This is a genomic window from Erwinia tracheiphila, assembly GCF_021365465.1.
In the GTDB taxonomy this organism is placed as follows: Bacteria; Pseudomonadota; Gammaproteobacteria; order Enterobacterales; family Enterobacteriaceae; genus Erwinia; species Erwinia tracheiphila.
In genome coordinates this window covers 807,048-1,037,733 of record NZ_CP089932.1, presented here as the reverse complement: position 1 = coordinate 1,037,733, position 230,686 = coordinate 807,048, and the positions used below count along the sequence as shown (strand labels likewise).

At 49.1% G+C, this 230,686-nt stretch carries 175 protein-coding genes, 3 tRNA genes, 4 rRNA genes, 37 pseudogenes and 1 riboswitch (1 of these 220 running past the window's edge); of the genes and pseudogenes, 101 read left to right on the top strand and 118 right to left on the bottom strand.

Features of this window, described 5'->3' with window-relative positions; genetic code table 11:
• Window positions 1-550, bottom strand: partial view of a DNA polymerase III subunit epsilon gene (dnaQ, locus tag LU633_RS05250; RefSeq protein ID WP_016193123.1) — the 5' portion only. It extends 185 nt beyond the left edge of the window; 550 of the gene's 735 nt are visible here — the first part of the coding sequence; the start codon lies at window positions 548-550; the stop codon falls past the left edge of the window.
• Between the two features lie 51 nt (window positions 551-601).
• Here dnaQ and rnhA point away from each other — a divergent pair, with 51 nt between their 5' ends.
• The gene (gene rnhA, locus LU633_RS05245; RefSeq protein WP_016193122.1) at window positions 602-1,069 is read left to right on the top strand and encodes a ribonuclease HI; all 468 of its coding nucleotides are present in this window, start codon (window positions 602-604) and stop codon (window positions 1,067-1,069) included.
• On the opposite strand, the gene LU633_RS05240 is transcribed toward rnhA, so the two are convergent.
• The gene (locus tag LU633_RS05240; protein ID WP_016193121.1) at window positions 1,054-1,791 is read right to left on the bottom strand and encodes a class I SAM-dependent methyltransferase; all 738 of its coding nucleotides are present in this window, start codon (window positions 1,789-1,791) and stop codon (window positions 1,054-1,056) included. The genes rnhA and LU633_RS05240 overlap by 16 nt on opposite strands.
• 45 nt (window positions 1,792-1,836) lie before the next feature.
• Between LU633_RS05240 and gloB the strand changes: the two genes are divergently transcribed.
• Entirely contained in the window at window positions 1,837-2,592 is a 756-nt protein-coding gene (gloB, locus tag LU633_RS05235; protein ID WP_046372212.1) for a hydroxyacylglutathione hydrolase, read from the top strand.
• Between the two features lie 69 nt (window positions 2,593-2,661).
• Window positions 2,662-4,050, top strand: coding sequence for a murein transglycosylase D (gene mltD / locus LU633_RS05230; protein ID WP_040465928.1), 1,389 nt, complete (start codon window positions 2,662-2,664; stop codon window positions 4,048-4,050).
• Window positions 4,051-4,409: 359 nt separating this feature from the next.
• On the opposite strand, the gene LU633_RS05225 is transcribed toward mltD, so the two are convergent.
• Both LU633_RS05225 and LU633_RS05220 read right to left on the bottom strand, forming a co-directional pair.
• The gene (locus tag LU633_RS05225; protein WP_040465927.1) at window positions 4,410-5,216 is read right to left on the bottom strand and encodes an endonuclease/exonuclease/phosphatase family protein; all 807 of its coding nucleotides are present in this window, start codon (window positions 5,214-5,216) and stop codon (window positions 4,410-4,412) included.
• Between the two features lie 360 nt (window positions 5,217-5,576).
• Window positions 5,577-5,813, bottom strand: a pseudogene (locus LU633_RS05220) (integrase core domain-containing protein); the annotation flags it as partial.
• Here LU633_RS05220 and LU633_RS05215 point away from each other — a divergent pair.
• The 5 genes and pseudogenes from LU633_RS05215 to LU633_RS05195 all read left to right on the top strand — a co-directional run bounded on the left by LU633_RS05215 (window position 5,787) and on the right by LU633_RS05195 (window position 10,491).
• Window positions 5,787-6,074 (top strand): hypothetical protein, encoded by a 288-nt coding sequence (locus tag LU633_RS05215; RefSeq protein ID WP_152664259.1) that lies wholly within the window; start codon window positions 5,787-5,789, stop codon window positions 6,072-6,074. The pseudogene LU633_RS05220 and the gene LU633_RS05215 overlap by 27 nt on opposite strands.
• 8 nt (window positions 6,075-6,082) lie before the next feature.
• Entirely contained in the window at window positions 6,083-7,297 is a 1,215-nt protein-coding gene (locus tag LU633_RS05210) for an IS91 family transposase (RefSeq protein WP_046371879.1), read from the top strand.
• Between the two features lie 258 nt (window positions 7,298-7,555).
• Window positions 7,556-7,993, top strand: a complete 438-nt coding sequence (gene tnpA, locus LU633_RS05205; protein ID WP_046372210.1) for an IS200/IS605 family transposase — start codon at window positions 7,556-7,558, stop codon at window positions 7,991-7,993.
• 156 nt (window positions 7,994-8,149) lie between these two features.
• Window positions 8,150-9,261: pseudogene (locus tag LU633_RS05200) on the top strand (IS256 family transposase).
• A gap of 189 nt (window positions 9,262-9,450) precedes the next feature.
• On the top strand, window positions 9,451-10,491 hold the full coding sequence (locus tag LU633_RS05195) for an IS481 family transposase (protein ID WP_046371791.1): 1,041 nt from the start codon (window positions 9,451-9,453) through the stop codon (window positions 10,489-10,491).
• A 327-nt stretch (window positions 10,492-10,818) separates the two neighbouring features.
• On the opposite strand, the gene LU633_RS05190 is transcribed toward LU633_RS05195, so the two are convergent.
• From LU633_RS05190 to gmhB, 8 genes are all read right to left on the bottom strand, one after another.
• Window positions 10,819-10,895: transfer RNA gene (locus tag LU633_RS05190), tRNA-Asp, on the bottom strand.
• 111 nt (window positions 10,896-11,006) lie between these two features.
• Window positions 11,007-11,122: ribosomal RNA gene (rrf, locus tag LU633_RS05185) — 5S ribosomal RNA — on the bottom strand.
• Window positions 11,123-11,151: 29 nt separating this feature from the next.
• Window positions 11,152-11,227 (bottom strand) — tRNA-Thr (locus LU633_RS05180).
• Window positions 11,228-11,282: 55 nt separating this feature from the next.
• Window positions 11,283-11,398: ribosomal RNA gene (gene rrf, locus LU633_RS05175) — 5S ribosomal RNA — on the bottom strand.
• 203 nt (window positions 11,399-11,601) lie between these two features.
• Window positions 11,602-14,504, bottom strand: a 23S ribosomal RNA gene (locus LU633_RS05170).
• A gap of 202 nt (window positions 14,505-14,706) precedes the next feature.
• Window positions 14,707-14,782: transfer RNA gene (locus LU633_RS05165), tRNA-Glu, on the bottom strand.
• A gap of 72 nt (window positions 14,783-14,854) precedes the next feature.
• A 16S ribosomal RNA gene (locus LU633_RS05160) occupies window positions 14,855-16,396 on the bottom strand.
• Together the 16S, 23S and 5S rRNA genes with 3 tRNA genes alongside form the textbook arrangement of a ribosomal RNA operon.
• Window positions 16,397-16,795: 399 nt before the next feature.
• Window positions 16,796-17,356, bottom strand: a complete 561-nt coding sequence (gene gmhB / locus LU633_RS05155) for a D-glycero-beta-D-manno-heptose 1,7-bisphosphate 7-phosphatase (protein ID WP_016190311.1) — start codon at window positions 17,354-17,356, stop codon at window positions 16,796-16,798.
• A gap of 180 nt (window positions 17,357-17,536) precedes the next feature.
• On the opposite strand from gmhB, the gene metN reads away from it, so the two are divergent.
• From metN to proS, 6 genes are all read left to right on the top strand, one after another.
• A complete protein-coding gene (gene metN / locus LU633_RS05150; protein ID WP_016190312.1) occupies window positions 17,537-18,568 on the top strand; it encodes a methionine ABC transporter ATP-binding protein MetN in 1,032 nt (343 codons plus the stop codon).
• Complete coding sequence (locus LU633_RS05145; protein WP_016190313.1) at window positions 18,561-19,214, top strand: methionine ABC transporter permease MetI; 654 nt, start codon at window positions 18,561-18,563, stop codon at window positions 19,212-19,214. Before metN ends, LU633_RS05145 begins: the two co-directional genes overlap by 8 nt.
• Before the next feature lie 30 nt (window positions 19,215-19,244).
• Window positions 19,245-20,060, top strand: a complete 816-nt coding sequence (locus LU633_RS05140; protein ID WP_016190314.1) for a MetQ/NlpA family lipoprotein — start codon at window positions 19,245-19,247, stop codon at window positions 20,058-20,060.
• A gap of 140 nt (window positions 20,061-20,200) precedes the next feature.
• Window positions 20,201-20,605 carry an Rcs stress response system protein RcsF gene (gene rcsF, locus LU633_RS05135; protein WP_016190315.1) on the top strand — a complete coding sequence of 135 codons (405 nt, stop codon included), beginning with the start codon at window positions 20,201-20,203 and terminating at the stop codon, window positions 20,603-20,605.
• Window positions 20,602-21,309 carry a tRNA (N6-threonylcarbamoyladenosine(37)-N6)-methyltransferase TrmO gene (tsaA, locus tag LU633_RS05130; RefSeq protein ID WP_016190316.1) on the top strand — a complete coding sequence of 236 codons (708 nt, stop codon included), beginning with the start codon at window positions 20,602-20,604 and terminating at the stop codon, window positions 21,307-21,309. The genes rcsF and tsaA overlap by 4 nt, the downstream gene beginning before the upstream one ends.
• 109 nt (window positions 21,310-21,418) lie before the next feature.
• Window positions 21,419-23,137 carry a proline--tRNA ligase gene (proS, locus tag LU633_RS05125; RefSeq protein WP_016190317.1) on the top strand — a complete coding sequence of 573 codons (1,719 nt, stop codon included), beginning with the start codon at window positions 21,419-21,421 and terminating at the stop codon, window positions 23,135-23,137.
• Window positions 23,138-23,526: 389 nt separating this feature from the next.
• Here the strand turns inward: proS and arfB are convergent, their stop codons facing one another.
• Together arfB and LU633_RS05115 are read right to left on the bottom strand one after the other, a co-directional pair.
• Window positions 23,527-23,946 (bottom strand): alternative ribosome rescue aminoacyl-tRNA hydrolase ArfB, encoded by a 420-nt coding sequence (arfB, locus tag LU633_RS05120; RefSeq protein ID WP_016190318.1) that lies wholly within the window; start codon window positions 23,944-23,946, stop codon window positions 23,527-23,529.
• Window positions 23,943-24,497 carry a YaeQ family protein gene (locus LU633_RS05115; RefSeq protein WP_016190319.1) on the bottom strand — a complete coding sequence of 185 codons (555 nt, stop codon included), beginning with the start codon at window positions 24,495-24,497 and terminating at the stop codon, window positions 23,943-23,945. Before LU633_RS05115 ends, arfB begins: the two co-directional genes overlap by 4 nt.
• A 129-nt stretch (window positions 24,498-24,626) precedes the next feature.
• Between LU633_RS05115 and LU633_RS05110 the strand changes: the two genes are divergently transcribed.
• Both LU633_RS05110 and rof read left to right on the top strand, forming a co-directional pair.
• Entirely contained in the window at window positions 24,627-24,827 is a 201-nt protein-coding gene (locus tag LU633_RS05110) for a YaeP family protein (protein WP_016190320.1), read from the top strand.
• Window positions 24,814-25,077: a Rho-binding antiterminator gene (rof, locus tag LU633_RS05105; protein WP_016190321.1), complete on the top strand. Its 264-nt coding sequence runs from the start codon at window positions 24,814-24,816 to the stop codon at window positions 25,075-25,077. The genes LU633_RS05110 and rof overlap by 14 nt, the downstream gene beginning before the upstream one ends.
• 144 nt (window positions 25,078-25,221) lie before the next feature.
• Here rof and tilS read toward each other — a convergent pair whose 3' ends face one another.
• From tilS to rpsB, 20 genes are all read right to left on the bottom strand, one after another.
• On the bottom strand, window positions 25,222-26,562 hold the full coding sequence (gene tilS / locus LU633_RS05100) for a tRNA lysidine(34) synthetase TilS (protein ID WP_016190322.1): 1,341 nt from the start codon (window positions 26,560-26,562) through the stop codon (window positions 25,222-25,224).
• 58 nt (window positions 26,563-26,620) lie between these two features.
• Window positions 26,621-27,010, bottom strand: coding sequence for a VOC family protein (locus LU633_RS05095; protein ID WP_016190323.1), 390 nt, complete (start codon window positions 27,008-27,010; stop codon window positions 26,621-26,623).
• Between the two features lie 208 nt (window positions 27,011-27,218).
• Window positions 27,219-28,037 (bottom strand): prepilin peptidase, encoded by an 819-nt coding sequence (locus tag LU633_RS05090; RefSeq protein WP_040465428.1) that lies wholly within the window; start codon window positions 28,035-28,037, stop codon window positions 27,219-27,221.
• 548 nt (window positions 28,038-28,585) lie between these two features.
• Complete coding sequence (gene accA / locus LU633_RS05085) at window positions 28,586-29,545, bottom strand: acetyl-CoA carboxylase carboxyl transferase subunit alpha (protein ID WP_016190325.1); 960 nt, start codon at window positions 29,543-29,545, stop codon at window positions 28,586-28,588.
• A gap of 11 nt (window positions 29,546-29,556) precedes the next feature.
• Window positions 29,557-33,039, bottom strand: coding sequence for a DNA polymerase III subunit alpha (dnaE, locus tag LU633_RS05080; RefSeq protein ID WP_016190326.1), 3,483 nt, complete (start codon window positions 33,037-33,039; stop codon window positions 29,557-29,559).
• A gap of 32 nt (window positions 33,040-33,071) precedes the next feature.
• Window positions 33,072-33,695, bottom strand: a complete 624-nt coding sequence (gene rnhB, locus LU633_RS05075) for a ribonuclease HII (protein ID WP_016190327.1) — start codon at window positions 33,693-33,695, stop codon at window positions 33,072-33,074.
• Window positions 33,692-34,885, bottom strand: a complete 1,194-nt coding sequence (lpxB, locus tag LU633_RS05070; protein WP_046372209.1) for a lipid-A-disaccharide synthase — start codon at window positions 34,883-34,885, stop codon at window positions 33,692-33,694. Before lpxB ends, rnhB begins: the two co-directional genes overlap by 4 nt.
• A gap of 12 nt (window positions 34,886-34,897) precedes the next feature.
• Window positions 34,898-35,686, bottom strand: coding sequence for an acyl-ACP--UDP-N-acetylglucosamine O-acyltransferase (gene lpxA, locus LU633_RS05065; RefSeq protein ID WP_016190329.1), 789 nt, complete (start codon window positions 35,684-35,686; stop codon window positions 34,898-34,900).
• Window positions 35,687-35,689: 3 nt separating this feature from the next.
• Window positions 35,690-36,145, bottom strand: coding sequence for a 3-hydroxyacyl-ACP dehydratase FabZ (fabZ, locus tag LU633_RS05060; RefSeq protein WP_016190330.1), 456 nt, complete (start codon window positions 36,143-36,145; stop codon window positions 35,690-35,692).
• A 158-nt stretch (window positions 36,146-36,303) separates the two neighbouring features.
• Window positions 36,304-37,326 carry a UDP-3-O-(3-hydroxymyristoyl)glucosamine N-acyltransferase gene (gene lpxD / locus LU633_RS05055; RefSeq protein WP_016190331.1) on the bottom strand — a complete coding sequence of 341 codons (1,023 nt, stop codon included), beginning with the start codon at window positions 37,324-37,326 and terminating at the stop codon, window positions 36,304-36,306.
• Between the two features lie 3 nt (window positions 37,327-37,329).
• Window positions 37,330-37,827 (bottom strand): molecular chaperone Skp, encoded by a 498-nt coding sequence (skp, locus tag LU633_RS05050; RefSeq protein WP_016190332.1) that lies wholly within the window; start codon window positions 37,825-37,827, stop codon window positions 37,330-37,332.
• Between the two features lie 162 nt (window positions 37,828-37,989).
• The gene (bamA, locus tag LU633_RS05045) at window positions 37,990-40,392 is read right to left on the bottom strand and encodes an outer membrane protein assembly factor BamA (RefSeq protein ID WP_016190333.1); all 2,403 of its coding nucleotides are present in this window, start codon (window positions 40,390-40,392) and stop codon (window positions 37,990-37,992) included.
• 55 nt (window positions 40,393-40,447) lie between these two features.
• Entirely contained in the window at window positions 40,448-41,797 is a 1,350-nt protein-coding gene (gene rseP, locus LU633_RS05040; RefSeq protein WP_016190334.1) for a sigma E protease regulator RseP, read from the bottom strand.
• Window positions 41,798-41,806: 9 nt separating this feature from the next.
• Window positions 41,807-42,664, bottom strand: coding sequence for a phosphatidate cytidylyltransferase (cdsA, locus tag LU633_RS05035; RefSeq protein ID WP_016190335.1), 858 nt, complete (start codon window positions 42,662-42,664; stop codon window positions 41,807-41,809).
• 18 nt (window positions 42,665-42,682) lie between these two features.
• Window positions 42,683-43,435 carry a (2E,6E)-farnesyl-diphosphate-specific ditrans,polycis-undecaprenyl-diphosphate synthase gene (ispU, locus tag LU633_RS05030; protein ID WP_016190336.1) on the bottom strand — a complete coding sequence of 251 codons (753 nt, stop codon included), beginning with the start codon at window positions 43,433-43,435 and terminating at the stop codon, window positions 42,683-42,685.
• Window positions 43,436-43,630: 195 nt separating this feature from the next.
• The gene (gene ispC, locus LU633_RS05025) at window positions 43,631-44,827 is read right to left on the bottom strand and encodes a 1-deoxy-D-xylulose-5-phosphate reductoisomerase (RefSeq protein WP_016190337.1); all 1,197 of its coding nucleotides are present in this window, start codon (window positions 44,825-44,827) and stop codon (window positions 43,631-43,633) included.
• A gap of 131 nt (window positions 44,828-44,958) precedes the next feature.
• Complete coding sequence (gene frr / locus LU633_RS05020) at window positions 44,959-45,516, bottom strand: ribosome recycling factor (protein WP_016190338.1); 558 nt, start codon at window positions 45,514-45,516, stop codon at window positions 44,959-44,961.
• A 134-nt stretch (window positions 45,517-45,650) separates the two neighbouring features.
• Window positions 45,651-46,376 carry a UMP kinase gene (pyrH, locus tag LU633_RS05015; protein ID WP_016190339.1) on the bottom strand — a complete coding sequence of 242 codons (726 nt, stop codon included), beginning with the start codon at window positions 46,374-46,376 and terminating at the stop codon, window positions 45,651-45,653.
• Between the two features lie 153 nt (window positions 46,377-46,529).
• Complete coding sequence (gene tsf / locus LU633_RS05010) at window positions 46,530-47,381, bottom strand: translation elongation factor Ts (RefSeq protein ID WP_016190340.1); 852 nt, start codon at window positions 47,379-47,381, stop codon at window positions 46,530-46,532.
• Between the two features lie 308 nt (window positions 47,382-47,689).
• Complete coding sequence (gene rpsB, locus LU633_RS05005; RefSeq protein WP_016190341.1) at window positions 47,690-48,415, bottom strand: 30S ribosomal protein S2; 726 nt, start codon at window positions 48,413-48,415, stop codon at window positions 47,690-47,692.
• A 341-nt stretch (window positions 48,416-48,756) separates the two neighbouring features.
• Here rpsB and map point away from each other — a divergent pair, with 341 nt between their 5' ends.
• The 4 genes from map (at window position 48,757) to LU633_RS04985 (ending at window position 54,029) form a co-directional block, all read left to right on the top strand.
• The gene (gene map, locus LU633_RS05000) at window positions 48,757-49,551 is read left to right on the top strand and encodes a type I methionyl aminopeptidase (protein ID WP_016190342.1); all 795 of its coding nucleotides are present in this window, start codon (window positions 48,757-48,759) and stop codon (window positions 49,549-49,551) included.
• 197 nt (window positions 49,552-49,748) lie between these two features.
• Window positions 49,749-52,394, top strand: coding sequence for a bifunctional uridylyltransferase/uridylyl-removing protein GlnD (glnD, locus tag LU633_RS04995; RefSeq protein ID WP_016190343.1), 2,646 nt, complete (start codon window positions 49,749-49,751; stop codon window positions 52,392-52,394).
• Window positions 52,395-52,490: 96 nt separating this feature from the next.
• Complete coding sequence (dapD, locus tag LU633_RS04990) at window positions 52,491-53,315, top strand: 2,3,4,5-tetrahydropyridine-2,6-dicarboxylate N-succinyltransferase (RefSeq protein WP_016190344.1); 825 nt, start codon at window positions 52,491-52,493, stop codon at window positions 53,313-53,315.
• Between the two features lie 321 nt (window positions 53,316-53,636).
• On the top strand, window positions 53,637-54,029 hold the full coding sequence (locus LU633_RS04985; protein WP_016190345.1) for a DUF3461 family protein: 393 nt from the start codon (window positions 53,637-53,639) through the stop codon (window positions 54,027-54,029).
• 98 nt (window positions 54,030-54,127) lie between these two features.
• Here LU633_RS04985 and LU633_RS04980 read toward each other — a convergent pair whose 3' ends face one another.
• The 3 genes from LU633_RS04980 to dgt form a co-directional block, all read right to left on the bottom strand.
• Complete coding sequence (locus tag LU633_RS04980; RefSeq protein ID WP_016190346.1) at window positions 54,128-55,285, bottom strand: CdaR family transcriptional regulator; 1,158 nt, start codon at window positions 55,283-55,285, stop codon at window positions 54,128-54,130.
• A 456-nt stretch (window positions 55,286-55,741) separates the two neighbouring features.
• Window positions 55,742-57,166 (bottom strand): serine endoprotease DegP, encoded by a 1,425-nt coding sequence (gene degP, locus LU633_RS04975; protein WP_040465429.1) that lies wholly within the window; start codon window positions 57,164-57,166, stop codon window positions 55,742-55,744.
• A gap of 146 nt (window positions 57,167-57,312) precedes the next feature.
• Window positions 57,313-58,827, bottom strand: coding sequence for a dGTPase (gene dgt / locus LU633_RS04970; protein WP_016190348.1), 1,515 nt, complete (start codon window positions 58,825-58,827; stop codon window positions 57,313-57,315).
• A gap of 181 nt (window positions 58,828-59,008) precedes the next feature.
• Here dgt and mtnN point away from each other — a divergent pair, with 181 nt between their 5' ends.
• Window positions 59,009-59,707 (top strand): 5'-methylthioadenosine/S-adenosylhomocysteine nucleosidase, encoded by a 699-nt coding sequence (mtnN, locus tag LU633_RS04965; protein WP_016190349.1) that lies wholly within the window; start codon window positions 59,009-59,011, stop codon window positions 59,705-59,707.
• A gap of 747 nt (window positions 59,708-60,454) precedes the next feature.
• Here the strand turns inward: mtnN and erpA are convergent.
• Together erpA and clcA are read right to left on the bottom strand one after the other, a co-directional pair.
• Window positions 60,455-60,799 carry an iron-sulfur cluster insertion protein ErpA gene (erpA, locus tag LU633_RS04960; RefSeq protein WP_016190350.1) on the bottom strand — a complete coding sequence of 115 codons (345 nt, stop codon included), beginning with the start codon at window positions 60,797-60,799 and terminating at the stop codon, window positions 60,455-60,457.
• An 87-nt stretch (window positions 60,800-60,886) separates the two neighbouring features.
• Window positions 60,887-62,124 (bottom strand): annotated as a pseudogene (gene clcA, locus LU633_RS04955) (H(+)/Cl(-) exchange transporter ClcA).
• A gap of 204 nt (window positions 62,125-62,328) precedes the next feature.
• Between clcA and hemL the strand changes: the two are divergent.
• Window positions 62,329-63,612: a glutamate-1-semialdehyde 2,1-aminomutase gene (hemL, locus tag LU633_RS04950; protein WP_016190354.1), complete on the top strand. Its 1,284-nt coding sequence runs from the start codon at window positions 62,329-62,331 to the stop codon at window positions 63,610-63,612.
• An 80-nt stretch (window positions 63,613-63,692) separates the two neighbouring features.
• Here hemL and fhuB read toward each other — a convergent pair whose 3' ends face one another.
• The 5 genes and pseudogenes from fhuB to hrpB all read right to left on the bottom strand — a co-directional run bounded on the left by fhuB (window position 63,693) and on the right by hrpB (window position 72,747).
• Window positions 63,693-65,642, bottom strand: coding sequence for a Fe(3+)-hydroxamate ABC transporter permease FhuB (fhuB, locus tag LU633_RS04945; protein WP_046372358.1), 1,950 nt, complete (start codon window positions 65,640-65,642; stop codon window positions 63,693-63,695).
• A gap of 29 nt (window positions 65,643-65,671) precedes the next feature.
• Window positions 65,672-66,553, bottom strand: coding sequence for a Fe(3+)-hydroxamate ABC transporter substrate-binding protein FhuD (fhuD, locus tag LU633_RS04940; protein ID WP_016190356.1), 882 nt, complete (start codon window positions 66,551-66,553; stop codon window positions 65,672-65,674).
• A 14-nt stretch (window positions 66,554-66,567) separates the two neighbouring features.
• Window positions 66,568-67,363 (bottom strand): annotated as a pseudogene (fhuC, locus tag LU633_RS04935) (Fe3+-hydroxamate ABC transporter ATP-binding protein FhuC).
• A gap of 363 nt (window positions 67,364-67,726) precedes the next feature.
• Window positions 67,727-70,210 (bottom strand): bifunctional glycosyl transferase/transpeptidase, encoded by a 2,484-nt coding sequence (gene mrcB, locus LU633_RS04930; protein ID WP_016190357.1) that lies wholly within the window; start codon window positions 70,208-70,210, stop codon window positions 67,727-67,729.
• Window positions 70,211-70,305: 95 nt separating this feature from the next.
• Window positions 70,306-72,747: an ATP-dependent helicase HrpB gene (gene hrpB / locus LU633_RS04925; protein WP_016190358.1), complete on the bottom strand. Its 2,442-nt coding sequence runs from the start codon at window positions 72,745-72,747 to the stop codon at window positions 70,306-70,308.
• A gap of 77 nt (window positions 72,748-72,824) precedes the next feature.
• Between hrpB and thpR the strand changes: the two genes are divergently transcribed.
• The 9 genes from thpR to panD all read left to right on the top strand — a co-directional run bounded on the left by thpR (window position 72,825) and on the right by panD (window position 79,906).
• On the top strand, window positions 72,825-73,364 hold the full coding sequence (gene thpR / locus LU633_RS04920; protein WP_016190359.1) for an RNA 2',3'-cyclic phosphodiesterase: 540 nt from the start codon (window positions 72,825-72,827) through the stop codon (window positions 73,362-73,364).
• Window positions 73,361-74,065 carry a DNA/RNA nuclease SfsA gene (gene sfsA / locus LU633_RS04915; protein WP_016190360.1) on the top strand — a complete coding sequence of 235 codons (705 nt, stop codon included), beginning with the start codon at window positions 73,361-73,363 and terminating at the stop codon, window positions 74,063-74,065. Before thpR ends, sfsA begins: the two co-directional genes overlap by 4 nt.
• A 170-nt stretch (window positions 74,066-74,235) precedes the next feature.
• On the top strand, window positions 74,236-74,691 hold the full coding sequence (gene dksA, locus LU633_RS04910) for an RNA polymerase-binding protein DksA (RefSeq protein WP_016190361.1): 456 nt from the start codon (window positions 74,236-74,238) through the stop codon (window positions 74,689-74,691).
• Between the two features lie 136 nt (window positions 74,692-74,827).
• A complete protein-coding gene (gene gluQRS, locus LU633_RS04905) occupies window positions 74,828-75,733 on the top strand; it encodes a tRNA glutamyl-Q(34) synthetase GluQRS (RefSeq protein WP_016190362.1) in 906 nt (301 codons plus the stop codon).
• Window positions 75,734-75,839: 106 nt separating this feature from the next.
• On the top strand, window positions 75,840-77,255 hold the full coding sequence (gene pcnB / locus LU633_RS04900) for a polynucleotide adenylyltransferase PcnB (RefSeq protein WP_232426844.1): 1,416 nt from the start codon (window positions 75,840-75,842) through the stop codon (window positions 77,253-77,255).
• Window positions 77,252-77,731, top strand: a complete 480-nt coding sequence (gene folK / locus LU633_RS04895) for a 2-amino-4-hydroxy-6-hydroxymethyldihydropteridine diphosphokinase (protein WP_016190364.1) — start codon at window positions 77,252-77,254, stop codon at window positions 77,729-77,731. The genes pcnB and folK overlap by 4 nt, the downstream gene beginning before the upstream one ends.
• Window positions 77,732-77,791: 60 nt before the next feature.
• The gene (gene panB, locus LU633_RS04890; RefSeq protein WP_016190365.1) at window positions 77,792-78,586 is read left to right on the top strand and encodes a 3-methyl-2-oxobutanoate hydroxymethyltransferase; all 795 of its coding nucleotides are present in this window, start codon (window positions 77,792-77,794) and stop codon (window positions 78,584-78,586) included.
• Window positions 78,587-78,601: 15 nt separating this feature from the next.
• On the top strand, window positions 78,602-79,456 hold the full coding sequence (panC, locus tag LU633_RS04885) for a pantoate--beta-alanine ligase (RefSeq protein ID WP_016190366.1): 855 nt from the start codon (window positions 78,602-78,604) through the stop codon (window positions 79,454-79,456).
• A 69-nt stretch (window positions 79,457-79,525) separates the two neighbouring features.
• Entirely contained in the window at window positions 79,526-79,906 is a 381-nt protein-coding gene (panD, locus tag LU633_RS04880; RefSeq protein WP_016190367.1) for an aspartate 1-decarboxylase, read from the top strand.
• Window positions 79,907-79,980: 74 nt separating this feature from the next.
• Here the strand turns inward: panD and tnpA (LU633_RS04875) are convergent.
• The 3 genes and pseudogenes from tnpA (LU633_RS04875) to LU633_RS04865 all read right to left on the bottom strand — a co-directional run.
• Window positions 79,981-80,421, bottom strand: a pseudogene (gene tnpA / locus LU633_RS04875) (IS200/IS605 family transposase); the annotation flags it as partial.
• Window positions 80,422-80,656: 235 nt separating this feature from the next.
• A complete protein-coding gene (locus LU633_RS04870; RefSeq protein WP_016190369.1) occupies window positions 80,657-81,427 on the bottom strand; it encodes an ABC transporter permease in 771 nt (256 codons plus the stop codon).
• The gene (locus LU633_RS04865; protein ID WP_016190370.1) at window positions 81,424-82,350 is read right to left on the bottom strand and encodes an ABC transporter ATP-binding protein; all 927 of its coding nucleotides are present in this window, start codon (window positions 82,348-82,350) and stop codon (window positions 81,424-81,426) included. The genes LU633_RS04870 and LU633_RS04865 overlap by 4 nt, the downstream gene beginning before the upstream one ends.
• A gap of 106 nt (window positions 82,351-82,456) precedes the next feature.
• On the opposite strand from LU633_RS04865, the gene can reads away from it, so the two are divergent.
• A complete protein-coding gene (gene can / locus LU633_RS04860; RefSeq protein WP_016190371.1) occupies window positions 82,457-83,122 on the top strand; it encodes a carbonate dehydratase in 666 nt (221 codons plus the stop codon).
• A gap of 61 nt (window positions 83,123-83,183) precedes the next feature.
• Here can and hpt read toward each other — a convergent pair whose 3' ends face one another.
• Entirely contained in the window at window positions 83,184-83,738 is a 555-nt protein-coding gene (gene hpt / locus LU633_RS04855; RefSeq protein WP_016190372.1) for a hypoxanthine phosphoribosyltransferase, read from the bottom strand.
• 673 nt (window positions 83,739-84,411) lie between these two features.
• Between hpt and LU633_RS04850 the strand changes: the two genes are divergently transcribed.
• Together LU633_RS04850 and LU633_RS04845 are read left to right on the top strand one after the other, a co-directional pair.
• Window positions 84,412-84,552 carry a hypothetical protein gene (locus LU633_RS04850; RefSeq protein ID WP_161796965.1) on the top strand — a complete coding sequence of 47 codons (141 nt, stop codon included), beginning with the start codon at window positions 84,412-84,414 and terminating at the stop codon, window positions 84,550-84,552.
• Window positions 84,553-84,560: 8 nt separating this feature from the next.
• A complete protein-coding gene (locus tag LU633_RS04845) occupies window positions 84,561-85,775 on the top strand; it encodes an IS91 family transposase (protein WP_046371879.1) in 1,215 nt (404 codons plus the stop codon).
• 453 nt (window positions 85,776-86,228) lie between these two features.
• Here LU633_RS04845 and cueO read toward each other — a convergent pair whose 3' ends face one another.
• Window positions 86,229-87,851: a multicopper oxidase CueO gene (cueO, locus tag LU633_RS04840; RefSeq protein WP_016190373.1), complete on the bottom strand. Its 1,623-nt coding sequence runs from the start codon at window positions 87,849-87,851 to the stop codon at window positions 86,229-86,231.
• Window positions 87,852-88,036: 185 nt separating this feature from the next.
• Between cueO and LU633_RS04835 the strand changes: the two genes are divergently transcribed.
• The 3 genes and pseudogenes from LU633_RS04835 to LU633_RS04825 all read left to right on the top strand — a co-directional run.
• Entirely contained in the window at window positions 88,037-88,384 is a 348-nt protein-coding gene (locus tag LU633_RS04835; protein ID WP_016190374.1) for a YacC family pilotin-like protein, read from the top strand.
• A gap of 109 nt (window positions 88,385-88,493) precedes the next feature.
• Complete coding sequence (speE, locus tag LU633_RS04830; protein ID WP_016190375.1) at window positions 88,494-89,351, top strand: polyamine aminopropyltransferase; 858 nt, start codon at window positions 88,494-88,496, stop codon at window positions 89,349-89,351.
• A 26-nt stretch (window positions 89,352-89,377) separates the two neighbouring features.
• A pseudogene (locus LU633_RS04825) lies at window positions 89,378-89,500 on the top strand (adenosylmethionine decarboxylase); the annotation flags it as partial.
• Between the two features lie 26 nt (window positions 89,501-89,526).
• On the opposite strand, the gene LU633_RS04820 reads toward LU633_RS04825, so the two are convergent.
• Complete coding sequence (locus LU633_RS04820; RefSeq protein ID WP_046371806.1) at window positions 89,527-90,747, bottom strand: ISL3 family transposase; 1,221 nt, start codon at window positions 90,745-90,747, stop codon at window positions 89,527-89,529.
• Here LU633_RS04820 and speD point away from each other — a divergent pair.
• Entirely contained in the window at window positions 90,746-91,510 is a 765-nt protein-coding gene (speD, locus tag LU633_RS04815) for an adenosylmethionine decarboxylase (RefSeq protein WP_325175734.1), read from the top strand. The genes LU633_RS04820 and speD overlap by 2 nt on opposite strands.
• Here the strand turns inward: speD and LU633_RS04810 are convergent.
• The 3 genes and pseudogenes from LU633_RS04810 to LU633_RS04800 form a co-directional block, all read right to left on the bottom strand.
• Window positions 91,431-92,267 carry a DeoR/GlpR family DNA-binding transcription regulator gene (locus LU633_RS04810; RefSeq protein ID WP_082103823.1) on the bottom strand — a complete coding sequence of 279 codons (837 nt, stop codon included), beginning with the start codon at window positions 92,265-92,267 and terminating at the stop codon, window positions 91,431-91,433. The two genes, speD and LU633_RS04810, sit on opposite strands and share 80 nt — an antisense overlap.
• Window positions 92,245-92,514: pseudogene (locus tag LU633_RS04805) on the bottom strand (4-hydroxythreonine-4-phosphate dehydrogenase PdxA); the annotation flags it as partial. The gene LU633_RS04810 and the pseudogene LU633_RS04805, both read right to left, overlap by 23 nt.
• Window positions 92,507-92,870: pseudogene (locus LU633_RS04800) on the bottom strand (four-carbon acid sugar kinase family protein); the annotation flags it as partial. The pseudogenes LU633_RS04805 and LU633_RS04800, both read right to left, overlap by 8 nt.
• Before the next feature lie 183 nt (window positions 92,871-93,053).
• On the opposite strand from LU633_RS04800, the pseudogene LU633_RS04795 reads away from it, so the two are divergent.
• The 3 genes and pseudogenes from LU633_RS04795 to LU633_RS04785 all read left to right on the top strand — a co-directional run.
• A pseudogene (locus LU633_RS04795) lies at window positions 93,054-93,446 on the top strand (iron-containing alcohol dehydrogenase); the annotation flags it as partial.
• 44 nt (window positions 93,447-93,490) lie between these two features.
• Window positions 93,491-93,934, top strand: coding sequence for a YhcH/YjgK/YiaL family protein (locus LU633_RS04790; RefSeq protein ID WP_082103822.1), 444 nt, complete (start codon window positions 93,491-93,493; stop codon window positions 93,932-93,934).
• Window positions 93,931-94,588, top strand: a pseudogene (locus LU633_RS04785) (SDR family NAD(P)-dependent oxidoreductase). Before LU633_RS04790 ends, LU633_RS04785 begins: the two are co-directional and overlap by 4 nt.
• Window positions 94,589-94,819: 231 nt before the next feature.
• Here LU633_RS04785 and LU633_RS04780 read toward each other — a convergent pair.
• A protein-coding gene (locus LU633_RS04780; RefSeq protein WP_233481995.1) for an IS1 family transposase occupies window positions 94,820-95,516 on the bottom strand; the annotation gives its coding sequence in 2 pieces (ribosomal slippage) (window positions 94,820-95,264 and window positions 95,263-95,516; 699 coding nt in all).
• Window positions 95,517-95,969: 453 nt separating this feature from the next.
• Between LU633_RS04780 and LU633_RS04775 the strand changes: the two genes are divergently transcribed.
• A complete protein-coding gene (locus LU633_RS04775) occupies window positions 95,970-96,422 on the top strand; it encodes a hypothetical protein (RefSeq protein ID WP_016190382.1) in 453 nt (150 codons plus the stop codon).
• 600 nt (window positions 96,423-97,022) lie between these two features.
• Here LU633_RS04775 and acnB read toward each other — a convergent pair.
• From acnB to LU633_RS04760, 3 genes and pseudogenes are all read right to left on the bottom strand, one after another.
• Complete coding sequence (gene acnB, locus LU633_RS04770) at window positions 97,023-99,620, bottom strand: bifunctional aconitate hydratase 2/2-methylisocitrate dehydratase (protein WP_016190383.1); 2,598 nt, start codon at window positions 99,618-99,620, stop codon at window positions 97,023-97,025.
• 286 nt (window positions 99,621-99,906) lie between these two features.
• Window positions 99,907-100,570, bottom strand: a pseudogene (locus tag LU633_RS04765) (transposase); the annotation flags it as partial.
• Window positions 100,567-101,391 (bottom strand): annotated as a pseudogene (locus LU633_RS04760) (RNA-guided endonuclease InsQ/TnpB family protein); the annotation flags it as partial. The pseudogenes LU633_RS04760 and LU633_RS04765, both read right to left, overlap by 4 nt.
• 22 nt (window positions 101,392-101,413) lie before the next feature.
• On the opposite strand from LU633_RS04760, the gene tnpA (LU633_RS04755) reads away from it, so the two are divergent.
• Window positions 101,414-101,830 carry an IS200/IS605 family transposase gene (gene tnpA / locus LU633_RS04755; RefSeq protein WP_016190387.1) on the top strand — a complete coding sequence of 139 codons (417 nt, stop codon included), beginning with the start codon at window positions 101,414-101,416 and terminating at the stop codon, window positions 101,828-101,830.
• Window positions 101,831-102,014: 184 nt separating this feature from the next.
• On the opposite strand, the gene LU633_RS04750 is transcribed toward tnpA (LU633_RS04755), so the two are convergent.
• Both LU633_RS04750 and LU633_RS04745 read right to left on the bottom strand, forming a co-directional pair.
• Window positions 102,015-103,139 carry a T3SS effector HopA1 family protein gene (locus tag LU633_RS04750; protein ID WP_016190388.1) on the bottom strand — a complete coding sequence of 375 codons (1,125 nt, stop codon included), beginning with the start codon at window positions 103,137-103,139 and terminating at the stop codon, window positions 102,015-102,017.
• Between the two features lie 10 nt (window positions 103,140-103,149).
• Window positions 103,150-103,539 carry a type III secretion system chaperone gene (locus LU633_RS04745; RefSeq protein WP_016190389.1) on the bottom strand — a complete coding sequence of 130 codons (390 nt, stop codon included), beginning with the start codon at window positions 103,537-103,539 and terminating at the stop codon, window positions 103,150-103,152.
• Window positions 103,540-104,292: 753 nt separating this feature from the next.
• Between LU633_RS04745 and LU633_RS04740 the strand changes: the two are divergent.
• From LU633_RS04740 to LU633_RS04730, 3 pseudogenes are all read left to right on the top strand, one after another.
• Window positions 104,293-104,427: pseudogene (locus LU633_RS04740) on the top strand (recombinase family protein); the annotation flags it as partial.
• Window positions 104,420-104,527, top strand: a pseudogene (locus LU633_RS04735) (DUF4113 domain-containing protein); the annotation flags it as partial. The pseudogenes LU633_RS04740 and LU633_RS04735, both read left to right, overlap by 8 nt.
• 113 nt (window positions 104,528-104,640) lie before the next feature.
• A pseudogene (locus LU633_RS04730) lies at window positions 104,641-104,825 on the top strand (IS630 family transposase); the annotation flags it as partial.
• A 1,047-nt stretch (window positions 104,826-105,872) separates the two neighbouring features.
• Here the strand turns inward: LU633_RS04730 and LU633_RS04725 are convergent.
• Window positions 105,873-106,655, bottom strand: a pseudogene (locus LU633_RS04725) (IS5 family transposase).
• Window positions 106,656-107,544: 889 nt separating this feature from the next.
• Window positions 107,545-108,707, bottom strand: a pseudogene (locus tag LU633_RS04720) (RNA-guided endonuclease InsQ/TnpB family protein).
• 118 nt (window positions 108,708-108,825) lie between these two features.
• Here LU633_RS04720 and tnpA (LU633_RS04715) point away from each other — a divergent pair.
• The 7 genes from tnpA (LU633_RS04715) to LU633_RS04685 all read left to right on the top strand — a co-directional run bounded on the left by tnpA (LU633_RS04715) (window position 108,826) and on the right by LU633_RS04685 (window position 117,246).
• Entirely contained in the window at window positions 108,826-109,191 is a 366-nt protein-coding gene (gene tnpA, locus LU633_RS04715; protein ID WP_087949680.1) for an IS200/IS605 family transposase, read from the top strand.
• Between the two features lie 1,750 nt (window positions 109,192-110,941).
• Entirely contained in the window at window positions 110,942-111,349 is a 408-nt protein-coding gene (locus LU633_RS04710) for a winged helix-turn-helix domain-containing protein (protein ID WP_016190393.1), read from the top strand.
• 100 nt (window positions 111,350-111,449) lie between these two features.
• A complete protein-coding gene (locus tag LU633_RS04705) occupies window positions 111,450-111,986 on the top strand; it encodes a fimbrial protein (RefSeq protein WP_016190394.1) in 537 nt (178 codons plus the stop codon).
• A gap of 75 nt (window positions 111,987-112,061) precedes the next feature.
• Window positions 112,062-112,760, top strand: a complete 699-nt coding sequence (locus tag LU633_RS04700) for a fimbrial biogenesis chaperone (protein ID WP_016190395.1) — start codon at window positions 112,062-112,064, stop codon at window positions 112,758-112,760.
• 56 nt (window positions 112,761-112,816) lie between these two features.
• Window positions 112,817-115,393: a fimbria/pilus outer membrane usher protein gene (locus LU633_RS04695; RefSeq protein ID WP_016190396.1), complete on the top strand. Its 2,577-nt coding sequence runs from the start codon at window positions 112,817-112,819 to the stop codon at window positions 115,391-115,393.
• A gap of 39 nt (window positions 115,394-115,432) precedes the next feature.
• Complete coding sequence (locus tag LU633_RS04690) at window positions 115,433-116,545, top strand: fimbrial protein (protein WP_016190397.1); 1,113 nt, start codon at window positions 115,433-115,435, stop codon at window positions 116,543-116,545.
• A 197-nt stretch (window positions 116,546-116,742) separates the two neighbouring features.
• Entirely contained in the window at window positions 116,743-117,246 is a 504-nt protein-coding gene (locus LU633_RS04685) for a helix-turn-helix domain-containing protein (protein ID WP_016190398.1), read from the top strand.
• On the opposite strand, the gene LU633_RS04680 is transcribed toward LU633_RS04685, so the two are convergent.
• The 4 genes and pseudogenes from LU633_RS04680 to LU633_RS04665 all read right to left on the bottom strand — a co-directional run bounded on the left by LU633_RS04680 (window position 117,220) and on the right by LU633_RS04665 (window position 118,982).
• The gene (locus LU633_RS04680) at window positions 117,220-117,696 is read right to left on the bottom strand and encodes an MDR/zinc-dependent alcohol dehydrogenase-like family protein (protein ID WP_152664256.1); all 477 of its coding nucleotides are present in this window, start codon (window positions 117,694-117,696) and stop codon (window positions 117,220-117,222) included. The two genes, LU633_RS04685 and LU633_RS04680, sit on opposite strands and share 27 nt — an antisense overlap.
• A complete protein-coding gene (locus LU633_RS04675; protein WP_051124338.1) occupies window positions 117,623-117,967 on the bottom strand; it encodes an alcohol dehydrogenase catalytic domain-containing protein in 345 nt (114 codons plus the stop codon). The genes LU633_RS04680 and LU633_RS04675 overlap by 74 nt, the downstream gene beginning before the upstream one ends.
• A complete protein-coding gene (locus tag LU633_RS04670) occupies window positions 117,960-118,226 on the bottom strand; it encodes a VOC family protein (RefSeq protein WP_016190399.1) in 267 nt (88 codons plus the stop codon). The genes LU633_RS04675 and LU633_RS04670 overlap by 8 nt, the downstream gene beginning before the upstream one ends.
• A 47-nt stretch (window positions 118,227-118,273) precedes the next feature.
• Window positions 118,274-118,982, bottom strand: a pseudogene (locus tag LU633_RS04665) (IS6 family transposase).
• 273 nt (window positions 118,983-119,255) lie between these two features.
• Between LU633_RS04665 and mrdA the strand changes: the two are divergent.
• Window positions 119,256-121,151 (top strand): penicillin-binding protein 2, encoded by a 1,896-nt coding sequence (mrdA, locus tag LU633_RS04660; RefSeq protein WP_016190402.1) that lies wholly within the window; start codon window positions 119,256-119,258, stop codon window positions 121,149-121,151.
• Window positions 121,152-121,185: 34 nt separating this feature from the next.
• Here mrdA and LU633_RS04655 read toward each other — a convergent pair whose 3' ends face one another.
• The 5 genes from LU633_RS04655 to LU633_RS04635 all read right to left on the bottom strand — a co-directional run bounded on the left by LU633_RS04655 (window position 121,186) and on the right by LU633_RS04635 (window position 127,269).
• Window positions 121,186-121,965, bottom strand: a complete 780-nt coding sequence (locus LU633_RS04655) for a heme ABC transporter ATP-binding protein (protein WP_016190403.1) — start codon at window positions 121,963-121,965, stop codon at window positions 121,186-121,188.
• Window positions 121,962-122,924 carry a FecCD family ABC transporter permease gene (locus LU633_RS04650; protein ID WP_407647028.1) on the bottom strand — a complete coding sequence of 321 codons (963 nt, stop codon included), beginning with the start codon at window positions 122,922-122,924 and terminating at the stop codon, window positions 121,962-121,964. Before LU633_RS04650 ends, LU633_RS04655 begins: the two co-directional genes overlap by 4 nt.
• Window positions 122,925-122,956: 32 nt before the next feature.
• Window positions 122,957-123,775 (bottom strand): heme/hemin ABC transporter substrate-binding protein, encoded by an 819-nt coding sequence (locus tag LU633_RS04645; RefSeq protein ID WP_016190405.1) that lies wholly within the window; start codon window positions 123,773-123,775, stop codon window positions 122,957-122,959.
• Entirely contained in the window at window positions 123,772-124,803 is a 1,032-nt protein-coding gene (locus tag LU633_RS04640; RefSeq protein WP_040465473.1) for a hemin-degrading factor, read from the bottom strand. The genes LU633_RS04645 and LU633_RS04640 overlap by 4 nt, the downstream gene beginning before the upstream one ends.
• A 72-nt stretch (window positions 124,804-124,875) precedes the next feature.
• On the bottom strand, window positions 124,876-127,269 hold the full coding sequence (locus LU633_RS04635) for a TonB-dependent receptor domain-containing protein (protein ID WP_016190407.1): 2,394 nt from the start codon (window positions 127,267-127,269) through the stop codon (window positions 124,876-124,878).
• 257 nt (window positions 127,270-127,526) lie between these two features.
• Between LU633_RS04635 and LU633_RS04630 the strand changes: the two are divergent.
• The 10 genes and pseudogenes from LU633_RS04630 to ftnA all read left to right on the top strand — a co-directional run bounded on the left by LU633_RS04630 (window position 127,527) and on the right by ftnA (window position 135,384).
• A pseudogene (locus LU633_RS04630) lies at window positions 127,527-127,807 on the top strand (SelT/SelW/SelH family protein).
• Window positions 127,808-127,839: 32 nt separating this feature from the next.
• A complete protein-coding gene (locus tag LU633_RS25725; protein WP_256371743.1) occupies window positions 127,840-127,974 on the top strand; it encodes a hypothetical protein in 135 nt (44 codons plus the stop codon).
• Complete coding sequence (locus tag LU633_RS04625; protein WP_016190409.1) at window positions 127,971-128,378, top strand: MBL fold metallo-hydrolase; 408 nt, start codon at window positions 127,971-127,973, stop codon at window positions 128,376-128,378. Before LU633_RS25725 ends, LU633_RS04625 begins: the two co-directional genes overlap by 4 nt.
• 560 nt (window positions 128,379-128,938) lie before the next feature.
• On the top strand, window positions 128,939-129,274 hold the full coding sequence (locus LU633_RS04620; RefSeq protein ID WP_052734695.1) for a hypothetical protein: 336 nt from the start codon (window positions 128,939-128,941) through the stop codon (window positions 129,272-129,274).
• An 8-nt stretch (window positions 129,275-129,282) separates the two neighbouring features.
• Window positions 129,283-130,498: pseudogene (locus LU633_RS04610) on the top strand (IS91 family transposase).
• Window positions 130,499-130,736: 238 nt separating this feature from the next.
• Window positions 130,737-131,960, top strand: a complete 1,224-nt coding sequence (locus LU633_RS04605) for an IS91 family transposase (RefSeq protein WP_046372203.1) — start codon at window positions 130,737-130,739, stop codon at window positions 131,958-131,960.
• 305 nt (window positions 131,961-132,265) lie between these two features.
• Window positions 132,266-133,954 carry a methyl-accepting chemotaxis protein gene (locus LU633_RS04600; RefSeq protein WP_016190411.1) on the top strand — a complete coding sequence of 563 codons (1,689 nt, stop codon included), beginning with the start codon at window positions 132,266-132,268 and terminating at the stop codon, window positions 133,952-133,954.
• On the top strand, window positions 133,955-134,086 hold the full coding sequence (locus LU633_RS25720) for a hypothetical protein (RefSeq protein WP_256371742.1): 132 nt from the start codon (window positions 133,955-133,957) through the stop codon (window positions 134,084-134,086). It abuts the gene before it with no gap.
• On the top strand, window positions 134,087-134,389 hold the full coding sequence (locus tag LU633_RS04595) for a hypothetical protein (protein WP_016190412.1): 303 nt from the start codon (window positions 134,087-134,089) through the stop codon (window positions 134,387-134,389).
• Between the two features lie 485 nt (window positions 134,390-134,874).
• Window positions 134,875-135,384: a non-heme ferritin gene (gene ftnA, locus LU633_RS04590; protein ID WP_016190413.1), complete on the top strand. Its 510-nt coding sequence runs from the start codon at window positions 134,875-134,877 to the stop codon at window positions 135,382-135,384.
• A gap of 513 nt (window positions 135,385-135,897) precedes the next feature.
• On the opposite strand, the gene LU633_RS04585 is transcribed toward ftnA, so the two are convergent.
• The 4 genes from LU633_RS04585 to LU633_RS04570 all read right to left on the bottom strand — a co-directional run bounded on the left by LU633_RS04585 (window position 135,898) and on the right by LU633_RS04570 (window position 138,967).
• Window positions 135,898-136,128, bottom strand: coding sequence for a GNAT family N-acetyltransferase (locus LU633_RS04585; protein ID WP_016190414.1), 231 nt, complete (start codon window positions 136,126-136,128; stop codon window positions 135,898-135,900).
• 147 nt (window positions 136,129-136,275) lie between these two features.
• Window positions 136,276-136,488, bottom strand: a complete 213-nt coding sequence (locus LU633_RS04580) for a hypothetical protein (protein WP_232426832.1) — start codon at window positions 136,486-136,488, stop codon at window positions 136,276-136,278.
• A gap of 175 nt (window positions 136,489-136,663) precedes the next feature.
• Complete coding sequence (locus tag LU633_RS04575) at window positions 136,664-137,941, bottom strand: acid phosphatase (RefSeq protein ID WP_016190416.1); 1,278 nt, start codon at window positions 137,939-137,941, stop codon at window positions 136,664-136,666.
• 867 nt (window positions 137,942-138,808) lie between these two features.
• Window positions 138,809-138,967, bottom strand: a complete 159-nt coding sequence (locus LU633_RS04570) for a hypothetical protein (protein WP_157275219.1) — start codon at window positions 138,965-138,967, stop codon at window positions 138,809-138,811.
• Between the two features lie 176 nt (window positions 138,968-139,143).
• On the opposite strand from LU633_RS04570, the pseudogene LU633_RS04560 reads away from it, so the two are divergent.
• The 4 genes and pseudogenes from LU633_RS04560 (at window position 139,144) to btsR (ending at window position 144,141) form a co-directional block, all read left to right on the top strand.
• Window positions 139,144-139,942 (top strand): annotated as a pseudogene (locus LU633_RS04560) (IS5 family transposase).
• 78 nt (window positions 139,943-140,020) lie between these two features.
• Window positions 140,021-141,062 (top strand): annotated as a pseudogene (locus tag LU633_RS04555) (helix-turn-helix domain-containing protein).
• 685 nt (window positions 141,063-141,747) lie between these two features.
• Entirely contained in the window at window positions 141,748-143,433 is a 1,686-nt protein-coding gene (locus LU633_RS04550; RefSeq protein WP_016190417.1) for a sensor histidine kinase, read from the top strand.
• Window positions 143,427-144,141 (top strand): annotated as a pseudogene (gene btsR / locus LU633_RS04545) (two-component system response regulator BtsR). The gene LU633_RS04550 and the pseudogene btsR overlap by 7 nt, the downstream one beginning before the upstream one ends.
• A gap of 138 nt (window positions 144,142-144,279) precedes the next feature.
• Here btsR and LU633_RS04540 read toward each other — a convergent pair.
• From LU633_RS04540 to LU633_RS04505, 8 genes and pseudogenes are all read right to left on the bottom strand, one after another.
• The gene (locus tag LU633_RS04540; RefSeq protein WP_016190420.1) at window positions 144,280-144,483 is read right to left on the bottom strand and encodes a YbdD/YjiX family protein; all 204 of its coding nucleotides are present in this window, start codon (window positions 144,481-144,483) and stop codon (window positions 144,280-144,282) included.
• A 46-nt stretch (window positions 144,484-144,529) separates the two neighbouring features.
• On the bottom strand, window positions 144,530-146,683 hold the full coding sequence (locus tag LU633_RS04535; RefSeq protein ID WP_016190421.1) for a carbon starvation CstA family protein: 2,154 nt from the start codon (window positions 146,681-146,683) through the stop codon (window positions 144,530-144,532).
• 737 nt (window positions 146,684-147,420) lie between these two features.
• Window positions 147,421-148,126 (bottom strand): annotated as a pseudogene (locus tag LU633_RS04530) (alpha-E domain-containing protein); the annotation flags it as partial.
• Window positions 148,120-149,525, bottom strand: a pseudogene (locus LU633_RS04525) (circularly permuted type 2 ATP-grasp protein). The pseudogenes LU633_RS04530 and LU633_RS04525, both read right to left, overlap by 7 nt.
• A gap of 181 nt (window positions 149,526-149,706) precedes the next feature.
• Window positions 149,707-150,285, bottom strand: a complete 579-nt coding sequence (locus LU633_RS04520; RefSeq protein ID WP_016190422.1) for a cupin domain-containing protein — start codon at window positions 150,283-150,285, stop codon at window positions 149,707-149,709.
• Window positions 150,286-150,524: 239 nt separating this feature from the next.
• Window positions 150,525-150,884: an IS200/IS605 family transposase gene (gene tnpA / locus LU633_RS04515; protein ID WP_233482022.1), complete on the bottom strand. Its 360-nt coding sequence runs from the start codon at window positions 150,882-150,884 to the stop codon at window positions 150,525-150,527.
• A gap of 401 nt (window positions 150,885-151,285) precedes the next feature.
• Window positions 151,286-151,984, bottom strand: coding sequence for a FliA/WhiG family RNA polymerase sigma factor (locus LU633_RS04510; protein ID WP_016190424.1), 699 nt, complete (start codon window positions 151,982-151,984; stop codon window positions 151,286-151,288).
• Window positions 151,984-152,451: a hypothetical protein gene (locus tag LU633_RS04505; RefSeq protein ID WP_152664254.1), complete on the bottom strand. Its 468-nt coding sequence runs from the start codon at window positions 152,449-152,451 to the stop codon at window positions 151,984-151,986. Before LU633_RS04505 ends, LU633_RS04510 begins: the two co-directional genes overlap by 1 nt.
• An 858-nt stretch (window positions 152,452-153,309) precedes the next feature.
• On the opposite strand from LU633_RS04505, the gene LU633_RS04500 reads away from it, so the two are divergent.
• The 4 genes from LU633_RS04500 (at window position 153,310) to LU633_RS04485 (ending at window position 155,350) form a co-directional block, all read left to right on the top strand.
• Window positions 153,310-154,326: a winged helix-turn-helix domain-containing protein gene (locus tag LU633_RS04500; protein ID WP_051124339.1), complete on the top strand. Its 1,017-nt coding sequence runs from the start codon at window positions 153,310-153,312 to the stop codon at window positions 154,324-154,326.
• Window positions 154,271-154,702 (top strand): hypothetical protein, encoded by a 432-nt coding sequence (locus LU633_RS04495; RefSeq protein ID WP_016190427.1) that lies wholly within the window; start codon window positions 154,271-154,273, stop codon window positions 154,700-154,702. The genes LU633_RS04500 and LU633_RS04495 overlap by 56 nt, the downstream gene beginning before the upstream one ends.
• 57 nt (window positions 154,703-154,759) lie before the next feature.
• Window positions 154,760-155,095, top strand: coding sequence for a hypothetical protein (locus LU633_RS04490; protein WP_016190428.1), 336 nt, complete (start codon window positions 154,760-154,762; stop codon window positions 155,093-155,095).
• 78 nt (window positions 155,096-155,173) lie between these two features.
• The gene (locus LU633_RS04485) at window positions 155,174-155,350 is read left to right on the top strand and encodes a hypothetical protein (RefSeq protein WP_157275220.1); all 177 of its coding nucleotides are present in this window, start codon (window positions 155,174-155,176) and stop codon (window positions 155,348-155,350) included.
• A 74-nt stretch (window positions 155,351-155,424) separates the two neighbouring features.
• Here LU633_RS04485 and LU633_RS04480 read toward each other — a convergent pair whose 3' ends face one another.
• Complete coding sequence (locus LU633_RS04480; RefSeq protein ID WP_016190429.1) at window positions 155,425-156,462, bottom strand: sigma-54 interaction domain-containing protein; 1,038 nt, start codon at window positions 156,460-156,462, stop codon at window positions 155,425-155,427.
• Between the two features lie 633 nt (window positions 156,463-157,095).
• Between LU633_RS04480 and LU633_RS04475 the strand changes: the two genes are divergently transcribed.
• Window positions 157,096-158,304, top strand: coding sequence for an IS256 family transposase (locus LU633_RS04475; RefSeq protein WP_046371917.1), 1,209 nt, complete (start codon window positions 157,096-157,098; stop codon window positions 158,302-158,304).
• Between the two features lie 924 nt (window positions 158,305-159,228).
• Here LU633_RS04475 and LU633_RS04470 read toward each other — a convergent pair.
• A complete protein-coding gene (locus tag LU633_RS04470) occupies window positions 159,229-160,218 on the bottom strand; it encodes a lysozyme inhibitor LprI family protein (RefSeq protein ID WP_016190430.1) in 990 nt (329 codons plus the stop codon).
• A gap of 207 nt (window positions 160,219-160,425) precedes the next feature.
• Here LU633_RS04470 and LU633_RS04465 point away from each other — a divergent pair.
• A pseudogene (locus LU633_RS04465) lies at window positions 160,426-160,905 on the top strand (YlaC family protein).
• Here the strand turns inward: LU633_RS04465 and LU633_RS04460 are convergent.
• Together LU633_RS04460 and LU633_RS04455 are read right to left on the bottom strand one after the other, a co-directional pair.
• Window positions 160,879-162,270 (bottom strand): annotated as a pseudogene (locus LU633_RS04460) (aminotransferase-like domain-containing protein). The pseudogenes LU633_RS04465 and LU633_RS04460 overlap by 27 nt on opposite strands.
• A 120-nt stretch (window positions 162,271-162,390) precedes the next feature.
• Window positions 162,391-163,260 (bottom strand): annotated as a pseudogene (locus LU633_RS04455) (SDR family oxidoreductase).
• A 310-nt stretch (window positions 163,261-163,570) separates the two neighbouring features.
• Here LU633_RS04455 and tcuC point away from each other — a divergent pair.
• Window positions 163,571-164,884, top strand: a complete 1,314-nt coding sequence (gene tcuC / locus LU633_RS04450) for an MFS transporter (protein WP_016190434.1) — start codon at window positions 163,571-163,573, stop codon at window positions 164,882-164,884.
• Between the two features lie 263 nt (window positions 164,885-165,147).
• On the opposite strand, the gene exbD is transcribed toward tcuC, so the two are convergent.
• A complete protein-coding gene (gene exbD / locus LU633_RS04445) occupies window positions 165,148-165,570 on the bottom strand; it encodes a TonB system transport protein ExbD (protein WP_016190435.1) in 423 nt (140 codons plus the stop codon).
• Window positions 165,571-165,575: 5 nt separating this feature from the next.
• Window positions 165,576-166,310 carry a tol-pal system-associated acyl-CoA thioesterase gene (gene exbB, locus LU633_RS04440; protein WP_016190436.1) on the bottom strand — a complete coding sequence of 245 codons (735 nt, stop codon included), beginning with the start codon at window positions 166,308-166,310 and terminating at the stop codon, window positions 165,576-165,578.
• A 233-nt stretch (window positions 166,311-166,543) separates the two neighbouring features.
• Here exbB and metC point away from each other — a divergent pair, with 233 nt between their 5' ends.
• Window positions 166,544-167,743, top strand: coding sequence for a cystathionine beta-lyase (metC, locus tag LU633_RS04435; protein ID WP_016190437.1), 1,200 nt, complete (start codon window positions 166,544-166,546; stop codon window positions 167,741-167,743).
• A gap of 96 nt (window positions 167,744-167,839) precedes the next feature.
• Window positions 167,840-168,496, top strand: a complete 657-nt coding sequence (locus LU633_RS04430) for a DedA family protein (RefSeq protein WP_016190438.1) — start codon at window positions 167,840-167,842, stop codon at window positions 168,494-168,496.
• Window positions 168,497-168,851: 355 nt separating this feature from the next.
• On the opposite strand, the gene LU633_RS04425 is transcribed toward LU633_RS04430, so the two are convergent.
• Entirely contained in the window at window positions 168,852-170,000 is a 1,149-nt protein-coding gene (locus tag LU633_RS04425; RefSeq protein WP_016190440.1) for an RICIN domain-containing protein, read from the bottom strand.
• A gap of 5 nt (window positions 170,001-170,005) precedes the next feature.
• A pseudogene (locus LU633_RS04420) lies at window positions 170,006-170,541 on the bottom strand (IS5 family transposase); the annotation flags it as partial.
• Window positions 170,542-171,018: 477 nt separating this feature from the next.
• Here LU633_RS04420 and LU633_RS04415 point away from each other — a divergent pair.
• A complete protein-coding gene (locus tag LU633_RS04415) occupies window positions 171,019-171,288 on the top strand; it encodes a YdgH/BhsA/McbA family protein (protein ID WP_016190443.1) in 270 nt (89 codons plus the stop codon).
• A gap of 379 nt (window positions 171,289-171,667) precedes the next feature.
• Here the strand turns inward: LU633_RS04415 and ftsP are convergent, their stop codons facing one another.
• From ftsP to LU633_RS04395, 4 genes are all read right to left on the bottom strand, one after another.
• Entirely contained in the window at window positions 171,668-173,083 is a 1,416-nt protein-coding gene (ftsP, locus tag LU633_RS04410; protein ID WP_016190444.1) for a cell division protein FtsP, read from the bottom strand.
• A gap of 91 nt (window positions 173,084-173,174) precedes the next feature.
• Window positions 173,175-173,912, bottom strand: a complete 738-nt coding sequence (locus LU633_RS04405) for a 1-acylglycerol-3-phosphate O-acyltransferase (protein WP_016190445.1) — start codon at window positions 173,910-173,912, stop codon at window positions 173,175-173,177.
• A gap of 87 nt (window positions 173,913-173,999) precedes the next feature.
• On the bottom strand, window positions 174,000-176,273 hold the full coding sequence (gene parC / locus LU633_RS04400) for a DNA topoisomerase IV subunit A (RefSeq protein WP_016190446.1): 2,274 nt from the start codon (window positions 176,271-176,273) through the stop codon (window positions 174,000-174,002).
• A gap of 136 nt (window positions 176,274-176,409) precedes the next feature.
• On the bottom strand, window positions 176,410-177,180 hold the full coding sequence (locus LU633_RS04395; RefSeq protein ID WP_046372355.1) for a transporter substrate-binding domain-containing protein: 771 nt from the start codon (window positions 177,178-177,180) through the stop codon (window positions 176,410-176,412).
• A gap of 879 nt (window positions 177,181-178,059) precedes the next feature.
• Here LU633_RS04395 and LU633_RS04390 point away from each other — a divergent pair.
• Window positions 178,060-178,341, top strand: a complete 282-nt coding sequence (locus tag LU633_RS04390) for a putative quinol monooxygenase (protein WP_016190448.1) — start codon at window positions 178,060-178,062, stop codon at window positions 178,339-178,341.
• Window positions 178,342-178,381: 40 nt separating this feature from the next.
• Window positions 178,382-179,291 (top strand): annotated as a pseudogene (locus tag LU633_RS04385) (nucleoside hydrolase).
• Between the two features lie 29 nt (window positions 179,292-179,320).
• Here the strand turns inward: LU633_RS04385 and LU633_RS04380 are convergent.
• A pseudogene (locus LU633_RS04380) lies at window positions 179,321-179,823 on the bottom strand (N-acetyltransferase family protein).
• Between the two features lie 96 nt (window positions 179,824-179,919).
• Here LU633_RS04380 and LU633_RS04375 point away from each other — a divergent pair.
• Window positions 179,920-180,465: pseudogene (locus LU633_RS04375) on the top strand (helix-turn-helix domain-containing protein).
• Window positions 180,466-180,724: 259 nt separating this feature from the next.
• Here the strand turns inward: LU633_RS04375 and parE are convergent.
• The 5 genes and pseudogenes from parE to nudF form a co-directional block, all read right to left on the bottom strand.
• Entirely contained in the window at window positions 180,725-182,620 is a 1,896-nt protein-coding gene (gene parE / locus LU633_RS04370) for a DNA topoisomerase IV subunit B (protein WP_016190451.1), read from the bottom strand.
• Between the two features lie 53 nt (window positions 182,621-182,673).
• Window positions 182,674-183,255 carry an esterase YqiA gene (yqiA, locus tag LU633_RS04365; protein ID WP_016190452.1) on the bottom strand — a complete coding sequence of 194 codons (582 nt, stop codon included), beginning with the start codon at window positions 183,253-183,255 and terminating at the stop codon, window positions 182,674-182,676.
• Window positions 183,256-183,258: 3 nt separating this feature from the next.
• Window positions 183,259-184,086, bottom strand: coding sequence for a 3',5'-cyclic-AMP phosphodiesterase (gene cpdA, locus LU633_RS04360; protein ID WP_016190453.1), 828 nt, complete (start codon window positions 184,084-184,086; stop codon window positions 183,259-183,261).
• Between the two features lie 48 nt (window positions 184,087-184,134).
• Window positions 184,135-184,551 (bottom strand): annotated as a pseudogene (locus tag LU633_RS04355) (DUF1249 family protein).
• Window positions 184,551-185,185 (bottom strand): annotated as a pseudogene (nudF, locus tag LU633_RS04350) (ADP-ribose diphosphatase). The pseudogenes LU633_RS04355 and nudF overlap by 1 nt, the downstream one beginning before the upstream one ends.
• 217 nt (window positions 185,186-185,402) lie before the next feature.
• Between nudF and tolC the strand changes: the two are divergent.
• From tolC to LU633_RS04335, 3 genes are all read left to right on the top strand, one after another.
• Window positions 185,403-186,869 carry an outer membrane channel protein TolC gene (gene tolC / locus LU633_RS04345; RefSeq protein WP_016190457.1) on the top strand — a complete coding sequence of 489 codons (1,467 nt, stop codon included), beginning with the start codon at window positions 185,403-185,405 and terminating at the stop codon, window positions 186,867-186,869.
• 142 nt (window positions 186,870-187,011) lie between these two features.
• A complete protein-coding gene (locus LU633_RS04340) occupies window positions 187,012-187,668 on the top strand; it encodes a DUF1190 family protein (protein WP_016190458.1) in 657 nt (218 codons plus the stop codon).
• Window positions 187,669-187,674: 6 nt separating this feature from the next.
• Window positions 187,675-188,835 (top strand): glutathionylspermidine synthase family protein, encoded by a 1,161-nt coding sequence (locus tag LU633_RS04335; protein WP_016190459.1) that lies wholly within the window; start codon window positions 187,675-187,677, stop codon window positions 188,833-188,835.
• Window positions 188,836-188,870: 35 nt separating this feature from the next.
• Here LU633_RS04335 and ygiD read toward each other — a convergent pair.
• The 3 genes and pseudogenes from ygiD to ribB form a co-directional block, all read right to left on the bottom strand.
• Window positions 188,871-189,656, bottom strand: a pseudogene (gene ygiD / locus LU633_RS04330) (4,5-DOPA-extradiol-dioxygenase).
• Between the two features lie 490 nt (window positions 189,657-190,146).
• Window positions 190,147-191,355 (bottom strand): IS256 family transposase, encoded by a 1,209-nt coding sequence (locus LU633_RS04325; protein ID WP_046372200.1) that lies wholly within the window; start codon window positions 191,353-191,355, stop codon window positions 190,147-190,149.
• Between the two features lie 663 nt (window positions 191,356-192,018).
• Entirely contained in the window at window positions 192,019-192,675 is a 657-nt protein-coding gene (ribB, locus tag LU633_RS04320) for a 3,4-dihydroxy-2-butanone-4-phosphate synthase (protein ID WP_016190462.1), read from the bottom strand.
• A gap of 104 nt (window positions 192,676-192,779) precedes the next feature.
• Window positions 192,780-192,930, bottom strand: a riboswitch (FMN riboswitch).
• 147 nt (window positions 192,931-193,077) lie between these two features.
• Here ribB and ubiK point away from each other — a divergent pair.
• Window positions 193,078-193,341, top strand: a complete 264-nt coding sequence (gene ubiK / locus LU633_RS04315) for a ubiquinone biosynthesis accessory factor UbiK (protein ID WP_016190464.1) — start codon at window positions 193,078-193,080, stop codon at window positions 193,339-193,341.
• Between the two features lie 338 nt (window positions 193,342-193,679).
• On the opposite strand, the gene hldE is transcribed toward ubiK, so the two are convergent.
• From hldE to LU633_RS04300, 3 genes are all read right to left on the bottom strand, one after another.
• The gene (hldE, locus tag LU633_RS04310; RefSeq protein WP_016190465.1) at window positions 193,680-195,107 is read right to left on the bottom strand and encodes a bifunctional D-glycero-beta-D-manno-heptose-7-phosphate kinase/D-glycero-beta-D-manno-heptose 1-phosphate adenylyltransferase HldE; all 1,428 of its coding nucleotides are present in this window, start codon (window positions 195,105-195,107) and stop codon (window positions 193,680-193,682) included.
• Between the two features lie 103 nt (window positions 195,108-195,210).
• Window positions 195,211-198,063: a bifunctional [glutamate--ammonia ligase]-adenylyl-L-tyrosine phosphorylase/[glutamate--ammonia-ligase] adenylyltransferase gene (gene glnE / locus LU633_RS04305; protein WP_016190466.1), complete on the bottom strand. Its 2,853-nt coding sequence runs from the start codon at window positions 198,061-198,063 to the stop codon at window positions 195,211-195,213.
• A gap of 50 nt (window positions 198,064-198,113) precedes the next feature.
• On the bottom strand, window positions 198,114-199,418 hold the full coding sequence (locus LU633_RS04300) for a CYTH domain-containing protein (RefSeq protein WP_016190467.1): 1,305 nt from the start codon (window positions 199,416-199,418) through the stop codon (window positions 198,114-198,116).
• 207 nt (window positions 199,419-199,625) lie between these two features.
• Here LU633_RS04300 and LU633_RS04295 point away from each other — a divergent pair, with 207 nt between their 5' ends.
• Together LU633_RS04295 and LU633_RS04290 are read left to right on the top strand one after the other, a co-directional pair.
• A complete protein-coding gene (locus LU633_RS04295; protein ID WP_016190468.1) occupies window positions 199,626-200,246 on the top strand; it encodes a TIGR04211 family SH3 domain-containing protein in 621 nt (206 codons plus the stop codon).
• Window positions 200,247-200,372: 126 nt separating this feature from the next.
• Window positions 200,373-201,617 (top strand): multifunctional CCA addition/repair protein, encoded by a 1,245-nt coding sequence (locus LU633_RS04290; protein WP_016190469.1) that lies wholly within the window; start codon window positions 200,373-200,375, stop codon window positions 201,615-201,617.
• Between the two features lie 17 nt (window positions 201,618-201,634).
• On the opposite strand, the gene bacA is transcribed toward LU633_RS04290, so the two are convergent.
• Together bacA and folB are read right to left on the bottom strand one after the other, a co-directional pair.
• Window positions 201,635-202,459: an undecaprenyl-diphosphate phosphatase gene (gene bacA / locus LU633_RS04285; RefSeq protein ID WP_016190470.1), complete on the bottom strand. Its 825-nt coding sequence runs from the start codon at window positions 202,457-202,459 to the stop codon at window positions 201,635-201,637.
• A gap of 142 nt (window positions 202,460-202,601) precedes the next feature.
• Complete coding sequence (folB, locus tag LU633_RS04280; RefSeq protein WP_016190471.1) at window positions 202,602-202,961, bottom strand: bifunctional dihydroneopterin aldolase/7,8-dihydroneopterin epimerase; 360 nt, start codon at window positions 202,959-202,961, stop codon at window positions 202,602-202,604.
• A gap of 108 nt (window positions 202,962-203,069) precedes the next feature.
• Between folB and plsY the strand changes: the two genes are divergently transcribed.
• Together plsY and LU633_RS04270 are read left to right on the top strand one after the other, a co-directional pair.
• Window positions 203,070-203,666 carry a glycerol-3-phosphate 1-O-acyltransferase PlsY gene (gene plsY, locus LU633_RS04275; protein ID WP_016190472.1) on the top strand — a complete coding sequence of 199 codons (597 nt, stop codon included), beginning with the start codon at window positions 203,070-203,072 and terminating at the stop codon, window positions 203,664-203,666.
• A gap of 183 nt (window positions 203,667-203,849) precedes the next feature.
• Window positions 203,850-204,547, top strand: a protein-coding gene (locus LU633_RS04270) for an IS1 family transposase (protein WP_233481915.1) whose coding sequence is annotated in 2 segments (ribosomal slippage) — window positions 203,850-204,099 and window positions 204,099-204,547 — 699 coding nt in all. Because the reading frame shifts where the segments join, the coding sequence is not laid out codon by codon here.
• Between the two features lie 374 nt (window positions 204,548-204,921).
• On the opposite strand, the gene tsaD is transcribed toward LU633_RS04270, so the two are convergent.
• Entirely contained in the window at window positions 204,922-205,944 is a 1,023-nt protein-coding gene (gene tsaD / locus LU633_RS04265) for a tRNA (adenosine(37)-N6)-threonylcarbamoyltransferase complex transferase subunit TsaD (protein ID WP_016190473.1), read from the bottom strand.
• A gap of 304 nt (window positions 205,945-206,248) precedes the next feature.
• On the opposite strand from tsaD, the gene rpsU reads away from it, so the two are divergent.
• From rpsU to rpoD, 3 genes are all read left to right on the top strand, one after another.
• Window positions 206,249-206,464, top strand: a complete 216-nt coding sequence (rpsU, locus tag LU633_RS04260) for a 30S ribosomal protein S21 (RefSeq protein WP_001144069.1) — start codon at window positions 206,249-206,251, stop codon at window positions 206,462-206,464.
• A 99-nt stretch (window positions 206,465-206,563) separates the two neighbouring features.
• A complete protein-coding gene (gene dnaG / locus LU633_RS04255; protein WP_016190474.1) occupies window positions 206,564-208,321 on the top strand; it encodes a DNA primase in 1,758 nt (585 codons plus the stop codon).
• A gap of 310 nt (window positions 208,322-208,631) precedes the next feature.
• Window positions 208,632-210,473, top strand: a complete 1,842-nt coding sequence (gene rpoD, locus LU633_RS04250; RefSeq protein ID WP_016190475.1) for an RNA polymerase sigma factor RpoD — start codon at window positions 208,632-208,634, stop codon at window positions 210,471-210,473.
• Between the two features lie 411 nt (window positions 210,474-210,884).
• Here the strand turns inward: rpoD and LU633_RS04245 are convergent.
• Together LU633_RS04245 and LU633_RS04240 are read right to left on the bottom strand one after the other, a co-directional pair.
• Window positions 210,885-212,048: pseudogene (locus LU633_RS04245) on the bottom strand (IS3 family transposase).
• A gap of 72 nt (window positions 212,049-212,120) precedes the next feature.
• Window positions 212,121-212,739 (bottom strand): annotated as a pseudogene (locus LU633_RS04240) (tyrosine-type recombinase/integrase); the annotation flags it as partial.
• A 727-nt stretch (window positions 212,740-213,466) separates the two neighbouring features.
• Between LU633_RS04240 and LU633_RS04235 the strand changes: the two are divergent.
• The 8 genes from LU633_RS04235 (at window position 213,467) to LU633_RS04200 (ending at window position 222,253) form a co-directional block, all read left to right on the top strand.
• Window positions 213,467-215,152, top strand: a complete 1,686-nt coding sequence (locus tag LU633_RS04235) for an N-6 DNA methylase (RefSeq protein ID WP_016190477.1) — start codon at window positions 213,467-213,469, stop codon at window positions 215,150-215,152.
• Complete coding sequence (locus tag LU633_RS04230) at window positions 215,145-217,454, top strand: sensor histidine kinase (protein ID WP_016190478.1); 2,310 nt, start codon at window positions 215,145-215,147, stop codon at window positions 217,452-217,454. Before LU633_RS04235 ends, LU633_RS04230 begins: the two co-directional genes overlap by 8 nt.
• Complete coding sequence (locus LU633_RS04225) at window positions 217,441-218,544, top strand: hypothetical protein (protein ID WP_016190479.1); 1,104 nt, start codon at window positions 217,441-217,443, stop codon at window positions 218,542-218,544. Before LU633_RS04230 ends, LU633_RS04225 begins: the two co-directional genes overlap by 14 nt.
• Window positions 218,544-219,287, top strand: coding sequence for a hypothetical protein (locus LU633_RS04220; protein WP_016190480.1), 744 nt, complete (start codon window positions 218,544-218,546; stop codon window positions 219,285-219,287). The genes LU633_RS04225 and LU633_RS04220 overlap by 1 nt, the downstream gene beginning before the upstream one ends.
• 265 nt (window positions 219,288-219,552) lie before the next feature.
• Entirely contained in the window at window positions 219,553-219,966 is a 414-nt protein-coding gene (locus tag LU633_RS04215) for a hypothetical protein (RefSeq protein WP_016190481.1), read from the top strand.
• Entirely contained in the window at window positions 219,966-221,153 is a 1,188-nt protein-coding gene (locus tag LU633_RS04210; protein WP_016190482.1) for a relaxase/mobilization nuclease domain-containing protein, read from the top strand. The genes LU633_RS04215 and LU633_RS04210 overlap by 1 nt, the downstream gene beginning before the upstream one ends.
• A gap of 219 nt (window positions 221,154-221,372) precedes the next feature.
• Window positions 221,373-221,966: a DUF4755 domain-containing protein gene (locus LU633_RS04205; protein WP_233481991.1), complete on the top strand. Its 594-nt coding sequence runs from the start codon at window positions 221,373-221,375 to the stop codon at window positions 221,964-221,966.
• Entirely contained in the window at window positions 221,963-222,253 is a 291-nt protein-coding gene (locus LU633_RS04200; RefSeq protein WP_016190484.1) for a hypothetical protein, read from the top strand. Before LU633_RS04205 ends, LU633_RS04200 begins: the two co-directional genes overlap by 4 nt.
• A 94-nt stretch (window positions 222,254-222,347) precedes the next feature.
• On the opposite strand, the gene LU633_RS04195 is transcribed toward LU633_RS04200, so the two are convergent.
• From LU633_RS04195 to LU633_RS04165, 7 genes are all read right to left on the bottom strand, one after another.
• Window positions 222,348-223,556, bottom strand: a complete 1,209-nt coding sequence (locus LU633_RS04195; RefSeq protein ID WP_046372198.1) for an IS256 family transposase — start codon at window positions 223,554-223,556, stop codon at window positions 222,348-222,350.
• Window positions 223,557-223,956: 400 nt separating this feature from the next.
• Window positions 223,957-224,370, bottom strand: a complete 414-nt coding sequence (locus LU633_RS04190) for a hypothetical protein (RefSeq protein WP_040465440.1) — start codon at window positions 224,368-224,370, stop codon at window positions 223,957-223,959.
• Window positions 224,371-224,467: 97 nt separating this feature from the next.
• Window positions 224,468-224,866, bottom strand: coding sequence for a hypothetical protein (locus LU633_RS04185; RefSeq protein ID WP_016190486.1), 399 nt, complete (start codon window positions 224,864-224,866; stop codon window positions 224,468-224,470).
• A complete protein-coding gene (locus LU633_RS04180; protein WP_016190487.1) occupies window positions 224,867-226,498 on the bottom strand; it encodes a hypothetical protein in 1,632 nt (543 codons plus the stop codon).
• The gene (locus LU633_RS04175; RefSeq protein ID WP_016190488.1) at window positions 226,495-227,808 is read right to left on the bottom strand and encodes a tyrosine-type recombinase/integrase; all 1,314 of its coding nucleotides are present in this window, start codon (window positions 227,806-227,808) and stop codon (window positions 226,495-226,497) included. The genes LU633_RS04180 and LU633_RS04175 overlap by 4 nt, the downstream gene beginning before the upstream one ends.
• Window position 227,809: 1 nt before the next feature.
• On the bottom strand, window positions 227,810-229,015 hold the full coding sequence (locus LU633_RS04170) for a site-specific integrase (RefSeq protein ID WP_016190489.1): 1,206 nt from the start codon (window positions 229,013-229,015) through the stop codon (window positions 227,810-227,812).
• Between the two features lie 379 nt (window positions 229,016-229,394).
• Window positions 229,395-229,598: a helix-turn-helix transcriptional regulator gene (locus tag LU633_RS04165; protein ID WP_016190490.1), complete on the bottom strand. Its 204-nt coding sequence runs from the start codon at window positions 229,596-229,598 to the stop codon at window positions 229,395-229,397.
• 423 nt (window positions 229,599-230,021) lie between these two features.
• Between LU633_RS04165 and LU633_RS04160 the strand changes: the two genes are divergently transcribed.
• A complete protein-coding gene (locus tag LU633_RS04160; RefSeq protein ID WP_016190491.1) occupies window positions 230,022-230,447 on the top strand; it encodes a hypothetical protein in 426 nt (141 codons plus the stop codon).
• The last annotated feature ends 239 nt before the right edge of the window (window positions 230,448-230,686 follow it).

The window sequence follows — 230,686 nt, the reverse complement described above, 5'->3', positions numbered from 1 at the left end:
TCTGGCCGCCCGTCATTGCCAGATAAACTTCCGCCAGAATTTCGGCATCCAGCAGTGCGCCATGTAGCGTACGTTTACTGTTGTCAATTTCATAGCGCGAGCAGAGTGCATCGAGACTGTTGCGCTTGCCCGGAAACATTTTGCGCGCCATCGCAAGGCTGTCCGTAACCTGACAGAAAGCGTCCGTCCTGGGAATGTCGCGTGCCAGTTTTCCGAACTCATAATCCATAAAGCCAATATCAAACGAGGCGTTATGGATAATCAGTTCAGCACCAGTGATATACGAGATAAAATCGTCGGCAACCTCGGAAAAGGTAGGTTTATCAGCAAGGAACTCATCGGCAATGCCGTGAACACCAAAGGCTTCAGGATCGACTAACCGATCCGGCTTGAGGTAAATATGGAAGTTGTTACCCGTCAGACGACGATTTATAACCTCAACGGCGCCGATTTCTATGATGCAATGCCCTTCATAGTGCACACCAATCATATTCATGCCGGTGGTTTCCGTATCCAGTACGATCTGCCTCGTGGTATTTACTGTGTTCATAGGACCCGTTTATGTCAGACTTGGCGTTTTTCAGCAGGGAGTCTACCAGAGATGCTTAAGCAGGTAGAAATTTTCACCGATGGTTCTTGTCTGGGTAATCCCGGTCCCGGAGGATATGGCGCGATTCTGCGCTATGGTAAACACGAGAAAAACTTCAGCGCCGGTTATTACCTGACAACCAATAATCGTATGGAGTTGATGGCCGCGATTGTCGCGCTGGAAGCGCTTACCCAGCCCTGTGAAGTGGTACTCAGTACCGACAGCCAGTATGTTCGTCAGGGAATCACCAGCTGGATACACGGATGGAAAAAACGTGGCTGGAAAACGGCCGATAAAAAACCGGTAAAGAATGTCGATTTATGGAAACGCCTTGACGCAGCCCTCAGTCATCATCAGATAAAATGGGAATGGGTCAAAGGCCATGCCGGACACGAAGAAAATGAGCGCTGCGATGTACTGGCTCGCACTGCTGCTGGTAACCCCGTACAGGAAGATTCAGGCTATCAGCCAGAATCCTGATGACGATGACGCACCCGATACTGACTGGTTGCACTCACTGCCGAAGCAAGCCTTCTTTTGGCTGCAGCTTTTCTGGCAGGGTTGATCGTTAAAGGAAACGTCCGTTTACGTGCCACGACAATGCTCAGGCAACCAAGCGCAGGAAAATGTTTACTGATAACTTTGCCGCCCTGACGATTCCAGGGGAGAACCTGGAATCGTCTTTGTTCTGTCACTTCATAATTAAGCAAGCTCAACCAGTCCAGCAGGCGCATTTGGGTAAACATCCGACTGTTCCATGGTACTCGCCGATGCAGGCCGGGAATTAACTTACCCATTCCCACCAGGCTAAACGGATTAAAACCGCTGATAATAATCCAGCCATCATCAATCAGTACCCTGTCGACTTCACGAAGTACCCGATGTGGATCGTTGCTCCAGGTAAGTGAGTGCGCCAGCAGGCAAGCGTCGATGGATTTAGACTCAAACGGCAGGCTCATTGGATCAGCCTGGACGTGTAAATCTTTCCCTGTCGTGCCAACATTGACCTGATGCGATATAGCACAGCTGGTTGTATCAATTTCCGCACTCAGATGACCCACTTTTAGCAGATGGAAGCCATAAATTTTACTCAGGCATGGCTCCAGATGCCGGGTCAGTGAATCACGGTAAAAGTCCCCACATGGGATCTGAGTCCAGCTCAGAGGCACATGCCGGATTTGGCGTGTTTTAGCAGGCTTCATGCTTTACCATCTTCTTTCCATATACGACCAGTAAACGAGGCGATAATGAATCTTACCAGTATTCCAGCCCTTCAGGACAACTACATCTGGACATTGAATGACGACCATGGCGACTGCCTGATTGTCGATCCGGGAGAGGCCGGGCCGGTTCTCGCGATGTTAGAAAAACATCAGTGGCGACCAGTTGCCATTTTGCTGACTCATCATCATCACGACCATACGGGAGGTGTGGCCGCACTGGTAGAAAAGTATCCACACCTGACTGTCTATGGTCCGGCTGAAACACAGGATAAGGGGGCGACAAAGATTGTTAGTGAAGGGGATAAAGTGGCCATTTTAGGCACTGAATTTTCCGTTCTCCATACGCCAGGACATACTTTAGGACATATCTCATATTTCATGTTCCCTTACCTTTTTTGTGGGGATACAATGTTTTCTGCTGGTTGCGGAAGACTGTTTGAAGGAAGCCCACAACAAATGTTTCAATCTTTTCAAAAGATTAATTCACTTCCGCCAGACACATTAATATGTTGCGCACATGAGTATATATTATCAAATCTGAAGTTTGCTCTGACCGTTTTACCAGATAATACCGAGATAGAAAGCTACCATCTAAAAATTAAGGAGTTACGCGCAAAAAATGGTATTTCAGTGCCAACCACACTGGCATTTGAGCGAAAAATAAATGTATTTCTTATGACTCATGATATTGATTTAAAAAATAAAAAAGAAAATCAAACATCACATCAAAAGGAGTGGCAGGTATTTGCAATGCTACGCCATCAGAAAGACCATTTTTGATTTTCGGGTTGAGTTGCGTAATACGACCACGTATAGTTGCACGTCTTTTAAGCGGACTATGACAAACACATGAAGGCTACAGCGATAATAATCGCCTCGGTCTTGTTGGTTGGGTGTCAGGCGTCAAGAAATGACGCCAATTCACCTGAGCAGCATGCACAGAGTTTGTCTTCGGCAAGTCAAAGTGAAATGGCCAAAAATGCAGATCGTTTTTTGTCGCCGCGCTGGCAGGATGATGGAACAAGCCTTACGCAGCAACAGCATCTGTGGGATTTCATTAGCAACGAGCTGAAGATGAAGATTCCGGATAACGCCCGGATACGCGAACAAAAACAAAAATATTTAAAAAATAAGAGCTATCTCCACGATGTAACATTACGGGCAGAGCCGTATATGTACTGGATAGTCGAGCAGATTAAGCAACGTAAGATGCCGATGGAACTAGTACTACTACCCATAGTGGAGAGCGCTTTTGACCCCCATGCAACCTCTACTGCCAATGCCGCGGGCATCTGGCAGATAGTACCGCAAACGGGGCGAAACTACGGTTTGAAGCAAAACCAGTGGTATGACGGGCGCCGCGATGTGGTGGCATCCACTCAGGCCGCACTGGATATGATGCAGCGCCTGAATACCATGTTTGACGGTGACTGGCTGCTCACCATAGCCGCCTATAACAGCGGTGAGGGGCGCGTGTTAAAAGCGATGAAATCCAATAAAGCGTTGGGGAAACCAACAGATTTTTGGCATCTCTCACTGCCACGCGAAACGACGGTTTATGTCCCCAAAATGCTTGCTTTGGGTGACATCCTGAAAAATAACCGACGTTACGGCGTGCGCCTGCCTGAACCTGATGAGGCCCGTGCGTTAGCAAGAGTTGAAGTTGGTCAGCAAATGGCGCTGACTCAGGCTGCTGAGATGTCTGGTATGTCCCTGAACAAGTTGAAAAGCTTCAATGCAGGCTACAAACGAGGAAAAACAGCACCTGACGGCGGGCCTCAGTACATTATGGTGCCGAAGTCTAATGTGGCACAGTTGCGAAACTCGCTGGCAGCAGGTGATATTGCGGCAGTTCAGCCAACCGAACTGGCAAGTAATTCTCCAACACCAGGTTCTTACAAGGTGCAAAATGGCGATACGCTGTCAGGAATCTCTAAACACCTGAATATTTCCGTAAAGGATCTGCAACGTGTGAATAATCTTCGCGGTAGCAATATTCGACCAGGACAGACGCTGAGTTTAGGAAACGGTAGCAGCAGCAACAGACTGGCAGATAATGGCAACCGCATCACCTATACCTATAGAGTACGCAAAGGTGATTCTTTGTCCAGCATCGCAAAACGTCATGGCGTCAACCTCAAGGACCTGATGCGCTGGAATAGCAGCGATGACACCCATCTACGGCCTGGAGACAATCTGACGCTGTTTGTGAGTAATGCCAACTCACCAGACAGCTGATGATTGTTTTATCCTTAAAGCCAGTCCCTCGTGACTGGCTTTTTTGTCGCCTGTTCAAAACCTGACCGGTGAGCATTGTTGCCGCCAGGTTTCAGTGATAGCACTATTTCCAGATAGTTAGCTTTTTAATATAACAATGGCCTGTGGTTAATTTTTTTGTCTAGATTAAGCTGAGAATGCTGTCAGAAGACAGTCCATTGTCTGGATGTAATACACTTTTCCCATGACCTCCGCAGACAATCTACCCTTAAAAATTACGGATATTTTTGATACTTATTCGGATAACAGACTGGCGGGGGACCATTCGGCAATTTATGAACTTTTGTTAAGCGTTATCAGATCGCTAAATATTGACTGTATCATCTACTCAGGCACGCTTTTGTCGGAGTAAATTCCACCAGAAGCAGATTATGGTCGGAGGCACGAGTCACCAGAACACTGGCCTGATCGACACTCATATTCCGGTAAAAAACAAAATCGAGCGGACGTCCAAAAGCCTTACGCCGATAGTCATTAGCAAAACGTACTTCTTCAAGCCCCATATTACTGGCAAAAGCGTATAGCGCATTGATGCGCTGGCGGCTCCAGGCATTGAAGTCTCCAGCCATCACTACCGGCCCCCGATGATGAATAATCTGATCGCCAATCGGCCCCAGTTGCTTGCTGTATACGTCAATGCCTAAGCTAAAGTTAACCGCATGAATATTAACCACCATCAGCATTTGGCCATCGGGAAGCGGGTAAGCAGTTATCAACGCTGATTTGGCTAACCTTAAAAGAGGTTCACGCTCGCGGAGAGGGCAACAATAGACCGGATGTGCTGCGGCCAGCGTCATCACTCCAGAAGGATGCTGAGGGAGTACGAAAGCAGGCACCTGATCGGCAGCAAGATAATGTGTTGTTGCAAAACGCACCAGCTCAGGTGTGGTTTGTGCCTCTTGCAATAATACAAGGTGGGCATTTTTACCAAAACTCTCCAGAACAGAGAGCCACTCTGCACGCTGTTGTTTGAAAATATTCCACACCAGAACACGTAAAGAGGACTCAATTTTCAATGGCGTACCAGGAGGTGATGCTTTCCCAAGGTGCAACATAGCTCCAGGCGGAAAAATACGCTCTGCTGGTTGTCCCGCTACATATCGCATTGCATGAGTTTTTTTTCGCACTTTACCACCCGGTCTTAACAATCTGAAGTGACGCTATGATTCAGTTATAGGGATTTTGTACCTAAGTTTCAATCCAGGTTAGCAAATAAGCACGTCATTTCAGGTAAATATATGAAACGAATGGACGATTACTGGCAATCAATAGTATGTAAACTTAGTCATGCCAGAAGATAATAAATTGATATGAAACTTCCTCAAATCCTGCGGAGTCATCGGGTTTGATTCTGAGCAATTTTATTCAACATCATATAATTTTTTCTGAAACTCATTCCGTTGATGAAACAGGATAATTATACATAAGATGTACTAGCTCAGACCTGATCTGACAGTTACCGGTTATTTATACAGGTGTCTGTCAGATTACATCTGGTTCAGATTTTTTTCTGCCCAGACTCGTTTACCATCAAGTAACGTGGCCATTGGCGTACGCCCGCAGCACATTTTTCCCTGATGAGTTCGCTCATTATTGTAATGCCACAACCAGTTGTCCAGATCCGTTTGCAGGCTCTCCAGGTCTTCGTATAACTTCTTACGGAACGTAACCTGATAAAAATCCTGCAAAATAGTTTTATGGAAGCGCTCGCAGATGCCATTCGTCACTGTGTCCACCTGGGGCCACAGTTTTTCCTCGATACACACTTCGACCCGCCTCTCGTCTGCATCATCCGCGGCTTTGAGCCGCCTGACTCACCCGACGGCGATGTCGTCCTTGAGTCCATGCCAGCCGATGTGTTTATTATCGCCACAGAATCCGGCATGCTGCCGGTGACCTTCGCTCCCTGGGATAAACACACCGACAACTGGGCCGATGACTGTGACGACTGGCACTATAATACCGGTGCCACTGCAGAGCGATAATCCGCCGCATGTATATCCCGCGCCCGGCAAAACTGCTGTTCACCACTGATGACGCCTGGAACCGGTATATGGATAAACACGGGGACACCCTCAGCCCCTGGACCGTACTCTGCGTCGAGCGCATGCTCGCCTGCGGCACTGCTGCCATGGGGGTGAAGCGATACTGCTGCGCCTCCCCGGACTGCACCCACACCCGCTTCTTCTGCCAGACCTGTAAATCAAAAGGCTGCAGCTCCTGCGGACATAAGGCCACGGAGCAGTGGATTACAGAGCAACAGCAAATTCTGCCCGACTGCGACTGGCAGCATATCACCTTCACCATGCCCCATCTGCTGTGGCCCTTTTTCAACAATAACTGGCCTCTGCTCAATGCCCTGTTCCGCGCAGCCACCCGCGCCATGCTCCGCTGGGCCAGAAAACAGGGTGTGGAAGTCGGTATCTTCTGCGCCCTGCACACCTACGGTCGCCAGCTCAACCAGCATCCCCACATTCATCTCTCCGTCACCCGCGGCGGGCTTGATATTAAACACGGCGTATGGCGCGACCTCTTCTTTAAAAAGCATGCCGTGGAGGAAATCTGGCGCGGAGCCGTCATCCGGCTGCTGCGCCACAGCTATGACCTGATTAACCCCGGCAGGCTGCCGGGGCTGGGGCATATCCACGACAAAAAACAGTGGCTGCGCTATCTGCAGGCGCAGTACGGGCGCCGCTGGAAGGTCCACTTCGCGAAGAAGACCCGGGGGGCCTGGCGGAGCGTCAAATATCTGGGCCGGTACCTGAAACGGCCCCCCGTGTCGGCGGCGAAGCTGAGGCACTACAGCGGCGGCGCGGTGGTGCACCACTATTACGACCACCGTACGCAGCAGTACCGGCAGCAGACGCTGACGCAGGAAGATATGATCGGACGTTATATCAGCCATATCCCGGCGAAGCATTTTAAGATGGTGCGTTATTACGGTTTTTTATCAAACCGTAAACGGGGTAGCCTGCTGCCGAAGGTGTATGAAGCCCTGGAGATGGAAGCGCGGAAAAAACCGGAGAAGCCCGGCTTCGCCGCGCTGATGAAAGAATTTCTGCGCACGGATCCGTACAAATGCATTCTGTGCGGCAACCGACTGCGCTTCAGCAGTGCGCAGGCCGGGAGGCACGCGTCGGAGTTGGTGGCAGAAAGACTGCATAACATCGACCGGAAACGATGGCTTCTGGCACAGACTGCGGGATAAGTGCGTCTGAAAAACAGCTTTCAGGTTAAAAACGCGCCGCAAATGCCATTTTATGACCATAACGTTCCCGATGGCACATCATTACTGCATTACAGACACTGCTGCTCATGGTCAGGAAATTTTTAAAACGATGATTCAGTTTCCTAACCATGAACACCACCTCCTGTGGAGGTGGTCAGCAATAAGTTGGCTCTGCCAGTCATGCTACTCATGGGAAAATCCGAATCTGTTATCCCCATAACTCCCAGGGATTTAACCATGAGCAGATTCCAGAAAGCATCTCATGTGCTCTGGTGTTGTCAATATCATATCGTATGGACACCCAGGTACCGGTTTCGCATCCTTAGTAACAATGTTGGTAAAGAGGTCTGTAAGCCGATAAGGATCTCAGGTGAGCAGCCCGGGATAGAAGTAGTGGAGCTGAATGTCCAGACAGACCATGTCCGTTTGCGGGTAAAAGTGCCTCCACGGCTTTCGATTTCCCATGTAACAGGCGGCTTAAAGGGTAAAACAGCCCTTCGATTGTTCAGTAAATTTCCCTGCTTGCGTAAGAACAAGCAGTGGGGGAATGATTTTTGGGCAAGAGGTTATTGTGTCGATACCGGAGGTATAAACGAAGAAATGATAATAAAGTACGTGAAGTATCAGGAAAAACATGAAGTTGAAGAGAGCCAGCTTCCACTGAAAGAAGTGTGAAGGGAAGGCTCTCTGAGTCTGGACTTAGTGCGCCCCTGTGGGGCGAAATCAATGGCACCTGCTATGCAGGTGGTTTTTTACAAAAGAGACTGTAATTAAAATTGTGTAATTGCCTGTTTTTGATATGTTCACTCCAACAATGGAGACAGGCAAATTATGGACGACGAGAAGAAACTTAAGGCCCTTGCTGCTGAACTGGCCAAAGGCCTCAAAACTGAGGCCGGCCTTAATCAGTTTTTCCGCATGCTCACGAAGCTGACCGTTGAAACGGCACTCAATGCAGAACTGACTGACCACCTCGGGCATGAGAAAAATGCCCCTAAAACCGGCACCAATACCCGCAACGGCTACTCTCCGAAAACGCTGCTGTGCGACGACGGTGAAATCGGGCTAAACACGCCGCGCGACCGGGAAAATACCTTTGAACCTCAGCTGATTAAGAAGAATCAGACGCGTATCGAGCAGATGGACAGCCAGATTTTATCCTTGTATGCCAAAGGCATGACCACGCGGGAAATCGTCGATACGTTCAAAGAGATGTACGATACTGATGTGTCACCGGCCCTGATATCAAAAGTCACGGATGCCGTTAAAGAGCAGGTCGCCGAATGGCAGAATCGCCAGCTGGATGCGCTCTATCCCATTGTTTATCTGGACTGTATTGTTGTTAAGGTTCGTCAGAATGGCAGCGTGATTAACAAAGCGGTGTTCCTGGTCCCGGGCATCAATACCGAAGGCCGGAAAGAGCTTCCGGGGATGTGGCTGGCTGAAAATGAAGGTGCAAAGTTCTGGCTGAACGTGCTGACGCAACTTAAAAATCGCGGCCTTCAGGACATCCTGATTGCCTGCGTGGGGTGTGGAAGGACTACAAAGCGGTCACGGGCGGGCTGAAAACCGTTTATCAGGCACCAACAGAAGCGGCCGCACGGATGGCGCTGGATGCGTTCGCCGAAGAATGGGATGACAAATATCCACAAATCAGCAAAAGCTGGCGTGCGCACGGGGAAAACCTCAATACGTTCTTCGGCTATCCGTCTGACATCCGAAAAGCTATCTACACCACGAATGCCATTGAGTCGCTGAACAGCGTGATCCGGGATGCCATCAAGAAGCGGAAGGTGTTCCCGACTGACGACGCAGTGAAAAAGGAGGTGTGGCTGGCAATCCAGTCGGCATCGAAAAAATGGAGTATGCCGATCCAGAACTGTCGGCTGGCGATGAGCCGCTTTATTATTGAGTTCGGTGACCGCCTGAGCGTTCACCTTTGACGTGGTGGCAGTTACACAGAATTATTTACAGGGTCTTACAAAATGCGCCCAGCAGACACTGTAAAAGTGCTGCCTGCTCCATTTAAGTGTATTAGTCGCGACTTGATCTGACACTGGACCTTGAAAGGTTGAGAGTTACCGGTTTTGATATGGGTGTCTAATCCTTAAACAAAACGCGAGGTAACTCTCATGATTCATACTAACAATCCCATCATCAAACACAAAGCCGGCCTGCTCAATCTCGCCGAAGAACTCGGTAACGTATCAAAAGCCTGCAAGATCATGGGCGTGTCACGCGACACGTTTTACCGTTATCAGGAACTGGCTGCTGAAGGCGGCATCGATGCGCTGATTAACCAGAACCGCCGCGTCCCCAACCTGAAGAACCGCGCCGACGAAGCCACTGAACGCGCTGTTGTTGAATATGCCGTTGAGTTCCCGGCCCACGGGCAACACCGGACCAGTAATGAGCTGCGTAAAAAAGGCGTGTTTATCTCCGGTAGCGGCGTGCGCTCCATCTGGCAACGGCACGACCTGGAGAACTTCCGTAAACGCCTGAAGGCACTTGAGGAAAAGGTCGCCAGAGAAGGCATCGTGCTTACCGACGCTCAAATCGCAGCGCTGGAGAAGAAGGCCCACGATGACGAGGCCAGCGGAGAAATCGAAACTGCTCACCCGGGTTATCTCGGGTCGCAGGACACCTTCTACGTGGGCAATCTGAAAGGTGTGGGTCGTATCTACCAGCAGACGTTCGTGGATACGTACTCGAAAGTGGCACACTGCAAGCTGTATACGAGTAAAACGCCGATCACCGCCGCAGACCTGCTCAATGATCGCGTACTGCCGTTCTACGAGGCTCAGGGACTGCCGATGCTGAGGATCCTGACCGACAGGGGAACGGAGTACTGTGGTAAGGTGGAGCAGCATGATTACCAGCTGTATCTGGCCATCAACGATATCGACCATACAAAAACGAAGGCGATGTCTCCGCAGACGAACGGCATCTGCGAGCGCTTCCATAAAACTATTTTGCAGGATTTTTATCAGGTTACGTTCCGTAAGAAGTTATACGAAGACCTGGAGAGCCTGCAAACGGATCTGGACAACGGGTTGTGGCATTACAATAATGAGCGAACTCATCAGGGAAAAATGTGCTGCGGGCGTACGCCAATGGCCACGTTACTTGATGGTAAACGAGTCTGGGCAGAAAAAAATCTGAACCAGATGTAATCTGACAGACACCTGTATAAATAACCGGTAACTGTCAGATCAGGTCTGAGCTAGTACAGGTAAAGTAACCACTTTTAAAAATCCTCGACACCACCCCGCCAACATATTCGCTGGATGCCTGTCTTCCCGCTCTTTGCATCTTCTACTTTGAGAACATTAAGACTTGATCCTTCTGGAACATACCTCAGGTACAATAACTTACAGGTTATATGATTGAATTTTACAGGTGCGTAGCAGACTACTCAGTATATTCTGAGAACGATTTTTGACAGGTTTTATAATTATACAAAAAAGCCCCGAGTATAAAACTCAGGGCTTATTTATAATTGGCGGAACGGACGGGGCTCGAACCCGCGACCCCCTGCGTGACAGGCAGGTATTCTAACCAACTGAACTACCGCTCCACCGATTCTTTACTGAGTTCAGACTTTTATTTCTGACCCGGATGTTTCTTACCTTTCGTATCTTTTGAAAGGCACTTAAAATACAGCTATCGCTGTATCTTCTTGTATGATGCCCGGCAGTTCCCTACTCTCGCATGGGGAGACCCCACACTACCATCGGCGCTACGGCGTTTCACTTCTGAGTTCGGCATGGAGTCAGGTGGGACCACCGCGCTAAAGCCGCCAGGCAAATTCTTTTATTATACACGCTTATGTATGGTGCTGATACCCAGATTCGAACTGGGGACCTCACCCTTACCAAGGGTGCGCTCTACCAACTGAGCCATACCAGCGCATTTTCTTTATTTTTGATAAACGGAACAATCACGTTTATCAGATTTGTATGATGCCCGGCAGTTCCCTACTCTCGCATGGGGAGACCCCACACTACCATCGGCGCTACGGCGTTTCACTTCTGAGTTCGGCATGGAGTCAGGTGGGACCACCGCGCTAAAGCCGCCAGGCAAATTCTTTGTGCCCTGTCCCGTGCCTTTTGTGCTGATATCGCCTCGCTCAGTCACATACCCATGTATGCTCCTTACCGCCCTCTCAGCGCAAAACCCTTCGGAATCATCTCCGCAGAACAGTGCTAAATTCTTCTGTCCGTCACAAGCTGAATACCGATCGTGTCGTCTCTCAACACTCACCAGAACGCCTCTGGCGTTGTAAGGTTAAGCCTCACGGGTCATTAGTACCGGTCAGCTCAACGCATCGCTGCGCTTACACATCCGGCCTATCAACGTCGTCGTCTTCAACGTCCCTTAAGGTGGCTTTAAGCCACAGGGAGAACTCATCTCGGGGCAAGTTTCGCGCTTAGATGCTTTCAGCGCTTATCTTTTCCGCACTTAGCTACCGGGCTGTGCCACTGGCGTGACAACCCGAACACCAGCGGTGCGTTCACTCCGGTCCTCTCGTACTGGGAGCAAACCCCCTCAATTCTCCAGCGCCCACGGCAGATAGGGACCGAACTGTCTCACGACGTTCTAAACCCAGCTCGCGTACCACTTTAAACGGCGAACAGCCGTACCCTTGGGACCTGCTTCAGCCCCAGGATGTGATGAGCCGACATCGAGGTGCCAAACACCGCCGTCGATATGAACTCTTGGGCGGTATCAGCCTGTTATCCCCGGAGTACCTTTTATCCGTTGAGCGATGGCCCTTCCATTCAGAACCACCGGATCACTATGACCTGCTTTCGCATCTGCTCGCGCCGTCACGCTCGCAGTCAGGCTGGCTTATGCCATTGCACTAACCTCCTGATGTCCGACCAGGATTAGCCAACCTTCGTGCTCCTCCGTTACGCTTTGGGAGGAGACCGCCCCAGTCAAACTACCCACCAGACACTGTCCCCGCGCCGGATCACGGCGCAAGGTTAGAACACCAAACGTTAAAGGGTGGTATTTCAAGGATGGCTCCACACGAACTGGCGTCCGCGCTTCAAAGCCTCCCACCTATCCTGCACATCAAGGCTCAGTGTTCAGTGTCAAGCTGTAGTAAAGGTTCACGGGGTCTTTCCGTCTTGCCGCGGGTACACTGCATCTTCACAGCGAGTTCAATTTCACTGAGTCCCGGGTGGAGACAGCCTGGCCATCATTACGCCATTCGTGCAGGTCGGAACTTACCCGACAAGGAATTTCGCTACCTTAGGACCGTTATAGTTACGGCCGCCGTTTACCGGGGCTTCGATCAGGAGCTTCGCGTTGCCGCTAACCCCATCAATTAACCTTCCGGCACCGGGCAGGCGTCACACCGTATACGTCCACTTTCGTGTTTGCACAGTGCTGTGTTTTTAATAAACAGTTGCAGCCAGCTGGTATCTTCGACTGGCTTCAGCTCCGGGAGCACGTCCCTTCACCTACGCGCCAGCGTGCCTTCTCCCGAAGTTACGGCACCATTTTGCCTAGTTCCTTCACCCGGGTTCTCTCAAGCGCCTTGGTATTCTCTACCTGACCACCTGTGTCGGTTTCGGGTACGATTCTCTGTTGCCTGATGCTTAGAGGCTTTTCCTGGAAGCAGGGCATTTGTCACTTCAGCACCGTGGTGCCTCGTCATCACGCCTCAGCCTTGATTTTCCGGATTTGCCTGGAAAAACAGCCTACACGCTTAAACCGGGACAACCGTCGCCCGGATGACATAGCCTTCTCCGTCCCCCCTTCGCAGCAACACCGAGTACGGGAATATTAACCCGTTTCCCATCGACTACGCCTTTCGGCCTCGCCTTAGGGGTCGACTCACCCTGCCCCGATTAACGTTGGACAGGAACCCTTGGTCTTCCGGCGAGCGGGCTTTTCACCCGCTTTATCGTTACTTATGTCAGCATTCGCACTTCTGATACCTCCAGCATGCCTCACAGCACACCTTCCACGGCTTACAGAACGCTCCCCTACCCAACAACGCTTACGCGCCGCTGCCGCAGCTTCGGTGCATGGTTTAGCCCCGTTACATCTTCCGCGCAGGCCGACTCGACCAGTGAGCTATTACGCTTTCTTTAAATGATGGCTGCTTCTAAGCCAACATCCTGGCTGTCTGGGCCTTCCCACATCGTTTCCCACTTAACCATGACTTTGGGACCTTAGCTGGCGGTCTGGGTTGTTTCCCTCTTCACGACGGACGTTAGCACCCGCCGTGTGTCTCCCGTGATAACATTCTGCGGTATTCGGAGTTTGCATCGGATCGGTAAGCCGGGATGGCCCCCTGGCCGAAACAGTGCTCTACCCCCGCAGATGACTTCACGAGGCGCTACCTAAATAGCTTTCGGGGAGAACCAGCTATCTCCCGGTTTGATTGGCCTTTCACCCCCAGCCACAGGTCATCCGCTAATTTTTCAACATTAGTCGGTTCGGTCCTCCAGTTAGTGTTACCCAACCTTCAACCTGCCCATGGCTAGATCACCGGGTTTCGGGTCTGTACCCTGCAACTTAACGCCCAGTTAAGACTCGGTTTCCCTGCGGCTCCCCTATTCGGTTAACCTTGCTACAGAATACAAGTCGCTGACCCATTATACAAAAGGTACGCAGTCACACCACGAAGGTGCTCCCACTGCTTGTACGTACACGGTTTCAGGTTCTGTTTCACTCCCCTCGCCGGGGTTCTTTTCGCCTTTCCCTCACGGTACTGGTTCACTATCGGTCAGTCAGGAGTATTTAGCCTTGGAGGATGGTCCCCCCATATTCAGACAGGATAACACGTGTCCCGCCCTACTCTTCGAACTCACAGCATGTGCACCTTCGTGTACGGGAGTATCACCCTGTACCCTGCGACTTTCCAGACGCTTCCACTGATGCACAAGCTGATGATGGTTCCGGGCTCCTCCCCGTTCGCTCGCCGCTACTGGGGGAATCTCGGTTGATTTCTTTTCCTCGGGGTACTGAGATGTTTCAGTTCCCCCGGTTCGCCTTGCAGCACTATGTATTCATGCTGCAATGATGCACAAGTGCACCGGGTTTCCCCATTCGGGTATCGTCGGGTATCGCGGTTCATATCACCTTACCGACGCTTATCGCAGATTAGCACGCCCTTCATCGCCTCTGACTGCCAGGGCATCCACCGTGTACGCTTCGTCACTTAACCTCACAACCCACAGGCGTCCACAGGACGCATGCCGTTGCAGGCATTGAGAGACCGTACATGTCATCACGCCATTCCTGTTACCCAGAATGACAACAACATGTCGTTTCAATTTTCAGCTTGTTCCGGATTGTTAAAGAGCAAATATCTCAAACATGACTTCCCACCAGGGTAAGCCAGTTTTGAGATACTCTAGACATAACTTTGGCGTCCCCAAGGGGATTCGAACCCCTGTTACAGCCGTGAAAGGGCAGTGTCCTTGGCCTCTAGACGATGGGGACTCAGTATGGTTACGCTCGTTACTTTTCTATCAGACAATCTGTGTGAGCACTGCGCATGAAGCTATCTTATGCTAAGGAGGTGATCCAACCGCAGGTTCCCCTACGGTTACCTTGTTACGACTTCACCCCAGTCATGAATCACAAAGTGGTAAGCGCCCTCCCGAAGGTTAAGCTACCTACTTCTTTTGCAACCCACTCCCATGGTGTGACGGGCGGTGTGTACAAGGCCCGGGAACGTATTCACCGTGGCATTCTGATCCACGATTACTAGCGATTCCGACTTCACGGAGTCGAGTTGCAGACTCCGATCCGGACTACGACGCACTTTATGAGGTCCGCATGCTCTCGCGAGGTCGCTTCTCTTTGTATGCGCCATTGTAGCACGTGTGTAGCCCTGGCCGTAAGGGCCATGATGACTTGACGTCATCCCCACCTTCCTCCGGTTTATCACCGGCAGTCTCCTTTGAGTTCCCGACCAAATCGCTGGCAACAAAGGATAAGGGTTGCGCTCGTTGCGGGACTTAACCCAACATTTCACAACACGAGCTGACGACAGCCATGCAGCACCTGTCTCACAGCTCCCGAAGGCACCAAAGCATCTCTGCTAAGTTCTGTGGATGTCAAGGCCAGGTAAGGTTCTTCGCGTTGCATCGAATTAAACCACATGCTCCACCGCTTGTGCGGGCCCCCGTCAATTCATTTGAGTTTTAACCTTGCGGCCGTACTCCCCAGGCGGTCGATTTAACGCGTTAGCTACGGAAGCCACACCTCAAGGGCACAACCTCCAAATCGACATCGTTTACAGCGTGGACTACCAGGGTATCTAATCCTGTTTGCTCCCCACGCTTTCGCACATGAGCGTCAGTCTTTGTCCAGGGGGCCGCCTTCGCCACCGGTATTCCTCCAGATCTCTACGCATTTCACCGCTACACCTGGAATTCCACCCCCCTCTACAAGACTCCAGCCTGCCAGTTTCAAATGCAGTTCCCAGGTTAAGCCCGGGGATTTCACATCTGACTTAACAGACCGCCTGCGTGCGCTTTACGCCCAGTAATTCCGATTAACGCTTGCACCCTCCGTATTACCGCGGCTGCTGGCACGGAGTTAGCCGGTGCTTCTTCTGCGGGTAACGTCAATGCCGCTGGTTATTAACCAGCGTCCCTTCCTCCCCGCTGAAAGTACTTTACAACCCGAAGGCCTTCTTCATACACGCGGCATGGCTGCATCAGGCTTGCGCCCATTGTGCAATATTCCCCACTGCTGCCTCCCGTAGGAGTCTGGACCGTGTCTCAGTTCCAGTGTGGCTGGTCATCCTCTCAGACCAGCTAGGGATCGTCGCCCAGGTAGGCCGTTACCCTACCTGCCAGCTAATCCCATCTGGGCACATCCGATGGCAAGAGGCCATAAGGTCCCCCTCTTTGCTCTTGCGAGATTATGCGGTATTAGCCACCGTTTCCAGTGGTTATCCCCCGCCATCAGGCAGTTTCCCAGACATTACTCACCCGTCCGCCACTCGTCACCCAAAGAGCACGCTCTTCTGTGCTACCGTTCGACTTGCATGTGTTAGGCCTGCCGCCAGCGTTCAATCTGAGCCATGATCAAACTCTTCAATTTAAAGTTTGATTTGCTTCAACTCGTGAAGCAGTGCTCAAGGAAAACGTCGTAATGAATTACGTGTTCACTCTTAAGACTTGATATTTTTGCATCCGAAGATGCCGATATCTATCCTGCGAGTGCCCACACAGATTGTCTGATAAATTGTTAAAGAGCGGTGCGGTCAGTGCTTTCGCTTCCTGCCGCGAGGTCGCGTATACTACGCTTTCCTCCTTCAGAGTCAACCACTTTTACGCAGCTTTTCTCCGGCGGTTCAGCTCGCTTAACCTCTCAACACGGCGGCATCGAAGCCGTTGTTCCGTGTCAGTGGTGGCGCATTATAGGGATGTTCGCCTGGAAGGCAAGCATAAAAATAAAATTTTTAATCATTTGCTAAAACTTCGTCCAAAATACGACTTTTTAGCCTTTTTTAATCCTTGCAGGTAAGTCTGCTAGGCTATTAATCACCCAATCTGCCACTTTTTCTCCTTCTTCAGTAACCGTTTTACCAGTACGAACTAATACACTTTTTCCAACGCCAGCTGCTCTTCCCGCCAGAACATCATCAATTTTGTCACCGACCATAAAGGATGCAGCCAAATCGATATTAAGTTCTTTCTGCGCGGAGAGCAGCATTCCGGGTTCAGGTTTACGGCAATCACACTGCTGGCGATATTCTTCCAGAGCAGCGTCAGGATGATGCGGGCAGAACCAAATTCCGTCGAGGTCCACATCTCTGTCAGCCAGAGACCAGTCCATCCACTCTGTCAGCTGCGTAAAAACAGCTTCTGTAAAAATACCTCGTGCAATACCGGACTGGTTAGTCACTACTATCAGGGCGTAACCCATTTTCTTAAGTTCTTGCAACGCCTCAATGACGCCGTCAATAAACTGGAAGTTATCGATTTCATGGATATAACCGTGATCGACATTTATTGTGCCATCACGATCCAAAAAAATTGCGGGAACTTTATCGACCACTTAGAAACTCCTGCTACAAATATCGCCATAGTGTATTGCATTATTGTGCACATAACGAGAATGGCAGTTTAGATGACGTTGATTGATTCAGACGTCTGGATGCCTTAACATCCAGTCGCGTTCCAGCCTGTTTCGAATGCACTAAAATTAAACACCTCGATAATCGCATTACCTGGAAAAATGATAAAACTCTCACACATCACAAAAGTATTCCGCCAAGGTACCCGGACCATCTCCGCGCTATCTGATGTCAGCCTTGAGGTTCCGGCTGGACAAATTTACGGCGTTATTGGTGCATCGGGCGCAGGTAAAAGTACGCTAATACGCTGTGTCAATTTGCTTGAACGCCCAACGTCCGGGAACGTGCTGGTTGATAATCAGGATTTAACGACGTTGCCCGAAAGTAAGCTGACGCTTGTCCGCCGACAAATCGGTATGATTTTCCAACACTTCAATTTGCTAAACTCCCGCACTGTGGCGGGCAACGTCGCATTGCCTCTTGAGCTGGAAAAAATGTCCAGATCTGACATTAAAATGCGTGTCAATGGGCTGCTAGAACTGGTTGGCCTCGCCGATAAACATGATTCCTGGCCCGCCAACCTTTCTGGCGGTCAGAAACAACGCGTGGCCATCGCCCGCGCACTGGCCTGTAATCCTAAGGTTTTATTGTGTGATGAAGCAACCAGCGCACTCGATCCCGCCACAACACGTTCTATTCTGGAATTGCTGAAAGACATAAACCGCCGATTGGGTATAACCATTTTGTTGATTACGCATGAAATGGATGTGGTCAAACGTATTTGCGATCGCGTTGCCGTAATTAGTCACGGCAAGCTAATTGAGCAGGATACGGTGAGTGAAGTCTTCTCTCATCCCAAAACGCCTTTAGCCCAGCAGTTTATCCAGTCAACACTGCATCTGGATATCCCTGATGATTACGCTGCACGTCTGGTCGCTGAAGCCAGTCCGGGCCGTGTTCCTTTATTACGACTTGAGTTTACGGGTAAATCGGTAGATGCGCCTCTGCTTTCCGAGGTAGCCCGCAAATTTAATGTAAATAACAACATTATTAGTGCACAGATGGATTATGCGGGTGGCGTTAAATTCGGCATCATGCTGGCCGAAATGCACGGTACAGACGCGGATACCCGAGCATCGATCGATTTTATGAAAGAGCATCACGTTAAAGTTGAGGTATTGGGCTATGTCTGAAGCAATGATTATGCTGCTTTGGCGGGGGGTATGGGAGACATTAGTCATGACGTTTGTCTCCGGTTTTTTTGGGTTTGTACTTGGCCTGCCTTTGGGCGTGCTTTTGTATGTCAGCCGTCCCAAACAGATTGTTGAAAACCGCGTGCTTTATCGTTCACTTTCAGCACTGGTCAATATTTTCCGTGCCATTCCTTTTATCATTTTATTGGTCTGGATGATTCCGTTTACACGATTGATTGTTGGAACCTCAATAGGCCTACAGGCCGCTATCGTACCTTTGACCTTTGGCGCTGCGCCATTTATCGCACGCATGGTGGAAAATACACTATTGGAACTGCCCACAGGATTAATTGAGGCATCTCGGGCTATGGGCGCCACACCCACGCAGATTGTGAGAAAAGTTTTACTACCGGAAGCACTGCCTGGGTTAATTAACGCTGCCACCATCACGCTGATCACGCTGGTAGGCTATTCAGCAATGGGCGGGGCCGTAGGTGCAGGCGGCCTGGGACAGATCGGCATACAATATGGTTATATCGGTTACAACGCTACAGTGATGAATACGGTATTAGTGTTGTTAGTGATTTTAGTGTATTTAATCCAGTTCTGTGGCGAACGCATCGCGCGTGCCGTCACGCATAAATAAACAACCATACGTTCTGATTAAGGAAGGGATATGTCTTTTAATTTCAAAACATTTGCCGCTGTGGGTGCGCTAGTTGGTATGCTGGCGCTGGTAGGTTGCGATCGGAAAGAAAAAGATCCTAATCATATAAAAGTTGGCGTGATCGTGGGATCTGAGCAGCAAATTGCTGAAATAGCCAAGAAAGTAGCAAAAGATAAATACGGTCTGGATGTTGAACTGGTCACTTTCAACGATTACGTTCTGCCCAATGAAGCACTCAGTAAAGGTGATATCGATGTAAACGCTTTCCAGCACAAGCCTTATATTGAGCAACAGATTAAAGATCGTGGTTATAAGCTGGTTCCGGTCGGTAATACTTTCGTTTATCCAATCGCAGGCTATTCCAAAAAGATCAAATCCCTTGATGAACTGCAGAACGGTGCGCAAGTTGCTATTCCTAACGATCCTACCAACCTGGGGCGCTCTTTGCTTCTGTTGCAAAAAGAGGGACTGATCAAATTAAAAGACGGGGTAGGCCTGCTGCCAACTTCGCTGGACGTTGTGGAAAACCCGAAAAATATTAAGCTGGTAGAACTGGAAGCACCTCAGTTACCCCGCTCTCTGGACGACCAGCAGATCGCTCTGGCAGTCATTAATACTACGTATGCCAGCCAGATCAACCTGACGCCTGCAAAAGATGGAATCTTTGTCGAAGACAAAAATTCACCATACGTTAACCTGATTGTGTCGCGCGAAGATAACAAAGATGCTGAAAACGTGAAGAAATTTGTACAGGCTTATCAGTCGGATGAAGTAAACGACGCCGCAAACAAAATTTTTAACGGTGGTGCAGTAAAAGGCTGGTAATTCTGTATTAAAATCCTTTAGTTGCATCATTTTACTGTGGGCGGGCGAAAGCCCGCTCTGGCAGGTTATTAGACCTTGTTATTTACGTCCAGGCTTGTTTCAATAGCACCAGTATGATTACCCAACATAAGGACTTTTCCATGCGTGTCTTATCGCTCTGTCTGTTAGCCCTTTCACTGACAGGGTGCTCGTTGCTGCATAAACCATATAAACCTGTGGAACCTTTCAAACAGCCCGCGCAGACAGTAACAGAACAAACTAAACCTGCACCTCGCCCGGCTCCGGTAAAACTGTACACCAACACCAGCGAGCTGATGAACGGGCCCTTTCGCGATTTAGGTGAAGTCCACGGTGAAGATTGCCAGAGTAACCGTGAAAGCTCACCGCCCAGCATCAGTATTGCACGCAAGCGCTTACAAACTCATGCAGCAAATATGAAGGCGAATGCAGTGTTAGTGCATCACTGTGAAATAGTCAGTAGAGCGCAAGGGTGTTACCGCCAGGCTGTGTGTGAGGGATCCGCCCTGAAGGTGACACAGCAATGAGTTCATTTTCCTTCCAGCAAATCGGTATTATCCGCTCTCCCTGGAAGGAGAAGTTTGCCGTACCCCGCCAGCCGGGTCTTATTCAGGACGGTGGGGGGGAACTGCATTTACATTCACCCTACAATCAGGCGGATGCAGTTCGTGGACTGGAAGCTTTTAGCCATATATGGCTGTTGTTTATCTTTCATCACACTATGACGGGCGGCTGGCGGCCTACCGTTCGTCCGCCCAGACTCGGTGGCAACACCCGTGTAGGTGTTTTCGCCACCCGCTCCACATTTCGCCCGAATCCCGTTGGCATGTCGCTGGTTGAACTGCTTGGTGTCCGTCTGGAAAAAGGCGCGGTAATACTTGAACTGGGTAGCCTCGATCTGATTGATGGCACACCAGTTATCGATATTAAACCTTATCTGCCCTTTGCTGAATCACTTCCTCAGGCACAGGCAGGCTTTGCCCAGCAGGCACCTATGTCCGACATGCCGGTTATCTTTTCACCTGAAGCCCAATGGCATATTGCTCAACAACAACACAGATATCCTCATCTTGAACGTTTTATTCGTGAAACCCTCGCTCAGGATCCTCGTCCGGCATACCGCAAAGGTGAATGTGCCGAACGGGAATATGCCGTCTGGCTGCTGGATTTCACCATTCGCTGGCGTGTTACCGATTGTGGAACGCTGGTGACAGGTATTGACAGCCGTTAATTTATCTTCCGGCATCTTTTGACTCTCCTGACTCGCTGATACACTAGCCACCAGTCATTTCCTTGCGGGTTTAATTTTTAAGCTTTCTGTTTAACTGGGATCGTAACTCATGCGTACTACTCAATATTTGCTCTCCACTTTCAAGGAGACACCTGCCGACGCTGAAGTCATCAGCCACCAGCTGATGCTGCGCGCAGGAATGATCCGTAAACTGGCCTCTGGCCTTTACACCTGGCTACCCACCGGCCTGCGCGTATTGAAAAAAGTTGAAAATATCGTGCGTGAGGAAATGAATAACGCTGGTGCGATCGAGATCTCCATGCCTGTTGTACAACCCGCTGATTTATGGCAGGAAAGTGAACGCTGGGAACAGTATGGCCCCGAACTGCTGCGCTTTGTTGATCGTGGCGGCCGCCCTTTCGTTCTTGGTCCGACACATGAAGAAGTCGTCACCGATCTGATCCGCAACGAACTTAGCTCATACAAACAGCTGCCGCTGAATGTATTTCAGATCCAGACAAAATTTCGTGATGAAGTACGGCCCCGTTTTGGTGTAATGCGTTCACGCGAATTTGTGATGAAAGATGCCTACTCTTTTCATACTTCGCACGCGTCTCTTCAGGCCACCTATGATGATATGTATCAAGCCTACAGCAAGATTTTCAGTCGTATGGGGCTGAACTTCCGTGCTGTCCAGGCGGATACCGGCTCTATTGGCGGAAGTGCATCACATGAGTTTCAGGTGCTGGCACAAAGCGGAGAAGATGACATTATTTTCTCAACGGATTCTGACTACGCGGCCAATATGGAACTGGCTGAAGCCGTCGCACCTGCGGCAGGGCGTGCAGAGCCTACCCAACTGCTAACCGAAATTGATACGCCAGATGCAAAAACTATCGCAGCGTTGGTTAAGCAGTTCAATCTTCCCATTGAGAAAACGATCAAAACGTTGCTGGTTAAAGCAACCAAAGAAAGCGGCCACGGGCTTGTTGCCTTGCTGGTGCGTGGCGATCATGAGTTGAATGAAGTTAAAGCCGAGAAAATCGATATTGTTGCTTCTCCCCTGACGTTTGCCAGTGAAGAAGAGATTCGGGCGGCTCTTGGTGCAGGTCCGGGGTCACTGGGTCCATTCGGCCTGACTCTGCCTGTTATCGCCGATCGAACCGTTGCCCTCATGAGTGATTTTGTTGCGGGGGCAAATAAAGATGATAAACATCTCACCGGAATGAACTGGCTGCGTGACCTGCCATTACCGCGCGTGGAAGATATTCGTAACGTGGTAGAAGGCGATGCCAGCCCGGACGGAAAAGGCACGCTGCTGATCAAACGCGGTATCGAAGTGGGTCATATCTTTCAGTTAGGCAGCAAATATTCAGAAGCGATGAACGCCGCAGTGCAGAATGAAGATGGCCGTAACCAAACGCTGACAATGGGCTGCTATGGTATTGGCATCACCCGTATTGTTGCGGCAGCCATTGAGCAGAATTACGATGACAGGGGAATTATCTGGCCTGATGCGCTGGCCCCTTTCCAGGTTGCGATTTTACCCATGAATATGCACAAATCTTTCCGCGTGAAAGATCTGGCGGAAGACCTCTATCAGCAGCTGCGCACAAAAAGCATTGACGTTATTCTGGACGACAGGAAAGAGCGACCTGGCGTAATGTTTGCCGATATGGAACTGATCGGCGTACCGCATATGGTTGTTATCGGCGAACGTAACCTCGACAATGAAGAAGTGGAGTATAAGTCCCGCCGTGAAGGTGAAAAGAGAATGATCAAGACGGGTGAAATCATTGATTTCCTGCTCCGTGAAATAAAAGCCTGAAAATAGTATCGGCGGGCTTCCCGGCCCGCCAGCTTAATAATGCTTCATGCAGCAAGCCCCCTCGGGACGGCAATAAATAGCTGAACCAATTGGATGAACAGCACTTAACATCCTCTTAGCGGCTAGTGAATTTCCGGCGATATGACTTTCCATTCTGTCAGAAACAGCAAAGCATTGCGCGTTAATCCACAGAAATGGGGACTCATGCTGTCATCTATGCTTTATTACTTACGGCGGCATGACCACATCCGCCATCAGGAAAAGGGGGATTGTCACCATGAAGTTTGCCCGGTTACCACGCTCATTTTAACGGAGCCTGAGGCGTCCGTCAGATGCGCCACTCGCTAACCAGAATAAAACGCAGACAGGCACACCTGATTGCCTCAAGACTAATCCCGGCCATGATGCAGTTCTCCACGTAGTGGCTTAACGGCAGATTTACGAGCCATGGACTCCAGTCGACGCAGCTTCGGTGCCTTTGTTGGTCTCGGCACATGACGGGTTTTCTCCACTACGGTGAGTTCCTTAATCAAATTCTCTAACCGCTTCAGTGCCGCTTCGCGGTTCATCTCCTGACTGCGATATTCCTGAACCTTAATAATCACCACACCCTGAATGATCAGGTGATGGCTGGCAGCCAGAAGACGCTCTTTGTAAAAAATCGGCAGACTGGAAGCGTGAATATCAAAACGCAGGTGGATAGCCGTGGCACTTTTATTAACATGCTGACCACCATTCCCCTGCGCCCGAATTGCCGTCAGCGCCACTTCATCATCAGGAATTGTCACACTATGCGAAAGCACAATCATGCAATTTTGCCGCCTGTCAGCCAGTCGCTAAAGCGTAACTCAAGGTGTTTATGCTCATTGCAAAGCCAGATCGTACCGTCCTGCACCGTCGCCTGCAGGTTCATTGAACGTGAAGCCAAACCTGCCAACGCCAGCAGTTGCTCATCGTCAAGGAAGCGTACGCTCAGATTATGCTGTTGGGCCAGCTTAAGTTGATTCTGTTGCCACCAGATCTGAGCTGCACGAGCGTTATAGGCATATAACAAAACCCTGGCTGCGCGGTTGCATGCTTTTTTTATGCGGCGTTCATCGGGCAACCCGAGCTCTATCCAAACCTCAATACCGTTATGGTCATTCATTCGCCATATTTCTGGCTCATCGTCAGCGCTCAGACCACGAGTAAATACCAGTCTTTCATCTGCGTTAACCAGCCAGGCCAGCAAACGAAGCATCAGTCGCCCTTCCGTTTCGGAAGGATGACGAGCCAGCGTTAAATTGCTGTCGATAAAAACGTGCCTGTCCATATCGGCAATGTTAATGCCTGCTTTATATATCGTCGCTTTGAGTGCCATAGGGTTCCTTATAGTGTTCACCTGCTATTGTAACCCGTAAAAACAGCAAATCACTCGCCACTGGGCTGATTTCACGTAAATTCCTGTGTTATAGTCGTCCAATTACCAGAGAAAATCTTGAGGTGCAGGGTGCAAAAGTATTGCGAATTAGTTCGCCGCAAGTACGCCGATATTGGCAGCGGTGACCTGGGATACGTGCCAGATGCGCTGGGTTGTGTACTCAAAACACTTGATGAGGTTGCGGCCAATCCTGAGCTACACTCATCTATCAGGGAACAGGCAGCGTTTGCTGCTGCGAACTTATTGGTGAGCGACTATGTTAACGAATGAAGCCTACAAACCGATAAACTGCGACGACTACGATAACCTTGAACTTGCCTGTCAGAATAACTGGATACTCGGGCTGGTATTAAAAAATGGAGAAGAGCTTAACGCCGCGGCTACAGACATGGTCTCACGAAAAAACGTTGAGTATCTTGCTGTTGCGATTTATGGTGAAATGCGTGAGTTACGTCTGGATCACATCGCCCGTTTCAGTCACCCGGATTTAGGTACGGTCATCGTAAGCGAATCCGATTAAACGGACCGGGGCGGCCAGATTCGCCCCACCCTTCACTGAACATCTTTGAAAAAACTCATCGAAGCCCTCTCCAGCTTTGTTAATCATCAACCGGGCAAGCAACTGTCTTGAAAAAAGCGGCACATCAGGCAGCCTTCCAGACTGTTACGCGAGATCGTGTTGCCAGCGAATTTGCCAACCTGGTTCAGTTCCGGGATCGCCTTCGCGGGTTACAAACACACCGACTGCGGCAATTAAGCAATCGTTATAGAAAATCATCGGAATACGTCCACGCTGCCACGGTGGGATCGCCGACTCCTGCAATATTTTTTTTAGAGATCGCCCCCCCGCACGCCCAACAATATGAAATTTTCCGTGGGCCTGAAAACGTATGGTAACCCTTTCCTGCATGAGGGGCGGACGGACTATTACACTCTGAGATGATTTATCTTCTTTTGTTCCCCTGGCACTGTAAGTCGTTCTCACTAGCAATCCCCCTGAAACGGACAGCGCCAGCGATTTTTGTTGGGGTGGCCACTCAATCTCAACGTCATGGCAAGAATGACACAATTCAAGCCAGTAAAGCCGGTCACGATAGCGGCGGATTTCATTCCCGCCTAACCGTAAACGAGGCTCTGCATCTTCCCGACTACAGGCTATCTCATGCCAGATTCGTAGCAGCGCATCCCTGGAGGGCATGAGTCCCTGCTGACTGGCAATCCAGCGTCTAATCAATGCGCTTCGCCTGGCCTCACTCATCTTCATCATCGGTCCGATAGCAAGCGATCCCCTATCATCTATCAAAGCATTGAGCGATTCTGACAGGAGTTCATCCAGCAGCTGTTCCTGCCCGGCACACAGGGCCGCACTGCGGGCAACCGACTGTGAAAAATGTGGCCAGCGCGAGTTGAGTAGCGGCATTACTGCCTGACGAATAAAATTGCGGTCATAACGTTGGTTCTGATTGCTGTCATCTTCGGTCCATCGCAGATGATGCTCTGCCGCCCACTTTTCCAGTTGAGACCGGGAAAAGTCCAGTAAAGGACGCAAATGCAAGTAACGTCCAAGCTTCCCGCTGGCTGACATCCCGGAAAGCCCGGCCGGACCGCTCCCCCGCTTCAAGGCCAACAGCAGGGTTTCACACTGATCGTTTTGATGCTGGGCAGTGAGGAGAACCTCACCAGGCTGTAAATTCTCAAGAAATGCCTGATAACGGGCATCCCTTGCCGCTGCTTCAACCCCTTTTCCCCGCGTATCCAGCCGTACGTGAACCACCTTAAATAAAACCTGCCATTCGGCACACTGTTGCTGGCAATGATTAACCCAGCTATCAGCATGCGCATTCAGCCCATGGTGTATATGAATAGCCCGCAGATGGATACCAGGTAACTGCTGGCGCAGGCAAACAAGTTGATGCAACAGCACCGTAGAATCGAGGCCACCACTGTACGCGACCAGCAATTGCTGGTGTTCATCAAGTTGCTGTTGAAGATTAAGCAATGACATGAAAGTTCCAACAGGAAATTAAATCACACAGACCATAGCGGGCCCAGCACACCCTATTTTACGCTTCATACAGTTCAAGCGGCAAACCATCAGGATCGCAGAAGAAGGTGTAGCGTTTACCGGTCAGTGGATCAATACGTACCAGTTCACAAGTAACATCGTGCTGCGTGAGGTACAACCTGGCAGCCTCAACATCGGCCACACTGAAAGCCAGATGGCGCAAACCGCAGGCTTCTGGTCGATCCACACGTTCAGGCGACTGGGGAAACGAAAAGAGTTCAATACTGTACTGTCCATGCAGTGCAAGATCACCTTTCCACGAGTCACGCGTCTCACGATACATTTCACTCATCAGAGTAAAACCCAGGATACCGCAGTAAAACTGCTTACTGACCTCATACTGGCTGGCAATGATAGCGATATGGTGGATTTGCTTAATTGCTAACACGGTAATTCCTTAATATTTTCAATAATTCGCCAGTGGCGGTTATGCTTCCCCTGCACAGCGCCTGCTTTGCCGCTGCCAGAAGAATGTCACCTCGCATCGGGTCATATTACCGGATAGCGCGTCTTAATATCCTACTCAGGCCAGCCATATTGAATCTTCAGATAGCAGTCCGCTAGCGGATTATGCTCTGTATAACAAAAAGAATGTCTTATCCTGTCGTGATGGGTGTTATCAGAAACCACCAGCCCGAGAGTGCCAGCCACGGGCCGAAAGGCAAAAGTTGCCCCTGTTTCCTTTTTCCAAACAGATAAAACAGCAGATGAACAGATACACCCAATAAAGCAGCACATAGCATAATACGGGGCAACGATTGCCAACCACACCATGCTCCAAGAGCAGCAAACAGTTTGAAGTCGCCATAGCCCAGTCCCTCCTTGCCACGTATTATTTTGAAGATCCAGTAGACCATCCATAATGCTAAATACCCCGATAATGCCCCCACTACGGCATCATGCAGCGATACGACTGCCCCATTCAGATTTATCAACAAACCCAACCAGAGTAACGAAAGTGTCAGGTTGTCCGGTAGTAACATACATTCCAGATCGATTAAGGCAAGCAGGAGCAGTACCCAGCCACACAAGATCAGGGCGATTGCGGTGATCCCCGGCGGACAGTGCAACGCGACCCAACCACTGCTGACAGCGGCTGTCAGCTCCGTCAACGGATAACGCCAGCCAATTCGGCGCTGACAATGATGACAACGCCTGTGCAGCCATAACCATCCCAGCAGTGGAATGGTGTGATAAAAAGCCATAGCTCGCAGACAAAACCGGCAATGAGCACGTGGAGAGAAAAGACTCACATATGTGCACCAACGCCTTTGTTTCGATAGCAATCCGGGCAAATTATCTGCTTCTGTCGCCGCCTCAAGATGCAGCATCATTGGCAATCGGCATGCCAGGCAACTTATTACGCTACCGGCAATTAATCCGGCGATGTACACTAACACTGGCCACAATTCCATTCTCACCACACTCCTTCTTCTCTCTTATGGTCGACTTACTCTTTGATAAAAATCATATTTTTTCCTGTGTCGACACGCCATTCGTTGTTAGCGACATTATTGACTGGCCTGTTAGTTGTGTTCAGGCAGTTCAACTTATATGAACAAATAGGGTCGTTGATTCCATTCGGGTGAAAGCATTAAGCCACTTTCTTCTGCTGTAAAAAAACCAATAAAAATTAAGATGCGGCCATCTTCGCAAAGAAAGAAGTCAGGATATTTTCATCAATAAAAAAACAATCATCGGCGTCACAATTTATTGAACGGTATGCCGTGCGCAAAAGAAAACCAATGTGAGCAACTGAATCCAGGACCTGGCCTGTTCCTCAATTGCCTCAATTTATCCAGGATAAAGGTGAAATTACATGCACAGGTGGTGGCTTGAGGATTACAGGATTACAGGATTACAGGATTACAGAATGAGAGAAGGACAGCGGGGAGAGAGGCCGTTCACATCATCCACCAGAGTTTTTACCTCTATGAATAACGTGTGAACGGCTGCGAAAGTGTTATGCGTAGCCGTAATTCATCAGGCGCTGGTAGCGACGATCTAACAGCTCTTCTTTGCTAAGGCCATCAAGTTCAGCAAGATCGGCCAGCAGTTGTGCTTTCAGGGATTCACCAGTGGCCAATGGATTGCGGTGAGCACCACCCAGAGGTTCAGCGATGACGGTATCGATCAGCTTCAGCTCTTTGAGCCTTGGCGCGATGATGCCCATCACCTCAGCAGCCAGTGGTGCCTTATCCGCACTTTTCCACAGGATGGAAGCACAGCCTTCCGGCGAAATAACTGAATAGGTGCTGTACTGCAACATGTTAACTTTGTCACCCACGCCGATAGCCAGCGCACCACCTGAGCCGCCTTCACCAATAACGGTACAGATCACCGGCACTTTCAGGCCCGACATCTCTCGCAGGTTACGCGCAATAGCTTCGCTTTGTCCGCGCTCCTCTGCACCGACGCCCGGGTACGCCCCTGGCGTATCAATAAAGGTGATGATGGGCATGTTAAAGCGCTCGGCCATTTCCATCAGACGCAGGGCTTTACGATATCCCTCAGGAGCTGGCATACCAAAGTTACGACGTATTTTTTCTTTGGTTTCACGGCCTTTCTGATGGCCAATAATCATCACTGGCCGCCCTTCCAACCGAGCAATACCGCCAACGATGGCTTTATCATCGGCATAGGCGCGATCGCCTGCCAGCTCATCAAAATCGGTAAACACATTGCGGACGTAGTCCAGTGTATAAGGGCGAAGCGGGTGACGCGCCAGTTGTGCAATTTGCCATGCACCTAAATCGGCGAAGATCTTGCGGGTTAGCTCAACGCTTTTCTCACGCAGCCGTTGCACTTCTTCATCCAGATTAATATCCAGTTTCTCATCCTGACGGCCAACCGACTTGAGCGAATCGATTTTCGCTTCCAGTTCCGCAATTGGCTGTTCAAAATCCAGGTAATTAAGACTCATAATATTCCTGTTTAGTCAAACTCAAGTTCCACCTGCTCCGTTCCTATTAGCAAGCGCAATTCATTTAATAAGCGATCGCTGGGGGATACGCGCCATGCTACACCAAAGCGCAGCCTCGCTCTCGCATCTTCTCTCTGATAATAGAGATACACCGGAATCGTCCCCGAACGATGGGGTTCCAGGGACTGACGGAGACGGTTCAAAAGCTGGTCATCAATTTGCCTGTCCGTTAACGAGATAGCAAGCCCACGAGCATATTTTTCACGAGCCTCATCAATATCCATAACATCGCGGGCGGTCATTTTAAGCCCCCCACTGAAGTCATCAAAGCTGACTTGTCCGCTGACAATCAGGATACGGTCTTTCTCCAACAAATGCTGGAACTTTTCCAGCGCATCGGTAAATAGCATGATCTCCAGACGACCTGAACGGTCATCCAGCGTACAAATACCAATCCGGTTGCCACGCTTTGTTACCATTACGCGCGCCGCGATGACCAGACCCGCTGCCATAATAACTTCACCGCGTTTTGTCGGGTGCATATCTTTCAGACGCATACCCCCAACGTAGCGTTCAATCTCTTTCAAATACTGATTAATCGGGTGGCCGGTTAAGTAAAGCCCTAGCGTTTCCCGTTCACCATCCAGCTGAACCTGTTCCGGCCAGTACGCGACGTCAGCATAGGATTGTTCAATTTGCTCTGGCGCTTCGGCGAGCACGCCAAACATATCGGTCTGACCTGTGGCTTCCGCCTTAGCGTGTTGATCGGCCGCCTTTAGCGCATCGCTTAAAGCACTCATCAGTGCCGCACGGTGTGGCCCGAGCCGGTCAAAGGCCCCTGACATGATGAGTTTTTCGAGAACGCGGCGATTAAGTTTTTTCGTCTCTGTACGAGCGCACAGGTCAAACAGCTCCCGAAAATAACCACCCTGGCTACGCGCTTCAAGAATGGCCTCAATTGGCCCTTCTCCCACGCCCTTAATCGCGCCGATACCGTAAACAATTTCGCCTTCATCGTTAACGTGGAATGGATATAGGCCTGAATTAATATCAGGTGGCAGAACCCTCAACCCCATTCGCCAACACTCATCCACCAGCCCCACAACCTTCTCGGTGTTATCCATATCGGCTGTCATTACTGCCGCCATAAATTCCGCCGGATAATGTGCTTTCAGCCACAGCGTCTGGTAAGAGACCAGTGCATAAGCAGCCGAGTGAGATTTGTTGAAACCATAACCCGCAAATTTTTCCACCAAATCAAAAATTTTAACGGCCAACTCACCATCAACACCGCGTGCTTTTGCGCCGTCCTCAAACCCACCGCGCTGCTTCGCCATTTCGACCGGATTCTTTTTACCCATAGCACGACGGAGCATATCCGCACCGCCCAGGCTGTAACCTGCCAGCACCTGGGCTATCTGCATAACCTGTTCCTGGTAGAGAATAATGCCGTAGGTCGGTTCCAACACTGGCTGCAAGGACTCATGCTGCCACTCAATGTCCGGGTAGGAGATCGCTTCACGACCGTGTTTGCGGTCAATAAAGTTGTCCACCATACCAGACTGCAGCGGGCCAGGTCTGAAAAGGGCCACCAGGGCGATCATGTCCTCGAAACAGTCCGGCTTGAGACGCTTAATCAAATCTTTCATACCGCGTGATTCAAGCTGGAACACCGCAGTGGTTTCCGAACGCTGTAGCATGTCGAAGCTTTTTTTGTCATTGAGGGGGATGGCTGCAATATCGAGCGGCGGCTCGCCCCGCTTTTCGCGCCGCGCATTAATCATCGCCAGCGCCCAGTCGATGATGGTCAGCGTGCGCAGCCCTAAAAAGTCAAATTTGACCAGGCCCGCATATTCAACGTCATTTTTATCAAATTGGGTGACAGGATGCTGGCCATGCTCATCGCAATAGAGCGGGGCAAAATCAGTGATTTGAGTTGGCGCAATGACCACGCCACCGGCATGCTTACCGGCATTACGCGTCACGCCCTCCAGCTTCCGCGCCATATCAATCAGCGCTTTAACTTCTTCGTCAGCCTCGTAAATTTCCGGCAGCTGTGGTTCCGCTGCAAAGGCTTTCTCCAGCGTCATACCGGGATCAGGCGGGACTAATTTAGAGATACGATCGACAAAGCCGTAGGGATGGCCTAACACACGCCCGACATCGCGGATTACCGCTTTGGCCGCCATCGTACCGAAAGTGATAATTTGAGATACCGCTTTACGCCCATACATTTCAGCAACGTGTTCAATGACTAAGTCACGCTTTTCCATGCAGAAATCGACGTCAAAGTCCGGCATTGAGACGCGTTCCGGGTTGAGGAAACGTTCAAACAGCAGGTCAAACTCCAGCGGGTCGAGATCGGTAATTTTCAACGCATAGGCCACCAGAGAGCCAGCGCCAGAACCGCGCCCGGGCCCCACCGGCACGCTGTTATCTTTTGACCACTGGATAAACTCCATCACAATCAGGAAGTAACCGGGAAATCCCATCTGGTTGATAACGTTCAGTTCAACTTCAAGACGCCGATCATATTCCGGCCGTTTTTCCGCCCGCACAGTGGCATCGGGAAATAAAAAGGCCAGACGTTCCTCCAGCCCCTCCCGTGATTTCATGACCAGGAAATCTTCCGTAGTCATGTCTCCGGTTGGGAACTGTGGAAGGAAATATTCACCCAGGCGGATAGTGACGTTACAGCGTCTGGCAATCTCGACGCTGTTTTCAAGCGCTTCAGGGATGTCCGAAAACAGCTCACACATCTCTTCTTCACTGCGAAGGTATTGCTGAGGACTGTAAAGACGCGGGCGTTTTGGATCGTCCAGCGTAAAGCCATCATGTATGGCAACGCGGATTTCATGAGCGTCAAAATCGCTCTCTTCCAGGAAGCACACCTCATTGGTGGCAACAACGGGCAGTCCTTCTGAGATTGCAAGCTCAACCGCAGCATGCAGCCAGGTCTCTTCATCAGGTCGCCCGGTGCGGGTTAATTCCAGATAGTAACGATCGGGAAAATACTGCTGATAAAAGGCCAGACATTCTTTTACCTGAGCCGTGTTACACCGCAGTTGCATCCTGCCCACATCGCCACGGCGTCCTCCTGAGAGCAGAATTAATCCTTCCTGCATCTCTGTAAGCCAGTCGCGATCGATAACCGGTCCGGCAGCACCGTAACCGCGTTGGTAAGCACGGGAAATCAATAGTGTGAGGTTCTGGTAGCCCTGGTTATTTGCGGCAAGGATAGTCAGCTGAGAAAACTCATCACCAAGCGCATCACAGGCAACGTTAAAATCCGCCCCAATGATGGGTTTAATACCCTGACCGTGCGCCGTGCCGTAAAACTTCACCAGACCACAAAGATTGGTAAAGTCAGTAATGGCAATAGCAGGCATCCCCATCGCGGCCGCCTTTTTCACCAGCGGTGCAGTTTTGGCCAGTCCATCAACCATGGAATAGTCACTGTGGACGCGCAAATGAATAAAACGGGGTTCGGCCATCGTTGATTCCGCCAGACGCTATAAAATGAAAACTACAGGGTACCACCAGCCGCAGTCGCAGCCTCAGCATCCAGCAGAGCATTACGCACAGGGGCAAAACTGCGTCGATGAAAAGGCGTAACGCCATATTGCGCCAGCCTCTGCAGGTGCAGAGCCGTGGGATATCCCTTGTGCCGTGCAAAGCCGTATTGCGGAAACTGCAGGTCCAGCTCTGCCATCTCCCGGTCACGGGAAACTTTTGCAAGAATTGAGGCAGCGCTGATTTCAGCAACCAGGCTGTCGCCTTTGACAACGGCCTGAGACGCCACTGGCAGTTCAGGACAGCGATTACCATCAATCAATACAAAATCAGGTGCCATTGTCAGACTGGCTACCGCACGCTGCATTGCCAGCATAGTGGCATGCAAAATGTTAAGCTGATCGATCTCTTCTGGTTCTGCACGCCCGAGGCTCCAGCACAACGCTTTTTCTTTGATTTCTTCAAACAGCGCAAGACGACGTTTCTCAGAGAGCTTTTTGGAGTCAGCAAGTCCGCTGATCGGCTTCATGGGATCGAGGATCACAGCGGCTGTTACGACTGCGCCAACCAGTGGACCACGGCCTACTTCATCCACACCAGCAATACAGGTGGCAATCGGGTAGATAAATTGATTCACTGGCAAAGCTCCAGCACCGCCTGGGCAGCCTGCTCATCGGCATTCCAGCGAATTTGATGATGTAATTCAGTAAAGGTAGCAAGCAGTGCATCCCGGCACTCTCCCATGGTGAGCAATGGTTCAAGCGCGGCAGCCAGTTGCGCAGGCTGACATTGTTCCTGTAGCAGCTCTGTCACAATCTCCCGACCTGCCAGCAGATTAGGTAGCGAAACGTAATCCGTTTTTACCAGACGCTTTGCCAGCCAGAAAGTAAACGGCTTCATGCGATAACCTACCACCATCGGACATTTCGCCAGCATACATTCCAGCGCTGCCGTACCGGAGGCCAGAAGCGCGGCATCACTGGCAATCATCGCCTGACGTGCCTTGCCATCAAGCAAATGCAGCCTCAGCTCAGGTGCCACATCTGCCTTAATTTTCTCGAACTGCTGCCGACGACGTCCATTGACCATAGGGACCACAATTTCAATATCCGGCCATTGCCTGCGTAGCAATATCGCGGTTTTCAGGAAGTCAGCACTGAGCATTTCCACTTCCGCACTGCGGCTTCCCGGCAGCAATGCCAGACAGGTCGCTGATTCCGCAATTCCCAGTTCATGGCGCGCAGCGCGTTTGTCGGGTGTCAGCGGCATGGTATCGGCCATGGTATGGCCTATAAAACGGCACGGCACATTAAATCGATCGTAAAACGCTTTTTCAAAGGGCAAAAACGCCAGCACCAAATCGGTTGCGCGACCAATTTTGAATACGCGCTTTTGCCGCCAGGCCCAGACCGATGGGCTAACGTAATGAATTGTGCGGAGGCCGTATTCTTTGAGACGCCCTTCAAGGGTAATATTAAAATCTGGTGCATCGATACCGACGAAAACATCGGGCTTTAGCTCAGTGAAACGTCGGGTGAGGTCACGGCGAATGTGCAGTAAACGGCGCAGCCGCCCCAGAATTTCAACCACTCCCATAACCGCCAGTTCTTCCATTTCATACCAGACTTCACAGCCTTCAGCCTGCATTAATGGCCCGGCAACGCCAACGAAACGGATATCAGGATGTTTTTCTTTCAGGGCACGAATCAGGCCCGCCCCCAAAATATCACCGGACGTTTCGCCAGCAACCAGTGCGATAGTCAGGGCGCGGGCGCTTTCACCGGTGAAACGGGGAAAGTGAAGGTGTTCAGCATGACTGTCTGGCATTAAAGACATAGGTTAGCGGATCAAACCTCGCGTGGAGCGGGCAAAGAAATCATAAAAAGGCTGGACTTCTGCGTGCTCACGGGCAATTTCAGCGATTTCAGATTTAGCTTCATCCAGCGTTTTACCACTGCGGTAAAGCACTTTATAAGCGTTACGAATCGCCTGCAGTGCGCCTTTGCTAAAGCCACGGCGCTGTAATCCTATCAGATTGATGCCAAATGGCGTGGCATGGTTGCCCTGGGCGATGACATAAGGTGGCACATCCTGCGCAACACCAGAGCACCCACCAACCATCACATGTGCACCAATAGTACAAAATTGATGAACGGCTGTCATACCGCCAATAATGGCGAAATCATCCACCGTCACATGCCCGGCCAGGGTAGCGTTGTTGGCGAGAATGCAGCCGTTGCCAATAATACAATCATGAGCAACATGGGCATTAACCATTAGCAGGTTGTCGCTGCCGACTTGGGTCACGCCATCAGCCTGAATGGTGCCACGATGAATAGTAACGCTTTCACGGATGCTGTTTCGATCACCGACTTCAACACGCGTCGGTTCATCTGCGTATTTGAGATCCTGATTCACTTCACCGATAGTGGCAAACTGGTAAATGGTATTGTCTTTGCCAATCTTCGTATGGCCATTAATGACGACATGAGATTTAAGCACAGTGCCTTCACCAATTTCGACATTTGCGCCAATAAAACAAAAAGGACCAACGTGAACGCGGGCACCGATAATGGCACCCTGTTCAATCACCGAACCTGGATGGATAACAGCGGTTTCATCAATCATGAATTAAGTTTCCCGGCTGCGGGCACACATCATCGTTGCTTCGCAGACAATTTTACCTTCAACGGTTGCCACACCTTTAAAACGGGTCAGACCACGGCGGGTTTTCTCAAACGTTACTTCCATGATCATCTGATCGCCTGGCACAACAGGGCGTTTAAAGCGCGCTTCATCAATACCAGCAAAGTAATACAGTTCACCCGGTTCCAACTTTCCAACGCTTTTAAAGGCAAGAATACCCGTTGCTTGCGCCATAGCTTCCAAAATCAGCACACCTGGAAAAATCGGTTTACCAGGGAAATGGCCTTGGAAAAACGGTTCGTTAACCGACACGTTTTTCACTGCGCGAAGAAATTTATGCTCTTCAAACTCAATCACGCGATCAACCAGCAGAAACGGATAGCGGTGCGGCAGCAATTCGATAATCTCTTCTATTTTCAGAGTATGCGTTTCAGTAGTCAAAATACTCTTCCTGTCCTAAAAAAATTCTGATGACATCAATAACACGGCCTGCAACGATCGTGAGATCGTCCGCAGGCCGCAAATCATTTTCCGTCCGCAAGCTTCCATGGTTAACTTTATGTATGAAAGTGGACTATCAGTTTGGTGACAACGCGACGTTAATCTTTACTAACCTTGCGTTCGATGTTTTTTAAGCGCTTGCTCATTTCATCAATGTTCATTACTAATGCGGCCGTTTTGCGCCAGGATTTGTTGGGTTGAAGCGGAATGCCGGAGGAGTATACCCCAGGTTCAGTAATGGGTCTCATCACCATTCCCATTCCCGTCACCGTAACCTTGTCACAAATTTCCATGTGACCGTTGATTACGCTTGCTCCACCAATCATGCAGTAGCGGCCGATCTTCAGGCTACCCGCCATAATAACACCGCCAGCGACTGCAGTATTGTCACCAATAATCACGTTATGCGCAATCTGACACTGGTTATCAATGATAACACCATTCCCAATTTGAGTGTTATCCAACGCACCGCGATCAATTGTGGTACACGCACCAATCTCTACCGCATCGCCAATAACGACCGTGCCCAATTGTGGAATTTTAATCCAGTTGCCGCGATCATTCGCATAGCCGAAACCATCAGCACCAATCACCGTACCCGATTGAATCAGACAGCGCTCGCCGATTTCAACTTCGTGGTAGACGGTCACGTTGGCCCAAAGACGCGTTCCATGGCCAATACGGGCATTTTTACCCACAAAACAGCCCGGGCCAATAACTACGTTATCACCCAGTTGCACACCGGACTCAATCACAGCATTTGCACCGACAGCAACATTTTCCCCAAGCATCGCGCTGGAATCAATTACGGCACCGGGCGCAATATGGCTCGCAGGCTGAGGGGTGCTGTCGAGAATTTGCGCCATACACGCATAGGCCAGATACGGATTTTTTACTACCAGGGTTGCCCCCTTAAAACACTCCCGATCGGCCTCTGATAATACAACAGCGGAAGCCTTGCAGGTCGCAAGCCGATCACGATGTTGACTGTTTGAAAGAAAAGTGATTTGTCCTGCCTGAGCAGATTGTACAGAAGCAACGCCGGAGATGACCAGTTCGCCATCTCCATGCATGTCTGCATCCAACTGCCGGGCCAAATCAGCCAGTCGAATCGAAGGCATCAATTATTTAACCTGTTTCAGTACATCAGCAGTGATGTCTTTAGACTTACCTGCATAAGCTACCGCGTTAGCGTCAATAACAACGTCGTAGCCTTCGCTGTCAGCTACTTTCTGAACGGCATCCTGGATACGGCTCAGGATTTTGTTGCGTTCTTCAGTCTGACGACGACGGTTATCCTGCTCAAAAGCCTGAGCTTTGCTCTGGAATGTTTCACGCTGCGTCATGATCTCTTTTTCCATACGGCTGCGTTCGCTTGCCTTCATGGTTGAGCCGTCACGCTGCAATTTCTGCATTTTGGTTTGCAGATCGCTTTCCATTCCCTGTAACTCGGTTGCACGGCCTTTGAATTCATTTTCGAGCTGCTTCGCAACTGTCGCACGCGCTGGCAACTGTTGGAAAATGCTGGAAACGTTTACCACTGCAATTTTGTCAGCAGCCTGAACGCCAGCGGAAGCCGCCAGAGCGAGAGAGAGGCCTGCGGCACACAACAACTTTTTCACTATAAAACTCCTTACCATTAACGTTTGCGTCTTTGACACAGATGTTACGCGTCTAGGCAGCCCAGAGGCTACCTGTTAACGGCACCAGATTTACGGCTGGTGCCGTAAGTGGTGGGGAAAAAAGCTCACGCTCTTTTTCGTTAGCTTCCTTGCTCAACCGGCTTACCAGGTTTTACCAATGTTAAACTGGAACCGCTCGGCCTTGTCTCCATCATACTTTTTAAACGGTCGGGCATAAGAGAACACCAGCGGCCCCAGAGGAGACATCCACTGCAATGAAACACCCGCAGACATGCGAATATTACCCGGAACACTGTAATCAGGAATGTCCGCTGCACGCGTTGCATCCGTATTTTCCCAGTTGGTGTCCCAAACGGTGCCCGCATCAACAAACAGTGATGTTCGTACGGAGTTAGCATATTTCTCGCTCAGGAATGGCGTTGGCATAATCAGCTCGGCGCTGGCCGTCGCCATCACATTACCCCCCACCGCATCGCTGGAGTTACAGTAAACACCCGTAGAACACACGCTGGTGCCGTTATTATAGTAGGCTGCTTTCGGACCAATGGTATTGGAACGGAAACCACGTACGGTACTTGACCCTCCGGCATAGAAGTTTTCATAGAACGGTAGCTCTTTGCCACTTAAACCACCGCCATAGCCGACCTTGCCGCGGCCCAGAAGCACCCAGGTACGATCCTGGTTCAACGGAATATATTGCTGGGTGTCCAGCGTTGCCTTATAGAAGGCATTATCCGAGCCTGGAATCGTCACTTTACCATTCAGATTGGTACGGTTACCGGAAGTCGGGAAGAAACCGCGATCAAGGCTGCTATAAGTCCAGCCATAGTTGAAAGTAAAGTCATCGGCGGAATAATCAGCGTCAGTGGAGAGGCTGGGATCCTGACCGACAGAGCGCAGATAGCGGAACATGGCGATCTGAGGCTGCATCTTCGAAAGATCGTTGTGAACGTACCCAAGTCCCACACGCAACGTATTATTTTCATTAACCGGGAAACCGAGCGTGCCATCCAGACCATAACTCTTGTTGGTATAGTCAGAAAGATCGGCATTATCAGCCTTAAAATCGTTATAGAAAACACGCCCACCCAAGCTGACGCCATCTACAGTAAAGTACGGATCGGTCAGTGAGAATTCAGCATAGGTCTGATAGTCATTTTTGGTGCCGCTGATCCCTAAGGTATTACCTGTGCCCAGCCAGTTATCCTGAGTTACACCAACCTGGAAACTGACGCCGCTTTCCGTACCGTAACCAACACCAAAGTTAAGCGTACCTGTGTTGCGTTCTTTTACTTTATAAACCACGTCTACCTGATCTGGCGAACCTGGTACACGCTGAGTATCGGTTTCAACCGTTTCGAAGTAACCCGTACGATTGAGACGTTCTTTGCCCTGTTCAACCAGATCGCTTCCCAGCCAGGCGCCTTCCATCTGGCGCATTTCACGGCGCAAAACGGAATCTTTGGACGTATCGTTACCTTCAAAACGAACTTTGCGGACGTAGTAACGATTTCCGGCATCCACATTAACCTGGAGCTTGACGGTTTTATCAGCATCGTTAATTTCAGGCTGCGTCATCACGCGTGGATAAGCATAGCCATAGCGACCTAACATCTTCTTGATGTCATCTTCCATTTTGGTGACTTTTGCACCGTTATAGAGTTCGCCCGGCTTCACTTTTGTCAGGCTTTCCACTTCCGCAGAATGACCCGCCAGGCTGCCATTCACCACCACGCCAGAAAGCTCATACTGATCGCCTTCTGTGATGTTGATGGTGATATAAATGCCCTTTTTGTCCGGCGTCAGACTGACCTGCGTTGAATCAATATTAAAACGGGCATAGCCCCGGTCGAGATAGAAACTACGCAGAGTTTCAAGATCGCCCGCCAGTTTTTGCTTCTGATATTTACGATCGCCCACCAAGTTCCACCACGGCACTTCATAGCGCAGTTGGAAGCGAGAGATCAACTCATCGGAACTAAAAGCTTTGTTGCCCACAACATTGATTTGTTGAATCTTAGCAGAAACACCTTCGGTAAAGACCAGCTTCAAATCGACCCGGTTACGCGGCAGTGGCGTAACGACCGCTTTAACGCTGGCGCTGTATTTACCTACGCTGTAATAGAAGTCTTCCAGCCCTTTTTCGATCAAAGAGATAGTCGTGCGATCCAGTGCCTCTCCAACGCGTACACCTGATGCTTCAAGATTTTGCTTCAGCATGTCATCCTTCACCGCTTTGTTACCGGAGAAAGTGATGCTGGCAATAGTCGGGCGTTCCTTAACCTGAATAATTAGCGTATTACCATCGCGCAGCACCTGAACATCTTCAAAGTTCCCGGTGGCGAAAAGCGCGCGAATAGTATTACTGATATCTTCGTCAGAAATGGTGTCTCCTACGCGAACAGGCATACCAAGCAATGCCGCCCCGACGGCGACCCGCTGCAAGCCTTCGAAATGAATATCCTTCACTACGAAACCGTCTGCCGCGTATACGGTAGCGCTGCTAAACAGCAGCGACGCTATGAGCAACTTTTTCATCGCCATCGTTGTTATGCATTCTTCCTAACTGGTTTCCATATCTGATTTGCCAGGCGGCAAATTACAGACGTGAAAAATCATTGAATAGTGCAAGCCCCATTAACAACACCAGCAAAATTGAGCCAATGCGGTAACTGAAGTCCTGAACTCGCTCAGACACTGGCCCACCCTTGATCTTTTCGATCATGAGGAACAACAAATGTCCACCATCTAATACCGGCAAAGGAAACAGATTGATAATACCTAGGTTCACGCTAATCAAAGCCAAAAACATCAGGTAGTAAATCAAACCATATTCTGCCGACATCCCAGCACCCTGGGCGATTGAAATCGGCCCGCTGAGATTATTCAACTTCACTTCGCCAGCAATCAATTTGCCCAGCATGGTCACTGTCAGCTTCATTAATTGCCAGGTTTTAGCACTGCCCTCACCGATGGCTGCAAATGGCCCATATTGGCGCACCGTTTTGTATTCATCAGGGAGAGGGACAATGCGCGGAACCACCCCGGCAAAACCTTCTGCTTCCTTACCTGGCCTGACGTCTGGCGTCAGCGTCAATGAAATCAAATGGCCCTGACGCTCAACCTGCAGAGCCAGCGCGTTGCCTGGGTTATCCCGTATAAGCGTGACGAAATGCTGCCACTGTTCCAACGGCTGGCCATCGACTTTAAGGATACTATCACCCACTTGCAAACCCGCTTTATTTGCCGCTGATCCGGGCTGAACCTCAGCCAGTGTAGTTTCAATTTGCGGGCCACGAGGACGGATACCCAATGAAGTAACCGGATCCTGTTTAGCAGGATCAAACTGCCAGCTACGCAAATCGACCTGTTTTTCACTCTGTTGAGCACTGCCAAACGGCACCACGCTGAAAACGGTTTGTCTGTCGCCAATTTTTGACACCAGCGCCATACGTACAGTATTCCAATCAGGCGTTTCGATACCGTCAATGGCCTTAAGTTCCATTCCCGGAACAATTTGCGCCACTGAAGCTGGCGAACCGCTCACTATTTCACCTACGACCGGGCGAATGCCAGGCACACCAATGATAAAAACCAGCCACCAGGCAAAGATGGCAAAAATAAAGTTAGCAAGAGGACCGGCCGCAATAATCGCTGCCCGCTGTGAGATCGTTTTGTGATTGAAAGCGCGGTGGCGTAACTCAGGAGGAACAGTTTCAACCCGTTCATCAAGCATCTTTACGTAACCACCCAAGGGAATCATCGCAATAACATATTCCGTACCCTGGCGATCACATCGACGCCACAGTGCTTTGCCAAAGCCTACTGAAAAGCGTTCTACTTTAACACCGCAACGGCGCGCTACCCAAAAATGGCCAAATTCGTGAACCGTGATCAGTACACCCAATGCGACAATAAAGGCTCCCAGGCTCCAGAGTATACTTAGCATAGCAATCCCTTAACGCGTTCCAAAAACCAACAGCAATAAACAGGCAAACACCGGCACGGCGGCGGTCAGGCTATCAATACGATCCATAATACCGCCATGGCCCGGTATCAGATTGCCGCTGTCTTTTATCCCCGCTTCACGCTTAAACATACTTTCGCTCAGATCACCCAGTACGGAAGCCAGTGCGGCAACAACAGAACAAACTAATAGTGTACTGGTTGAAACCGTCAGCGGTGCCCACAGACTAAACAGCCAGGCCATCAGTGCTGACGTTATTAAGCCGCCAAAAAAACCTTCCCATGTCTTACCGGGAGAAACCCTGGCTGCCAGCTTGTGTCGACCAAACAGGCGGCCAAACACATAAGCACCCGAATCTGCGCCCCAGACCAGAAACATCACGTACAGCAACCACCATGCACCGGCGGCCTGATCGATTTCATAGTGGTACTGGCGGAGCACCAGCATGCCCCAGAAAAAGGGCACAATGGTTAACACACCGAAAAGAAGACGCAATATACGTGAAGAACGCCAGAAGCTGGCAGAATGTGGATAAGAAACAACCAGTAATAAGGCAACACTCCACCAACACAGCGCACCCCAGAGTAATAAGGCAATTTGTGGCTGATGAACCGTATGATGCCCGGCAGGGGGGGTAAACATCATGAAAGTAAGCAGCCCTCCACATAATACCGCCAGCCAGATACGTTGAGAGTGTGAAGCCAGCCCGGCAAACTGCCCCCATTCCCAGGCGGCAAGCATACAGACAGCCATAACAACAATGAAAAATCCCGGAGGAGGCAGCAAAAACAGCGCGGCGATCACGATCGGGATAAGTATAAATGCGGTAATCAGGCGTGACTTCAGCAAAGACTACCCCCAGTGCGTTCAGATGCCGCCGGGTGCTGCACCGCCAAAGCGACGCTCTCGTTGTGCAAAAGCATTTAAGGCACCTTCAAAGACTTGTTCATCAAAATCAGGCCACAAAACATCGGTGAAAAAGAACTCCGCATAGGCAACCTGCCACAACAAAAAGTTACTGATTCGATACTCTCCGCCCGTCCTTATTACCAAATCCACCGGCACCAGTTCATTGAGACAAAGATGCTGGTTCAGCGTTTCTTCCTCAATCTGATTCGGAGAGATCCGGCCTTCCTGAACCTGTTCAGCTATTTTTCTGACGCCGTGAATAATATCCCAACGGCCACCATAATTCGCGGCAATGTTCAGGGTGAGCCCATTATTTTGTTGAGTGAGTTCCTCTGCACGACGAATGCGCTCCTGCAAACGTGCGTTAAAACGACCAGTATCACCAATAATTCGGAGTCGGACGTTATGCTTGTGAAGGTTTTTAACCGCGCTATCAAGTGCCCGGACAAAAAGCTCCATTAATGCCGTAACTTCCTCTAACGGACGATTCCAGTTTTCACTGCTAAACGCATATAATGTCAGCGCCTCCAGCTTGTTATTCACTGCAAAGCCCACCGCACGACGAACCGACTTAATCCCTGCTTTGTGGCCCGAAATACGTTGTTCACCCTGGTTCCTGGCCCAACGTCCATTGCCATCCATAATGATGGCCACGTGCCGGGGATTATCCTCATGAAGGTCATCGGTTGTTAATTGATTTTCGGACGACATAACGCGTAATTATTTCCTTTAATCAGAAATACAACGGTTTCTGAAATATCTACTCGCTCAATGCAAAAAGCCGTGTCACACACGGCCTGACATACAGCCTGGCACACCACATCATCATTCCTGTTCAGCGGGCAAAGACTATATCATCTACGCTGACAGGTCACAAATAGCACCCGGTACGGGAATGAAGCCGTACTACTGGCTGAAGGCAGAAAGACAAGCTGTTGCAGTCTCACGCGCCCGACGATCTATTTCTAAAACCGCCTCAACGCTGTCAGGCTCTGCACAGTGCAGTTTTTCCAGAACGCTGGAATTGATCATCGCAATATCCGTGAAACGAATTTGCGAACGCAAAAAGGCAGCCACAGCAATTTCATTAGCAGCATTCAACGCAGTGGTGGAGGCCTGGCCCGCTTTACAGGCATCAATAGCAAGTTTCAGGCACGGATAACGCGCATAATCAGGACTGGAAAAGGTCATTTCACCCATGCGGGCAAAATCCAGTGTTTTCGCACCAGAATGAACGCGTTGAGGCCACCCCATTACATGGGCAATCGGCGTACGCATATCCGGCGAACCCAGTTGTGCAAGCACACTGCCATCGCGATACCTTACCATCGAATGGATAATTGACTGTGGATGCAGAATCACTTCCATCTGATCATCGGTTGCATTAAACAGCCAGCGGGCTTCGATATATTCCAGACCTTTATTCATCATAGTGGCTGAATCGACAGAGATTTTTTTCCCCATCGACCAGTTCGGATGAGCGCAGGCCTGAGACGGCGTCATATGCACCAAATCGGCCAGCGGCGCGTCACAAAAAGGACCACCGGACCCTGTCAGGATAATGCTTTCAATGCCATGACCTTCAAGAGAAGCGTATCCTAACTGTTGCTGAAGGGAAGCGGGCAAACTCTGAAAAATGGCGTTGTGTTCACTGTCGACCGGCAGCAACTGCGCTTTTGACTCACTTATCGCCTGCATAAAAAGCTGGCCACAAGTAACAAGTGATTCTTTATTCGCCAGCAGAACCTGTTTGCCCGCCCGGATCGCAGCAAGCGTGGGCAGTAATCCTGCCGCGCCGACAATCGCGGCCATGACCTGATCCACGTCATCAAGAGCGGCGAGTTCACAGGCAGCCTGCTCACCACTTAGCACTTCTGTTGCCACATTCAGACTTTTCAGTTGGATGCGCAGGGCCGACGCAGAGGTTTCATCCGCCATAGCGGCCCATGCAGGACGGAAAGTGAGGCATTGTTCAGCCATAAGTTCAACGTTGTGACCTGCCACCAGTGCCTTAACGGCAAAACGATGAGGGTTATCCGCAATCACAGCCAGCGTACTGGTTCCAATTGAGCCGGTGGAGCCAAGGATGGTTAATTGCTTCATGAAAGTGCTCAGTGGAATAGTCGGTTAAACGGTCTGTCCAGGTAACCGGACAGGCCAAAAAGAAAACGCCGCAAGACTGTCCACCCACACGAACGGTAATCTGTACAGCGTTTCAGCACAGCATCAACGACTCAGAACTCCATCAGTTCTGCTTCTTTTTCTGCCAGTGCAGCATCCACTTTTTTGATGCAGATGTCGGTCATTTTCTGAATATAATCCTGAGAACGACGCTCTTCGTCTTCGCTGATCTCTTTATCTTTCAGCAACACTTTAACCTTGTCGTTAGCGTCGCGACGAACGTTACGCACCGAGACACGTCCCTGTTCTGCTTCACCCCGAACAATTTTAATCAAATCCTTACGACGCTCTTCCGTCAGTGCCGGCAAGGGCACACGGATGTCACTACCCGCCGAGCTGGGATTTAAACCCAGATCGGAGGCCATGATCGCTTTTTCCACAGCGGCGCTGACTGAACGGTCAAAGACGTTTACTTTCAGAGTGCGTGAGTCTTCTACCGTCACGCTTGCCAGCTGGCGCAACGGCGTGGGGGCACCATAATATTCCACCACAATACCGTCAAGAATGCTGGGAGATGCACGGCCCGTGCGAATTTTGCTGATATTGTTTTTGAATGCTTCCACACATTTATCCATGCGCGTTTCTGCATCTTTTTTGATTTCGTTAATCACGTTGAAACCCTTGAATTCTGGTTGCTTTATCAGGCCAAATAATAAACCTGCCGCAACATAGTCATCGTTATGATTCTGTAGCACCTTAAGCACCACGAAAGCAGAATATACCTTATTTTATCCGCTGACAGATATTATTGCGTAATCAGCGTACCTTCTTTTTCGCCCATAACCACACGACGCAGCGCCCCCGGCTTGTTCATATTGAACACGCGAATGGGCAGTTTATGATCGCGAGCCAAGGTGAATGCAGCCAGATCCATGACCTTCAGCTCTTTTTCCAGCACGTCAGCATAGCTGATTTTTTCGAATAGAGCGGCATCTGGATTTTTTACCGGATCAGCAGAATAAACGCCGTCTACCTTGGTTGCTTTCAGCACAACATCGGCTTCAATCTCAATGCCACGCAGGCAGGCCGCTGAATCCGTGGTGAAGAAGGGATTACCCGTTCCGGCGGAGAAAATGACCACACGATTGTTTCGCAGCAGGCTAATGGCTTCTGCCCAGCTGTAATTGTCACAAACACCATTCAATGGAATGGCAGACATCAGACGCGCGTTAACGTAGGCACGATGCAGTGCATCACGCATCGCCAGACCGTTCATCACGGTCGCCAGCATCCCCATGTGATCGCCAACAACCCGATTCATTCCAGCCTGTGCCAGGCCAGCCCCACGAAATAAGTTTCCGCCGCCGATGACCACGCCCACCTGAATGCCCAGCTCTACCAGCTCTTTAACTTCCTGAGCCATACGGTCCAGCACACTGGCATCAATACCAAAGCCTTCTGCACCTTGCAGTGCTTCGCCACTTAGTTTCAGCAGGATACGTTGATATACAGGTTTTGCATTGGTCGCCATGGTTTTTTCCTGGAAGATATTTATTGAAGTGGAGCGTTACATCTCACCAATCATCCTATTAGCACCAATAAAATACTATTGGGATGAGGCTGAAAATGCGCTGCCGAAAAGCAGGGAAAAAAGAACCGCCGGTTGGCGGTTCTTTTCAGGCAATTAAGACTGCTTAGACATCGCCGCCACTTCGGCCGCGAAATCAGTTTCAGCTTTCTCAATACCTTCACCCACTTCAAAGCGGATGAAGTTGATAACATCAGCATTCTTCTCTTTCAGAACCTGACCCACGGTTTTGCCTGGATCGATAACGAAAGCCTGACCGGTCAGAGAGACCTCGCCGGTGAATTTCTTCATGCGGCCTTCAACCATTTTCTCAGCGATTTCTTTTGGCTTGCCAGACTGCATGGCGATATCCAGCTGAACCTGGTACTCTTTCTCAACCACGTCAGCAGACACATCTTCTGGCTTAACAAATTCTGGCTTGCTTGCTGCAACGTGCATGGCAATCTGCTTAACCAGTTCTTCGTCTGCATTTTTAGCAGAAATCAGCACGCCGATGCGTGCGCCGTGCAGATAGCTACCCAGCACGTCACCTTCCAGAGAGGAAACGCGACGGATATTAATATTTTCACCGATTTTCGCAACCAGCGCAACACGTTCTTCTTCGAACTGTGCTTTCAGCACTTCAACATCAGTAATTTTACCCGCCATAGCCGCGTTCAGCACTTTATCAGCAAAGGCCTGGAAACCGCCGTCTTTAGCAACAAAGTCAGTCTGGCAGTTTACTTCGAGGATCACGCCGTAGTTGCCTTCGATCTTCGTTTTTATCACGCCGTCAGCAGCAACGTTACCTGCTTTTTTAGCCGCCTTGATTGCGCCTGACTTACGCATGTTTTCAATTGCCAGCTCAATATCGCCGCTGGCTTCAGTCAGTGCCTTTTTACAATCCATCATGCCCGCGCCGGTGCGCTCACGCAGTTCTTTTACCAGAGCAGCAGTAATATCAGCCATTCTCTTATCCTCGGTTAGCTCGCATCTGTTCGCGGTGGTTTTAGCCTGCGCAACAAATGCCTGGTCTCGGGAAAAATTATTCTGCCCCACCCCTTGTTACAGGCGGCAAAGCAGACTCGAAAAAATAAAGGGGCCGTTCAGGCCCCTTACAGATCTTAATCTGATCGCTACCCATCACCTTCGAAACAACAGCGACACACTGATGTTATTCAGACTCATAAAACCTACCCGCGTAAGTCAGATGGTCAGACACATCAACACTGTAATTTCACAGACAACAGGTATAAGGGCGCTCAGGGGAGCAATCCTTATTCAGCTTCGGCGAAACTTTCTTCTGCCTGTTGAACCAGGTCCTGAGAACGACCTTCACGTACAGTGGCCGCCACTGCGCTCAGGTACAGGCTAACAGCACGGATTGCGTCATCATTACCAGGGATAATGTAATCAACACCGTCTGGATCAGAGTTGGTATCAACAACAGCGAAAACCGGGATACCCAGGTTGTTAGCTTCTTTAATCGCGATGTGTTCGTGATCGGCATCGATTACAAACAGTGCATCTGGCAGACCACCCATATCTTTGATACCGCCCAGACTGTTTTCCAGCTTGGCCAGCTCACGATCACGCATCAGCGCTTCTTTTTTGGTCAGCTTGTCAAATGTGCCGTCCTGAGACTGCGTTTCCAGATCTTTCAGACGTTTGATCGACTGACGCACGGTTTTCCAGTTAGTCAGCATCCCACCTAACCAGCGGTGGTTGACGAAGAACTGATCGCAGCTCAGAGCCTGCTCTTTTACCGCTTCGCTTGCGGCGCGCTTGGTACCAACGAACAGAATTTTGCCTTTACGGGAAGCGATTTTGTTCAGTTCAGCCAGCGCTTCGTTGAACATTGGTACCGTTTTTTCAAGGTTGATGATGTGAACTTTGTTACGTGCGCCGAAGATGAATGGCTTCATTTTCGGGTTCCAGTAGCGGGTCTGGTGACCGAAGTGTACACCGGCCTTGAGCATGTCGCGCATGGAAACAGTTGCCATGATTACCTCTATAGAGTGATTTGGGGTTAAGCCTCCATGTATCCCATACAACCGACCCGTCACGAATGTTCAAGGCACCCCGGCGTATGTGTCGATACATGTGTGTTATTTACACGGGAGATTTTATGCGTTTCCCTGTGAAACTTCCGTTTCCCTGTGAAACTTCCGATACAGAGAATCGTCGGCGCGTTTTATACCATAAAAGCACGGCATGAAGCTAATGTTTGTTCACCATCGCGCCACTATCATAAACGCTAATTGGCAGCTGCATAGTAGGCTGATAACATTGCCACACTCCCTTTCATTATTGTCGAAATAATCGTCAGCAGCGGACTCAATCAATGGCAATTACAATTAAAACTCCCGAAGAAATTGAAAAAATGCGCGTCGCCGGCCGCCTGGCAGCTGAAGTGCTGGAAATGATCGAAGAACACGTAAGACCCGGCATCAGTACAGGTGAACTGGATCGTCTCTGTCACGATTATATTGTTAATACCCAAAAAGCGATTTCGGCAAGTCTGGGCTATCACGGCTTTCCAAAGTCAGTTTGCATCTCAGTGAATGAAGTGGTTTGCCACGGCATCCCCAGCGATGACAAAATTTTGAAAGAGGGTGATATCGTCAATATTGACGTTACCGTCATTAAAAATGAATACCATGGCGATACCTCGAAAATGTACTTTGTGGGTAAGCCAACTATTCAGGGTGAACGTCTGTGCCGTGTGACTCAGGAGAGTCTTTATCTGGCCTTGCGCATGGTTAAGCCAGGCATTCGCCTGCGCACCATCGGGCGCGAAATTCAGCAGTTTGTGGAAGCACAGGACTTCTCCGTGGTACGTGAATATTGCGGCCACGGCATTGGTAAAGGTTTCCATGAAGAACCGCAGGTCCTGCATTACGATGCCGATGACGGCGGTGTGGTATTACAGGCTGGAATGGCCTTCACTATAGAGCCGATGGTCAATGCTGGCGACTACCGCATTCGCAGTATGAAAGATGGCTGGACGGTGAAAACGAAAGACCGCAGCCTTTCTGCACAATATGAGCACACTATAGTGGTAACTGAAAATGGATGTGAAATCATGACGTTGCGAAAAGATGATACAATTTCGGCGATACTGACCCACGCAGTCTAGTCACTTTTAAAACACCTCAGGAACGCATCGGTACACCCGGCGCGTTCCTGATATTTCTTTCCGCTCAGTCGCCGACTTTCTCCCACCGTCTGCCGCTTTGCTCTGGCAGCGCCGTTTGATTTTGACTGTGTTCTGGCGCTATTGTCCTCAAAACCCCCCACGCTTCGGGCTGGCGGAGCAAAATCTGGAGTAGCGGCGTGACAGAGATATTGAAACATTACGGGCTGGCAGACTCGGCTGCAAACTGGGATGACAGTGAGTTCACGTGCGACGCACTCAGGCAACGCCTGGAACATTTCCGGCAGCAGCTGGCCAGCGCGTTTGACCAGGGTGTTGACGTCGAGAAATTGATTCACGCCCGAACGCGGTTTATCGATCACCTACTGCAGCACCTGTGGCGCTTTTATGATTTTCCAGATCAGGAAGATATTGCATTAGTTGCCGTTGGTGGCTATGGCCGGGGTGAGCTGCATCCTTTGTCTGATATCGACGTATTAATCCTCAGCCGCGCCCCCCTTTCTGCGGAAGATGCCCAGCGTACCAGCGATCTACTGACATTAATGTGGGATCTGAAACTGGAAGTGGGTCACAGCGTCCGTACGCTGGAAGAATGCCTGCTGGAAGGACTGTCGGATCTGACCATTGCCACCAATCTGATTGAGTCACGTATACTGGCTGGCGACGTCACACTGTTTCTTGAAATGCAAAAAAACGTGTTCAGTGATGGTTTCTGGCCATCGGATCGTTTCTTTGCCGCCAAGATTGCCGAACAGCAGGAGCGTCACCAACGCTATCACGGCACCAGCTACAATCTTGAGCCAGATATCAAAAGCAGTCCGGGAGGGTTGCGTGATATTCACACGCTGCTGTGGGTAGCACGCCGCCATTTTGGTGCGACCTCACTTGATGAAATGGTGGGCTTCGGCTTTCTGACCAAAGCTGAACGTAACGAGCTAAATGAATGTCAGCATTTTCTCTGGCGTATTCGCTTCGCATTGCACCTGACGTTACCGCGTTACGACAACCGGCTGTTGTTCGATCGCCAGTTAAATGTTGCTCAACGCCTCAACTATCAGGGTGAAGGTAATGAATCAGTTGAGCGGATGATGAAGGATTTTTATCGCGTTACTGGACGTATCAGCGAACTGAATCAAATGCTTCTGCAACTGTTCGACGAAGCCATTCTTGCACTGGAAGAAGATGAAAAAACCCGTGCTATTGATGACGAATTCCAGCTGCGCGGTAAATTGATAGACCTTATTGATGAAACGCTGTTTACCCGCCAGCCGGAAGCCATTATGCGCATGTTTCACACCATGGTGCGCATGCCAACCATCACAGGAATTTACTCCACAACCTTGCGTCAATTGCGCTACGCCCGCCGTCATCTCCAGCAACCGCTTTGTTACATCCCCGAAGCCCGCAAACTGTTTCTCGCGATTTTACGCCACCCTGGTGCGGTAAGCAGAGCACTGGTTCCCATGCATCGCCACAGCGTGTTGTGGGCCTATATGCCTCAATGGGGCAATATCGTTGGTCAGATGCAGTTCGATCTTTTCCATGTCTACACCGTTGATGAGCACACTATTCGCGTATTACAGAAGCTGGAAAGTTTTGCCGACGAGAAAACCCGCCCGCACCACCCCATCTGCGTGGAAATTTGGCCAAGGCTACCGCAGCCCGAACTGCTCCTCATGGCAGGACTGTTCCACGACATTGCGAAAGGACGTGGCGGCGATCACTCGATTTTGGGGGCAGAAGACGCGCTGGAATTTGCCGGGCTTCACGGACTGAATTCTCGCGAGGCACAGCTGGTTTCCTGGCTGGTGCGCCACCATCTGTTAATGTCGGTCACCGCGCAGCGGCGCGATATTCAGGATCCAACCGAGATTCAACAATTTGCTGAGGTGATGCACAACGAAAATCAGCTACGTTATCTGGTCTGCCTGACGGTTGCCGATATCTGCGCGACCAATGAAACCCTGTGGAACAGCTGGAAACAAAGCCTGCTGCACGAACTGTTTTTTGCCACGGAAAAGCAGCTCCGGCACGGTATGGAAAACAGTCCGGATTTGCGCGAACGTATTCGACATCATCGACTACAGGCGCTGGCGCTGTTGCGTATGGATAATATCGATGAGCAGGCGCTGCATACTATCTGGCGACGCTGCCGGGCTGATTATTTCCTGCGACATACGCCAAACCAACTGGCATGGCACGCCCGCCATCTGATGAATCATAATCTTAAGGAACCGCTGGTACTGGTCAGTCCGCAAGCTATGCGAGGCGGCACCGAAATTTTTATCTGGAGCCCGGATCGTCCCTATCTTTTCGCTACCGTGGCCGGAGAACTGGATCGCCGCAATCTCAGCGTGCATGACGCACAGATTTTTACCAGTCGCGACGGTATGGCGATGGACACCTTTATCGTGCTGGAGCCGGATGGCAGCCCTCTGGCAAGCGATCGCCACAGGATGATCAGCAATGCGCTGGAACAAGCTATTGCCCGGACGCACTGGCAGCCTCCCAGAACGCGCCGTCAGTCTGCCCGGCTAAAACATTTCAGTGTGGAAACTGAAACCAAGTTTCTGCCCACTCATGCCGACAACCGCACCTACATGGAACTAATCGCACTGGATCAACCCGGACTGCTGGCGCGGGTTGGCGAAGTTTTTGCCGATCTGGGGGTTTCACTACACGGTGCACGTATCAGTACTATCGGTGAACGTGTGGAAGATTTGTTTATTCTCGCCGACAGTGAGCGGCATGCACTGAGTCCAGAATTATGTGGTGTGATACAACAACGGTTGACAGAGGCCCTTAATCCAAACGATAAAGTGTGACCTGAATTTAGTTGTTACACCGCCTGCCGGAAATTGGTGTGGAAGAGATGCCATACCGCACCCCGGCAAGATATTCAGATACAGGAAATAAAATTAATGCAACAGTTACAAAGTGTTATTGAAAGCGCCTTTGAGCGCCGCGCAGAGATCACCCCCGTCAATGCCGATACGGTTACCCGTGAAGCCGTGAACCAGGTCATAAGCCTGCTGGACAGCGGGGCGGTGCGCGTGGCGGAAAAAATCGACGGCAAGTGGGTAACACATCAGTGGTTGAAAAAAGCCGTATTGCTCTCTTTTCGTCTTAACGATAACCAGGTGATTGAGGGTGCCGAAAGCCGTTTTTACGACAAAGTTCCGATGAAATTTGCCGATTACGATGATGCACGTTTCAGGAAAGAAGGTTTCCGCGTGGTTCCACCTGCCGCCGTTCGTCAGGGCGCTTATATTGCACGTAATACCGTGCTGATGCCATCTTATGTGAACATCGGTGCATACGTCGATGAAGGTTCAATGGTGGATACATGGGCAACCGTGGGTTCCTGCGCCCAGATAGGTAAAAACGTTCACCTGTCAGGCGGCGTTGGCATTGGTGGCGTGCTGGAACCGCTGCAGGCAAATCCGACTATTATCGAAGATAACTGCTTTATCGGTGCACGTTCAGAGATCGTTGAAGGCGTCATTGTGGAAGAAGGTGCGGTTATCTCGATGGGCGTCTATATCGGTCAGAGCACCAAAATCTACGATCGTGAAACCGGCGAAGTCCATTATGGCCGCGTTCCGGCAGGTTCGGTAGTAGTATCGGGTAACCTGCCTTCGAAAGACGGCAGCTACAGTCTCTACTGTGCGGTTATCGTGAAAAAAGTGGACGCCAAAACTCGTGGCAAAGTGGGTATCAACGAACTGCTGCGCACGATTGATTAATTCCTTTCACGGGCCATGCAGGTGGCCCGTAATTTTATCTTTACATCCTGGACATTAAAAACCGGGGTCATAAATAACACAACGGATGCTATTGCGTATTAACCAGGCGATAATCCGCGACGTTAAGCGCACAGACGCTCCCCGATTGCTTTTCAAATTTTCATTTATACTCACCTGAGTACGGGACGAGCAAACAGGCAAAACAGATTTCACCAGCCCCTTCTTTGCACGATGCCATTATCACCATCAGCATCGTTAACGCGGCATGAGTCAGTTTGCCCCACGCAGCGAAACGACAATCTCCCGCTAAGGAAAATGACTATGTATGACAACCTGAAAGATTTGGGCATTGCTAACCCTGATGATATTGACCGTTACAGCCTGCGCCAGGAAGCCAACAATGACATTCTTAAGATCTATTTCCAAAAGGATAAAGGCGAGTTTTTTGCTAAAAGTGTTAAGTTTAAATACCCTCGCCAGCGCAAAACTGTGGTGGCCGACAATGTCAGCCAGGGCTACAAAGAAATCCAGGAAATAAGCCCAAATTTGCGTTATGTGATTGATGAGTTGGATCAGATTTGCCAGCGCGACCAGGTCGAAGTCGATCTGAAACGCAAAATTTTAGAAGATCTGCGCCATCTGGAATACGTTGTCTCTAATAAGATCAATGAAATCGAATCCGATCTGGAAAAACTGATCCGCGGCGGCCGTTAACTTTCCTGATATTGCTATTGAGATCTGCTCAATTCCGTCAGGAAATAAGCAGATCTTTCTTCCAGCCAACCGCCGGAAAGCATTCCCCTTGCCAGAGGTTACGGCTGCTCATCCAACTGCAACGCCACGTAAAGCAGCAACCGGTCGTCGAAATGGCTCAGATTAAGTCCGGTCAGCTCCGAAATCCGGTTAAGACGATATTCCAACGTATTACGATGGATATATAACGCTTTGGCCGTGGCCGAAGGCTGCACGTTATTGCTAAACCATGCATTCAGGGTTCGACGCAGCAGACCGTTGTTATCCATCGCTTTCAGTTTTGCCAGTGGACGCGAAAGCTCACCCGCCTGCCATCCGCCCCGAAGACTGTCCAGCAGCACCGGCAGCACCAAATCCTGATAAAAATAACTACGTAACTCCGGCATTCTCTGTTTCCCTACCTGCATGGTGGTGCGGGCAGTACGATAAGAACGCGCAATGCTGCCAGGACCGGTAAAAAAATTACCCAGCGCGACGCGCATACGCAGGTGGCCACTTTGCTTCATTCGCGCCTGGAGCAACTCAACGCGCTTACGATGATCTTCAGCATCAAAGCGACCATACGCATTAAAAGCGGGTTTCAGCACCACCATTTCCGTCAGCGAAACAATAGCGATAAGGTTATCTCGTTCTGGCCTGGTCAGCAGCGTCTGTAACTGTTGCAGCTCTGACATTGCACTGTCCACGCCAAGCTGACCACTGTCCACTTCCACCACCGCAACCACACGTGGCTGGCTCAGATCGATACACAGTCGCTGTGCCCACTCCATTAACGCGGGTGACAGTGTGTCGCTGCGAATAAGATTGAGCACCAGTTCTTCCCGCAGACGGCTGTCCTGTGCCAGCAAGTGGAGCAGTCGCGCCTGTTCAAGCATCATCTCAGCGGTCATACAAACCAGCTCGCCAAATTGCCGGAGCGCGTCAGGTTCACCCGTCAGACCAATGACGCCAACGATCTCACCATCGATGCGCAGCGGCAGGTTAACGCCGGGCCTGACCCCATGCAGGTGTTTCGCCACGGCGTCATCAATGTCAACCACTCGCGCCTGTGAAAGTGCTAACAGCGCACCCTCATGCATTTCACCAATCCGCTCACTGTCACCACTGCCGATAATCCGGCCACGTGCATCCATTACATTGATATTACTGTCAATAATTTTCATGGTACGGGCAACAATATCCTGAGCCAGGCGGGGATCCAGATGGTAAGTAGCCATTTATCATTCCATAGGGTCATTGTACGGTCAGCATACCGCAAGTAAGCAGTCGCACATTGTGCATCTGCAGTATGCGTGATCCAGGTTGTAAAATTGCGATGGGAATACAGAGGGTAAACAAAGCGTTCAGGGGAAGAGCAACCCATCTTTAACAAAACTTCAGCAGGTGAACACTTCGTATCAGATCCGCACTAATGATACCGAAAAAAATGTGTGGTTAAACACGTTCGCCTTAGGGAATTTTGAGGCAAGCGGTAAAACAGAAAGAAGCATTGACTGCGGCCCTTAGTGGTGTACTAAAACTTCCAAAAGAAGCTTCCGCTTGTAAAACAAAGACAATAACGTCTACAGGAAGGGATTTTAACCTGGCAATAAAAAAGGCTGGTCTGAATAACCAGCCTTTCCAGTAATATCCTGTCATTCCCAACCAACGTAAAGTTAAGAACGCAAGGTCCGTCACTGCATGAGCAGATATATAGTGCTGTCACCACGCTGAATACTCAGCGCCAGAACGGACGGCTTGGTATCAAGAATTTTACGCAAATCGCCCAGATTAGCGATGGCCTGTTGGTTAACCCCCAGGATCACATCATCCTTCTTCAATCCGATGCGGTCTGCAGCCGAACCCGCCTTGACGCTATCAACTTTCACACCCTTAACACCTTTTGCATGGTAGTTGCTAAAATCCGCCCCTTCGATACCGGTATAAATGGTTCCAGAGTCCACTTTGACCTGGCTACTTTGCTGAAGCTCAACGTCGACCGTGAGTGGCTTACCATCGCGGATCAGGCCAAGTGCCATTTTGCTGCCAACCGGCAGAGAGCCAACCTGGGCACGCAGAGCGGCAAAGCTGGCAATCGCTTTTCCATTGACTGAAACCACGATATCCCCTGCTTTAATACCCGCTTTTGCGGCAGAAGATTTTGGCAATACCTGGCTGACAAAAGCACCGCGCTGGGCGTCAACCTTCATCGCTTTAGCCAGTTCAGAATTCAACTCGGTGCCCATAATACCCAGCTCACCGCGTTTCACCTGACCATATTCAACCATCTGGGCAGTGAGATTTTTAACCATATTACTTGGAATAGCGAAACCAATACCGATGTTGCCACCATCTGGCGCGAGGATTGCAGTGTTGATACCAATCAGTTCACCATTCAAATCGACCAGTGCACCACCAGAGTTACCACGGTTGATTGCCGCATCGGTCTGAATAAAGTTTTCATAATTTTCAACATTCAATCCGCTGCGTCCCAGCGCAGAAACAATCCCGGAAGTGACCGTTTCGCCCAGACCGTAAGGATTGCCGATGGCAACCGTATAGTCCCCCACCCGCAAATTGTCTGAATCCGCTATCTTAATAGCCGTGAGGTTCTTCGCATCTTCAAGCTGAATCAGCGCAATATCTGAACGAGGATCTTTACCAATGACTTTGGCATCGTACTTGCGTCCATCGCTCAGTTGTACCTGAATTTTGGTCGCATTATTCACAACATGATTATTGGTAACGACATAGCCCTTTGCAGCATCAATCACCACTCCAGACCCCAGAGCGCGGAATTTCTCCTGCTGAGTATTAGCATCCCCCTGCCCCTGATCGCTTCCCCCCTGACACATTGGCGAACGCTGGAAAGGTGAACCGTCCTGGCAGAAAGGCGAATTACCACCGAAGAACTGCTGCGGCAAACGAGGCGTGCGAACGGTTGTGCTCCCTTCAACATTGATACTCACCACTGAAGGCATCACTTTTTCTAACATCGGTGCCAGGCTTGGCAGCTGCTGGCTGGAAGAAGAAGCGGTTTCTGCTGCCAGTGCAGCAATTGGGTTCATTGCCGTTCCCAGGCAAAGAACCAATGCGCTAGCTAAAAGTGTTTTTTTCATGCGTCTGTTTCTCAAGATTATCCAATTATTCAACCATGTCATGGTCGTCCAGATAAGACTCAATTTTATCGCTAAGTTCATGAATAAGTCTCAGCGAAAAGTAAAAAAGTATTCTTCGCCTTTACAAATAAAGGCCACTTATACGTTTATTCAACCGCCATCAGTCGCCGATATTCATCCCACGCGTAGAGATCGGTCATTCCACTAACATAATCTTGTAACAAACGAGACCGATAATATCGCTCCCATAAAAGTTTTTCGTAAGGATGCTGGCTTGTTAAATTATGCATATGAACAGAATAGGCTTTTCGATGTTTTCCTGACAGCTTATGAAACAGTCGGGTTTCAATGGGGTAAGATTTATGATAATCTTCATTAATCAATATTTTAAAATCGGCATAGGGCATAAGCCAGAGTGATTTGTAGATATTCAAAAGCCCTTTGATAACCTGATAACCTTGCAGCTCAAGCTGTTCTACTTCAGCATGATTAAATACATGTTTTTTGGCTACCGCTTTAAATAAAGCCAGTAGATGACTTTCGTTACTTTCATCTTCCAGTAACGAATAATTAAAGTCGCCGTGATAAATAGCGGCAATATTTTCAGTGAAGCGTTTAACGGCATGTGCCACCAATACAGACTGAACCCCGACCCGTAGTTTCATAAAAAAAGTATCGCTGCGGCTACGGTATCGCGCTTTGCTTTGTGCTTCACTGTAAGCAAAATCAATTATCTTTACAAAAAGCGAGTCTGAATTAACTTTTTTTTGCTCCTTAAGCGACTGCCATTCTGCCTGAAGATAGCCATAAAGTTGCTCGACGCTAAAAATGGCTTTCTCGACGGCATCATCCAGATCGGCAATACAGTAAGAAATGTCATCGGCAGCTTCCATAATATAAGTCAGCGGAAAACGATGATATTGCTCAGTTGATGTGGCACGCAGCATGTCAGAAACGAACGTCTCTTCCGACAGGTAATACCCCGGTTTCTTCATCAGGGTGCTAAAGCGGGCAGGTTTTTCACCACTGAACCAGGCTGGAGCAGTATATTTAAGAATGCAGGCAACCTGAACATAGGAGAGATTAAGTTGCAAAAGCGTATGCACCAGCCTGATCGCTTGCGCATTTCCCTCAAAGTGGCAGAGGTCCTGGCGCAGCGTAGCATTCAACGTGAGAAATGCATCGTGTTGTTCGCTGCCCGTGACGCCAGCCTCTGCGGGGTCAACCAGCAGGCCCGGCAGATTCATTCTGAACCAATCGTTTATCGCCGCCTCACCGAAATGGCCAAAAGGCGGATTGCCAACATCGTGCAGCAGGCAGGACATTTCAACAAGGCTTTCGAAGGCGCCTGTAAAATCGCTCAGTCCATACCGCGACAACCCCCCGGGCTGTTCTTTTAAATGCTGAATAATTTCACGGGCAATGTAACGACCGGTTTGTTGCACTTCGAGAGAATGCGTCAGGCGGGAGCGAACAGCGGCATTTCGTTCCAGTGGAAAAACCTGTGTTTTTTGTTGCAGGCGACGAATAGCGGCAGAATTAATGATCCTGCCACGATCGCTTTCAAAATGTCGGGCGATCCGATACTCCCCCTGAGGTTTTTCACGATTATTAAACGGCCTTTCAAAACTGAATTTCTTCCTGAAATCAATTGCTGACATCGTCGTCCCCCGACTGGCTGTTAGGTGAGTTAAATAACGCCTTAACCACAGATAATGTATTCAGCCGTTCAACTGACCATCACGCTATCAGCTTATTGCCCGCCTGAGTATGCTGTATTTAATCATGGTAAACTATGCACTATATTTGACGCGTTGTACCACAACATTAACGGGTATCCCTATGAAAGCAGGCATTATTGGCGCAATGGAGCAGGAAGTTACACTGCTGCGAGACAAAATTGAACATCGCCAGACTATTGCGCTGGCGGGCTGTGAGATTTATACCGGCACGCTGAATGGCACTGACGTCGCGTTGCTAAAATCCGGTATTGGCAAAGTTTCCGCGGCAATGGGTACCACCCTGCTGCTGGAACTGTGCAAGCCGGATTTCATTATTAACACGGGTTCTGCGGGTGGTTTGGCGGCCACCCTGAAAGTAGGTGATATCCTGATTTCTGAAGAAGTGCGCTATCACGACGTCGACGTCACTGCTTTTGGCTATCAGCCTGGCCAGATGGCGGGCTGCCCGGCTGCCTTTACTGCAGATCCGGCCCTGGTTGCCGCGACGGAAAGCTGTGTTCAGCAACTCGGTCTGAATGCAGTTCGCGGTCTTGTGGTCAGCGGTGATACTTTTATTAACGGGGAAGAGCCGCTTGCGCGCATCCGTAACACCTTCCCGCAGGCAGCGGGAGTAGAGATGGAAGCCACGGCTATCGGGCATGTCTGCCATCAGTTCGCTACCCCTTTTGTGGTTGCCCGTGCCATCTCTGACGTGGCCGACCGGGAATCCCACCTGAGCTTCGAAGAATTCCTTACTGTCGCCGCACGCCAGTCTTCGCTACTGGTTGAAACGCTGCTGGCCAAACTTATGCATCGCTAAATGTCTCTCTGGCCGCAGTACTTTTGCGCGGCGGCTCCGCGTTCATCACATCCTCACCCGTTCTGACTTAACGGATATTTTCTTTCAGAAGCTTCTCCAGCTATTCATATTATCCAGCCAAAGTCGCCGCTGGCGTGCTGCTTGCAAGCAGGCAACGGAGCAACATCGGGCCGACGTCGAATCAGAGCATGATGGGGTTGCGGCGTGGCGTTATTCGATGAAATGCCTGCCAACATAACGGTATTTAAAGCATCGGGCCTTCAACCGGAAAGGCTAAAAGCAGGCCCAGCGGCATAAGATGCTGCAACGTCCTGCCATCTTACAATGCAGTCAGCCGTCGCCGTTCACCGTGTTCCGTTACACATGGTAAAATGTCCGGCTGTCACCCTGCGAAACTTAAGCTAATTTTGCTCGCATGCTCTGGTCCCTGGCCAGCAGGGGCTAATCCACTACTCAAATGCGTTTGGGGCAAATGGTGATACACAACACAATGGCACCGTTAGCGCTTTCTGGCAGCCAGAGTTTAAGAGGGTAAATAATAACTGGATAACCCGTAGTGCCTTATGCAGATTACTGGCGATCCGATAAGAATGTCAGCCGCTACACAACAAAATCGAATCAGCCTTGCTCGGTGGCTGCAACGCCGCTTAAGCAGGCAAAGAGAGAAAAAAGGGAATTCAGTACGCTTTATTGGTTGGGCTGAAAACAAGCAAAAATGCCCCGAAGACCGATGCTTCGGGGCAATAATCAGATACTGAAAGAGGAACCGCAACCGCAGGTTGTTTTGGCATTCGGATTGGTGACCACAAAGCGCGAGCCTTCAAGCCCTTCCGTGTAGTCGACCGAACCGCCTACCAGATATTGCAGGCTCATTGGATCGACCACCAGCGCCACGCCGGCCTTCTCAATGGTCATATCGCCATCGTTAACCTTATCATCAAAGGTAAAACCGTACTGAAAACCACTGCAGCCGCCGCCAGTAATATAAACCCGAAGTTTCAAATCAGGATTGTCTTCATCTGAAATCAGGTTTTTGACTTTACTCGCCGCAGCTTCGGTAAATTGCAGGGGAAGCGCCCGTTCATCACTCATATTTTACTCCAGTTGCCTGGGGGCAGTCACCCACAGGTCATATTTCGACCATTAATAGCGTCATTATCTAATAGCACAGTATAGCAATCAAGTATCAGTCCGTTTGCCGTACGGCGGGGTGGCGTTCTGTGCCAGTGCCTGCTTTGCCAGCAATCGAACAAGAAGAGAGGAATAAAGCGGTTTCCCCCCAGAGGCTGCGCCACTACTGTTGCGCCCAGACAGGTAATAATCATCGGTAAAATAAGCTGATAATTGTCAGTCATCTCAAGAACCAGAACAATCCCGGTCAGCAGTGCCCTGACCGACGCAGTAAACAATGCCCCCATGCCAGCAATGGCAAAGATTCCTGCTGAGAGGTGATAGGCAGGGAAAAGCACAGAGCAAACCATGCCGAAAGCAGCGCCTGATAAGGTTCTGGGCACCAGTATCGGCGCAAAAATCCCGCCAGACGCGCCGGAATCGAAACAAAGCAGCGTCGTGGCAACACGCTCGGTAAAAATAAACAGCAGCATACCCGTGCTGTAGCTCCCCGCCACCGCCATCAGGGTAAACCCTCCTCCGGCAGCATCAGGATCGATAAAGCCAGGCACCGCCCAGTATGGCACCCACCATCAAAAATCTGGACAAACTGTTGCCATAAAAACGCTGAAACCTGTCCTGTATCCTGAAAATGAGCGCATGAACCCCACGCCTGCCACAGCGTATTAACCGGTGAATCAGCCAGTTTGCCCACTGCAATCACCGCATATTCATCATTAAATAAACGAAATACGATGCTCGACATAATTACACCAATAAATACTGCCTTGATGGAAATCAGGCTGTATCGGAATTGTAAGCACATCTCCTCAATGATAAACAGAATGCCTGCCAGCGATACATTAAAGGCCGCAGAAAGGCCCGCTGCTACACCTGTGGCAAGTAACGAATGACGGGCTTCGCGTTGTTAATCCGAAATATATCCAGCACCATTCAGCCCGAGCGTCCCCATGTCGCCAATAAACTACACGCCACCATCGTACCGCCTTAACGCTTCGAGTGCGCCTTCAATCTCCGGGATACCGGAGCCGGATAACTCAGGTGCAAACGATGCACCAGGTAGTACCCGATCAGCGCCAGCGCGGCGGACAGAAAAAAACCACGGGGAAAGCCAGCAGTCAGTGATTTTTTGCCGCCTGTACAACCGCGAGGCGTTGACCGCTTTTTCATCCCCCCATCAGGCCAGCCAACGTGCCCACAACGCCCGCCAGCACCAACACAACAGCCGGCGTTTTATCACGCCGAAGCAACAGGCGAAGGAAATCTCCCCCGTTTTGCCGGAGCAACGTTTAATTCATCAGTCGGGGAGGCAGGCTCCATCATATGCCAGGATCTTACTGGGATGAAAAAACGTCATTTTACACCTCTCTTAAACGAAGTCGCGGAGAAATAATGCGTTTTTACTGCCGGTAAGCGCACTGAACGTTTCACCGCTCTGTATGTTCCCTTAGAATGGCAGCGTTTTTTAACGTATTCTCAGGAGCCAAACCATGAGTAAGTCTGAAAACCTCTACGCTCAGGCGCAGCAAGTTATTCCCGGCGGTGTCAACTCGCCGGTTCGCGCCTTTACTGGCGTTGGCGGCGTACCTCTTTTTATCGAACGCGCCGACGGAGCTTATTTATACGATGCAGACGGCAAGGCTTATGTGGATTATGTCGGCTCCTGGGGCCCCATGGTATTGGGCCATAATCATCCGGCCATCCGTAATGCAGTGATTGACGCGGCGCAGCGGGGCCTGAGCTTTGGCGCACCGACTGAAATGGAAGTAAAAATGGCGGAACTGGTCACCAGCCTGGTGCCTGGCATGGATATGGTGCGCATGGTCAACTCAGGAACCGAAGCCACCATGAGCGCTATCCGTCTGGCGCGAGGCTTTACCCGGCGAGACAAAATCATCAAGTTTGAAGGCTGCTATCACGGCCACGCAGACTGCCTGCTGGTCAAAGCTGGTTCAGGCGCGCTTACGCTGGGCCAGCCGAATTCACCGGGCATCCCTGCCGACTTTGCAAAGCATACTCTGACCTGCACCTTCAACGATCTCTCTTCCGTTCGTAGCGCCTTTGAACAATATCCGCAGGAGATTGCCTGCATTATCGTCGAACCAGTCGCGGGCAACATGAACTGCATCCCGCCCCAGCCAAATTTCCTGCCCGGCCTGCGCGTGCTGTGCGATGAGTATGGTGCGCTGTTGATTATTGATGAAGTCATGACGGGCTTTCGGGTGGCACTGGCGGGGGCGCAGGCTCACTACGGGGTTAAGCCTGACCTGACCTGCCTCGGCAAAATTATCGGTGGTGGCATGCCAGTGGGCGCTTTCGGTGGTCGTCGGGAGATCATGGATACACTGGCACCGACCGGCCCGGTTTACCAGGCGGGAACGCTCTCCGGCAATCCTGTCGCTATGGCCGCCGGGTTTGCCTGCCTGAGCGAAATTGCTAAACCAGGTATTCACAGCACCCTCAGCGCACTCACCATACAGCTCGCCGAAGGGTTGCGTTGCGTTGCGCGGGCGGAAGGTATTCCGCTGGTGGTCAACAATGTTGGCGGCATGTTTGGTCTGTTCTTTACCGGTGCGTCCGAAGTCACCTGCTACGCCGACGTGACACGCTGTAATATTGAGCGCTTCAGGCATTTCTTCCACATGATGCTGGATGAAGGCATTTATCTGGCCCCATCCGCTTACGAAGCGGGCTTTATGTCTCTGGCACACAGTCAGGACGATATTCAGCGCACGGTTGACGCGGCACAACGCTGTTTCGCAAAACTGGCCTGACGGTTTGCCGCTGGCGGATAGTACTGGCAGCGGCAACGCCTTGCATCATGCAGCATAAATACCGTTGCCTTTTAGCTGCCTTACGCCTGAACTTTTCGCAGTAGCCAGACAAAATAAGGTGCACCAATCAAGGTGGCCAGCAAGCCTGCCGGGATCTGTGCCGGAAAAGCAATCATTCTTCCACACCAGTCCGCTAATGTCATCAAGCCGCCCCCCAACAATGCCGCCATAATCAACTGTGGCAATGCACGGCGAAAACCCAGCATGCGGGCAATGTGCGGTGCCATCAGCCCAACAAAACTGAGCGGGCCGGTGGTAAGCGTAGCCGCTGCGGTCAGCGCCGCTGCCAGCAGCAGCAATGCCATGCGCGCGGGCCTCAGGGCCAAGCCGACAGCCCGTGCGGTTTCACTGCCCAGCGGCAACAGCATTAGCCAGCGGCGACAAAGTGGTGTCAGCCCCAACAATATTGCGGTAATCAACGCCGTTCGCCCTGCCCCGGCAGCATCCACATGATAAGTGGACCCGGCAATCCATGTCATTAGCGTCGCCATACGCGGATCGCCGCTGGCCAGCAATAACAACAGCAAGGTGGAAAACACCGTGCTGAGAGCCATTCCTGCCAGTAACATTCTTTCCGGCGAGAAACCTCCCCGTCCGCCAATGGTAGCGATCACCAACAGCGTTAAGGCAGCGCCAAGACAACCTGCGGGCAATAGCCAGCCAAAGGCATAGCCCGGCACGATAAACAGCATGACAACCACGCCAAACGCCGCCCCGGTACTGATCCCCAGCACTTCCGGGCTGGCCATCGGGTTACCGGTAAGACCCTGGACAATACAGCCCGCCACGCCCAGCATCATCCCGGTTGTCAACGCTGCCGCCATGCGTGGCAGACGCCACGGCATCAGTTGCTGCAAGAGTTCTCCGGTCGCCCAGTGCCAGCCATGCGCATCCCGACCCAAACTCACGGCGGCGACACCCAGAACCAGCAGCAGCACCGCTGCAAGACTTGCCCAGATCGCCACGCGGTGACGTTCAAGCGGCACATTATCCCCCTGGTTTATGGCCGGAATCACTGCAGTCATTTTCAGCCGCGGCAGCAGCCATAACAGCAAAGGGGCACCGATAATCGCCGTTGCCGTACCGGTGGAGACGTCCCGCCAGCGAGCAGTCAACCAGATAACGCCCTGATCGGCCAGCCACAATAATAACATGCCGATAAGCGTCGCCAGCAGCAGGCGACAAGGCAGCCGTCTGGCACCGAGCATCTTTGCCAACAGCGGCGCAAACAGCCCGATAAAGCTGATAATACCGACAGCGTTCACCAGCTGTGCACTGAGCACCACCGCCAGTGCCAGTACCCCGATCCGCGACAGCGCCAGCGACAGCCCGAGATTTTTTGCCACGCCGTCATCCAGCCCCAGTAGCGTCATGGGCCGGATCATCACCAGCGACAATAACAGCCCAATCAACAATTTTAGCCAGAGAAAGCTGACATTATGCCAGTCCATCTGGTTAAGCGTGCCGGTGCTCCACAGGAAGATATTTTGCAGGCGATCATGGTTAAACAGCCTCAGTAGCTGATTCGCCGCGCCGCAATACAGCGACATCACCAGGCCGGCCAGAATCAGCGTAACCGGTGAAAGGCGTTTCCCCCAGGCGATGCCAAACACCACCATCGCCACGAAAATGGCCCCTGCCATTGCAGCCATTTGCTGAGAAAACGGGCCACCCGGCAGGCTCCACAGTGTAGCTATGGTCAGCCCCAGCTGGGCACCGGTCGCCACGCCCAGCGTGCCTGGCTCCGCCAGCGGGTTACGCAACACCTGCTGAAACAGCACCCCGACCAGACCAAGTCCGCCCCCCACCAGCAGAGACAGCACCAGCCGGGGCATCAGGCTGTAATGAAAGACCATCTGATCCACCTGGTCAGGGTCAGCCGCATGAAGCGCCGCCAGCCACTGCGTCGCAGGCAACTGCTGATTGAAATTGTAAAAAGTCAGGGCCAACACCGCCGCCAGAATCAGCATCAGGACAGCAGGGAAACGAAAGAATGTTTTCACGCGGTCTCCAGCACGCCATCAATCAAACGGCAAAAGCGCATTGCAGAAAGGGTTGTGCCATAAAACCACACCTGTGGCACGCAGCGCAGACGGTTTTCCCGCACAAACGGCATCGCCTGCCACAACGGGGTTGCCATCACCTGCGCCACCAGCGTGTCATCGCCATGATCAAAGCAAACCGCATCCACCCCTCGCAGGGTGGCCAGCCGCTCCAGCCCGACAATGGCGCTACCCCAGGAATTGGTTTCTCCCTGCCACGCATTTTCGATGCCAAGCTGCTTCATCACTTCCAGAAACAGACTGCCTTTACCAAAGACCAGCGCATGGCGGGGGTCGAGAATCGACATCACCAGCAAGGGCCGTTGCACCCTGGCTGCAAAACGTTGTTTTGCCGCGGCCATAAACACATCAAAATCGGCGAGGTGCTGGTTTGCCTGCGGCACACGACCGATACGCTCCGCGAGCTGTATCAGGGACTGGCGCGCCAGAGTCAATGGTTTACCGCTGGCATCGTTGAACGCAAACCCCATTCCCGGTGCAATCCGCCGCAGCTTATCAGGCGAAGGTCCATAGCCTGCAGACCAGAGCAGCAATGAAGGTTTCATCTGGCTCAACAGTTCCAGGTTAGGTTCTGTGCGCAGGCCGATTTCCACCGTTGACGGTGGTAAAGCGGGCTCCCCCACCCACAATCGGTATTGAAAGAGATCCGCCACACCCATCGGCGTAACGCCCAGCGCCATCAGTAGCTCAACGGGCAGCCACTCCAGTGCGACAATCCGCTGAACATCCACAGCAGGTGCCGCCCGGCCCGGCAGAGCGGGGAGCAGCGGAGAGAGCGCCAGCGCCATCAGCAGACGACGGCGAAAGTAATCAGGCATCAGGTCCCCATCCTTCAGTAAACAAAACTCACCGGCGTATTGCCGTCAGGGTGAGGCAAAATTCCCATGGGGATACCGTAAATCCGGTTGAGCACCTCAGGCTGCATGATGGCACCCGCCTCACCCCGGGCAATCATCTCACCGTCGCGCAGCGCCACCAAGGTGTCGCAGTAACGTGCCGCCATATTAATATCGTGTAATACCGCAATCACCGTCAGGCCCCGCTGCTGACTGAGCCGCCGAATCAGCGCCAACACCTCAACCTGGTGCGCAATGTCCAGGGCCGAGGTCGGTTCATCCAGTAGCAAACAACGGCTGTGTTGTGCGACCAGCATGGCAATCCACGCCCGCTGGCGCTCACCGCCAGAGAGGCTGTCCACCAACCGTTGTGCAAAGGGCTTCAGCCCCACCAGCACGATGGCGTCTTCAACATGCTGGCGGTCTTCCGGCGTAACCCCCCCCCAGCGCACCGTGCCAGGGGTAGCGTCCCATCGACACCAGTTCCTGCACCGTCATGCCTTCGGCATGCGGCAGTTGCTGAGGCAGATAGGCCACCTCGCGGGCAAACAATTTCACGGGCCAGTTCGCCAGTGCCTGGCCGTTAAGCCAGATCTGACCAGCGGTGGGTGCATGATGCCTGCCCAGCATCTTTAGCAAGGTGGATTTGCCAGAGCCATTGTGACCAATCAGCCCGCAGACTTTTCCCGATAGAAAAGTGAGCGACAGCGGTTGCAGCAAGGTTCTGCCAGGCACGGTGAAGGTGGCACTGTCGAGGGTAAAAGTGGTTTGTGTAACGTATGGAGAGGGCATAGCGTTCTTCTGATTGAGGGCAGCGCGGAATGTTGCCCGATGTATAGAGAACCAATAACCGCTGGTGGATCCCCGCTCGTATTTCGTTGCCAGCGGCAGCAAACCGCGTGACACTAAATATAAACGAGAATCATTATTATAAATATGGGATGATATGCGAATGCGCGGAAGATCTGCAAGCACAAATCGGGCATCGTTCCCTGATTTTCGCCGCATGAATCGGGTGATCAATGTGGGAAAAATCAAACAGACAAGGTTATTTGGTTGAAATTCACAACTGACCAGGGTTCGGCACGAAGCAAATATCATGATTGAGGGTAAAAGGCATGGGCACCACCTAAAACGGTGCCCATGTCAGGCGTGTTATTTACCAAACATATCTTTAATCCAGCCCGCCACACCATCACTGCCTTTCTGCTCGTTCTGCGGCTGTTGCTGCTGCAATTGCTGTTGTTGCGCCTGCTGTTGCTGGCACAAAGCATTAGCATCGGTGGTCCATACCGGCAGCGAACGCCCGCTGCTGCTGGCGCTGCCACAAACGAAATTACCGGCAGAGTCAACGTTCATTGGCGCAATGTCCTCTGGCGGCGTAGGCAGCAGCGGCATCGGTGCCTGATTATCCAGATAGCGACGGTAGATCTGCATTGCCCCACTGGCACCGTAAAGTTTGGTCGACTGGTTGTTGTCCCGACCAATCCAGGTGATGGCCACTTCCTTGCCGTCCACACCGGCGAACCAGCTGTCAATCTGGTTATTGGTGGTGCCGGTTTTGCCTGCCAGATGCGCTTTCGCATAGCGCGCACCCAGCGCTCTCGCGGTGCCTTCTTCCGCCACCTGCTGCATGGCATAAAGCGTCAGGTAGGCCGTCTGGGCTGGCACCGCCCGTTCAGCCTGCGGGAAGCTCTGATACAGCACGGTGCCATCTTCAGCTATGACCGAACGCACGGCGGACAGCTGCGCACGATTACCGCCGCTGGCAATGGTCTGGAATGCCTGTGCCACTTCAATCGGCGTCAGGTTCAGCGCCCCCAGCAGCATCGCCGGAACCGGCTGCAACTGGTCTTTTGCCACCCCCAGACGGGTCCAGGTATCCACCACCTGCGGCAAGCCAAGCGTCATACCCAGATTTACCGTTGGTACGTTCATGGAGTGAGCCAGCGCATCCACCAGCATCACCTGACCGCTAAAGCGACGGTCGTCATTCTGGGGTTTCCAGATCTGGCCGTTAGGCTGCTTCAGCGCAATGGGATTATCGGCAATCCAGGTATTCAGGCGGTATTTGTCCGGCTGACTCAGTGCGGTGAGATAGGTGGCCGGTTTAGCCAGAGAACCAATGGAGCGTCGAGCCTGCAGGGCGCGGTTGTATCCGGCAAACTGCGGGTCGGCCCCCCCCACCATGGCACGGACTTCCCCACTGAAACGGTCGACAATCACCATCGCCGTTTCCAGATCGTTGAGGCCACGCTGCTTACGCAACGCCGGAACGCCCTCTTCCACCGCCTTTTCCGCCGCATCCTGAGAGAGTGGGTCCAGCGTGGTGAAGATTTTTACCCCGGAGAGATCTTTCACCTTATCGCCCAGTTTCGCCTGCAGTTCATTACGCACCATCTGCATAAAGGCAGGCTGCGGCGTGATCACGCCGCCTTTCGGTTGCACGCCAAGAGGGCGCGCACTGAGCATGTCATACAGCTCCTGGTCGATCACTTTTTGCTGTTGCAGCAGGCGTAGCACCAGATTGCGGCGCTCCAGCGCCAACGTTGGATTACGCCACGGATTATAGAGCGACGCCCCTTTCACCATCCCCACCAGCAGCGCCTGCTGATCGAGACTTAGTTCATCCACCGGACGCCCGAAATAATAAAGGCTGGCCAGCGGGAAGCCACGAATCTGATCATTGCCCGCCTGCCCCAAATAAACTTCGTTCAGGTACAGCTCAAGGATGCGATCCTTGCTGTAGCGTGCGTCCATGATCAACGCCATATAAGCTTCATTGGCTTTACGCCACAGCGAACGTTCGTTTGTCAGGAACAGGTTTTTCACCAGCTGCTGCGTCAGCGTACTGCCGCCCTGCACCGCCCGTCCGGCGGTAATGTTAGCGAGAAACGCACGGCCAATTGAGTAGAAACTGATGCCGTCGTGCTGGTAAAAGTGACGATCTTCCGTGGCAACCAGGGTATCCACCAGCAGATCGGGAAAACCAGCGCGCGGCACAAACAGACGTTGTTCACCGTTGGGTGACTGCAACATAGTGATCAGCCGGGGATCGAGCCGGAAAAAACCAAAATCACGTCCGCTGTCGAGGTTTTTTATCTCGTTCAGGCCGTCATTGCTGAAGGTCAGCCTGGCGCGGATTTGCCCTTCTTTACTGTCAGGAAAGTCAAAAGGACGGCGCAGCAGTTCAATACTGTTTCCCTGCACGGTAAATTCGCCGGGACGCGTCATACGGGTCACCTGACGATATTGTGTGCCTTCCAGCAGAGCGATCATCCCGCTTTTGTTTAAGGACATGCCCGGTTCAAGGTTAACCATGCGGCCATATACTGCCGCAGGCAGCTGCCAGACTTTGCCGTCAATACGGCTGCGGATTTGTCCATCAAGGTAGAATCCATAGGCGATCATCACCAAGATAAAGACCAGCGCCGGCTTTACAAATAGCCCCAGCCAGCCTCTTCTCCTGCGCGGCGAACGCCCCTTTCCGTTACGTGGCACCGATTGTCTCTCCTCATTATCATGGTCGTCATCCTGAAAATCTTCGTCATCATCCCTGCGCTTGCCCCGGCCCGCCGGGCTTCGTGGCGGGTTGGGCTTTTTACCTTTGCGCCCAATCGGTTCGCGATCGTCAGACATTCTTCTTCTCCGCCAGCGGCCACCGGTAATGGTCGACCACTTTGTGCTTACCCGATGTAATACGGAACGGGAACCTTCTGAAATAAAAGCTGTTTTCATGAAGATGCCGAAAACTTCTTGGTACGGCTCGTTGGCAGCGCACTGGCCGGATTGTCCGGCCAGTGATGTTTCGGATAGCGCCCTTTCATCTCTTTTTGCACTTCAGAGTACGCACCCTGCCAGAACCCCGACAGGTCGCGGGTAATCTGCAACGGCCGCTGCGCCGGGGAGAGCAGTTCCAGCACCAGGGCAACCCGCCCTGCGGCCACGCACGGATTCTGCGCTTCCCCAAACATTTCCTGTAATCGTACCGCCAGTACGGGCGGCTTCTCCTGATGATAACGGATCGGAAGCCGGCTTCCGGTGGGCACAGTGTAGTGAGTTGGCAGCAGAGTATCCAGTTGCTGACGACAGGACCATGTGAGCAATTGTAATAAAGCGCTGGCCACATCAATCTGCTGTAATCCTTTGGCATCGCGTACACCATGCATGGCAGGCAGCAGCCAGCTTTCCAGTGAGACAAGTAAATCTGCCTTACTGGCAGCGGGCCAGTTTTCCTCCGGTAGCCATTGTGCGGCGCACACCAGTCGCAGGCGCAGTTGCTCCGCCTGCGGCGTCCAGTTCAGTACCGATAATCCTTTCAGGCGGATCCAGCGCAGCATCGCCGGGTGCAGCTCATCTTCATCAGGCTTGCTCATCGGCTGGGCGGCCAGCACCAGTTCACCGATTTGCTGACGGCGCCACGCGCGTAGCGTGCCGCGCTGTTCATCCCATTCCACTTCAGTTTGCTGCGTTACCCGTTCCGGCTGCTGGCGGATAAGTGTTTCAATATCCAGCGGCACCGCCTGCAATATACGCGCGTCCGGCTGGGCGCTGCCCTGCAGTAAACCGGGGGCAACCAGCCATTCATAGCGGGTCAGCGCCGCGTCGCATTCGAGCTTTGCCCCGCTGCCATTGGCCAGCTGATAGCGGCCTTCCGCCCCCCGGCGGCGGGCGATACGGTCTGGAAAAGAGCCCGCCAGCAGCGGTGCAATCAGCGCGCTGTCTGCCTTGCCTCCGGTTATTTTCAGGCGGCGCAACAGCTGCACGGCACGCTGTTGCCAGTTATTCTGTGGACGATGTACGCCGTCGCACAAATCGATGCTGCCGTGCGCGGGTTCTTCCAGCATCGCCACCAGCAGCGCGGCGGTGCTGGCGCGATCTTTATCATCACATGCGTCAATCAGCATGGCGGAAAATCGCGGTTCGCTGCCGAGCGCCGCCATGCGCCGCCCTTTGCCGGTCAGTCTGCCGCAGGCATCAGTTGCACCCAGGGCCATCAACAACCGTTGTGCGCAATCAAGATTGCGCGCGGGCGGCCGATCCAACCAGCATAATTGCGTGACGTCGGGGCAGCCCCACTGCAACAGATCCAGCCACAACGGCGCGAGATCGCTGTTGAGTATTTCCGCATCAGAATGACTGGCCGCACGTTCCGCCTGCTCTTTCGCCATCAGATGTAGACAAAGGCCGGGTTCAGTACGCCCTGCCCGTCCGGCACGCTGGATCATCGACGCCTGACTGACGCGCTGAGTCTGTAAGCGCGTCACGCCGCTGCGCGGATCAAACAGGGCAACCCGCTCCAGTGTGCTGTCCACCACCAGACGGATCCCCTCAATAGTCAGGCTGGTTTCGGCAATATTGGTCGCCAGCACCACCTTACGGCACCCGGCTGGCGCGGGCGCTATCGCTTTTCGCTGCTCTGCAAGCGAGAGCGCACCGTACAACGGGCAGAGTTCGGTATCCGCCGCTATCAGCTCACCTAACGCAATCTGTACCCGCTGAATTTCCGCCACGCCCGGCAGAAAAAGCAGCAGCGAGCCGCGTTCTTCATGCAGTAACCGCGCCACCTGCTGCGCCACGGCCAGTTCGAACCGTGCCGTGGCAGGCAAAGAGGCATAGCGCCGTTCAACCGGAAACGAGCGTCCTTCAGCGCAAATCACCGGGGCATCGGGCAGCATTGTCGTCAGGCGTCGATCGTCCAGGGTGGCCGACATCAGCAGAAGGGTCAGGTCGTCACGCAGTCCTTGCTGCACATCCAGCAGCAGCGCCAGCGCGAGGTCCGCCTGCAGGCTGCGCTCATGGAACTCATCGAGCATCACCAGCGAAACGCCTTCCAGCATCGGGTCCTGCTGTAACATCCGGGTAAGAATACCTTCGGTAATCACTTCCAGCCGCGTGGCGGGACCGATGCAGTTTTCGGACCGCATGCGATAGCCCACGGTTTCGCCCGGCTGCTCACCCAGCTGTTCCGCCAGCCGCTGCGCCACGTTACGGGCCGCCAGCCGCCGGGGTTCCAGTAGCAGGATTTTTCCGCTGAAGTCGCCCTGCTGCAACAGTTGTAACGGCAGCCAGGTGGATTTTCCCGCGCCGGTAGGGGCAATAAGCAGCACCTGGGGCGAACGCCGCAGGGCGGATAATAACGCGGGGAAAATCGCACTGACCGGTAATGAACCCACGCTTTTACTCCATAACATCGTGGCCTGAATGTGTCGGGCATTGTAGCATTCCTCCCTCAGAAATAGCGGAGAACACCATGAGCGAACGGAAAAGGCTGTTTTTTGCCATCAGTCTGCCAGAGGAAAGCAGCACACGTATCGTAGCGTGGCGGGCGCAAAGCTTTGCCAAGGAAGCAGGTCGTCCGATTGCGTCAGCGAATTTGCATCTTACCCTGGCTTTTCCCGGTGATGTCAGTCACGAGAGGTCGCTGGCACTACAGCGGCTGGCAGCGAAGATTAAACAGCCCGGCTTCGTACTCACGCTCGATGATGCCGGACACTGGCCACGTTCCGGCATCGTGTGGCTGGGACCAAAACGTTCTCCTCGCGGGCTGTTGCAGCTGGCAGAAATGCTGCGTGCACAGGCCGCCCGCTGTGGCTGTTATCAAAGTCCAGGTCCGTTTCATCCCCATATTACCCTGTTGCGTAATGCCATCCGGCCAGTCGCGCTCCCTCCCCGCAATTTTCACTGGTCGTTTTACGTTGAACGTTTTTCACTATTTGAGTCAGTTTTTCCCCGTGGCCGCACCGTGTATAAGGCACTGGCAGAGTGGAACCTGGAGAAGGAAACGCGATGATTTTTAGCCCACCGTTACGGCCCGCCACGCTGGTGATGCGTTACAAACGTTTTCTTGCGGACGTTATCACGCCAGAAGGCGAAAAACTGACAATCCACTGTGCTAATACCGGCGCGATGACCGGCTGTGCCACGCCCGGCGACAAAGTGTGGTACTCCACCTCTGACAGCCTGACCCGGAAATATCCGCACAGCTGGGAGCTAACGGAAACGCAGCAGGGACAGTGGATCTGCATTAATACCCTGCGGGCCAATGGCTTAGTAAAAGAGGCGCTGGGCCATAAGGTCATCAAAGAACTTGCCGGTTACAGCCGCCTGCACGCCGAGGTGAAGTATGGCGCGGAAAAAAGCCGTATCGATTTTCTGCTTCAGGCAGACGGGCGCGCCAACTGCTATATTGAAGTGAAATCCGTGACCCTTTGCCAGCAGGGCAAAGGCTATTTCCCGGATGCGGTAACCGTGCGCGGCCAGAAACATCTGCGTGAATTAACAACGATGGCTGAACGGGGGCATCGCGCGGTTCTTTTTTTTGCCGTTCTGCATTCGGGGATTGAGGACATTACCTCGGCGCGTCACATTGATGCGCATTATGCAGAACTACTGGCACAGGCGCAGCAACATGGGGTTGAAGTGCTTTGTTATAAAGCACGGCTATCACCTGACGAACTCTTACTTGAAAAGCCACTCGCCGTGACGTTATAAAGTATGCTGCAGTGCGCTGTAACAAACATGCCTGCCGCCACGCTTTTACTCACAGGCTTGTCAAGGGAGGGGCAGGAATAATTGCCAACCTTGATCGCTTCTGCTATTTATAGCGGCCTGTTTTTATCCCCTTTGGGGATCGATAGTGCGTGTTATCCAGGAGAAACAACATGCAAGAAGGGCAAACCCGTAAAAGCTCGTCCCTGAGTATTCTCGCCATCGCTGGGGTGGAACCATACCAGGAAAAGCCGGGCGAAGAGTACATGAATGAAGCCCAGCTGGAGCATTTCAAGAAAATCCTAGAAGCCTGGCGTAACCAGCTTCGTGATGAAGTTGATCGTACGGTTTCTCATATGCAGGATGAAGCCGCTAACTTTCCCGACCCCGTTGACCGCGCGGCTCAGGAAGAGGAATTCAGTCTTGAACTGCGTAACCGCGACCGTGAACGTAAGCTGATCAAAAAGATCGAGAAGACGTTGAAAAAAGTGGAAGACGACGATTTCGGCTACTGCGAATCCTGCGGCGTTGAAATTGGCATTCGTCGCCTTGAAGCCCGCCCTACTGCCGATCTGTGCATCGACTGTAAAACACTGGCAGAGATCCGCGAAAAGCAAATGGCCGGTTAACCGCATTCGCAGTACAGCAGGTGGCTTACCTGCTGTACTGCGTTTGTTATCGCCAGTCAGGGCTGCATGCACCCTGTTTGTGTTTTAACGCCAGGTCCAACATGGCAGTTCAGCTTGCCAACGGGACATATTTTTAATGTCATCTTCTTATATTGGGCGCTTTGCCCCCTCTCCCTCCGGTTTTCTGCATTTTGGTTCTCTGATCGCCGCATTGGGTAGCTATCTTCAGGCACGGGCGCAGCACGGGCAATGGCGGGTACGCATTGACGATATCGATCCCCCGCGTGAAGTGGCCGGTGCGGCGCAGCATATTCTGCGGCAGCTTGAGCATTATGGCCTGTTATGGGACGGTGAAGTGCTCTGGCAGTCGCAGCGCCATCAGGCTTATCGTGAGGTGCTTGCCTGGCTGGAACAGCAGCAGCGCAGTTACTGTTGCACCTGCACACGCAGCCGCATCCAGCAATGCGGCGGAATCTACGACGGCCATTGTCGCAGTCTACAGCATGGTCCGATCAACGCGGCGGTGAGACTGCGGAACGATCAGCCAACAGACCGCTTTTACGATGGCGTACGGGGTGAGGTCGTGGCAGACGCTGGTTTTGCCGGAGAAGATTTTATTATTCACCGCCGTGACGGGCTGTTTGCTTATAATCTTGCGGTGGTGGTGGATGACCATTATCAGGGCGTAACCGAAGTAGTGCGCGGAGCCGATCTGATCGTACCAACGGTAAGGCAACGAACGTTGTATCAACAATGCGGATGGCCAGCGCCAGCGTATCTGCATTTACCCCTGGCGATAAACCGTGATGGCAACAAGCTTTCGAAACAAAATCATACACCTTCTTTGCCAGAGGGCGATCCACGTCCAACACTGGTTGCTGCCTTGCTGTTTCTCGGTCAGCCGATCATTATCGGATGGCAGGATCTACCGCTGGAGATGCTGTTGCATCAGGCCATTGTAAACTGGAATGTGGCAACGATTCCGGGCACCGATTGTTTTTATCCAGATACCTGCATTTCGCCAGTGCAAAGCTCTGGCTGAAAAGAAAACCGGGATGAGAGATGAGCATTCTCAAACGTGCCACACTGAGCTATGATTAGCCGCTGTTTTTATTACCCAGCTTTTATTGTCACTATCGAGGTGTCCTATTTTTACCCGCGTTGCTAATTTTTGCCGGAAAGTGTTGAGTCGCGAAGACAAGGCGCCCGCCGATGCCGGTGAAGCGCATCAGATTACCGTCATTCCTCGCGATGGCCACAACATTTCGCGGAAAGACATCAGTGAAAATGCCCTCAAGGTGCTGTACCGCCTGAATAAAGCTGGCTATGAAGCTTACCTGGTGGGTGGCGGCGTACGTGACTTACTACTGGGGAAGAAACCCAAAGATTTTGACATCACTACCAATGCCACACCGGATCAGATGCGTAAGCTTTTCCGTAACTGTCGTCTGGTAGGACGCCGTTTCCGCCTGGCACATGTGATGTTTGGCCCGGAAATTATTGAAGTGGCCACCTTTCGCGGACATCACGTAGCACAGCAGGTCAGCGACGATCGCAACAGTTCACAGCGTGGCCAAAATGGCATGTTGTTACGTGATAACATTTTTGGCTCAATCGAAGATGATGCCCAACGTCGCGATCTCACCATCAACAGCCTTTATTACAGTGTGGCCGACTTCACCGTACGTGACTATGTTGGCGGCCTCAGCGACCTGCAACAGGGTGTTATTCGTCTGATTGGCGACCCGGAAATGCGCTACCGCGAAGACCCGGTGAGAATGCTGCGGGTGATTCGTTTTGCCGCCAAACTGGAGATGTCCATTGCCCCCGGTACCGCAGAACCTATTCCGCGTCTTGCTACGCTGCTTAATGACATTCCCCCGGCGCGACTGTTTGAAGAGACCCTGAAGCTGTTGCAGGCAGGTTTTGGCTACAGGACTTACCTGCAACTGCGCGAGTACCAGCTGTTTCAGCCGCTGTTTCCGATTCTCACCCGCTATTTTACACAAACGGGTGACAGCACGATGGAGCGGATGATCGCTCAGGTACTGAAAAATACCGATAACCGCATTCAGAATCAGATGCGCGTCAATCCGGCGTTTCTGTTTTCGGCACTGTTCTGGTATCCGCAGCTGGAAGCAGCACAGAGAATCGCTCAGGAAAGCGGCCTCGCTTATTACGATGCGTTTGCGCTGGCAATGAATGACCTGCTCGATGAAGCCTGCCGTTCGCTTGCCATTCCGAAACGGATTACCTCGCTGGTGCGGGACATCTGGCAATTGCAGCTGCGACTGTCACGCCGCCAGGGCAGACGCGCCTGGAAGCTAATGGAACATCCAAAGTTTCGTGCAGTTTATGATTTACTGGCGCTGCGCGCCGAAGTGGAAAATCATCCTGAGCTGCTGCGGCTTTCTGCCTGGTGGGCAGAATTCCAGGTAGCCACACCGCCACAGCAGAAAGTTTTGCTAAACAATCTGGATGACGACCCGGCCCAAAGACGCCGTACCCGCCGTCCGCGTAAGCGCCCTGCCGCCCCACGTCGTGACAGCCATAACCCTTCATGAACCGGGTCTTTCTGGCGTTAGGTAGTAATCTTGCCAACCCACTGCATCAGGTGCAGGCCGCGCTTGATGCACTGACGACGCTACCTGAAACAAAACAGGTTCTCGTCTCTTCCTTCTGGCGCACCCCCCCTTACGGGCCGCCAGACCAGCCTGATTACCTTAACGCGGCGGTTGCACTGGACACCGGACTTTCTCCCGAAGCCCTGCTGGATCAGACGCAGCGCATCGAACATGAACAGGGCCGGGTGCGTAAAGATCACCGCTGGGGGCCGCGCACGCTGGACCTGGATATTATGCTGTTTGGCACGCTGACGCTTGACACGCCGCGTCTTACCGTACCGCATTACGATATGCGTAATCGCGCCTTTATGCTGGTGCCACTGCTGGAAATCGCACCGGAAATCACCTTCCCTGACGGCACGCGCGCCGGGGATATTCTCGCCGGGCTGGATTCCCGCGCCATTCAGCGCTGGTAGTGCAAAGCCCTCTGGCTTCCTTTAAGATACGTCATTCAAAAACTATCTTGAGAGATTGCGATGAAACCAACGACGGTATCAACACTTCGCCAGTGGAAAAAGAGCGGTCGCAAATTTGCTTCCATCACCGCATACGACTTTAGTTTTGCGCGTCTTTTTGCCGATGAGGGTATTCAGGTCATTCTGGTGGGTGACTCGCTGGGTATGGTGGTGCAGGGCCATGATTCCACGTTGCCCGTTACCCTGACGGATATCATCTACCATACTCAGGCAGTGCGTCGCGGCGCGCCACAGGCGCTACTGCTGGCGGACCTGCCCTTTATGACCTACGCCACGCCAGAACAAACATTCGACAGCGCAGCGCAGCTTATGCGGGCCGGGGCAAATATGGTTAAGCTTGAGGGTGGGCAGTGGCTGGCAGAAACAGTGAGGCAGCTTACCGAGCGCGCCGTCCCGGTTTGTGGTCATCTCGGCCTGACGCCCCAGTCCGTGAATATTTTCGGCGGCTATAAGGTCCAGGGGCGCGAAAGTGAGTCGGCAGAAACACTGCTCAACGACGCGCTGGCGCTGGAAGCAGCCGGTATGCAAATGGTGGTGCTGGAGTGTATTCCGGTGCCGCTGGCTGAACGCATCACCAAAGCATTAAGTATCCCAACGATCGGCATTGGCGCAGGCAACAAAACCGACGGGCAAATTTTGGTGATGCACGATGCGTTTGGCATTACCGGTGGCCACATTCCTAAATTCGCTAAAAATTTCCTCGGTGAAACCGGCGAACTGCGCGCGGCGGTCAGACAGTATGTCGCGGAAGTCGACGCGGGCAGCTATCCCGATGAAAAACACAGTTTCTATTAAGTCAGGAGAAACATCGTGCTGATTATTGAAACGCTACCGATGCTACGCCGTGAGATCCGTCGCTGGCGTCAGGATGGCAAACATATCGCGTTGGTGCCCACCATGGGAAACCTGCATGACGGGCATATGTCGCTGGTCGATGTGGCACGCGAGCATGCCGATATCGTCATTACCTCCATTTTTGTCAATCCCATGCAGTTTGAACGTGCGGACGATCTTACCCGCTATCCGCGAACGCTTCAGGACGACTGTGAAAAGCTGAATCGTCGTAAGGTGGATCTGGTGTTTGCTCCTTCCCCCGGCGATATTTATCCGAAAGGTATCGACGCACAAACCTTTGTAGAGGTGCCCGGTCTCTCCAGCCTGCTGGAAGGCGCCAGCCGGCCCGGCCACTTTCGCGGCGTCGCCACTATCGTCAGTAAGCTGTTTAATCTGGTGCAGCCCGACCTGGCCTGCTTTGGTGAGAAGGATTATCAGCAGCTGGCATTGATCCGCAAGATGGTCGCGGACATGGCTTACGATATTGAGATTATTGGCGTGCCCACGGTGCGGGCAAAAGATGGTCTGGCACTCAGCTCACGCAATGGCTACCTCACCGCTGATGAACGCAAAATCGCGCCGGAACTCAGCAAGGTGATGAACAGCCTCGCCAGCCAGCTGTCGAATGGAGAACGGCAAATTGAAGGTATGCTGGCAGCGGCAGAAACAACGCTGGCGTCGAAAGGCCTGCGCGCCGACGGTCTGGCGATTTGCGATGCAACGACACTGCTACCACTGACCGTGGACAGCCAGCGCGCGGTGATCCTGATGGCAGCATGGCTGGGTAAAGCACGGCTGATTGATAATCAACAGGTTGATCTGTACGCGTGATGGTTCGGTCAGCCTGTGCGTGAGCAGCGCACCCGGCTTTTTTGATTACCAGGTGAAAGGAAGAAGGTTATGAATCGTACAATGTTGCAGGGCAAGCTGCACCGGGTCAAAGTGACTCAGGCCGACCTCAACTATGAAGGCTCTTGCGCTATCGATCAGGATTTTCTTGATGCTTCCGGCGTTCTGCAATATGAAGCGATCGATATCTATAATGTGACCAACGGCCAGCGCTTTTCCACCTATGCTATTGCGGCCGAACGAGGTTCAAAAATCATTTCGGTTAACGGTGCCGCCGCGCGTTGTGCATGTGTAGGGGATATTTTAATTATCTGTTCTTACGTTACGATGACGGATGAACAGGCGCGTGCGTGGCAGCCTAAAGTCGCTTACTTTGAAGGCGATAACCAGATGAAGCGGCTGGCGAAAGCCGTGCCGGTGCAGGTTGCCTGACAGGTGAGTAAAAAGCCACCTGCATAGCAGGTGGCTTTGACACCGCCCCCTAAAAGGGGGCTTAAACACCACCTTTCCAGTCCGAGCTGTATTTGCCTTTCTTCTTCCTCTTTGGCAACCTTGTCCTGGTACCGCACATACCTTCGAATTACTTCTTCTTTTGCACCCACCGAATCCACAAAATACCCTCTTTGCCAAAAGTGGTTACACCAAAGCTTGTGCTTCCTGAGATAAGGAAACTTCTCGAACAGCCTGATGGCCGTTCGCCCTTTCACAAATCCCATCAACTCAGAAACACTCAAGCCCGGCGGCGTCCTCACCACCAGATGTATATGATCTATCTGCACATTTAGCTCAACTACTGTGCATTTTTTCATATTGCTGTAAATGTAGATGCTGCGGTAAACCTCTTTACCGAGATGACCTTTGAGGATTTTGTATCTGTACTTCGGTGTCCATACAAAATGATACTGACAGCGATAGGATACGTGGGAAGCGGATTTATATCTGCTCATGCTATTTACTCCTTGATTTGCTGGTAACAAACCGGGGCAGTATTTAGCATGGGCATTCTACGGGCAAAGCCCCACATGAACGATCACCACCTCCACAGGAGGTGGTTTAGTGTTGATAATAAAAAGGGCCGAACCGGCCCTTTTTATTTCCACCAGCCCCCTCTTCTGCGGGCCTGGTTTTTATGGATAAGATGGCTTTGGTATTAGCGGTGTCCGGCGTGCGCGTCGCTTTTTATTACGTCCTTAACCCTCTGCCACGCTCAATAAGCCACCAGACCACAACATAGATCACCGCGACAAATACCAGCAGCACACCCAGCGTTAATACCAGCGGCACATCGGTAATACCCAGAAAACCATAGCGAAAACCACTGATCATGTAGACTATCGGGTTCAGTTTCGATACCACCTGCCAGAAAGGCGGCAGAAGCGCCAGTGAGTAAAATACCCCTCCCAAATAAGTCAGCGGCGTCAGGACAAAGGTGGGGATCAGGTTGATATCATCAAAGCTACGCGCGAAGACCGCATTGAGTAAGCCTGCCAGCGAAAACAAAATTGCGGTCAGCAACAGCGTAACCGCAATCATCAACCACGAGTGAACCTGCAGCGGCACAAAAAACAGAGAAACCGCCGTGACCAGTACGCCAACACACAGTCCACGCGCCACGCCGCCGCCAATATAGCCAGCAATAATGATGTGCGTGGGCACCGGAGCCACCAGCAGTTCTTCGATGTTGCGTTGAAACTTGGCGCTGAAAAACGATGACGACACGTTGGCATAGGAATTGGTGATCACCGACATCATGATCAGGCCCGGCACGATAAATTGCATATAGGTAAAGCCGTGCATATCGCCAATACGAGAACCAATCAGATTGCCAAAAATGATGAAGTAGAGGGCCATGGTAATCACCGGGGGCAACAGCGTCTGGATCCAGATGCGGCCAAAGCGGATTACTTCTTTTTCCCAAATGCTTTTCAGCGCAACCCAGTATAGATGCGTCATGCTTTTTCTCCTTTGCGACCATTGACCAGGTCAACAAACAGTTCCTCCAGGCGGTTCGCTTTATTGCGCATACTCAACACCTGCACGCCCTGCTGACTAAGCTGACTGAACACGCTGTTCAGTCCCTGCTCGCGCAGCACTTCTACCTCCAGCGTGGAGGTATCTACCAGCCGGTGCTGGAACCCTTCCAGCTTCGGCAAGGGGCTTTTCGCCGCCAGATCGAGGATAAAGGTTTCCGATTTCAGCTTGGCCAGCAGCCCCTTCATGGTGGTGTTTTCCACCAGCTCTCCCCGCTGAATAATGCCGATATGGCGGCACAGCATTTCGGCTTCTTCCAGGTAGTGGGTGGTCAGAATAATGGTGGTACCTTGCGCGTTGAGTTCCTGTAAAAAGCTCCACATTGAACGGCGGAGTTCGATATCAACGCCCGCGGTCGGCTCATCAAGGATCAGCAGTTTGGGTTCATGCATCAGCGCACGGGCGATCATCAGACGGCGCTTCATTCCGCCAGAAAGCATGCGCGCCCGTTCGTTACGCTTGTCCCACAGGTCAAGCTGACGAAGATATTTTTCAGCCCGGATACGTGCTTCTTTTTTCTCCACGCCATAGTAGCCGGCCTGGCTCACCACAATCTGAAATACCGTTTCAAACGGGTTAAAGTTAAATTCCTGTGGCACCAGCCCCAGCTGGCGTTTGGCATTGACCACATCCTGCTGCAGGTCGTAGCCAAACACCCGCACCCTTCCGGCGGTTTTGTTTACCAGCGAACTGATAATGCCGATAGTGGTGGATTTTCCGGCGCCGTTTGGCCCAAGCAGTGCGTAGAAATCACCGGCTTCCACATTAAGATCAATTCCCTTGAGGGCCTGAACGCCACCCGCATAGGTTTTGGTCAGTTTTTCAAGTTCCAGTGCATAAGTCATAGGTTTAAGAGTGCCTTGTTCTGAATGGTTTTTTTATTTGCCGTTTTAAATCATGTTTCGTTGGCCTATATTACTGCAACGCATATAAAGTCCTGGATAAGTTGAAATGAAAGATATCGACACCCTGATTAGTAACAACCGCGAATGGTCCAAACTGCTCAAAGAAGAAGATCCAGGCTTTTTCGAGCGTCTTGCGCTGGCACAAAAACCGCGCTTTCTGTGGATTGGCTGTTCTGACAGCCGCGTTCCTGCTGAACGTCTGACCGGGCTGGAACCGGGTGAGCTTTTTGTTCACCGCAATGTAGCCAACCAGGTTATTCACACCGATTTAAACTGCTTGTCCGTAGTGCAATATGCCGTTGAGGTGCTGGAAGTTGAGCACATCATTATCTGTGGCCACTACGGCTGCGGCGGCGTACAGGCGGCGGTTGAGAACCCGGATCTGGGGCTGATCAACAACTGGCTGCTGCACATTCGCGATTTATGGTACAAGCACGGCGCATTATTAAGCGAACTGCCACCGCAGAAACGTTTCGATAAGCTGTGTGAAATCAATGTGGTAGAGCAGGTTTACAATTTGGGCCACTCCACCATCATGCAGTCAGCATGGAAGCGAGGCCAGAACGTCACCCTCCACGGTTGGGTTTACGGCATTCAGGACGGCTATCTTCGCGATTTGAACGTCGCGGCCACCAGTCGTGAAACCCTTGAACAGCGTTACCATGCAGGCATCGCCAACCTGTTGAGCGAACTGGAAAAGCCCACCTGTTAACCGGGACGCTATCATACAGCAGGCCGGAAAATCCGGCCTTAATCGATTGTGCGGTGACGAATTACGCTTCCAGCATCACCACTTTACCCACGTAGGGGAGATGACCCACGTAGGGGAGATGCCGATAACGCTGCGCATAATCAATACCGTAGCCCACTACAAATTCATCCGCGATAGTAAAACCAACATAATCAACGGACACCTCCACTTCACGGCGGTCCGGCTTATCCAGCAAAGTACATATCGCCAGTGACTTTGGTTGACGCAGGCTCAGTATCTCGCGAACCTTCCTCAGAGTATTGCCGGAATCAATGATGTCCTCAACGATTAACACATCTTTACCGCGAATATCCTCATCAAGATCTTTCAGGATCCTGACATCCCGCGTACTCGACATACCACTGCCGTAGCTGGATGCGACCATAAAGTCGACTTCATGCGTCACGTCAATTTTGCGGCAAAGATCTGCCATAAACATAAAGGAACCGCGCAGCAGGCCCACCAGCACTAAGGCACCGTCGCTGTCAGAATAGCGTTCGGTGATGTGTCGGCCCATATCTGCGATACGTCTGGCGATCTCGTCTTCAGAGATCATGACTTCAACGGAATGTTTCATAACTTATGTCGATACTGTTGAGAGCTTAAGGGAAGGCGCGAAGTTTATCACATTTCAGGATGGGTTTTTGCTCCCGTTCTGAAGCGAACATGTAGGGCATAACGCAAAAACACCGTGCTCTTTTCATCGGATATGGCAGAGATTGATTTTACAGAGTGGCATCACGAATGAGGTCATCACACACTGACGGCCTTACTCAAGGTGGCACGAAATCTCTGCGAATCAGCCATTTCGCCCCCTTTTTTGGGTGTGCCTTCGGGAATTCGCTCCTGAAAAATCACTGAACATAGCGCCCTTACAGGGCGAGCGTCACGGCTCTGCCGTTCCGAGGGTGTTCATGACCGGCTCACAGCTTTATACTCTGCGGTATGTTAATTTCTCAGGAAATCATTCACATTGCCCGTAGCAAAGCCCCCAGAAAGCGTAAACCCACGCCCTCGTCCCGACGCGCTATACCCGGATATCCTAAGCGTTTTCTGGTGTCCATTCCGCCCCGGAGCGATTATGACGACCCCGACGAGTTTTTTACGACACTCCGCAGGATGCCATTCGTCACTGTGTCCACCTGGGGCCACAGTTTTTCCTCGATACACACTTCGACCCGCCTCTCGTCTGCATCATCCGCGGCTTTGAGCCGCCTGACTCACCCGACGGCGATGTCGTCCTTGAGTCCATGCCAGCCGATGTGTTTATTATCGCCACAGAATCCGGCATGCTGCCGGTGACCTTCGCTCCCTGGGATAAACACACCGACAACTGGGCCGATGACTGTGACGACTGGCACTATAATACCGGTGCCACTGCAGAGCGATAATCCGCCGCATGTATATCCCGCGCCCGGCAAAACTGCTGTTCACCACTGATGACGCCTGGAACCGGTATATGGATAAACACGGGGACACCCTCAGCCCCTGGACCGTACTCTGCGTCGAGCGCATGCTCGCCTGCGGCACTGCTGCCATGGGGGTGAAGCGATACTGCTGCGCCTCCCCGGACTGCACCCACACCCGCTTCTTCTGCCAGACCTGTAAATCAAAAGGCTGCAGCTCCTGCGGACATAAGGCCACGGAGCAGTGGATTACAGAACAACAGCAAATTCTGCCCGACTGCGACTGGCAGCATATCACCTTCACCATGCCCCATCTGCTGTGGCCCTTTTTCAACAATAACTGGCCTCTGCTCAATGCCCTGTTCCGCGCAGCCACCCGCGCCATGCTCCGCTGGGCCAGAAAACAGGGTGTGGAAGTCGGTATCTTCTGCGCCCTGCACACCTACGGTCGCCAGCTCAACCAGCATCCCCACATTCATCTCTCCGTCACCCGCGGCGGGCTTGATATTAAACACGGCGTATGGCGCGACCTCTTCTTTAAAAAGCATGCCGTGGAGGAAATCTGGCGCGGAGCCGTCATCCGGCTGCTGCGCCACAGCTATGACCTGATTAACCCCGGCAGGCTGCCGGGGCTGGGGCATATCCACGACAAAAAACAGTGGCTGCGCTATCTGCAGGCGCAGTACGGGCGCCGCTGGAAGGTCCACTTCGCGAAGAAGACCCGGGGGGCCTGGCGGAGCGTCAAATATCTGGGCCGGTACCTGAAACGGCCCCCCGTGTCGGCGGCGAAGCTGAGGCACTACAGCGGCGGCGCGGTGGTGCACCACTATTACGACCACCGTACGCAGCAGTACCGGCAGCAGACGCTGACGCAGGAAGATATGATCGGACGTTATATCAGCCATATCCCGGCGAAGCATTTTAAGATGGTGCGTTATTACGGTTTTTTATCAAACCGTAAACGGGGTAGCCTGCTGCCGAAGGTGTATGAAGCCCTGGAGATGGAAGCGCGGAAAAAACCGGAGAAGCCCGGCTTCGCCGCGCTGATGAAAGAATTTCTGCGCACGGATCCGTACAAATGCATTCTGTGCGGCAACCGACTGCGCTTCAGCAGTGCGCAGGCCGGGAGGCACGCGTCGGAGTTGGTGGCAGAAAGACTGCATAACATCGACCGGAAACGATGGCTTCTGGCACAGACTGCGGGATAAGTGCGTCTGAAAAACAGCTTTCAGGTTAAAAACGCGCCGCAAATGCCATTTTATGACCATAACGTTCCCGATGGCACATCATTACTGCATTACAGACACTGCTGCTCATGGTCAGGAAATTTTTAAAACGATGATTCAGTTTCCTAACCATGAACGGGGAAAGAAACGTGTTCAACCTGCATGGAGAAGAAGAAGTAATTGAGATAGCGGATATGGCGAGCCTGCCGTCAACGTTCCTTCTGTCAGGGCTGGCAGCCGAAAGCTAACCAACTAACCAGCATAAAGTGAAGGTGCCAGGCTGAAAAAGGGATTCTCAGGCAGAAAGCAGCGCATGATGCCGCTGTATGGCCATTTTGTTAGCATGTCGCAGCCTGGGAAGGCGAGACGTCTGATCTTTGCCCATACCTTGCGGTTCACGGTCTGGCAAAAAAAATGGCGCACAGTTCTCTGCCGCTATTTATCCTGAGGGCTTTTATTACCGCTGTCATCACTCACTGTAAACCCCAGCATCATCCCGGTATTTTCATGTTCCTGCAGATGACAGTGCGCCATATAAGCCCGCTCTTTACTGGCAAGATGATCAAACTTCACCAGCACTTCGCTGCGTGCGCCCTCCACCCGCACCACATCTTTCCAGCCGCTGCGATGCGCGGCGGGAGGCTTACCGTTTTCGGACAGGATACGAAACTGAGTACCGTGAATATGGAACGGATGGAGCATCGCATCGCCCTCACCGGAAATCGTCCATTTTTCCACCACACCCTTTTTCACATCAAAGGCAGGTGCGCTCATATCAAAAGCAACGCCATTAATTTTATTGGCATTATGGAAATCAAAGGGAGTCGCTGCCGGTTGCCCCATTCCGGCCATAGCATCATGGCCCTCCGCCATCGGTTGCGCATCGTCAGCCTCATTATCATGGGCATCACCGCTCATACCCGCCATTGCGGCCTGGCCATATTTTTCCATCAGTGCCAGCATGCCGCGACGATCCAGCTCCGGGGCCATGCTCAGTTGCAGCAGCCGCGTGTTAACCTGCGGCGGTTCAGACACGGCGGGCATATCCACCAGCTTATCCGGCAAGGTGCCGCTGCCGAAAATGGACAAAGGCTGAATAGACAGTAGCGGTAACGCCTGGTGAAAAGGTGCCAGCGTCATTCCCATTTGTCGCACCGGTAGCGTTTGCAGATCGAAGGTTTTACCATCGTGGGTATCGACCAGCACTTCAAAACGCTCACCCGCCATTATTGACAGCTCTGTCAGTTTCACCGGTTCTGTCAGCAAGCCGCCATCACTACCAATAACGTGCAGCGGGCGGCTGTCGTTGGTGGTCAGCAGGAGCGAGCGGGCATTGCAGGCATTTAAGAGGCGCAGCCGCAGCCAGCCTCGCGGCACGGCACGCAGCGGATAGATTGCGCCATTGGTCAGCAGGGTATCGCCAAACCAGCCCGTCACCGCACTCATTTCATCCAGCTGATAATCAATTTTGCTGCCATCCGGGCTGAAGCGTTTATCCTGCAAAATAACCGGAATATCATCCACGCCCCAGGTTTGCGGCAGCAGCAGCTTTTCACTGTCAGCATCTTTCAGCAGAACCAGTCCGGCCAGCCCCTGCGCCAGCTGGTAACCGCTACGCCCATGTTGATGAGGATGAAACCAGCAGGTTGTCGCGGGTTGATCCGGTGTAAAGTCGATACGGCGGGCCTGACCCGGAGCAATGACGCTGCGGGGACCGCCCTCTGCTTCCCCGGAGATCGCCAATCCGTGCCAGTGTAGCGTTGTTGCTTCAGGAAGCGCGTTGTGCAGATTCACCGTGACCGGCCGCCCGCGCTGCAAGGCGATTGCCGGTCCCAGTACCCCACCATTATAACCCCATGTACCCACGGATTTACCCCGCCATTGCGTCATTCGCTGCTGCGCGACGAGGTTGATCACACCGCGCGGATCGGGGGTTAATAAGGCAGGCACGGGCAGACCGGGACGTGGCAGCGCCGCCATTAGCGAACTGCTCCACAATGGCAGTGCGCCTGCGGCCGCCAGGATGCTGCTCAATTTAATAAAATCACGGCGTTGCATTTGACTCTTCTTCATCCGGGCATGATGAGAAAGTGGCAGCATAACCTTTCTCCCTGCCGGGCGGTCAAGTTCTCTGGCCGCTTCTGGCCCTCATTACACTAAATTAACGGTGCGTCACCAAAATTGCCTGAAGCCCATCAATAACTGTGCTAACGTCTGGCTATTCTAGTTAATCGGGAACAATTATGAAGAAAAGCGTCAAGGCTCTGTTGTTGTTGGGTCTGTTTGGCTTCTCGTCGACAAGTCTTGCCCTGAGCGAGTCAGAAGCAGAGGATCTCGCGGATCTGACGGCCGTGTTTGTTTATCTGAAAAACGACTGCGGCTATCGCGATCTGCCGGACGATCAGATCCGCCGGGCGCTGCTGTTTCTCGCACGTCAGAATCGCTGGGATCTGAGTAATTACAACAGTTACAACATGAAATCACTTGGCGAGGACAGCTATAAGGATCTCAGCGGCATAGCCGTTCCAAACGACATGAAATGTAAATCCCTGGCACGGGACTCCCTCAATCTTCTCGCCTACGTCAAATAACCCCGATAACGTTTGGCCTTCGCTGAAAATTTGACCGTGCAACCACGGTCAGAGTTAGCTATGATACCGCCCCATTTTTCATGGCTATTTTCACCAGGAGAATCCCATCATGGCTGAAAAGGACAGATGGTATGAAACGCTTCACACTGGTTTTGGGCAGTATTTTTCTGTCGACCAGGTACTCTACCGTGAGCAAACCAGGCATCAGGATCTGATCATCTTCGAAAATGCGTCGCTGGGGCGAGTAATGGCGCTGGATGGCGTGGTGCAAACTACCGAACGCGACGAATTCATTTACCACGAGATGATGACCCACGTCCCGCTGCTGGCGCATGGCAATGTAAAACGCGTACTGATTATCGGCGGTGGCGACGGTGCTATGTTGCGTGAAGTCAGCCGTCATCACAGCATTCAACAGATCACCATGGTGGAAATCGACGCAGGCGTGGTGGCATTCTGCCAGCAGTATCTGCCCGAACACAGCGCGGGCGCTTATCAGGACTCCCGGCTGAATCTGGTTATCGATGACGGCGTGAATTTTGTCAGCCAGTGCAGCGATAAATTTGACGTCATTATCTCTGACTGCACCGATCCCATCGGTCCCGGTGAAAGCCTGTTCACCTCTGCTTTTTATCAAGGTTGCCATCGCTGCCTCAACGAAAATGGCATCTTTGTCGCCCAGAACGGCGTGTGCTTCCTGCAACAGGAAGAAGCGGTTAACAGCCATCGTAAACTGAGCCATTACTTCCGCGACGTCAGTTTTTATCAGGCGGCCATCCCGACCTATTATGGCGGTATCATGACCTTTGCCTGGGCCAGCGACAATCCGGCACTGCGCCACCTGGATAGTGCGACCCTCCAGGCACGCTTTGCTGCAACCGGCCTTCGCTGCCGTTACTACAATCCGGCGATCCACACAGGCAGCTTTGCCCTGCCGCAATATCTGTTAAATGCGCTGGCCGACTGACCGGGCATGTTAAGGGGTGAACAAAATTGCAAAAGCTAAAACTACATGGCTTCAATAACCTGACGAAAAGCCTGAGTTTTTGTATCTACGATATCTGTTACGCTCACTCCGATGCGGAGCGTGACGGCTATATTGCCTATATTGACGAGGGACTTCCCCGATCATGGTGGGAGACTCAGAACGCCATGTTCAGCTTCCCGTAGTGGAACATTACGCCCAGCTTGAACCGTTCTTTATTCCTGAAGCCCCGTGACTTGATCCTCAGCAACCGTATTTTACTGTTCAGAGACTCCGCATTGCCGTTCGATACCCGGTTTTTCATCGCATTCAGAATGCCGTAAAGCCGCTTTGCCACCATGCGGGCAATGCTGACCATGAGTGGTATGCCGGTGTCTTTAGCCATCGCCATCCATTCCTGCCACAACTTACGGCTATGGTCGTCATAGCGGCGGTGCCACAGATCGCGGGCAAGCTCTTTCATTACCCAGCACTGGTTCGTTTGCGGTAACACCAGCCGGGCAACTTCTAACCTCTCAGCGCGGCGCCCAAAGCGATTTTGTTTGCTGTAAAACCATAAGTAGCGTGAGCGGTGGGCGTCTTTCCTGTCTGACGACGGGATCTGTTTCATCTCAGCCTGACGGGTTTTATCAACGATGGCGCACAACATTTTTGCCACATGGAAGTGATCGAAGGCGATTTTATCCACGGCATTGGGGAGATGGATGCGTGCAGCACTGATATAGGCCGTGTTCATGTCCATAGACAGCGTTTTTATCTCTTCAAGCTGGTGATCTCTCAGGCTACGCAGATAACTGGCAAGACTTTCTACACCGCGATCGTCGGTCAGTTGCAAAGCGCGTCCCTGCCTGTCAGAGATAACGGTGACGTACTGGTGTCCTTTTTTGAACCCGACTTCATCCACGCAGAGATGACGGGCCGATAAGGGTTGTTTTATCCGGGCCAGGCCTCGTTTTACTGCGCGCATCATGATGCCGTCCACGGCATTCCAACTGAGTTTGAGCTGCTTTCTGACAGCATCCACGGTGCTAATTTTCAGCCATGAAAGAACAAAGGCTTCGAACAACAGGGTGTAGCGGCTGCCTGGCCCCGCCCACGGAACCGGCAGTGTCTGGCAACCGTGCTCGGGGCAGTCAATGCGGGGTACATCAGCTTCAACCAGCGTGGTGAATTGACAGGTATCGAGGTGACGCCATTTGCGACGCCGGTGGTCATGTATGGGGCAGGATTTACCGCATGTTGGACAGGTCAGTTGAGTGTGCCCGACAATGCCGACAATCACAGTCACTGAACCAGATTTTTCATCAAGAGAAAGGGATTTTACCTGCCACGGTGCGGACAGGTTAAGGATATGGGCATAGAGGGACTTTTCGTCCATGGCAGACTCCTCAGAAAATCAAGACTGCCATCATAATGCCCTTAGCCACCACAACAGGGGAAGACCCATTGACGAACAGTACAATGCGAATCGCCTGACGGAAATCCTCAGCAAGACCTGCTCAATTATCGGCGCGAATGTGTTAAATATCGCCCGCCAGGATTACGAACCACAGGGAGCCAGCGTCACCATTCTGGTGAGCGAAGAACTGATCGATCCAAAAGATATCGACACCTCTGAGCATCCCGGCCCGCTGCCCAATTCGGTGGTGGCTCAACTTGATAAAAGCCATATCTGCGTTCACACCTATCCAGAAAGTCATCCTCAAAGCGGGCTCTGTACTTTCCGTGCCGATATCGAAGTATCAACTTGCGGCGTGATTTCTCCTCTGAAAGCACTGAACTATCTGATTCACCAGCTGGAGTCAGATATTGTCACCATCGACTACCGCGTGCGCGGCTTCACCCGCGATGTGAACGGCGTGAAGCACTATATCGACCATCAAATCAATTCGATCCAGAATTTTATGTCAGAAGACATGAAGTCGATGTACGACATGGTGGATGTGAACGTGTACCAGGAAAACATCTTTCACACCAAGATGCTGCTGAAAGAGTTCGATCTCAGACACTATCTGTTCAACACCAAACCGGAAGAATTAAGCCCGCAGGAACACAAGCGGATTACCGATTTATTGTGGAAAGAGATGCGTGAGATTTACTACGGAAGCAACATTTCTTATGTGGTGCCAAAAGCACCCTGAGTGACAGCAGCAGTGTAAAAGGCTGCTCATTCAGTTCACCATGAGCCTCTTCAGCCAGCTGTTTATCGGTGATGATATCGGTAAGATTTTGCAGCGGCGTCGCGCAAAACAGCGACCAGGAACCGTACTTGCTGCTGTCGGCCAGCAGCACCCGACGACGGGCATTGATCAGCAGGTCTTCTTTCAGTCCGGCCTTTTCCTCCGTAGGGGCAGTGATCCCTTTTTTCAGACTCCACGAATTACAGCTGACAAAGGCCAGGTCAGGATAGAGGTTGCGCAGTAGCCGACGGCCGTGGTCGCCCACGCAGGACTGGCTGGAATCATCGATGCGACCGCCAATAATGGTCACTTCTATCTGCTTGAATTCAGAAAAAAACAGCGCGATATGCAGATCGGCGGTGATCACCCGGATTTGAAGGTGCGTCAACTGGCGCGCCAGTTCCATCATGGTGGTACCAGCATCCAGCACAATCGCATCGCCCGAACCGATCATGGCCGCTGCCGTACGCGCAATCGCCTGCTTTTCTGCCAGATTACGCTGCATTTTCTCAAGAGTGGTCGGCTGGACAGGAATGAAACGATTAAGCGTCACGCCGCCGTGGGAACGGCTGATTACGCCCTCGCGATCGAGCTTAATTAAATCCCGACGAATAGTGGCTGGTGACGCGGTAATCACAGCCACCAGCTGTTCGACAGTCACCAGATTATGACTTTTCAGATAGTCCATAATCTGGTCAAGGCGACGTTGTCCGTTCATGTGTCCCTATGCCCGACTGAATGGAAATCGCCATGCTCTCAGACTTCGCTTTGCCTGTCCAGGCAATATCAAATGCCGTACCGTGGTCAGCGGACGTGTGAATAAACGGCAGTCCGGCGGTGATATTCACCCCATCGTAAAAGCCCTGCAGCTTCAGTGGGATGTGTCCCTGATCGTGATACATCGCCACCACCATATCGTACTGGCCTTCATGGCATTGCAGGAACACCGTGTCCGGCGGGCACGGCTGGGACCACCAGCGCTGCCGGGGTGCCACTTGCCAGTAACGCGGCTTCAGTTTCCGCGCCGGGGTTACCACGCAAAGTGGAGTCGACCTTTTTGAAAATCCAGCCATCGCCGACCAGCTCCCCCCGGCGGGCTATAAGCTTGCAAAGTGCGTTGCGCCGCCAGCGCCGCATCGCAGGCGCGGCTGTCGGTGTTGAGAATCCAGACATCCGCATCCTGAGCACGCACGGACGCTGCCGGATTAAACAGGACGTTCACCCGTGCGCCCATCGCTGCCAGCCCACAGCCTGCATCATTTGCGCCGGTGAAATCATCGACGACGACCAGCACCGACGTTTTCCACTGCATTTGCGTCATCTCCTTTCCTGAAACCGATGGAGTCAGGCCCGTTAACGTTTACATTAATGATTATATTCGAGCAAAATCAAATTAATCGAAATCAAGTTAACCTATAAAATCAAGCAGAAACCGCATCACCATGCGGAAAAAATGAGCAAATATAATCAAATCTACCTGACAGGGCAGACAAGGGTAGAGCAAATGAACATCAACAGCACCGTAATCAGTGGCTACCGGGCACTCCAGGACATTCGCTGGCTGCTGGTAACGGATAAAAATATTGTTGGTATCCCGGCGGTGCAGACGCTGATTAATCAGCTCGAAAAGCAGGTTACTACTGTAACCCTGATCGACAACGTGCCACCTGAATCCAGTCAGCACGACGTGGCCGCAATTATCGCCGCGCTTGATATGCAGGGTGTGGATTCGGTGGTTGGCATAGGCGGCGGCAGCGTACTAGACATAGCCAAGCTGCTGTCGGTTCTTTGTATGGAAAATGCCCCCACGCTTGATGCACTGCTCAAGGGTGAAAAACCGCAGCGTCGTATCGCATCATTGTTGATCCCGGCTACCGCGGGTACCGGTTCGGAAGCTGTTTGCCTGCAGGAAAGCTGGGTAACCTCCTCTGGAGCAACACAATGATCGGCGGAAATCTCAATGTCCTGACTCTGACTACCTTACCACCCGCGCTGTACGCGCTGCTTGCCAGGTCGGAACACTGCCTTGAAGCGTTGCAGGCTCAGGATGACGGTAAATTTCAGCCTGTGGGTGAAAACTGGTTTTACACAATCGCCGTAGCCCATACCGCCCCGGCGGAAACCCGGCATACGGAATTTCATCGTCAGTATCTTGATATCCAGATCGTGCTGGAAGGTACTGAGATCATCGATTTTTCCTGGATCGATGCGCACCAGCAGCAGGCCGAAGAAAAAAAACGACCCGTTTATTATTGCCCAGGCGCGGCTCCCACACTCGGTCCACCTCAAAGTGGGCGATTTTGTGATCTTTTATCCGGGGGAAGCGCACCAGTGCGTAAAGCGATATTTAAAATTCCGCTGGCCATGCTGGCGTCACGACAATGAATCGTCATGCGCTGGTTACCGGTGCCAGCTCCGGGATTGGGGGTGCCATTGTTGCACACCTGCTTGCTGACGGCTGGACAGTGACCGGAATGAGTCGGAAGCCCGTTGTCCAGCAGCATCCTCACCTTAAATCGCTGTCGGTTGACTTGCTTGATACCGGGGCATTAAAGCCGATGTTATGCACGCTGCCACAGGTAGATGCGCTGGTTCACGCGGCAGGCATGATGAAAGCCGCACCGCTTGGGCAGCTGGATGAAAGCACCAGCCCACTGCTATGGCAGTTACATATTGGTGTGGCTGAGTTACTGGCCAATCAACTGGTTGAACAGATGCCAACGGGTGGCAGGATTATTCTGATTGGCAGCCGGACCTCGATGGGTGCAGCAGGACGCAGCCAGTACGTCAGCACTAAACCCGCTATGAAAGGCATGGTGAGAAGCTGGGCGGCATCACCGTCAATATGTCGCACCGGGCGCCACGGCCACGCCAGTGCTGACCATGCCCGGCTGGGAAAGCTCCGGGCCGAAACTGCCGTCCATCGGGCGATATATTCAGCCTGAAGATGTTACCGGGCTGGTCAGTTTTTTACTTTCCCCCGCTGCCGATGCCATCACGGGCCAGGAGATGGTCATCTGTGGTGGCGCTTCGCTGTAAGAGTAAATGCTATGCTGGATGTTTTATCTTTTTTTCTGTCCGCATTTGGGATGGATATGATCCTCGTGTCGGACCAGCAGTTATAAAAAACATTTCTGCATTAGCTTTACTGAACAAGTTATTTTCTTATAAGCGTTGATTCAAATCAAATAAGCTCACGCTCTTTTTATTTTCTCCTCGACGCTTTTAAAAAAAATCGTTTTCATGTATTTCAGGGGTCGTGACGCAGATTTATTGATAATGATGAAGAGTAAGATACCAACCGATGATCTTATCGTGCATTTCCTCTGACTTAGAAAAGCAAATTGTTCTGCGGGTCAGTCGTTTGATATGTGTGCGAAGATTAAGATTATGTCGTTCTGTCCGTTGGGTATATTTCTTGCTCACCACGTGGCCTGTTGCACTTAACAGAACTTTATAAACCGGCCAGGCATCTGTCATATAAAAGGCAAGGTTAAATTTGCTTAACAGGGCCAGCAATCGTCGCAGGGTCGGGGCATTTCTCGGGCCGAAGACGTGGGCCAGAGCACGTTTGCGAATACGGTCATAAGCATAGAACAACCACCGGGGATTGCTTTTACACCGCACGTAAGACCATTGTTCACCGGCTTCACAGCAGATAACAACCTCCGTTTCGGGGTCGATATTCTCAGCTACCTGCTTTGGCGAAATTTTTTACGTGCCGCAGAACCGTATTGAGGCTGATACCGAGAACCCGTGCGGTATCGCGACATCCGTAACCATTCATGGCCATATTAACAATGGTCTGGTGTGTGTCTGGTTTGGCACCGGAGTAACTAAAGTTGAGCTGAAAGGTCTTTGAACAATGCTTGCAGATGTAACGTTGGGCACCGGATGCTGAATGTCCGTTACATCGTACAGCATGAGTTTCATTGCACTGAGGGCAGACGACATCAACTTTAGCCATATGTTACATCCAAAGCGCAAAGCATACGTTATCAGCAAGTCTGCGTCACGACCCCCAATCCCTTGTCCCGTAAGTCTGGCAAAATGCACAGCATTATATCCGCCAGCTATTTATACCTTTTCTTTCCCCTGACACCGGGCCGGGCAACATCGTATGGCGCCTGAGAGAAAGCCATTCCTGATAAAAGCTCAGAAGAATGACAGGAGGTGAAAATGCGTTTTTCATTCATAAAAATGATGTTTTTGAGAGGCGTCACACTTCACCACCAAGTGAAAAAATTAAAATCATTTAAAAACATAAATATAAAAAACAACTCCAATTTTATCATGACTATATATTGGATCTGATTATAGTTAGTTATGATTTTAACTTAACAAAAACAGCACAGGAATCAACCCATGTCTAACGCAAAGCGCGCCGGCAATACAGAATTCTGCTATTTCATACCCAAATATGTCCGGGCAACATCGTGCGCCTGAACAGGCTTTCCTGAAAACAATCAAATCCTGTCTGCTTCCGGTGCTGGGGCTGTGTGCATTTTCCAGTCAGACGCTGGCCACGGTGTACGTGTGTACCAACGACAGTTGTACCACCTGGACTGCGATCACCCCGACACAGCTGGCGAAAAAATCAACGGATGGCGAAAATACCACCATCCAGCAAATGCTGAGTCAGTCAACCGAGCAAAGTATCGTCAATGGCTTCAGCGATCCGGGAATCGGCAATACCAATTTGTATATTAAGAGCAGCCTGCGATACGTAGGAGGCGTTGAGCCGTTTGCGGGTAAACAGCATGTGACCGCATATATTTATAAATCTACCGATCTGCATACGCGTCTGAAAACCTGCCACGCATTCTCTTTTATAAAAGCCGGTGCAACAAGATACTTTGCTACCTGCCAGTAAAGCCACCTTACCCCGATCTTCAAACGGGGCTGTTGGCTCTTGTTGTACGATTTTCGACAAGTCAGCGCTTTTTACAAACGCCGGTTTTTTTAAGCTTTTAAGGGTATTTATAAAGCGCTCAACGTGATACCCGGCTGGCGCGGCGTTTTCCAGACCGCGTTTACGGCAGTTAACCAGTTCGGCGCAGTGCGGCAGGGCCAAATTTCTAAGCCGCCAGTACGACAGTGAACAGGACTAAGTCCGGCGCGGCCTTTGTTTCTAAGCTGCCTGTACGGCAGTGAACCGTAGCGTTCAGAGCTTAACCTGTCGATTTAAAAATATAATTTTGAGCTGAATCGCCAAAACGCGCTCCTTTTATATCAGAGATAAAATACATTTTATATCAATCAGTTAAAAACCGATTCAGAAAAACGGGTCCCCCTCTCCCTTTACAGGACACCCTAAAGGTCCTTCAGAAAGTAAATAACCCCATCTGAAATTACGCAGGCACGCGGCATTGACCGGAAAAAAAGCAAAAAAATCCGGGAACGCCTGCTTCCCGGATTTTCAAGGCAGGGGCACGCTGTAGCGCCCTGCTCAGAGCCTGTTCTCTGGCCTGGGTTATACCGTCGTCTGGAAAATTACACCGTCGGCTTTATCGGTGTACTGAGAAAGCTGGTCGAAGTTCAGATAACGGTAAGTATCCACCGCCGTCTTGTCTACCTGGTCCATAAACTGCTGATATTCATCCGGCGTAGGCAGCTTGCCCAGTAAGGATGCGACTGCCGCCAGTTCGGCCGAAGCCAGATAAACATTGGCACCGTTGCCCAGGCGGTTCGGGAAGTTTCGGGTTGAGGTGGACACCACAGTCGCGCCATCTTTCACCCGCGCCTGGTTGCCCATACAGAGCGAACAGCCAGGAATCTCAATACGCGCGCCGCTCTTACCAAAGACGCTGTAATACCCCTCTTCCGTCAGCTGCGCCGCGTCCATTTTGGTTGGCGGAGCCACCCACAGGCGGGTTGGCAGCTGGCCTTTATGGCTGTCCAGCAGCTTACCCGCGGCGCGGAAGTGACCAATGTTGGTCATGCAGGAACCGATAAAGACCTCATCGATCTTCTCGCCCTGAACATCCGACAACAGACGGGCATCGTCTGGATCGTTCGGCGCACACAGAATAGGTTCTTTGATTTCCACCAGATCGATATCGATCACCGCAGCATATTCCGCATCCGCATCCCCTTCCAGCAGCTGCGGATCGGCCAGCCATTTCTCCATTCCCTGAATACGGCGCTCCAGCGTACGGCGGTCGCCGTAACCTTCTGAGATCATCCACTTCAGCAGCACGATGTTGGAATTCAGGTATTCGATAATCGGATCTTTGCCCAACTTGATGGTGCATCCGGCTGCAGAACGTTCAGCAGAGGCATCGGACAACTCAAACGCCTGCTCAACTTTCAGGTCCGGTAGCCCCTCAATTTCGAGAATGCGCCCAGAGAAGATGTTTTTCTTGCCTTTCTTCTCAACGGTCAGCAAGCCCTGTTTGATGGCATACAGCGGTATGGCGTGAACCAAATCACGCAGGGTGATACCCGGCTGCATTTTCCCTTTGAAGCGCACCAGCACCGATTCCGGCATATCCAGCGGCATCACGCCCGTCGCCGCCGCAAAAGCCACCAGCCCGGAGCCTGCCGGGAACGAGATGCCAATCGGGAAACGAGTATGTGAATCCCCGCCCGTGCCAACGGTATCCGGCAGCAGCATGCGGTTCAACCAGCTATGGATTATGCCGTCGCCCGGACGCAGAGAGACACCGCCGCGGTTCATAATAAAGTCTGGCAGCGTGTGGTGAGTGGAAACGTCAACCGGCTTGGGATACGCGGCGGTATGACAGAATGACTGCATCACCAGTTCGGCAGAGAAACCGAGACAGGCCAGGTCTTTCAGCTCATCACGGGTCATCGGGCCAGTGGTATCCTGAGAACCAACCGAGGTCATTTTCGGTTCGCAATAGGTGCCGGGGCGAATACCCTCGGTACCGCAGGCACGTCCCACCATTTTCTGCGCCAGCGAGTAGCCGCGGGTGCTTGCCGCCACGTCTTTCGCCTGGCGGAACACATCACTGTGTGGCAGGCCGAGAGACTCACGCGCTTTGCTGGTCAGTCCACGTCCGATAATTAGCGGAATACGGCCTCCGGCACGCACCTCATCCAGCAGGACGTCGGTTTTCAGCTCAAAGGTGGACAGCACGTCTCCGGTTTCATGATTTTTCACTTCGCCAGTGTAAGGGAAGATGTCGATCACATCGCCCATGTTGAGCTGGTCAACATCCAGCTCAATCGGCAGTGCGCCCGCATCTTCCATCGTATTGAAGAAGATCGGCGCTATTTTACCGCCGAGCACCACGCCGCCGCCTTTTTTGTTCGGCACGTAGGGAATGTCGTCTCCCATAAACCACAGCACAGAGTTGGTGGCGGATTTACGGGATGAACCTGTACCGACCACATCACCGACGTAGGCCAGCGGAAAGCCTTTCTGCTGCAAGGCTTCGATCTGCTTGATCGGGCCAATGTTACCTGCATCATCCGGTTCAATACCATCACGGGCGTTTTTCAGCATAGCCAGCGCGTGCAGAGGAATATCAGGGCGGGACCAGGCGTCAGGAGCAGGAGAGAGATCGTCGGTATTGGTTTCACCGGTGACTTTAAAAACGGTAACGGTAATTTTTTCTGCCAGTTTGGGGCGGGACAGGAACCATTCAGCATCAGCCCAGGATTGCAGAACCTGCTGCGCATGGGGGTTGTCCGCTTTGGCTTTTTCTTCCACATCGTAGAAGCTGTCAAACATCAGCAGCGTGTTGCACAAAGCTTTCGCAGCACCGGGGGCCAGTTTTTCATCATCCAGCGCGTCGATCAGCGGGTGAATATTATAACCGCCCTGCATGGTGCCCAGAAGCTCTACGGCTTTTTCCGGGGTGACCAGTGGGGAGCTGGCTTCGCCTTTTGCAACAGCCGCCAAGAAACCTGCTTTCACGTAAGCGGCCTCATCAACACCCGGTGGAACGCGATTAATTAGCAGATCGGACAGGAATTCTTCTTCACCCGCTGGCGGGTTCTTCAGCAGTTCAACCAGCGCGGCCATTTGGGAAGCATCTAACGGTTTAGGAACGATCCCTTCGGCTGCACGCTCGGCAACGTGCTTACGGTATTCTTCTAGCACGACGTTCTCCTCGCTCACATTGTAATGGCTACCGGACGCCCTCAGGCTTAGTGCGAAGCGATTTGCTCATTCTGTAGGGTAAAGCGCCCGGTTCCGCATGGGCCAGCATAGCAGGATTTCCCCCTGGTGTTAATCTGTTTACAAGAAAGCAACATTATCTGCGGGCAATAATTAAAATTTCCCGGCGCACCAATGCATTCATATTTTCACTCAGAAAGTGACTTGCCCGCACCTGTTACTTACAATACTGTATATAAACAGGTCTTCGTCGATCATGGTGGGAGACTCAGAACACCGTGTTCAGCTTTTCAGAGTGGAACATGACTCCCTGCCTGAAGCGCTCCGTGTTTCTGTAACCCCGGGATTTGATCCTCAGTAACCGGATCTTGCTGTTCAGCGCTTCAGCATTCCCGTTCGATACCCCGTGCCGTCCCGCATTCAGTATTCCGTACAACCTTTTGCGGGTTGTTTTGGCAATATTCTTCATTACGTGAACATCGCTGTTACTGGCCAGAGCCTCCCACTTGCAGCCAGCCATGACGGCTCTGTTCGTTGTACAGTCGGCTCCAGATATCTTTCGCCAACTCCTTTAGCGTCCACCCTGGCTGGTCATCTTCATCTGCCCGCGAAGCCAGGACAGCTTCTCCTGACGCTGCTCCGTCATCCACTTTTCACCGTACTGCCACAGGAAGCGGCTTCCTTTGGCCTTACGACGAACATTCCCGGCCATACGGCGCAGTTCAGTCTGCCGGGTTTTATCAACCGCCTCGCCCAGCTTGTTTCGCCATATAGAACCTGTCGAAGGTGATTTTACTCACTGCGTCAGGAAGGTGGATCCGTGCTGCCCTGATGTAACCTGTATTCATATCCATCAAGAGCGTTCTGATGGAGAGTATCTGCGCATCGTTCAGCGAGCGGAGATAGCCAGCCAGGCTTTCAGTACCCCGGTCATGTTACTGACCTTCAAATCCTCAATGACAATCATTGCGTGGTTTTTGCTGATTTCACTGGTGACTTCGTGAAGGTAGTCGCGCCGGATATTGGCAACATGCAAGTGGTGACGCCGGATTTTTTGTTTTTGTTTCTGCCCGTTGGCACTGAATTTAACTTTGCGGCTTAACTGGCGCTGGAGCATCGCCAGCTTACGCTGACCTGATTTAAAACTGCTGACGGGTTGATATATCGTGCCATCAGAAAGCGTGGCGAGTTTCGTTATTCCGGCATCGAGTCCGACCATCAACTCTGCGTTGTGAACCGGATAAGCCACTTCGTATTCCGTCTGGATACTGACATACCATTTACCGCATGACTGGCTGACCGTGACGTTTTTCACTTCGCCAATGACTTCACGACTGTTGCGATAACGAATCCACCCTAACCTGGGCAACGAGATACGACTATTGGCTTTATCGAGCTTCACGCCTTGCGGGTAGCGGAATGCGTCATTTTGACCGCGTTTTTTGAAACGAGGAAATGCAGCACGCTTCTGGAAGAAATTTTTGTAGTCGCGTTCCAGCTCTTTCAGTGACTGCCGCAACGGCTGCGAGGGGGATGCTTTCAGCCATTGTGTTTCAGGGGATGCTTTCCAATCAATGAGCCATGAAGTCATTTTTGTGTAGGGAATGAATTTTCCCCCTGACTCAGGGTTCTTATTTTGAAGATCCAGTGCACGGTTAAAAACGAAGCAACAAGCCCCTGCGAAGCGCCGCATATCGCGCTCCTGCTGACCATTTGGTCTTGACTGGAATTTGAAGGCTTGAAGTCGTTTAATGGCTATCATTATACTTTGGTCTATGACAAAAGAAACTGATATTCGCCGTGGAAGACACTGTGTTTTCCTAATGCACGTTCACCTGGTGTTTGTAGCCAAATATCGTCGAAAGATATTCGATCAGGATGCCATTGAAAAGCTACGCAGCTACTTTGCCAGCATCTGCGCTGATTTTGATGTTGAACTGGTTGAGATGGACGGAGAATGCGATCATGTGCATTTGCTAATCAACTACCCGCCAAAGCTCGCAGTATCGAATATGGTCAACAGTCTTAAAGGCGTATCCAGCAGGCTGCTTCGCCGTGACCGGCCAGATATCGCCCTACACTATTACTACAAAGGCGTTCTGTGGACACCGGGCTACTTTGCAAGTAGTTGCGGTGGAGCGCCGATTTCGATCATCCGGCAATACATCGAACAGCAGCAAACACCAGGTTAGTCGGAAAACCGCGTTAAGGGACATCAGAAATCGATTTTAATTACCCGGTCTCAAAATGGCAAAAAACGATATTTTGGAATGTTTTTTTGCCTCAAAAAGACAGTCTGATAAGTCTATATATTTCAGATTTCTAATTTATAAACGTTGTTTTTTGCACGGTCGACCCTCAAATCCCATAACATGTTTATTTAATGATGTCCAGGCTGGGCGAATTTTTGACAAATGCCGGATGCTGAGGATCATAGCCTTTGGCTACCAGCTGGGACTGAAGACGTTTTTCAAAATTACCCGATGTTTTTTCTGTCAGTGCACGGTGAATAATTGCGGCGCGTGAATTACCATAACTGGACACATCACCTGCAGCGCTTTCAGCATAGGAAAAGCCTTTTGCCAGCGGATACATTCCGGCAGGATTGTGATTAACCAGCGCGCCTGGGGGCAGCTGTTCCTGAATTTCATGCATCAGATTGACTGCTTCACCAAGATGACCGTTGAGATAAAGGATGACACTGTCGGTGTCCTGACCAAAAAAAGAGGGGTGCGCGATTTTAGCCAGATGAAGGTAATCTTTGTCACGGATTAACTTATGCAGCATCTCTGGCAGCTGCGCAGCATGTAGCGGATGAACACTAAGCGTAATTCTGCTGGCGTGGTGATCAGCGGCGCTAACGTTGTTACGCTGGAACATAATAAAATCATTCGCGGCCAGCGGATGATTTTGCAGATATTCTTCAATCTCTTCTTTCGCGAGCGGTACACTATGCTGCGGAAAAACATTTACTCTATCAACGCCATCAAGCTTTATAGCCAGGTGCAGCATGCGTTTCCCCTCCTGCGCTCCAACTTTCGGCAAACCTGGCTTATGAGACTTATAAAGCCTGTAGATATCACGTTTGCTGGGATCTTTCAGCTTATTCGCCTGTTCTGCCCAATATTGCAGTCGCTGGCGCGAATTGTCAGCGGGCATTGTGCTGTTCCCTGCCCGGCCTGCATGACCAGACGGCCCAGCGGTCAGATCGATCTTATCATACATAGGCAGAGCATTCGAGCGCACCAGACGCGGTTTACTTTCCAGTATCTGCGCGATGGCTTTGCTTTCTCCGGCAGAGCCCATCATATTTTCGACCGCATTAAAAAAGCCTTTGGCTTTACTGGCCATTTCAACATTAATTTTCGCGCCTTCCGCTGCGCTGATGCGATAAGTCTTGCCATTCACTTCCAGCGAGCCGTGATCGAGGAGTTTTTTGACATCGACAGAAGATGACTGTAACTGCTGAGTATTAGTAAAACGAGGGATAATCGGCTGCATTTTATCTTCCTTATTTAACCCGGCTAGCGTCGCGCCAGAATCGAATGTGTTCCGCCAGCTCACCGACTCTGAGCGCCAGAAGATCGGCAGTCACACTAGTCTGCTCGAGCATATGGCTGGCGTAATACTGTTTGGCTCGCGAATCGGCGGCAATCACCGGCTTGTTATCGCGTATTGCCGCAATATTGGCCTCCAGCAACAGTTGCGGCAGATGATCCTGCATATCTCCCAGAAAGGCGATCAGCAGCACACGCTGACTGGTGATATCCTGTTGTATACGGAGGGGGATATCTTCATCAATAATCAGGTCACAGGCGCCTCGTTTGTCCAGACTGAGCGGCGGGATGCCAAGTTTATGACTGAAAGTGCGCAGTAGAGTGTCGTAAAAACGCGTGCCCATATTTCACCTGTACGTTTGCTCCATCTGCAAATGGGTGGTGAAAACAGGAGAAGAGTTCATGGTCAGGGCATTAATTCGCTTCTTTTTATGCTCGTCAGACCATGAACCGTCCCTGTTAATGCTGCCACTTGCAATTGATGTGAGCAGGCAGAGCCGGATGTATGTGAGCACACTGGCAAAGAGCGTGAGCACAATGCCCGCGCCATTGTCAGATAATTCCGGCAGAAATTCTCGATGTTTGCGAGCAGAGGCTCTTATGTTGGCAGGTCGCTACAGTTACCCATGTTTCTGGTGTTTCCACCGTTGCTTCCCCGACCAGGATTTTGGCCCTCGCTGGGTGTCTGCGTGATAATGACGTTCATCCTGTTTGGTGTGTTTTCTCTGTCAGTGCATCTCTTTGGTATTAAACTGCTGTAATTAAAAGAAACTCTGGTGTTCTACCAGAGTTTATATTCCCACATTCGTCCATCATCGCCGCCATTCTCTACCTGAAGTAGAATTGTGGTTGTCCGCATCTGCTGTTCGCTCAAAGCTGCCCGTCATGCCTGCTTAAAAAAACAGACTTAACGTAGGATATTTTCCGTTTTCCAGGCGGCCCCCTAAACTAACTTTTCCATAAAACGACCGTTTTGTGGACTCATCCCCGCCTCACTATTGAGTGACCTGCAACCCGCGATGCAGGATTACACCATCTCATTCCAGTATTCATTTTCCATCTATACTCAAATCAGGCGACTTACTGGAATTGATAACATGCTGATTGGGTACACACGGGTTTCCACCGAAGATCAACATCTCGACCTGCAACGTGATGCTCTGTCACTTGCAGGGTGCGAGCGTATTTTTGAAGATAAGGTCAGTGGTGCCGAGGCAGAGCGCGAAGGTTTGGTTTGCTGGTCAAGGCATCCAGAAGTCCTGAGTAATGAAGCATGAAATGCTATCCCCGGTTTATACTACGCGCTATTCAGACCTGCCTGTCGCTAAATAAAAACTGGTGCTAAATAACTGCGCGGAATCGTAGATCACTTAAAGGGGACTCAGCCCGGATTCTGCGATCTGATCAATCGCCAAAAAGAAACAAACCACCAACCGGACTTAGCAATGCCGATCATAGCACCAATCTCCCGCGACGAACGACGCCTGATGCAGAAAGCAATCCATAAAATGCAGGATAAAAATTATGCAGGCTCACTACCATGCTGATGTTACATCGGGGCGACAGTGTCAGCGATGTCGCCAGAACGCTCTGCTGCGCCCATTCATCTGTCGGACGATGGATTAACTGGTCTGGTTGGTGGATAGCAGATACTCTGCCGACCATTTGAATACCGAAAGAAAATAATGTCCTGTAAATACTATTAGCGGGGGCCACTGCATCGAATTTCTTCAACGTGTGCAGATCATATTCTGATATCATCACACCGTATTTTATCCAGGCACAAATTCCCGATAATAAATTGACACATTTACCCTGCTTTTCCAGCAAAAACAGGTCTGCGTTCCCGGCAGAAATGGCTTAGGAGGGGTTGCGGTCAGCGGAAATAGCAGCGAAGACAGGGCGACACATCAGACTATTGACGTAGGTTATGAGGAAGTAAATCCGCATTTTTCCTTCTGCCAATAACAAAAAACAATCAGGACGAAACCGGCACCAGACAACCTCAACCGATCATCTGGCAAATCAAGCCAATAAAAACAGGCTCTGCCCTCCCTTCCTCCCGACAGAAGTAATGACTGCAAATTGAATCACGGCTCATGGACCGAAGCGCCCCGGGCTCCATATGGAAAAATCAAAGGATTCCTCACAAACTGGGCATGAGGAACAGGGAATAACGATAAAGGCACTACATACATTTTGCTTTTTTTCCAATACATAAAGAAGTTTTCACTTCCGAGCCTGATGCAGTGGGTAACAAAGCTGACAGATTGCAGATTATCGTACCGATAAGTAAATTCTTATGCAAAGCTATCAAGCTGGAGATTAACAGATAAATACACTGAAATAACCGGCAGTTTATTTGACCCTTTCCCCGAAGAAATATTTCAACCTGCTAAATTTCAGCATTACTTTCTGATACTGACCCTGGCTGCAGGAATATATTTTTAAGATTATTATATCCCTGTCATGATTTTTTCGAGAACATCAACCAAATTTAGCTATTTTAAGGGAAAAATCAGAGCCATCCCAAACAACAGAAATGGAGATACTCATGATACGCTTCATAGCTAAAACACTGCTGGTAACAAAAACGGTTAACCCTTTCCCTCTCAGCAGAAATCCAGACTGTTAAAGTATGTAAAATACTTAGAGCCTGTCTCAACAGGACGTTATTCTATACGATAAGACCACAGGAAAAATGCAACAGGGCCTCGTCATTTTCAGACGTCTTTTCCCATCCTATCAGAACCCGGCGAAAGCGGTTCATCCAGCTATGAGTCCTCCCGACGGCCCACCTGTGGGCCCTGACCTCCCCTGATTTACTGGCATCGGATTCCTCTTTTCGGGACTGAATATGAGGCTCGTAACGGCGGCTTTGCAGCTATGTTTTCAGCCTGCCCGCTTCGTCGCCTTTGCCCGGGCAGAGTCCGGGTTTTTGCACCTGACGCCCCGTCTGAAGAGCATCAGGTGTATCCGCAACCAGTCTGATATCATGGGTGTTCGCCGCTGCAACGACCCGTGAAAGAGGAAGCCCGCTGGCATCTGTCATCAGACTGCGCTTTACGCGCCCTGTTTCCCTCTGTCCGTGGGGTTGCGGCCAGTTTTTTTGTCCCTGACAGCGGTGATGTGGTCATGCAGCCATCTGTTGATAACCATGACCAGTCAGTGCCGTCCGGATGTTCGCAGGCAGGCCGTTCTGCCAGAAGCGTTCAAACACCCCGGCATCCCGCCCCTCCTGAAATCGTCGGTGGGCAGAGCCTGACGAGCAGCGCTCTGTGGCATTGAGGGCATTCCACTGGCAACCCGTTCTGAGTACAAAGAAAACAGCGTTCATTGCAGCGCGATTATCAACCCGCCGACGATGCGTACCCGGCGGATGCTGAGTTTTATGTTCCGGGATGGGAGGTGCCATTTTCTCCCAAAGTTGAACGCTGATTTGCCACTTGCTGCCCGCCATTCTTCGCCCTCAGAAATTGCCATTTTTTAGTATCTGGCAATCCCTTTTGGGATAGATTCTTAATACCTGGCACCTCCATTGATTAACCTGATTTAATATTTCCATTCATATCAGAGGTTTTTTTCAATAATAAAAAAACGTAACCATAGTCGATAATAATACACGCAACATTAAAAAATGCTACTGAAGCGAGAAAAAGATGATTTATTTCTTAAAAATGACCTGAATTCTCGCATTGAAGATAAAAATCATACGCAGTGATCTATCTTTTTTTACTGCTGATTCGGGATAAAATCAGCGCTTCAGGAGAAACATTCCTTTCCTGTTTTAATTAAAAAGATAAACTCGCCTGATAGTCGACTTCTGCGGTAATTCTGTAAAATAATTCATGTGCCATTAATCGATTTATAATTCCTGTCCAACAAAAAAACCACATCTCAGTCTCAGGATGTTCTCTTAACAATTGGATCATAGCTATGCCCGCAGAATACTATTACGTTACACAGTGCCCCGACGCAGGGTTTCACATCCTGCACCGGACTGGATGTACACGGATGCCTGCCAAAAATTCATTGGCTTTTATCGGAAGTCTCTACAATTCATTACAGGCATTGACCATTGGCAGAGTCCGCTTCGGTGAGAATTTAAAAACATGCTATTTTTGCTGAATTCTACCACAGCTTAGAAATGGCAGAATGTGCAGGCCGCTGACAACAACGCAGTATGCTACGCCAGGCAGAACGACAAAAGAACGTCCTGTGTGACATGCTTTAAAATTCGACAGTTTCGGGCAGCAGCCTGTGCCATCTTATAAACTCTCCTGGTAAATTGGTTGACTTACTTTTTATGGTGACTACTCCTCGCCGTAAACGGCGAGGCTTCCCACGTCTCAGGCCGCAACCGTCTGTGTGACGGATTTACGCTGGCCTCCATGGGCAGAGACGACGAGATCCGCCGCCTGTAATTCCAGTATGCCTTTCTGCCGGGTATTGATGGCTGCATTGATATCGCGGTCATCCTCAACTCCGCATTCAGGGCATTGCCATATACGCTTGTTCAGCAGCATTTCCGGCATTTTGTGACCACAGCAGTGGCAGGTTTTCGAACTGGCGAACCATTGATACAGCTTCACCACGTGAACACCTTTCTCTGCTGCTTTGTATTCCAGTTTTGAAATAAATCCGCTCCATCCTGCATCGCCTGTCGCTCGTGCCAGATGGTGGTTCTTCATCATATTTGCCGATTTCAGCGTCTCTGCAATTATCGCCTGGTTTTCGTCAATAATTATACGTGAGAGTTTGTGCTGAAAATCAGCGCGGGCACTGGCTACCCGTTCGTGTACGCCAGCAAGCCGTATGCGGGATTTACGGCGATTTGCACTACCTTTTTTCTTGCGTGACAAGGCCTTCTGTTTGCGCCGTAAATTCCGGCTGGCGTTGATAAGGTGGCGTGGGTTAGCAACTTTATCGCCATCCGATTTTATGGCGTAGTGGGATAACCCCATATCCAGACCGGTAACCGTGCTTACCAGTGCGGGCTTCGCAGGCGCTTCGATTCCATCATCGCAAAGTATGGAAGCATAGTATTTACCTGTAGCAGAACGGCTAACGGTAATGCTTTTTACTTTGCCGATTCGCTCCCTGTGAATATTTGCCCTGATAGGCGGGATTTTCGGGATCTTGATTGTATCGGCGGTGATTTTCAGGTTTGAGCAATGATAGCTGGACTGCGATCCGTGCCTGCGCCTGAAGCGGGGTATTTAGCTCTCTTTTCAAAGAAGTTTTTGAAAGCCTGATCCAGATTTTGCAATGCCACCTGTAGCGAGTTTGAGTCTGCCGCCTTGATCCAGCTATAGCTGCGTGATTTTTTGGCGATGGGTAGCAGTGGCTGAATGTGCTTTACATTATTCAGTGAAACGCCATGGCGTTTGTACCAATGCGAGCGGATATGCAAGGCTTTATTGTACGCAAATCGCACCGCGCCGAACTGCTTTTCCAGCAATTCAGCTTGTTCTGGTGTTGGGTAAATGCGTACCTTAGTCGCTCTATACATAATTGGTGCTCAATAGTATTATTGCATGTATTATATGGTGCCAAATAAGGTTTTAAAAATGGGTATGCAGTAAGAAAATTTTGCGGGGTATCTAAAGCGCCGCCATAGCGTCAGTAAATTGGTTGTCCATTTGATATTTGTAACGAAGTACCGCCGCAAGCTGTTAGATGGTGCGATGATTGCACAAATGCGCGAAGCATTTTTATCTGCCGCCGAACGTTTGGAAGTGGAAATAATGGAGGTAGACGGCGAAGCGGATCACGTTCATCTACTGGTAGCGTACCCACCCAAGTTGCCTGTTAGCGTGCTGGTGAATAACCTAAAGTCGTTCAGCCGCCGCTATGTGCGCCAGTTGAATACGCATCTACGAAAGCAGAGTAATAGCGGGGTGCTCTGGTCACACTCCTATTTCGCCTGTAGCGCTGGCTGCGCAACAATCGAAACGCTGAAAGCTTATGTTAGATCGCAGGGAACCCCTGAATAGCTCCCCTTATATCCCCGCCCAATGCGGGCGGGGATATAAGGGGCAACTGTTAATAATTAGTTTACCCGGGAGCATCAACTGGAAACAGGTAGAACATAAGGTTGGTGTTATCTCTACTATGTAACAGACGAAGAAACAGTATAAAAAGCGATTCAAATATTTTTCGGATTCGGCCCTGCATAACTATGTCTGATATCACCACACCTGCGATTTTTAACAGGTTACCGCTACGGATGGCGCGGCTACCACGTCGCCAGGCGATACAAGCCTCGTGCAAAATTTGGCACAAGCCGAACGCTATTCCACGCTGCGATTAAAAATAAATAGCCGCATACCATTGTGCTTCACGCTGCGTAGTACCCTGCAACAAAGGCAGTTGATCATTAAAGACAAGGTACTCTGTTGGTTTAAAGCCTCACGGCTCACTTGAGCATGCTGGTTAACATAATACAAGCGACCAGCTGTAGCAATACCTGGAACGCCTATTCAATAAGGGTTAAGTCACTCGGTATACGATTTAATCCAGGAGAATATAATGGAACAAAGAATAAGATAACGGTGTTGAAGGACTTACACTTATAAGGATGAGACCAAAAGTGCGAAAAGATCGTTTTCTGGTAACCTCCCGGCATGACTCTCTGTTTTGATTATGGGGCTGTCCAGTCATAGGCAGGACGTCAACCCGTATTACGACTGATTCTCTCAATCAGTCGTAATACGCACATTTGTAAAAATTACTGGCCTCGCCAATCTGCATGTATTTTACGCAGTTCAATCTCAGAAAACTGTCGGAAACAGATTGCTACGATAAACGGATAATGACAAAAACGATGAAATCGGACTGGTTATATATTTTCCACGCCCGGCGCTGCCCGTTTCCTCATCGTGACTCAGAATAGCATTCAGTTCGGAAATCAATTCCAAAGTTATTCGATGAATTAGCGATCGTGTATCTAATCTGACCTAATCAAAAGATGGCTGATAAGTAAATAATGATGCTCTGCAATACGAACTCAGCGAAATTGTCGATAGAACAATTGCAGTCATACAGATGCAGTCCCCATGAAAATAGATATTGTTCAAATAGTTCAGTGGAAAAATGTTTATTCAACCACTCATTTTCCTGGATACAACCATCTGCACTCCCCACTACTAAAAGTGAATCTTTACGCGAATGAGTTTAATTACAGGAGTATTCCTATTAAAATTAATAAAAAACCATGAACACCTATTCTTAAAAGTCAATTTTCTTTAAAATTGAGATTTCACCTGGTTAATTAAACCATGTAAAAATACACACTTAACATAGAACAGAGTATCATAGCTATGAAATTAAAAAAAACAGATAAAAATCACAAATAAACACACAAAGAAAATATAAAAACCCACCATCAAATCAAAATGAGAAGTTTTTCTTGATCGTAAAGAGAAAACACTTCAATAACTTCCTGTTTCGTCCTGCATAACTCAATAAAAAAGAATAATATCTTGATGATTATTCAATCTCTCGCATTGAACTTTATCACTATGAAAAATCAATAATAAAGAATGTTTAACCAAGATAAAACAAATATATAGACTTATATTCTAAATTTTTGGGGGAGTAATTAAAAATAAGTTGTGAGCAATTGGGTTGAGTTTAATCTCATAAGAAAAGATAATATTTGAAAAGATAATATTTATTCAGAATGGAGCGAATAAAAATTAGCCCCCACAAATATCTTTGTAATGTTCAGCCATAGAGGAAAAAATGGACCAGCATAGTAGAAAAGTTTTTGGCTATGTTATTGACAAGGATATTCAGGTCAATATTATACAAAACAGAGTCATCAATATTAATCATTTAAATCAGAAAGATAATCATGCTGTGGTGACGTTAAGAAAAACCATGATGAGACTGTTCATCTATCTTCTGGAGAATGCCAACAGTAAGGTTATTCAACATGAAGATATTTTACTCAATGTCTGGGACAGGCACGGTCTGAGTTCATCAACGCAACGACTTTGGCAGGTTATGCATTGCTTACAAAATAAACTTTCACTCTTAGGTATAACGGATGATCTTATTACAAGAATAGAATCAGGGCCTGTTCGCGGCTACAGACTATGCAAAAATAAAATTACCACTGTTTATTATTACGAGCAAAAGAATTTGTAGTAGTTAATCTGCAAATACCGCCCATTAACAGGGAGAATATGTAGCAAGATGTCATTAAATTGCGCTACTTAATTTATCTGAAAAATTAAAAGGAGTTTATATGAAATATGCAACGTTAGCAGCAATGGTTTTTGCTGCATTTTCGTCAGCTAATGCATATGCAGTTGCAGAAGGAACCATCACATTCAACGGAACTATTCAGGCAACAACCTGTAACAGCAGTATCAATGGCGGAGACGCAAATGCTGAGGTGGCACTGCCCATCGCTGGTATTAATGAGCTGGCCTCACAGGGTGAGACCGCAGGGCAGACTGAATTCACCATCGGCCTGAGCGGCTGTGAAGGCGTATTAACCACCGCCGCGGCTTTTTTTGCAGCCGGTGACAGTGTTGACTCGAATGGCCGCCTGATTGATCAAAACGATCTTACCGATCAAAAAGTCGCATTTCAGCTTCGTAATGCGGGTAATCAGTCAATTATCGTAGTGGGTAGCTCCAGTCAGCAAACCAATAATACTTATGGTGAAATAATTGGAGGAAACTTAAACCTGCCTTATATGGTTGAGTATTACGCGAATAAAGCAGCGGGTGCCGGTAAGGTATCCAGCTACGTCACTTACTCTGTTATGTATAAATAATCGTGTTTGTAGCAGAGAGATAATATCTCTCTGCTTTTTATATTTTAAAAATTTTTACTCAATAAAGAATCAGGCATGAAAAAACTATTTTCTTCTTATCTTTCACTCACAATTCTTACCCTCCTGTTTAGTCCTGTACTGTCGGCAAGTATTGTTGTCAACGGCACACGCGTTATTTATCCCTCAAGCGCCCGTGAAATCAGTGTAAAAATGACCAATATGGGTAAACGGCCTTTGCTGATTCAAAGCTGGATTGACGATGGAGATATGACAGCCAAACCGGAGAATATTCGTGTTCCTTTTGTGTTATCCCCGCCTTTTAATCGCGTCGATGCCGGCAAAGGCCAGACCTTGAGAATAAGCCAAACCGATCCAGACTTACCGGAGGACCGTGAGTCAGTATTCTGGTTAAATATTCTTGAAATTCCGGCTAAAAACCCAACGATGGAAGAAAAAAATTCGCTACAAATGGCTTTTCGTACACGTATCAAATTCTTCTATCGCCCGGAAAAATTGGCAGGTGACCCCAGCGATTCAATCAAAATGCTTAAATGGCAGCAGCGAGGCACACAGCTCGTTGCCAGTAACCCTACGCCTTATTTTGTTTCGCTGGCCAATCTCATGGTGAATGATCAAAAAGTCGAAGGTGAAATGGTTGCCCCGTTTCAATCGCAATCATTTCATATTAATGGCCAGGCGGGTGATAAGATTACCGGAGAATTTATCAATGACTTTGGCGCATTAATCTCATTCCAGAGCAGGTTACAAGAGTAAAGACAGATCGCCAGACGCGAATACAAACTGCATGGACGTTTCAGAAAAGGATTTCAATGAAAACTTCCCGCAATGGTAACAAATGCGCAAGACAGAGCCTGTCGCTTTTTTTTCTGGTACAGATTACCGGATTTGCCGCTACGACAACTGCAAACACCCCCGAACAAGCACAGAATGTGCAGTTCGACTCGTCTTTTTTGTATGTGAATGACAAAAGCGCCATCGATCTGAATCGATTTGCCAAAAGCGCAGCTGCACAACCCGGAATATGGCGAACTGATATATATATAAATAACGCGGCGAGTGGAAAAGAAGATGTTCATTTTATTGCTGACCAGGATGGTGTGGTCTATCCCTGTTTGACCGCATCATTACTAAAAAAAGTTCCTTTTGCCACGGAAAAGCTTCCTGAAAATTTTTATGAAAGCGATCCGCATGCCTGTCTGGATCTTGAAAAAAAAATCCCACTGGCAGAAGCGATCTACGACAGTAACGAACAGCGGCTGGATATCAGCGTGCCGCAAATTATGCTGGTAAAAATAGCGCGCGGTACGGTTGGCAGAGATCATTGGGATCGGGGTATTGTGGCTTTTCCGCTGGGTTACAGCTTCAGTGCCTGGCGCAGTGAAAGTCAGGGCAAACTTTACCAATCTGCCTATGGATCAATCAATGCGGGCCTGAACCTTGGCGCGTGGTATTTCAGACATAACGGTCACAGTAGCTGGCAGGAACATCAAAAACTGAGTTACACCCCAGTGAATACCTGGGTACAGCGAGATATCCCTTCAATACAGGGACGGCTGCTGGTCGGTCAGGCTTCCACACCGGGTTTGATTTTCGACACGCTCCCTTTTTCGGGGGTACAGCTTACCACTGATGATCGAATGCTGCCGTATTCACTGCGGGGCTATGCACCAGAAATCAGAGGTATTGCCCGTACATCGGCGCGCGTCACCGTGCGACAAAACGATCAGCTGATCTATGAAGCCACCGTTCCACCCGGAGAGTTTCTAATTAACGATATTTATCCTGCCGGATACGGCAGTAATCTGCTGGTCACTATTCGTGAATCCGACGGCAGTGAACAACATTTTGAGGTTCCTTATTCTTCGATTGCTCAACTATTGCGTCCAGGTAATCACCGATATTCATTTACTGCAGGTAATATTCGCAGTACCAGCCTGTCTACCCACCCATCCTTCTTTGAAGGCAGCTGGCAGTATGGATTTAATAATGCGATAACAGGCTGGGGTGGACTGCAATTCAGCGAACATTACAGAGCCGTACAGTTGGGAGCAGCACTGGGAACAGAGATGGGTGCGTTTGCCCTGGATGTGACTCACGCCAGTGATACGGAAAAGCGCTGGAAAGCACTGCAGCACGCAAGCGGTGAAAGTTATAAGTTTACCTGGAGCAAAACGGTCGATGTAACCAACAGCAATCTTTCTCTCTCAGTCTGGCAATTTTCTACTCAGGGCTATCAGGATCTGTTCAGCGCTGTGCAGAACCGCCAGGCACTTAAAAATGGTTCATTGTCCACAGCCAGTTGGCGAACACGACAGCGTCTGGCGTTAACCCTTAATCAATCTCTGCCAGCAGACTTTGGGCATCTGACATTTACAGGTTCAGTACAGAATTACTGGCATCAACCCCACGATAGCCGACAGTTTCAGTTTGGTTACAGCAACAGATTCAAATCGATTTCCTGGGGGATTACGGCCAACCGCACCTTTTCGACTGACGGCAAAGCAGAAAACAACGTTCTACTGAACTTTACCCTTCCTCTTGGAGACAGCTCCAATCGCTCCTCCTCGCAGTTGCGCCTGGATTTAAACCGCAATGGTGAAGGACGCTATACAAAGCAGTCCACCCTGACCGGCACGCTCGGAGAGGCCAATCTTTTCAGCTATGGCATCACCGCTGCCAATGAGAATAACAAGGGAACGTCGGGCTCTTTGACAGGGAGTTATCGCAGCCGAGCAGCCTTATTGAACAGTAGCTGGAGCAAGGGAAATAGCTACAAAAGTGGTTCCGTTAGCCTGAGCGGCACACTGCTTGCGCATGCCGGGGGCATTACGCTTACGCCTTATACTTCTGATACCTTTGCTCTGATAGAAGCTCCGGGGGCCGAAGGCGCAAGGGTCTCCACTTATCCCGGTGTCTATGTGGACAGTGCCGGATTTACCGCCGTACCCTATCTCAATCCCTACCAGTTTAATGAAATAACTATTGATCCAGCTGGAGCCTCCAGCCATATCGAACTCCATGATACTACCCAGCAGGTGGTGCCCTTGTCAGGGGCGGTTGTTGCGGTGAGATACAACACCCGCTTTGGTATCCCATTGCTAATCAAGGCGCAATTCCAGGGCGCACCGATAAAGTTTGGTGCTGATGTCATCGACGAGAAGGGCCAGTCACTAGGAGCAGTAGGCCAGGCAGGGCAGGTTTTTGTACGGGTCGATGAAAAGCACGGTCAGCTAAAGATCAAATGGGCAGAAGGACAGGATGGTGAATGTACGGTTGACTATCAACTGCAGCCCAATAGCAAGGAGAAACATCCTCACCTCCAACGAGTTGACAGCTTATGCGTGGGGCATTCCCACAACGCTGCCTCGCCAAAAAATAATGAGTAACACAGTAAATATTGCCGTTATATTAAAAAGGAATTTGCGATGAAAATGATGCCCGGTACTCAAACGCTGTTTCTCACCTTTATGCTCCTGGCGGCCAGCGGTTCCTCATCTTTCGCTGCCAGTTGTGAAACCAGTCATGCCATGATCGACTCTCCCTTTATGCCTCTGCAAGGCGGAGCCATCACCGTTGGTCCGGATGTCAGCAACGGCACAATTATCTGGAGCCAGCGTTTCAAACCCACCTCTCCCGTCGAGGTAAAGTGCAAAGAAGGTTTTACCGGGGGATTTTCGATCAAAGGTAATTTCACCACCGCGCCGCGCCCCACCAACTGGTCCGATGGTCGTTTTCCACCGGGTTCCGTTTATCAGACCGATATACCCGGCATAGGTATGGCAATTTATGCGTATGGCAACACGCACTATACCGTACCCTTTAATTATTTACTTACAGGAACAAGTAATAATAATTATACCCAAGGATGGATACCGCATTCAGGAATTGAATTTGATGTTGTATTAATTAAAACTGGAGTTATTATACCCGGCAGAGTCGGTGGAGAAAATTTACCTGGAATAAACTACAATTTGCATGCCGATGACGGTTTATCCCTTTATCTTGGCAGTCTGAAATTTTCCGGCTCGATTAATATTATTTCCAAAACCTGTACAACACCGGATATTATCGTACCGATGGGAGACTATGAAATAGTAAGAACGTTTACACATCCCGGTAGCTATAGCAGCTGGCAAGACGCATCGATAAAACTAATTGATTGTCCACGTTTTCACGGCATGATAAGGGCAAGCCATGCAGTAGAGCCAGGAAACCAGCAACAGGAAGGTAAGATTAGTAACAGCATTCAGTTAACACTTTCTCCAAACACCTCAGTAATTAATAGTGCTCAGGGAATTTTTGGCGTAAAAAGTGGTACCAACAGTGCATCAGGTGTAGGGCTCCAGTTGGCATGGGGCAAACAGGGTGATCCGTCTCCGCGATTGGTCAATTTTGGTGAAAGCCAGCAATATCTTCTACCCGATGATGGCTCGACTCAGATCTCGCTGCCCCTGCTGGCTCGTTATATTCAGACTTCGCCGCAGGTTACACCAGGTAAAGCCGATGCCACCGTAACATTCACGATCTATTATTACTGAAACAATTTTTTCCAAAAGATCGTTAAGGATAATCAAACATAGAGGGAATTATGTGTATATATATTATTTCTGATGATCATCTTTTTGTCAGAGGATTAGAAAATATTTTGTCCACGACGACAATAGAATTGAAGACATTCAGTTACACGAACGGGTTATTACTTTTTTGTTATTGCAGCTTCCAGCCAGAAGATATTGTGATTGTTGATATTCATTATTCACAAATTACTCAGCCGCAAAATAATCTTGCCCATCACACCAGCTACTTTGGTGTGAATATTATGTTTATCGTCGACCTGCCTCTGCAAAATGAACCCAGCAATTTCTATCCATACTGGATTGTTTCTAAAAAATGTCCGATAAAAAGCATCATGTCGCTGTTAAAAAACATCGTCAACGAAAGCACGCTCCGTACTGACCACCTGTCCAGAAAGGAAAATATCGTACTCAGGGAGCTGGCGGTAGGATATTCCACTGACTTCATTTCCCGTAAACTGAATCTTTCCACCAAGACGATTAGTTCTCATAAACAGAATGCTTTCAGAAAGCTGGGAATGACGAGACTCAACGATATGTCACTTATCTGCTATCGACAAATCCTGAACCTCTATGCTGGGTTTAACCGTCTTTCAGTACAGCGGACAGGTGGAAGCCTTCATCTGCCCAGGAAAAACTTAAAATATCATTCGCTGTCCCGATAACACTCCAGCCAGTGCGCATAAAGAGCAGGCAAAACCCAGGAAGCCTGTTCTTTGTTTCAGCGCCAGCGCATGATCAGTGCCGACACAATAGATTAGCGCAAAATAGTGTTGCAACAGCGCCCGGTCTACCGTTTTCCCGGTAGCAAGACAATATTCTGCACCCAGTGCGGTCAGGCGCGCCCAATGTCGCTCGCTACACATGACCGTTACGCGCTGGCCTCTCGCCACCGCCAGCTGTACCAGGTAACGTCCCATCGTTCCCCCTGCTCCGGCAATCAGTACCTCTGCACCAGCGGACATCGGCAACTTTTCGAGTGCCTGCCATGCGGTGAGACCGGGGCAGGGAAAAGCCGCAGTCTGAGAAAATTCCAGCGAATCAGGCAGACATGCCGAGCGGCGTAAAGGCAGCAAAGCTACCGTCTGATTGCAGGCTTTGGTGCCAGGCGACACGTTGCCCCAGCAAGTCTGGTGCAACCTCGTCGCCGATCGCAACAACGGTACCGGCTCCGTCCACGCCGGGTACCTGCCCGACCTGGCTATCCAACACCTTCCAGTCCACTGGATTGAGGCCGATAGCGGCGTTACAGACCAGTACCTGCGCAGGCTGTAACGGTCTGGCATTGAGAGTGACAGAGCGAAGATCCAGGGGTGACTGTCCGCCCTGCCACTTCCAGCCAGTCCAGGCTGACGGAAGCGTTAATGGTGAAGATGCCTTATTCATAGGCACCTGCTGAGTACGTCAGCTCATAACTGTGTCTGTAAATTTCAAGAATATTTCCGAACGGATCTTCCATATAAACCATACGATATGGCTTCTCGCTGAGAAAATACTCACGCACCGGCATACGCTGCTTACCGCCCGCAGCGACAATTGTTACAGCCATGCCTTCCACATCGGGGGCCTGCATGCAGAAATGGAAAATACCGGATTTCCAGTATTCGAAATTGTCTTCACGGCGTGTGGCATCACGAAACGGCACTGTTGCAAAGTTCGTGATGAGGTAACCTTTGGCATTATTGAAAAGTATTATATTTCAAACACTCTGTTCACCAGACGTATCTCACCCGGGGGATACCCACAATAAAATGACCCGGCCTGACCTTTCCGTAGCGCACGCATCCCTTCAATCCCCTTAATGGTGGCATAAGCCGTCTTCATTTCATGGAGTTAAATCCTGGCGTGGTACTGATTATCCTTCTCAGCTTGCCGTGATCACATTCAATGACGTTATTCAGGCTCTTATCTGTCGGTGTTCAACATCGGGCGGACACCGGCCCTCCCGTTTCAGTCACGCCAGCGCCCGGCCATAAGTGGGAGCCTTATCTGTGTTGATGAGACGGGGGACCTGCCAGCCTTTCACGTTATTTAAAATCTTCCCGGGAAAACGATATGCCGCTTTGCTGTTACGACGCGAAGAGAGATAAAAATCGATGGTGCGTCCTTTGCTGTCAACAGCCCGGCACAGGTAAGCCCGGCAGCCATTCACTTTGATATACGTTTCACCGGGGTGCCATGAACAGAAGCCGGAAGGCTGACGCCAGTACCATCGCCGTCGTTTTTCCATTTCAGGCGCATATCGCTGGACCCGGCGATAAATTGTGGAGTGTTCGACACTGACGCCGCGTTCAGCCAGCATCTCCTGTCGTTCACGGTAGCTGATGCCGTATTTGCAGTACCCGCGTACCGCCCACAGAATAATGTCACGACTGAAATGTCGGCCTTTTAATACGGTCATGGGGAGCGTTACTGATGAAAATATCAGCAAAGTTTATCAGCGCAGCAATCTTTGCAACTGTGCCCTATCACGCAGGGCGGCGCAAGCGATTGATTTTCTGCAACAGGCGTTTCTCCCGGAAACAGGATGTTAAAGAACAAAAACTAACCTTAATTGTAACATCGTTAATAAATGTCACACTTTAACGGACGGAAATGCATCTTTCTGTTCGTGATTTATTGCGCAATCTTTATCATTGGACGGAAAAACAAGTGATCATGTGACTACCCGGTAATGAAATTCAGAGATTTTGCAGAAGAAGAAAAACTATTCGTTCGCCGGGCACTGGTCGCCTTTGGGCTGGTCCTGGCCGGATTCGTCACGCTTATCGTTAATTTGTGGCATGTGCAAATCGACCAGAATCAGTATTATCAGACCCGTTCCAACCAGAATGATATCAAGATGATCCCCATTGCGCCGACGCGCGGGATTATTTTTGACCGCAATGGCATTCCGCTGGTGAAAAATGTCACCTGGTATGATATTGAAATCCTTCCGTACAAAGTGCAAAACATCAAGGACTTGCTGACGCAGCTGACCCCTGTTGTCGATCTCACCCCGGACGATATTGAGAATTTCACCCATTCCCTGCACGCCAATAGCCGCTACAAGCCCGTGGTGTTGAAAACTGAGCTGACGGATGAAGAGGTCGCCCGCTTTTCCGTCAATCAGTATCGGTTTGCAGGCGTGAATATCAGCAGTTATGAAGATCGTCAGTATCCTTACGGTCCCGATCTTGCTCACGTTATCGGCTACGTTTCTAGAATTAACGACAACGACTATAAACATCTGGATAAAGAAGGCATCGGGGAGAACTACGCTGCTGACCACAATATTGGTAAGCAGGGAATTGAAGGCTATTACGAATCGGTTCTGCACGGCAAAACCGGCTATCAGGAAGTAGAGGTAGACAACCATGGACGGGTGATTCGCGTGCTGAAAGAAATGCCGCCAGTAGCAGGCAAAAATCTGTGGCTGACGCTGGATTTGCATCTGCAACAATATGTAGAAACGCAGCTGGTCGGCCAGCGCGCGGCGGTACTGATTGAAAATCCACAAAATGGAGAAGTTTTAGCGATGGTATCCAGCCCGAGTTACGATCCTAATCCTTTTGTGAAAGGGATTAGCTACAAAGCGTATAAAGAGCTGCTCAATAATAAAGACCTTCCGCTAATTAATCGCGTGACGCAGGGACTGTACCCCCCAGCCTCTACCGTAAAACCTTACATGGCGATGTCCGCCCTGCTAACCCATGTGATCACACCATCCACTACCTTCTTCGGCGCCTCCACCTGGACGCTTCCCGGCACAACACGAAAATATCGTGACTGGAAAAAAACTGGCCACGGGACGCTGGATGTCACCCGTGCTATTGAAGAATCTGCCGATACGTTTTTTTATCAGGTCGCTTTTATGCTGGGAATCGATCGCATCCATACTATGCTCAGTCAGTTTGGTTATGGTAAACCCAGCGGTATTGATTTAAATGAAGAGTACAGCGGTCTGTTGCCCAGCCGGGAGTGGAAACAAAAGGTGCATAAAAAAGGCTGGTATCAGGGTGATACCGTCTCGGTGGGCATTGGCCAGGGATACTGGATTGCCACACCCATTCAGATGGTCAAAGCGCTGGATACGCTGATTAATAATGGCAGGGTGATTCAGCCACATCTGCTTTATCAGGAGAAACAGGGTAAAAACGTGGCACCGTGGAAACAGACCATTCCAGTTCAGCAAATTGGCGACGCTAACTCACCCTACTGGGGGCTGGTGCGCCGTGCGATGTTTGGCATGGCCAATGCGCCGAACGGCACTGGCTATAAATATTTCCATACCGCACCCTATGGCATTGCAGGAAAAAGTGGGACATCTCAGGTATTTGGTCTGAAGCAAAACCAAATCTACAACGCTAAAATGATCCCACAGCGGCTGCGCGATCATATTTTCTATACCGTTTTTGCTCCCTTTGATAATCCACGCGTGGCGATGGCGCTTATTCTTGAAAACGGTGGCGTCAACGGCGTTACCGCTGCGCCGCTGGCAAGAAACATTCTGGACCATATTTTCCTGCCGCCGGGCGTAGCGCCCATGTCTGCCACCGCCGATCCCGGCAGCAATACGACTGCGCAATAATCAGCGGCATGCTATTGACGGTTTATCGCCCATATCAGCGATGCAGAACGATTTGTGGTAGCGCATCCTGACTGTGGTAGTGAACCTGTAAATCAGCCTGATACCAGCGGGTAAGCGTTGCCTCCGTCATCACCTCGACCGGCGACCCACTGGCAACCAGCGAGCCCTCATGCAGCAGTAATATCCGGTCTGACCACAGTGCGGCAAGGTTGAGATCGTGCAGCACGCAGCAAACTGTCAGCTGTCCCGCCCGAGTCAGCTGGTGCAGCAAACGTAACGCATGCTGTTGATGGAAGAGATCCAGCGCCGATGTAGGTTCATCCAGAAACAGCCAGCCACGGGGGCCATCATCGTGCCATAGCTGTGCCAGCGCCCGCGCCAGCTGTACCCGCTGCTGCTCACCGCCGGAAAGATAGCGGTAATCACGTCGCGCCAGTTCTTCACAGCCGGTCAGCTGCATAACATGATCGACAACCTGTCCGGCAGGCTTTTCTGGCCAGGGTGCGCGCGCCATTGCGACAACCTCGCGTACCGGCACAGCAAATTCAATGTGGCTTTGCTGGCGCATGACCGCTCTGCGTCTCGCCAGCCGATCACGTGGCCAGTGCGAAACTGGCTGGCCGTCAAGCGTACAGCTACCTTCGTCGATCGGCAAAAAGCCGGTCAGCATTCTCAATAAAGTGGATTTTCCTGCGCCGTTAGGCCCGATTAACGCCACCATTTCACCTGAACCTAACGTTAGTGAAACCCGGTTAATCAGGCAACGTTGTCCGATATAATAAGAGGCTTCAGCAGCCTGCAAAACCCTGTTCACCGATGACCTCCAGGGCGACGAAGAATCAACCATAAAAACCAGGGCGCGCCCAGCATACTGGTCAACAATCCTACGGGCATTTCTGCCGGCGCCACGACGGTTCGAGCCAGGGTATCCGCCACCAGTATCAGGATCGCGCCGAGCAGAGTTGAACCGGGGAGCAGCCAACGATGATCTCCCCCTACCCACAACCGGATCAAATGGGGTACCACCAGGCCAACAAAAGCAATAATTCCGCTAACGGCCACCGCCGCGGCCACCATCAGAGCACTGAAAATAAGCAGTTTGTGTTGCGTCCGCCGGACGTCCACACCCAGGTAATGCGCTTCTTCATCGCCCAGCTGTAGCAAATTAAGCCGTCCAGCCTGCCACTGGATTGCCAGCATCGTTGGCAAGACCAACACAGCGCAGGCCAATAGCGTTGGCCACTGCGCCTGCCCCAGCGACCCCATCCCCCAAAGAGAAAGCTGGCGCAGCTGCTGATCGTTGCTTATCCATGAGAGAACACCCACCGCTGCTCCACACAGGGCATTAATGGCAATACCGGCTAACAGCAAGCGGGAAAGCGTGATACTACGGTGGCGGCTAAGGATAAAAATAATCATCGTCACGACAAGGCTGCCAGCAAAGGCTGCCAGCATCGGCCACCACAGTGCCAGCACGGCGGGCAAAGTAACAGGAAGCACCACGGCAAACGCTAACATCAAAGCAGCACCGCTACTGATCCCCAGCAGGCCCGGGTCGGCCAGCGGATTACGAAACAGTCCCTGCATCGTTGCCCCGGAAAGCGCCAGCGCAGCACCCACCAGCACGGCAAGCAGCACACGCGGCAGCCGGATATTCAACCAAATCTGCCACTCCATACTGTCGAAAGGGGCTTGCCAGAGCGTGACCAGCGAAAGGCGCATCGCGCCAGTATTGGCCGCCAGTACCATCATCGCCAGCATCACTATAAGCATTCCCAACAGCGCTCTTTTAACGTTAACCGTTTTCATTGCGCAAGCGCTTCCGCCGCCTTACGTAATTTGGCTATCGCTCGCGGTGTTTGCAGGCCAAAACCCAGCAGAGACATTTCGTCCACCACCAGCAGGCTGTGGTTTTTACCAGCCGGCGTCAACGCAAGCCCCGGCAACTGCCAGATTTTTTCCTCCCCGCCCATGGACTTAAGGCCACTTTCACCAATCACTACCAGTTGAGGAGCGCTGGCGACAATGCCTTCCTGCGTTAACGTTTGATAATGAGGGATATTGCCCATCGCATTTTGCAATCCGGCACTGTGAATAGCGCCATCAGCGGCAGTCTGCGTACCCGCAGCCATTGCCTTCATGCCAGAGTGGTTAAGAATATACAGCACCTTTACCGGCAGAGGCTTGCCCGCCACACCTTTCAACTGGCTGTTTATCTTCGCTACCAGTGCTTCACCCTGCGTTTCCCGATGTAGTGCGCTGGCAATGGTGGTGATTTTCTGCTGAATCGCGTTCAACGATGGCTCGCCGGTAACGGTGACCACCTTAACATTCGCCTGTTCAACCTGTTTCAGGACAACTGAGGGTTTGGCCAGCACGCTGGCGATAACCAGAGTGGGCTTCATGGCAAGGATCCCTTCAGCATTAAGCTGGCGCATATAACCCACGTCGGGCAGTTTGGTCACTACGGCAGGATGAAGACTGGTGGAATCGCGCGCTACCAGACTTTGCTGGGCGTCGAGCGCATAGATAATTTCCGTTATGTCACCGCCAACAGACACCACCCGCTCCTCAGCGAACAAGGTAAAAGGCAGCGCCAACAGCGCCATCAGCCATATTTTCATGCCACTTCTCCCACGCCTGTCAGCATAGCCATCTGCTCACGCCAGCGGACCTGCTCTGGCTGACCTTCCGTGCGCTGGCCATTGAGTTGCGCAATCTGCGTTCCATCGGCAGCAAACAGTTCTAGGCTGGTCACCATACCATCGGAGGTCGGTTTACGGACGACCCAACTCTCTGCAATAGAGTCAGCCATTAAATGTAGGGTAAAGGTTGGATTGAAGATATTCAGCCAGTTATCCATCGGCATCAGTTTTTCCACCACACCAGTGAAAATCTGTACACAGCCCCGGTTACCAACAAAAATCATGATTTCATTGCCATCGTCGTGCGCCATTTTCAATAGCTCACTCAATGCACTGCTATTCACCTGCTGTGCCAGATCGCCTGGAACATGTCGGAAAGCCTGCTGACGTGAAATGTTATGACGGTTCAGCAGGCCGAAAAACTGATGCACATCGGTCATGGCGCGCCAGTGCTGCTCAATTTTTACTTTGTCCGGCTGAGGGCTAAATGTTTCTGGCAGCGCTGCCGTCACGATCAGCTTATCAGCGCTATCCTGTTTAAGACGATCAACCAGCGCCTGCCAGGCAACCATGTTGCTCCCGGGCGTCGTGTAGATCTTCAGAATGGCATCGCCATGCTCATCGAAAATCTGGATGCTGTGACGCTCACCACGCGCCGTTTTTTCCTGGAGTGAGAAAGCGCTTTTCCATTTACCTGGAAAAAAACGCAGGTCCAGTGCGCGAGGGTTCAGAATGAGCGCGGCGTGATTTCCCAGACGCAGATTTTCATAGCGCCCCACCTGTTCATGCACTGCATAAGCATTGCGGGTAATAGATTTGGTTTCGCCTACCGTTTCAAGCGCTGGCAGTAGTTCGCTGACATCAAGCTTCAGCGCAACCGCATCGTGCTGAGTGCGTGCTTCGGCCAGTTCCGCTTCGCTGACGCCAAGCAGAGTGGCAAGATCACGCGCATATTTTTTCGGCTGCTGTGCTTTCATTTCCTGATAACGAGTGAAAAGAGTATTCATTTCCATTTGCTTCCTCTATAAGGCCCTGCAACATGTGCAGAGCAATCGATGATGAATAAATTGATGTTGCGATCAAAAATCGATATTCATGCCCAGCAGGAAGGTGCGGCCTGGCATCACTGCCAGCGCTTTATCATACGCGTCCTGAAGGGTGGATTCTGTGAGGTTGCGACTGCTGAGATAATCCCAATATTTACGATCGGTCAGGTTGTAAATCCCACCATTGACCCTGACGTTCTTCGCTACCTGCCAGTAAGCTGTCATGTCCAGCAGGCCATATCCCGGCACCCGCATGAACTCGCCGCTTGCTTCCGTCAACACACTACCGCTGTTGGTGTAGGTTTCACGATTGGTTTCCATCGCGCGTTTGCCTTTCACAAAGGTGGCGGTAACCGCAGTGCCATAACGTTTAGCCGGATCGTCCCAGGCTACGCCCACAATCGCTTTCATTGGGGCTACGCTATCGAGATCCACATACTGGTCACCAGCGTAGCTGGATTTGGATTTACCTTGCGTATACCCCAGCGCGAAGGTGGTGCTCAGGCCATCAACCTGCTCAAACCATGTCCCAAAGTTCACTTTGGTGCTGACCTGTCCACCGTAGATATAGGCTTTATCACGGTTTTCAGCCTGGAAAATCGTGTAGATATTGGACGGTACATTACTGAACATGCCTGGATGAACGGCACGGGTATAACGGGTATAGGCAATAAAGTTTTCATAGGTGTTGTAGAACATCGCCGCATTCAGCGTCACCCCTTCAACCGCCTGACCTTTCAGGCCCCACTCGACATTGTTGCTGGTTTCGGTTTTCAGGTCAGAATTGCCAATCAGCGCGTACTGCTGGGAACCGGCATAGCTGGACCCCAGATTCCATGAGCCGAACAGCTGACTGGTGCCAGGGAACTGGGTGCCCCGCTTATACATCACGTAAGTCATCAGCTGTGGCGTAAGATCGTAATTAAAGCTCAGAGAGGGCAGAACCTGCGTATCAGCATTCTCTTTGCCATAAAGCGTTTGCAATTGGGACTCGGTCAGTACCGCGCTGCCAGTGGTCAGGCTGTACAGATTCTGCGGTTTGGTGGTCTGATGGGCAATCCTCACGCCGGGTACGATGCTAAAATCATGTCCATCCAGATCAAAGTGGATTTGATCCTGCAGGTAACCGCCGAGCATATAACTGCGGCTGTCAGCCTGAGGCTGCATGATGACCGTGAACTGGCTGGGCGCGGGTGACTGACGGAACGGCCGTGTTGTATCGCTTGTGCTGGCATTAAGCCCACCGCTGAGATCGTGTCGCCTCAGTGATTTCGTCAGCTGCGTTTCAAAACCATAGGTATCAACATCGTAATTAGAATAGACCCGCTGCATTGCCGTAGCGCTGGATGGCATCCAGGTATTGTCATGAGCCTGCGTCTGCTGGTAATAAACGCGCGATGTCAGGCTGTCAGCAAAGGCATTCACTGGCGTCCACTCGTCTTTCAGGCTGAAACCCCAGCGGCGCGTGTTGCTCTGTTGCTGTGCCGTGCCCCAAATGGCGGAGCCCGCCGAGTTCCATGAATCGAAGTGAGTATGGTTAGTTTTATCGTAATAATCGACGGTGCCAGTCAGCTTGTGCTGATCATTTGGGCGCCAGATCCCCGAAGCCAGCATGGCATTGGAGTACCAGTTGGCCGGATAAGCAGCAAGAGTGCCGCTGTTATTACGCGTTTGCTGACCGTCACGACGGCTGTAAACGAACACGCCGCGTAACGTTTCATCCCCTGCGGCGATGGTGATACCGTTGTGCCAGCTGCGGTTGGCAGAATCATAATCAGATTGATCGCCAAAATAAGTCAGTTTGTTGGGGGACAGATAATCATCAGCCGACTTCGGCATAAATGATACCGACCCGCCAATCGCATTATTGGCCCATGCCGTAGAGGTCGCCCCGGATTCAATGTCAACCTGGCCATACATGTAGGGATCGATGTAATCACGCCCGATACCGAACGTATTCACACCGACGCGACCAGCGTAGCTGCGACCTGTGGCTTCCGGTTGTGGAATGCCGTCTACATCCAGTCCGACACGGTTACTCTCAAGTCCGCGGATATTATAGCCGGTATAGCCACTGCGATCGAAACCACTCTTGCCAGCAGAAGAACCGCCGCTGGCACCGATAGCGCTGATGAGTGGCTCATAACGCATGACGGAACCAAAATCATTGGTGCCTTTTTTCTGCATCTCTTCTGCACTGACCACCGTTTTGCTGCCCGCTTCTTTTTTCAGAACAGGTGCGGTGACGACCATTTCTGGTTCAGCGACATCTGCATGGGTGGAAACAGTCCGCGATTTATCAGAGGTGTTGACAGGCTGAAGTGACGTATTGGTGCTTTCTGCCTCGATGGAATAACCAGAGATGACCAAGGTGCTGCATAACACAGACGTTCGGACAATTCCTTTTGAGGAAATAAGGTTACGCATTTTAATAAACCTTTATTCTTTATAAGTATCGACTCATACATTGCTGCCACAGGCGTAAAATTCGCAAAAACAGAGCGTACGCTTGCTGCACATTATAAACGTTGATCTCTGACCAAAAAACTCAAATGAGAATGATAATCAAATTCATTCAATATATCAACATCCTCCATAATTAATTCACAATTCAAAAAATGTCGTATGTTTATATGGTGTTATCACCACCAGGTGATACTGTAATCGATCCAGAGACCATACTTATGAAAAATGCTCCAACCATCACCATTCATTACTGCTCACAATGTAACTGGCTTCTTCAGGCAGGCTGGATGGCGCAAGAATTGCTGCACACTTTCAGTACAGATTTGGCCGCTGTCACGCTGGTCCCCGGCACGGGGGGAGCTATCAAATCACCGTTGATAGCAAGTTGATTTGTGATCGAAAAGCCGATGGCGGTTTTCCTGAAGCGAAAGTGCTTAAACAGCGGGTACGTAATCTTTGTTTTCCTGAACGTGATTTAGGGCACATCGATAAGTCCTGACGCACTTCCCTGATAATCCGATAAGGACTGATATGAGCAAACCAGAATCCTGGCAGGCTGGCGAACTGCACATCACCAAACTGTTTGAACAATTTATCAGCCTGCCTGCTGAAACACTGTTTCCTGACGTCAACGGGCACCAGATGACAGAATTTGCTCTGGCATGACCCCGCAAAGCACGCTGGAACTCAGCGTTCATAGCTGGCGGGTCCAGTCGCCACAGAGCCGTTTTTTAATTGACACTGCGACAGGTAACGATAAGCCCCGTCCTTTCAGCCCGATGTTTGACAGGCTGAACAGTCCGTGGATGGAGAACTTTCTTGCCACCGGATTACGGCCTGAAGACATTGATTACGTTTTGCATACGCATCTGCATATCGATCACGTTGGCTGGAACATCCGCCGGGAGGGTACACAGTGGGTGCACACCTTCCCCAATGCCCGTTGGGTGATTGCACAGGAAGAAATGCTGGCAGGTCAGGTCGGCATACTGTTTGCTTTACCATCCCCCGACAATCGCGGCGACAGTATTACAGCAATATATCGTCGCCTTTCTTCAGCAAATGACTGATGAAATCGCGGCAATCTCACCGGCAAAACTGAAGGAAAAAATTCAGTTAATGCAGCGCACATTGCCCGCCCCTTCCCCTCGTTATCCAGACCAGTGTATTGCACACTGGCAGTATCAGCAGCTGAACTTGCCCGTTGACCGCAGATATTTATGCGCAGGTCAGTCTGACAATGCTGAACCAGACACTGCAGGAGTTAAATGGAAACCCCTGACGCTGGTGGTATCTGAACAATCAGCCAACCTCGACGGCAGCTGCGCTCTGACCGCAACGTCGCCATGCGCCCTTATCCCTTGCGCACAAAAAAATGCCGTATCGATCACTTTGGAAATGTAATATCTGGTTGAACAGACGCATTTCACGGTGAACATAGCGCCCTTACAGGGCGAGCGTCACGGCTCTGCCGTTCCGAGGGTGTTCATGACCGGCTCACAGCTTTATACTCTGCGGTATGTTAATTTCTCAGGAAATCATTCACATGGCCCGTAGCAAAGCCCCCAGAAAGCGTAAACCCACGCCCTCGTCCCGACGCGCTATACCCGGATATCCTAAGCGTTTTCTGGTGTCCATTCCGCCCCGGAGCGATTATGACGACCCCGACGAGTTTTTTTACGACACTCCGCAGGATGCCATTCGTCACTGTGTCCACCTGGGGCCACAGTTTTTCCTCGATACACACTTCGACCCGCCTCTCGTCTGCATCATCCGCGGCTTTGAGCCGCCTGACTCACCCGACGGCGATGTCGTCCTTGAGTCCATGCCAGCCGATGTGTTTATTATCGCCACAGAATCCGGCATGCTGCCGGTGACCTTCGCTCCCTGGGATAAACACACCGACAACTGGGCCGATGACTGTGACGACTGGCACTATAATACCGGTGCCACTGCAGAGCGATAATCCGCCGCATGTATATCCCGCGCCCGGCAAAACTGCTGTTCACCACTGATGACGCCTGGAACCGGTATATGGATAAACACGGGGACACCCTCAGCCCCTGGACCGTACTCTGCGTCGAGCGCATGCTCGCCTGCGGCACTGCTGCCATGGGGGGTGAAGCGATACTGCTGCGCCTCCCCGGACTGCACCCACACCCGCTTCTTCTGCCAGACCTGTAAATCAAAAGGCTGCAGCTCCTGCGGACATAAGGCCACGGAGCAGTGGATTACAGAACAACAGCAAATTCTGCCCGACTGCGACTGGCAGCATATCACCTTCACCATGCCCCATCTGCTGTGGCCCTTTTTCAACAATAACTGGCCTCTGCTCAATGCCCTGTTCCGCGCAGCCACCCGCGCCATGCTCCGCTGGGCCAGAAAACAGGGTGTGGAAGTCGGTATCTTCTGCGCCCTGCACACCTACGGTCGCCAGCTCAACCAGCATCCCCACATTCATCTCTCCGTCACCCGCGGCGGGCTTGATATTAAACACGGCGTATGGCGCGACCGCTTCTTTAAAAAGCATGCCGTGGAGGAAATCTGGCGCGGAGCCGTCATCCGGCTGCTGCGCCACAGCTATGACCTGATTAACCCCGGCAGGCTGCCGGGGCTGGGGCATATCCACGACAAAAAACAGTGGCTGCGCTATCTGCAGGCGCAGTACGGGCGCCGCTGGAAGGTCCACTTCGCGAAGAAGACCCGGGGGGCCTGGCGGAGCGTCAAATATCTGGGCCGGTACCTGAAACGGCCCCCCGTGTCGGCGGCGAAGCTGAGGCACTACAGCGGCGGCGCGGTGGTGCACCACTATTACGACCACCGTACGCAGCAGTACCGGCAGCAGACGCTGACGCAGGAAGATATGATCGGACGTTATATCAGCCATATCCCGGCGAAGCATTTTAAGATGGTGCGTTATTACGGTTTTTTATCAAACCGTAAACGGGGTAGCCTGCTGCCGAAGGTGTATGAAGCCCTGGAGATGGAAGCGCGGAAAAAACCGGAGAAGCCCGGCTTCGCCGCGCTGATGAAAGAATTTCTGCGCACGGATCCGTACAAATGCATTCTGTGCGGCAACCGACTGCGCTTCAGCAGTGCGCAGGCCGGGAGGCACGCGTCGGAGTTGGTGGCAGAAAGACTGCATAACATCGACCGGAAACGATGGCTTCTGGCACAGACTGCGGGATAAGTGCGTCTGAAAAACAGCTTTCAGGTTAAAAACGCGCCGCAAATGCCATTTTATGACCATAACGTTCCCGATGGCACATCATTACTGCATTACAGACACTGCTGCTCATGGTCAGGAAATTTTTAAAACGATGATTCAGTTTCCTAACCATGAACGTAGCACGCCTTTGGCGTGAGCGGCCCTGCTGCGCAGCTTCGGGTGTTTGCATGACCGGCGCTCCGCTTTATACTCTGCAACCATGCATATCCCCCGCCCCGCCAAACTCCTCTTCACCGTCGATGACGGCTGGAACCGCTACCTCGAAAAACACGGCGACAACATCAGCGACTGGACCCGACTCTCCGTTGAGCGCATGCTCGCCTGTGGCACCTGCGCCATGGGCGTACGCCGCTACTGCTGTGCCTCGCCGGACTGCACGCACTCCCGCTTCTTCTGCCAGAGCTGCAAGTCAAAGGCCTGCAGCGCATGTGGCATGAAATCAACTGAGCAGTGGATAGCCGGGCAGCAGCACGTCCTGCCCGACTGCGAATGGCAGCACATCACCTTTACCATGCCCCACCTGCTGTGGCCCTTCTTCAGCAACAACTGGCCCCTGCTCAACGACCTGTTCCGCTGCGCCACCCGCGCCATGCTGAAGTGGGCGCGTCGGCAGGGTATAGAAGTCGGTATCTTCTGCGCCCTGCATACCTACGGCCGGCAGCTGAATCAGCATCCGCACATCCACGTTTCCGTCACCCGCGGTGGACTTGACGTAAAGCACGGCGTCTGGCGCAGCCTTTTCTTCAAAAAGAAGGCCGTGGAGGAAATCTGGCGGGGTGCCGTTATCCGCCTGCTGCGCAGCAGCTATGAGCGGGTCAGTCCCGGCACCCTGCCGGGACTGGGACATATCCGCGACGGGGAGCAGTGGCGGCGTTACCTGAAGGCACAGTATGGCCGGCACTGGAAGGTACACTTCGCGAAGAAGACCCGGGGAGCCTGGCACAGCGTTAAATACCTCGGACGCTACCTGAAACGGCCACCAGTGTCGGCTTCACGACTGCGACACTACGCCGGTGGCGCGGTGGTTCACCACTATCTCGATCACCGCACGGGAAAGCATAAACGCCAGATGCTGAGCCAGGAAGAGATGATCGGGCGCTATATCAGCCACGTTCCGGCGCGGCATTTTAAGATGGTGCGCTACTCCGGCTTTCTGTCCAACCGCAAGCGGGGCACGCTGCTGCCGAAGGTTTACGAAGCGCTGGAGATGACGGTACGGGAAAAACCGAAGCGGCCCGGGTTTGCGGTGCTGATGAAAGGCTTCCTGGGCACGGATCCGTACCAGTGCATCCTCTGCAAAGGCCGGCTGCGTTTTGCCGGCGCCGTGGCGGGTGATCACGCCACAAAAATGCTCTCTGACAGGCTGTATCAGATGGCGAAAAAACGATGGCTGCGGATGCCTGAGCTGGATCAGTGCGCCTGAAAAACAGGTTTCAGGTTAAAAATACGGCGAAGATGGCATTTTCACATCAAAACCCACACAGATCAGCAGCAGCAATGGAGTAGATCGTGCCACTTTTCATGGTCAGGCGATCTCAAAAGAGGCGATTCAATCTCCTAACCATGAACTGGTCGTATAAAAACCTTTTTACACCATGTTCCTCTTGCCGTGTTGTATCAAAAAGCAGTGGCGGAAAAGCACCTAATTTTATCGTACCGAGCATAAAGTTCTCTGTCTTTTGTCCGATAATCTGTTGTGAAGTCTTTCCCCATCATTGAGTACACAGCATGATTAAAAATATGAAAGTCGTTACCAGCATTATTATTGTGCTGGTGGTGTTCAGCGGGCTGCTGTTAATTTCCAGCGCGCTCTCTTTTAAAGCCATTAACCAAGATAAAAATAACTTCATTCACGCCAACTCACTGAATCATCAGCAAGGGCAACTGAGTGACAGCTGGCAAACGCTGATTAAAACCAGGGTAACAATTAACCGTGTTGCTATCCGCATTCTTAAAAAACAAACCGATGCCGCAGCCCAGGCCACTATCGCTAAACTGCTTTCAGACGCTGGCGCTTCACTGGTGGTGGCCCAGCAGCATTTTGATATTTATAAAAATGAGCCGATTATTAACGGGCAAAGTCCTGAACTGGCAAGCAGGGTAGCCGGTGATTATCAGCAGCTTTTTGATGCCCTGAAAATGTCAATTCAGTATTTACAGGTCAACAATTATGAGGACTATAGCAATCTGGATACGCAAAAGGCGCAGGAGGCACTGGAAGCAAGCTATACGCAATGGCGCGAGGAAAATGCAGCCTTGCAGGCGACGGGGATGGCACAAAATGAGGAAAGCTATAGCCATATGCTGTGGACGCTGACAGTTATGGTACTGATACTAGCGATACTGGTACTGGCCGTCTGGGGCATCATTAAATCCGTGTTGCTTACCCCACTAAAGCAGGTGAAAAATCATATTCAGGGGATTGCTGGTGGCGACCTTAGTGGCAAATCGCAGGTAGAAGGTCGCAGCGAAATGGGCCAACTGGCGGCCCATCTGGCCACGATGCAGCAGTCGTTGCGAGATACCGTTAGCCGTGTCCGCGAAAGCGCCAGCGCGATTTACAGTGGAGCCAGCGAAATTTCTCATGGCAATAACGATCTTTCCGCCAGAACGGAACAACAGGGCGCCTCGCTGGAGCAAACCGCAGCAAGTATGGAGCAGCTGACCTCAACGGTAAAACAAAACGCCGAAAACGCCCGTCAGGCTTCTCAACTGGCGAAAAGCGCCTCAGAGACCGCCGGTAAGGGCGGCCAGGTAGTGGATGGCGTAGTAAAAACTATGAGCGAGATTGCCAGCAGTTCACAAAAAATTGCCGACATTATCAGTGTTATTGACAGCATTGCCTTTCAGACCAATATTCTCGCGTTGAATGCGGCGGTTGAGGCAGCACGTGCCGGTGAGCAGGGTCGCGGATTTGCAGTGGTTGCAGGTGAAGTACGTAATCTTGCCCAGCGCAGCGCACAGGCAGCAAAAGAGATTAAAACGCTGATTGAAGCCTCGGTAAACCGTGTGGATGCCGGATCGCAGCAGGTCAGTATCGCGGGTGAAACCATGCACGATATTGTTGCCGCCGTCATGCGCGTTACCGATATTATGGGCGAGATTGCTTCCGCCTCCGACGAGCAGAGTCGCGGCATCGATCAAATTGGCCAGGCCGTTACCGAAATGGACCGCGTGACTCAGCAAAACGCCGCACTGGTGCAGGAATCTGCGGCAGCATCCGCTTCACTGGAAGAGCAGGCCAGCCGTCTTTCACAGGCAGTGGCCGCATTTAAAACCGATGGACAGGAAAAACAGCCAGCGGTGGTGCAAAGCATTCCGGAGCAGGCTAAAAGCACCCTTGCAGCGCCAAAGCGTCTGCTTCCCTCACCGGAAAAGCCGCAGGTGACAGACGAAGGTAACTGGGAAACGTTCTGAATGCGGGAAAAGCATGCGGCTACTGTCGTATTGAGCGGGGTTGTAGCGGAATATTTTGGCTGGCGGATCGTGTTTGCCGCCGCACTGATGGTGACTTTCATCACGCTGCTGCACTGGTTGAGGCTACCTTAAATGCCACCGGTAAGCCGCATGCGCTATCCGACGCTATTAGCATCAATGCATCATCTGTGGTGTAACTACCCATCATTGCGGCGAGCAACGCTGGCTCAGGCGCTGCTGTCAGTCGGCTTCAGCACCTTTTGGTCCACGCTGGCAGTAATGCTTCATAATAGCTGGCAGCTGGGCAGTGCCATCCTGAAGTATGCAAGCTGGCCCGGCGTGGTAGCGCTACTGACGCTGAGTAGCTGTGGCAGTATGCTGATGCGCTGGCGGGAGAAGCCCCCCACTACCGCACGCTCATCAACAACAGAGTAATCCAGCATAATCGGTTGCGGTCATGCGGGTCACGGCAAAACCACCCTGCCTCGATGGGTAAAAAAGAAGCCGCTTACCACTATCATGGTGACGCAGTTTAGTGTCAGGATGACAACGACGTGAAAAACCTTCACCTGCATGCTGTTGGTCAACATTTATTTTCAGACGAACGAATGACAAAAAATAATGTCTCCCAGAGAGATATACTATTATTCCAACTTTTAACAGAACCCGAAAAAAAAAATAATTTCTCAGTTGTCTGAATAAAGGGGAAATAGTATCAAATAAAGCTGTATTAATAATAATGGTTATCAAAATCATTTAAAGAATGGAATAATCAGAGTTGCAAAAATAGATATAATTCAATTAGTTAACATCAAATAAAAGAAAAAACGGAATTTAACGGTTTTTATTTTTATATCACAGGTGCATAATGCATATAAATACAGCATTAATAAAATTCACCATGAATATATGGAGCCACCATGCTAACCAGCGAAATGACTGCCAACCTGAACGACCAGTTAAATCTGGAATTCTTCTCTGCCAATCTCTATTTGCAGATGAGCGCCTGGTGTGCCGATAAAGGGTTCGAAGGGGCAGCCGCTTTTATGCGTGAGCATTCTACGGAAGAAATGCAGCACATGCAGCGCTTGTTTAACTACCTGAGTGATACCGGTGCTATGCCGGTACTCGGTGCCATCGCGGCACCGCCGATTACCTTTAATTCACTGAGCGAGATGCTGGAGCAGGCTTACCAACACGAAAAACTGATTACCAGCAAAATTAATGAACTGGCACATGCTGCCATCACCTCACAGGATTATTCCACTTTCAATTTCCTGCAATGGTATGTGGCTGAACAGCACGAAGAAGAGAAGCTGTTTAAGTCCGTGTTGGATAAACTGGCGCTGGTGGGCAACAGCGGTGAAGCCTTGTTCTTCGTGGATAAAGACCTGATGAAAATGAGCAGCGATAACCATACAGAGGCCTGATGTCTGAAGGGCGAAGTGCTTCGCCCTTGTAACTTCCCCGTGGCACCGCAGATCCCCTGACTCACCGGGGCGTCAGTTTCCTTTGCTCTGTACTCTTGCGTCAATACCATGACACTGCTGAAACCTGTCTGGTTCCAATCGGTTGTTTAGCAGTACTGCAATTAAGTTACCGTACCATCTGCAGTAGTAATACAGCAATACTGCTTATATATCTGGCGATGCGTACGTCAGTAACAATAATGCGAGCAGCAATCACAACACCCATTCGCCATTATTGTTACGCGTTCAAAACACATGAAACCTACCCCGCCGAAACTACGGTAAGCTGAGAAATGATTTTGCGCTTTTCTTTGCGCCAGAGATAAATTCAACCACATCTTCTTAAGCAAACAGGGAGACCGCCCTTGTCTGTTTTTCCGGGCAGCCTCTGGCCAGTCAATCTGTTTTTGACAGGTAACTTACCTGACTCATCAACCATAACAGCAGGGCGCGGATCTGTCAGCGGCACTCGGGCTATTCCCCATTAAGGGCGAGACGATAAAACTTGCTGTCCACCCTCATCACCGGAAAGGTTTCGGGTAACGCGGTTCGTTCAACTTCCTGAAAACCGTTCTTCTCATAGAAACAGTGCGCCGCCAGGAATTTACTGGTGGTCCCGAGATAAATATTATCCAGTTTCCGTTGCGCTGCATGCTTTAGCAGCACAGTTAGCAACGCACCGGCAACCCCTTTGCCCTGCCACACCAGCCTTCTGCAACAAAAATCTTGCGCAGGGCCGCCTGCCTTTCGCCAGTGTCCTTCAGCCCAATGCAGCCCACCACGTTATCTTCCGCCAGTGCCAGCCAGAAATCGCTGGTGATTTCCCGGTAAAACCATTATATACATCCACTATTACGCAGTGATATTAATAGAAAATTCTTCGTTTTGTATCGGCAGGATCAATGCCACCACACCCGGCTGGTAGCGTGGCTGATACCGCACCAGAGAAACCGACTGCACTGTCATAAAGCTTACCCCTGCTAATTGTTGCAGACAGACACAGGTTCTGCCCGCGAATTTATCACCGACCACAATGTGTTTCACTTTAGCAGGGTGATTGTTCATCTGTAACCTGGAAAGTGGCATCATTATGTTGGACGGCCACATCCTGCCAGACGATGTTTTTAGCGCGTGGATAATTCCGGCGCAGGTCCGACAAGTCATCTACCTGCCGATTGGCACGGGATGGCGGGTCAGCAAATGTCCTGAAAGAAAAAGGCGGGTCGCCCCGCCTGTTGTATCAGCTACCGTGATGTGCGGCGCTGGCCGCTGCAGAAAGATCAAGACGCTGCCAGAAGCTTTGCTCAGGCGTGCTGCCGGAAAGAGGATACCCCCCAGCGAGCGCGGTCTTTACCATCAGCTGACGGCGTTGTGCGGCGCTCAGATGTGGCAGCGGCCCTTCCAGTAATACCTCTGCATCTTCCGGTACCACGACTCGTGTGGCCGTTACTTTCTCCTGAGGCAGGTGGTACGTCATAGTGTATCGGTAGAAAGCTTTCATTTGCGGTGCGGTATAGGGATCACCAGCGCCCTGCGGTTTAGCACATTCAGCAAGCGAGGTGCCACACTCTTTTTCCAATGCGGCGCGCAGCTGCTGCTTCGCCTGTTCGAACAGCGCATGGTATTTCGCATCGTTGAGATAATGAGCAACGTTACGCTGCGCCACCATGCGCGACCCCATCAGGTCAATAGGATAATGTACGCCAAGGATCATGCGAGAATAACCATAACGTGCAGCACGATCCAACAGCGGTATAAAACGTTCCGGCAGCATTTCGCCCAGTAACAGTGCGTCGGTATAGGCAGTATTGGTGTGGCCGCTGGGATAAGAGCTTTCTGATGCTTTGTAAGGCGCATTATCTTTGACCACAGCGGTATCTGGAACGAAATGAATGGTGTTACCGGGGATCAGGAACGGACGCGGATTATCAAAATACTTTTTCGCCGCACCAGTGCCCACTTCTGTGGCTTTGATTAAAGCAGCAGCCTTACCCAGCTCACCGTTGTTGTAGGCACGAAGAAAGGCCTCGCCCAACTTCGGCCCCAGAGCGTCCGCAAGGAAAAACAGATGATCCTGCCCTTCGGCATCAATAAGCGCCTGGGTGCGTTGCCCATTACTGGCATTGAGGTTAGCCTGCTCAACCGTTTTCAGACTGGCGGCGATAGTGGTTTTTGGTAACAATGGAAAAGCACTGAGTAACGCGATACCAGCCTGCTGGTTCTCTTTTTTTGCGAAATTGTAACCGCTCGCCTTCAACCATTTGCTGTCAGACAGTTTGTCGCTCTGTTCTACATTTTTTAACCGATCGCGTGTCAGCTTGCTGGTATCTCCTTGTAACGCCGCGATTAGTGATTGCTGAATGGCTCTATCCAGCGCCAGAAAAGATGTATCGGCACTGGCAGGCGTTGTGCTGTCAAGAAGGACATGGAGTTGCTCTTGCGAAAGGTTGGCTGGTTTCGCCTGGACCAGCTGGCTAACCAACAGAGCCGCCATGAGCAGGGTGTATCGGGTGCGCATTGCTTTTCCTTTTTAAACGGGAGTGTCGAACTGAAACGAAGATGTCAGACCACAAACGTTATGTTGGGCAATAAAGATGACAAAAATATGGCAAATTTTACATTGAGGCTAAATAAGTTATTTCCGGTAATTTTATTATTCTCCCACAAAAACATAGTTAAACGATGAACACAGTTCAAAAGACTCCGAACATGTTGCCTTTGTACCGCAGGCATAGAGGATTGACTCACCAGGGTTAAGCTTGAGACGCAATCCAGGATTTTCAGATGTCTCACCAACAAGCTCATTGATTCTCTCCTCCCTTTGCAACCAAAGGGAAAACTTCGCCTGTCCGGCAAAGCCCCAAAACGCCGTGATTCGTTAATCGCGCCTGTGTTGCTGTTGATGTTTCGCAATGAGTCTGTTTACCCATGTCGTTCACAGTAAGGGGTTGGCTGGCGGGCCGCGAGGATGTTTAAGCAAACGGCCAATGACAATTTTCACGTCACACCGCATCGGTTAAGCGGAGTGCTATCGCGCCAGGCCGCCCTGCGTAACTGGTGGCTGGTTAGCCACAACTTCATCGTTCGCTGCAAAGGCATATGTACCAGCGATGCCGATCCACTCATCTCACACTAAATATCATAGTGTCCGGCAACGTCTTCTGACCGCGTCACTCAAAGCACCTATTGCACTGATTAAATTAAATAAATTCTTTCAGACAATAAGAATTCGGGCAGTATTATTTTCTATTGCCATAGTTGACACAATAAGCAAAGTTATTCCTAATCAGATTAAATAATGGAACTGGGCATTTATCCGGGCGTTAATTGCGATAATAAAGCCCGGATGAAACTTCATGGCAAACGTATGAAAGGATCGATACGGTTATATCTGGTCTGAGTGCGTATCGCCAACCTGCGTATTGGTGAGAAACTGCACTCTCTCATCAACTTTTCCACCCGCTTTTGAAGCGCGAATGCGTAAAGCAAGATTCCACTGCTCCAGCTCGTGTGCATTGCTAACCAATGGGTTATCAGCGGGCATCCATCGCTACAGCCCGATGTAAATAATGCATCTTCCAGACAGGGTGTTGACGATCTGCCCCCCGACAACACCAGTGTAAAATTCCATAGCGTCATATTCATCTCCCTACGTGACTTAAAACCTATCCCAGAAGGGATTGCCAGATACTAAAAAATGGCAATTTCTGAGGGCGAAGAATGGCGGGCAGCAAGTGGCAAATCAGCGTTCAACTTTGGGAGAAAATGGCACCTCCCATCCCGGAACATAAAACTCAGCATCCGCCGGGTACGCATCGTCGGCGGGTTGATAATCGCGCTGCAATGAACGCTGTTTTCTTTGTACTCAGAACGGGTTGCCAGTGGAATGCCCTCAATGCCACAGAGCGCTGCTCGTCAGGCTCTGCCCACCGACGATTTCAGGAGGGGCGGGATGCCGGGGTGTTTGAACGCTTCTGGCAGAACGGCCTGCCTGCGAACATCCGGACGGCACTGACTGGTCATGGTTATCAACAGATGGCTGCATGACCACATCACCGCTGTCAGGGACAAAAAAACTGGCCGCAACCCCACGGACAGAGGGAAACAGGGCGTAAAGCGCAGTCTGATGACAGATGCCAGCGGGCTTCCTCTTTCACGGGTCGTTGCAGCGGCGAACACCCATGATATCAGACTGGTTGCGGATACACCTGATGCTCTTCAGACGGGGCGTCAGGTGCAAAAACCCGGACTCTGCCCGGGCAAAGGCGACGAAGCGGGCAGGCTGAAAACATAGCTGCAAAGCCGCCGTTACGAGCCTCATATTCAGTCCCGAAAAGAGGAATCCGATGCCAGTAAATCAGGGGAGGTCAGGGCCCACAGGTGGGCCGTCGGGAGGACTCATAGCTGGATGAACCGCTTTCGCCGGGTTCTGATAGGATGGGAAAAGACGTCTGAAAATGACGAGGCCCTGTTGCATTTTTCCTGTGGTCTTATCTGTATTCGTCGCGACGTAATCTGACAGCGGACCCTGAAAGATTGAGGGTTGCCGGTTTTGATATGGGTGTCGAATCCTTAAACAAAACGCAAGGTCACCCTCATGCTCCATACTCACAATCCCATCATCAAACACAAAGCCGGCCTGCTCAATCTCGCCGAATAACCCGGTAACGTCTCAACAGCCTGCAAGAGCACGGGCGTGTCACGCGACACCTTCTACCGTTATCAGGAGCTGGCTGCTGAAGGCGGCATTGACGCGCTGGTTAACCAGAACCGCCGGGTTCCCAACCTGACAAACCGCGCCGACGAAGCCACTGAACGCGCGGTTGTTGAATATGCCGTTGAGTTCCCGGCCCCCGGGCAGCACCGGACCAGTGATGAGCTGCGTAAAAAAGGCGTGTTTAACTCCGGCAGCGGCGTGCGCGCCATCTGGCAACGACACGACCTGGAGAACTTCCGTAAACGCCTGAAGGCGCCTGAGGAAAAGCTCGCCAGAGAAGCCATCGTGCTTACCGGTGCCCCAATCGCCGCGCTGGAGAAAAAAGGCGCATGATGATGAGGCCAGCGGCGAAATCGAGACCGCTCACCCGGGCTATCCCGGGTCGCAGGACACCTTCTGTGCTGGCGATCTGAAAGGGGTGGGCCGTATCTGCCCGCAGACGTTCGTGGATACGTACCCGAAAGTGGCGCACTGCAAGCGGTATACGAGTAAAACGCCGAACACCGCCGCCGGCCTGCTAAATGATCGCGTACTGCCGTTCTGTGAGGCTCAGGGGCTGCCGGTGCTGAGAAGACTGACCGACAGGGGAACGGAGTACTGTGGTAAGGTGGAGCAGCATGATTACCAGCTTTATCTGGCCATCAACGATATCGCCCATACAAAAACGAAGGCGATGTCCCCACAGACCAACGGCATCGGTGAGCGCTTCCATAAAACGATTTTGCAGGATTTTTATCAGGTCACGTTCCGCAAGAAGTCATATGGGGAGCGGGAGAGCCTGCAGGCGGCTCTGGACAACGGGTTGTGGCATGACAATAATGAGCGGACTCATCAGGGGAAAATGTGCGGCGGGCGAACGCCAGTGGCCAGGTTACCTGATGGAAAACGTGTCCGGGCAGAAAAGGATCTGAACCGGATGTAATCCGACAGGCACCTGTATAAATAACCGGTAACGGTCAGATCAGGTCTGAGCTAGTACATCTTATCGTATGGAATAACGTCCTGTTGAGACAGGCTCTTATTAACTTTTCCCAGACAGGATCTTTCTGCGATTTTGCATCCCTGTTATACCAATCAGTTTATTGTTATCGGTGTACATTGCCTGAGCTTTCTGACAATCTGTTTCGCATGATTTCCAGGGTTAGAGGGCGTCAACCAGATACTCATTATATGTTCCTGATGCCAGGCAATTCCGCAACGAAGTTTGGCGTCGCAATGGCAGACCGCCCTGACGCAATTAGTATCCAGCCCTGACATAACGCAAATTCAATAGCCTGCTGTATTTGCCTGTCCTTGTAGGTTAATTACAATGTTGACAAGTGTCTTCATTATCACGTTTAACTGATGGGTTATGCAGAGCACATCTGCGTCACACCAACAAGGCAAGGTGTTATCAGACTGACTATTTTTTCCCGACGATTGATTAACCCGCTATCGGGGTTTGATGACGTTTTGAGAAATGCTTTCAGAGAGAGTTGTGAACCGGACAATCTTTATGGCCGTTGTTATGTGCAGAGATCACGCTTTACCATTTTAATTCTGCTTTCTGCACAATTTTTACTGGTTTCGGCGTATGTTGCGGCTTTCGATAAAATGAGACGGTAAAAATGTATAACGTCGATCTGGTTTTGTTGTTGCTACAACAGATGTGCGTTTTTTTAGTTATTGCATGGCTGATGAGCAAAACCCGGCTATTAACGCCATTGATGCAAATTACCGTTCGCCTGCCACATAAATTACTTTGCTATGTCACTTTCTCCGTTTTTTGCATTTTGGGTACCTTTCTCAGCCTACATATTGAGGACTCACTGGCTAATACCCGCGCGATTGGGGCAGCCATTGGCGGGCTTCTCGGTGGTCCGCTGACAGGAGGGCTGATTGGTTTAACGGGTGGATTGCATCGCTATACATTAGGAGGCATGACGGCGATAAGTTGTATGATTTCAACCCTCGCTGAAGGGGTAATAGGTGGTCTGTTACAGCGCTGGCTTATCAATACCGGGCGCAGCGATAAGGTGTTAAGTCCGCTAACCGCAGGGTGCGTTACTCTTCTGACTGAACTGGTTCAAATGGCGATTATTTTATTGATTGCCAGACCCTTCCAGGATGCGTTGCACCTGGTAAAAAACATCGCATTACCGATGGTCGTGACCAACTCATTGGGCGCCGCCATGTTTATGCGTATCCTTTTAGATAAGCGCGCCATGTTTGAGAAATATACACCCGCCTTTTCCGCCGTGGCACTCAAAGTTGCGGCTTCCACAGAAGGCATTCTTCGCATGGGATTTAACGAAGAGAACAGCCACAAAGTGGCGCAGATACTTTATTCAGAACTGAAAACCGGAGCTGTCGCCATAACCGATCGCGAAAAATTGTTGGCGTTTACCGGCATTGGCAATGACCATCACCTGCCCGGTGAACAGATTGCCTCATCCTGGACCTTACGGGCTATTCAAACAGGCGAAGTGGTCTATACCGATGGCAATGAAACACCTTATCGGTGCTCCATTCATCCTGCCTGCAAACTTAGCTCGACGCTGGTTATCCCGCTACACGGCGAGAATCAGCGGGTTATTGGCACGATAAAACTCTACGAAGCGAAACATCGCCTGTTCAGCTCCATTAACCGTGCTCTGGGGGAAGGCATTGCCCGGCTACTTTCCGCGCAAATTCTGGCAGGAAACTATGAGCAGCAAAAGGCGCTGCTGGCACAGGCAGAAATCCAGCTTCTGCATGCGCGGGTCAACCCTCATTTTCTTTTCAACGCGCTGAATACCCTGCTGGCCGTGATCCGCCGTGACCAACAGCAAGCCGGACAGCTGGTGCAGTATCTTTCCACGTTCTTTCGTAAAAACCTGAAGCGTCCTTCACAAATTGTTACGCTGACCGACGAAACAGAACATGTGGATGCCTACCTGAATATTGAAAAAGCACGCTTTCAAACATCATTAACCGTGCGACTGGATATTCCCTCCACTTTGTCTCATTTCCAGCTTCCAGCATTCAGTTTGCAACCCATTGTAGAAAACGCTATCAAACACGGCACATCTCAGCTTTCTGGTCAGGGAGAGATCCTGATCAAGGCCTTTAAAGAAGCAGAACATCTGATTTTAACCATCGAAGACAATGCCGGTCTGTATCAACAACAACACCATCCTGAAGGAATGGGAATGGCGCTGGTGGATAAACGTTTACGAGCACATTTTGGCGCTGGCTACGGCATTACTATCCACTGTGAACCCGACCACTTTACCCGTATCAGCCTGCAACTGCCATTGGAGAAAAGATGTTGAGAGTCGTGATTGTCGATGACGAACCGCTGGCAAGAGAGAATCTGCGTTTGATGCTCATGGAAGAACCAGACATTACGATTGTCAGTGAATGTGTAAACGCAATTGAAGCAATTGGCGCGGTTCATCGGTTGAAACCAGATGTATTGTTTCTGGATATCCAGATGCCACGAATTAACGGACTGGAAATGGTCAGCATGCTGGATGATAGCCATCGCCCATTTATTGTGTTTCTCACTGCCTTTGAAGAGTACGCGCTTAAAGCATTCGAAGAGCATGCATTCGACTATCTGCTGAAACCTGTCGCCTCAGCCCGGCTGGGTAAAACCCTGATGCGCCTGCGTCAGCAGCGCCAGGTACTACCTTGCACCCCAAGAACATCCACAACCTCTGCAGTTTATTCCCTGTAGCGGACACAGCCGCATTTATCTTTTGCAGATTCATGATGTGGCTTTCGTCAGCTGCCGCATGAGCGGCGTTTACGTCACTGACAACCAGGGCAAAGAGGGTCTGACGGAGCTGACCTTGCGCACGATTGAAAATCGTACCACTTTTTTACGCTGCCATCGCCAGTATCTGGTAAACATGGCACAGCTGAAGGAGATCTGTTTGCAGGATAATGGTCAGGCAGAATTGAAGTTGCGCTGTGGACTGACCGTGCCAGTCAGCCGTCGTTATCTGAAACCACTGAAAAAAAGCCTGGGGTTATAGACGCCATCCCAGCTGAATAGCAGCAACGCATATCACTTTCTCCGTCAGATTATTATCTGTCGCTGACTGCTGCTGCATTAAATAACAAGATCGGCATGGCCCCCTTACGATGCATGGGGAAAAACCGGGCGCGGCCGTCTAACAACAGCGCATTCTGCCCTTGCCATCACCACCGTAGCGCGCCTGCTGACGTTCACGAAAAAATGCTTTATAGGACATGACTGGTCGATCAGGATGGTGACTTTGCATGTGTTTTACATAGGTATCGTAGTCAGGGATACCCACCATCATTCTCGCCGCCTGCCCGGCATATTGACGAATTTTGCCCAGATAAAAAAACATAATGTTTCCTGAGTAGCCAGCCCTGCAAAGCAGGTCTAAAGAGAATTTAGTGATCGGAAGAGACTTTTACACCCTCTTTCGGCACAGCAACATAAGGCGTCTCTTTATCGGTGCGTTCAGCCGTTCGGCTGGCACTGATGGCGGCGCGGACACCGTAAAAAATAATACTATAAACCACCACCAGGAACAGAATGCTCAACCCCGCATTGGTGTAGTTATTAATCACAATATGATTCATATTAGCGGCCTGCTGTGCCGTCAACCCACCTTCTCCGTCGGCTATCCTGGCCTTGTATTCCGCCGCCATGTAGAAAAAACCTTCCATTTCGGGTCGGCTGCTGAACAGTTTTATTGCCAGTGCCCGGGTCGTACAAATAAGCAGCCAGCATGCCGGAATTAGCGTCACCCAAATGTAACCTGTCCGCTTCATTTTAATCAGAATAACAGTCACCAGCACCAACGCAACTGCTGCCAGCATCTGATTGGAGATACCAAACAGTGGCCACAGGCTTTTTACGCCGCCCAGAGGATCAACCACCCCCTGATAGAGCAGATAGCCCCACAGACCAACACATCCCGCCGTGCCAACGATCCCCGCCAACAGCGAATCACTCTTTTTCAGGAATGGCGCAAAGTTACCCAGCAGATCCTGCAACATAAAGCGACCAGACCGGGTGCCGGCATCCAGCGCGGTAAGAATAAACAGCGCTTCGAACAAAATCCCGAAATGATACCAAAAGCCCATATCCGCCACCGGCAAAATGCGATGAAATACCATGGCAATACCTACCGCGAGCGTCGGTGCGCCACCTGCGCGGTTCAGCACAGAAGGTTCGCCGATATCCTGTGCTGTTTGCATGATTTGTTCAGGCGAAATGACAAAACCCCAGCTGCTTATCGTTGCGGCTGCCTGAGTGGTAACGTCATGCAGTTGGGCCAGAATCGCCGGAGCATTCGCACTGCCAAGCTCATGCAGGTTTGGCATGGTGATACCTAATCCGGCAGGTGGAGTGTTCATAGAAAAATAGAGTCCGGGTTCAATGATAGCCGCCGCAACCAGCGCCATCACCGCCACGAATGATTCCATCAGCATCGCGCCGTAGCCAATAAAACGCGCTTCAGTTTCCAGCGCCAGTAGTTTTGGCGTGGTGCCGGAAGCAATCAGTGCATGGAAACCGGACACCGCACCACAGGCAATGGTAATAAACAGGAATGGGAACAACGCCCCTTTCCACAACGGACCCGTACCGTTCACGTACTGCGTTAAAGCAGGCATTTTCAGGTCTGGGTTAAGAATGATAATCCCCACTGCCAGCCCAACGATTACGCCAATCTTAAGAAAGGTCGCCAGATAATCGCGCGGTGCCAAGATCAGCCAGACCGGCAATAATGCGGAGACGAATGCATAACCAATCAGCGTAAAGGTAATAGTGGTGTCTTTGAAGGTCAGCGCAGGTCCCCAATAAGGATCGTGGGCAATCACTCCACCGAACCAGATAGAAACCACCAGTAAAACAATACCGATAGCGGAAACTTCTCCCACGCGCCCCGGGCGGATAAAGCGCATATAGATGCCCATAAACAGCGCGACTGGCACCGTCGAACAGACGGTAAACACGCCCCAAGGGCTTTCAGCCAACGCTTTCACCACAATCAGGGCCAACACAGCGAGGATAATAATCATAATGATAAAACAGCCAAACAGGGCGATGGTGCCCGGCACAGCCCCCATTTCTTCTTTTACCATTTCCCCCAACGACGCCCCATTACGACGGGAAGAGATAAACAGCACCATAAAGTCCTGTACCGCCCCCGCCACCACTACGCCAGCAAGCAGCCAGAGTACTCCGGGCAAATATCCCATCTGCGCCGCCAGCACTGGTCCCACCAATGGGCCGGCGCCGGCAATTGCCGCAAAATGGTGACCAAACAGCACAAATTTATTGGTTGGAACGTAATTAAGGCCGTCGTTGTTAAGTACCGCTGGCGTGGCACGGCTGGCGTCCAACCGCATGACTTTCTTCGCGATATAAAGGCTGTAATAGCGATAAGCGACCAGATAAACCGAAACTGATGCGACCACAATCCATAATGCGCTGACGTGTTCGCCACGGCGCAAAGCCACCGTAGCCAGACAGAAAGCGCCGATGATGCCAATAATGGCCCAAGGGAGATGGCTGAGTATTTTTTTATTGTTCATGATACGTCCTGCCTGATTTCAGAGGGAAGACAAAAAGAGGACTGATGTCCGGCCAGCGGGGAAAGGGCTAATTAGCAGTCCAGGATGCTCGCCATATTGACGAATTTTTAGCTGCACAGGGAGGATAAATTGGTAAGCGGTTAATCTGGCTGATTGAGCGGTAGTTAATCGTCGCCAGCGGTTCAGGGGCTGCGGAAAAAGATGGCAGATGAAAGCATAAATCGGAAATAATATTTAATGATAATCGCAGGTAACAATAATTAATGGCATTAATAACTTTGCGCCAGGGTGATGTTTACCGGGCATGTCTCTCAGAAAATGTAAAACCGCATCCAGAATAAATAGTTTTGCACAATTGCACCCGCTGTTAAAAAACACTGCCATACCAGTTCTTACGCCCTCTAAAGGAAATAAGACCCCGGTATGCAGTTATTTATTTCATGCTATTTCATCAAAAAATGGCATCCTTCGAACGCCACATCGATGCTTATAATTAAATCCAGTCTCAGAAATACCCGTGAAATTCAATTAGAAAAATTTAAGATTAAACGCATGGAATAAAAAATATTCTTAATTAGTATCTTAAATGGACCTGTAGTGTTTTTCATCATTTGATGTTTTTCGATACCGGCAATTTGCCGGTATCTTTTTATATGGGTTATGGGAAAAGCCAACCCTGACTAACTGGCACATTCTCTGCTGACATTAACGGGCCGTCATCCTGTTCGCCCCCCCGGGCGCGGACTTTCTTCACGCAGAATCAACATGTCGTTGACGCTGTCACTGGCCAGTTGTTGTCGATATATCGTGTGGCAGGCTTCGCAGGCAGAAACCATGTGCAACAGGGTATCAAGACGATAATATTCCCGTACGGAATCATCATCCTGTTCGCTGAGGTAGCGCGTGACATCGAGTAGTCTTGCCGTACAGTCAGCACGTTCCAGCAACGTGCCCAGGCGAATAAAACTCATGGCGTCACCACGCATCAGCGTGCCAAACATCGCGCCGCGAAACAGGTGCGACCATTCTTTAGCCCGATCAAAAAAGGCATCTTCCCCGCTGCTGTTTATTCCCTTACGACGCAGCTTGTGTAATTCGATCCGGCTGGAATTAATGCTTTCCCATATTTCCGAAGAGAGGCTTCCGCGCACGGCATGGGCATTGTTCCAGGCCGATTCCCAACAGCAAAAAATGCTGCTGGGATTGCGATCGTCAAGCACGAAAAAGGAGAACAGCTGCGGCATCGCAAGGCGATCGTTCAGCGTCCAGAACAGCCCGGAGGTTAACGTCAGATTAAGTAGCACCCGCAGTTCGTCATCAGAACGGCTGCGTACCTGCATCAGCGACATCCGGTTGGTTACCATTCAGCACATGGGCAATGTTTTCAGCGCGCTCCAGATAATGCGCCATCCAGTACAGGCCACTGGCTGTGCGGCTTAACATACGTCATCCTCCAGCACCCAGGTATCTTTCGTTCCGCCGCCCTGGGACGAGTTCACCACCAGTGAACCTTCCGTCAATGCCACACACGTTAGCCCACCCGGAACAAGGCGGATTTCCGCTCCGCTAAGGACATAAGGCCGCAAATCGATATGCCGCAAAAGTCGGGCAGGTGGAGAGCGTCAGCGTGTTTTGGGCAATATAGTTTTCTGGTCGGGCAAATCGCAGGTTACGGAATGCATCAAGCGCCTTCTGACTGGCAACTGGCCCAATTAACATACCATATCCTCCGGCACCATGCACTTCTTTCACCACCAGCGTTGGCAGATTAGCCAGTACCCAGGACAGCTCATCGGGACGGCGACATTGCCAGGTGGGGATGTTGTTCAAAATAGGAGCTTCATTAAGGTAAAATGTGATCATGTCGGGCACGTACAGATAGATGGATTTATAATCTGCCACGCCAATACCAATGGCATTTGCCAGAACCACATGCCCCACCCGATAAACTGACAGCAAACCTGTCACACCAAGCATAGAATCTGCACGAAACGCGAGCGGGTCAAGAAAGGCATCATCCACCCGGTAGTAGATAACACCCACCTTGCAAGGTCCGGCGGTGGTGCGCATCATCACTCTTTACAAAAAGATCGGCGCTCTCCACCAGCTCCACGCCCATCTGCTGCGCTAAAAAGCTGTACTCGAAATAGGTATTGTTGAAACACCCGGCGTCAAGACCACCACTGGATCGTTTACCTGTGAGCTTTCCCGTAGCGTTTGCAGCAGGTGAGACGGATAGCGTTCAACTGGCGCGATGCTCTGCCGGGCAAACAGTTCCGGGTAGAGCCACATCATCATTTTGCGGTTTTCCAGCATGTAAGAGACGCCGGGTGGCGTGCGCAGATTATCCTCAAGCAAGTAATATTCGCCGTCGCTGTTACGCACCATATCCACCCCGCAGATATGCGCGTAAATATCACGATGCAAATTCAGCCCTTGCATGCAGGGCTGATACTGATCGTTAACCCGCACCTGTTCAGCCGGAATAATATTTACCTTAAGAATATGTTGCTGATGATAAATATTATAAAGGAACGCATTGAGCGCCTGCACCCTCTGACGTATACCCCCTTATCCAGGTGCGCCATTCGCTGGCTGGGATAATGCTCGGCACGCTGTCAAAATGGATCCATCACTCCGCGCCGCCGTCCTGACCATAAACGTTAAAGGTGATTCCGACACGATGAAACAGTAGTTCGGCTTCGTCCTGCTTGCGGGCAACCGTGTGTTGGTCTGCCTGTTTGAGCCATAACCGATAGTCACGATAATGTGAGCAATACTGACCATTACCCAGCAGCATTTCATCATAAAACGGTGAAGCTGATTGATAGCTTTGATTCATGATTTCCCTTTTGCTGTTGGTGAACTCAGCAGAATTCCGCACAAAGCGTGCCAGCATTCGCCCCACCACAGGGAAGGGCTGTCTAATGGCCATATGGCTTTCGGAGGTCATCGTGGCAGAGCATGCCATCCCTGGAATACGTGTGACGCGCACCGTTACGGTGCGCAAAGATTTACAACAGCTACAAGGGATGCCAGATCTCCGTCACTGCCCCCGCTTCTCCGGTGATGGGATCGGCTTGCGGCATTGGCACACGGGCAATCTCGGCAAGAGACTGTTCAAACCATTCAGGATCGTCACGACGGGTTTCAGGCTGAATACCGCGTGGATAAGCACCGACGGCAAAAAAATCCTCGCTGGAGGCGAGCTGCTGATGCCCGACACCAGCTGGAATAAGTACCGCATCGCCCATATTTAGCGTTACGGCACGGCCCGTTTCACCACCAAACAAAATTTGCGCCCACCCTTCACTGATCCCCAATAGCTCATGCGCATTTGGATGGTAATGGGTATAAAGATAGACGGGATTGCGCCAGCCCGGCAGCCAGTGATGGCGGGCAAAAAGATCTTCAAAATAATGAGCAACGTCTTCCACGCCTTCAGGGACAACCTGAGGGTAGATGATCAAAGGCAGAGGATTATTAGGGAGGCCGTTCGCCGGCTGGAAGGTCATGTACTGTGGATTGGTTGACGTTCCGGCGGAAAAAGTGACAGCCGCAAAAGACATCATAGCGAGCAAACTACCAGCATGGGGCAACATACGGCGTCTCCTGTTGACTGGTGGCAGGTTTAAAAAAACTTGTTAATTAATTGTGGCACTTGCTGACAAAGTTGCAATCCCCCGTAGCTGATTTTGATCACACAACGCTGTAAATTCAGGTAGCTAGCCAAGTAAAAAAACACCTGCATAGCAGGTGGCATTGATTTCGCCCGACAGGGGCGCACTAAGTCCAGACTCAGAGAGCCTTCCCTTCACACTGCTTTCAGTGGAAGCTGGCTCTATTCAACTTCATGTTTTTCCTGATACTTCACGTACTTTATTATCATTTCTTCGTTTATACCTACGGTATCGACACAATAACCTCTTGCCCAAAAATCATTCCCCCACTGCTTGTTCTTACGCAGGCAGGGAAATTTATTGAACAATCGAAGGGCTGTTTTACCCTTTAAGTCGCCTGTTACATGGGAAATCGAAAGCCATGGAGGCACTTTTACCCGCAAAGGGACATGGTCTGTCTGGACATTCAGCTCCACTACTTCTATCCCGGGCTGCTCACCTGAGATCCTTATCTGCTTACAGACCTCTTTACCAACATTGTTCCTGAGGATGCGAAACCGGTACCTGGGTGTCCATACGATATGATATTGACAACATCAGGGCACATGAGATGCTTTCTGGAATCTGCTCATGGTTAAATCCCTGGAAGTTATGTGGATAACAGATTCGGATTTTCCCATGAGTAGCATGACTGGCAGAGCCAGTTTATTGCTGACCACCTCCACAGGAGGTGGTGTTCATGCAGGGATAAAATGTGATACTGCATCACACAGGAATTTGGTGGATATGAAGGTGCCTCTGACCGGGCTAATAATGGCATTCTTAAGAGAACAGGGCTGGGAGCGTCCCTTACTGGAGGAGCCAATAACCGTCCAGATCAGGCGCCCTTGACATGCTCAAGAAAGCATTAATACAGGAAGTCAGCACCAATTGAATCCTGAGCTGAAACTGGCGGTTTGCCCCTAGTTTTTACCCGACCGTATCAGAAGAACATCATAATTTTTTCGCTAATACGTTTGTTTAACTGGCATACTCTGGCTTGGGTAAGATCGAGGATGATGGCAATCTCTTTCAGGCTTAAACCCTGCTTGTAATAAAGGCTGAGGATGACTTTTTCCCGCTCGTCCAGTGAGTCAATAGCCTTCGTCAGTGTACGCTGTATTTCGATTTCATCTTCCAGTCGCCGCCCGGCAATAATGCCGTCCATACCTTCCCCTGACAGCAGCAGGTCGAGACTCTCCATCGTACTGGCCGTGTCGAGCAAAAGATGCTCCTGATAATCTTCAACACTCATCTTTAATTGCTCACATACTTCTTGCGGCGTGGGCTCACGCCCCAGGCTACGCGACATGTCGCGAATGGCATCATTCGCTTTATGTGTTTTTTGCCGCAGGCTTCGGGGTCTCCAGTCGTGCAGACGGAATTGATCCAGTACGGCACCACGGATACGCTGCGCTGCATAACCAGCAAACTGTTCATCAGGCTTGCCATAGCGCCGAAGGGATTCCAGTAACCCCATTAATGCAATCTGCTCAATATCCTCCAGGCCAATCATGCTGTTTGCCTGTGGCGAAAGTTGGCGAACAATACGTTTAACCAATGGAAGCCATTGCTGCACATAATGGCTCTCTTCTGTCTGGGTGAGAGGCAGTAATTCGTTTAATATTTCCTGCTGTGCCATTACTTCATCACCCTTTTTGACTGACTGAAATCGGCGAAAGCCATCGCCAGGTTGAGGGCGTTTAAGCCTGACTGATATCTTTTCAGCATTAACTCGCGCAGTTCTGTGAGAGTAATGCGAGGTAACTCGCCAGCCGTAAGAGAACCGGAGATATTGACGGGAGAATCTTTGCTTATCGGCAGACTGTTTTCCGCCCACTGCGAGCGCAGCGGATAATGGCTGGTCAGTGTCAAAGCCTGTAACAAACAATATTCATCGAAATGGGCGTAACTGAAGGACACCACCAAGTTATTCACCCCGACATACTGCAATTTATGCTCTTTGCGAGAGGCTGTCAGGAAAGCAAAGGGAGATGTGGCATTTTCCGCGACAGGCATATAATGGATGCCACTGATCGCTAGTATGGCGCTGGCTATTGCGCCAGAACGCGCCGGTAGCGAAATAAGGAAAAAAGATCTTTTTTTCATCGAAGAAACCTTTATCAGTATTGTGCCTTCAGTGCGAACTGCCGATGGCGCACTGGTGAGTATCGACTGTCGATATCACAGATACGGGCGGTGACTTCCGCTCTGATTTTCTGCCGACACCATGATGCTGTTGTGCCTGATTAGCCGGGCGACTTTCTTTACTTGACGTTTTTATGCAGCGCGGCGGATTCAAACTGCATTCAGCTTACTTATTGCTTGCAAGGGTCATGCCAGAATAAAAATATATATTATTCATACAGTTGAAATTTTCAGCGGAAGGAATACTTCCGCCCGTGCGGAAATAACTCGCCATTGGGAGGAAAAAAACCTCTTTTAGTTGAACAAATGCGGGTTAAAGAAAAGCGTTGATTAACACGCGCTAAAACTGTGAGGTCATTGCGAAAACCTTCATGATTGTATGAAACGGGCCGCTATAAGTTGCAAAAAAAGAAGAGATTATTCTGTCCCGATGAATAAAAGGTTTTTTAAATTAATACCAGTTTGAGAAAAGATATATCGCACACTGCCTGCGAATAAATGAAAGAAAACCTCATAATTTGCATCATTAAAACAGACTAAATCATTTTCACCCTTATTAATGCTGGATATAAAAATCAGCTTTCGCGGATGACTTTTTGTTCAAAATAGTATAGACAACATTAGCACAACAACAGTAAAACATTACCGCTTCCCGAAGGCGATGCCTCCCTAACTGAATATAGATGAAAATAAAAAATAAGAGACAATAATAAGCATGGATGTGGTAGATTGCCTGCTGAATATGTCAATGGGTCAGGTTAATCCGATGGAGTTATTACTCTCCCATTATTTCCTGGCTGGAATATGGTCGTACATCTTATGAGCTCACACTGTGTTATTAATCACTGGTTGATTGATATTGCTTCCGGCTCATTAATTCACCAAAAAACCGGTGAACAACGTCGCCTGGGTGAATATCAATTTAAGCTGCTGCTGGTGCTGGTCGAACACGCCGGGCAAATTCTGACCCGTGGCGAATTGAACACGCTGGTATGGGAACGCCGAGTCATTGGTAACAATAGTCTGCCTAATGCTGTTCATGCTCTGCGCTGGGCGCTGGAAGATGATGGTAAACAACAGCGTATTATTAAAACCATTCCTAAAAAGGGCTACATCCTCGAAGCCGAATTCTGTGAGTTCGGTATTGATGGGCAACATCCTGACAATAAGATGTCGGAACATACGCTTTCTTCCGGCACAGAAGACGCCTTTGCTACACGCCCTTATGCACGTGAAGAATGGCAAAGAGCCTCACAGCGGGAAAGCCTGCGATTAACAGAGCAGATGAAGGACAAACGCCAGCATTTCTGGCGCTGGATGTGCCTGGGTCAGGCCATACTATTAGTATTGGTCGCAGGATTTCTGTCATTGAGTCATTCAGGAAAAAACCCGGATCGCCTGACAGAACAGCAGCTTCAGCTTTACAGCCAAATCAGACTTTTTTCTCTAAACCGTTTGAATGACGCACAGATGATTAGTGAAGATATTCCCGGCATGTTAAACGCGACTTTGTTTGCACTGAACGACCTGCTCATTGCACGACACATGACAATGCAGGTTTTCTATTCGACAACCAGTAGCACGCTAAAGTATACACTGGTCGTCAGCAGTCCCTGCGATCACCGCCAGCTGGCAATGAATATTACCCAGTTTCGTAGTAATGCCGCGCAACTCAACACCCTGATCTATCGAGAAACGGAGCGAAAAATCAATGAAATGGCAAACTGCATCGATCGGCCTGATGGCTCTGACGCTGACCCTCACCGGAGCGACGCTAATAATGGATCTGCTCACTCCCAGACTGAAAGCGTCAGGGTTATTCAGCCAGAACGCTAACAACATCAATTTGCAACTGGGCTATTACGATTTACTGTCGAAAAGTAGTGAACTTTATAATCCACACTTTGATATCAGCCCGAACGCTATCTTGATGAAATTGTTTAATCCCGACGACAACCGAATGCAAATAACCTTACGTATGACGCTGGAGAAGGTCACACCTCAGGGGATGTTGTACAGCTACAAATTCATTTCAATGCCGGGAAAAGACAATGATCTGCTAATTGCCAATACGTTGGGCTACCTCCAACGCCAGAGTATAATGTTGAACAGCGTTAGCTATCCGGGTGGCAATGTAACTATCACCCCCTCAGGATTGATCATCAGCCATATATCAGGCTCAGGCGCACCAATAAAAAAAAGAAGAATTTAATTTTTTTATCTGACATGCCGCTTTTTACAGGTGAACGAAGACAAGCAAGGATAAAAGATGAAAACAGCATGGATTGCTGGGATCGTTGCACATTACCCGGAACAATCCCGGTTAAAGCAGCAGCGGATACAACACAGAAGCAATGCCGTAGAGAAGATGGCCTGTTTTCTGCAGATTATGCGCAAAAGCCGTTATTTTCGCGACTGTGTAACACCTTTCACTTTCAGTCGCAGGATACCTTTGTCTAAAATCACATCGCATGTGATGACACTGTACAAGCGGACTTTGCCAGCTGAAGCATCCCCTTTTTCTCACCAGTATAGTCAGCAATCATTGCCTGAACGCCATGATATGCAAGAACGCGATCAAATCCGAAAGGCTGTTGACCAATGATGCTAATTTTAATGAATAAAGCGATCCGACGCCGCCGCCATTTTCTCTACCGACTGCGTCAGGGGTAAAAATTTCCACATGCAGCGTGAAACAGAACTAAGTGGGCATCCAGGCCCTACACTGCCGATTCTGCATAACATAATGGATGTGGATATCGTTGCGATCGCTGCCATGCGAGTAGCTCTGGACAATCACGAATTGCCACTGGATAGCGATATGCTTGCCTGCGCCATGCTGAATTATTATCGTCGCTAATCGGGTGGTTTATTATTCTCACGTAAGCATGGCTGATGGCAAGACATATCGGATAACGTGCTAAAGCCAGACCACTATAAAGGAGCAGACTCCGTACTACGGCAATTTTTCTGGGCAGAAACATTCATAGCATCAGTGAAGCCCTGTTCACGCATGCTGGCAAGACGATAACGCAGCGCACGCGGTGTGATGCCCAGCGAGGCGGCAGTGCGCGATTTATTACCTTCATGATATTTTAACAAATCCGCAATGTACTGGAATTCTGCCTGTTTTCCGCATTGCCTCACCGGGTTATTTTCAATGCATTCTGGTGCCGAAATACCTTCAGCCTTCGGGGCTACAAGGCTGAAGCAGTCAGCATCAAGCAATCCGTTTTCACTCATAATCAGGCCTCGCTGCACAGCATTTTCCAGCTCACGCACGTTGCCTGGCCAATCCCAGGCTAACAGCGCACTGCGTGCCTGCGGTGTTAGCCTGGGATGGTTGTTGGAAAAAGTGCGGTATTTCTCAATAAATAATTCGGTTAGGGGAAGAATATCTTCCTTTCTTTCTCGCAGAGGTGTAAGCGGAACTGGTACCACGGAAAGCCGATAAAAAAGATCCTGCCGAAAACGTCCTTGTGCAATTTCCACATTAAGATCTTTATTCGTCGCGGTAATCAGACGAATATTCAGCGGAACAGATTTATGACTGCCCAACCGTTCCACTCTTTTTTCCTGCAAAACACGTAATAGTTTCGCCTGCAACGCTATTGGCATATCGCCTATTTCATCAAGCAGGAGCGTTCCACCATTTGCCAGTTCAAACTTTCCGGGCTGACTGCTTATCGCACCGGTAAAAGCACCTTTTTCGTAGCCGAATAAAATAGCCTCGAGCATATTTTCAGGGATTGCCGCACAGTTTACGCCAATATAAGGTGCATCATAAGAAAAAGCATGGTGATGAATATATTTCGCCACACATTCTTTTCCTGTTCCTGTTTCACCTGTTATCAACACAGGGACATTTATTTTTGCCAACCGTCGTGCAAGTGATAACAGCTTCTTACTGGCTGATGAATGCGCAACATGATAGAACTCATTACGATCCGAAATTTTTCTTTTCACTTGCATTTTGGCTTATCTCACAGGTTAATACTTAACATTATTCCGCTGATATCTGGCCAGAGGCAATGTGCGGAAGATATGATTAATTATTCATACTGAGCAGCGACATTAATTCATTAAAAACTAACGGCCTCCCCATCACAATAGAGGAAAGCATACACCTTAAGGACCAGGCTTCTTAATTTTAATAGTATATTAAAATATAAAATTATATTTATCAGCCAGTTACGATGCGAAATACACCTCCAGAAAGAATCATTAATAAATTAATAATCATTTTTATATTATTTACTTAAGGGATTAGCATTTAATTATTAATTCTTTAGGTTACAACATGTTATTATTATGAAATAAAATGGATGCGATTGATAAGTTAAGCAATGAAAAAGCACTGATAATCATTTTCTGATAGTTATTAAGTTGACTTAAGAAAATATTTTGCATGAGCGCCTGATAAAATTTTCGACAAGAAATCATTACCCGATTTAATCAACAACCATTTATTAAAGAAAATCTTCATCAAATATGAACAGCCCAGACCCAATCTGAGTAAAATAAGAAAATTAAAAGAGCCTGTAATTTAAATTGTGTATCTGCCTGTTTTTGATATCTTCATTTCGATAACGGAGACAGGTAATTATGGACGAAAAAAGACTCAAAGCCCTTGCGGCTGAACTGGCTAAGGGGCTGAAAACCGAAGCCGATCTCAACCAGTTTTCCCGCATGCTGACGAAGCTTACAGTTGAAACTGCGCTCAATGCTGAGCTGACTGACCACATCGGACACGAAAAGAACGCACCCAAAACAGGCTCAAATACCCGCAATGGTTATTCGTCAAAAACGTTGTTGTGCGACGATGGTGAGATTGAAATCAGTACACCACGTGATCGTGAAAGCACCTTCGAACCTCAGCTTATTAAGAAAAATCAGACACGTATTACGCAGATGGACAGTCAGATCCTGTCGTTGTATGCAAAAGGCATGACCACCCGGGAGATTGTCGCCACCTTCAAAGAAATGTACGATGCGGACGTCTCACCCACGCTGATATCGAAAGTCACTGATGCGGTGAAAGAGCAGGTATCTGAGTGGCAAAACCGTCCGCTGGATGCTCTGTATCCCATTGTTTATCTTGACTGTATTGTCGTAAAAGTTCGCCACAGTGGCACTGTAATTAACAAAGCCGTATTCCTTGCTCTGGGTATTAACACCGAAGGCCAGAAAGAATTACTGGGCATGTGGCTCGCAGAAAATGAAGGTGCGAAGTTCTGGCTCAGCGTGCTGACTGAGCTGAAGAATCGAGGTCTCCAGGATATCCTGATTGCCTGCGTGGATGGCCTTAAGGGCTTTCCGGATGCGATAAACAGCGTGTACCCGCAGACGCATATCCAGTTGTGCATTATTCACATGGTACGCAACAGCCTGAAATACGTGTCATGGAAGGACTATAAAGCCGTTACTGGCGGTCTGAAAGCGGTTTATCAGGCTCCGACAGAAGCAGCAGCGCTGATGGCCCTGGATAAGTTCGCTGATGTCTGGGACGACAAATATCCGCAAATCAGCAAAAGCTGGCGTGCACACTGGGAAAATCTCAATACGTTCTTTGGTTATCCACCAGATATACGTAAGGCTATCTACACCACGAATGCCATCGAGTCGCTGAACAGCGTTATCCGGGCAGCGATAAAGAAACGCAAAGTGTTCCCGACAGATGACTCAGTGCGCAAGGTGATATATCTGGCAATCCAGTCGGCCTCGAAAAAATGGAGTATGCCGATCCAGAACTGGCGGCTGGCAATGAGTCGCTTTATTATCGAGTTTGGTGACCGCCTGAGCGATCACCTTTAATACGGTGGCAGATACACAGAATTATTTACAGGGTCAATTAAAAGGATTACAATTCACTCAAATTGAATAAAATATAACTCCACTTTTGCAGAAAAGGCCTGTCACAGGACGAAATGATAACTAACCGATAAAGGGAGAAATATCCAATACCTCTGCTGAATATCGTCTATTCCAGGTTCTTCCTTTACAGTTACAGAACATTCCTTTCTGTTTTATCATACATGGAATTAACTGAATTCAGCTAAAGCCTCACTTCATCATCATAATGAAATAATCTCAACTATTGATGTTAAACGTCAGAAAAACAATCTGATAAAATTAACCTGTTGAAATATTGCTATCTGAACCATCCGTGTGTGTACACAGTTCGTTATCTGTGCACTCTTAATTATCGTTCTATCTTTATTTCCACGGCATCGTCGTTCGATTCTAATGACGGTTAACGGTGGTGAGTCTGAATCTTATTGCAAAATTTTATTATTCCCAACATGTTGTTTATTCACTTTCGCTTTTGTGACACGCTATCAGATTCACTCCTCTTGCTGAGAATTTCTTACTGTCGGGTTTACTTTTTTTGATGCACAATGCACCCCCTGAGACTGCTCGACCATAACACCAGCAACACCGCTTGCAAGGCGATCAAAAGCATAACTGAGATATCCTGCTGGTAAAATTATCGCGGCTTAAGAACCGGAAAAGTTCTGTGTCGAACAGCACTTCACTGAAATGCTGCGGATTATCAGGTCTGTCTCTCTTTATCCTTGTGGAAAAACGCTGCTTCAAATTTTACTTTCCCTTGCGTACCCGCCGCTATTTATCTGTCATCAGGACCTCCGGCTCATCATACAGCGACACCAGTCACACCCTGTTGCACCTCTCGTCTCCATGCCCTTTGAAAAAACGGTCACCTGCTGTTAACACAGACTAACTAAACAGCGCACACCAGCGGCTTATCGTTTTCGGCAGGTTTTTCCGATCTTTTTCCGTAGTAATGTAATGGAGTAGCACCCCACCTTTTTTATTGATGTCCGGCGTTACCCATGAAGTCCATATTCTGCCATCGGCGGTAAACATGATTATTGCAGCACGCCGGCTGGCATCACCTTTCACCGCCAGCGTCACCACGGTGGCATTCATGTTGTCCTCATCGACAGCATAGGTGATGTTGTTCGCGACGCTGACAAACCATTGATAATCTTTGCCAACCAGCTGACGAAAATGGTCATCCAGAGCTTTTGAGGGAAAGATCCCCACTGACAGTAGCGTTGCCGGAGGACGAGGGTCCTTCTCTGCTTTCTGATAAATGCCGTCTATCGCCATCCCACCCGGCATGAGCAACTTACAGCTCCCGAGGTTATCACTGCTGACGGTAATCCTGCCGTCCGGATGCGGAATAAAGATTACCGTACAACCCCCGCCCCACTTGATATGATCGTCAAATCCCACCCCCCAAAACAGCCGGGCATTGCCATTCAGGTTTGATTTGTAGGTTCCTCCCCAGGTACTGGCATTAAAATCAAACGTCCACTGGTTAACATTATCGAGAATAAGACGTCCGCCATTACCGTGTGTAGCCGTGATGTTCCACCACTCACCAGCCCAGGGAAAAGAGGCCGGGCTGTTATATAGCAGTCCAATACCCTGAAGGTAGGCCCAACGCAGGCAATGACTACTGGTACAGGCATTACGTGAATGCAACCATTCCTGCATTGTTTTATTAACATCTTGCGGGTCATCTTCCTGCATAACGCTGCGGTAAGCGTTATTGAGAACACTATCCAGCCACTTCAGTTGGGGAGAACCGCAAATGGTACTCTCCACAATCGTTGATGCCCTGGCGCATTCAATTGCCCATGCAGGCGTGGCACCCCACAATACAATCATCACAAGAAAACATTTGATAATCAGTTTCATTAATCCTGCCTGAAGGGAATTTTCCACAAAGTGATGAATTATGGCTTGTTAGCCGCATAACTTCCTGCCGACTCCCTGACTGTTATAGCTTTATTTAACCTGACTGTGACTGCTGTTTATCCGCAATTTATAGTTCACTGAGTCCATTATTTTTTGGGGAGATTCTACGTGGACAACGTTAAACAAATTCTGCTGCGTGAAATTGAAATGCTGAACAGGAGAGAACAGCGTGATAATCGACCACGATTCAGTTTTTCTTTCCTTAAAAATCATCCCGGGTTCCGGGCCTCAATGGCCTGACCGTGGCACTCATTTTCACTGCCGAATTCCTGGGCTGGCCAGCGTTTTGAGGGAGCAATTTTTTTTGTTTTGCTAATGAGCGGGTTAATGTTGCTGGATATTAATCCACGCTATCGTTTTGAAGATATTGATACCCTCGAACTGCGGGTCTGCTACAACGGTGAGTGGTATTACGTGCGCGCACTTTCGCAACAGGCAATTGAGGATATGTTCAGCGATACCGCCGTGCCAGTGCGTATTAAACAGGGAATACAAAAACTACTGGCACAAAAGGGCGAAGTGGATTTTTACGATGTCTGTCATCTCACCTGGGGGCAGCAGCGGGCTTCTCTTGTCTGGCTATGTTGCCTCAGGAGCGAATCATTCGGCCAGCATTTGCACAATTAACGCACCCAGTAACGCCACGGCATTCTCCTGCTGCTCACCCCATTCCCATGCGGTATTAAAGCGAAAATAGTTTGCATACTGCTCGCCGGAGGAAAACATTTTTCCGGGAGCAATGCTGATGTTGTGGCGGAGCGCCCGATAGTAAAGTTCAGTGACATTGATCTTTTCTGGTAGCGCTATCCATAAAAAGTAACCACCCTGTTAGCCATTGATCCGCGCATCATTCGGCAGATGGCGTTTCAACGCATGGCGGGCCTGATTTTTACGCTGTGCAAACTTCTGGCGCAACCGACGTAAGTGGCTGTCATAACTGCGGGTAGACAGATAATTAGCCACTGCCAGTTGCATTGGTGCACTGGTGGAGATGGTGATCATCAGTTGCAAACGATGAATTCGCCGGGCATGTTTGCCTGTGGCCACCCAGCCGCCCCGGAAACCGGCGACCAAATTTTTTGAAAACGACGAACAGTGCAGTATGTTGTCGTGCCGATCGAATGCTTTTGCTGGTAACGGTTTTTCCTGGCCAAAATAGAGTTCGCTGTAAACATCATCCTCAATCAACGTGACCTGATGTTTTTCCAACAGTGTCGCCAGCTGCTGCTACTTCTCTTTGCTTAGGGTGTAACCAACCGGATTTTGCTGATTGCTCATCATCCAACAGGCTTTAACCAGCCAGCAAACCAGTGCATTTTCCGGCTCTTGCAGGTCCATTCCATGGTGAGGATCGGTGACAATGGCGACCACTTTCAGCTTTAGCCGCTCAATAACCTGTAACGTACCGTAAAAGCAGGGATTCTCAATGACTACCCAGTCACCTGGCTCAGTGATTGCCTGCATGCTCAGGTTTAACGCTTCCATCGCGCCGTTAGTGATAACGATTTCTTCCGGGGAAACCTGCATCCCCTGCATGGCGTAATGCCTCATTGCCGGGCGGCAGGTTATTGAGGAGATCAACGGGTTTCAGTGAATGCGATACAACTGTCAGGGAACGCATAAGCTGGCGCTGAGGAAAAAGTTCGGGGTCGGGAAAGGCGGAGCCAAAGGGCACAATATGCGGATTGCGGCAGGACTGTAAAACATCAAAGATGAATCCATTAATATCAACAAATTCGATAAGCTGCACTTTCTGATGGCGGGCAGGGCGAGGATTCAACTCGACGTGAGACGCAACAAAATAGCCTGATTGCGGACGCGAAATAATAACGCCCTGACTTTCCAGCACGTGGTAAGCGTGAAGTACTGTCATCAGACTCATGCCACTTTGCACCACCTGCTCACGCAGAGAGGGAAGTTTTTGGCACGGCAGCAGATTTCCGAAGATATCTGCTGCCGGAATCGATCAATGAGTTGCGGATATTGAGTCATAACAGTGACAAACGCATAGCAGGAATTTGTCATCCATTATAACGCTTCCATTAATTATGATGACAACAGCCAGGGCATGCGGCAGACGGATATTTGTCCGATTTGCACATACGCTGTCCATTACCCGGGATGATGGCCATCGGTCACGCCATGCACTTCAGCAGTGACGTAACTTGATTCCTGCGAGGCCAGATAAACATACACGTCGGCCAGTTCAGCAGGCTGGCCTGCACGCTTCAGGGGCGTTTGCTGGCCGAATTTTAAAATATTTTCCTGAGTTTACCCACTGGCAATCTGAAGAGGTGTCCGGACTGGGCCAGGTGCAACACAGTTCACGCGAATTCCCTTTTCAGCTACCTGTTTTGCCAGCCCCCGAGTGTAATTAACAATCGCCGCTTTGGTCGAAGCATAGTTAAGCAAATGAGGACTGGGCTGGTATACCTGGATGGATAAGGTGGTGGTGATACTGCTGCCTGCCGGCAGGTACCGCAATGCTGCTTTAGTAATCCAGAACCGTGACATGACGTTAGTATCATACGTTTTACGGAACTGCTCGGTGGGTCAGATCCGCAATGTCTTCTACAGCGACCGATTTTACTGCGACCAACGCCAAAATATCCAGTCCCACAGTTGATGATGGCCATCGGCAACCAGTTGCGTGCTGATTTGCTCATCACTAATATCACCCGGCAGTAATACAACCTTACGTCCTGCTTCGAGGATCAGGCTGGCTACGTCTTCCGCATCTTTCTGCTCACCTGCCAGATATATAGAGAGGGCGACATCGGCACCTTACTCTGGCATAAGCGATCACCACAGCGCGCCCAATAACCGAATCCACACCTGTTACCAACGCCTGTCGACCTTCAAGACGCTTGCTGCCACGATAGGTTTTTTCACCGCAGTCCGGGAGTGGTTGCATCTCGGCCTGAACGCCTGGCGCTGTTTCGGATACTCACCCGCATAATATTGAGTAAGAGGATTTTGCATTTTGTACTGGTCTGCCACGGTAACTTCTACCTGAATAATACGAGTAATTTAAGCTTGGCAGAACACGATAATACGTCCAGTTTTAGAGTTTTTTAACAAATTAAAGCCTGTGTGAAAAAAATAAGGTAGAAATTCTAATTAAAATTAATTGAAAAGAATTTAAATTTAAAAAAATAAAAATTAAGAGATATTTTAATATGTTAATTTTTTGTTGTCAGCGTAAAAGACCATAGTGTGATGAGGGTGAGACATATCACATTAAAAAATCGTAGTCTGAGCTAGAAATGAAAAAAAACACAAAGGAAGCTGTATGACTGCGTTAACGTCCTCTCCCAAAAAACCTCAGGGTAATGCTAAAACCATCTTCAACGTGACCAGCGGTAATTTTCTGGAAATGTATGATTTCATGGTATTTGGTTACTACGCCACTGCCATTTCCAAGACTTTTTTTCCCGGCGATGATCCCTTTGCTTCATTGATGCTGACGCTAATGACCTTTGGGGCGGGCTTCTTAATGCGTCCACTTGGCGCTATTGTCCTTGGTTCTTATATTGACCACCATGGCCGTCGTAAAGGGTTGCTGCTTACTCTCAGTCTGATGGCATTAGGCACATTGACTATCGCACTGGTGCCGGGCTATCAAACACTGGGTAGCGCCGCACCGATTTTGATTCTACTTGGTCGTCTGCTGCAGGGCTTTTCTGCCGGTGTCGAACTGGGTGGCGTTTCGATATACCTTGCTGAAATAGCGCCTAAAAACCGCAAGGGGTTCTTTGTAAGCTGGCAGTCAGGTAGCCAGCAAATTGCTGTTATTTTCGCTGCCCTTCTCGGTCTTGGACTGAATCATTTCCTGTCAAAAGATCAGGTGACAGACTGGGGCTGGCGTATACCATTTTTTGTCGGCTGTATGATTGTGCCTTTCCTGTTTTGGATCCGCACCATGCTGGAAGAAACAGAAGCATTCAACCAGCGTAAAGTTCACCCCACTATGAGGCAGATTCTCCGCTCAGTGGCCAGTAACTGGGCGCTGATACTGGCAGGCATGCTGATGGTGGTGACGACCACGGTGATGTTCTACATGATTACCGCTTTTACGCCCACTTTCGGCAAAACGGTGCTGATGATGAGTGATAAACAGAGCTTTTTCGTCACGCTCTGTGTCGGTCTGTCGAATCTGATCTGGCTCCCTATTATGGGCGCGGTTTCGGATCGCTACGGACGCCGTCCCCTGCTGATTCTGTTTACCGTGCTGATGATTGCCACCGTCTGGCCAGTCCTGCACTGGCTGGTTGGCTCCCCGAGCTTTAATCACCTGTTGATTGCAGAGCTATGGCTCTCTTTCCTGTATGCCAGCTATAACGGTGCAATGGTGGTTTATCTGGCAGAAGTGATGCCAGCCGAAGTTCGTGCTACCGGATTTTCTCTGGCTTACAGCCTTGCAACCGCGCTCTTTGGTGGCTTTACACCAGCTATCTCCAGCTATCTGATTCATACCACTGGTGATAAAGCAATGCCGGGAGTGTGGCTCACTTTTGCCGCAGTATGTGGTTTGGCAGGCACGATGATCATCAAAAGGCTGGTTCGTCAGTATCAGGCAAAGCATCAACTGATACCGGCGGTGTAAACCAGAAATCACAGCAGGAAAATGCTGTTGCTGAAATACATTTCTCAGTAGGTAAGCAATAAAAGACCACTCTGTAGAGTGGTCTTTTATTGTTTGCGATAAGGTGAATTAACGGAATTGTTTCAATATATTCAGGAAGATAATTCGTAACATCGTTGTTTAAATAATAAATGAGCATCAGGTATAAATCATTTTGAAAACAGAAAGTTGCCTCCTGAAACCTGATACGACAACATCGCCCCCCGGTGAAAGCACTGCGGCATTTATTTAGCAGTGGTTTCCATCCCCACCAGACCAATCTTCAGATAACCGGCCTGGCGCAACTTGTCCATTACGCCCATCAGCGTTTCATAATCTACTGACTTATCGGCCTGGAAAAAAATGGTGGTGTCTTTATCGCCGTGAGTTTCAGCCTCCAACTTATCCACAAGTGATACCGCATTAACCTCATCATTGCCTATAAATAACTGCTTATCTGCTTTGATGGAGAGATATACAGGCTTCTCAGGGCGGGGTTGAGGTGCACTGGTCGAGGCAGGCAGGTTGACACGCACATCCACTGTTGCCAACGGCGCAGCGACCATAAAGATAATCAGTAGTACCAACATCACGTCGATAAAGGGCGTCACATTGATCTCGTGCATCTCACCGTTGCTATCAGGATCTTCATTTAATCGCATGGCCATCGTGCTTATCCCACCCGCAATTTTTGTGTCGATGCAGCGCGCTGACTCATATTGCTCGCAGCAAGGTCCAGATCGCGGCTTTGAAGCAGTAGAACCTGAGCGGCAATATCGCCCAACATCGCTTTGTAGCTGCCGATAGTACGGGTAAAAACGTTATAAATCACAACCGCAGGTATTGCCGCAACTAACCCGATAGCCGTTGCCAGCAAAGCTTCTGCGATACCTGGTGCAACAACCGCAAGGTTAGTGGTCTGAGTCTGGGCAATACCAATAAAGCTGTTCATGATGCCCCATACTGTACCAAACAGACCAACAAAGGGGGCAATGGCACCAATGGTCGCCAGAAACCCATTGCCGCGCCCAGCCTGACGCCCAAAAAACGCCACGCGACGCTCCAGTCGGAAAGCCGTGCGCTCTTTGATGCCATCGTTGTCGTCCGATCCTTGCGACAGCAGGCGCTCATTTTCAGCTTCATTGAGCAACTGGCGGGTCTGACTGTTAGCAGAGAAGCCTTCACAGGTGTCAGACGCTTCCTGCAGAGAACTGGCGCTGGCGAGGGCCAGCTGTTCGCGCTTCAGGCGCCGCTTTGCCGAACTCATTTCCGCACTTTTGCTGAAAAAAATAGTCCAGGTCACAACCGACGCCAGCAGCAGACCAATCATTACCACTTTAACCACGATATCTGCATGATGGTACATGCCCCAGACGGAGAGATCCGTCTGCATCAAATCATTCGTCACGCTGTCTCTCCAACGAAGAACGGATAAAAACTTGCGCAAATCATACCAAATTAATCTCTAATTGATAGTGGTTATCATTACTATTTGGCCAAAAGCCACCGATTTTAGAATTTCAGTAAAATTTGGCATTAACGTTTTGCTAAATCTTATCAATTATCTCGTTGGCGAATTTCACGCTTTCGTCTGCCGTGTTAACGTTAGAGACAAATCGCTAACAGCAAAAAATCGTGACCATGAACAGTAAAAAAATTGAAACAGCGCTCATCACGGCTGGACGCAACAAACGTTATACCCAGGGGGCCGTCAATAGCGTCATTCAACGCGCTTCCTCACTGGTTTTTGACACCGTCGCCGATAAAAAACGAGCCACTGCAGGCCGTGCTGACGGCGAGTTATTCTACGGTCGCCGTGGTACGCTCACTCACTTTTCATTACAGGACGCAATGACCGAGTTGGAAGGTGGCGCAGGTTGCGTGCTCTATCCCTGCGGTGCCGCAGCAGTGGCCAATGCCATTCTGGCATTTGTCTCTGCAGGGGATAACGTGCTGATGGCGGGTTCGGTATATGAGCCAACGCAGGACTTTTGCAGCAAGATCTTAAGTAAAATGAATGTCTCAACCACCTGGTTCAGCCATTGCAGTGGCGCAGAAATCGCACAACAGGTACAGCCTGAGACGCGCGTAGTGTTTCTTGAATCGCCCGCGTCCATCACCATGGAAATTCAGGATATTCCCGCGATTGTTGCAGCAGTGCGCAGTAAATCGCCTGAGGCAGTCATCATCATGGATAACACCTGGGCAGCCGGTATTTTGTTTCCGGCACTGAAGTATGGCATTGATATTTCTGTTCAGGCCGGAACTAAATACCTGATTGGACATTCTGACGCGATGATTGGCACTGCTGTAGCAAGCCAACGTTGCTGGCCACAATTACGTGAAAACTCTTACCTGATGGGCCAAATGGTCGATGCCGATACCGCCTATATGGCCAGCCGCGGACTGAGAACGCTGGCTGTACGCCTTCGGCAGCATCAGGAAAGCGCTTTGCAAATCGCGAACTGGCTGTCTGACAGACCTGAAGTGGCCGTGGTTAACCACCCTGCTTTACCACAATGCCGTGGTCATCAATTCTGGAAACGCGACTTTACTGGCAGCAGCGGGCTGTTTTCTTTTGTGCTCAGGATGCGCCTGGACGATCAACAGCTGGCCGCTTATCTCGATCATTTTCAGCACTTTAGCATGGCGTATTCATGGGGCGGGTTTGAATCGCTGATCCTTGCCAATCAGCCTGACGAGCTTGCAGCAATCCGTCCGGCGGGCAGCATCGATTTTAGTGGCACGCTGATACGCGTTCATATTGGGCTGGAAAATGTGGATGATTTGATTGCCGATCTTGCCGCAGGATTTGAGCGTCTGGCCTGGCTAAGTATTTAAAAAGCTGCGCCTTAGCGGTTTTCTACATTATTAAACAAGATGCAGCCGCAAGGTTTTAAGTAGAACATCAGTCTGACGAAGTTAATGGGATAAAAAATGGCTGTTTTACATGAGATTATTCAGGCGCTCTGGCGACAGGATTTTGCCGCTCTGGCTAATCCAGACGTGATATATGTTGTTTATAGCATTATGTTTATGACGCTTCTACTGGAAAATGGCCTGTTACCTGCTGCTTTCCTGCCCGGCGACAGTCTGCTGTTACTGGCAGGCGCAATGATCGCAAGAGGTGCGATGGATTTTATGCCCAGCATTATCATTCTGACGCTTGCCGCCAGTCTGGGATACTGGTTGAGCTATTTGCAGGGCCGCTGGTTAGGCAATACGCGCCTGGTAAAGAGCTGGCTGCTGCATTTACCGGTGCAATATCACCAGAGAGCGTGGAACCTGTTTCATCGTCATGGGTTGATGGCACTGCTGGTCGGGCGATTTCTCGCTTTTGTTCGCACCATCCTGCCCACGATGGCGGGGATCTCTGGCCTCAACAACACACGCTTTCAGATTTTCAACTGGTTGAGCGGCCTGCTGTGGGTCGGCATTCTGATTACACTGGGTTACACCATCAGCCACGTCCCCTTTATTAAGCGCCATGAAGACCTGCTGATGACCATTCTGATGGTTCTGCCGCTGATACTCCTGTGCATTGGCGTGCTGGGCAGCGTGATGATAATGCTAAAAAGGAAAAAATCTCTTTAGCCTGAAGAGGAGAATAAACAGCGTTTAATAAACTGTTTATTCCACTTAATGATAATATTTTTATTAATCAGGGTTGTCAGATATAGTCAATCACAAAAAAACAGTCGGTATTTGGAGAGTCAGTTCTTTGTACAAACGAAATGGTACGGATATTGCCATCAACCTTAACAGGTGTGCTTAAAATCAGCTCCGGGGATGAAAGGTTTGATATAGTATAATAATTTTTGTCAGATGAAATTTGATTCGGATTGTAATTTAAAAACCAAAACTGAGAATCATCATAATTATTTTGTGTCAAATAAACACTATCACCATGTTTAGTTAGTACCGCTGAAGGCCATGTATTACTTCTTATTTAATAAACGCACGGACCTTTTCCTCTCGCTCTGAAGAAATTAAAGCGCTCCAGATGATCATTATTATCACGGAGTGCGATAATTAAAATTGCATCAACGTTGGACACTTTGAAAACATAATCACCACGATTAGCAAACTGTGTCGTTCTAATAATAGCCGTTTTATTATGTTCCAAAGGAGCAGCTGGCGATGTCTCCGGATTCTTCAAGAATGTAAAGAGCTGTGCCCTGTTTCCATTTCTGTGAATAAGTTGCAACCTTGTACCATTAGCCGTTGCAGCATTGGCGACATCTAAAACACGGTTCGGGTCTCTAAAGTTCGAAATAATATAACCACCATCACGTTGCGGGTTCAGGATCCAGTAATACTCATCTTTATAAGATTCATTTTTATGAAAGAAAACATGGCTGCCATTTGGCACAGTCCATATCACATTCCATGCCAGAACAAGATTTGTCCAGTCATTTATTATTTGATAAACATTATCACCCTTATAATCGCATTTTATCAGAACAAAAGCCTGCAAAGGACCCGTATCCCTGTTATAGATAATAGCGTTGTGATGATCGTTACTGGCGGATAAAACCTTTGATTGATCTAACATTGAAACAATATATATTCGCTCACCCAAGCCGGAACCAGCGACCATAAATCTCTGGTTGGCCCCATTGTGCCGGGTGTACATAATCAGCTCATTACCATTATCAGTAACTGATCCAGGAACATCAAGGGCTATATTATCATTTATTCTATTTGTGATGACATTTTTTCTTAATGACGGAAGATAATTCAATCTCCATAAATTATTTCCAGTTGAAGAAGCGGTATCGAAATGGACTTTCGAACCACCATCCCATGATAAAAACTTGTTATCGCTGCTTTGTTTTATTACAAATGAATTCACATCGGCATTGCCCCGGATAATCGTGTAGCGCTGTTCGGGAAATTCGAATGAGTTCTGTAATATGGCAGAGTTTTTTGAATCAACCGTCATCGCACGGGTTAAATTAGACTCTGGCTTGATAACGATATCCTTTACGCTGTTTCTCAGAGGGATGGCGTAAATCAACTCTCTTGCCTGCCAGTTATTTTGCCTGACAAGGGATACGTTAAGGTTCAATTCTAAGGGGTCAGTTTCCGCAATCAAATAGGTCCGTTCTGACGCTGAACACCAATACCATCCAGAAAACGTAATGCGAACTGGCTTTCATGAGCCTGCACAGGGCTCAGAACGATGTTTAACGGGAGACCGCTTCCGTCTGTCGCCAGATGGATTTTGGTGCCAAAACCACCGCGAGAGCGACCCAGACCGTTATCTCCGGCGATATCGGGATGTTTTTTTGAGCCCCGGCAGCACATCTGAGCGCACGGATATTGCTGCCATCCAGCGCCGTGACAAACCAGTCAACCAAGCCATATGCATCAAGTAATGAAAGTAACTTATTGAAAATAATGTTAATCACTCACGACTTCGACCAGCGGTTAAAACGATTGTAAACCGTTTTCCATGGGCCGTATCGCTCAGGCAAATCGCGCCATGGTGCGCCTGAACACAGCACCCGGAACATACCGTTGATGATCATACGATGTTCTGCCCATGGTCGTCCGGCCCGTGCTATTGCTGGTTCAGCAGGTAATAAGGGCTGGATGAGAGTCCATGCTTCATCGGGAAGATCGTAGCGAGCCATAGTTTAAAGTGTTGTGGAAACAGGCCGTTACTATAGCTCAGGTGATTAAGGGACATAGCCTAATTTTTGAGACGGATCACCGCTGTTAACATTCCCTCCCAAACTTCAAAATCGCTCTGTTAACACGGCACCTGAAACTTAACAATAGATTTTATTTTCAGCAGGCTTATTGTACGAACATGGGCCTTTCTGTGTTAAACGCATATTAAATTGCCCGTCTATTTATCACTGACCTATCATACTCTGGCCATAAATTAATACAAAAAATACATTGAAAATATGTTGATTTTAAATTTATATTTAAAAATTACCGCACTAGGAAATAAAATAATTTAACATTAAATTTCATAATTAAAATAACTACGCGTAAGCTTAAGATAAATTTACAAACTTAACTGTGGATATTATACAATAAAATTGTATAATATTAAGGAATAAAAAACTCATCAATCAACTTCAATTATGGATGGTCTCACAATGAAGAAAATTATTTCGTTTCTTGTTCTTACAATGTTGAACGGCTCGGTTTTTGCGGCACAGATTGTACCAAAGAAAGACCTTAAGAATTATACCAAAAAAGAACGTGTCTCTGTTGCTAATGTACGTGGCGGTAAGTCAAAAGCCGTTGATGCATTGAAAGCAGAAGTGAATAAAAAAGGTGGCGAGTATATGTATATTTCTTCTCTTGGAACTCCGGGTGATTCAAGTCACTGGCGTGGAACGGCTATTGTATTGGAAAAAAAATAAGCCGAATAAACTCCTTAAGAATTATCATGTACTGATTATGTTGCATCTCCGGGTGTGCCGTTTACCGCACATCCGGGATTTTATTTTCCTTTTTAACGTTAATAAACACGACCCGCTAACATCATTATTATTAACCCTGCATTAACGATTGAAGAAACCTCAAATAAAACCAGCCTTATCAGTAAAAATAAATCAGGGTAGCATCAGGTCCATTTTATTTCTGGCACGCTAAATAGCTGCGCCGAAACCGCTACACATGCCATTTATGGGCATCTGACAGGTACGTTAGAACGAGGCACGACGTAGCGCCAAATGGCAACGAAAACGTCCCGATCCCACAAGGCCTGACCAAAAGTGGAGCACTATTCAGCGCAGCTATTCAGGTCGCTGGCTGTACCTGAAGTTGTCCAACGCTGCCACGATCGGCCATTTCAAGGGTTTGGCTGTAGTAGATAAAAGGAAAATGGGCTGAAGAAGATTGTGTAAAAGAAACAAACAACTCCACATTGCCATCCACCCAGACGGTATCTTTCCAGCCCCGGTCTTCCACCATAGGCTGCGCGCCATTGACCGTTTTAATCAGAAACATCACGCCCTGAACATGAAAAGACTGCGGCAAATCGGCGTAAATAATCCAGCGCTCATAAGTACCCTGCTGTGCCTGCGTATCAATACGCCCCAGGTCCCAGATTGCACCGTTGATTCCAGGTTGTGAATCTCCCAAACGAAATTCTCGCGTACGGCTAACGCTTCCTTCAATCACCGGGTCTGCCAGTAAACGCACAGGCAGGTTGTCCGTTACCAGCGGCAACAACCCGGTTGGACGCAGTGTCAGTACCACCGTAGAGGTCAACACGCTGGACGGCTGAAACAACCCACGCAAGCGCTCGACAACCCCCGCAGCCCGCCCCGCAGTGATCGACACTTCATTGCCCTGACTCATGTCAACCACAATTTCTCGCCGCTCTCCCGGTGCCAGTGAAAGCTGCTGTACTGACACGGGTGCAGGGAGATAACCCTGATCGCTGGCAACAACGTTAAATGGGCGGTTGTCGCTCATTTGCAGCAGGTAGCGGCGTGAGTTAGAGGCGTTGAGCAACCGCAGGCGAACCCAGCCACGGGAGGCATCCACCCAGGGATTTTGCACACCATTGACCAGCAGCGTATCACCAATGAAGCCTCCGCTCCCCGGCGCTGCATATTCCGGTGAGCCAAAATTATCGATGCGTTTGTCCTGAATAATTAATGGGAAATCGTCCACGCCATAATGATTTGGCAGCGGCAACGCTTTACTTATTTCGTCTTCCACCAGCCACATTCCGGCAAGCCCATTGTATATATGTGTTGCCATGTGGTTGGGTGTGCAGGCATGGTACCAGCAGGTTGCGGCGGGCTGGCGAATCGGCATGACCGGTGACCAGTCCACGCCCGGGGACGTTAGACGCGGAGCGCCTCCCACCAGTGCCCCCGGCACCTGGAGCCCGCTAATGGTCATGGCAACCGGTTCATTGAGCCGGTTGCTGTAGATGAGTTTAACGTCATCACCGTTCCATACCCGCACCGTTGGTCCCAAGTACATGCCGTTTATTCCCCATACCTGAGCCTTGCTACCGCTGGTAAACGACCAGTGGCTACGCTGTAGCGTCAGGAAAACAGGCTGCCCACGACGGGATTCCACCAGCGGAGGAACAGGTAAGGGGGTACCGGGCCCGGCAGCATTGACGCTTACGGGCAGTGCGCTGGCGCAAAGAACCACGCTGGAAGTCTGAATAAACTGGCGACGACTAAAAGACATAAAAGCTCCGTAACCCAAATGCAGCCCTGAGAGCAGGATGCTATCCATTTTTATGGTTGTAGTGAATGCTGTGCGTATAATCTGGCCAGACTCAGAATTTCCCGGCGGCTTCGCGGGCAGCCACTTCCGCGTTTAGTTCTTGCAGTTTAGCTGCCATCAGTTCACGACAGTGCGTGGCTAACTTACGCACCGACTGGTCCGCAAATGCAGAGGTATCGACGGGAGGCAACATTTCAACAATAACCAGCCCATTTTTCAGCCGATTCAGTTTAATTTTATCGTGCGTGTTACTCACCACGACCGGAATCACCGGCACCCCCGCCGCCATCGCCGCATGAAAGGCTCCGGTCTTAAACGGCAGCAGGCCACGTCCACGGCTGCGGGTACCTTCAGGAAACATCCAGAACGAGATTTTTTTCTTTTTAAACTGAGCAACCAGTTCAGCAATGGTGCCATGTGCGCTGGTGCGGTTATCGCGATCAATCAACAAGTTGCCCGTCAGCCAGTACAGTTGTCCAAAAAATGGAATCCACAGCAGACTCTTCTTACCGACGGTCACAGTCGTTGGCTGGACAATGTTGGCTGCGGTGATCATGTCGTAATTGTTCTGGTGGTTGGCGATATAAACGGCATTGGGGAAATTATTGGCCCCTGAGGGTTTTCGCAATTCAACTTTCACACCAAAAACCAACGACAAACGGCCGAGCATATGGCCAAAGGTGGCAACATGACGCGGGTTACGCGGGCTGAACAGGCAATAGATACAGCCAAACACACATACCAGCACCGAATACGTAATCACTACAATAAAGCGTAAAATGGAGAGCATCACATCCTCGTTATTGCTGTCAGATCTGGTCAGCTAACCAGTGTAAATCCCGAGTGAGCGAAACCAACCTACTCACCTGAAACCCGCTCAGGCTTCATTATTGTCGTTATCCGGCTGCTCGGGCATATCTACTTCAACCCGATCAATGCGCTGCAGTCCGCGTGGCAACAGTGTGCCTTTGCGCCCCCGCTCCGCCCTGAATTTCTGCAGATCCTCCGGTCGCAGGGTAAGTTTACGCTTACCGACGTGCAACGTAATGGATGTCTGCGATAACAGCAGCAGCAGCCAGCTCAACTTGTCTTCTCCGGTCGCAGCCTGTGCCGCCGCAATCGAGACGATTTTATTACCTTTGCCTTTTGATAGCTGCGGCAAATCCGCCACCGGGAATACCAGCATTCTGCCAGCAGCAGTAATCGCCAGCAGCAGATCATCATCATGCTGAATGGCAAGCGGCGTCATCACCTTCGCGTTTTCTGGCAGACTCAGTAATGCCTTACCAGCGCGGTTGCGGGAAACCAGATCGTTGAAGGTACAGACGAAACCATAGCCCGCATCGGAAGCCATCAACAGCCTCTGCTCGTCAGACTCCATCAGTACCTGTTCCATAATGGCACCCGGCGGCAGCGTCAGCTTACCGGTCAGCGGCTCACCCTGCCCGCGCGCTGACGGCAGAGTAACTGGATCGAGTGCATAGCTTCGCCCCGTTGAGTCGATAAACACCACCAGCTGATTACTTTTACCGCGGGCGGCGGCCCGGTAGCCGTCACCTGCTTTATAACTCAGGCCACCGGGATCGATATCATGCCCTTTAGCACTGCGCACCCAACCCATCTGCGAAAGGACAATAGTCACCGACTCTGAGGGAACCAGTTCGTTTTCACTTATCGCTTTAGCTTCTTCACGCTCACGCAGGGGAGATCGGCGGTCATCACCATAGGCATCGCTGTCTGCCTGCAGTTCTTTTTTTAACAGCGTGTTCATTTTTCGTTCAGAAGCGAGAATATCCTGCAATTTATCACGCTCTTTCGCCAGTTCGTCCTGCTCACCACGAATTTTCATCTCTTCCAGTTTGGCAAGATGACGTAATTTGAGTTCAAGAATGGCTTCCGCCTGAGTTTCACTGATCCCAAAACGGGCCATTAATTCCGGCTTTGGATCATCCTCAGAGCGGATGATATGGATGACTTCATCGATATTGAGAAAAGCGATCAGCAGACCTTCCAGGATATGCAGACGCTTTAATACTTTTTCCAGCCTGAAGTTCAGGCGACGGCGCACGGTTTCACGACGGAAAACCAGCCACTCACTGATAATCTCCAGCAGGTTTTTCACTGCAGGACGGTTATCCAGCCCGATCATGTTTAAATTTACGCGGTAGCTTTTCTCAAGATCGGTGGTGGCAAACAAATGATTCATCACCTGATCCATATCCACGCGGTTAGAGCGCGGAACGATTACCAGCCGCGTCGGATTCTCATGATTTGACTCGTCACGCAGATCTTCGACCATTGGCAATTTTTTATTGCGCATCTGTGTGGCGATCTGCTCGAGCACGCGCGCGCCCGAAACTTGGTGCGGCAGTGCGGTGATCACCACATCACCATCCTCTCTTTTCCATACGGCACGCATACGCACTGAACCGCGTCCATTCTGGTAAATTTTACGGATCTCATTTCGCGGCGTGATGATCTCTGCTTCCGTCGGATAATCCGGTCCCTGCACGATGTCCATCAGCTCATCCAGCGTGGTGGCGGGCGAGTCGATCAATTTTATCGCAGCCTGGGCCACTTCACGCAGGTCATGCGGTGGAATGTCCGTTGCCATCCCCACGGCGATGCCGGTGGTGCCATTCAGCAGAATATTTGGCAAACGTGCCGGAAGAATAGAAGGTTCTTGCAAAGTGCCGTCAAAGTTCGGGATGTAGTCGACGGTCCCTTGCCCCAACTCACTGAGCAACAGTTCAGCGTACTTTGACAGGCGCGATTCGGTATAACGCATCGCCGCAAAGGATTTTGGATCGTCCGGTGCCCCCCAATTCCCCTGACCATCGACCAGCGGGTAACGATAGGAAAAGGGCTGTGCCATCAGTACCATCGCTTCGTAACAGGCGCTGTCACCATGCGGATGATATTTACCCAAGACGTCCCCGACGGTACGCGCTGATTTTTTGAACTTGGCACTGTTATTCAGCCCCAGTTCCGACATTGCATAAACGATACGACGCTGTACGGGCTTCAGGCCATCGCCAATGTAGGGCAGCGCACGGTCCATAATGACGTACATGGAATAGTTGAGGTAGGCTTCCTCCGTAAACTTATGCAGGGCACGACGCTCTGCACCATCCTGCGTCAAATCACTCATTGCTGTTGGTTCCTCATATCGTGGCAAAATCGCTATACCACATCGGGATCATTTGACGGCGATAGTACCTTATCCGGGCGGGTTCTGTCACAGGTAACCGTGGTGAGTAGCGGAGGGGAGTTTTCCGACGGGCGTACTATTTTTCGCTGGACAACCACTCTCCAGCCACTTTCTGGTATTCGCCACTGGCGAGGCTCAAATGTAGCCACTGATCGACATAGAGTTTCCAGCTCATATCATCCCGTGGCAGCATCCAGGCTTTCTCACCGTACTGCATCGGCCGTTGCGGATTAACTGCGCAAAGCTGCGGATAATGCTTCTGCTGGTACTGTGCTTCAGAGGCGTCAGTTATCATCACATCGGCTTTTTTATTCACCAACTGCTGGAAAATGGTGACGTTATCATGGAACAGCGTCAAACTGGCCCTGGGCAGTACGGTACGGACAAAAGCTTCGTTTGTGCCACCTGCTGGCTCAATCAGACGTACTGAGGTTCGGTTAAGCTGTTCAACAGTGCGATACTGTGCTTTATCAACACAGCGAACCAACGGGATTTTACCGTCGCTTCCAAGTGAACTGGCAAACCATGCGCTTTGCTGACGCTTCAGCGTCACGGAAATCCCGCCTACCGCAATATCACAATGTTTATCCAGGAAATCCTGCATTAGCGTTTTCCAGGTCGTCGGCACCCACTTAATTTGCGCGTTAAGGCTGGCTGCCAGCGATTGTGCCATTGTCACGTCAATGCCTTCATATCGCCCATTCGCCCGCAACAGGCTGTAGGGCCGATAATCTCCGGTGGTACATACATTCAGCACGTTACTTTGCAGCACCTGGTCAAGGTGCGATTGTGCGCTGGCACCACTCGCCGCCATAAGCAATAGCGTGACACATCCTGTTTTTATCATGGTGATCGTCTCGTTATGCCCTGACGTCAATGCTGGCAGATGCGCCTTCAGTATTTCACAGAGGGCGAAAGTGCGGTGACAGACAGGGCGTTTTCTTCGGTTCTGCGACATATACGCTGATAGTAATCAAAAAGCCAGAAAAGGCACTCTGCGCGTCATTCACATTTCTCATCCGGGAAAAACGCAGGCTATATGTAAGACGAATTCAATCCTGCAGCGATGCACGGATAATATAGCGGCCTGGAGTAGAGAAGGCTCCGGCTGATAATGATTCGATCATTGCCGTTCTGGTAACAGGCTCTCCGGTGTTTAACGTATTGGAATATAAGAAGACGCTGTCTTTAATTGCCCCACACGGATGTGCCAATAGCTTTAAAAAGAAGTCCCAATATGAATCGTAAGATTCTGAAGGCCAATAAGGCAGAGAAAGGGACAACACGCACTGGACGCAACGAAAATCGATAAAGCGGTTTTTATTTCAGGCGAAGGGACAGATTGTGCCAACGACAGCCGTTATCGTAAGGGTTATGAGAGAACAGAATCCCCATAGCCGGATACAAGGCAAATGTTACCTGCCAGCACTAACCTGTTGCCGGGCCAGTCAACTCGTCAAGGCTCTGATATCGACCTTTGTTCAATGTCATTTCACAGGAATAATTTTTTTGCCTGCAGCCCCATGACGTTATTTGCCACGCGGTCATCTGTGAACCCGATCTGACGCAAGATATTACGCGCTCACAGAACCTCCTGTGCTAAATCTTTGTAACTGATAGAGCGGGAAGAGAGTGAAATTGTGCTTCCCGAGAACCTTAGCAGGTGTACGGCAGACCAAGTGTGTCAGCTATCCTGTCAATTATGTTTAACTCTGAAAGGATCACTATGCTCACCGTGATTGCTGAAATTTGCGTCAGACCTGGCCGCCACAACGCCGTGCTGGAAGCGATAAAGAACCTGCTCCCTGTTGTGTTACAGGAAGAAGGATGCGACCAGTACCAACCCTTAATCGATCATAAAGCGCAGGCACCCTGGAAACAGCATTCACCCGATTCGATCTTTATGCTGGAGCAGCATCAGCAAACAGAGCATATGGAACAGCACCGCAGTTTGATCAAAGACGACGTAGTGGAAGTGAAAATTTTTGTGCTGGTGCCAATAAAATAGTTAAGGTTGAGCACATTTTTCGGTGGACGGCTTGAACACGATTAGAAAGATCATTTTTGACACGGACATCGGCGTTGATGATGCTTTTGCACTGGCTTATGCGGCAAAAACCCACCATATCGTGGGAATTACCACCGTGTTTGGCAATGTTCCGATAGAGCTGGCGGTTAAAAACGCCCGGCTGTTTTCACAACATATTGCGCTGGACGCGCCTGTATTTCGTGGATATTCCCGACCGCTGGCCGACGGAATCAGCTAAAGTACACGGTAGCGACGGGCTGGGTGATGTGCTGGAGAATCCTTTCGACGACCGGACGGGAAACGCCATTGATTTTATTATCGACACGGTAAGGGCGCGGTCTGGGGAAATAACCCTCGTCGCTGTCGGCCCGCTAACTAATCTGGCAACGACTGCCAATCTGACCCCGGGCATTGTTCCTCTGGTGAAAGAGGTTATGATGATGGGCGGCGCATTCGGGACGCATGGCCATGCTGGAAACATTACGCCGCATAGCGAATTCAATATCTGGAAAGATCACCATGCCGCCGACCAGGTGCTTTCCTACACCTGGCCAGTAGTTATGTTGCCACTGGATGTGGCTCATCAGGTATTGATCAGCGCTGAGGAGATTCGCAGTCTGAACCTTCCGGTGCCGGACGCTATTTCGCAGGGATATCTTCGCTATAGCCTGCAAAAAGAAGGGGTTGCCGGTATGGCGCTTCACGACACGTTAACGCTGTCACGGCTTAATCATCCAGAGCTATTTACCACGGTGAGGTCGCCGGTAAGAGTGCTTTACGAGGGGATCACCTTTGGTCAAACACTGCGGCAGTTGACACAGTTAGCCTCGAGTTATAATCCGTTTGCAGCTTGTGCTGCGCAGACGCTCTGTCTGGGAGTCCAGGCTGAAGAGGTTAAAAACGCCTTTCTTACTTCACTTCGGCACTAAATCCTGGCAGGAACAAGAATTGCTCTCGCTCAGTCTGAGCCAGCACGCGCATCCACATACAGCTGCAAAAAGCTGAGGCCCAGCCAGCGAACAAATTTACAGCCAACTTCGCTTAACCGGCCAGCATCAATAAACCCCAGTTTTCGATGCAGCGCCAGTGATGCCTCGTCAGTCGATTCAGTCGCCGCCACCATCACATGTTTGCCCTGAGAAGCGGCCAGCTGAATCAGATCAAGCATCAACGCTGCGTCAACACCCTGTCCTCTGGCATCTTTCTGAATACAGACAGAATACTCGACCGTATTCCGGTAGCCGTCCCATGTGCGCCAGTCACCGTATGTGGCATAGCCTGCCGCATCTACCGCCACCAGCACGAGAAACCCTGCGCTTTTTTTGCCGTTTATCCACACGATGCGATCGTGACTATCCGTCGTTCTGTCATTCCAGATGGCGGTAGTATATTCAATACTGCATCGTTATAAATCTCCGCAATGGCGGCCGCATCGCTTTCTGTCGCCGTTCGTATTTCCATAGTGGACACTCCGCATTTACATTATTAAAGTAGACAGATTATTTACTATAATAAATTAATACACAATTAAAGACTTTTTATAATAAATAAGACGACATAAAATATCGTATCGCACAGAAAGTAAAAGCAGAAAGAGAAAAACGAGGCTGGCCGCTTACCGAACTGGCAGGCTATTCGGGCGTATCCAGAGCAATGATCCATAAAATTGAACGAGGCTAAAGTAGCCCAACCGCGACACTTCCTGCCCGATTGTCGGGCTCATTTGACATGAGTATGTCGCAGCTTATCGCCTTAAGTGAAACCCAGAACGGAACACTGGTCCGTTATGACCAACAGCCGATCTGGCAGGATCCAGAAACCGACTATATCCTACGACACGTTTCACAGGAAAAGATCCCGCTGGATCTGGTTAGCATCGCCCTGCCACCGGGGGTGACCGTTCCAATGCCGTCAATTGCCTGTCTTTGCCGTCGCCAACTCATCCGGGTTCTCGACGGTTCACTGACCATTCAGGAAGGCAGTATGGTGTTAGAAATGCACAAGAGGGAGTGTCTGGAGTTGGGCGATCCTGCTGATTGCGTTTTCGTTAACCACAGGTCCTCACCCTGTCATTATGCCGTAGTGGTGCTGAAATCCAGCTGAACGTATTTCAATGCAGGGTTTAAAATAGAACGCCATGCGTATTTTACAGACAGGCGATCAACAGAATTATTGGCAGTTCACTATAGCCTGTCGGTTTTCACAGCCAACTTAAGATAGGACTATCAACAGATTTTGGTTCTGCCCTATTGTTTCAGAGCAGAATCTTACCACTCAGACGGGTCACTTCTTTTCAAAGCTATGGCTACATCTCTATTGATGCGTGCAAAAGACACCTGCGATAAAGGCGGCTTTTACCTGATCAGACTTCAATTTCCGCCGTATGACCGTTTTCCTGTAGCCAGTTGCGACGGTCTTCTGCACGTTTTTTCGCCAGAAGCATATCCATTACCGCCATCGTTTGCTCAATCTCATTATCTTCGATGGTGAGCTGCACCAGACGGCGGGTATTAGGGTCAAGCGTCGTTTCACGCAGTTGCAGTGGATTCATCTCGCCCAGGCCTTTAAAGCGCTGCACGTTCGGCTTGCCTTTTTTACGCTTCAGTCGATCCAGAATGCCAGCTTTTTCCTCTTCATCCAGCGCATAATAAACCTCTTTGCCCAGATCAATACGGAACAACGGCGGCATCGCGACATAGACATGGCCGTTCTTCACCAGCGAGCGGAAGTGACGAACAAAGAGCGCGCACAGTAAGGTGGCAATGTGCATACCGTCCGAATCGGCATCGGCGAGGATGCAAACCTTGCCGTAGCGCAGCTGACTCATATCTTCGCTGTCGGGATCAATACCAATCGCCACTGAAATATCATGCACTTCTTGCGAGGCAAGCACCTCATCAGAAGAAACTTCCCATGTGTTGAGGATCTTACCCTTTAACGGCATGATCGCCTGATATTCACGATCGCGCGCCTGTTTGGCTGAACCGCCGGCAGAATCACCCTCCACCAAAAACAGCTCGGTACGGTTAAGATCTTGCGCGCTGCAGTCAGCCAGTTTACCCGGCAATGCCGGCCCGCTGGTCAGCTTTTTACGCACCACTTTTTTGGCGGCGCGCATGCGGCGCTGTGCGCTGGATATCGCCAGTTCAGCCAGCATCTCTGCCGCCTGTAAGTTCTGATTCAGCCACAGGCTAAACGCATCTTTGACCACACCAGAGACAAAAGCGGCGCACTGGCGCGACGAGAGGCGCTCTTTAGTTTGACCAGCAAACTGAGGCTCCTGCATTTTGACCGAAAGCACATAAGCACAGCGATCCCAGATATCTTCCGCCGACAGCTTCACCCCGCGAGGCAAAATATTGTGAAATTCGCAAAACTCACGCATGGCATCCAGTAATCCCTGACGCAGGCCGTTGACGTGCGTTCCTCCCTGCATGGTCGGGATAAGGTTGACGTAGCTCTCGGTAAGCAACTCGCCGCCTTCAGGCAACCACAGCAGCGCCCAGTCAACCGCTTCAACATCGCCTGAGAAAGCCCCCACAAAAGGTTTTTCCGGCAGTGTCGGCAGACCGTTAACCGCTTCACACAGGTAGTCCGTCAGACCATCAGCGTAGCACCAGGTTTGCTCACTGTTATTGACGTTATCCTTGAAGACAATCTCAACGCCGGGACACAGCACCGCTTTTGCTTTCAGTAAATGACTGAGACGGGAGACGGAAAAACGCGGGCTATCAAAGAACGAGGCGTCTGGCCAGAAACGGACGCGGGTTCCGGTATTGCGCTTGCCAACGGCCCCCGTGACGCGCAAATCCTCAACCTTATCGCCGTTTTCAAAGGCCATTTCGTAAATTTCAGCGTTACGGCGAACCGTGACTTCCACTCTTGTGGACAACGCGTTAACGACGGAAATTCCCACACCGTGCAGGCCACCTGAAAACTGATAATTTTTACTGGAAAATTTGCCACCAGCATGGAGCCGACAGAAAATCAGTTCGACAGCAGGCACCCGTTCTTCCGGGTGGATATCAACGGGCATACCGCGTCCATCGTCGATCACTTCCAGCGACTGGTCGGCATGCAGGGTTACCTCAATACGTCTGGCATGACCCGCCAGCGCCTCATCAACGCTGTTGTCGATCACTTCCTGGCCTAAATGGTTTGGACGTGACGTATCGGTATACATTCCCGGACGGCGACGAACGGGTTCAAGGCCGCTGAGTACCTCAATGGAATCAGCGTTGTAGCTGGATTGAGTCATCGTATAAGTCTGATTGGTGGCTTAACATGATTAGCCAGATTCTGCGGCTCGCTTCAGCAGGCAGACAGACCAAGGAAGTCGATAATGGCAGAAAAATGGCGTTCGAATCCGACATATGCATGGTTTCCACCCTCTTCCACCGTCTGGCGACAGGCCGCGTAATAAACCAAGGCCTGACGATAGTCGAGGACTTCATCACCCGTTTGCTGTAGTAACCAGAGCAGGTCTGGCGATACTAACGGGTCAACCTGCATCACTTTTAAATCGTAAATGTGGCGAGACTCTAACACATATCTCTGCCCCGTGTACGGATTCTCATTATTGCCCAGATAATCGACCAGTAGTTCAAAAGGGCGAACGGAAGGATTGACCACCACCGCAGGCAGCGTAAAGCATTGTGAAAGCCAGGTAGCATAATAGCCGCCCAATGATGAACCCACTATTCCCAACGGTTCACCTGCTGAAGACATCACCATATCCTCCAACATCGCAGCAGCTTCCTCGGGGAAAGCTGGAAATTGTGGAACATACATTTGGATCTCTGGGTGATGTGCTGCTAACCACTGGCGAAAGTGCGTCGCCTTGACGGAATGAGGAGAGCTATTGAAACCGTGCAAATACAACAACGCGCCCATAATTTAATAGCCTTCTGCATCAAGGTCCGGGCTGAAAGCGCGAGTCTGTAACCGCTCCACGCCCGTTTCCACTCGCCCGTCTTCGTAAAGTTCTAACCAGCGCCAGCCGGGCGTTTCAGAATCAATGGTGAAGTTGGTGCAGTGTGGTTTGAACTGAACGCAGGTGGAAGGCGTGGCCAACAGGCGACGCCCATTCCAGTTCAGGTCAAGCTCCTGATGAATATGACCGCACAGTAAAGTCGAGGCCAGCGGATAACGCTGTAATACCGCTTCCAGCATCGACGAATTGCGAAGACTGTGCTGATCGAGCCAGTTACAGCCGGAAGGCACAGGATGATGGTGTAGCAACACCAGCGAATGGCGTTCGGATTGCCGGGCCAAGGTATTGTCCAGCCACTCAAGCTGATATTCACTCAACTCGCCGTAAGGAACGCCGAAGACCTGAGTATCCAACAATACAATCTGCCAGTGCGCCCCAACAATAACATGTTTCGCATCGGTAATATTTGTTTCAGCCAGTGTACTGAACATAACGGGCTGGAAGTCATGATTGCCCGGTAGCCAGACGCATGGGGCAGAAAGATGTGCGATGCCTTCAGCAAAGTGCTGATAGGCCTCAACGGAATGATCCTGCGCCAAATCGCCGGTAGCGACAATTAAATCAAACGGTTGTTTACTGGCAGAAATAGCCTGCAAAACCGCGTCAAAGCTGGCCCAGGTATTTACGCCAAGTAGCGTTTCGTGTTTACCAGCAAAGAGGTGGGAATCCGTTATCTGTAAAATCCTGATCCCGGTCCCGCGTTGTGCAGGAATTTTTAGCAGGCTATCCAATCACAATCCTTAAGATTAACACTATCGCAGAAACCATCTGTGAACACGTTAACAAACCGGCGCAGTTGACGCGCCATGTGCTAAACAGTCGGCAAGGAACTGGTTTATCTGGTGCTTTTCATCACGCTGACGCAGCTTTTTATTTGGGTAATCATAGCGTGCTTTGAAACGGAAGATCTGCTGTGTGGAGCACACTTCAGCGACCATCGCGTCGTAGTGGAGGCGAACCGCCATTGCCGGCAGGCTCCAGTAACTCACCACAGGTGCAGTTTGTTTAATTTACACCAGAATGGTGTAGCGCGTCGATTCGAGAATCGTCACTGTATAACTCGCACTATTGACCTGATAAGTCACTGTGTCTGAAGCTCGATCGTTTTGAGACTTTGGCAACAAGCGACACAACTGAGCAAAATTTGTTTCGCACAAACGAATCATTTCAGCAAAATCAGTGAGATAGTGTTTCATCATTCAGTTTTCCACCCTTCTTGTAATTTTTTATAGTGCAACTGCAGCCACTGCAAAGCGATGACAGAAGCCGCGTTATCTATTTTTCCCTCTTCCACCCATTGGTAAGCCTGCTGACGACTCACCACATGAACCAGAATGTCCTCATTCTCTTCCTCAAGACCGTGATTGCCCTGCGCCAGGCTGACATCAACTTCGCCTACCAGAATCGCCAGTCTTTCGCTGGTGCCGCCGGGGCTTGACAGGTAATTTAATACAGGCCTTACACGTCCGGGTGTCAATCCGGCCTCTTCTTTGGCTTCACGACGAACAACATCCTCCGGCGTTTCCCCCGGTTCGATAATGCCAGCAACCAGCTCTAACAGCCAGGGGGTCGGGCTGCTGTCATAGGCAGAGATACGAATTTGTTCAATCAACACAACTTCATCGCGCTGCGCATCGTAGGGCAGCATGGCGGCAGCATGCCCTCTTTCAAAGACATCTCTTGTGACTTCTCCACTCATATCACCGTTAAATAAACGGTGGCGAAAACGATAACGGATCAGTGAAAAAAACCACGATAAAGCGTCTCACGTGCAATAATTTCCACATCATTTTTTGTGAACGTCACTGGATGTTTAGTGTCAGCGCTCATCCGCTCCTCCCTTGTACTTATTTGAGTGATAAAAACAGGAAAACGCAATTTCTGCCGCGCACACCCTGTAGTCCTTGATGAGTTTTTTGAGAAAATTATGTCAACATGGCACTTTCCGCCAACTTATCTCACTTGTTTACTCTGTTAGAATCGGTGGTGATTTTTTGGCTTACGCCAGAGCTACCAGAGTAGCTTTGCTGCACAACAAGGAATGCAAATGAAGAAACTGCTCCCGTTACTGATCGGCCTGAGCCTGGGCGGCTTAAGCGCCGCCAGTCAGGCTGAAAATCTGCTACAAATTTATCAGCAGGCTCGATTATCTAACCCCGATCTTCGCAGTTCTGCAGCTGATCGCGATGCAGCCTTTGAGAAAATTAATGAAGCACGAAGCCCACTTTTACCTCAATTAGGTTTAGGGGCTGATTATACTTACAATAACGGTTACCGGGACAGCGGCGGCCTGCATTCAAATACCACCAGCGGCTCGCTGCAACTTACGCAAACCATTTTTGATATGTCCAAATGGCGCACCCTAACGCTACAGGAAAAAATAGCCAGTATTCAGGATGTCACTTATCAGACCGCACAGCAAACGTTGATTTTGAATACCGCCACAGCCTATTTTAACGTGCTGAATGCCATTGACACGCTTTCATATACTGAAGCGCAAAAACAATCTATTTATCGTCAGCTGGATCAGACGACTCAGCGCTTTAACGTCGGCCTGGTCGCCATTACCGATGTGCAGAATGCCCGCTCGCAGTATGACAGTGTCCTGGCCAGCGAGGTAACGGCCCGCAACAATCTCGATAACAATCTCGAAACATTACGTCAGGTCGCCGGAAACTATTATCTGACTCTTGCGTCGCTGAACGTGGATAGTTTTAAAACGGAAAAACCTCAGCCGGTCAATGCTCTGCTGAAAGAGGCCGAAAGCCGGAATTTGAGTTTGTTGTCTGCCCGCCTGAATCAGGATCTGGCAAGGGAACAAATTCGCTCGGCTGAGACAGGTCATATGCCAACGCTGGATCTCACCGCCTCTACCGGCCTCTCTAACAGTAAATATGGCGGGCGGCGGGCGAACCAAAGCAGTTCCAGTACCGATAGCATTGCGGGATCGAATCAGGTAGGGCTGAGTTTCTCCCTACCTTTGTATGCTGGTGGTGCAGTGACTTCTCAGGTTAAGCAGGCACAGTATGCCTACGTTGCGGCCAGCGAACAGTTAGAAAGCGCACATCGTGCTGCTGTGCAAACCGTACGCTCTTCTTTCAATAACGTTAATGCGTCGGTCAGCAGTATTAACGCTTATAAGCAAGCGGTGGTCTCTGCGCAAAGCTCACTTGACGCAATGGAGGCAGGTTATCAGGTTGGCACACGCACTATCGTAGATGTGCTGGATGCAACCAGCACGCTTTACAATGCCAAACAACAGCTTGCTGATGCGCGCTACAGCTACATGATTAACGAGCTAAACATTAAGTCCGCATTGGGAACACTCAACGAACAGGATTTACTGGCGCTTAACAGCCGTCTTGGTAAAGAGGTCCCCACCTCACCAGACAGCGTTGCGCCTGAAAATCCGCAGCAGGCTGCAACAGTCGATAACATCCAGATGACGACCGTGTCGTCGCAGACATCTCCTGTTACACACTCCAGTAACAAGCGTAATCCTTTCAGTCATTGATTGCTCGGGCAGCTCTCCGCTGCCCTTTCACAATCAAACGTATAGCTACGTAAAGATCCCTTTATACCGCTGCCTCTCGCTTCAATTTCAACCGCTGTTCCCCTATTCTGAGCGCTCCCTTTGGGTACAGGAAAAACAGACGATGAAACGGACCAAAAAGATTAATCATGCTTCATTTCGTAAACACTGGCGCGCACGACATTTGACACCGGTCGCGCTGGCGGTGACGGCAGTTTTTATGCTGGCAGGTTGTGAGCAGTCAGACGAAACAGTCGCGTTATATCAGAACGCCGATGACTGTTCTCAGGCTAATCCGGGTAAAAGCGAGCAGTGTAAAACAACGTATAGCAGTGCAAAAAAAGAGGCCGATCGCACCGCACCTAAATTCGCCACGCGTGAAGACTGTATCGCAGAATTTGGTGAGGGCCAATGCCAGCAGACTCCCGCTCAGGCAGGCCTGGGCATGAACGATGCAGAATCTCAACAAGGTGGCAGTTTCTGGATGCCGTTGATGGCGGGCTATATGATGGGACGTTTGATGGGAGGCGGAGCTGGTTTTGCTCAACAACCGCTTTTTACCTCACGCGCACCCGGTAGTCCGGCAAACGGCAAATTTGTTGATGCCAGCGGTAAGAGCTTTGGCAATGCAACAACGGGCCGCACTATGAACGTACCTAAAACGGCGATGGTGCCTAAACCAGCGACCACCACAACCATTACTCGTGGCGGATTTGGCGAGAGCGTGGCGAAACAGTCGACGATGCAACGAAGCAATACCAGTGGTTCTGTTGGAGGTTAAGCAAGTATGAAACGTCTTCCCATCACCGAGCGGCCTGGCTGGCGTGAAAAGGCAACCGAGTTTGGTTTCCACTTCCACACGATGCATGATGAACCTTACTGGTGCGAAGATGCCTGGTATCAGTTCACGTTGGCTCAAATTGAAAAACTGGAGGACGTGACCAGCGAACTTCATCAAATGTGCCTCCAGGCCGTGGAGAGGGTTGTTGGCAGCGAGGAGCTGCTGGCTAAATTTCGTATCCCCAGACACACCTGGGATCTTGTGCATTCCTCATGGAAAAATCGTCAGCCATCGCTTTATTCGCGGCTGGATCTCGCCTGGGACGGGCAAACGAACATCAAGCTACTAGAGAATAATGCTGACACACCTACCTCATTATATGAAGCCGCATTCTTTCAATGGCTGTGGTTTGAAGATCAGCTAAATGCGGGCAATCTTCCCGCTGGCAGCGATCAGTTCAACAGCATCCAGGAAAAACTTATTGCACGTTTTGCAGAATTAAATCAGCAGCATGGCTTCAGCTGGCTGCATTTTGCCTGCAGCCGTGATAGCGATGAAGATCGCGGAACAGTGCAATATTTACAGGACTGCGCCACGGAAGCGGGCCTGCCGACAGAATTTCTGTATATCGATGAAATTGGCCTGGGTGAAAAAGGCCAGTTTACCGATACCCATGATCGGGTTATTGGCAATCTCTTTAAGCTGTATCCGTGGGAGTTTATGCTACGCGAAATGTTTTCCACAAAGCTGGAAGATGCGGGCGTACGCTGGCTGGAACCAGCGTGGAAAAGCATTCTCTCCAATAAAGCGCTTCTGCCCTTGCTGTGGAAAATGTTTCCTGAGCATCCCAATCTTCTCCCTGCCTATTTTGCTGAGGATAACGTCCCCGCGATGGATAAGTACGTGGTTAAGCCACTTTTTTCACGTGAAGGTGCGAATATCAGCATTGTAAACAATGGCCAGGAAATAGCGCGGACTGACGGTCCCTACGGCGAAGAAGGTATGATCGTACAGCAGTTCCACCCACTGCCTAAATTCGGCGACAGCTACACGTTAATCGGCAGCTGGCTCATAGATGACCAGCCTGCCGGAATAGGTCTCCGCGAAGATCGTGAACTGATTACTCAGGATCTTTCCCGCTTCTATCCGCATGCGTTTATCGGATAGTCGCCAGGGCGGTATGGATGCCGCCCCGACAGCATTTATCCAACCTGAACCGAAAGCATACTTAGTGAGGCCATCTCAAGGCCATCGACCGGAATGGACACTGCTTCACCAGGCAGACGCGCTCCCAGAACATAGAGCAGTGGCAGATAGTGCTCTGGTGTTGGGTTAGACAGTTCAGCCCCCTAGTGCTGCATAAAGTTGACCAACGGATGCTGATTTACCGGGCCTTCCCAACTGAGATTTTCCCGCACGTAGTCATTGAAAGACAGGGCCCATGCATAAGGTTCAGCGTTGCCCTGCCAGCGCGCCATACGCAGGTTGTGCACGACATTGCCACTTGCAACAATCATAATGCTCTTATCACGCAGAGCAGCAAGTTTACGGCCAAATTCAAAATGGACAGCAGGAGGCTGAGTTGCGTCAACACTAAGCTGTATCAGCGGAATATCGGCATCAGGATACATTTTTATCAGAACGCCCCACGAACCGTGATCGAATCCCCATTGCTGATCCAGATGAACGCTGACAGGAGACAAGACTTCTGCCACTTCGCGCGCCAATGCAGGCGAGCCGGGAGCAGGATAGTGGGTATCAAATAACGCCTGCGGGAACCCCCCAAAATCATGAATTGTGCACGGATTTTCCATCGCCGTGACGGCGGTTCCTTTGGTGTACCAGTGCGCAGACACAGCAATGATTGCTTTCGGACGCGGCAATGTCTCACCCAGTTTTCGCCAAGTATTAGTATAACTGTTTTCTTCCAACACATTCATCGGGCTGCCATGACCGAGGAAAAGTGCGGGCATACGTGTTTGACTCATCAACATTCTCCGGAATAAATTAGCTTTATAGCGGCTACATTACGCCTGATTCATAATCAATGAACCCGGATAAGCATGATGAAGATCTTCAGTAAATTTGAACGTTTTTTTAACAGGCGAAAGACAAATTCAGGCTTGAAGTTGACTGTCATTCTCGCCCGGAAATTTTCGTCTTATACAGATCACAGGGAAAGATACTACCTGAACACTTCGTCAATATTTTGGCTGACCAGCATCTATCAGATAAGCATGATTAATTATAACAACCAGATTAACATAAGATAATAATAATTAAAAGGCGTATATTACTATATATAACGCCAGCCAAATAAAACTATTAATGTTGTTTCGCAAGCATCTAATATAAATTCTAAAACATCCCTGTTTAGAAAGCAGAAAGCAGAAACTTTACATGGCGCTTAAGCAGGATGCCAAAAACATCTTACTTATAATAAGACCCTGTAAATAATTCTGTGTAACTGCCACCACGTCAAAGGTGAACGCTCAGGCGGTCACCGAACTCAATAATAAAGCGGCTCATCGCCAGCCGACAGTTCTGGACCGGCATACTCCATTTTTTCGATGCCGACTGGATTGCCAGGTAAATAACCTTTCGCACTGAGTCATCCGTCGGGAATACCTTGCGTTTCTTAATGGCGGCACGGATCACGCTGTTCAGCGACTCAATGGCATTCGTGGTGTAGATAGCTTTTCGGATGTCAGACGGATAGCCGAAGAACGTATTGAGGTTTTCCCCGTGCGCACGCCAGCTTTTGCTGATTTGTGGATATTTGTCATCCCATTCTTCGGCGAACGCATCCAGCGCCATCCGTGCGGCCGCTTCTGTTGGTGCCTGATAAACGGTTTTCAGCCCGCCCGTGACCGCTTTGTAGTCCTTCCACGCCACGTATTTCAGGCGGTTACGCACCATGTGGATGATGCACAGCTGGATGTGAGTCTGCGGATAGACGCTGTTTATCGCATCCGGGAAGCCCTTCAGGCCATCCACGCAGGCAATCAGGATGTCCTGAAGGCCGCGATTTTTAAGTTCCGTCAGCACGTTCAGCCAGAACTTTGCACCTTCATTTTCAGCCAGCCACATCCCCGGAAGCTCTTTCCGGCCTTCGGTATTGATGCCCGGAGCCAGGAACACCGCTTTGTTAATCACGCCGCCATTCTGACGAACCTTAACAACAATACAGTCCAGATAAACAATTGTATAGAGCGCATCCAGCTGGCGATTCTGCCATTCGGCGACCTGCTCTTTAACGGCATCCGTGACTTTTGATATCAGGGCCGGTGACACATCAGCATCGTACATCTCTTTGAACGTATCGACGATTTCCCGCGTGGTCATGCCTTTGGCATACAAGGATAAAATCTGTCTGTCCATCTGCGTGATACGCGTCTGATTCTTCTTAATCAGCAGAGGTTCAAAGGTATTTTCCCGGTCGCGCGGCGTGTTTAGCCCGATTTCACCGTCGTCGCACAGCAGCATTTTCGAAGAGTAGCCGTTGCGGGTATTGGTGCCGGTTTTAGGGGCATTTTTCTCATGCCCGAGGTGGTCAGTCAGTTCTGCATTGAGTGCCGTTTCAACGGTCAGCTTCGTGAGCATGCGGGAAAACTGATTAAGGCCGGCCTCAGTTTTGAGGCCTTTGGCCAGTTCAGCAGCAAGGGCCTTAAGTTTCTTCTCGTCCATAATTTGCCTGTCTCCATTGTTGGAGTGAACATATCAAAAACAGGCAATTACACAATTTTAATTACAGTCTCTATAATAACTCATCAAGATAAAAAACACAGACTTAGTCCAGTTTCACTAAAAGTGATTTCATTATTTCACATATATAACCTTATGATAAATTAGTTTATTTCTAACTGACGCATGCTTCTACGACCTTTAAAAATAAAGATTAATCTAAAAACCATCAACAAAACCCATCACTAAACACGAATTTAACTTGCAATAAAAATATTGTCATTTATTCCACGCAAAATAAAATTATAACGTAAAATACCACTTTCATAGAAAGCAGATTTAATTTTATCCCAACGGCTCTAAAAAATACGTTCTGGTCTATATTGTAATACTCATAACCAAAGACAGTAAGGCATGAGTAATGTTCCTATACACAGAACATGCTTTTAATAAGCAATAAAAAATTAGCATTCAAACTAAAAAAATTAGCTAAAAGTTAAATACAAGGATCGTCTTTATTCACAGAACGAGATATAAATAAAAATCACAAAAAACAACTACTCTATCAGCAGAAACCTGAAGAAAATCAGCACCCGGTATATTTTTGAAGAAAGTTAATTAAACTGAAACCGACATTACTTCGGTTTCAGTTGTCTATATCGTGGTCTAACTGGCCTGAGCGGTTTCGCGACTGCGGCGATAAGCAATCAGATCGTCAATGGTTACAACGGGCATATGATGCTGTCTGGCAAATACAACAACTTCAGGCGCACGCGCCATTGAACCATCATCGTTAGTCAGTTCACACAGCACGCCGACAGGTTTGAAACCAGCCAGTGAGACAAGATCGACAGTGGCCTCGGTGTGGCCACCCCGGATGAGCACTCCCCCATCCTGTGCACGCAAAGGAAAGACGTGGCCGGGACGATTAAGATCGCCAGGTCTGGCATCATCAGCAATCGCCGCACGAATAGTAGTGACTCGGTCATAAGCGGAGACGCCGGTGGTGACCCCCTTCGCAGCCTCGATAGTTACAGTAAACCCGGTTCCATAAACGCTGGTGTTATTATCAACCATCATTGGCAATTCCAGCTGGCGACGGCGATCTTCCGTCAGGCACAGACAAACAATGCCACTGCCATGACGAATAGTCAGAGCCATTTGTTCGACAGTGATAGTTTCGGCGGCGAAGATCATGTCTCCTTCGTTTTCACGATCTTCATCGTCCAACACCATCACCCCCAGACCATCACGCAATGCGGCTATGGCCCGTTCCACACGTTGTTCCGGCGTGCCAAATTCTGATAAAAGCGACTGATTCATGGTAATTAGACCTTGTAAAGTGTATGGGTTACCAGAATCAGGGCGAGCTTAGGAGTGTCATGCAGACAAAAAATAACGGCGAGGCGGACTAAACCGACTTTATTCGTTATTCTCTCCCATCCGGACTCTAACCGTCGGCCCCGGAATTACACCGGATCTGCTGACCTTCGGACCAGAAGGTCCGAAGCGCTCGCGGGCTTTCAGCAAAGCTGATTTACCGCCGGTGGGGAATTTCACCCCGCCCTGAGAATAAGCCTGTCCACTATAGCGCCGAAAAAAAGACAGGGCAACGAACAAAATGTGCGATATGTTAACCATGCTCTGGCTTTGCTGTTTTCAGATTTGTCCTTTGCAGTTATGGCATTACAATTAGAAAACCTTTGCTGCTACCAGGAAGCTGCCATGATAGACCCGAAAAAAATTGAACAACTTGCCCGTCAGGTGCATAACGCTATGCCAAAAGGGATACGCGAGTTGAGTGACGACGTTGAAAACAAAATTCGTCAGGCTTTGCAATCACAGTTATCACGACTGGATCTGGTGAATCGTGAAGAATTTGATGTGCAAGCACAGGTATTGCTGCGCACTCGCGAAAAACTGGCTGCCCTGGAACAGCGTCTCGCCGCACTGGAAAAAAGCGCTGCTGCCACCACTTCAGAAGAATAGCAGCCAGTAAACTATCCTTAACAAAAAGCTGCCTTCACAGAAGGTGGCCTTTTCAGTGGTTAACACAGGGCCTTAACGCGAAACCATTACCATTCGCCCTTTCTCACGTCTGCATAATCAATCCGCGTCGATAACCACATCCACAGGGCGTGGTTTTAATTTAAGCAATTAAATCCACGCCCTGTGCACTCATATTGTACCCGGAACCTAAAGGCGTTCTGCCAATCTTCACGTCTGTGCCATGAACTAAAGGTAATATCACGTCGATAAGAACGTTCTGTGGACGTGGTTTTAATTTGTTCATAAAGTGCGAAAGTTTTCGTCTTTTAATTTCCTGGTCAGCTTTTTGCTTTGATCACTTTGATGATATTCGTTGTTGAAATGCCATCTTCAAAATTCAGCACCCGAACCTCACCTCCGTTAGCCCACACTTCTTTACTCCCCGCGATATCTTCCGGCTTATAGTCTCCCCCTTTAACCAGCAGGTCTGGCAGGATATCCGCAATCAGCCGCTGTGGCGTATCTTCAGCAAAGGACACCACCCAGTCCACAGCTTCCAGCGCGCCCAACACAATCATTCTATTGACCAGCAGGTTAACCGGACGACTTTCGCCTTTTAGTCGTTTGGTGGACTCATCACTGTTTACCGCAACAATAAGTCGATCGCCCAGTTTACGGGCATTTGCCAGATAGGAAACATGTCCGGCATGCAGGATATCGAAACAGCCATTGGTCATAACCACTTTTTCGCCACGACGTCGTGCCAGCATCACAGCCTCTTTAAGCTGTTCTTCGTTCACCACGCCAAATCCTGATTCAGGTCGGGCACGGATAGCATTTTCCAGTTCAACTGGTGAAACTGTAGATGTCCCAAGCTTTCCAACCACCACACCCGCCGCCGCATTCGCCAGAAAACAACATTCTTCCAGCGAATTACCCGCCGCAAGTGCAGCGGCAAGAACGCTGATAACCGTATCACCGGCACCAGTCACATCGTAAACTTCCTGTGCCTGCGTGGGCAGATGGAATGGCTCTTTATCGGGTTGTAACAATGTCATGCCATTTTCTGAACGGGTAACAAGCAACGCAGAGAGATCGAACTGCTGCATCAGTTGGGTGCCACGCGCAACGAGGTCGGCATCATCCTTACACTTACCAACCACCGCCTCAAACTCAGACAAATTTGGCGTGAGAAGCGTTGCGCCACGATAGCGTTCAAAATCGGTTCCCTTTGGGTCGACCAGTACCGGTACCTTTGCTTCACGGGCAATACGAATGATATCTGACACGCTGGACAGCGCGCCTTTCGCATAGTCAGACAGTACTAATGCACCTGCCTGCGAAAGCGCCTGACGAATACGCTGATGCAGCGGGGCAACATCAACATCTTCGAAGCCCTCTTCAAAATCCAGGCGGATTAACTGTTGATTACGTGATAAAACTCGCAGCTTAGTAATGGTCGGATGGGTGGCTACCGCAACAAAATCACACTGAACATTCACGCCGCTGAGTGTTTCATTCAGCACCCGTGCCGCATCATCAACGCCAGTTAGCCCTACCAGATATGATCGTGCCCCCAATGAGGCGATATTCATCGCAACGTTAGCTGCACCACCGGGACGTTCTTCGACGTTATCTACTTTAACGACCGGAACAGGTGCCTCAGGAGAAATGCGGCTGGTCGGGCCGTGCCAGTAGCGATCCAGCATCACATCGCCCACCACAAGAACACCTGCACGGTTAAAATCGGGCAGCGTAATTTTCATTCCAGATACTCCTGACCAGTGTCAAAAAAGATTGCGCGCGATGATAGCACAAGCTGAGTGGTGCAAACATTTCCCCTTCATGGCTAAACAGGTGCTATATAAATCAAAGAGTTTCTGCTTTTTCATCCCCAAACCAGTGCTGCCAGCTGGCGTTTACCACAGATTTTTCCTCACTAAACCAGTCTGAAGGCACCTGACGTGCCTGTTCCTGAAGAGCAAGGCGGTGCGTTTCATCACGTAATGTGACCCAGGCCTGTGTCAGCGCCTGTGCCTCATTTTTATCGATTCGGCCGCTTTCAGCCATTAGCGCCAGAATACGCACGTTATCAGACCAGCAGGTCAGTCCCGGTTCCTGCCGGGCATAGCGTAAGACCAGATATTGCGTAATGAATTCAATATCAGTAATACCCCCGCGATCGGCCTTAATGTCCCAGCGATCTTTGTGCTTGCTGCTGAAATGAGTTCGCATTTTCTGCCTCATCTCCCGAACTGACTTTTTTAACGCCTGCTCGTCGCGCGGCAGACACAAGATGGCACGACGAATTTGATCAAATTTTTGGCCCTGAACCTTATCACCAAAGACGATACGCGCACGCACCAGCGCCTGATGTTCCCATGTCCAGGCCTCATTTCGTTGGTAATCTTCGAAAGCCTCGAACGTGCTGACCAACATTCCAGCGGCACCGGAAGGGCGAAGGCGGGCATCAACGTCATAAAGAATGCCAGACGAGGTCCGCGTACTAAACAGGTGCATCACACGTTGAGCCAGCCGAAGATAGAACTGTCTGCCATCAATGCTGCGTTCACCTGCCGTCATGGCGTCAGCGGGACAGTCATGTAAAAACACCAGATCGAGGTCAGAGCTGTAGCTCAATTCCCAGCCACCCAATTTACCGTAACCAATCACCGCAAAGCCACTCGCCCGATCGTCCTCAAGGTGAACGGGGCGCCCATAGCGTTGAATCATCATCTGCCAGGCCTGCTGCACAACCTGTTCGATCATCGCTTCAGCCAACCATGTCAGGTGATCGCTCACTTTCATTACCGACAATGTTCCCGCTATGTCCGCTGCAGCAATACGCAGGTGCTGCGACTGCTTAAATTGTCGCAGTGCCTCCAGCTGCTGTTCTTCATCGCCTTCAGGAATACGCAGCAAATACTGTCGCAACTCATCACCATAAGCATCTGTCGCCGTCGGCTGATACAGGGTTGCGGGATCGAGTAATTCATCGAGTAATAAAGGGTGTCGTGCCATTTGGCTGGCAACCATTGGCGAAGCTGCACATAAACGAATCAGATGCTTTAACGCACCGTGATATTCAGTTAACAGCTCCAGATACGTTGTACGCGTGACAATACCCAGCAACAGTGGTGTCAGTCGGTTCAGAATGATATCCGCGTTTTCGCATGACCAAATTTCACACAGCAGGCGAGGCATCAGCTGATCCAGCGCATGGCGACCTCGTGGGCCAATCGTGCGTTTATCAACATCATGGTGGAACGCGGTTACAACCTGAAGTAAGCGTTTACGTACTTCCATGTTTAACGCTGGTGTTAGTGAGGCCAGCTCCGATTCATCCATGTGGTCGTGCCACAATGCCGCAAATTCACTGTTAGCCTGGTTCTCAATGGTATCCGGGCTGTCATCACCAATTAACTCGTTAAAAATAACGCGAACAGCCATCGTATGTTGCTGCAACTGCTGATGCAGTTCGTCCCATGACGATAAAGCCATTGCCCAGGCCAGGCGCTCACGGTTCAGGGCGTCAGTCGGCAGCGCCTGAGTTTGTTCATCGTTAATGCTTTGTATCAGATTTTCCAACCGCCGCAGAAAAAGCCAGGCCTCGGTGAGCCGGAAAACCTGCTCAGGAGAGAGCAGGCCCAGTTCTTCAATCGCCTGTAAAGCAGTCAAAAGTGAGCGCTGTTGCAGACTGCGCTCACGCCCCCCCCGGATAAGCTGGAAAACCTGCACGATAAACTCGATTTCACGAATGCCGCCCGCACCCAGCTTGATATTATCAATAAGGCCACGTCGCCTGACTTCGCGTGCGATCATACCTTTCATATTACGTAACGACTGGATCACACTGAAATCAATGTAGCGGCGATAAACAAACGGACGCAACATCTGCTGCAACTCCTGACTCCAGCGATCGTCCGTATTGCCCATTAATCGTGCTTTCACCATCGCATAACGTTCCCAGTCGCGTCCCTGCTCCTGGTAATAGTCTTCCAGTGCGGCGAAACTCAACACCAAAGGACCGCTATCACCGAAAGGCCGCAGGCGCATATCTACGCGATAAACAAAACCATCAACAGTGGGCTGATCGAGGACTTTAATCAGACGTTGTCCCAGACGGGTAAAAAATTGCGCGTTATCCAGCTCACGACGCCCTCCACGGGTCACGCCGTTTTCAGGCCAGGTGAAAATCAGGTCGATATCAGACGAAAAATTCAGCTCACCGCCGCCCAGCTTACCCATGCCAAGGATAAGGAGCGGCTGTGCTTCACCCGCGGCATTAACCGGCGTGCCAAACTCCCGACAGCATGCCTGCCATAACCAGTCTTTTGCGGCGACAATCAGTGTCTCAGCCAGCACGCTCAGTTGCTGTAACGATGCCTCCGTGCTGCTGGTAGCCAGTGTTTGCATCCACGCAATACGGGTCAGCATATGACGACGAAATAACCGCAGCTGACGCATAAACTCATGTTCATCACCGACCAGTGTCAGTTGCGCATCCAGCCACGCGGCATAATGCTGCCATTCATCCGCCTCCGGCGGGTTTTCCCGTAGTAAACTCAACCACTCTGGATGTCGGTTCAGGTTCTCGCTGATAAAATCACTGAAAGCCAGTACGGCCTCTTCAATAGTGTTGAGCGGCGCTGACCCAGTGGAAAAAAGCAAAACCTGCGCTGATAACAATGCAGGCAGTGTTGGTGAAGGTGATGGCAACATACAAGCCCCCTGAAGTCGTGGTTTTAACCTGCAGCTTGTTAAAGACAGGTTCAAATATTTCCGTTCCTCCAGAAGACGGATTGTCTGATAACCTGACGGCATTGACTTTCCAGCAAGTTGTGCTGACCAGATTCAATGGCCTGAGCCAACTGCTGCCAGTTATCAATCCAGATAGCGACGGCATCACTGTCATATGCACCTGCCAGTAAATGTGCGGCCAGCAGCTGACGGTGCAAACGGGTTAGCTTGTCCTGATATTCATTGAGCTGCTGAACCTGTGCAAAGGTTTCCTTTAGATCGGCAGAGACGCGGCCCAGCATAATGTCGCTGAAGCGCTTGAACGACCCCTGTAAGCGGGCATCTGCTTTAGCATCAATAAAACTACGCCAGCGTTCGGAGACCAGCCAGTAAGTAAGCGCTAACTGAGCTTTCAGACTAAGCGAGCTGTAACACAGCGCCTCCGCTGATAAGTTTTTCTCCTGAAACTGCTGTTCTAACGTTGATAATAGCTGACGAAGCTCACCACTGGCCTTGCGTGGCACCAGTGAGCCAAACAGTGAAAAAGCCTGACGTATCGTTTCAAGTGCCCGTTGAATTTCAACCCGCGCAGCCGGATTACCGCGGAGCCAAAGTTCCTCATGGTACTGCCACTGGTTGAGGCCCAGTATAAAAGCAGCACACATACCTTGCTCAACCGTGGTTTTTAGCTCTGTTTTCATTATCGGGACGGGCCGCAGCTCACGCGGAGGGTTACCTTTTGCCAGTGCATAGCCTCTTGCCGCCTTACTCAGGCTCCCCAGCCTCAACCCGCCCATCGCGGTCAACTCACTTGCAAAAGCAAGCAATTCATCTCGTTGGCCATTTTTAAGCTCAAGTTCGATCTCATTAATCGTTTCACTCAGCTCTCCCGCCTTGACATCCCCCCTGTCAAAAGCAACTTCGATCTCGCTACTCAGGTAAGTAACCACCCACTTTTCACGAACAAAGTGGGTGCTGAACAAGGGCTTTAGCTTCTGCTGAAGCGCAACTAAATCGCAGCCTTTCGGCCAGATTTCCGGGGGAAATTGGGTGATATCCAGCTCGTGTTTATTTAGCATTACGTTATATTCAGGCCGCTGATGCAGGCCACCGACTGCTTGCCCCGCTGTTTTCAACGTCATTTCATACCTGTCGCCAAAACCGCGGATACGCAATCCCATATCCCCTTTACGCAGCTGACCATCAGCCGTTTCGTAATAGATATTGGTTAGCTTTTGTCCCTCACTGTGCTGATGCGGCCATTTAAGCAGCAGTTCAGGGAGTTTTTGAGCGCCCTCAGGTGTCACAATGAACTTTAATTCAATTTCGATGGTCATATTTTTCTATCAATTGGTTACCGGCACAGTAATTACGTTATCACGTGAAGAGTAATGCAGAAATGCTCTGGCTGTCCTGACTTTCACAGCACTTTGCGTGGTGTTTTGCCGCAAACGGAGACCAGGACTGTTCTCATTCAGGTTTGTGCGTACCAACTCCAGACTGTACCATTAACTTTTCTTCAGAACTCACGTAAAAGACATCGAATGAAAAAAACGCATCTTCTTGGCCTCACTTTTCTGACTTTCAGCGTTGCCGCATCTGTCCATGCCGAAGAAAAACGCTATATTTCTGACGAACTTTCAACCTGGGTGCGCAGCGGCCCTGGCGACACTTATCGTCTGGTTGGCACTCTTAATGCAGGTGAAGAGGTAACGTTATTGCAAACTGACGACAGCAGCCACTATGCACAAATCCGTGATGCAAATGGCCGAACCACCTGGATCCCCCAGACGCAGTTAAGCCAGCAGCCGAGTATTCGCACCCGCGTACCTCAGCTGGAGCAGCAGGTTAAAGATCTCACCGATAAGATGGCCAACATCGACACCAGATGGAACCAGCGTACCGCTGAAATGCAAAAAAAAGTGGCGGGCAGTGACAGCGCCATTAACAGCCTCAAAAACGAGAATCAGAAGCTGAAAAATGAGCTGATTGTGGCGCAGAAAAAAGTCAGCGCGGCCAATGTTCAGCTGGATGACAAACAACGCACCATTATTATGCAGTGGTTTATGTACGGAGGCGGTGTGGCTGGAGTCGGTCTGTTATTAGGTCTGTTTTTACCTCATATGATTCCAAGTCGTAAAAAGAAAGACCGCTGGATGAATTGAGTTCTGCGTTTTTATCCCGAACAGACATTTCTCGCGCTGCGTCCGACCTCTTACCGCTCTGGCAACAATGTAACTGCCTTAACACTTCGCGTATGATGTCTTCACTAACCAGCCAGGAGTACAGTAGTGAAGATTTATCTTGTTGGAGGCGCTGTACGCGATGCCCTGTTGAATTTGCCAGTTAAAGATAAAGACTGGATGGTAGTTGGCTCATCACCGCAGGAAATGCTTGACTTGGGGTATCAACAAGTGGGGCGGGATTTCCCGGTGTTCTTACACCCCCGGACACAGCAAGAATATGCACTGGCCCGTACTGAACGCAAGAATGGTATTGGCTACACCGGCTTTGTCTGCTATTCCGCTCCCGATGTGACTCTTGAGCAGGATTTACAACGCCGTGACCTGACTATTAATGCTATTGCTCAGGATCAGCAAGGCCAATATTACGATCCTTATGGTGGGCGTCATGATTTAACACGGCGTCAGTTAAGGCATGTCTCACCAGCCTTTGACGAAGATCCCCTTCGCGTACTACGCGTAGCCCGTTTTGCAGCGCGCTTCGCTCACCTTGGCTTTACCATTGCGGATGAAACGCTGGCATTAATGCGTGCTATGACGAAAGGGGGAGAACTAAATGCGTTAGCGCCTGAACGGGTGTGGAAGGAGACAGAAAAGGCACTGGAAAGCCAACATCCTGACGTTTATTTTCAGGTACTGCGCGATTGTGGTGCGTTAGCGGTACTTTTCCCGGAGCTGGATAATCTTTATGGTGTCCCGGCCCCCGCAAAATGGCATCCTGAAATTGATACTGGTGTGCATACGCTGATGACCCTGGTGATAGCTGCACGGCTAAGTGATGACGTCGCCATCCGCTTCGCCACCCTTTTCCATGATGTCGGCAAAGCACTTACACCTCAGGAAAAATGGCCCAGTCATCATGGTCATGGGCTGGCAGGCGTCCCGCTGGTGGAAAAAGTGTGTCAACGGCTGCGTGTTCCTAACGCGTTGCGGGATTTAGCGCTGCTTGTTACTGAGTTTCATGATGTCATTCATGTTATTGAGCGGCAAAGTCCTGAGACGCTTATCAGGCTGTTTGACCGTATTGATGCCTGGCGAAAGCCGCACCGGGTTGAACAAATGGCCCTGACCAGCGAGGCTGATGCCCGTGGACGTAGCGGATTCGAGCATAATGCGTATCCACAGGGGAACTACCTGCGCGAAGCTTTTGCGCTGGTTCAGGCTATTCCCACGAAAGATGTCGTTGCCGAAGGGTTTAAAGGCGTGGATGTGCGCAAAGAATTAACCCGAAGGCGCATTGTGGCGCTGGGGCAGTGGCAAAACAGTCATCCTTTATTGATAAAGCCGGACTGAACGTCCGGCACAGTTTGTCACACCTGAACGAAGAGGAACCAGACCGCAATTGCCACGATAAAGCGATAGATGGCGAATGGCACAAACGAGATGTTCTGGATTAGTTTCAGGAAAACTTTAATGGCTATTAACGCAACGATAAAAGCGGTGATAAAGCCCACGGCAAACATTGGGAAATCCGCCAGTCTCAGAAAGTCCCTGCTCTTGTACAGATCGAGAATGGTCGCGCCCAGCATCATCGGCACCGCCAGAATAAAAGAGAACTCTGACGCGGCATAGCGACTGACGCCTATCAGCATCCCGCCGGAGATGGTAGCCCCGGAGCGCGAGAAACCCGGCCATAAGGCCAGACACTGGAAACAGCCGATCACAAATGCCTGGCGATAGCTGATATCATCAATACCGACAGCTTTGGGTTTCTTCGGCTTGAGAAACTCTGCTACCAGCAGCAAGATCCCCCCCACTACCAACGCATACATCACGTTGACCGGATTGAATAATGATTTGATTTTATCGTGCAAAACTAATCCAAGAACCACCGCCGGCACCATTCCCAAAAGGAGATGGATTAAGGTCAGGTACCCTTTCCCCGTTCCCTCATGCGGCACCTTGCCAAAGTGAATACCAATCAGTCCAAAAAGGCGACGCCAGAACATCACCACTACGGCCAGTATGGAGCCCAGCTGAATAACGACCTCAAAGGTGTCTGCCTTGTCTCCTTCAAATCCCAGCAAATGACCAACGAGAATCATATGCCCGGTGGAAGAGACAGGCAGAAACTCTGTTAATCCTTCAACAATGCCCAGTATCGCTGCCACCCACAGCTGATGTAGATCTGCCATCTAATACCCCTATCCGCTCAAAAGACAGTAAAAAGGCGGTCGCTGTCCGCCACCGCCGAAATGGTGTCAGCCCTAGGTTAGGCCAACCTTAAAACAGTTCATAATGTCGTTCGCTTTCAGTGTGATGGCAATCATTCTGAGTTTATTTCGGATTAGTCCCGCGCTCAATCACAACACCAACCTGAACTGCCTGCGCGATAGCACCGGGTTTACTGAGTTTAATGCGCACCCAGGGTGTGTTGAATCGAGCAATTAAAAGACTGGCAACTTCTTCTGCAACCCTTTCCACCAGAGCAAAACGCCCACTCGCTACGTGGTTAACTATAGTTTCTGACACGTCAGCATAGCTGAGGCAATCTTTAACATTATCACTGGCAGCAGCCTCTCGGTTGTCCCAGGCCATTTCGACATCGAACACCAGCCTCTGCTGAATAGTTTGTTCCCAGTCATAGACGCCAATCGTGGTGATGACGGAAAGTTGCTCAATAAATACGATATCCATGATGTCTCTCTCTGTTTTTGTCGGTTGCCGGATACCACTTCCAGTCGTTTATGCGTATCATCCACAGATGATCAGTTCAACACGACCCCAGCAAGACGGAACGATGCTATGAGTGTATTCGCGCCTGGTATGATTGTTTTCGCCTATCTTTGTGGCTCTGTTTCGAGCGCTATTCTGGTGTGCAGACTATTCAGATTACCAGATCCTCGCCAGCAAGGTTCTGGCAATCCTGGTGCAACAAACGTGTTACGCATCGGTGGTAAACTGCCAGCGCTGATGGTGCTGGTTTTTGATATTCTCAAAGGTATGGTTCCCGTCTGGCTGGCTTATCACTATGGCCTCAGCCCCTTTTATCTTGGTCTGGCTGCAATTGCGGCTTGTCTGGGCCATATTTACCCGGTATTTTTTCGTTTCAAAGGCGGTAAAGGTGTGGCTACCGCATTTGGTGCAATCGCACCAATAGGCTGGGATTTGACCGGCTTAATGACCGGAACCTGGCTGCTGACCGTGTTATTGAGCGGCTACTCTTCACTCGGCGCGATTATAAGTGCGCTGATTGCCCCCTTTTATGTCTGGTGGTTTAAACCCCAATTCACCTTTCCCGTTGCCATGCTCTCTTGCCTGGTATTACTGCGTCATCACGACAATATCCAGCGACTGTGGCGCAGGCAGGAATCTAAAATATGGAAAAAAAGAAGCAAATAATATTTCTAATCATGTAATTAGTGCTAATAATTCAATATTACAGCACATTGCCTGAATCATTAAAATAATTGCCTATTAAATGGAATGGTATGAATTAAAATTCAACGAAAATTAATTACAAGGAATTGTAGGTCGTGACGCAGACTTGCTGAACACGTATGCTTTGCGCTTTGGATGTAACATATGGCTAAAGTTGATGTCGTCTGCCCTCAGTGCAATGAAACTCATGCTGTACGATGTAACGGACATTCAGCATCCGGTGCCCAACGTTACATCTGCAAGCATTGTTCAAAGACCTTTCTGCTCAATTTTAGCTACTCCGGTGCCAAACCAGACACACACCAGACCATTGTTAATATGGCCATGAATGATTCCGGATGTCGCGATACCGCACGGGTTCTCGGTATCAGCCTCAATACGGTTCTGCGGCACGTAAAAAAATTTCGCCAAAGCAGGTAGCTGAGAATATCGACCCCGAAACGGAGGTTGTTATCTGCTGTGAAGCCGGTGAACAATGGTCTTACGTGCGGTGTAAAAGCAATCCCCGGTGGTTGTTCTATGCTTATGACCGTATCCGCAAACGTGCTCTGGCCCATGTCTTCGGCCCGAGAAATGCCCCGACCCTGCGACGATTGCTGGCCCTGTTAAGCAAATTTAACATTGCCTTTTATATGACAGATGCCTGGCCAGTTTATAAAGTTCTGTTAAGTGCAACAGGCCACGTGGTGAGCAAGAAATACACCCAACGGACAGAACGACATAATCTTAATCTTCGCACACATATCAAACGACTGACCCGCAGAACAATTTGCTTTTCGAAGTCAGAGGAAATGCATGATAAGATCATCGGTTGGTATCTTACTCTTCATCACTATCAATAAATCTGCGTCACGACCGAAAATTAATTACAAGGAATTGTAAATGAGAGAATTATCACAACCGGAAGTGTCACTGGTTAGCGGTGCGGCATCATTCAGTACAAACTAAGCGACATCGGTGGCCAGATCATCAACAGTGTGTATGGACTTTTTTCACATTCAGGCATTAACGTTCCAGTACTCGGAAATGTTTCTTTGGGTTCAGTGCTGCCCGATATGGGTAAAAATTTAGGCTCCAGCCTGGGTAGCCAGATTGGCAGTTCCATTGGGAACGACTGACCAACATTCCTGTTATTGGTAACTGGCTGAACGGCCTGCTGGGTAACTGAGTGACACAAGGGTCCTGCGCCATCTTTATAAGCGATGGCGCGATTGTATTAGTCGTTCTTCAGAGGTAAAAGCTCCGACAGCGGCCACCTTGGTCGCACCGTGACGCCCAGCTCATCCCGCAGACCTTCTTGCAGCCGAATGATTCCGGCATAAGCTATCATTGCGCCATTATCAGTACACAGCTCAGGACGGGCATAAAAAACCTCACCACCTCGTGCTTTCATTACGCCAGCCATTTCAGATCGCAGTGAACGGTTTGCACTGACTCCCCCAGCAATGACTAATCGTTTGAATCCAGTTTGTTCTAACGCGCGCTTACACTTTATTACCAGCGTATCCACCACCGCGTCTTCAAATGCTCTGGCAATATCCGCGCGAGTTTGATCATTACCATCATTTTCGCGGATGGTATTTGCCGCATAGGTTTTTAATCCTGAAAAACTGAAATCAAGTCCCGAACGGTCAGTCATAGGGCGCGGGAAAATAAAACGTTTTTTGACACCTCGCTGCGCCAGTTTCGACAGCATCGGACCGCCGGGATAATCCAGTCCGAGTAATTTTGCGGTTTTATCGAATGCCTCACCGGCAGCATCATCAACGGATTCCCCCAGCAGGGTATACTTTCCTATTCCGGTCACACCAATCAGTTGAGTATGTCCTCCTGAGACCAGCAACGCGATAAAAGGAAATTCTGGCGGATTATCTTCCAGCATCGGTGCCAGCAGATGCCCTTCCATATGATGAACAGGGATCGCAGGGACATTCCAGGCAAACGCCAGCGCCCGACCAATCGTTGCCCCGACCAGCAGAGCCCCCACTAAACCCGGCCCCACAGTAAAAGCTACCGCATCAATATCCTGCGCCGCTAATCCGGCTTCTTGCAGCGCAGCCTGAATGAGCGGTATGGTTTTGCGTACGTGATCGCGCGAAGCAAGCTCGGGTACCACACCGCCATAATCGGCATGAAGCTTGACCTGGCTATATAACTGGTTGGCTACTAATCCGGATGCATCATCGTAAATCGCGATACCAGTTTCATCGCAGGACGTTTCTATTCCGAGCACGCGCATATCTGTTCACCTCTTTTCTTGCAGTGCGCAGTCTATCATGAAGGGACGCCTGGCGGCGGTAATTTTCAGCCTTGTTAAGCATGCCGTACCCTAAGGTCAGCAGAAACTTTTCTCACAGAGGACGATTGATTAATGTATACTCTTCCGCCTGAAAAAACCGGCAGCGGCACAGGCGCATCTGTTGGTGACATTACGCTATGGTGCTTTACAACGCGGCCTGTGTTGGAGTAAAATTCCGCACCATTTTGAAACAAGCTGACACTGACGTCAGCAGCAAAACCGAATTTATCGAGGTGAGAGTTACATGCCGGTAATTAAAGTACGTGAAAACGAGCCATTTGACGTTGCACTACGTCGTTTCAAACGCTCTTGCGAAAAAGCGGGCGTTCTGGCTGAAGTTCGTCGTCGTGAATTTTACGAAAAACCAACGACTGAACGTAAGCGTGCTAAAGCGTCTGCTGTTAAACGCCACGCAAAGAAACTGGCTCGCGAAAACGCACGCCGCACTCGTCTGTACTGATTTTCACGCTTCACAGACAGGTTAGTAGCATAATAACGCCGTGCTTTCCGAAAGGAATGCGCGGCTTGTTCTCGTTTATGAACTGATAAACCGGGGCTTATGGCTGGACGAATCCCACGCATATTTATCAATGACTTGCTGGCTCGCACGGACATCGTGGATCTCATTGATGCCCGCGTAAAGCTGAAAAAGCAGGGAAAGAATTACCACGCGTGTTGTCCATTTCATAACGAAAAAACCCCCTCTTTCACCGTTAACGGTGAAAAACAATTTTATCATTGCTTTGGCTGTGGTGCTCACGGTAATGCAATTGATTTCCTGATGAACTTTGATCGTCTGGAATTCGTGGAAAGCATTGAAGAACTGGCCACGATTTACGGGTTGGAAGTCCCTAATGAAAGTGGAAGCAGCCCAAGCCAATTAGAACGCCATCAGCGCCAGAGTTTATATGAGCTAATGGGGGGGCTGAATGATTTCTATCGGCAATCCCTCACGCAACAGCAGGGTTCTGCTGCACGTGCTTATTTACTAAGCCGTGGGTTAAGCGACGAGGTGATAGAACATTTTTCCATTGGCTTTGCGCCAGCGGGATGGGATAACGTTCTGAAACGATTTGGCAATAATAAGGATGATCGTCAGTCGTTAATTGAAGCGGGCATGCTGGTAACCAACGATCAGGGACGAAGTTATGATCGCTTCCGTGAGCGGATAATGTTTCCGATAAACGACAAGCGTGGGCGGGTGATAGGTTTTGGCGGACGCGTACTGGGCGATGCTCTTCCTAAATATCTTAACTCACCAGAAACCGAGATTTTTCATAAAGGTCGTCAGCTCTACGGTCTGTATGAAGCTCAAAAGAAAAACCCTGAGCTGGCAAAGCTGTTAGTGGTCGAAGGCTACATGGACGTTGTGGCTCTGGCACAATTTGGCATTGATTATGCCGTTGCGTCGCTTGGAACCTCAACGACACCCGAGCATATTCAACTTCTTTTTCGTTCAACGAACAACGTCATTTGCTGCTATGACGGAGATCGTGCAGGTCGTGAAGCCGCGTGGCGTGCGCTGGAAACCGCATTACCTTACATGAATGATGGTCGTCAGCTACGCTTTATGTTTCTGCCAGACGGCGAAGACCCGGATACGCTGGTGCGCAAAGAAGGGAAAGTGGCGTTTGAAGCCAGAATGGAGCAGGCGATGCCGCTCTCTTCTTTTCTTTACGATACACTTCTGCCACAGGTCGATCTCAGCACCCCAGACGGACGAGCACAATTGACCACTCTGGCATTACCATTAATTAGTAAGGTGCCAGGAGAAACATTACGCATTTATTTACGTCAGGTGTTGGGCGACAAGCTGGGTATCCCGGACTACGTCCAGTTAGAAAAGCTGTTACCAAGGCAAGCTGAGAGTGCAAAGTCCTGGCAGCCTCAGCCGTTAAAGCGTACAACTATGCGAATCTTAATCGGGTTGCTGATACAAAACCCGAGGCTGGCTCCGATGGTGCCTTCAATGCGGGGACTGGAAAATTCGGATCTGGCTGGCTTTCCTCTGTTTGTAGAACTGGTTAATACGTGTAATGCACACCCTGGCCTCACGACAGGACAACTACTAGAGTTATATCGCGAAACAAAATCCAGTCGAAGTATTGAAACACTGGCTACGTGGAACCACATGATCGTAGATGAAGAAGTTGAGACCATGTTCCAGGATTCTCTGGCCAGCATGTATGATGCAGCGTTGGAACGGCGTCTTGAGGAGCTGATTGCACGTGCCCGAACACATGGACTCACGTCAGAAGAGCGCAGAGAAGTCAGCTCACTCAATCAAGTGTTAGAAAAAAACAGAAATGCAAGATGAGTTAGTTTTGCAGAACAGTATACAGAAACCCGGGGCTTTATCCGTACCACTCATTTTTATGCAAACGGCGTCAATCAGCCACTGCTTATCTGGACAGACAACATTTCAGAAAGTAATGCAAATAAAAAAAATGGCAGGCAAGATTAGTCCCGGTCAGAACATCCAGCGGCTTGAGTGCCGATTATCCGCCAGATAGAGCCTGGCAGCCGCCATGATGGGCAGCGGCAATAATCAAATGCCCTTACTGTTATTGTTGGCTGTTTAGCCGACCGACACCAATCTAATTTAACAGAAGTGTGGATACCGTCTTATGGAGCAAAACCCGCAGTCACAGCTGAAGCTGCTCGTCACCCGTGGTAAGGAGCAAGGCTATCTGACCTATGCTGAGGTCAATGACCATCTGCCGGAAGATATCGTCGACTCCGATCAGATCGAAGACATCATCCAGATGATCAACGACATGGGCATACAGGTTGTGGAAGACGCACCTGATGCCGATGATCTGATGCTAAACGAAAACACCAGTGATACGGATGAAGATGCTGCCGAAGCGGCTGCTCAAGTATTATCCAGCGTTGAGTCGGAAATTGGACGTACCACTGACCCGGTGCGCATGTATATGCGTGAAATGGGTACCGTTGAGCTGTTGACGCGAGAAGGCGAAATCGACATCGCTAAACGCATCGAAGACGGGATTAATCAGGTACAGTGTTCCGTTGCTGAATATCCTGAAGCCATTACCTATCTTCTTGAGCAGTACGATCGTGTTGAAGCAGGGGAAGCTCGCCTGTCGGATATGATCACCGGCTTTGTCGATCCGAATGCCGAAGAAGAGATGGCTCCGACCGCCACACACGTTGGCTCTGAGCTGTCAGAAGAAGAACGCGACGATGACGATGAAGACGAAGATTCTGACGATGAAAGTTCCGATGATGATAACAGCATCGATCCAGAACTGGCCCGTGAGAAATTTGGCGACTTGCGCGTGCAGTATGAAAAAACCCGCGCGGTAATCAAAGTCAAAGGCCGCAGCCATGCTGACGCCGTCAATGAAATCCAGAATCTTTCCGATGTCTTTAAACAGTTCCGCCTGGTACCCAAACAGTTTGATTACCTGGTAAACAATATGCGTACCATGATGGATCGCGTTCGTATTCAGGAACGCATCATCATGAAGCTTTGTGTTGAAGTTTGTAAGATGCCCAAGAAAAACTTCATCACCTTATTTACCGGCAACGAGACCAGTGAAACATGGTTTAAAGCGGCGCTGGCAATGAACAAACCCTGGTCTGAAAAACTCAAGGATGTGACAGAAGACGTTCAGCGCAGCCTGATGAAACTGTTACAAATCGAGGAAGAAACGGGTCTGACCATTGAGCAAGTCAAAGATATCAACCGCCGTATGTCCATTGGTGAAGCGAAAGCGCGCCGGGCGAAAAAAGAAATGGTTGAAGCAAACCTGCGTCTGGTTATTTCTATCGCCAAAAAGTACACCAACCGTGGTTTGCAGTTCCTCGATTTAATTCAGGAAGGCAATATCGGTCTGATGAAAGCCGTTGATAAATTTGAATATCGTCGTGGTTACAAGTTTTCTACTTACGCCACCTGGTGGATTCGTCAGGCGATTACCCGCTCTATCGCAGACCAGGCACGTACCATCCGTATTCCGGTACATATGATTGAGACAATCAATAAACTCAATCGTATTTCCCGCCAGATGCTGCAGGAAATGGGCCGCGAACCAACACCAGAAGAGCTGGCAGAACGGATGTTAATGCCGGAAGATAAAATCCGTAAAGTGCTGAAAATTGCCAAAGAGCCTATCTCTATGGAGACGCCAATTGGTGATGACGAAGATTCGCATCTGGGAGATTTTATTGAGGATACCACGCTGGAGCTGCCGCTGGACTCCGCTACTTCTGAGAGCCTGCGTTCAGCCACCCACGATGTATTGGCGGGCCTGACCGCGCGTGAAGCCAAAGTGCTGCGCATGCGCTTCGGTATTGATATGAATACTGACCACACGCTGGAAGAGGTTGGTAAGCAGTTTGATGTAACCCGTGAGCGTATTCGCCAGATTGAGGCAAAAGCGCTGCGTAAACTACGTCATCCAAGCCGTTCTGAAGTGCTGCGTAGTTTCCTCGACGATTAATCCACATCACTATCAGAAACTGACTTAACGCCCCTGCATGCAGGGGCTTTTTTATTCCAGGCCCCCTGAATTTTTGCACGTCCCACGAGCCGCGTGTTGTCACCGTTTTCGCATCATCCGCACCTACCCGGTTCAGGACAGGATGCTGTTAATTTTTCCTGAGAAACGCGATTCGAACCGCCTTGATTGTGCCACGTCTCCCCTGGCGTCTGCGGACGTTTCCCCACTCAACCCTGCCTGTCTGTTTATATCGCATAATTAAACTGGCAGCACGATCGGCCTGTGGGGGTTTAAGCCCGAGGGTGAATTGAACCGCCCGGCGTTTTTGCACGTTGAGGACCTGACATATCGTGAATGTGGCACGTCTCTGACATCCTCTGCATGGGATTGAAAGAAGTTCATATGTAGTGGTCAACTAATTTTGGCCACACGACCTGACTGTTCGTGGAACAGCCGCTCTGATTCATTTGGCGTTAAGCCGCCGTTATTCCAGTGAGGCCTGAGAGCACTGTAGTACCCCGTGATATATCGGATTATCGATAACCGTGCTTCCCCTAAGCTTTCGTAGCCCGTCGTTGGTACCCATTCACTCTTCAGACTACGGAAGAACCGCTCCATCGGACTGTTATCCCGGCAGTTTCCCCGGCGACTCATGCTCTGTGTGCTCCGGTAGCCCCACAGCATCTGTCGGTACTGACGACTGGTATAATGACTCCCCTGAACACTGTGGAACATCACGCCTGATGGCCGCCCCCGTAGCTCCCATGCCATCTGAAGTGCTTTTATAGTGAGGTCTGAGTCTGGTGAGTACGACAGCGCCCAGCCCACCGGTTTACGGGCAAACAGAGCCAGCACCACGGCCAGATAAGCCCACCGTTTGCCCGTCCAGATGTAGGTCACATCACCGCACCAGACCTGATTCGGTTCTGTCACTGCAAACTGCCGGGCAAGAAGATTCGGGATTTCAACATGCTCATTGCCCCCACGTTTGTATTTATGCCCCGGTATCTGACAACTGGTGATACCCAGCTCTTTCAACAGTCGACCAGCCAGCCATCGACCGAGTTGTACGCCCTTTGTCGTGACCATCGTGGCGATACTTCTGGCACAGGCGGAACCCCCACTGGCGTTCCAGACCTCGCTGACCAGACGGCGTTTAACGGCACGGTCAGCATCAGGCTCAGTACTGTTTTTACGTGTGTAGCGATAACTGCTGCGGTGAACACCGAACAGTCGGCACAATGAGGCAACCGGGTAATGCGCCCTCAGACTGTCGATTATCGAGAACTGTTGAGGGAGTCCGACATCAAGAGCGCTGTAGCCTTTTTTAGGATTTCGTTTTCCATTTCAAGGCGCTGTATACGTTTTCTCATTTCCCTGAGTTCAGTTTGCTCAGGAGTGACAGGCAGCCCCGATGTTTTTTCCCTGACGCTGCAGACGTAACGATTTTACCCACCGGTTGATGGCAGAAAGACTGACATTCATCGCCTTAGCAGCTTCACCGTGTGTGTAGTGCTGGTCGAGGCCCCGCTTTGCCGCTTCAAGTTTAAATTCAGCAGTAAATACCTTGCTCATTGGTTCACCTGTGAAATTTTGAGGTGAGCATATCACCTCAACTCAGGTGGACAAATTCAGTGTGCCACTACAAGTTTGCATTTTCGAACCACGGTGTGAATGTTTCACTCCGAGTAATGGTTCTCGTTCTGCTGGAATAGTCCACATAGCATTCTCGAAATCGATCTCTGACCAACGAGCAAACCTGAGTTCACTGGAACGGATAAAAATAAGCAATGTCAGCTTCACAGCTAACTTAGTGAGTTTCCTACCTTTGAAGCCCTCGATGCGCTCTAAAAGCTCTGAGAACCTGTCAAATGGTAAGGCTGGTCTATGCACCCGCTTTGCTATCGCAATAGCCCCTGCCATTTCTTGGGCAGGGTTGTAATCTATCAACCCGTTCTGGACAGCATAACGCATTACCGCCGTTGTCCTTTGCTGTAGGCGGGAAGCAACCTCTAATCGCCCAGAAGCTGCAACAGCCTTGATGGTTTCAGGAAATTATTTTGTTTTAAGCTCGGATATTTTCCTTTTACCAATCGCAGTAAAGAGATCATCTTCCATGCTTTTTAGAACTCTCTCGCTATGGGAATCTGACCATTTCCTTTTACAGGCAGTATGCCAGTCCCTTGCAACAGCTTCGAATGTCATGACTCCGCTTTGCCCGATCTTGTCTGCTTTTTTTCTTCTCAGAAGGGTCGAAGGCCGGACTCGAACATATCAATTATCCCATTGTATTTAAGGCTATTTTATCAAAATCATTATTGAAGTACCATCATTAATACCATCATAGGTATTGTTGTCCTTTGGCAACAGTTCTTTGATATCGAAATACTTTAACGAACTTTTTATGACATCATACTTTGAAAAAAAGATCACATACTGATTTTCATCCAGTTCATCTTGCAAGACAAGGTATAAAACAGGGACTATGATTAAAAATAGCAAAGTTATTCACTAAATGAATTCAAAATCAGTGATGTTCTTATCTGCAAGAATATAATATATTTAAAAGATTATAAGCAATATATAAATAATAATATAGTTTTCAAAAAACACACATGAATTAGAAGTTAAATACATTAATTAAAGAAACAAATAAGCAAGAATTTTGTTTTTAAATAACTCATGTAAACGCATCGTTTATTTATATTAAAGGAACATGATGAAATCCAATCTAAATTTAAATAGCTATATTACAAACGAATAGAAAAAGAAGCATTTTCCATGTTAAACTACTATCTTGGTGAAGACAGGGGGTATAGCCTTCTGCGGTAGCCTACGCTCTTCGAATGCAAAGCAAGAAAATAACCTTTATAATCAAATTGTTATGCAATGCGCTTGTAGAGCAAAGGTATCTTAAACGAATAGGTTTAACAGTTAAAGCCTCTTTACATAGGCTGAACAAGGGCAGTACTTGAAAATGATAAAATTGGGGTATGTTTAAAATTATGAATGCCCATAGTTTAGAGATGAGAAAAGAGTTAGGAGCATATTATACTCCAAGTGCTCTTAGTCAAGTGATGTCAGATTGGGCAATTAGAAGACCAACTGATAAAATACTTGAGCCAAGTTTTGGAGGCTGTGGCTTTTTAGAAAGCTGTGAAAAGAGCCTCATGGAAATAGGCTGCATAAACCCAATGGAAAATTTATTTGGGGTTGATGTAGACCAAAAAGCCTTTGATACTCTCAAAAAAAAATATGGGCATTTATTAATAAAAAAACATTTCATTTTAAGTGATTTCATTAACGTATTTCCAAAAGATTTTGGCATTGAAGATTTTGAGGTTATCATTGGGAACCCTCCTTATATCTCTATGCATAATATGAGTTATGAACAAAGGAAGTCCTGTGAAAAAGTTTTTGCTGACTCACCTTTTAAAACAAAAACATTAGGACGCAATGCAAGTCTTTGGGGGTTTTTCTTACTCCATGCATTAAGCTTCATTCGAGAAAATGGACGAATAGCATGGGTATTACCAAGTAGTTTTTTAAATGCCTATTATGCGAAAGAGCTTATAAGAATTTACAAAAATCATTTTAACCATCTAAAAATAATAAAGATAAATGAAAGGCTTTTCAAAAATGAAGGTGCCGATGAAATGTCAGTACTTTTTTTATGCGATGAGTTTCACAGGACACCTATCAATAATGGATACGTTTCAATTGGATTTGCTGACACATTAAATGAACTAACCAGCATAATGACTGGAACTAAAGAAAACAAATTAAATAGCTCTGAAAATTACAAATATAATATATTAGATATTGACACATTAAATGTGATATCGTCTATAACAGAACATAAGTACAGTTTAAAAATACAGGATATTGCTGATATAAAGATTGGTATGGTAACCGGCATGAACAACTTCTTTATATTGGATCAAAGTCAAATTTTAAAACATAATTTAGACAATAAACATTTTAGACCAGTTATTTCACGATTTTCACATTTGAAGGGAATTCACCACACATTAAAAAGACATACGAAGTTAATTGCAGACAATAAAAAAGGATTGCTATTACACGTCAGTCCAGATGATTTATATGAAAAACATAGTCCGTTGAGAAAATATTTATCACAAGTTGATAGAAAAGAACGAGCCAAAAACCGCACATTCAAAAAACGAAAAAAGTGGTTTCAACCAGATGATGGTATTTACCCAGACGCATTTTTTTCATATATGGTTCATGAGTTTCCCAGAATGATATTAAATAAAGGGAAAGTTAACTGCACTAACTCAATACATCGTATCTTTTTCAAAGATATAGCATCTAATAAATTAAAAAAAGCATGTTGCATATCTCTTTTATCAACATTTTCACAACTTTCTGCCGAACTTGAAGGTCGGTCATATGGCTCAGGTGTGCTAAAAATAGAGCCTACCGCAGGAAAGAACATATCATTCTTAATTAAAGATGATTTAATACACGAGTTAAGCAACTTAAGTAAAGAAATAGATCAATTGCTTTTAAATAATGAAACAAGCAATGCCACTGCTTTAGTTGATAAGTTTTTTGTTGATAAGGGACTATTTAGCTTAGATGAATTGAAAAGTCTTAAAAAAGGGTTATTCAGATTAAGAAAAGATCGATATAAAGGGGTCAAAAATTATGAGTGAAGATATTCTTTTTTTGAAGGATAAGATGAAAGCCCTCCTGGATAATGAGGCTCTCGATTATGATAAAGTATTAGAAACAGCAGTAAAAATCACCGAAAAAGACAACAACAATATTAGATTTTCTGTAGATGCGAATTTAGTTAGAAGATTAGGTGAGCAGTTAGTCGCTAAAAAAACTACTGCTGTCAGTGAATTGGTGAAAAATGCTTATGACGCAGATTCGACATTAGTAAATGTATATTTCGAATTGAACGAAGCAAACCCTCGAATAGTCATATTCGATGACGGCACAGGTATGTCAAAGGAAGATATTATCAATGGATTCATGCGAATAAGCACAAGTGAAAAAGAAGATAACTCTGTTTCAGAACGATATCAGAGACTAAGAGCAGGTAGAAAAGGTATTGGGCGTTTTTCTACACAGCGATTGGGAAATTATTTAAAAATAATTACTAAGCAAGAAAATGAAGAGTTAGGATATTTAATAGAAATTAACTGGCAGCAGTTTTCAAAAAAGAAAAATATATCCTTCATTGCTAACACTATCTCAAAAATCGATGTGGATTTCATTCATGGAACAAAAATAATAATAGAAGATCTGAATGATAAAGATTGGTCTGATGGGAACATAAAAACGGCTTATAAATATATTAAGAGCATTATAAACATTGCCCCAAGCGAGACAGATCCAGGTTTCCAAGTAAAGTTCTATTATAAAAATACCAATGGCTATGAATTAGTTGCAGATGAGAAAACTGAAATTTTTTCTGATAGTGATGCTCATATTACAGCAACACTTGAAAATGGAAATGCTGTAGTGAGAGTTAGCAGTGAAACCCTTGGCATAAAAAATGAAAGCATAGATGTATGGTATGATGAAAAAAATAACATACGAAAATTCTCACATATAAACTCTCCAGTAAAGCTTGATGCATACTATTTCTCATTAGCAACAGTTAACTCCAGAAAACAAGCGGTATATTTACGTGAAAATGGCGGAATAAAAATCTATCGAAATGGATTCAAGGTTTCTCCTTATGGAGAGCAGTATGATGACTGGACGGCTCTTGATGACTCGGTTCGAAGGAGAAAGATATTACCCCCTCATGGTAATCAAAACTTCTTTGGACACGTCAAAGTTGAAGACCTAAATGGAATAGACTTTGAAGAAACGTCCTCAAGGGAAGGTCTGATTCATACCGATGCCTTTCAAGAACTTCGTCTCTTTGTATATAAAGCACTGACGGCTGCGGTAATAAGAATTAGTGAAGCCAGAAATATAAAAATAAATCCAAATGACCGTAGCTATGTTAAAGAAACTAAACCAACAATATCAGTCAAAGATAAATTAAATATTGTATCTGAAACGATAAGCTCGGTTAGTAAATTGGTAGATGCAGCAACATCTGTTGATGACGTTTCAAGTGATGGTGTCATTAATAACATTGAAGATAAAAGTATAAGAAACAAAATTATTGAAGATCTCCATGAAGCCGCAGATGAGCTAAAACAAGCGAGTGTGATATCTCAATCTTTAATCGATGAAATTGAGCTTCTTAGAGTGCTTGGAGCTATGGGTCTTGCTATTGGTGAGTTTACACACGAAATAAATTTATCAATAACAAGTTTGAGTATTAACGTTCAAAACCTTAAACAGTCTAAATTATTAGAGGAAGATAGAGACTCTGCTCTAAATAGCCTTGAAAATAACATTGCAACATTAAAATCATTTACTAAATTTTTTGACAGTACTATACGTGAGAATGTAAACAGAAATAAGAAAGTTATTGAGATAAGAGACTCTATTGAGCCATTTTATGAATCGATGAAACCAATAATAGAACGCAAAGGAATTCAGTTTGCAATACATTATGAAGGTTATGAACTTTTTACGAAGCCGATTCATGTTTCAGAGCTATATTCTGTATTTATAAATCTCTTTACGAATGCATATAAAGCAATACTTCGTTCTGGAACAAATCCACGAAAAATGTCTTTAACAGCGAAAAAAGATAGTGAAGATATAATTATCCGATTCGAAGATAGCGGTGATGGAATTGAACCTGCAAATAGAGAAAGAGTTTTTGAGCCTTTCTATACAACAAGTACACCATCAGGACCTTTTGAAAGTGATGATTTATCATTAAAAGGAATGGGATTGGGGTTATCAATCGTACGTGATCTCGTTGAATCCATGTCTGCAGAAATATCTATAGTTGATGCATCCGATGGTTTTACAACGTGCTTTGAGTTGAGAATTCCAAAAGCTGATGATAAGGAAATACCAGATGACATCTATTAACCTACTTTATATCGATGATGATCAGCCTCAGCAAGTAAAGGGTTTAATTGAAGCAATAATCAGTAAAGCGAGTTTTGATTTAAAAATCACTCATAAACCGCCGACTAAAATGAGTGAAATAGCCATAGAGTTAAGACAAGGTTATGATGGTATCATCATAGATCAAAAACTTGACAGCTTTGTTGAGGGAGTAGAACCAGTTGATTACTTTGGTGCCGCGTTAGCACAAAATTTACGTACACTCATGGCGGGTAAGTCAGATAATATATCTTATAAGCCAATAATTTTACTCTCTCTCGAAAGCTTATTAATTGAATATTATAATCCCGATTCAAGCTCGCATGATCTATTTGATTTAGTTTTGAGTAAAAGCATATTAGAACAACCAGAATTGTTAGAAAAAAAAGTTCACTTAATAAAATCTATTGTGAATGCTTACAAACGTGCGCATTCGGAAGACTCGTTATATCAATTGCTTTCTCTGAGCAGTAATTATTCATTGCTTGATAAAAGATTTGAAATATATATTTCTCAGTATGATAAAGATATACATAAGCTCGTCACATCCATACACTCCACACTTCTGAGAAGTAGTGGCATGTTAGTTTCTGAGATAACTTTGGCAACCAGACTGGGTATTAATATTGAAGAATCGCCAGACTGGCACCAAGTAATTGGGCACCTTGAGGAATATAAATACAATGGAATATTCTCTGATTATTATAAAAGATGGTGGTGGGCAGATGTAGAGTTGTGGATAAATAAAAAGCTTAACTGCCCAATAATTAAAGGATTAACCTCAGAAAAAAGAGTGGAGATCATCAAAGAAAAACTTGGCTTAGAACGATTGATGCCAATTCATAGCGTACATCCAGGCCAAAGCACCAAGTTTTGGGTTAATTGTATCATCAGTAAAGAACCTCTTGATACAATAGATGCTCTTCGTGCATCATCTATGGAATTAAAACCTTGGGAAGATGATAAATACCTTTCAATTAAAACAGTGTTAGAGAGACGGGCCGAAAAATATAAAGTACATCCAGAAGATAGAACAAAATTGGATCGAATTCGGGCGAGGTTTAAATTATAATGAACAATAATACAACTTTGTTAGACGATATGTGTAGGCTCAGGGACTTTTTATATGATAGCCGCATATGCCCAGATATTAATCCTCTCAACCGTTTAATCAGTAAACTTAATGCAAATCTCCACTCCGAAACAGGGGAGGACTTTGAATACTCTTTAGACGATTTAGTATTTTATCTTAGCGAAAAATCTGGAACAATTTGTCCGACCCAAATTACACCTAAAGAAAACCCTATTGAAATACATTTGGAATTTATATTAAAAAGTGAAGGTCCTTATGAATTTTCGAAGATTAAAGAACTTTCAGGGCAATTACGACTTAAAGCTGAGTGGATCAATGACACAACAGAAAAAATTGAGATAAAAACATCACATAGTGCTTGGCATTTTGATTATCATGTTCCTCAAATGGGGGATGGCGTAAATTCATTTACTCATCCTCAATTCCATTTACAAAATGGAGGAAACAGGCTGACTGATAATTTAAATGACTATGGAGAATTAATGATTCTTGATGCTCCAAGACTACCTTTACCTCCTATGGATGTGATATTAGCCATTGACTTTATTATTTCAAATTTCTTTGGTTCTATTTGGCAACAAGCATTATGTGATTCTGAATACATTGATGTAGTTAAAAGAGCACAAAAAGCATGGTGGAAACCTTATTATGAAGGTATAAGTCAACACTGGTCTGGCAATGGCTCAGGAATATCCAATATCCTAATTCCAAACCTTCTGTAGTGTATCAAAATCTGTTAACCATCTCCAATTACGAATAGCAATATTTATATAAAACTAATTTTTTATTTTAAACAACTTCAGCAAGGGCTAACTCTCAGCATCTCCTTCGGTGATACTTTGAGTTGCTCCTTGTTTTTTCGCCCTTTGGTTGAAAAAATTAAAAGCAAAACCAACCCTATACATTGACTTTTTCAGCATCTATCATATAAATAAAATAAGCATAATGGACATGCTTATTTTACTTTACTATATGAAAGGAGTTCATATGAATGATAGGAATCATACTTTTAATAAGTTCGAGCCATTCAGAAGTTGTAGCTATGAAAATTTTACTTCTGCTAAAACACTATCCCAGCAGACACGTTCTCATTGTATTAGTATCAGATTAAATGATGCCGAGTTATCTTACGTTGATGGCTTACGAGAAGATCTCAACCGTGCTGTTTGGATACGTATGTCAGCATTGAATCGTCTCCCTCCCAAAATTCCTGAAATAAATCTAATTGTCTGGAAAGACCTTGCCAAAGCGTCTCAGAATCTGAACAACCTCGTTCAGCATCTCAATACTAAATCACACAATAGTCCTTTTACTATCACCGAAATTTATACGGTACAAAAAAGAATAAAAGCACTAAGAGATGCCCTTCTGTCAGCAAATCGATCTGTCAGTGATAAATAATGAAAGGGATGCAAAAAATCCGCAGAGGAAAGATTTTTGCTGGTGTCGTCCTCTATGCGTTAAGGCCCGGTTCTCATCATAAAAAAGACCCTATCGTGATCGGTGGAAATATAACGATAGTTGGCAATGCCGCTAAAGATCTGATCGCTGAATTTGATAGCACCAAACAGCTTCGCCCTGACGTGCAAAAGGCTGTTTGGCACAACTCGCTTCGCTTACCTAAAGGTGAATCACTAACGGCTAAACAGTGGGCTGAAATAGCAGATGATTACATGTCCCGCATGGGCTTCTCTGAAACGCATCTCAGATGCTACGTCCTACATGACGACGAAGATGGCCAGCACATCCATATCATCGCCAGCAGAGTGTCTCTTGATGCCGGAAAGCTCTACCTCGGCAGGAATGAGAACCTGGCAAGCACGAGAATAATTCAGCAACTTGAAAGAGATTACAATCTGACAAGAACCAAAGGGCCAGGAGCTAAAGCATCTACATCTTCTCTTTCCTCTAAACCGAAACGTAAAAAATCACGTAATGAGGCTATGCTAGAGGAAAGAACTGGTGAACCATGCCCTAAATCTATCATCCAGAGGGCTATAGATTCGATAACACTAAATCCTATAGCAATTGATGACTTCGTTGAAAAGCTGAATAGCATGGGCATTACGGCGAAATGCAACGTAGCGTCCACTGGCAAGATGAATGGATTTTCCTTTGAATGCAAAGGTGTTGTGTTCAAAGCTTCCCAGCTTGGCAAGAAGTACAGTTGGAAGAACTTGGAACCAATGATATCGATGAATTCCAGCTCACACATTGGAGAGGAAAGACCTGTCATCCCTGTACCTGATACTTCTCGAAGTAACGAAGCTGCCATATCTATAGTTGAAGACTATCCTGATGATAAGGTCTCCCCTGAGATAAGGGTTCCCTTGCCAAGACCTGACACAGCCCCCACAAAGCCCACAAGCATGACAATGCGTTGGATCGCAACCATACCTTATCTGGTGAGTGTTGTTAGCGCACTTAAAACGATGCGTATCCCATTTCTGAAGGCGTTCAATGGTCCAAGGAAATTTTTTTCCATGTCCACGATTCACCTGTCCTTGAAAAGCTTGAAACAAGCTAAAACGGATAGTTTGGAACCAAAAAGCTCCCACCATAAAGCCCATAACCCCCTATTCCCATGATTTCTAAACAAATCAACGATCGTTATAATCGATCGATTTATTTATATTGATAGCCACAACCAATCAATTGATAAATAATCGATCGGTACAAGCAATTTGCTATGTCCTTAGAAGTGTTCAAAATGTACTTTCAAGCATAAATAGATAATAGGTTGATTTTACTAGCCTATTTTTATAAACACATATCGAACATACAGGAACTGAAGTATGAGATATCTCATGATGAAGCGTGTAATGTTAGCAATCCTTCTTCCGTTTCTTGTTGGGTGTTTATTTGGTGCTAAAGCATTATCAGAGTATTGGGTTGTGTGGTTTTTTGTTTGTGCGATGTTGATGATAACGGCCTGGGGCGCGTGGTTAAAAAATAAAAATAGACGTTCCAGCTTTAACTACCTGAATGATAATGACGATGGTGTATTTATCTACAAATTCCATAATCAGGAGATGCGTTTAGATAAAGCTAAAAAACAGCTTTATTTAAAAGATGGGTTAAACGAAAAAACCTACGCTTTCTCCGATGTTGAAAGCTGGGAATATAACATTAGCGCAGGTGGTCAAATCCTCACTTCAGGTCTTAACCCTACAACCAATTTGATTAACAATAAGATTCTTGGTGAAAACATTAATGACACAGGCTTCTTTATCAAGGTTAAAGACATTAGAAACCCTGAGTGGCATATTCGATTCTTCCCTCAAGAAGGATCTTATAAAGATCAGAAGGGATTAATTAGCTTAAAAAAACAAATGAGGCAGTGGATGACCGTTTTTGACTTAACCGTAAATGCTGATGCAAAAAAAGGAAACCAAGAATGAAAAAAATCATGCTACTATTATTAGCTTCTATGTTGCTGACAGGCTGCAATAGTGAACCATCGGATGCAGATATTTCACAAGCCATGCAGAGCTTTATGAGTGAGATGCATGGCACACTGAATTCTTCCAAGAAAATTGCCTGTAAAGATAAAGAGAGTGATGGCAGTTATCTCTGCTCGGTAGAATTCGATGCAAAATTACCAATCGTAGGCGACAGAGCATCAACAATGGAATTAAAGTTTATTAAATCCGATGACTCATGGAAAGCAATGGCACCATCTAAATAACCTTAATTATATTTGACAAACAAAATAAAGTACGTCATAGATAGTAAATTGATAACAACGACCCTGTAAATAATTCTGTGTATCTGCCACCGTATTAAAGGTGATCGCTCAGGCGGTCACCAAACTCGATAATAAAGCGACTCATTGCCAGCCGCCAGTTCTGGATCGGCATACTCCATTTTTTCGAGGCCGACTGGATTGCCAGATATATCACCTTGCGCACTGAGTCATCTGTCGGGAACACTTTGCGTTTCTTTATCGCTGCCCGGATAACGCTGTTCAGCGACTCGATGGCATTCGTGGTGTAGATAGCCTTACGTATATCTGGTGGATAACCAAAGAACGTATTGAGATTTTCCCAGTGTGCACGCCAGCTTTTGCTGATTTGCGAATATTTGTCGTCCCAGACATCAGCGAACTTATCCAGGGCCATCAGCGCTGCTGCTTCTGTCGGAGCCTGATAAACCGCTTTCAGACCGCCAGTAACGGCTTTATAGTCCTTCCATGACACGTATTTCAGGCTGTTGCGTACCATGTGAATAATGCACAACTGGATATGCGTCTGCGGGTACACGCTGTTTATCGCATCCGGAAAGCCCTTAAGGCCATCCACGCAGGCAATCAGGATATCCTGGAGACCTCGATTCTTCAGCTCAGTCAGCACGCTGAGCCAGAACTTCGCACCTTCATTTTCTGCGAGCCACATGCCCAGTAATTCTTTCTGGCCTTCGGTGTTAATACCCAGAGCAAGGAATACGGCTTTGTTAATTACAGTGCCACTGTGGCGAACTTTTACGACAATACAGTCAAGATAAACAATGGGATACAGAGCATCCAGCGGACGGTTTTGCCACTCAGATACCTGCTCTTTCACCGCATCAGTGACTTTCGATATCAGCGTGGGTGAGACGTCCGCATCGTACATTTCTTTGAAGGTGGCGACAATCTCCCGGGTGGTCATGCCTTTTGCATACAACGACAGGATCTGACTGTCCATCTGCGTAATACGTGTCTGATTTTTCTTAATAAGCTGAGGTTCGAAGGTGCTTTCACGATCACGTGGTGTACTGATTTCAATCTCACCATCGTCGCACAACAACGTTTTTGACGAATAACCATTGCGGGTATTTGAGCCTGTTTTGGGTGCGTTCTTTTCGTGTCCGATGTGGTCAGTCAGCTCAGCATTGAGCGCAGTTTCAACTGTAAGCTTCGTCAGCATGCGGGAAAACTGGTTGAGATCGGCTTCGGTTTTCAGCCCCTTAGCCAGTTCAGCCGCAAGGGCTTTGAGTCTTTTTTCGTCCATAATTACCTGTCTCCGTTATCGAAATGAAGATATCAAAAACAGGCAGATACACAATTTAAATTACAGGCTCATAACAACCAGTGGATTGCGCCACTGGCTGTTATCCCAATGGTTAATACACAGATGTGCTAACCACCATTAAAAGGATAAACAACATCACCTTTAATGCACGGGAGCGTTTTTTGTTCATACGCCACTCCTTCTTTTTCATCAGCAACCTTATTGTTGGTGATGTTGCCTCTATGGGCTGATGCAGATTATCATTTTAAAATACCAAAAGCACCTGCGAGGGTGCTTTTTTATGTATTGATTAAATTAGCAGAATGATAATGCACTAATGGTAATAATAAAATTCAAACGATAAGTTAGCTAAGCTTGGCTTCATGATAACCATACAAAACTACAGTCCATACTTTTTCCTTTTATCCTTCATAGATAACTCTCTTTTTAACACCCAAGCTTCATATTTTTTTCGCTCATGGACATAGACTTTCTCTGTTCTGCTGCCATTACTAATAATGAAATTGATCAGTGATGAACATACGTCCCTCATTCGTCCTTTATCGATCATATCATTCTCAATTTTATTGATATAGCAATAATAAGAAAGAAGCAAAAAACTCAATACAACTTCCCTATTTGAAAACGTTAGCTTTTCTATTTCAGGCTGGTATTTAATGTAAAACCCGGCACAAAAAAGATATGATTGTTCGATAATTCGTTGCTCTGAGAAACCTGATTCAGCGAGTTTATCAACGAATCGATCAAGCAGAAGAAGATACCTTTCCATTAAGTTGATATTTGTTTTGTCCATAATATGCATCCTTGCAATAGTGAAATTTTGTCGTCCTGACAAGAAAATGAATAACATAATATTTCACCATGTCAATAGCTAAAACCTATCAATTTTATTAAAGGTATTTTGCAGGTAACGGATTATTAAGCTCTTCAATCGTTATTTGTTTAAGGTGAGCATTATAAAGCCATACTTTGAACTGCTCTAAATAGCGTTCATTTAATGCCTTCAAAGCTTCATTTTCTGCTTCAAGTCTTTTAATTCGTTGAGAAGCCACTTTTAAATTAGCAGGTTTTACAGTGTGTATTACACCAGATTTGATTGTGGCTTTTTTCACATTGAAGCTTTCCGCAATCCTTACATGACTACTTAAGGATTGTCTTGATGGTCTTTTCCCAATAACCCTGACTAACCTATCGCACAAAGTATCCCAGGTTAGTTTTTCATCTATAGACCATGTGTTAATAACATCTACAATCTTCTTCTCATGATAACCATTTATATGCTTAGCCATTTATTCTCCTTTTGTTATTTTTTTATGGAATTCATACCATCTATCAGCATTTATGTTCCCATCATTTTTATCATACAGTGTTCTTTTTAAAATTTTATCGTGAATGTTTGAAATCGTTTCGTTATCTAAACCAGAGTTCTTAATTGGATAATGATCACACGGCTTAAACGCATATGAGTGCTTGCAGTAGCCATGTTTTGATACAAGTACTGCGCCACTACTAAGTGAATCAAACTCATTAGGATCAACCACTGGAGCCTCCTTTATTCTGTACTCGTTAACACACACTGATAACTTTTGTTCTCTTATTGCTTTAGACATTTGAAGATGCGATCTGTGGTCATAAGAAACATTTTGATAAATAAGCTTACGTCCAGACCAGCGAGCAATACTAAACTCATCCATACCATTTATTTGAGCAAATGTGTTGAGAAGATGCCTCAATTGATGTGTTCTTAGCAAATATGGGCTACCGTCTTCATTTATATAACCATGCCTTTTAAACACATTAAAATATCCTTTTATATAAACCGAATCAACGACATCAGTTTTAAAAAAATTCATTGTAGGTCTGAATCGCTTATCTGACATTTTCTTTTTATTTTGACTTAACTGTCCTTCAGTTAACAAGCAAAGCGCATTAGAATATTTGATTTTCTTCTCTCTATCATACCAAGGGAAATCTTCAGGTATATTTTCTTTAAGGGTCCCCATCGTTGAATTAGAGTAATTATTTTGAATTTCAGCAGACAATAACCTCGCTTGACTTGATAATTCCTTTAATCTGCTAATTGCCTTTTTAGCTACAGGTATCATTAAAGTTGGAATCCATTTTATATTACCTTCATACCCTTTTGCTGAAAAAAATCTCAAACCGTATCTTTGAATTCCCTTTCCATCACATTCTGTAATTTCACAATCTGCTGGCAAAGCTAAAATCTCTGATATCCTACTAGGTGCGCACATAAGTAAAGCTAGCACAGATGTAGTAAATATATCTCTTGAAGATAATTGTTCATTCCTCTTTGAAAAAATCTCAGCAATCGCAATAACTGATTTGATATCAGGCAATCTAGGATGGCCTTCCAGTGTAGAATCATAACCAGTCCAAGACTGAGTAATCCTATACCTAATAGGGTTTACCCAAAATAAATAAGATAAATTAGTCATCTTATTATCACTTAGAAATGAACTAAATTTCTCAAGTTCTTTCCCAATAGAAAATGCGTGTGCTTTAGAATACTTTTCAGAGGCTATTCTTATGCATTCATCAAAGATTGAATTGTTGCAATAGTTTACATTAGCTTCCATATTGGTTTTAAGTAAAACGAATTCGACAATCTTCAACATTGATAATGTTGAGTGTTTCGTCTTAGATTTATTGAATGAATGCACATGCAACATATATGCTTTAGCAAAATTAATAAAGCTATCATCCAAGCATTCTTTGCTGTTTAGATTGTTTTTTGAGTTAAACTTAGTAAACCTATATAAACCTTTCCATTTATTGCTTTCCCAAGAAGTTGTTAAATTATTATTAGAAATAGTACTCTTACAAAACTCGATGAACTTAATAACATTATCGTGAGGGTTGTTTTTATTGCTTGGTTCAAAAATAAATATTTTGTTCATAATGCTCTCCACGGATTGAATTTTTTACACGTTAAACATTTCAAATCCTCTTTCGTATCTTCTAATAAGAAAAATGCATCTGAAACATACTTGATAAAAAAGTTCTTGTTTTCTTCAATCTCTATGCCCATAAGTATATTAGATAAGGGGTTAAAAAACGCACTTAGTCTCTTATCGATGTCATAAACGTTGTCAGGATTATTTTTTATATATATCATAGAAGAGTTTACTGATTTATGATCTAACGCTTTAGCAATAACCTCAATTGAGGCTCCTTCATTAGCCAGTCGACTCCCTAATGTATATCTGAATCTTCTGGCATTAAGCTCTATATAGCTGTTAGTCCTTTCTGACCTAACATCGAATTTTGACGGAAAGTGTTTTAATAGTTTTGACATAACTGAAATTTTCATATGGAAGAAATCTGTTGTTAAATCAGATAAAAAAACCTCAATCATTTTTGTTTCCGTAATCTTATCTAAATTCATGAATATTGGTAATTCGCCTCTATAGTTACTAATCCCAACACTGAATTTATCTTCAACAAACGCCTGATTTTGATTAATTAACATTGATAAGCTGTCATATAAGAACGGTTCTATCATTACCATGTTAAATTCTTTTCTGAAACATTTTCTTTGTTTTACTTTTGGTACATTTAAAAAGCACCCTTTCTCATTTTTAATGAGATCTTTAGCTTTTAAAGATATTAATTGTAATGGCCTTCTTCCTGTTATTGCCAACAAAAGGATATAACAATACAAAAAGCATTGAATTTTCTTCTCATGATAAAGTTTTCCAACTGCGTTAATAATATTATTGAATTCCGCTTCAGTTAAAGGTCCTTTATTTGGATCTCGTCTTTTGACTGCATCTCCTGTTTGGTTTGGAATGATTTTTATTTTCTCCAGCATTCTAATGGCAGTCGCTTCTACCCCAGGATAATTGAGATTTTTCCATTTAGTGATGAAAGCTTTAATTATGTTTAGTTTGTAGTTTCTTTCTGAACCTAAATAAACATTCAATTGATATATTGCTTTGTCATCAATAGTATCGATGGTCATTGCACCAAACCACTTATAAAATAGATTGTTAATATTTTGTATATAAAAAGAACTATATTCAGACGCATAGTAAGCTAATGTTTTTAAGTAGCTAAGTTTCATTTTTGTAGGCATTCTATCTACAACTTTGTGAGGGTATACGCAGTTTTCTTTATCAAGTTGCCATTTCTTATCTGACAGTTTGAAACTATATCTATTCATCTTAGCAAAAAAAATTTGCTCATTTTCAATACATTTGATTTCCACACTAAACCCCACTAATTATTTTACTTACTGATTTATAGACCTTTAAGACGACATTCTTCTCTTGTTGAGATATATATTTAAAATTGTATCTATCACTCATGATTGACTCCTTTGACCAACCCATCAGATAATTCCTTAAATCTTTCCTTCTACTATATTCTAATTCAGCACCTTCTATGCCTTTAGAATACATATAATTCCAAGTGTGCCTTAGCTTATGACCTGAAAGATTATATAGATCTGGACATCCTCGTTTCAGTGTTGATATCACCTTCTCATAAGCTGAAATGCTTAAGGGTTCCCCTGCGTTTTTTCCGGTGCAATGAGCCACCAATAAGAAATTATGCTTTTTTCTTTTTGTCATTTTTTCTCTGCTATTGCTTATGTAATCAAAAATTTCACAGGCTAACTCATCAGATAACGGAATAACCCTTTCTCCAGTCTTTACTAATGGTTGATAAGATCTTCCATCTTCTTTTGAATCATGTCTTCTGACTACACTTAAAGTGTTGTCTCTGAGATCAAAATCATCTATTTTAAGATTGAGCAACTCTCCAGCCCTTAAACCTAAATTTAAGAGCAAGGTAAATATTAGTCTGTTCCTGACCTGTACTTCCTTATGGAAAGGGTTTTCAATCCCGCCAATTTCTAATAGACGGAAAAGCACTTTGATCTCTTCTTCATTTAACGATTTTTCAGATATTTCATTCATATTCAATGAACTGTTTCTTGGAATATGTGCTCTGATACTTTCAATAAATACGTCTACTTCATACCTTGCATGAATCCCCTTTGACGAATGAACTAATCCACATAACCACTTAAGGTAGCGTGAAAAAACGTGTATTCTATAACTAAAGGTTCTCTTCGCAATAAACCTATTACTTGCTGATTTTATATTTATAATTTTTTGTCTATCGAATCTTTGTTTCGCATATCTTACCAGATCATCTATTTCTGCAACGCTGAGATACTTTTTAAGCTCAATTCTCTCAACTATATTGATTTTCCTACTATCTAAGAAATTACTAAAAATTAGTAAGTTAGTTGCAACTATTTCCATAGTTGAGGCGGTTGCGCCTCTATTTCTTATGTCTGTAGTAAGAAATAGATTTTGATAGTAAGCTGGTAGATTACTATTTTTATCAAGGATCAGGCATCCTCGCTCGCCATTACTCATGATGAATTTCTTTACTTTATATCCCATTTTGACCTCATTCTTTACAAATTAATATCACTCTCACTTATTAAATATATTCCAATTCAAAATAATTCAAATTTTTTACAATGACTTTAGTTTATTTGGTATATATATTAATGGCTTGAAAAATTTTATTTGACGTCAAATAAACAGGTACGGCTAGTAAAGAGTATCCATACCCGATATTAAGAAAACTATCTCTAAGTCTTATAGCAAAAGCTCTGCCAGAAAAAAGGTAAAGAATTACGTCAAATATATTCATTTTTTCAGATGCAAACTTTACAAAGCCTCTTTTTTTTACCCACTACGTAAACTCATAAGATCTGTAAATTTCTTTTTTTTAATACATTATCAATAGTTAAAAAGCGATGAAGCAGCATTTCTGTTAAGCGACATGCTTTCTTGAATTTTCGATAATTAATTGAATCCATTCATCGATTTCGCTTTCGACAAAAGCGGTAGCGCGAACACCGATCTTTACTGGCTGTGGGAACCGATTTTGGCTGATAAGACGATAGATCCACGCTTTACCAAATCCAGTTTTCTTCATGACTTCTGGTAAACGGATGAGACGAGCTTGATTTTCCATATGTATGTCCTCTGTTGTTTCTACAGGGATACAGTACAAATGAATTTCGAATGGATGAAGCGAGATTGCGAACACCAGAGCCATCCCTGGTTCGAAACTATGAGTCTCTGGAGATTCATATCACTCAGAATCTGAGAGTTTCATAACATCCGAAACCCTCACATCAATAGGCTACAGGTAGAAAACGGTTCTTTCATGCACCTAAATTTTCACAAGATCGAAAGCCTTTACTCACTAGATTTGAGCTTAGAGAAGATAACTATCTGTTCAATTGCGTATTAAGGTAGCATCTAATTATGTATTTTTCATCAATAAGCAGTTAACTTGAAAAATTTATTTTTATAATAAAAACCTTCTAAATTCTATTGCATAATAGCTTTTACATGTTATTTTATTATAACAATAATTCTTAAGGGCCCCAAAATGATTAATATTAAAGAGAACATCGACCACATTAGAGTGTATTATTATAGTAATGAGCATCTTTTCAAAAGTGAATTAATCAAACTTGGTAGTTATGAATTCTATGATAAATATCTATATAATCTAACACCACGAGAATATCTTGATTTCTTACAATTTCTAATTGATGATATAAGTGAGCGAAAAACGATAATACCAGATGAAACAACCTCTTTAATTAGTTATATGCTCGGCAAAGAAATTTTAACAAAACAGGAAGATAATTCATTTGCTATATCTGAAAATATATTCACAGAAAACTATCAAGATCTGACAAAAAAATTCATTACATTAAATAACTTACACACTGCTAAAAGAGAAAAAAATATAATCGAATCCAAAATTCATAACAGAAAAGCTCTAAACAAAATTAAAAAGAGGCTATAGATTAGCCTCTTTACTGTCAGATTTTTCCTGACATTATATCAATTATGTGCTGTATATATTGTCTAATCTGGCATTCTTCATTTCTTCCCAAAATGGGAAACGTTGTGCTTTTATATTATAGCACAATCATATTTTGGGAAAATTGTCATATTTCGCATAATCGTTACCGCATTTTAAATAATAATAAACCTCTATTTTCAGTAAACTCTTTCTTAAAATATACTCATCAACCATTGCAA

Coding starts and splice junctions, on each gene's coding strand:
- LU633_RS04390 (WP_016190448.1), top strand. CDS start 178,060: ATGCTCACCGTGATTGCTGAAATTTGCGTCAGACCTGGCCGCCACAAC.
- LU633_RS04480 (WP_016190429.1), bottom strand. CDS start 156,462: ATGCAAGTGAAAAGAAAAATTTCGGATCGTAATGAGTTCTATCATGTT.
- rseP (WP_016190334.1), bottom strand. CDS start 41,797: ATGCTAAGTATACTCTGGAGCCTGGGAGCCTTTATTGTCGCATTGGGT.
- arfB (WP_016190318.1), bottom strand. CDS start 23,946: ATGATTGTGCTTTCGCATAGTGTGACAATTCCTGATGATGAAGTGGCG.
- LU633_RS04645 (WP_016190405.1), bottom strand. CDS start 123,775: ATGAAAATATGGCTGATGGCGCTGTTGGCGCTGCCTTTTACCTTGTTC.
- LU633_RS04750 (WP_016190388.1), bottom strand. CDS start 103,139: ATGCAGCCGATTATCCCTCGTTTTACTAATACTCAGCAGTTACAGTCA.
- panD (WP_016190367.1), top strand. CDS start 79,526: ATGAATCGTACAATGTTGCAGGGCAAGCTGCACCGGGTCAAAGTGACT.
- sfsA (WP_016190360.1), top strand. CDS start 73,361: ATGATTTTTAGCCCACCGTTACGGCCCGCCACGCTGGTGATGCGTTAC.
- LU633_RS05195 (WP_046371791.1), top strand. CDS start 9,451: ATGATTCATACTAACAATCCCATCATCAAACACAAAGCCGGCCTGCTC.
- glnE (WP_016190466.1), bottom strand. CDS start 198,063: ATGTTGCCATCACCTTCACCAACACTGCCTGCATTGTTATCAGCGCAG.
- LU633_RS04865 (WP_016190370.1), bottom strand. CDS start 82,350: ATGACTTATGCACTGGAACTTGAAAAACTGACCAAAACCTATGCGGGT.
- LU633_RS04980 (WP_016190346.1), bottom strand. CDS start 55,285: ATGGCTACTTACCATCTGGATCCCCGCCTGGCTCAGGATATTGTTGCC.
- LU633_RS04635 (WP_016190407.1), bottom strand. CDS start 127,269: ATGCGTAACCTTATTTCCTCAAAAGGAATTGTCCGAACGTCTGTGTTA.
- gloB (WP_046372212.1), top strand. CDS start 1,837: ATGAATCTTACCAGTATTCCAGCCCTTCAGGACAACTACATCTGGACA.
- LU633_RS04190 (WP_040465440.1), bottom strand. CDS start 224,370: ATGGACAAAACAAATATCAACTTAATGGAAAGGTATCTTCTTCTGCTT.
- LU633_RS04495 (WP_016190427.1), top strand. CDS start 154,271: ATGGATCTGCTCACTCCCAGACTGAAAGCGTCAGGGTTATTCAGCCAG.
- LU633_RS04470 (WP_016190430.1), bottom strand. CDS start 160,218: ATGAAACTGATTATCAAATGTTTTCTTGTGATGATTGTATTGTGGGGT.
- proS (WP_016190317.1), top strand. CDS start 21,419: ATGCGTACTACTCAATATTTGCTCTCCACTTTCAAGGAGACACCTGCC.
- LU633_RS04340 (WP_016190458.1), top strand. CDS start 187,012: ATGAAACGGACCAAAAAGATTAATCATGCTTCATTTCGTAAACACTGG.
- LU633_RS04550 (WP_016190417.1), top strand. CDS start 141,748: ATGTATAACGTCGATCTGGTTTTGTTGTTGCTACAACAGATGTGCGTT.
- LU633_RS04165 (WP_016190490.1), bottom strand. CDS start 229,598: ATGGAAAATCAAGCTCGTCTCATCCGTTTACCAGAAGTCATGAAGAAA.
- tsf (WP_016190340.1), bottom strand. CDS start 47,381: ATGGCTGATATTACTGCTGCTCTGGTAAAAGAACTGCGTGAGCGCACC.
- LU633_RS04705 (WP_016190394.1), top strand. CDS start 111,450: ATGAAATATGCAACGTTAGCAGCAATGGTTTTTGCTGCATTTTCGTCA.
- LU633_RS04650 (WP_407647028.1), bottom strand. CDS start 122,924: ATGCTTATAGTGATGCTGGCGATGATGGTACTGGCGGCCAATACTGGC.
- bacA (WP_016190470.1), bottom strand. CDS start 202,459: ATGGCAGATCTACATCAGCTGTGGGTGGCAGCGATACTGGGCATTGTT.
- panB (WP_016190365.1), top strand. CDS start 77,792: ATGAAACCAACGACGGTATCAACACTTCGCCAGTGGAAAAAGAGCGGT.
- LU633_RS04820 (WP_046371806.1), bottom strand. CDS start 90,747: ATGGACGAAAAGTCCCTCTATGCCCATATCCTTAACCTGTCCGCACCG.
- LU633_RS04710 (WP_016190393.1), top strand. CDS start 110,942: ATGGACCAGCATAGTAGAAAAGTTTTTGGCTATGTTATTGACAAGGAT.
- LU633_RS04195 (WP_046372198.1), bottom strand. CDS start 223,556: ATGGACGAAAAAAGACTCAAAGCCCTTGCGGCTGAACTGGCTAAGGGG.
- LU633_RS04180 (WP_016190487.1), bottom strand. CDS start 226,498: ATGAACAAAATATTTATTTTTGAACCAAGCAATAAAAACAACCCTCAC.
- accA (WP_016190325.1), bottom strand. CDS start 29,545: ATGAGTCTTAATTACCTGGATTTTGAACAGCCAATTGCGGAACTGGAA.
- LU633_RS05140 (WP_016190314.1), top strand. CDS start 19,245: ATGTCTTTTAATTTCAAAACATTTGCCGCTGTGGGTGCGCTAGTTGGT.
- erpA (WP_016190350.1), bottom strand. CDS start 60,799: ATGAGTGATGAACGGGCGCTTCCCCTGCAATTTACCGAAGCTGCGGCG.
- fhuD (WP_016190356.1), bottom strand. CDS start 66,553: ATGCCTGATTACTTTCGCCGTCGTCTGCTGATGGCGCTGGCGCTCTCT.
- LU633_RS05215 (WP_152664259.1), top strand. CDS start 5,787: ATGGAAGCGCTCGCAGATGCCATTCGTCACTGTGTCCACCTGGGGCCA.
- LU633_RS05090 (WP_040465428.1), bottom strand. CDS start 28,037: ATGGAATTGTGGCCAGTGTTAGTGTACATCGCCGGATTAATTGCCGGT.
- plsY (WP_016190472.1), top strand. CDS start 203,070: ATGAGTGTATTCGCGCCTGGTATGATTGTTTTCGCCTATCTTTGTGGC.
- LU633_RS04490 (WP_016190428.1), top strand. CDS start 154,760: ATGAAAACAGCATGGATTGCTGGGATCGTTGCACATTACCCGGAACAA.
- LU633_RS04700 (WP_016190395.1), top strand. CDS start 112,062: ATGAAAAAACTATTTTCTTCTTATCTTTCACTCACAATTCTTACCCTC.
- LU633_RS04405 (WP_016190445.1), bottom strand. CDS start 173,912: ATGCTCTCCATTTTACGCTTTATTGTAGTGATTACGTATTCGGTGCTG.
- tsaA (WP_016190316.1), top strand. CDS start 20,602: ATGAGTTCATTTTCCTTCCAGCAAATCGGTATTATCCGCTCTCCCTGG.
- lpxB (WP_046372209.1), bottom strand. CDS start 34,885: ATGCCAGACAGTCATGCTGAACACCTTCACTTTCCCCGTTTCACCGGT.
- folB (WP_016190471.1), bottom strand. CDS start 202,961: ATGGATATCGTATTTATTGAGCAACTTTCCGTCATCACCACGATTGGC.
- rpsB (WP_016190341.1), bottom strand. CDS start 48,415: ATGGCAACTGTTTCCATGCGCGACATGCTCAAGGCCGGTGTACACTTC.
- LU633_RS04300 (WP_016190467.1), bottom strand. CDS start 199,418: ATGACCATCGAAATTGAATTAAAGTTCATTGTGACACCTGAGGGCGCT.
- LU633_RS04475 (WP_046371917.1), top strand. CDS start 157,096: ATGGACGAAAAAAGACTCAAAGCCCTTGCGGCTGAACTGGCTAAGGGG.
- map (WP_016190342.1), top strand. CDS start 48,757: ATGGCAATTACAATTAAAACTCCCGAAGAAATTGAAAAAATGCGCGTC.
- rcsF (WP_016190315.1), top strand. CDS start 20,201: ATGCGTGTCTTATCGCTCTGTCTGTTAGCCCTTTCACTGACAGGGTGC.
- LU633_RS04600 (WP_016190411.1), top strand. CDS start 132,266: ATGATTAAAAATATGAAAGTCGTTACCAGCATTATTATTGTGCTGGTG.
- LU633_RS04185 (WP_016190486.1), bottom strand. CDS start 224,866: ATGGCTAAGCATATAAATGGTTATCATGAGAAGAAGATTGTAGATGTT.
- LU633_RS04505 (WP_152664254.1), bottom strand. CDS start 152,451: ATGAAAAAAAGATCTTTTTTCCTTATTTCGCTACCGGCGCGTTCTGGC.
- LU633_RS04295 (WP_016190468.1), top strand. CDS start 199,626: ATGAAAAAAACGCATCTTCTTGGCCTCACTTTTCTGACTTTCAGCGTT.
- LU633_RS04745 (WP_016190389.1), bottom strand. CDS start 103,539: ATGGGCACGCGTTTTTACGACACTCTACTGCGCACTTTCAGTCATAAA.
- parC (WP_016190446.1), bottom strand. CDS start 176,273: ATGAGTGATTTGACGCAGGATGGTGCAGAGCGTCGTGCCCTGCATAAG.
- lpxA (WP_016190329.1), bottom strand. CDS start 35,686: ATGATTGATGAAACCGCTGTTATCCATCCAGGTTCGGTGATTGAACAG.
- LU633_RS04775 (WP_016190382.1), top strand. CDS start 95,970: ATGTCCGGGCAACATCGTGCGCCTGAACAGGCTTTCCTGAAAACAATC.
- mltD (WP_040465928.1), top strand. CDS start 2,662: ATGAAGGCTACAGCGATAATAATCGCCTCGGTCTTGTTGGTTGGGTGT.
- tilS (WP_016190322.1), bottom strand. CDS start 26,562: ATGTCATTGCTTAATCTTCAACAGCAACTTGATGAACACCAGCAATTG.
- LU633_RS04695 (WP_016190396.1), top strand. CDS start 112,817: ATGAAAACTTCCCGCAATGGTAACAAATGCGCAAGACAGAGCCTGTCG.
- yqiA (WP_016190452.1), bottom strand. CDS start 183,255: ATGGGCGCGTTGTTGTATTTGCACGGTTTCAATAGCTCTCCTCATTCC.
- LU633_RS04540 (WP_016190420.1), bottom strand. CDS start 144,483: ATGTTTTTTTATCTGGGCAAAATTCGTCAATATGCCGGGCAGGCGGCG.
- LU633_RS04230 (WP_016190478.1), top strand. CDS start 215,145: ATGAGTGAAGATATTCTTTTTTTGAAGGATAAGATGAAAGCCCTCCTG.
- LU633_RS04810 (WP_082103823.1), bottom strand. CDS start 92,267: ATGAACGGACAACGTCGCCTTGACCAGATTATGGACTATCTGAAAAGT.
- ftnA (WP_016190413.1), top strand. CDS start 134,875: ATGCTAACCAGCGAAATGACTGCCAACCTGAACGACCAGTTAAATCTG.
- thpR (WP_016190359.1), top strand. CDS start 72,825: ATGAGCGAACGGAAAAGGCTGTTTTTTGCCATCAGTCTGCCAGAGGAA.
- tnpA (WP_016190387.1), top strand. CDS start 101,414: ATGACAAAAGAAACTGATATTCGCCGTGGAAGACACTGTGTTTTCCTA.
- LU633_RS04395 (WP_046372355.1), bottom strand. CDS start 177,180: ATGATAAAAACAGGATGTGTCACGCTATTGCTTATGGCGGCGAGTGGT.
- LU633_RS04985 (WP_016190345.1), top strand. CDS start 53,637: ATGTATGACAACCTGAAAGATTTGGGCATTGCTAACCCTGATGATATT.
- LU633_RS05145 (WP_016190313.1), top strand. CDS start 18,561: ATGTCTGAAGCAATGATTATGCTGCTTTGGCGGGGGGTATGGGAGACA.
- LU633_RS25720 (WP_256371742.1), top strand. CDS start 133,955: ATGCGGGAAAAGCATGCGGCTACTGTCGTATTGAGCGGGGTTGTAGCG.
- LU633_RS04835 (WP_016190374.1), top strand. CDS start 88,037: ATGAAGAAAAGCGTCAAGGCTCTGTTGTTGTTGGGTCTGTTTGGCTTC.
- LU633_RS04210 (WP_016190482.1), top strand. CDS start 219,966: ATGAAAGGGATGCAAAAAATCCGCAGAGGAAAGATTTTTGCTGGTGTC.
- bamA (WP_016190333.1), bottom strand. CDS start 40,392: ATGGCGATGAAAAAGTTGCTCATAGCGTCGCTGCTGTTTAGCAGCGCT.
- LU633_RS04790 (WP_082103822.1), top strand. CDS start 93,491: ATGATCGGCGGAAATCTCAATGTCCTGACTCTGACTACCTTACCACCC.
- mrdA (WP_016190402.1), top strand. CDS start 119,256: ATGAAATTCAGAGATTTTGCAGAAGAAGAAAAACTATTCGTTCGCCGG.
- rpsU (WP_001144069.1), top strand. CDS start 206,249: ATGCCGGTAATTAAAGTACGTGAAAACGAGCCATTTGACGTTGCACTA.
- metC (WP_016190437.1), top strand. CDS start 166,544: ATGAACAGTAAAAAAATTGAAACAGCGCTCATCACGGCTGGACGCAAC.
- LU633_RS04520 (WP_016190422.1), bottom strand. CDS start 150,285: ATGTTGCCCCATGCTGGTAGTTTGCTCGCTATGATGTCTTTTGCGGCT.
- LU633_RS04625 (WP_016190409.1), top strand. CDS start 127,971: ATGACCCCGCAAAGCACGCTGGAACTCAGCGTTCATAGCTGGCGGGTC.
- rnhA (WP_016193122.1), top strand. CDS start 602: ATGCTTAAGCAGGTAGAAATTTTCACCGATGGTTCTTGTCTGGGTAAT.
- LU633_RS04845 (WP_046371879.1), top strand. CDS start 84,561: ATGTATATCCCGCGCCCGGCAAAACTGCTGTTCACCACTGATGACGCC.
- tsaD (WP_016190473.1), bottom strand. CDS start 205,944: ATGCGCGTGCTCGGAATAGAAACGTCCTGCGATGAAACTGGTATCGCG.
- speE (WP_016190375.1), top strand. CDS start 88,494: ATGGCTGAAAAGGACAGATGGTATGAAACGCTTCACACTGGTTTTGGG.
- LU633_RS04850 (WP_161796965.1), top strand. CDS start 84,412: ATGCCAGCCGATGTGTTTATTATCGCCACAGAATCCGGCATGCTGCCG.
- ispC (WP_016190337.1), bottom strand. CDS start 44,827: ATGAAGCAATTAACCATCCTTGGCTCCACCGGCTCAATTGGAACCAGT.
- folK (WP_016190364.1), top strand. CDS start 77,252: ATGAACCGGGTCTTTCTGGCGTTAGGTAGTAATCTTGCCAACCCACTG.
- LU633_RS04575 (WP_016190416.1), bottom strand. CDS start 137,941: ATGCGCACCCGATACACCCTGCTCATGGCGGCTCTGTTGGTTAGCCAG.
- lpxD (WP_016190331.1), bottom strand. CDS start 37,326: ATGCCTTCGATTCGACTGGCTGATTTGGCCCGGCAGTTGGATGCAGAC.
- rpoD (WP_016190475.1), top strand. CDS start 208,632: ATGGAGCAAAACCCGCAGTCACAGCTGAAGCTGCTCGTCACCCGTGGT.
- ubiK (WP_016190464.1), top strand. CDS start 193,078: ATGATAGACCCGAAAAAAATTGAACAACTTGCCCGTCAGGTGCATAAC.
- exbD (WP_016190435.1), bottom strand. CDS start 165,570: ATGGCCATGCGATTAAATGAAGATCCTGATAGCAACGGTGAGATGCAC.
- LU633_RS04415 (WP_016190443.1), top strand. CDS start 171,019: ATGAAGAAAATTATTTCGTTTCTTGTTCTTACAATGTTGAACGGCTCG.
- LU633_RS05240 (WP_016193121.1), bottom strand. CDS start 1,791: ATGAAGCCTGCTAAAACACGCCAAATCCGGCATGTGCCTCTGAGCTGG.
- LU633_RS04640 (WP_040465473.1), bottom strand. CDS start 124,803: ATGAATACTCTTTTCACTCGTTATCAGGAAATGAAAGCACAGCAGCCG.
- LU633_RS04335 (WP_016190459.1), top strand. CDS start 187,675: ATGAAACGTCTTCCCATCACCGAGCGGCCTGGCTGGCGTGAAAAGGCA.
- dksA (WP_016190361.1), top strand. CDS start 74,236: ATGCAAGAAGGGCAAACCCGTAAAAGCTCGTCCCTGAGTATTCTCGCC.
- hpt (WP_016190372.1), bottom strand. CDS start 83,738: ATGAAACATTCCGTTGAAGTCATGATCTCTGAAGACGAGATCGCCAGA.
- dgt (WP_016190348.1), bottom strand. CDS start 58,827: ATGTCAGCAATTGATTTCAGGAAGAAATTCAGTTTTGAAAGGCCGTTT.
- ispU (WP_016190336.1), bottom strand. CDS start 43,435: ATGTCGTCCGAAAATCAATTAACAACCGATGACCTTCATGAGGATAAT.
- LU633_RS04870 (WP_016190369.1), bottom strand. CDS start 81,427: ATGACGCATCTATACTGGGTTGCGCTGAAAAGCATTTGGGAAAAAGAA.
- can (WP_016190371.1), top strand. CDS start 82,457: ATGAAAGATATCGACACCCTGATTAGTAACAACCGCGAATGGTCCAAA.
- cueO (WP_016190373.1), bottom strand. CDS start 87,851: ATGCAACGCCGTGATTTTATTAAATTGAGCAGCATCCTGGCGGCCGCA.
- hldE (WP_016190465.1), bottom strand. CDS start 195,107: ATGAAAATTACGCTGCCCGATTTTAACCGTGCAGGTGTTCTTGTGGTG.
- dnaG (WP_016190474.1), top strand. CDS start 206,564: ATGGCTGGACGAATCCCACGCATATTTATCAATGACTTGCTGGCTCGC.
- LU633_RS04430 (WP_016190438.1), top strand. CDS start 167,840: ATGGCTGTTTTACATGAGATTATTCAGGCGCTCTGGCGACAGGATTTT.
- LU633_RS04215 (WP_016190481.1), top strand. CDS start 219,553: ATGAATGATAGGAATCATACTTTTAATAAGTTCGAGCCATTCAGAAGT.
- parE (WP_016190451.1), bottom strand. CDS start 182,620: ATGACTCAATCCAGCTACAACGCTGATTCCATTGAGGTACTCAGCGGC.
- ribB (WP_016190462.1), bottom strand. CDS start 192,675: ATGAATCAGTCGCTTTTATCAGAATTTGGCACGCCGGAACAACGTGTG.
- rof (WP_016190321.1), top strand. CDS start 24,814: ATGTTAACGAATGAAGCCTACAAACCGATAAACTGCGACGACTACGAT.
- LU633_RS04675 (WP_051124338.1), bottom strand. CDS start 117,967: ATGAATAAGGCATCTTCACCATTAACGCTTCCGTCAGCCTGGACTGGC.
- LU633_RS05115 (WP_016190319.1), bottom strand. CDS start 24,497: ATGGCACTCAAAGCGACGATATATAAAGCAGGCATTAACATTGCCGAT.
- LU633_RS25725 (WP_256371743.1), top strand. CDS start 127,840: ATGAGCAAACCAGAATCCTGGCAGGCTGGCGAACTGCACATCACCAAA.
- LU633_RS04535 (WP_016190421.1), bottom strand. CDS start 146,683: ATGAACAATAAAAAAATACTCAGCCATCTCCCTTGGGCCATTATTGGC.
- fhuB (WP_046372358.1), bottom strand. CDS start 65,642: ATGCTGATTCTGGCGGCGGTGTTGGCCCTGACTTTTTACAATTTCAAT.
- LU633_RS04220 (WP_016190480.1), top strand. CDS start 218,544: ATGAACAATAATACAACTTTGTTAGACGATATGTGTAGGCTCAGGGAC.
- dnaE (WP_016190326.1), bottom strand. CDS start 33,039: ATGGCCGAACCCCGTTTTATTCATTTGCGCGTCCACAGTGACTATTCC.
- tnpA (WP_046372210.1), top strand. CDS start 7,556: ATGAGCAGATTCCAGAAAGCATCTCATGTGCTCTGGTGTTGTCAATAT.
- mrcB (WP_016190357.1), bottom strand. CDS start 70,210: ATGTCTGACGATCGCGAACCGATTGGGCGCAAAGGTAAAAAGCCCAAC.
- LU633_RS04570 (WP_157275219.1), bottom strand. CDS start 138,967: ATGCCCGCTGATAACCCATTGGTTAGCAATGCACACGAGCTGGAGCAG.
- LU633_RS04595 (WP_016190412.1), top strand. CDS start 134,087: ATGCCACCGGTAAGCCGCATGCGCTATCCGACGCTATTAGCATCAATG.
- LU633_RS04170 (WP_016190489.1), bottom strand. CDS start 229,015: ATGGGATATAAAGTAAAGAAATTCATCATGAGTAATGGCGAGCGAGGA.
- ftsP (WP_016190444.1), bottom strand. CDS start 173,083: ATGTCTTTTAGTCGTCGCCAGTTTATTCAGACTTCCAGCGTGGTTCTT.
- tolC (WP_016190457.1), top strand. CDS start 185,403: ATGAAGAAACTGCTCCCGTTACTGATCGGCCTGAGCCTGGGCGGCTTA.
- pyrH (WP_016190339.1), bottom strand. CDS start 46,376: ATGGCGACCAATGCAAAACCTGTATATCAACGTATCCTGCTGAAACTA.
- LU633_RS04510 (WP_016190424.1), bottom strand. CDS start 151,984: ATGGCACAGCAGGAAATATTAAACGAATTACTGCCTCTCACCCAGACA.
- speD (WP_325175734.1), top strand. CDS start 90,746: ATGGCAGACTCCTCAGAAAATCAAGACTGCCATCATAATGCCCTTAGC.
- LU633_RS05210 (WP_046371879.1), top strand. CDS start 6,083: ATGTATATCCCGCGCCCGGCAAAACTGCTGTTCACCACTGATGACGCC.
- LU633_RS04200 (WP_016190484.1), top strand. CDS start 221,963: ATGAAAAAAATCATGCTACTATTATTAGCTTCTATGTTGCTGACAGGC.
- mtnN (WP_016190349.1), top strand. CDS start 59,009: ATGAAAGCAGGCATTATTGGCGCAATGGAGCAGGAAGTTACACTGCTG.
- dapD (WP_016190344.1), top strand. CDS start 52,491: ATGCAACAGTTACAAAGTGTTATTGAAAGCGCCTTTGAGCGCCGCGCA.
- metN (WP_016190312.1), top strand. CDS start 17,537: ATGATAAAACTCTCACACATCACAAAAGTATTCCGCCAAGGTACCCGG.
- LU633_RS04690 (WP_016190397.1), top strand. CDS start 115,433: ATGAAAATGATGCCCGGTACTCAAACGCTGTTTCTCACCTTTATGCTC.
- LU633_RS04485 (WP_157275220.1), top strand. CDS start 155,174: ATGCAGCGTGAAACAGAACTAAGTGGGCATCCAGGCCCTACACTGCCG.
- tcuC (WP_016190434.1), top strand. CDS start 163,571: ATGACTGCGTTAACGTCCTCTCCCAAAAAACCTCAGGGTAATGCTAAA.
- degP (WP_040465429.1), bottom strand. CDS start 57,166: ATGAAAAAAACACTTTTAGCTAGCGCATTGGTTCTTTGCCTGGGAACG.
- LU633_RS04160 (WP_016190491.1), top strand. CDS start 230,022: ATGATTAATATTAAAGAGAACATCGACCACATTAGAGTGTATTATTAT.
- LU633_RS04580 (WP_232426832.1), bottom strand. CDS start 136,488: ATGAACAATCACCCTGCTAAAGTGAAACACATTGTGGTCGGTGATAAA.
- LU633_RS04500 (WP_051124339.1), top strand. CDS start 153,310: ATGAGCTCACACTGTGTTATTAATCACTGGTTGATTGATATTGCTTCC.
- LU633_RS04205 (WP_233481991.1), top strand. CDS start 221,373: ATGATGAAGCGTGTAATGTTAGCAATCCTTCTTCCGTTTCTTGTTGGG.
- LU633_RS04235 (WP_016190477.1), top strand. CDS start 213,467: ATGTTTAAAATTATGAATGCCCATAGTTTAGAGATGAGAAAAGAGTTA.
- LU633_RS04325 (WP_046372200.1), bottom strand. CDS start 191,355: ATGGACGAGAAGAAACTTAAGGCCCTTGCTGCTGAACTGGCCAAAGGC.
- LU633_RS04225 (WP_016190479.1), top strand. CDS start 217,441: ATGACATCTATTAACCTACTTTATATCGATGATGATCAGCCTCAGCAA.
- LU633_RS04605 (WP_046372203.1), top strand. CDS start 130,737: ATGCATATCCCCCGCCCCGCCAAACTCCTCTTCACCGTCGATGACGGC.
- hemL (WP_016190354.1), top strand. CDS start 62,329: ATGAGTAAGTCTGAAAACCTCTACGCTCAGGCGCAGCAAGTTATTCCC.
- gluQRS (WP_016190362.1), top strand. CDS start 74,828: ATGTCATCTTCTTATATTGGGCGCTTTGCCCCCTCTCCCTCCGGTTTT.